At 72.8% G+C, this 179,112-nt stretch carries 161 protein-coding genes, 2 pseudogenes and 1 riboswitch; of the genes and pseudogenes, 93 read left to right on the forward strand and 70 right to left on the reverse strand.

All coding sequences use genetic code 11. The annotated features are described in order from the left end of the window. The first annotated feature begins 31 nt into the window (after positions 1-31). From dhbC to ACIDOF_RS24890, 7 genes are read left to right on the forward strand one after another with little or no spacing between them, the layout of a single operon-like run. Positions 32-1,219, forward strand: a complete 1,188-nt coding sequence (dhbC, locus tag ACIDOF_RS24860; RefSeq protein WP_409008297.1) for an isochorismate synthase DhbC — start codon at positions 32-34, stop codon at positions 1,217-1,219. Then, complete coding sequence (locus ACIDOF_RS24865) at positions 1,216-2,853, forward strand: (2,3-dihydroxybenzoyl)adenylate synthase (RefSeq protein WP_409008298.1); 1,638 nt, start codon at positions 1,216-1,218, stop codon at positions 2,851-2,853. Before dhbC ends, ACIDOF_RS24865 begins: the two co-directional genes overlap by 4 nt. Positions 2,854-2,876: 23 nt before the next feature. Further along, complete coding sequence (locus ACIDOF_RS24870) at positions 2,877-3,509, forward strand: isochorismatase family protein (RefSeq protein WP_409008299.1); 633 nt, start codon at positions 2,877-2,879, stop codon at positions 3,507-3,509. Between the two features lie 5 nt (positions 3,510-3,514). Continuing rightward, positions 3,515-3,754, forward strand: a complete 240-nt coding sequence (locus ACIDOF_RS24875) for a phosphopantetheine-binding protein (protein WP_409008300.1) — start codon at positions 3,515-3,517, stop codon at positions 3,752-3,754. Then, positions 3,751-7,707, forward strand: coding sequence for an amino acid adenylation domain-containing protein (locus tag ACIDOF_RS24880; protein ID WP_409008301.1), 3,957 nt, complete (start codon positions 3,751-3,753; stop codon positions 7,705-7,707). Before ACIDOF_RS24875 ends, ACIDOF_RS24880 begins: the two co-directional genes overlap by 4 nt. Beyond that, entirely contained in the window at positions 7,704-7,919 is a 216-nt protein-coding gene (locus ACIDOF_RS24885; protein WP_409008302.1) for an MbtH family NRPS accessory protein, read from the forward strand. Before ACIDOF_RS24880 ends, ACIDOF_RS24885 begins: the two co-directional genes overlap by 4 nt. Beyond that, positions 7,916-9,037: a 4'-phosphopantetheinyl transferase family protein gene (locus ACIDOF_RS24890; protein WP_409008303.1), complete on the forward strand. Its 1,122-nt coding sequence runs from the start codon at positions 7,916-7,918 to the stop codon at positions 9,035-9,037. Before ACIDOF_RS24885 ends, ACIDOF_RS24890 begins: the two co-directional genes overlap by 4 nt. A 30-nt stretch (positions 9,038-9,067) precedes the next feature. Here the strand turns inward: ACIDOF_RS24890 and fes are convergent, their stop codons facing one another. Next, positions 9,068-10,285: an enterochelin esterase gene (gene fes, locus ACIDOF_RS24895; RefSeq protein ID WP_409008304.1), complete on the reverse strand. Its 1,218-nt coding sequence runs from the start codon at positions 10,283-10,285 to the stop codon at positions 9,068-9,070. Positions 10,286-10,520: 235 nt separating this feature from the next. Between fes and ACIDOF_RS24900 the strand changes: the two genes are divergently transcribed. Continuing rightward, positions 10,521-11,189, forward strand: a complete 669-nt coding sequence (locus ACIDOF_RS24900) for a ThuA domain-containing protein (RefSeq protein WP_409008305.1) — start codon at positions 10,521-10,523, stop codon at positions 11,187-11,189. 60 nt (positions 11,190-11,249) lie between these two features. After that, positions 11,250-11,921, forward strand: coding sequence for a transcriptional regulator (locus ACIDOF_RS24905; RefSeq protein WP_409008306.1), 672 nt, complete (start codon positions 11,250-11,252; stop codon positions 11,919-11,921). A 164-nt stretch (positions 11,922-12,085) separates the two neighbouring features. On the opposite strand, the gene ACIDOF_RS24910 is transcribed toward ACIDOF_RS24905, so the two are convergent. Both ACIDOF_RS24910 and ACIDOF_RS24915 read right to left on the reverse strand, forming a co-directional pair. Continuing rightward, positions 12,086-12,535: a VOC family protein gene (locus tag ACIDOF_RS24910; RefSeq protein WP_409008307.1), complete on the reverse strand. Its 450-nt coding sequence runs from the start codon at positions 12,533-12,535 to the stop codon at positions 12,086-12,088. After that, positions 12,532-13,452 carry a helix-turn-helix domain-containing protein gene (locus ACIDOF_RS24915; RefSeq protein ID WP_409008308.1) on the reverse strand — a complete coding sequence of 307 codons (921 nt, stop codon included), beginning with the start codon at positions 13,450-13,452 and terminating at the stop codon, positions 12,532-12,534. The genes ACIDOF_RS24910 and ACIDOF_RS24915 overlap by 4 nt, the downstream gene beginning before the upstream one ends. 366 nt (positions 13,453-13,818) lie before the next feature. Between ACIDOF_RS24915 and mgtE the strand changes: the two genes are divergently transcribed. Further along, entirely contained in the window at positions 13,819-15,189 is a 1,371-nt protein-coding gene (gene mgtE / locus ACIDOF_RS24920; RefSeq protein ID WP_409008309.1) for a magnesium transporter, read from the forward strand. Positions 15,190-15,363: 174 nt separating this feature from the next. Here mgtE and ACIDOF_RS24925 read toward each other — a convergent pair whose 3' ends face one another. Continuing rightward, positions 15,364-15,585: a hypothetical protein gene (locus tag ACIDOF_RS24925; RefSeq protein WP_409008310.1), complete on the reverse strand. Its 222-nt coding sequence runs from the start codon at positions 15,583-15,585 to the stop codon at positions 15,364-15,366. 171 nt (positions 15,586-15,756) lie between these two features. Between ACIDOF_RS24925 and ACIDOF_RS24930 the strand changes: the two genes are divergently transcribed. Next, a complete protein-coding gene (locus ACIDOF_RS24930) occupies positions 15,757-16,662 on the forward strand; it encodes a hypothetical protein (protein ID WP_409008311.1) in 906 nt (301 codons plus the stop codon). Positions 16,663-16,740: 78 nt separating this feature from the next. Here ACIDOF_RS24930 and ACIDOF_RS24935 read toward each other — a convergent pair whose 3' ends face one another. Continuing rightward, the gene (locus ACIDOF_RS24935; protein ID WP_409008312.1) at positions 16,741-17,733 is read right to left on the reverse strand and encodes a slipin family protein; all 993 of its coding nucleotides are present in this window, start codon (positions 17,731-17,733) and stop codon (positions 16,741-16,743) included. 175 nt (positions 17,734-17,908) lie between these two features. Between ACIDOF_RS24935 and ACIDOF_RS24940 the strand changes: the two genes are divergently transcribed. Then, on the forward strand, positions 17,909-18,904 hold the full coding sequence (locus ACIDOF_RS24940; protein WP_409008313.1) for an NAD-dependent epimerase/dehydratase family protein: 996 nt from the start codon (positions 17,909-17,911) through the stop codon (positions 18,902-18,904). 79 nt (positions 18,905-18,983) lie between these two features. Here the strand turns inward: ACIDOF_RS24940 and ACIDOF_RS24945 are convergent, their stop codons facing one another. Next, positions 18,984-20,117 (reverse strand): sensor histidine kinase, encoded by a 1,134-nt coding sequence (locus tag ACIDOF_RS24945; RefSeq protein WP_409008314.1) that lies wholly within the window; start codon positions 20,115-20,117, stop codon positions 18,984-18,986. After that, the gene (locus ACIDOF_RS24950) at positions 20,114-20,887 is read right to left on the reverse strand and encodes a response regulator transcription factor (protein WP_409008315.1); all 774 of its coding nucleotides are present in this window, start codon (positions 20,885-20,887) and stop codon (positions 20,114-20,116) included. The genes ACIDOF_RS24945 and ACIDOF_RS24950 overlap by 4 nt, the downstream gene beginning before the upstream one ends. Positions 20,888-21,011: 124 nt before the next feature. Here ACIDOF_RS24950 and ACIDOF_RS24955 point away from each other — a divergent pair, with 124 nt between their 5' ends. From ACIDOF_RS24955 to ACIDOF_RS24965, 3 genes and pseudogenes are all read left to right on the forward strand, one after another. Continuing rightward, positions 21,012-21,734: a glycosyltransferase family 2 protein gene (locus ACIDOF_RS24955; RefSeq protein ID WP_409008316.1), complete on the forward strand. Its 723-nt coding sequence runs from the start codon at positions 21,012-21,014 to the stop codon at positions 21,732-21,734. Next, positions 21,731-22,342 (forward strand): DUF2064 domain-containing protein, encoded by a 612-nt coding sequence (locus ACIDOF_RS24960; protein WP_409008317.1) that lies wholly within the window; start codon positions 21,731-21,733, stop codon positions 22,340-22,342. Before ACIDOF_RS24955 ends, ACIDOF_RS24960 begins: the two co-directional genes overlap by 4 nt. Positions 22,343-22,967: 625 nt before the next feature. Beyond that, positions 22,968-23,195 (forward strand): annotated as a pseudogene (locus ACIDOF_RS24965) (SAM-dependent methyltransferase); the annotation flags it as partial. Positions 23,196-23,377: 182 nt separating this feature from the next. Here the strand turns inward: ACIDOF_RS24965 and ACIDOF_RS24970 are convergent. Next, positions 23,378-23,869: a hypothetical protein gene (locus ACIDOF_RS24970; RefSeq protein WP_409008318.1), complete on the reverse strand. Its 492-nt coding sequence runs from the start codon at positions 23,867-23,869 to the stop codon at positions 23,378-23,380. Next, positions 23,869-25,125 (reverse strand): molybdopterin-dependent oxidoreductase, encoded by a 1,257-nt coding sequence (locus ACIDOF_RS24975; protein WP_409008319.1) that lies wholly within the window; start codon positions 25,123-25,125, stop codon positions 23,869-23,871. Before ACIDOF_RS24975 ends, ACIDOF_RS24970 begins: the two co-directional genes overlap by 1 nt. A gap of 112 nt (positions 25,126-25,237) precedes the next feature. Here ACIDOF_RS24975 and ACIDOF_RS24980 point away from each other — a divergent pair, with 112 nt between their 5' ends. Continuing rightward, positions 25,238-26,578 (forward strand): hypothetical protein, encoded by a 1,341-nt coding sequence (locus ACIDOF_RS24980; RefSeq protein WP_409008320.1) that lies wholly within the window; start codon positions 25,238-25,240, stop codon positions 26,576-26,578. 275 nt (positions 26,579-26,853) lie between these two features. Here ACIDOF_RS24980 and ACIDOF_RS24985 read toward each other — a convergent pair whose 3' ends face one another. Then, positions 26,854-27,528 carry a GntR family transcriptional regulator gene (locus tag ACIDOF_RS24985; RefSeq protein WP_409008321.1) on the reverse strand — a complete coding sequence of 225 codons (675 nt, stop codon included), beginning with the start codon at positions 27,526-27,528 and terminating at the stop codon, positions 26,854-26,856. Between the two features lie 32 nt (positions 27,529-27,560). Further along, positions 27,561-29,039, reverse strand: a complete 1,479-nt coding sequence (locus tag ACIDOF_RS24990) for a chlorohydrolase family protein (RefSeq protein WP_409008322.1) — start codon at positions 29,037-29,039, stop codon at positions 27,561-27,563. A gap of 398 nt (positions 29,040-29,437) precedes the next feature. Here ACIDOF_RS24990 and ACIDOF_RS24995 point away from each other — a divergent pair, with 398 nt between their 5' ends. The 6 genes from ACIDOF_RS24995 to ACIDOF_RS25020 all read left to right on the forward strand — a co-directional run bounded on the left by ACIDOF_RS24995 (position 29,438) and on the right by ACIDOF_RS25020 (position 36,591). Beyond that, positions 29,438-30,388, forward strand: coding sequence for an ABC transporter permease (locus ACIDOF_RS24995; RefSeq protein WP_409008471.1), 951 nt, complete (start codon positions 29,438-29,440; stop codon positions 30,386-30,388). Between the two features lie 100 nt (positions 30,389-30,488). After that, the gene (locus tag ACIDOF_RS25000) at positions 30,489-32,207 is read left to right on the forward strand and encodes an ABC transporter substrate-binding protein (protein ID WP_409008323.1); all 1,719 of its coding nucleotides are present in this window, start codon (positions 30,489-30,491) and stop codon (positions 32,205-32,207) included. Positions 32,208-32,234: 27 nt separating this feature from the next. Then, positions 32,235-33,236: an ABC transporter permease gene (locus ACIDOF_RS25005; RefSeq protein ID WP_409008324.1), complete on the forward strand. Its 1,002-nt coding sequence runs from the start codon at positions 32,235-32,237 to the stop codon at positions 33,234-33,236. Next, the gene (locus tag ACIDOF_RS25010) at positions 33,236-34,336 is read left to right on the forward strand and encodes an ABC transporter ATP-binding protein (RefSeq protein WP_409008325.1); all 1,101 of its coding nucleotides are present in this window, start codon (positions 33,236-33,238) and stop codon (positions 34,334-34,336) included. Before ACIDOF_RS25005 ends, ACIDOF_RS25010 begins: the two co-directional genes overlap by 1 nt. Beyond that, positions 34,333-35,346: an ABC transporter ATP-binding protein gene (locus ACIDOF_RS25015; RefSeq protein ID WP_409008326.1), complete on the forward strand. Its 1,014-nt coding sequence runs from the start codon at positions 34,333-34,335 to the stop codon at positions 35,344-35,346. The genes ACIDOF_RS25010 and ACIDOF_RS25015 overlap by 4 nt, the downstream gene beginning before the upstream one ends. A 33-nt stretch (positions 35,347-35,379) precedes the next feature. Next, complete coding sequence (locus ACIDOF_RS25020) at positions 35,380-36,591, forward strand: amidohydrolase (RefSeq protein ID WP_409008327.1); 1,212 nt, start codon at positions 35,380-35,382, stop codon at positions 36,589-36,591. An 86-nt stretch (positions 36,592-36,677) separates the two neighbouring features. Here ACIDOF_RS25020 and ACIDOF_RS25025 read toward each other — a convergent pair whose 3' ends face one another. After that, entirely contained in the window at positions 36,678-38,213 is a 1,536-nt protein-coding gene (locus ACIDOF_RS25025) for a SulP family inorganic anion transporter (RefSeq protein ID WP_409008328.1), read from the reverse strand. 181 nt (positions 38,214-38,394) lie between these two features. Here ACIDOF_RS25025 and ACIDOF_RS25030 point away from each other — a divergent pair, with 181 nt between their 5' ends. From ACIDOF_RS25030 to ACIDOF_RS25040, 3 genes are all read left to right on the forward strand, one after another. After that, positions 38,395-38,790 (forward strand): MerR family transcriptional regulator, encoded by a 396-nt coding sequence (locus ACIDOF_RS25030; RefSeq protein WP_409008329.1) that lies wholly within the window; start codon positions 38,395-38,397, stop codon positions 38,788-38,790. 99 nt (positions 38,791-38,889) lie between these two features. Continuing rightward, positions 38,890-40,071 (forward strand): D-alanyl-D-alanine carboxypeptidase family protein, encoded by a 1,182-nt coding sequence (locus ACIDOF_RS25035; RefSeq protein ID WP_409008330.1) that lies wholly within the window; start codon positions 38,890-38,892, stop codon positions 40,069-40,071. A gap of 186 nt (positions 40,072-40,257) precedes the next feature. Next, positions 40,258-41,655, forward strand: a complete 1,398-nt coding sequence (locus ACIDOF_RS25040; RefSeq protein WP_409008331.1) for an MFS transporter — start codon at positions 40,258-40,260, stop codon at positions 41,653-41,655. A 166-nt stretch (positions 41,656-41,821) separates the two neighbouring features. On the opposite strand, the gene ACIDOF_RS25045 is transcribed toward ACIDOF_RS25040, so the two are convergent. Further along, positions 41,822-43,555, reverse strand: coding sequence for a pentapeptide repeat-containing protein (locus tag ACIDOF_RS25045; protein ID WP_409008332.1), 1,734 nt, complete (start codon positions 43,553-43,555; stop codon positions 41,822-41,824). A 483-nt stretch (positions 43,556-44,038) separates the two neighbouring features. On the opposite strand from ACIDOF_RS25045, the gene rsgA reads away from it, so the two are divergent. Next, entirely contained in the window at positions 44,039-45,181 is a 1,143-nt protein-coding gene (rsgA, locus tag ACIDOF_RS25050; protein ID WP_409008333.1) for a ribosome small subunit-dependent GTPase A, read from the forward strand. A 190-nt stretch (positions 45,182-45,371) separates the two neighbouring features. Here the strand turns inward: rsgA and ACIDOF_RS25055 are convergent, their stop codons facing one another. Next, positions 45,372-45,857 carry a hypothetical protein gene (locus tag ACIDOF_RS25055; protein WP_409008334.1) on the reverse strand — a complete coding sequence of 162 codons (486 nt, stop codon included), beginning with the start codon at positions 45,855-45,857 and terminating at the stop codon, positions 45,372-45,374. A 219-nt stretch (positions 45,858-46,076) separates the two neighbouring features. Here ACIDOF_RS25055 and ACIDOF_RS25060 point away from each other — a divergent pair, with 219 nt between their 5' ends. Further along, on the forward strand, positions 46,077-47,471 hold the full coding sequence (locus ACIDOF_RS25060) for a bifunctional transcriptional activator/DNA repair enzyme AdaA (protein WP_409008472.1): 1,395 nt from the start codon (positions 46,077-46,079) through the stop codon (positions 47,469-47,471). Beyond that, a complete protein-coding gene (locus ACIDOF_RS25065; protein WP_409008335.1) occupies positions 47,468-47,950 on the forward strand; it encodes a methylated-DNA--[protein]-cysteine S-methyltransferase in 483 nt (160 codons plus the stop codon). Before ACIDOF_RS25060 ends, ACIDOF_RS25065 begins: the two co-directional genes overlap by 4 nt. An 83-nt stretch (positions 47,951-48,033) precedes the next feature. On the opposite strand, the gene ACIDOF_RS25070 is transcribed toward ACIDOF_RS25065, so the two are convergent. Next, entirely contained in the window at positions 48,034-48,516 is a 483-nt protein-coding gene (locus tag ACIDOF_RS25070) for a DUF456 domain-containing protein (RefSeq protein ID WP_409008336.1), read from the reverse strand. Between the two features lie 78 nt (positions 48,517-48,594). Further along, positions 48,595-49,575: a helix-turn-helix domain-containing protein gene (locus ACIDOF_RS25075; protein ID WP_409008337.1), complete on the reverse strand. Its 981-nt coding sequence runs from the start codon at positions 49,573-49,575 to the stop codon at positions 48,595-48,597. Between the two features lie 476 nt (positions 49,576-50,051). Here ACIDOF_RS25075 and ACIDOF_RS25080 point away from each other — a divergent pair, with 476 nt between their 5' ends. The 3 genes from ACIDOF_RS25080 to ACIDOF_RS25090 all read left to right on the forward strand — a co-directional run bounded on the left by ACIDOF_RS25080 (position 50,052) and on the right by ACIDOF_RS25090 (position 54,147). Beyond that, complete coding sequence (locus ACIDOF_RS25080) at positions 50,052-51,521, forward strand: protein phosphatase 2C domain-containing protein (protein ID WP_409008338.1); 1,470 nt, start codon at positions 50,052-50,054, stop codon at positions 51,519-51,521. A 162-nt stretch (positions 51,522-51,683) separates the two neighbouring features. Further along, on the forward strand, positions 51,684-53,426 hold the full coding sequence (locus ACIDOF_RS25085; protein ID WP_409008339.1) for a pyruvate dehydrogenase: 1,743 nt from the start codon (positions 51,684-51,686) through the stop codon (positions 53,424-53,426). A gap of 283 nt (positions 53,427-53,709) precedes the next feature. After that, positions 53,710-54,147, forward strand: coding sequence for an ATP-binding protein (locus ACIDOF_RS25090; RefSeq protein WP_409008340.1), 438 nt, complete (start codon positions 53,710-53,712; stop codon positions 54,145-54,147). A 42-nt stretch (positions 54,148-54,189) separates the two neighbouring features. On the opposite strand, the gene ACIDOF_RS25095 is transcribed toward ACIDOF_RS25090, so the two are convergent. After that, a complete protein-coding gene (locus ACIDOF_RS25095; protein WP_409008341.1) occupies positions 54,190-55,338 on the reverse strand; it encodes a DUF2637 domain-containing protein in 1,149 nt (382 codons plus the stop codon). 340 nt (positions 55,339-55,678) lie between these two features. Here ACIDOF_RS25095 and ACIDOF_RS25100 point away from each other — a divergent pair, with 340 nt between their 5' ends. After that, positions 55,679-57,238 (forward strand): MFS transporter, encoded by a 1,560-nt coding sequence (locus ACIDOF_RS25100; RefSeq protein ID WP_409008342.1) that lies wholly within the window; start codon positions 55,679-55,681, stop codon positions 57,236-57,238. 37 nt (positions 57,239-57,275) lie between these two features. On the opposite strand, the gene ACIDOF_RS25105 is transcribed toward ACIDOF_RS25100, so the two are convergent. Then, positions 57,276-58,139 carry a (2Fe-2S)-binding protein gene (locus tag ACIDOF_RS25105; RefSeq protein ID WP_409008343.1) on the reverse strand — a complete coding sequence of 288 codons (864 nt, stop codon included), beginning with the start codon at positions 58,137-58,139 and terminating at the stop codon, positions 57,276-57,278. Positions 58,140-58,352: 213 nt separating this feature from the next. Between ACIDOF_RS25105 and ACIDOF_RS25110 the strand changes: the two genes are divergently transcribed. Further along, positions 58,353-59,078, forward strand: a complete 726-nt coding sequence (locus ACIDOF_RS25110; RefSeq protein WP_409008344.1) for a GntR family transcriptional regulator — start codon at positions 58,353-58,355, stop codon at positions 59,076-59,078. 13 nt (positions 59,079-59,091) lie between these two features. Here ACIDOF_RS25110 and ACIDOF_RS25115 read toward each other — a convergent pair whose 3' ends face one another. The 3 genes from ACIDOF_RS25115 to ACIDOF_RS25125 form a co-directional block, all read right to left on the reverse strand. Then, positions 59,092-59,862, reverse strand: coding sequence for an SDR family NAD(P)-dependent oxidoreductase (locus ACIDOF_RS25115; RefSeq protein ID WP_409008345.1), 771 nt, complete (start codon positions 59,860-59,862; stop codon positions 59,092-59,094). A 234-nt stretch (positions 59,863-60,096) separates the two neighbouring features. Next, positions 60,097-60,906, reverse strand: a complete 810-nt coding sequence (locus ACIDOF_RS25120) for a hypothetical protein (RefSeq protein WP_409008346.1) — start codon at positions 60,904-60,906, stop codon at positions 60,097-60,099. A 297-nt stretch (positions 60,907-61,203) separates the two neighbouring features. Further along, positions 61,204-62,883, reverse strand: coding sequence for a PucR family transcriptional regulator (locus ACIDOF_RS25125; protein WP_409008347.1), 1,680 nt, complete (start codon positions 62,881-62,883; stop codon positions 61,204-61,206). A gap of 316 nt (positions 62,884-63,199) precedes the next feature. Here ACIDOF_RS25125 and ACIDOF_RS25130 point away from each other — a divergent pair, with 316 nt between their 5' ends. From ACIDOF_RS25130 to ACIDOF_RS25150, 5 genes are all read left to right on the forward strand, one after another. Beyond that, the gene (locus tag ACIDOF_RS25130) at positions 63,200-64,096 is read left to right on the forward strand and encodes an FAD binding domain-containing protein (RefSeq protein ID WP_409008348.1); all 897 of its coding nucleotides are present in this window, start codon (positions 63,200-63,202) and stop codon (positions 64,094-64,096) included. A gap of 2 nt (positions 64,097-64,098) precedes the next feature. After that, a complete protein-coding gene (locus ACIDOF_RS25135) occupies positions 64,099-64,695 on the forward strand; it encodes a (2Fe-2S)-binding protein (protein ID WP_409008349.1) in 597 nt (198 codons plus the stop codon). A 2-nt stretch (positions 64,696-64,697) separates the two neighbouring features. Next, entirely contained in the window at positions 64,698-67,094 is a 2,397-nt protein-coding gene (locus ACIDOF_RS25140) for a xanthine dehydrogenase family protein molybdopterin-binding subunit (protein ID WP_409008350.1), read from the forward strand. Between the two features lie 242 nt (positions 67,095-67,336). Then, positions 67,337-68,776, forward strand: coding sequence for an NCS2 family permease (locus ACIDOF_RS25145; RefSeq protein ID WP_409008351.1), 1,440 nt, complete (start codon positions 67,337-67,339; stop codon positions 68,774-68,776). A 63-nt stretch (positions 68,777-68,839) separates the two neighbouring features. Then, the gene (locus ACIDOF_RS25150) at positions 68,840-70,003 is read left to right on the forward strand and encodes an XdhC family protein (RefSeq protein WP_409008352.1); all 1,164 of its coding nucleotides are present in this window, start codon (positions 68,840-68,842) and stop codon (positions 70,001-70,003) included. A 55-nt stretch (positions 70,004-70,058) separates the two neighbouring features. Here the strand turns inward: ACIDOF_RS25150 and ACIDOF_RS25155 are convergent, their stop codons facing one another. Then, positions 70,059-70,412: a DoxX family protein gene (locus ACIDOF_RS25155; RefSeq protein WP_409008353.1), complete on the reverse strand. Its 354-nt coding sequence runs from the start codon at positions 70,410-70,412 to the stop codon at positions 70,059-70,061. A gap of 157 nt (positions 70,413-70,569) precedes the next feature. Here ACIDOF_RS25155 and ACIDOF_RS25160 point away from each other — a divergent pair, with 157 nt between their 5' ends. From ACIDOF_RS25160 to ACIDOF_RS25170, 3 genes are all read left to right on the forward strand, one after another. Next, on the forward strand, positions 70,570-71,505 hold the full coding sequence (locus ACIDOF_RS25160) for a LysR family transcriptional regulator (RefSeq protein WP_409008354.1): 936 nt from the start codon (positions 70,570-70,572) through the stop codon (positions 71,503-71,505). Between the two features lie 39 nt (positions 71,506-71,544). Continuing rightward, positions 71,545-72,429, forward strand: a complete 885-nt coding sequence (locus tag ACIDOF_RS25165) for a universal stress protein (protein ID WP_409008355.1) — start codon at positions 71,545-71,547, stop codon at positions 72,427-72,429. A 131-nt stretch (positions 72,430-72,560) separates the two neighbouring features. Continuing rightward, the gene (locus tag ACIDOF_RS25170; protein WP_409008356.1) at positions 72,561-73,796 is read left to right on the forward strand and encodes a M14 family zinc carboxypeptidase; all 1,236 of its coding nucleotides are present in this window, start codon (positions 72,561-72,563) and stop codon (positions 73,794-73,796) included. Between the two features lie 26 nt (positions 73,797-73,822). On the opposite strand, the gene ACIDOF_RS25175 is transcribed toward ACIDOF_RS25170, so the two are convergent. Genes ACIDOF_RS25175 through ACIDOF_RS25185 form a run of 3 tightly spaced genes read right to left on the reverse strand, consistent with a single transcriptional unit; the run spans position 73,823 to position 75,537 of the window. Further along, positions 73,823-74,386, reverse strand: a complete 564-nt coding sequence (locus tag ACIDOF_RS25175) for a DUF6461 domain-containing protein (protein WP_409008357.1) — start codon at positions 74,384-74,386, stop codon at positions 73,823-73,825. A 45-nt stretch (positions 74,387-74,431) separates the two neighbouring features. Continuing rightward, positions 74,432-74,683, reverse strand: a complete 252-nt coding sequence (locus tag ACIDOF_RS25180) for a DUF397 domain-containing protein (RefSeq protein WP_409008358.1) — start codon at positions 74,681-74,683, stop codon at positions 74,432-74,434. Continuing rightward, positions 74,680-75,537, reverse strand: coding sequence for a helix-turn-helix domain-containing protein (locus tag ACIDOF_RS25185; RefSeq protein ID WP_409008359.1), 858 nt, complete (start codon positions 75,535-75,537; stop codon positions 74,680-74,682). Before ACIDOF_RS25185 ends, ACIDOF_RS25180 begins: the two co-directional genes overlap by 4 nt. A 102-nt stretch (positions 75,538-75,639) precedes the next feature. On the opposite strand from ACIDOF_RS25185, the gene ACIDOF_RS25190 reads away from it, so the two are divergent. The 6 genes from ACIDOF_RS25190 (at position 75,640) to ACIDOF_RS25215 (ending at position 81,156) form a co-directional block, all read left to right on the forward strand. Further along, a complete protein-coding gene (locus tag ACIDOF_RS25190) occupies positions 75,640-76,059 on the forward strand; it encodes an ATP-binding protein (protein ID WP_409008360.1) in 420 nt (139 codons plus the stop codon). Positions 76,060-76,129: 70 nt separating this feature from the next. Beyond that, the gene (locus ACIDOF_RS25195) at positions 76,130-76,960 is read left to right on the forward strand and encodes a peptidoglycan-binding domain-containing protein (protein ID WP_409008361.1); all 831 of its coding nucleotides are present in this window, start codon (positions 76,130-76,132) and stop codon (positions 76,958-76,960) included. A 403-nt stretch (positions 76,961-77,363) separates the two neighbouring features. Beyond that, positions 77,364-78,179 carry an ABC transporter substrate-binding protein gene (locus ACIDOF_RS25200; protein ID WP_409008473.1) on the forward strand — a complete coding sequence of 272 codons (816 nt, stop codon included), beginning with the start codon at positions 77,364-77,366 and terminating at the stop codon, positions 78,177-78,179. Continuing rightward, positions 78,179-78,967, forward strand: coding sequence for an amino acid ABC transporter permease (locus ACIDOF_RS25205; protein WP_409008362.1), 789 nt, complete (start codon positions 78,179-78,181; stop codon positions 78,965-78,967). The genes ACIDOF_RS25200 and ACIDOF_RS25205 overlap by 1 nt, the downstream gene beginning before the upstream one ends. Positions 78,968-78,973: 6 nt before the next feature. Continuing rightward, positions 78,974-79,759 carry an amino acid ABC transporter ATP-binding protein gene (locus ACIDOF_RS25210; protein ID WP_409008363.1) on the forward strand — a complete coding sequence of 262 codons (786 nt, stop codon included), beginning with the start codon at positions 78,974-78,976 and terminating at the stop codon, positions 79,757-79,759. Between the two features lie 278 nt (positions 79,760-80,037). After that, positions 80,038-81,156: a winged helix DNA-binding domain-containing protein gene (locus ACIDOF_RS25215; RefSeq protein ID WP_409008364.1), complete on the forward strand. Its 1,119-nt coding sequence runs from the start codon at positions 80,038-80,040 to the stop codon at positions 81,154-81,156. Between the two features lie 128 nt (positions 81,157-81,284). On the opposite strand, the gene ACIDOF_RS25220 is transcribed toward ACIDOF_RS25215, so the two are convergent. Both ACIDOF_RS25220 and ACIDOF_RS25225 read right to left on the reverse strand, forming a co-directional pair. Beyond that, on the reverse strand, positions 81,285-81,932 hold the full coding sequence (locus ACIDOF_RS25220) for a LysE family translocator (protein ID WP_409008365.1): 648 nt from the start codon (positions 81,930-81,932) through the stop codon (positions 81,285-81,287). A gap of 43 nt (positions 81,933-81,975) precedes the next feature. Beyond that, on the reverse strand, positions 81,976-82,821 hold the full coding sequence (locus ACIDOF_RS25225; protein WP_409008366.1) for a response regulator transcription factor: 846 nt from the start codon (positions 82,819-82,821) through the stop codon (positions 81,976-81,978). A 214-nt stretch (positions 82,822-83,035) separates the two neighbouring features. Here ACIDOF_RS25225 and ACIDOF_RS25230 point away from each other — a divergent pair, with 214 nt between their 5' ends. After that, positions 83,036-84,577, forward strand: coding sequence for an AMP-binding protein (locus ACIDOF_RS25230; RefSeq protein WP_409008367.1), 1,542 nt, complete (start codon positions 83,036-83,038; stop codon positions 84,575-84,577). A gap of 144 nt (positions 84,578-84,721) precedes the next feature. On the opposite strand, the gene ACIDOF_RS25235 is transcribed toward ACIDOF_RS25230, so the two are convergent. Beyond that, the gene (locus ACIDOF_RS25235) at positions 84,722-85,384 is read right to left on the reverse strand and encodes a TetR/AcrR family transcriptional regulator (protein ID WP_409008368.1); all 663 of its coding nucleotides are present in this window, start codon (positions 85,382-85,384) and stop codon (positions 84,722-84,724) included. 115 nt (positions 85,385-85,499) lie between these two features. Between ACIDOF_RS25235 and ACIDOF_RS25240 the strand changes: the two genes are divergently transcribed. The 7 genes from ACIDOF_RS25240 (at position 85,500) to ACIDOF_RS25270 (ending at position 91,347) form a co-directional block, all read left to right on the forward strand. Beyond that, positions 85,500-85,823, forward strand: coding sequence for a DUF6235 family protein (locus ACIDOF_RS25240; RefSeq protein ID WP_409008369.1), 324 nt, complete (start codon positions 85,500-85,502; stop codon positions 85,821-85,823). A gap of 222 nt (positions 85,824-86,045) precedes the next feature. Then, positions 86,046-86,531, forward strand: a complete 486-nt coding sequence (locus ACIDOF_RS25245) for a DUF6423 family protein (protein WP_409008370.1) — start codon at positions 86,046-86,048, stop codon at positions 86,529-86,531. After that, positions 86,528-87,889, forward strand: coding sequence for an NAD(P)-binding protein (locus tag ACIDOF_RS25250; protein ID WP_409008371.1), 1,362 nt, complete (start codon positions 86,528-86,530; stop codon positions 87,887-87,889). The genes ACIDOF_RS25245 and ACIDOF_RS25250 overlap by 4 nt, the downstream gene beginning before the upstream one ends. A 101-nt stretch (positions 87,890-87,990) precedes the next feature. Next, complete coding sequence (locus tag ACIDOF_RS25255; RefSeq protein ID WP_409008372.1) at positions 87,991-88,476, forward strand: DUF6187 family protein; 486 nt, start codon at positions 87,991-87,993, stop codon at positions 88,474-88,476. After that, entirely contained in the window at positions 88,448-88,993 is a 546-nt protein-coding gene (locus ACIDOF_RS25260; protein WP_409008373.1) for a carboxymuconolactone decarboxylase family protein, read from the forward strand. Before ACIDOF_RS25255 ends, ACIDOF_RS25260 begins: the two co-directional genes overlap by 29 nt. 6 nt (positions 88,994-88,999) lie before the next feature. Next, positions 89,000-90,601 (forward strand): MFS transporter, encoded by a 1,602-nt coding sequence (locus ACIDOF_RS25265; protein WP_409008374.1) that lies wholly within the window; start codon positions 89,000-89,002, stop codon positions 90,599-90,601. Continuing rightward, a complete protein-coding gene (locus tag ACIDOF_RS25270) occupies positions 90,598-91,347 on the forward strand; it encodes a transporter substrate-binding domain-containing protein (RefSeq protein ID WP_409008375.1) in 750 nt (249 codons plus the stop codon). The genes ACIDOF_RS25265 and ACIDOF_RS25270 overlap by 4 nt, the downstream gene beginning before the upstream one ends. Positions 91,348-91,396: 49 nt before the next feature. Here the strand turns inward: ACIDOF_RS25270 and ACIDOF_RS25275 are convergent, their stop codons facing one another. Beyond that, a complete protein-coding gene (locus ACIDOF_RS25275) occupies positions 91,397-92,125 on the reverse strand; it encodes a hypothetical protein (protein ID WP_409008376.1) in 729 nt (242 codons plus the stop codon). A 5-nt stretch (positions 92,126-92,130) separates the two neighbouring features. Next, positions 92,131-93,459 carry a Tm-1-like ATP-binding domain-containing protein gene (locus ACIDOF_RS25280; protein ID WP_409008474.1) on the reverse strand — a complete coding sequence of 443 codons (1,329 nt, stop codon included), beginning with the start codon at positions 93,457-93,459 and terminating at the stop codon, positions 92,131-92,133. Between the two features lie 176 nt (positions 93,460-93,635). On the opposite strand from ACIDOF_RS25280, the gene ACIDOF_RS25285 reads away from it, so the two are divergent. Beyond that, positions 93,636-95,243, forward strand: coding sequence for an AMP-binding protein (locus tag ACIDOF_RS25285; protein WP_409008377.1), 1,608 nt, complete (start codon positions 93,636-93,638; stop codon positions 95,241-95,243). A 249-nt stretch (positions 95,244-95,492) separates the two neighbouring features. Here ACIDOF_RS25285 and ACIDOF_RS25290 read toward each other — a convergent pair whose 3' ends face one another. Both ACIDOF_RS25290 and ACIDOF_RS25295 read right to left on the reverse strand, forming a co-directional pair. Continuing rightward, positions 95,493-96,029 (reverse strand): GNAT family N-acetyltransferase, encoded by a 537-nt coding sequence (locus tag ACIDOF_RS25290; protein WP_409008378.1) that lies wholly within the window; start codon positions 96,027-96,029, stop codon positions 95,493-95,495. Positions 96,030-96,065: 36 nt separating this feature from the next. Then, the gene (locus tag ACIDOF_RS25295) at positions 96,066-96,782 is read right to left on the reverse strand and encodes a hypothetical protein (protein WP_409008379.1); all 717 of its coding nucleotides are present in this window, start codon (positions 96,780-96,782) and stop codon (positions 96,066-96,068) included. Between the two features lie 407 nt (positions 96,783-97,189). Here ACIDOF_RS25295 and gcl point away from each other — a divergent pair, with 407 nt between their 5' ends. Further along, positions 97,190-98,968, forward strand: a complete 1,779-nt coding sequence (gene gcl / locus ACIDOF_RS25300; protein WP_409008475.1) for a glyoxylate carboligase — start codon at positions 97,190-97,192, stop codon at positions 98,966-98,968. A 164-nt stretch (positions 98,969-99,132) separates the two neighbouring features. On the opposite strand, the gene ACIDOF_RS25305 is transcribed toward gcl, so the two are convergent. The 16 genes from ACIDOF_RS25305 to ACIDOF_RS25380 all read right to left on the reverse strand — a co-directional run bounded on the left by ACIDOF_RS25305 (position 99,133) and on the right by ACIDOF_RS25380 (position 116,671). Beyond that, positions 99,133-99,405: a hypothetical protein gene (locus ACIDOF_RS25305; RefSeq protein ID WP_409008380.1), complete on the reverse strand. Its 273-nt coding sequence runs from the start codon at positions 99,403-99,405 to the stop codon at positions 99,133-99,135. A gap of 758 nt (positions 99,406-100,163) precedes the next feature. Beyond that, positions 100,164-101,621 carry a catalase gene (locus ACIDOF_RS25310; RefSeq protein WP_409008381.1) on the reverse strand — a complete coding sequence of 486 codons (1,458 nt, stop codon included), beginning with the start codon at positions 101,619-101,621 and terminating at the stop codon, positions 100,164-100,166. A 385-nt stretch (positions 101,622-102,006) separates the two neighbouring features. Further along, positions 102,007-102,897, reverse strand: a complete 891-nt coding sequence (locus ACIDOF_RS25315; RefSeq protein ID WP_409008382.1) for a 2-hydroxy-3-oxopropionate reductase — start codon at positions 102,895-102,897, stop codon at positions 102,007-102,009. A 103-nt stretch (positions 102,898-103,000) separates the two neighbouring features. After that, a complete protein-coding gene (locus ACIDOF_RS25320; RefSeq protein WP_409008383.1) occupies positions 103,001-103,840 on the reverse strand; it encodes a TIM barrel protein in 840 nt (279 codons plus the stop codon). A gap of 193 nt (positions 103,841-104,033) precedes the next feature. Then, positions 104,034-104,930 (reverse strand): hypothetical protein, encoded by an 897-nt coding sequence (locus ACIDOF_RS25325; RefSeq protein ID WP_409008384.1) that lies wholly within the window; start codon positions 104,928-104,930, stop codon positions 104,034-104,036. A 68-nt stretch (positions 104,931-104,998) separates the two neighbouring features. After that, positions 104,999-105,559, reverse strand: a complete 561-nt coding sequence (locus ACIDOF_RS25330) for a hypothetical protein (protein ID WP_409008385.1) — start codon at positions 105,557-105,559, stop codon at positions 104,999-105,001. Further along, positions 105,556-106,839, reverse strand: coding sequence for an MCE family protein (locus tag ACIDOF_RS25335; RefSeq protein ID WP_409008386.1), 1,284 nt, complete (start codon positions 106,837-106,839; stop codon positions 105,556-105,558). Before ACIDOF_RS25335 ends, ACIDOF_RS25330 begins: the two co-directional genes overlap by 4 nt. Then, positions 106,839-108,146, reverse strand: a complete 1,308-nt coding sequence (locus tag ACIDOF_RS25340; protein ID WP_409008387.1) for an MCE family protein — start codon at positions 108,144-108,146, stop codon at positions 106,839-106,841. The genes ACIDOF_RS25335 and ACIDOF_RS25340 overlap by 1 nt, the downstream gene beginning before the upstream one ends. Further along, positions 108,143-109,294, reverse strand: coding sequence for an MCE family protein (locus ACIDOF_RS25345; protein WP_409008388.1), 1,152 nt, complete (start codon positions 109,292-109,294; stop codon positions 108,143-108,145). The genes ACIDOF_RS25340 and ACIDOF_RS25345 overlap by 4 nt, the downstream gene beginning before the upstream one ends. Beyond that, positions 109,291-110,322: an MCE family protein gene (locus tag ACIDOF_RS25350; protein ID WP_409008389.1), complete on the reverse strand. Its 1,032-nt coding sequence runs from the start codon at positions 110,320-110,322 to the stop codon at positions 109,291-109,293. Before ACIDOF_RS25350 ends, ACIDOF_RS25345 begins: the two co-directional genes overlap by 4 nt. Then, positions 110,319-111,368, reverse strand: coding sequence for an MCE family protein (locus ACIDOF_RS25355; RefSeq protein ID WP_409008390.1), 1,050 nt, complete (start codon positions 111,366-111,368; stop codon positions 110,319-110,321). The genes ACIDOF_RS25350 and ACIDOF_RS25355 overlap by 4 nt, the downstream gene beginning before the upstream one ends. Beyond that, entirely contained in the window at positions 111,365-112,633 is a 1,269-nt protein-coding gene (locus tag ACIDOF_RS25360) for an MCE family protein (protein WP_409008391.1), read from the reverse strand. The genes ACIDOF_RS25355 and ACIDOF_RS25360 overlap by 4 nt, the downstream gene beginning before the upstream one ends. Positions 112,634-112,638: 5 nt before the next feature. Then, on the reverse strand, positions 112,639-113,457 hold the full coding sequence (locus ACIDOF_RS25365) for an MlaE family ABC transporter permease (RefSeq protein WP_409008392.1): 819 nt from the start codon (positions 113,455-113,457) through the stop codon (positions 112,639-112,641). A 6-nt stretch (positions 113,458-113,463) separates the two neighbouring features. Then, positions 113,464-114,228, reverse strand: coding sequence for an MlaE family ABC transporter permease (locus tag ACIDOF_RS25370; protein ID WP_409008393.1), 765 nt, complete (start codon positions 114,226-114,228; stop codon positions 113,464-113,466). Further along, positions 114,225-115,160: an ABC transporter ATP-binding protein gene (locus ACIDOF_RS25375; protein WP_409008394.1), complete on the reverse strand. Its 936-nt coding sequence runs from the start codon at positions 115,158-115,160 to the stop codon at positions 114,225-114,227. The genes ACIDOF_RS25370 and ACIDOF_RS25375 overlap by 4 nt, the downstream gene beginning before the upstream one ends. Positions 115,161-115,588: 428 nt before the next feature. Then, entirely contained in the window at positions 115,589-116,671 is a 1,083-nt protein-coding gene (locus ACIDOF_RS25380; RefSeq protein WP_409008395.1) for a sigma-70 family RNA polymerase sigma factor, read from the reverse strand. Positions 116,672-116,819: 148 nt separating this feature from the next. On the opposite strand from ACIDOF_RS25380, the gene ACIDOF_RS25385 reads away from it, so the two are divergent. From ACIDOF_RS25385 to ACIDOF_RS25445, 13 genes are all read left to right on the forward strand, one after another. After that, entirely contained in the window at positions 116,820-117,071 is a 252-nt protein-coding gene (locus ACIDOF_RS25385) for a hypothetical protein (protein WP_409008396.1), read from the forward strand. Further along, the gene (locus ACIDOF_RS25390) at positions 117,068-117,445 is read left to right on the forward strand and encodes a helix-turn-helix domain-containing protein (protein WP_409008397.1); all 378 of its coding nucleotides are present in this window, start codon (positions 117,068-117,070) and stop codon (positions 117,443-117,445) included. Before ACIDOF_RS25385 ends, ACIDOF_RS25390 begins: the two co-directional genes overlap by 4 nt. A 160-nt stretch (positions 117,446-117,605) precedes the next feature. After that, positions 117,606-118,142, forward strand: a complete 537-nt coding sequence (gene uraD, locus ACIDOF_RS25395; protein WP_409008398.1) for a 2-oxo-4-hydroxy-4-carboxy-5-ureidoimidazoline decarboxylase — start codon at positions 117,606-117,608, stop codon at positions 118,140-118,142. After that, complete coding sequence (uraH, locus tag ACIDOF_RS25400; RefSeq protein WP_282543271.1) at positions 118,139-118,537, forward strand: hydroxyisourate hydrolase; 399 nt, start codon at positions 118,139-118,141, stop codon at positions 118,535-118,537. The genes uraD and uraH overlap by 4 nt, the downstream gene beginning before the upstream one ends. A 5-nt stretch (positions 118,538-118,542) precedes the next feature. Further along, on the forward strand, positions 118,543-119,466 hold the full coding sequence (pucL, locus tag ACIDOF_RS25405; protein WP_409008399.1) for a factor-independent urate hydroxylase: 924 nt from the start codon (positions 118,543-118,545) through the stop codon (positions 119,464-119,466). A gap of 70 nt (positions 119,467-119,536) precedes the next feature. Continuing rightward, positions 119,537-120,952 (forward strand): nucleobase:cation symporter-2 family protein, encoded by a 1,416-nt coding sequence (locus ACIDOF_RS25410; protein WP_409008400.1) that lies wholly within the window; start codon positions 119,537-119,539, stop codon positions 120,950-120,952. Between the two features lie 79 nt (positions 120,953-121,031). Next, the gene (locus ACIDOF_RS25415; protein ID WP_409008401.1) at positions 121,032-122,420 is read left to right on the forward strand and encodes an 8-oxoguanine deaminase; all 1,389 of its coding nucleotides are present in this window, start codon (positions 121,032-121,034) and stop codon (positions 122,418-122,420) included. 425 nt (positions 122,421-122,845) lie between these two features. Next, the gene (locus ACIDOF_RS25420; protein WP_409008476.1) at positions 122,846-124,249 is read left to right on the forward strand and encodes a nucleobase:cation symporter-2 family protein; all 1,404 of its coding nucleotides are present in this window, start codon (positions 122,846-122,848) and stop codon (positions 124,247-124,249) included. Between the two features lie 359 nt (positions 124,250-124,608). After that, a complete protein-coding gene (locus tag ACIDOF_RS25425; RefSeq protein ID WP_409008402.1) occupies positions 124,609-125,700 on the forward strand; it encodes a substrate-binding domain-containing protein in 1,092 nt (363 codons plus the stop codon). 169 nt (positions 125,701-125,869) lie between these two features. Beyond that, a complete protein-coding gene (locus ACIDOF_RS25430; RefSeq protein ID WP_409008477.1) occupies positions 125,870-127,171 on the forward strand; it encodes an ABC transporter substrate-binding protein in 1,302 nt (433 codons plus the stop codon). Positions 127,172-127,219: 48 nt separating this feature from the next. Then, positions 127,220-128,167: a carbohydrate ABC transporter permease gene (locus tag ACIDOF_RS25435; RefSeq protein WP_409008403.1), complete on the forward strand. Its 948-nt coding sequence runs from the start codon at positions 127,220-127,222 to the stop codon at positions 128,165-128,167. Continuing rightward, positions 128,164-129,078, forward strand: coding sequence for a carbohydrate ABC transporter permease (locus ACIDOF_RS25440; RefSeq protein ID WP_409008404.1), 915 nt, complete (start codon positions 128,164-128,166; stop codon positions 129,076-129,078). Before ACIDOF_RS25435 ends, ACIDOF_RS25440 begins: the two co-directional genes overlap by 4 nt. Positions 129,079-129,113: 35 nt before the next feature. Further along, a complete protein-coding gene (locus ACIDOF_RS25445; RefSeq protein WP_409008405.1) occupies positions 129,114-130,103 on the forward strand; it encodes a hydroxyacid dehydrogenase in 990 nt (329 codons plus the stop codon). A 20-nt stretch (positions 130,104-130,123) separates the two neighbouring features. Here the strand turns inward: ACIDOF_RS25445 and ACIDOF_RS25450 are convergent, their stop codons facing one another. From ACIDOF_RS25450 to ACIDOF_RS25460, 3 genes are all read right to left on the reverse strand, one after another. After that, positions 130,124-130,666, reverse strand: a complete 543-nt coding sequence (locus ACIDOF_RS25450; protein WP_409008406.1) for a hypothetical protein — start codon at positions 130,664-130,666, stop codon at positions 130,124-130,126. Positions 130,667-130,716: 50 nt separating this feature from the next. After that, the gene (locus ACIDOF_RS25455; protein ID WP_409008407.1) at positions 130,717-131,427 is read right to left on the reverse strand and encodes a hypothetical protein; all 711 of its coding nucleotides are present in this window, start codon (positions 131,425-131,427) and stop codon (positions 130,717-130,719) included. 164 nt (positions 131,428-131,591) lie between these two features. Continuing rightward, on the reverse strand, positions 131,592-132,656 hold the full coding sequence (locus ACIDOF_RS25460; RefSeq protein WP_409008408.1) for a PucR family transcriptional regulator: 1,065 nt from the start codon (positions 132,654-132,656) through the stop codon (positions 131,592-131,594). Between the two features lie 193 nt (positions 132,657-132,849). On the opposite strand from ACIDOF_RS25460, the gene ACIDOF_RS25465 reads away from it, so the two are divergent. Further along, positions 132,850-135,261 (forward strand): hypothetical protein, encoded by a 2,412-nt coding sequence (locus ACIDOF_RS25465; RefSeq protein ID WP_409008409.1) that lies wholly within the window; start codon positions 132,850-132,852, stop codon positions 135,259-135,261. Between the two features lie 17 nt (positions 135,262-135,278). On the opposite strand, the gene ACIDOF_RS25470 is transcribed toward ACIDOF_RS25465, so the two are convergent. Both ACIDOF_RS25470 and ACIDOF_RS25475 read right to left on the reverse strand, forming a co-directional pair. After that, positions 135,279-137,051, reverse strand: a complete 1,773-nt coding sequence (locus tag ACIDOF_RS25470; RefSeq protein WP_409008410.1) for a hypothetical protein — start codon at positions 137,049-137,051, stop codon at positions 135,279-135,281. Positions 137,052-137,118: 67 nt separating this feature from the next. Next, on the reverse strand, positions 137,119-139,548 hold the full coding sequence (locus ACIDOF_RS25475) for a polysaccharide lyase 8 family protein (protein WP_409008411.1): 2,430 nt from the start codon (positions 139,546-139,548) through the stop codon (positions 137,119-137,121). Between the two features lie 245 nt (positions 139,549-139,793). Here ACIDOF_RS25475 and ACIDOF_RS25480 point away from each other — a divergent pair, with 245 nt between their 5' ends. Beyond that, the gene (locus tag ACIDOF_RS25480) at positions 139,794-141,044 is read left to right on the forward strand and encodes an FAD-dependent oxidoreductase (RefSeq protein ID WP_409008412.1); all 1,251 of its coding nucleotides are present in this window, start codon (positions 139,794-139,796) and stop codon (positions 141,042-141,044) included. A gap of 22 nt (positions 141,045-141,066) precedes the next feature. On the opposite strand, the gene ACIDOF_RS25485 is transcribed toward ACIDOF_RS25480, so the two are convergent. The 4 genes from ACIDOF_RS25485 to ACIDOF_RS25500 all read right to left on the reverse strand — a co-directional run bounded on the left by ACIDOF_RS25485 (position 141,067) and on the right by ACIDOF_RS25500 (position 144,372). Then, positions 141,067-141,696 carry a TetR/AcrR family transcriptional regulator gene (locus ACIDOF_RS25485; RefSeq protein ID WP_409008413.1) on the reverse strand — a complete coding sequence of 210 codons (630 nt, stop codon included), beginning with the start codon at positions 141,694-141,696 and terminating at the stop codon, positions 141,067-141,069. Positions 141,697-141,793: 97 nt separating this feature from the next. After that, positions 141,794-142,636 (reverse strand): bifunctional 5,10-methylenetetrahydrofolate dehydrogenase/5,10-methenyltetrahydrofolate cyclohydrolase, encoded by an 843-nt coding sequence (locus ACIDOF_RS25490; RefSeq protein ID WP_409008478.1) that lies wholly within the window; start codon positions 142,634-142,636, stop codon positions 141,794-141,796. 108 nt (positions 142,637-142,744) lie between these two features. Next, positions 142,745-142,857: riboswitch (ZMP/ZTP riboswitch) on the reverse strand. A 44-nt stretch (positions 142,858-142,901) separates the two neighbouring features. Then, positions 142,902-143,324 (reverse strand): acyl-CoA thioesterase, encoded by a 423-nt coding sequence (locus ACIDOF_RS25495; protein ID WP_409008414.1) that lies wholly within the window; start codon positions 143,322-143,324, stop codon positions 142,902-142,904. A gap of 385 nt (positions 143,325-143,709) precedes the next feature. Further along, on the reverse strand, positions 143,710-144,372 hold the full coding sequence (locus tag ACIDOF_RS25500) for a hypothetical protein (protein ID WP_409008415.1): 663 nt from the start codon (positions 144,370-144,372) through the stop codon (positions 143,710-143,712). A gap of 163 nt (positions 144,373-144,535) precedes the next feature. Between ACIDOF_RS25500 and ACIDOF_RS25505 the strand changes: the two genes are divergently transcribed. Next, a complete protein-coding gene (locus tag ACIDOF_RS25505) occupies positions 144,536-145,090 on the forward strand; it encodes a hypothetical protein (protein ID WP_409008416.1) in 555 nt (184 codons plus the stop codon). Between the two features lie 14 nt (positions 145,091-145,104). Here ACIDOF_RS25505 and ACIDOF_RS25510 read toward each other — a convergent pair whose 3' ends face one another. The 3 genes from ACIDOF_RS25510 to ACIDOF_RS25520 all read right to left on the reverse strand — a co-directional run bounded on the left by ACIDOF_RS25510 (position 145,105) and on the right by ACIDOF_RS25520 (position 149,053). Beyond that, positions 145,105-146,331, reverse strand: a complete 1,227-nt coding sequence (locus ACIDOF_RS25510; RefSeq protein ID WP_409008417.1) for an FAD-dependent monooxygenase — start codon at positions 146,329-146,331, stop codon at positions 145,105-145,107. A gap of 256 nt (positions 146,332-146,587) precedes the next feature. Beyond that, positions 146,588-148,210, reverse strand: a complete 1,623-nt coding sequence (gene aceB, locus ACIDOF_RS25515) for a malate synthase A (RefSeq protein ID WP_409008418.1) — start codon at positions 148,208-148,210, stop codon at positions 146,588-146,590. Positions 148,211-148,474: 264 nt separating this feature from the next. Further along, positions 148,475-149,053 carry an NTP transferase domain-containing protein gene (locus tag ACIDOF_RS25520; protein WP_409008419.1) on the reverse strand — a complete coding sequence of 193 codons (579 nt, stop codon included), beginning with the start codon at positions 149,051-149,053 and terminating at the stop codon, positions 148,475-148,477. A 460-nt stretch (positions 149,054-149,513) separates the two neighbouring features. Here ACIDOF_RS25520 and ACIDOF_RS25525 point away from each other — a divergent pair, with 460 nt between their 5' ends. Further along, the gene (locus tag ACIDOF_RS25525) at positions 149,514-149,786 is read left to right on the forward strand and encodes a DUF5955 family protein (RefSeq protein ID WP_409008420.1); all 273 of its coding nucleotides are present in this window, start codon (positions 149,514-149,516) and stop codon (positions 149,784-149,786) included. 233 nt (positions 149,787-150,019) lie between these two features. On the opposite strand, the gene ACIDOF_RS25530 is transcribed toward ACIDOF_RS25525, so the two are convergent. The 3 genes from ACIDOF_RS25530 to ACIDOF_RS25540 form a co-directional block, all read right to left on the reverse strand. Continuing rightward, positions 150,020-151,474: a PLP-dependent aminotransferase family protein gene (locus ACIDOF_RS25530; protein WP_409008421.1), complete on the reverse strand. Its 1,455-nt coding sequence runs from the start codon at positions 151,472-151,474 to the stop codon at positions 150,020-150,022. A gap of 179 nt (positions 151,475-151,653) precedes the next feature. Then, complete coding sequence (locus tag ACIDOF_RS25535) at positions 151,654-152,307, reverse strand: response regulator (protein WP_409008422.1); 654 nt, start codon at positions 152,305-152,307, stop codon at positions 151,654-151,656. Further along, the gene (locus ACIDOF_RS25540; RefSeq protein ID WP_409008423.1) at positions 152,304-153,527 is read right to left on the reverse strand and encodes a sensor histidine kinase; all 1,224 of its coding nucleotides are present in this window, start codon (positions 153,525-153,527) and stop codon (positions 152,304-152,306) included. Before ACIDOF_RS25540 ends, ACIDOF_RS25535 begins: the two co-directional genes overlap by 4 nt. A 146-nt stretch (positions 153,528-153,673) precedes the next feature. Here ACIDOF_RS25540 and ACIDOF_RS25545 point away from each other — a divergent pair, with 146 nt between their 5' ends. Then, positions 153,674-154,738 carry an ABC transporter permease gene (locus ACIDOF_RS25545; protein ID WP_409008424.1) on the forward strand — a complete coding sequence of 355 codons (1,065 nt, stop codon included), beginning with the start codon at positions 153,674-153,676 and terminating at the stop codon, positions 154,736-154,738. Positions 154,739-154,778: 40 nt separating this feature from the next. After that, on the forward strand, positions 154,779-155,459 hold the full coding sequence (locus ACIDOF_RS25550) for an ABC transporter ATP-binding protein (RefSeq protein WP_409008425.1): 681 nt from the start codon (positions 154,779-154,781) through the stop codon (positions 155,457-155,459). Between the two features lie 99 nt (positions 155,460-155,558). On the opposite strand, the gene ACIDOF_RS25555 is transcribed toward ACIDOF_RS25550, so the two are convergent. Continuing rightward, the gene (locus tag ACIDOF_RS25555) at positions 155,559-156,371 is read right to left on the reverse strand and encodes an IclR family transcriptional regulator (RefSeq protein ID WP_409008426.1); all 813 of its coding nucleotides are present in this window, start codon (positions 156,369-156,371) and stop codon (positions 155,559-155,561) included. Between the two features lie 367 nt (positions 156,372-156,738). Here ACIDOF_RS25555 and allB point away from each other — a divergent pair, with 367 nt between their 5' ends. Further along, entirely contained in the window at positions 156,739-158,076 is a 1,338-nt protein-coding gene (gene allB, locus ACIDOF_RS25560; protein WP_409008427.1) for an allantoinase AllB, read from the forward strand. 5 nt (positions 158,077-158,081) lie between these two features. Continuing rightward, a complete protein-coding gene (gene alc / locus ACIDOF_RS25565; RefSeq protein ID WP_409008428.1) occupies positions 158,082-159,194 on the forward strand; it encodes an allantoicase in 1,113 nt (370 codons plus the stop codon). Positions 159,195-159,288: 94 nt separating this feature from the next. Here the strand turns inward: alc and ACIDOF_RS25570 are convergent, their stop codons facing one another. Continuing rightward, positions 159,289-160,020, reverse strand: a complete 732-nt coding sequence (locus ACIDOF_RS25570) for an SDR family oxidoreductase (RefSeq protein ID WP_409008429.1) — start codon at positions 160,018-160,020, stop codon at positions 159,289-159,291. Between the two features lie 225 nt (positions 160,021-160,245). Between ACIDOF_RS25570 and ACIDOF_RS25575 the strand changes: the two genes are divergently transcribed. Together ACIDOF_RS25575 and ACIDOF_RS25580 are read left to right on the forward strand one after the other, a co-directional pair. Further along, positions 160,246-160,845, forward strand: coding sequence for a dihydrofolate reductase family protein (locus ACIDOF_RS25575; RefSeq protein WP_409008430.1), 600 nt, complete (start codon positions 160,246-160,248; stop codon positions 160,843-160,845). A 101-nt stretch (positions 160,846-160,946) separates the two neighbouring features. Beyond that, positions 160,947-161,360, forward strand: a complete 414-nt coding sequence (locus ACIDOF_RS25580) for a ribonuclease domain-containing protein (RefSeq protein ID WP_409008431.1) — start codon at positions 160,947-160,949, stop codon at positions 161,358-161,360. Positions 161,361-161,430: 70 nt separating this feature from the next. Here the strand turns inward: ACIDOF_RS25580 and ACIDOF_RS25585 are convergent, their stop codons facing one another. After that, positions 161,431-161,631 (reverse strand): hypothetical protein, encoded by a 201-nt coding sequence (locus ACIDOF_RS25585; RefSeq protein WP_409008432.1) that lies wholly within the window; start codon positions 161,629-161,631, stop codon positions 161,431-161,433. A gap of 166 nt (positions 161,632-161,797) precedes the next feature. Here ACIDOF_RS25585 and ACIDOF_RS25590 point away from each other — a divergent pair, with 166 nt between their 5' ends. Further along, positions 161,798-163,060 (forward strand): sensor histidine kinase, encoded by a 1,263-nt coding sequence (locus ACIDOF_RS25590; protein ID WP_409008433.1) that lies wholly within the window; start codon positions 161,798-161,800, stop codon positions 163,058-163,060. Next, a complete protein-coding gene (locus ACIDOF_RS25595) occupies positions 163,057-163,776 on the forward strand; it encodes a response regulator (protein ID WP_409008434.1) in 720 nt (239 codons plus the stop codon). Before ACIDOF_RS25590 ends, ACIDOF_RS25595 begins: the two co-directional genes overlap by 4 nt. A 21-nt stretch (positions 163,777-163,797) precedes the next feature. Here ACIDOF_RS25595 and ACIDOF_RS25600 read toward each other — a convergent pair whose 3' ends face one another. Together ACIDOF_RS25600 and ACIDOF_RS25605 are read right to left on the reverse strand one after the other, a co-directional pair. Beyond that, positions 163,798-164,115, reverse strand: a complete 318-nt coding sequence (locus tag ACIDOF_RS25600) for a hypothetical protein (protein ID WP_409008435.1) — start codon at positions 164,113-164,115, stop codon at positions 163,798-163,800. 124 nt (positions 164,116-164,239) lie between these two features. After that, positions 164,240-164,746, reverse strand: a complete 507-nt coding sequence (locus ACIDOF_RS25605; protein WP_409008436.1) for a GyrI-like domain-containing protein — start codon at positions 164,744-164,746, stop codon at positions 164,240-164,242. Positions 164,747-164,861: 115 nt separating this feature from the next. On the opposite strand from ACIDOF_RS25605, the gene ACIDOF_RS25610 reads away from it, so the two are divergent. After that, positions 164,862-165,314: a PaaI family thioesterase gene (locus ACIDOF_RS25610; RefSeq protein WP_409008437.1), complete on the forward strand. Its 453-nt coding sequence runs from the start codon at positions 164,862-164,864 to the stop codon at positions 165,312-165,314. A gap of 158 nt (positions 165,315-165,472) precedes the next feature. On the opposite strand, the gene ACIDOF_RS25615 is transcribed toward ACIDOF_RS25610, so the two are convergent. Beyond that, positions 165,473-166,477: a Gfo/Idh/MocA family oxidoreductase gene (locus tag ACIDOF_RS25615; RefSeq protein ID WP_409008438.1), complete on the reverse strand. Its 1,005-nt coding sequence runs from the start codon at positions 166,475-166,477 to the stop codon at positions 165,473-165,475. 187 nt (positions 166,478-166,664) lie between these two features. Here ACIDOF_RS25615 and ACIDOF_RS25620 point away from each other — a divergent pair, with 187 nt between their 5' ends. Next, the gene (locus ACIDOF_RS25620; RefSeq protein WP_409008479.1) at positions 166,665-167,477 is read left to right on the forward strand and encodes an SAM-dependent methyltransferase; all 813 of its coding nucleotides are present in this window, start codon (positions 166,665-166,667) and stop codon (positions 167,475-167,477) included. 24 nt (positions 167,478-167,501) lie between these two features. On the opposite strand, the gene ACIDOF_RS25625 is transcribed toward ACIDOF_RS25620, so the two are convergent. After that, a complete protein-coding gene (locus ACIDOF_RS25625) occupies positions 167,502-168,395 on the reverse strand; it encodes a trypsin-like serine peptidase (RefSeq protein WP_409008439.1) in 894 nt (297 codons plus the stop codon). Positions 168,396-168,640: 245 nt separating this feature from the next. On the opposite strand from ACIDOF_RS25625, the gene ACIDOF_RS25630 reads away from it, so the two are divergent. From ACIDOF_RS25630 to ACIDOF_RS25670, 9 genes and pseudogenes are all read left to right on the forward strand, one after another. Then, complete coding sequence (locus ACIDOF_RS25630; protein ID WP_409008480.1) at positions 168,641-169,360, forward strand: GntR family transcriptional regulator; 720 nt, start codon at positions 168,641-168,643, stop codon at positions 169,358-169,360. 123 nt (positions 169,361-169,483) lie between these two features. Next, positions 169,484-170,491, forward strand: coding sequence for a sugar ABC transporter substrate-binding protein (locus ACIDOF_RS25635; protein WP_409008440.1), 1,008 nt, complete (start codon positions 169,484-169,486; stop codon positions 170,489-170,491). A gap of 182 nt (positions 170,492-170,673) precedes the next feature. Further along, the gene (locus tag ACIDOF_RS25640; protein WP_409008481.1) at positions 170,674-171,675 is read left to right on the forward strand and encodes a sugar ABC transporter substrate-binding protein; all 1,002 of its coding nucleotides are present in this window, start codon (positions 170,674-170,676) and stop codon (positions 171,673-171,675) included. Continuing rightward, entirely contained in the window at positions 171,672-172,736 is a 1,065-nt protein-coding gene (locus ACIDOF_RS25645) for an ABC transporter permease (protein ID WP_409008441.1), read from the forward strand. Before ACIDOF_RS25640 ends, ACIDOF_RS25645 begins: the two co-directional genes overlap by 4 nt. Continuing rightward, positions 172,733-173,551 (forward strand): ATP-binding cassette domain-containing protein, encoded by an 819-nt coding sequence (locus ACIDOF_RS25650; RefSeq protein ID WP_409008442.1) that lies wholly within the window; start codon positions 172,733-172,735, stop codon positions 173,549-173,551. Before ACIDOF_RS25645 ends, ACIDOF_RS25650 begins: the two co-directional genes overlap by 4 nt. Positions 173,552-173,624: 73 nt before the next feature. Further along, positions 173,625-174,782, forward strand: a complete 1,158-nt coding sequence (locus ACIDOF_RS25655; protein WP_409008443.1) for an ROK family glucokinase — start codon at positions 173,625-173,627, stop codon at positions 174,780-174,782. Further along, complete coding sequence (locus ACIDOF_RS25660; protein ID WP_409008444.1) at positions 174,783-175,361, forward strand: sugar kinase; 579 nt, start codon at positions 174,783-174,785, stop codon at positions 175,359-175,361. Positions 175,362-175,458: 97 nt separating this feature from the next. Next, complete coding sequence (locus ACIDOF_RS25665) at positions 175,459-178,308, forward strand: SNF2-related protein (RefSeq protein ID WP_409008445.1); 2,850 nt, start codon at positions 175,459-175,461, stop codon at positions 178,306-178,308. Continuing rightward, positions 178,305-179,112: pseudogene (locus ACIDOF_RS25670) on the forward strand (hypothetical protein); the annotation flags it as partial. The gene ACIDOF_RS25665 and the pseudogene ACIDOF_RS25670, both read left to right, overlap by 4 nt.

Consider the following 179,112-nt stretch of genomic DNA (forward strand, 5'->3'; position numbering starts at 1 on the left):
CCCCACCCCACCCCCCTCAGGAGACCCATCCGTGACCTCCACCCAGGACGTCGCCCCCGCCCTGCCCACCGTCGGCGCCGCCACGGCTCTGCTCGACGGCTACCGCGCCGGGGACGACCGGTTCTTCGCCTCGCCGACCCGTACGCTGCTCGCCCACGGCACGCGGGCCGAAGTCCCGCACGACGAGCGGCCGTTGACGGAACGGGTCGCCGCCGTGCTGCGGGACCGGCAGGCCGCGGGGGACGCCGCGCCCGTCGTCGTCGGGGCCGTCGCCTTCGACCACGAGGAGCCCGCCGCCCTCGCCGTGCCCGACACCGTCCGGTGGGCGCCCGCGCTGCACCGCGACCCGCTGATCGGCGTGGACGCCGAAGCTCCCGGCGACGGCGCCTGGGACGTGCGGCAGGTGCCCGCGCCCGAGGAGTACGCCGAGTCCGTCGCCCGCGCCGTCCAGCGCATGCGGGCCGGCGAGCTCGACAAGGTCGTCCTCGCCCGCACCCTCGAACTCCGCCCGCCCAGCGCGCTCGACCTTCCCGCGCTGCTGCAGCGGCTCGCCCGGCGCGACCCCTCCGGCTACACGTTCGCGGTGCCGTCCGGGCCCGGCCGGACCCTGCTCGGCGCCAGCCCCGAGCTGCTCGTGTCGCGGCGCGGCGGGCGGCTCGTCGCCAACCCGCTCGCCGGGTCCACGCCGCGCAGCGCCGACCTCGCCGAGGACGTGCGCCGCGCCGCCGCGCTCCTGGAGTCGCCGAAGGACCTGCACGAGCACGCCGTCGTCGTCGACGCCGTACGCGCGGCCCTCGCCCCGTACTGCGACGACCTGACCGTGCCCGAGCGGCCCACCCTCGTCCGTACCGCCGCCATGTGGCACCTGGCCACCACCGTCACCGGCACCGTGCGCGAACCGGCCGTCTCCGCCCTGGAGTTGGCGTGCGCGCTGCACCCGACGCCCGCCGTCTGCGGGACGCCCACGCCGTCGGCCCGCGAGGTGATCCGCGAGCTCGAACCCTTCGACCGGGGCATGTTCACCGGCATGGTCGGCTGGGGCGACGCCGACGGCGACGGCGAGTGGGTCGTCACCATCCGCTGCGCCGAGGCCGAGCAGGACCGGCTGCGCCTGTACGCGGGCGCAGGCGTCGTCGCCGACTCCTCGCCGGAGGCCGAGACCGCCGAGACCGGCGCCAAGTTCCGTACGTTCCTGAACGCCGTGGGAGCCGAGCTGTGACCGTTTCCGAGACCGCCGACGCGCCCGCCTGGCCCGAGGAGTTCGCCGACCGCTACCGCGCCCTCGGCTACTGGCGCGGCGAGACCTTCGGCGGCATGCTGCACGAGCGTGCCGCCGCCCACCCCGACCGGATCGCGGTCGTCGACGGCGAGCGCCGCTGGACGTACGCGGACCTCGACCGGCGCGCCGACCGGCTGGCGAACGGCTTCGCCGCGCGCGGCATCCGCAAGGGCGACCGGGTCGTCGTCCAACTCCCCAACGTGGCCGAGTTCTTCGAGGTGATCTTCGCGCTGTTCCGGATCGGCGCGCTCCCGGTGTTCGCGCTGCCCGCGCACCGCGAGACCGAGATCCGCTACTTCTGCGAGTTCACCGAGGCCGTCGCGTATGTCGTGCCGGACACGCACGCGGGCTTCGACCACCGTGAGCTCGCCGCCCGCGTGCAGGCCCAGGTGGCCACGCTGCGGGACGTGTTCGTGGTCGGCGACGCGGGCCCGCACACCGCGCACACCCGCCTCGCGGACGTCGCCCGCGACGACTTCGTCCCGTACGACGAGCCGGAACCCTCCGACCTGGCGTTCCTGCAGCTGTCCGGCGGTTCGACGGGCGTGCCGAAGCTGATCCCGCGCACGCACGACGACTACCTGTACTCGCTGTGGGGCTCCAACGAGATCTGCGCCGTCGACGAGCACTCCGTGTACCTCGTCGTGCTGCCCGCCGCGCACAACTTCCCGCTGTCGTCGCCCGGTTCGCTCGGCGTGCTGTACGCGGGCGGGCGGGTCGTGATGTGCCCGCAGCCCGACCCGGAGACCGCGTTCCCGATCATCGAGCGGGAACGCGTCACGATCACCGGCCTCGTCCCGCCCCTGGCCCTGGTGTGGACCGAGGCCGGCCCCTCCGCCCGCCACGACCTGTCGAGCCTCGACGTGCTCCTGGTCGGCGGCGCCAAGTTCAGCGAGGAGGCCGCCCGCCGGGTGCGGCCCGCCCTGGACTGCACCCTCCAGCAGGTCTTCGGCATGGCCGAGGGGCTCGTCAACTACACCCGCCTCGACGACCCGGTGGAGACGATCGTCACCACGCAGGGCCGGCCGATCTCCGCGCACGACGAGATCCGCGTCGTCGACGACCAGGACCGGGACCTGCCCGTCGGCGCCACCGGGCACCTGCTGACCCGCGGCCCGTACACCATCCGCGGCTACTGGCGCGCCCCCGAGCACAACAGGCGGTCCTTCACCGAGGACGGCTTCTACCGCACCGGTGACGTCGTACGCCGCACGGAGACCGGGCATCTCGTCGTCGAGGGCCGGGCCAAGGACCAGATCAACCGGGGCGGCGAGAAGGTCGCCCCGGAGGAGGTCGAGAACGTCGTCCTCGCCCACCCCGCCGTCCACGACGTGTCCGTCGTCGCCGTGCCCGACGCGTACCTCGGCGAGCGGACCTGCGCCTATGTCGTCCTGCGCGCCGACGCCGAGCCGCTGAAGCCCGTCGCCATCAAGAAGTTCGTACGGGAGCGGGGCCTCGCCGCGTTCAAGGTCCCCGACCGGGTCGAGTTCGTCGACGCCTTGCCGCAGACCGGCGTCGGCAAGGTCTCCAAGAAAGACCTGCGCCTCCGTACGACCGCCGCCGCCGACCAGTGACACCCCCGAAAGGCCCCCACACCATGGCCCTCCCCGCCATCTCCCCCTACCCGATGCCCACCGCCGCGGAGCTTCCCGGCAACCGCGTCGGATGGACCGTCGACCCGGCGCGGGCCGTGCTGCTCGTGCACGATCTGCAGAACTACTTCCTGCGGGCGTACGAGCAGGACGCCTCGCCCGTCACCGAACTCCTCGCCCACGTCGGCGAGTTGACCGCGCAGGCGCGTGCGCTCGGCGTGCCCGTCGTGTACTCGGCGCAGCCCGGCGGCCAGAGCCCCGCCGAGCGCGGGCTGCAGCAGGACTTCTGGGGGCCGGGACTGCCCGACGACCCGGAGGCGGAGGCGATCGCCCCGGCCGTGGCGCCCGTCGACGGCGACACCGTGCTCACCAAGTGGAAGTACAGCGCGTTCGTCCGCACCGACCTCGCCGAGACGATGCGCGCGCAGGGCCGCGACCAGCTCGTGATCGTCGGCGTGTACGCGCACATCGGCGTCCTGATGTCCGCCTGCGACGCCTGGATGCGGGACATCCAGGCCTTCCTCGTCGCCGACGCGGTCGCCGACTTCTCCCGCGCCGACCACGACATGGCGCTGCGCTGGGCGGCCGCCAAGTGCGCCGTCGTCACCACGACCGGCACGACCTTCCAGGGGGCCTGACCACCATGGCAACGAGCACGCTCACCGCGGAGCGGATACGCGCCGACGTCGCCGACGCGCTCGGCGAGGACGTCGCCGACATCCCCGTCGACGAGAACCTCGTCGACCACGGCCTCGACTCCGTCCGCATCATGGCCCTCCTGGAGCGCTGGCGCCGCGACCACGGCGTCGAGGCGACCTTCGTGGACCTGGCCGAACAGCCCGCCGTCGAGGCCTGGGCGCGGCTCCTCGGGGTCACGGCATGACCGCCGTCCTGGAGCCCTCGGCCGCCCGGGCGGCGGTCGTGGACCTCCCGCTCACCGCCGCCCAGTCCGGCATGTGGTTCGCGCAGGCCCTCGACCCGGAGAGCCCCGCGCAGAACACCGCCGAATGCATCGAGATCCACGGCCCCGTCGACCCCCGCCGCTTCGCCCGGGCCCTGCACCGCGTCGCCGGTGAGGCGGACGCGCTCCGGGTCCGCCTGGTCGAGACCGCCGACGGGCCCCGCCAACTCCCGCTCGTCATCGGCGAGCTGGACGGCCCGGCCGACGCGGACGCCGTGCCCTTCCCGTTCCGGGCGCACGACCTGCGCGGCCTCGACGACCCGGACGCCGCCGCCCGCGCCCGCATGCGGGACGACCTGGCCGCCCCGTTCGACCTGGCCGCCGGGCCGCTGTTCCAGCACGCCCTGTACCGGGTCGGCGACGCCCGCTGGCTCTGGTTTCAGCGCGTCCACCACGCCGTCCTCGACGGCTTCGGCTACTCGCTGCTCGCCCGCCGCACCGCCGAGGTCTACACCGCGCTCGCCGCCGACGGCGACCCCGGCCCCAGCCCTTTCGGCCGGCTCACCGACCTCGTCGCCGAGGACGCCGCGTACCGCACGTCCGAGGCGTACGACACCGACCGCGCGCACTGGAACACGGCGTTCGCCGACCGGCCCGAGGCCGTGAGCCTCGCCGGGCGCACCGCCCTGCCGTCCCGCGCCTTCCACCGCCGCACCGCGCACATCGACGCCGAACTCACCGGCCGGATCAAGGAGTTGGCGGCGGGCGTGCGCGCCACCTGGCCGGACGTGCTGATCGCCGCGCAGGCCCTGTACCTGTCCCGCGCCACGCACACCGAGGAGGTCGTCCTCGGCCTGCCCATGATGGGCCGCATGGGCTCCGCCGCCCTGCGCATCCCCGGCATGGTCATGAACGTCCTGCCGCTGCGCCTCACCGTCGCCCCGCACGCCACGTTCGCCGAGCTGACCCGGCAGGTCGTCCTCCGCGTCCGCGCCGCCCGCAAGCACCAGCGCTACCGGTACGAGGACATCCGCCGCGACCTCGGCCTCCTCGGCGAGGGCCGCGCCCTGGTCGGCCCGCTGATCAACGTCATGCCGTTCGACTACGGCCTGACCTTCGCCGGCGCCCCCTCGAAGGCCCACAACCTGTCCGCCGGGCCCGTCGACGACCTCACCGTCAACGTCTACGACCGCGCCGACGGCACCGGCCTCCGCATCGACCACGACGGCAACCCCGCCCTGTACGAGGAGCACGAACTCGGCGTCCACCAGCGCCGCTTCCTCGACCTCCTGGCCCGGATCGCCGCCGCCGACCCGCACGAGCCGCTGGCCCGGCACGGCATCTGCACGAGCGCCGAACGCGCCCTCGTCCTCGACGAGTTCAACGCCACCGCGCAGGACGTGCCGCCCACCACCCTCGTCGGCCCCATCGAGGCCCAGGCCGCCCGCACCCCGGACGCGCCCGCCCTCGCCTTCGGCGCCGAGACCCTCACGTACGCCGAACTCAACGCCCGCGCCAACCGGCTGGCCTGGCATCTGCGGGGGCTCGGGGTGCGGCCGGGCGCGCTCGCCGCCGTGGCCGTGCCGCGCTCCCTCGACCTCGTCGTCACCCTCCTCGCCGTCGTCAAGGCGGGCGGCGCCTATCTGCCGCTCGACCCGGACTACCCGGCCGAGCGACTGGCCCACACGGTCGAGGACGCGCGGCCCGCCGTCGTGATCGCGGACACCGCCGCACGCGTGCCCGCCGGGACCGACGCACCCGCCGTGATCCTCCAAGGCCTCGACATCGGCGGCGAGTTGGGCATCGACCCGCCCCGCGCGCTCACCCCGCAGCATTCCGCGTACGTCATCTACACCTCGGGCTCCACCGGCCGCCCCAAGGGCGTCGTCGTGCCGCACGCGGCGATCGACAACCGGCTGCGCTGGATGCAGGCCGAGTACCAGCTAGGCCCCGGAGACCGGGTGCTGCAGAAGACCCCGTCCGGGTTCGACGTGTCCGTGTGGGAGTTCTTCTGGGCCCTGCGGGTCGGCGCGACGATCGTCCTCGCCGAGCCCGGCGGCCACAAGGACCCCGCCTACCTCGCCCGCACCATCCGCGAACAGGCCGTCACCACCTGCCACTTCGTGCCGTCGATGCTCCAGGTGTTCCTCGCCGAGCCGGGCGCGGCCGACTGCACCGGGCTGCGCCGAGTCTTCTGCAGCGGCGAGGCCCTGCCCCGCGAGACCGTCCAGGAGTTCGGCCGCACGCTGCCCGAGGTGGAGCTGCACAACCTGTACGGCCCCACGGAGGCCGCCGTCGACGTCACGTACCACGCCTGCGACACCCGCCCCTCCGCGACCGGGCCCGTGCCGATCGGCCAGCCCGTGTGGAACACCCGCCTGTACGTCCTGGACGCGGCCCTCCAGCCCTGCCCGCCCGGCGTGCCCGGCGAACTCCACCTGGCGGGCGTCCAGTTGGCCTCGGAGTACCTGGGCCGCCCCGCGCTCACCGCGTCCCGTTTCGTCGCCGACCCGTACGGGCCGCCCGGCAGCCGCATGTACCGCACCGGCGACCTGGCGCGCTGGACCGAGCGCGGCGAGATCGAGTACCTCGGCCGCACCGACCACCAGGTCAAGCTGCGCGGCCTGCGCATCGAACTCGGCGAGATCGAGGCCGAGTTGGCGGCCTGCGACGGGATCACCGGCGCCTGCGTCCTGGTCCGCGAGGACCGGCCGGGCGACCAGCGCCTCGTCGGCTACGTCACCGCCCCCGACGGCCTGGACCCGGACGCCGTACGGGAGCGCCTCGCCAGGACGCTGCCCGACTACATGGTCCCCGGAGCCCTCGTCGCCCTCGACGACTTCCCGCTCAGCCCCAACGGCAAGCTGGACCGCAAGGCCCTGCCCGCGCCCGCGCACACCCCGGGCGGCGCCGGGCGCGCGCCCCGCGACCCGCGCGAGGAGACCCTCGTCGGCCTGTTCTCGGAGGTGCTCGGCGTCGAAGTCGGCGTCGAGGACGGCTTCTTCGAGCTCGGCGGCACCTCGCTGCTCGCCGCCCGCCTGGTCCGCCGCGTCCGCGACACCCTCGGCACCGACCTCGCCATCGGCGCCCTCTTCCAGGCCCCGACCCCGGCCGCGCTCGCCGCGCAGCTGGACTCCGGGCTCGGCAACGAGGCCGTGCTGCGGAGCCTGCTGCCGCTGCGCGCCACCGGCGACCGCACCCCGCTGTTCGTCTTCCACCCGGCGGGCGGCCTCAGCTGGTGCTACTCGGGGCTGCTGTCCCGCCTCGACCCGGACCAGCCGGTGTACGGGCTCCAGGCGCGCGGGCTGCTCGGCTCGGAAGCGCTCCCCGCGTCGATGGAGGAGATGGCCGCCGACTACGTCACGCAGCTACGGGCCGTCCAGCCGCACGGCCCGTACCGGCTGCTCGGCTGGTCCGTCGGCGGCGTCGTCGCCCACACCGTCGCCGTGCGGCTCCAAGAGGCCGGTGAGGAGGTCGAGTTGCTCACGATGCTCGACGCCTACCCGTCCGACCAGTGGCAGGACCAGGCCGTGCCCGCCGAGGCCGACGCCCTCACCGCGCTGCTGCGGATGGCCGGCTACGAGCGGACCGACGAGCTGACCCGGGACGACGTCCTCGCCACCCTGCACCGCGAGGGCAGCGCCCTGGCCGGGCTCAGCGACGCGACCCTGACCGCCGTCGTCGACATCGTGGTCAACAACGCCCACCTGATGCGCGGGCACCACCACCGGCGCTTCGACGGCGACGTGCTGTTCTTCACCGCCGCCGCGCCACGCGCCGAGCGCTGGCTGACCCCGGACGCCTGGCGGCCGTACATCGGTGGCACCCTGACGGAGCACCCCGTCGACTGCCTGCACCCGCACCTGACCCAGGCGCCGCATCTGGACGCGATCGTGGACGTCCTGCGCCGCCGCCTCAAGGAGCTCGACCGATGACCACCGCAGCCGGACCGTTCGACGCCCCGTCGGACGAGCAGGCCCAGGCCTCCACCCACCTGGTCCTGCGCAACACCCGCGCCGAGCACTCCCTGTGGCCCGCCCACACCCCGGCCCCCGCAGGCTGGCGCCCGGTCCACGGGCCCGCCCCGTACGAGGAGTGCACGCGGTACGTCGACGCGGACGCGGCGGGCGCGGGGGCCGCGGCTTGAGCGCGCCGCCGCCCGGACGGCCGGAGGCCCGGCGCCTGGAGCTGCCGCCGGGCCTCCGACTCGGCGTCGGGCAGGTCGAGTTGTGGCTCACGGGGGTGTCGGCGGGGCAGGGGCTCGGCCCCGCCGCGGAACGGGCCCAGCCGGCCGGGCCCCCGGCGGGACCCGTGCCGCGCGGCGACGAGGGGGCAGGGGCGGAACCCGCCGCCGCCCACGGAGGGCCGCCGCCGAGCGCCCCCGCGCGGGGGCGCGCCCCCGCCGAGCAGGACCACCCTCACGCCGCACCGCCCCCGGGTGCCCTGGCTGGTGACCCGGCCTTCGCCGCCCGGCGCCCGGCCGATCCCGTGCGGGACCACGCCCACGCGGAACCAGAGGCGGGCGGCTTCGCCGGTGACCGTGCCTCCGCCGTGCCGACCCGGGGCGGCTTCGCCGGTGACCTCGCGTCCTCCGTACTGCCTGTTCCCGGACCACTGCCTGTTTCCGGCCTCGCGCAGGGCCCCGCCCCCGCCGCACCACGTCCGGCAGACCTGGCCCAGGCCCCCGACCCCGCCGACCTCGCCCTGCTCGACGCCGACGAGCGGGCCCGGGCCGAGCGGCTTCGGCGGCCCGCCGATCGGCTGCTCCACGTCGCCGCGCACGCGCTGCTGCGGCGGGTGCTCGGGGCGCGCCTGGACCGCGATCCGGCCGGGCTGCGGTTCGTGCGGGAGCCCTGCCCGGGCTGCGGCGGCCCGCACGGACGCCCCGCGCTGCCCGGCGCCCCCGTCCACTTCTCGCTCTCCCACTCCGGGGGCCTAGCCCTGATCGCCCTGGCCGAGCGGCCCGTCGGCGTCGACCTCGAACTCCTCGCCGACGCCGCCCTCGTGACGGACGTGGCCGCGGGCCTCCACCCGTACGAGCGCGCCGCCCTGGCCGCCGACCCCGCGCCCTCGGCGTTCACCCGCTGCTGGACGCGGAAGGAGGCCTACCTGAAGGGCACGGGGGAGGGCCTCACCACGGAGGGCCTGCGCGACACCCTCGTCGGCACGGGCCCGCACCCGGAGCCCGTACCCGGCTGGACCCTCGCCGACGTGCCCGTCCCGGAGGGGTACGCGGCGGCCTGCGCGGTGCGGCACACCCCCTGAACCCGGCCGTCCGAGGCCGTCGGAGTGCCGTCAGGGCGAGGCCGTGCCGCCCAGCAACTCCACGAGTCCGTCGGCGAGTTCGGTGCGCCAGCACAGCCAGTCGTGCCCGCCGTTGAACTCCCCGTACGACGCGTCCGCGTACCCCCGCTCGCGCAGCGCGTCGCGCAGGCGGCGGCTGCTCGGCAGCAGTACCCACTCCTGCTCGCCCGCCGACAGCCGGAAGCGGACCGGGAGCCGCGGCGAGGCCCGCACCAGCTCCGTCACCAGCTCCGCCCCCGCCTCGCCCGCCGGCCACCAGAACGAGCCCGACTGCGACAGCACGTTGCCGAACCGGTGCGGGGCGCGCAGCGCCGCGTACGCCGCCGTCAGACCGCCGAGGCTCTGGCCCGCGAGGACCGTGCGCGCCGGGTCGGACGTGACCGGCAGCCGCTCGGCCGCCCACGGGAGCAGCTCGTCGGCGAGGAAGTCCACGAACCGGTCGGCGCAGCCGAGTTCGGCCCAGCGGGTGGTGTTGTCGAGCGCCTCGGGCAGCAGCGCCACGACCGGCGGGATGCGGCCGTCCGCGATCAGGTTGTCGAGCAGCGTGGCCACACCGAGCTCGGGCTGCCAGGACTCGCCGTCGAACAGCACGAGCACGGGCAGGTCGCCGCGCGCCGTCTCCCCGTGCCCGGCGGGTTCGTACACCCACACCCGGCGCTCGTTGCCGAGCCGTTCGCTGCGGACGCGGTGCACGCCCACCGACCCGCACGGCACGTCCGCCCGCACCCGCCACTCCACGCCGCGGGGCGCGCCCGGCAGCTCCACGTACGAGATCGGCCCGGCGCCCCAACGGCGGTTCAGGGAGCGGGAGTTGAGCGGGTCGACGCGGTGCTGGGCGCGCAGCCACCGCCAGTACGCGGGCGTGCCCGGCTCGTCGGGCGCGCCGCCCTCGTCGACGCAGAGGCCGTACGTGGCCCGCCAGTCGGCCCGCATCCGCAGCGACCAGTGCCACACGTCGGTGCCGGGCACCCGTTCCATCAGGTTGGCGGCGAGGTCGGCCGGGTCCATGACCTTGTTCGGAACGACGAGCACGGCCCGGGTGGCGGGGGAGCCGCGCCAGAGGAAGGTCACGGTGAGACGGCCGTCGGCGGCGTCCGAGGGGCTTTCGGGCTCCGGCTCGATCAGCGGTGTGCCCTCCGCCACGGCCGCCCGCCAGAACTCCGCCTCGTCCACCTCGCCCGCCGCGAGCGCCGCGACCCGCGCACTCACCCCGCGCCGCACCGGCCGCGGCCGCGGGACCCGCGGAGGCCGGGCCGGCGCGACGGACACGGACGCCTGCCCCGATCCGCACGCGGCCGCTTGCCCCGACCCTGACGCGGACGCGGGGGCGGGCGCGGATTCGGGCTCGGGCATGGGGCGGCCTCCGGGCGACGGGAGTTCAGGGGAAGTAAGGTTCACCTTACCCAACCTGCCGTGCCTGCCCCGCGCACTCGGAGCGACGCCCATGACGCCCCCGCGCCTGCTCGTCTTCACCCGCACCCGCGACTACCGCCACGCCTCCATCCCCGCGGGCGTCGCCGCACTCTCCGCCGCGGACGGCTGGTCCGTCGACGCCACCGAGGACCCGGCCGCGTTCGAGTCGGGCCTCGACGCGTACGCCGCCGTCGTCCTCCTCAACACCAGCGGCGACGTCCTCACCCCGCGCGGCCGGGAACGCCTCGCCGCGTACGTCGGCTCCGGCGGCGGTCTCGCGGGCGTGCACGCCGCCGCCTGCACCGAGTACGGCTGGCCGCACTTCCGCACGCTCATCGGCGCCCGCTTCACCCGCCACCCCGCGCTGCAGCCCGGCACCGTCGTCGTCGAGGACCGCGACCACCCGGCCACCCGCCGCCTCCCGGCCCGCTGGCGGTTCACCGACGAGTGGTACGACTTCGACGCGAGCCCGCGCGGAACGGTCCGCGTGCTGGCGTCCGCCGACGAGTCCACGTACGAGGGCGGCGGGATGGGCGCCGACCACCCGCTGGTCTGGTGCCGCGAGCAGGGCGCCGGCCGCGTCTTCTACACCGCGCTCGGCCACACCCCCGAGGCGTACGCCGACCCGGAGTTCCGGGCCCACCTCCTCGGCGGGGTCCGCTGGGCGGCGGGCCTGGTGCAGGCGGGCGGCCGTCCGTAGACGGCGGCGGTCGCGCCCTGCGGGACTGCTGTGCCGTCGTGCCCCGCGTACGCTCGGAGCATGCCAAGCGAGGCCGCGGCCGTCCTGGCCGCCACCACCGCCGAACTCGCCCCCGACCCCGACGGCAACGCCCTGGTCGCCGAGATCGAGCGGGGCACCGCCCGGCAGGTCGCCATCAGCACGCTCGCCCTCGAACAGCACCACGTCATCGACAGCGACCGGCGGGCCTTCGGGCACCTCGCCGACCGTGCCGCCGAGCTGCGGGCGCCCGCGAGCGCCGCGTTCTTCGCGACCCTCGCCGAGGGCGAGCGCACCGCCGCCGCCCACCTCGGGCCGCTCGCCGCCGCCTGCGGGCTCGACGCGGCGGCGATCGACGCTTACGAGCCGCTGCCCGGCTGCCAGGCCTACCCGTCCTACGTGGCCCGCCTCGCGCTCACCGGGCGGCCCGCGGAAGTCGTGCTCGCGCTGAGCGCCAACTTCGCTGCGTGGGGCGGCAGTTGCGCCCGCATCGCGCACGGGCTGCGCAGCCACTACGGCTACGACGAGGCGTCCTGCGGCTTCTTCGACTTCTTCGCCGCGCCCGCGCCCGCATTGGCCTCGCAGGCGGAGGCGGCGGTCGAGGAGGGGCTGTCGGCGCGCCCCGCCCTGGACGTCACGGCGGCCTGCCGGTCGGGGCGGTTGCTGCGGAGCTACGAGGAGTTGTTCTGGTCGACGCTGGCCCGGTTGGCGTAAGGCCGCGCCTGCACCGCCCTTCGGGCCCGGTCTCGCCTCGCCCTTCGGGCTCGATCCTTTGCCCCTCCCCGCCCCTTCCCGGCTGTGCCGATTTGCGGCTGGCGCCGCGTGGCTGCGGCGCCGTCGTGGTTGCTCGCGCAGTTCCCCGCGCCCCTGACGGGGCCCTAGTCGGCTCGTGGCTCGCCCCGGTACGTGCCGAAGGACCACTTGTTGCCCTCCGGGTCGGTGATCGCGAACTCGCGGCTGCCGTAGGGCTGGTCCTCGATCTCGCGGAGGATCCGCACCCCGGCGCCGGGCGCCGTGAGCCGGGCGTACAGCTCGTCGACGTGGTCCGTGACGACGTACGCGCCGAGCGTGCCGGGCTGGACCGACCACTCCTTGTGCTCGGGGTCGTACGAGCCGAGCATGATGCCGCCGCCCTCCGGCCAGTCGAGCTGCGCGTGGGCGACCTTGCCCGCGTCCTCGTGGACGACCGTGCGCTCGAAGCCGACCGTGTCGACGAGGAAGTCGATCAGGGCGGGCGCGTCGTGCGCCTGGAGCGTGGGCCACACGTTCGGCGCCGGGGGCGCGGTCTGCGGAGCGTTCTGCTGCGTGTGCTGGTCTGTCGTGTTCATGGGTTCCACGGTTCACCGTTCCTGTGGCCCCCGGCTTGGATATTCCGGCACTCCTCGGCCACCCACGCCGTCGGGCTCGCCCCCGTGAAGCGGCGGAAGTCGTGGACCAGATGCGAGTGGTCGTAGTAGCCGCAGTCCGCCGCCACCCGCGCCAGGTCGAGGGCCGTGCCGTCGACGACCGCGCGGACCAGCGCCTTCTTCGCGTGCTCGAACCGCATCAGGCTCGCCGCCTGCTTCGGCGTCACCCCGGTCTCCGCGCGGAACAGCGTCGTCAGCCGGCGCGGGCTGAGCGCCACATGCCCGGCGAGGCCCCGCAGCGTGCCCGCGCCCCGGTGCCGGGCCAGCCACGCCCACGCCTCCGCCACCTCCGGCCGTACCGGCGGCGCAGGCCCGGCCGCCGCCGCGCGCGCCCGCAGGTACGCGGCGAGCGTCTCGAACCGGTCCGCCCAGTCGGCCTGCCCGGCCAGCTGCTGCCGCACCGACTCGGCCCGCGCGCCGAGCACGTCCGCCCCCGGCACGACCAGCGCACCCGTGAGCTCGGCGGCGGGCATCCCGAACAGCGCACGGGCCGCGAGCGGATGCACGGCCAGCTGGATGCCCGACTGCCGCTCGGGCTGCACCACGTACGCGGGGCTCCGGTGCAGCGCGCCCACCACGATGTCGGCCCGCGCGGCGTCCGCGCCGACCGCCTGCCGCGGGGTGAGCCCGGTCGTCACCGGCCCGTCGAAGGAGAAGATCAACGTCAGATACGGGGACGGAAGGCCCACGTGCAGCCCGGGCCGCAGCCCCGACGCGCGGTACCCGACCGCCGACACGACCCCGTCGACCCCGGTCCCGGCCCGCACGAACTCCCGGGACTCCCCGGACTCACCGTCCGCGGTCCCCTGCTCCCGTACGGCCGCCTTGCGGGACGCCATGACTCCAGTATGGGACGGGGCGGCGGGCCTGTCCCGGGGGCGCGGCACGGGCGGCGGGGTGTCCGAAAGACCCGGTCTGCGGGCGTTCACGTGCTCGATGTAGGCTGCACCGGTGCGCCCGCCGCGGGTCCCCGTGGCCGGCCGGGCGTGCTGTTCATCGGGTACGGAGACGGAGGTGGTGCTGCCATGCGCGGCGAACCTCCCAGTCATTCCGTGAGCGGCACCGACGCTCCCCACACCACGGCCCCGAGCCCACGCTGAGCGACCCGCGCTGAGCGTTCCGCGCCGGGCGATTCCGTACGGGGAACCGCGGTGCCCGTCCTGCGCCCGCTCACCCGACGAACCGATGTACCCCTAGGACTCGGCATGCCGCACACCCCGCTGCCCGAAGAGCCCCGCGCCGACCTCGACGAGCGCTCCCTCCAGGACCTCGTGCAGGACCACGAACTGCACGCCGTCCTGGAGTGGTTGGAGAGCAAGCCGCCGCACGTCATCGCCGACGAGCTGGCCCGTATGGACGCGCCCGCCGCCGGCATGGCCTTCCGGCTGCTCGACAAGGACCGCGCCCTGACGGTCTTCGAGGAGCTGGAGCCGGTCGACCAGCAGCAGATCCTGCAGGGTCTGCGCGACCGGGCGTTCCTCGAACTCGTCGAGGCCATGGACCCCGACGACCGCGCCCGGATGCTGCGCGAGGCGCCCGCGAAGGTCGCCAAGAGGGTGCTCGCCGGGCTCAGTTCGCACCAACGCAGGATGACCGCCGCGCTCCTCGGCTACCCGGAGGGCTCCGCAGGCCGCTACATGACGCCCGAGGTCGTCGCGCTCGGCCAGGACCTCACCGTCGGACAGGCCCTCGGCGTCGTCCTCGCCGAGGGCAACGAGGCGGAGACGGTGTACACGCTGCCCGTCGTCGACCACACGCGCCGCCTCACCGGCATCGTCGAGCTGCGCGAACTCGTCCTCAACCCGCCCGAGACGCTGGTCTCCTCGCTGGTCGTCACCGAGCCCGCGTACGCGTACGCCACCGACTCCGCCGAGCAGGCCGCGCGCCTGATGCGTGAGACCAACGACCTGAACCTGCCGGTCGTCGACAGCGAACGGCGGCTCGTCGGGCTGCTCACCATCGACGACGCGGTCGAGGTCATCGAGGCCGCCGACACCGAGGACGTCGCCCGCCAGTCCGGCTCCGCGCCGTGGGCCGGGCACTACATGGCCGCGTCCGTCTGGCAGTTGGCCCGCTACCGGGCACTGTGGCTCAGCCTGCTGCTCGTCGCCGCGACGCTGACGGTCAGCGTCACACAGGCCTTCGAGGGCACCCTCGAACAGGTCGCCTCGCTCGCCGTGTTCATCCCGATGCTGATCGGCGCCGGCGGCAACGCGGGCGCCCAGGCCGCGACCGCGTGCGTACGCGCTCTCGCGGTCGGCGAGGTCCGCGGCTCCGACCTGCTGAAGGTGATCTGGCGGGAGTGCCGGGTGGGGCTCGTCCTCGGCGGACTGCTCGCGGTCCTCGGCGTGATCGTCGGCACGCTGTTCGTGGGCGCGGACGTGGCGGTCGTCGTCGGCATCACCCTCGTCCTGATCTGCGGGTGGGCGGCGACGATCGGGGGCACGATGCCACTGCTCGCGAAGCGGTTGCGGATCGATCCGGCGGTGGTGTCGGCGCCGATGGTGACGACGCTCGTCGACGCGACGGGTCTGATCATCTATTTCGCCACGGCGAAGGCGGTGCTGGGGGTCTGAGCCCGCCACGACGGACGGCCCTGGGGCTTCGCCCCGGACCCCGGTTCGCCGTTCGTCTGCGGCGCCGCCGTGGCTGGTCGCGCAGTTCCCCGCGCCCCTAAAGGGGCGCACCTGGCTGTGCCCACCTCCGCCGATTGAGGAGCCGGGGGGGGCCGGGGGCGGAGTCCCCTGGGGTCAGTGGCGGTCGCGGGGGCCGGTGACCCCCGTCAACCCCTCCACCAGCACACGCAACACCGCCCGCTGATGCTCCCGAACCCGCCGCCCCGCACGGTCACGGCTCAGCGCTCTGCGGGCCGCGACCGCTGTGAGGACGGCGAGGAGGAGGCGGACCAGGGCGCCCGTCGTGGCGGCGGAGGCGAGCAGCCACAGGGCGACGGTCGTGGGGGAGTCAGGCATCGGGAGACCCCTTTCCGGGACGGGGAGGTGGAGCGAGCCTCAGGTGTACGACGCCCCGTACCCCCACCGCCTCCCCGCACGAGCGCTGAGTCCCGTACCGAGGGAGCGGCACCCCAACTCCCCGCACCCGCGCGGTTGTTGACGTGCCCGCCCCGCCTGCACCATGCCCGCATGGACGACAAGGACCAGCCGCGCCCCGGGCCGCGCGCCAAGCGCGGGTTGCCGTACCCCTACGACCAGGACCTCTCCGGCGTCCTGCGGCACCTCAACCGCCGTACCCGCAGGGGGCGTGCGAGTCTCGCGAACCACAAGGCGACCGCCGGGTTCCTCGCCGCCGGGATGCGGCTGCTCGAACGGCATCTCGGGCCCGGCGCGGGCCTGCCCGTGAACAGTGAGCGGCTGCTGCTCGGCCCGCTCTCGCAGCGCGGTGTCGCCGCCGCGTTCCGCGCCAACCGGCCGCCGTTCCCGCGTGACGGCCGTGCCGAGTCGATGCTGCGCGACCGCTGGGACCCGCACGCGAACTTCGTCGTCGACCTCATCAACTTCGCGGTGTGGAAGGAGAATTACCGGCCCGAGTTCCGCGCGCAGCGCGCCGAGACCCTCCGCCGGCTCGTGCACGGCCGCAGCGGCGCCGACTTCGTCCGCGCGATCCACGACATCGGCTACCGGCACGCCGCCGACGGCGTCGAGCTGCCCTCCGTACGCCTGGGTCTGGCCCTGATGCCGGCCGCCGACGGGGACGAGGAGGTCGCGCAGATCGTCGCCGGGATCTACCGGGACTACCTGGGCTCGTGGAAGGAGCTGTACGCCGAGGTCCTGAAGCGGCGCGGGCTGCGGCTGCGGCCGGGCCTCACCCTCGACGACCTGGCGGACGCGCTCTCCGCGACCAACGACGGCACGACCCTGCGCGCCATGGGCGACCCGGACTCCGGCGTCGTCGACCACGCCCGCGGCCGCTCCCTGATGGGCACGCTCGCCCTGGCCGTCGTGCACGCCTTCCTCGAACCGGACGACGACGCGAGCGGACTCACCCTGGAGCAGGCGGTCGCGGAACGCTTCGGCCGCGCCGGCCGCTAGGGCCTGTCGCGTGGACCAGGCCCTGTACGCCTGGCCGCCGCCGTACGTCGGCCCGATCGCCGCCGTACGACGGGGTGTTCACGTCCGGGGCGGTGTCGTCCCGGTCGCGGTGACGCCGTCCGCGGAGTCCCGCAGCGGGGTGAGGCCGCGCGGGGGGTCCGTGTCGGCGGGGGCGGCGCCGACCTGGTCCCTGATCTGGTCCAGGACCTCCTCGGGAACCAGGTCCGTCGGCACGGCGTGCGGCGCCTCCGGATGCCCGACCTCGGGAGGCCGGACCTCGGGGTGCCCGGTGTCGGCCCTGCCCTCCGCCTGCTGCGTGCTGCGCTCCAGGAACCGCAGCAGCTCGACGGGGAAGGGCAGGACGAGGGTGGAGTTCTTCTCGGCGGCGACGGCCACCACGGTCTGCAGCAGCCGGAGTTGCAGCGCCGCCGGCTCGTCCGCCATCTGGTGGGCGGCCTCGGCGAGCTTCTTCGACGCCTGCAGCTCGGCGTCGGCGTTGATGACACGGGCCCGGCGCTCACGGTCGGCCTCGGCCTGCCGGGCCATCGACCGCTTCATGGTCTCCGGGAGCGACACGTCCTTGATCTCGACCCGGTCGATCTGCACGCCCCAGCCCACGGCCGGGCTGTCGATCATCAGCTCCAGGCCCTGGTTGAGCTTCTCGCGGTTGGACAGCAGGTCGTCCAGGTCGCTCTTGCCGATGATGGACCGCAGGGAGGTCTGCGCCATCTGCGAGACCGCGAAGCGGTAGTCCTCGACGTTCACGACGGCCTTGTCGGCCTCCACGACCTTGAAGTACACGACCGCGTCCACGCACACCGTGACGTTGTCGCGGGTGATGCCCTCCTGCGCGGGCACGGGCATCGTGACGATCTGCATGTTGACCTTACGGATCCGGTCGACGACCGGGACGATCAGCGTGAACCCCGGCTGGCGCACTTCGCGCTGCAGCCGCCCGAGGCGCAGCACCACACCCCGCTCGTACTGCCGCACGACCTTCGCGGCCGCCATGAGGTAGGCGACTGCGGCGGAACCGGCCGCCACGGCGGCGATGGCGAGTTCTTCAAGCATGGCGAACCCCCTAGGGTCCGAGTCGCTCCTGTTTACCACGGTATGGCTGTTATGTCCGTGGGTCGAGGGCCTGCCGAAGATCCTTCCGCTCGGCCCCCGCCCGTACGCCTTACGGAACCGTGACGCCCCCGCGCGGCCCGGGTGCGCGGCGGGCCGGGCGGCCTAGCGTGCGGGCATGCGTGTACTGGTCACCGGCGGTGCCGGGTTCATCGGGTCCCATGTCGTCGAGGCGCTGACCGCGCGCGGCCACGAGCCCGTCGCGTACGACCTCCGCCTCGACCCGGGCGCGGACGTACGGGACGGGGCGGCCGTGGCCCGCGCGCTCGCCGGGGTCGACGCGGTCTGCCACCAGGCGGCGAAGGTCGGCCTGGGCACGGGCCTCGCCGACGCCCCCGACTACGCCGCCCACAACGACCTCGGCACGGCGGTGCTGCTCGCCGCGATGGCCGAGGCGGGAGTGCGCCGCCTGGTCCTCGCGGGCTCGATGGTCGTGTACGGGGAGGGCCGCTACGACTGCGCACGGCACGGGGTCGTCCGCCCCGGGCCGCGTGCCGTCGCCGACCTGGACGCGGGCCGCTTCGAGCCGAGGTGCCCGGAGTGCGGGGCGTGGCTGACGCCGGGCCTGGTCACGGAGGACGCGCCGGTCGACCCGCGCAACGTGTACGCCGCGACGAAGGTCGCCCAGGAACACCTGGCGGCGGCCTGGGCCCGGGACACCGGCGGCACGGCGGTGTCGCTGCGCTACCACAACGTGTACGGGCCGCGGATGCCCCGCGACACCCCGTACGCCGGCGTCGCCGCCTTCTTCCGCTCGGCCCTCGCCCGCGGCCAGGCGCCGACGGTCTACGAGGACGGGGCGCAGCGGCGGGACTTCGTGCACGTACGGGACGTGGCGGCGGCGAACGCGGTCGCGCTGGAGGCGGGGGCGGAGCCGGGCGTGCTCACCGCGTACAACACCGGGAGCGGCGAGCCGCGCACGGTGGGGGAGTTGGCGACGGAGCTCGCGGCGGCGTGCGGGGGGCCGCTGCCGCGGGTCACGGGCGAGTACCGTCTCGGCGACGTCCGCCACATCACCGCCGACTCGTCCCGCCTGCGCCGGGCGCTGGGCTGGCGCCCGGAGGTGGGGTTCCCGGAGGGGGTACGGGAGTTCGCGACGACGCCGCTCGCCTGAACCCTGGGGCTCCGCCCCGGACCCCGGCTGTCTTTCGGCTTTCCCGCCGTCGTGGTTGCTCGCGCAGTTCCCCGCGCCCCTATCGGGGCACGTCCCCGCCCCGGGGGTCGGGAGTCGGCAGGGTCACCTCGAAGCGACAGCCGCCCGGGACGTTGCGTACCGTCGCCCGCCCCCGATGCGCCTCCACGATGCCGCGGACGATCGCGAGCCCGAGGCCCGCCCCGGCCGGAGGCGTCCGCGCGTCCGTCCCGCGCCAGCCGGTGTCGAAGACCCGCGGCAGATCCCGCTCGGGGATCCCGCCGCACCCGTCGGACACGGACAGCACCGCCCCGGCCGCGTGCCGTTCGACGGCGACCTCGACCGTGCCGTCGGCCGGGGTGCGGCGGATCGCGTTGACGAGGAGGTTGCCCAGGACGCGGCTCATCTCCTTGCCGTCGACCTCCACCGGCACCGCCTCGACCCGCTCGCCGACGAGCCGTACGCCGAACTCCCGGGCGAGCGGGGCGGCCCCGGCGAGCGCGTCGCCGACCAGGTCGTACAGGGAGAGCCGGGACAGCGAGAGGGTCAGGGCGCCCGCGTGGATGCGGGAGAGCTCGAAGAGGTCGCCGACCATGGTGTCGAGCCGCTCCACGTCGGTGCGCATCTGCCGGTAGTAGCGCTCCGGGTCTGCGGCGACGCCGTCCTCCAGCGCCTCGGCCATGGCTCGCAGCCCGGCGAGGGGGGTGCGCAGGTCGTGCGAGATCCAGGCGACGAGCTCGCGCCGGGACGCCTCCAGGGCCCGTTCGCGGTCCCGGGACTCGGCGAGCCGCGCACTGGTGGCCGCCAACTCCCGGCTGAGCTCGGCGAGTTCGCCGGGCGCGGCGCCCTCGGGGGCGGCGTACGCGCCGCCGTCGCCGAACGAGCGGGCGGCGAGCCGCAGATCGCGCCCGCGGGCGACGACCCAGCGGCCCAGCAGCAGTGCCGTCGCGAGGGAGACGACGGCGGCCATCGCGACGACGGTCGTCACGACGGTCAGGTCGTGCGGCGACAGGAACATCGCCCATGCCACGGCGAGCGTCCCGGCGAGCATCGCGACGACGGTCACCACGGCCACGACCGCCAGCGACACGGACAGCGACCGCTGCCGCAGCAGCCGCAGCGCCACGGCCCCGAGGAGTCCGGCGGCGCCCGCGCCGAGCAGCGCGAACAGGGCGATGAGGAGCATGTCGTTCATCGGGCGCCGCCTTCCGCCGCCGCGCCGCTCCGCGGGGGTTCGAAGCGGTAGCCCACGCCCCACACCGTCCGGATGAGCCGGGGCTCGGCCGGGTCGTCCTCGATCTTGCCGCGGAGGCGGCGTACGTGGACGGTGACCGTCGACAGGTCGCCGAAGTCCCAGCCCCACACCTCGCGCATCAGGTCCTCCCGGCTGTGCGCCCGGCCGGGGTGCCGCAGGAAGTACGCGAGCAGGTCGAACTCCCTGAGCGTGAGGGCGAGTTCGGCGCCGTCCCGGGTGGCGCGGCGGGCGGCCGGGTCGACGGTCAGACCGGCCGCGCTCAGCGGGCGCGTGCCCTCGGCGGGCCGGGACCTGCGCAGCACGGACGCGACGCGGAGGACCAGTTCGCGCGGGCTGAACGGCTTGGTGACGTAGTCGTCGGCGCCCACTTCGAGGCCGTTGATCCGGTCGTCCTCGTCGCCCCGCGCGGTGAGCATGACGACCGGCACGGGCCCGTCCGCGCGCAGCCGTCGGCACACCTCCAGGCCGTCCATGCCGGGCAGCATCAGGTCGAGCACCACCAGGTCGGGGCGGCGCGCGGCGGCCAGGCGGAGGGCGGCGGGCCCGTCGGCGGCGCGGTCCACGGCGTACCCGGCGCGGTCCAGGTATCCGGCGACGACCTCCGCGACCGTCGGGTCGTCGTCCACCACCAGGACCAGGGCGCGGTCGGCGGGCGCCCGGCCCCCGTCCACGGGCCCCGGTGACGTCGCTGCGTACGGCTGCTGCTCCATGCCCCACAGCCTCGCACCACGCGCGGGCGGGCGGGGTGCGGGGCGGGCGGGCAGCGGTGGACGTCCGCGTTCCGTAAGGATCCACTGCCCGTTATGTCGGATTCTGCTCCGTAGGGTGGCCACCGTGACGACCCCATCCCCGCACCCCGCAGTCGCGGGCCGCGCGCCCGCCGAGGTCGACGTGGTCCTGCCGTGCCTGAACGAGGCCGAGGCCCTGCCATGGGTGCTCGCCCGCATCCCGGACGGCTGGCGGGCGCTCGTCGTGGACAACGGCTCGACCGACGGCTCCGCGGAGATCGCCCGCGCGCACGGCGCCACCGTGGTCCGCGAGGCGCGCCGCGGCTTCGGCGCCGCCTGCCACGCGGGCCTGACCGCCGCCACGGCCGACGTCGTCTGCTTCTGCGACTGCGACGCCTCCCTCGACCCGGCACTGCTCGTCCCCTTCGTACGCGAAGTGCGCGCGGGGGAGGCGGAGTTGGTGCTCGGCCGCAGGCGCCCGCAGGGGCGGGGCGCCTGGCCGCTGCACGCCCGCGCGGGGAACCTCGCGCTCGCCCGCATGCTGCGCCACCGCACCGGGCTGCGGCTGCACGACCTCGGGCCGCTGCGCGCCGCCCGCCGCCTACCGCTGCTCGCCCTCGGCCTCACGGACCGGCGCAGCGGCTACCCGCTGCAGATGGTGGTCCGCGCCGCCGACGCGGGCTGGCGCGTCACCGAGCACGACGTCCCGTACCTGCCGCGCGCAGGCCGCTCCAAGGTCACCGGCACCTGGCGGGGCACGTGGCAGGCGGTACGGGACATGCGCGCGGTCCTCGCGGAACCGCCCGCCGGGGGAGGGGTGCGAGAGTGAACACACTGCTCGTGATCGCCAAGGAGCCGCTGCCCGGCCGGGTGAAGACACGGCTGACCCCGCCGTTCACGCCCGCGCAGGCCGCGCGGCTCGCGGAGGCCGCCCTCGCCGACACCCTCGACGCCGTCGCCGCGACCCCCGCCGCCCGCCGCGTCCTCGTCCTCGACGGGGAGCCCGGGCCGTGGCTGCCGCCCGGATTCGAGGTCGTACCGCAGTGCGCGGGCGGCCTCGACGCCCGTCTCGCCGCCGCGTTCGCCGCGTGCACCGGCCCTTCCGTGCTCGTCGGCATGGACACCCCGCAGATCACCCCGGAGCTCCTGGACGTCCGGCTCGCCCCCGGCGAGGCCTGTTTCGGCCCCGCCGAGGACGGCGGCTTCTGGCTCCTCGGCCTGGCCGAACCGGCCCCGGACCTCGTACGCGGCGTCCCCATGTCGACCCCCGGCACCGGCGCCGCCCAACGCACCCGCCTGCTGGAAGCGGGCCTCCACGTACGCGACCTGCCGCGCCTACGGGACGTGGACACCCCCGCCGACGCGACAGCCGTCGCCGCCCTGGCCCCACGCGGCCGCTTCGCACGGGAACTGCGGACGATTCGGGGCACGGGGTGAACAGGCCTACGGGCAGGGGAGGTCGGCCCTCGCGAGGCCTGCTCGCGGAGGCGGCCCACCCTGCCGGCACACGTGCGACGCCGCGTGCCGGGGTCGGGCGGGCGGCCGGGCGGGCGAACGGCGTGGCTCCGGGTCCGCTGGGGGCGACGGCGGGGACGAGCCGTGCCGGTGCGCGTGGGGCGGCGCGCGCCCTGCCTGGGCCGGCCGCCCGGAGGGTGCCCGGCGGGTGTTGTACGGATGCCTGTCGTAGGTGTCTCGGTTGTACGGGTTCCGGTCGTGCGGGTTCCGGTTGTACGGGCCCCGGTCGTGCGGAGCCCGGTCGTGCGGGCCGTCGTCGTGTGGGGCTTCGCGGCGGTGTCGGCGTGCCAGGGGTGGTCTGTGCGTGTTGTGCGTCGGGGATGGCGGGTGGGGTGTGAGCGGGGGGTCTCGGCAGGTCGACAGGGCTGCGGGTGTGGGCAGTTGGGGCGGGGATCCCTACGGGGACGCGTTGCGGTTCGGGCGGGGGCCGTTGTTTCTGCGGCGGGCCGACGGGTGGCTGTTGCCGCTGGACGTCGAGCGGTGGTGCGCGGACGCGGACGCCGTGGACAAGGCGCTGCTCGCGCGGTGCGAGGGCGCCGTGCTCGACGTGGGGTGCGGGCCGGGCCGGCTGGTCGCGGAACTCGCCGCGCGGGGGCGGGTCGCGCTGGGTGTGGACGTGAGCGAGGTCGCCGTCGCACGGACCGTGGCGCTCGGCGGGCCGGCACTGGTGCGTTCCGTGTTCGCACCGCTTCCCGGTGAGGGGCGCTGGGGCACGGCGCTTCTGGTCGACGGGAACCTCGGCATCGGCGGCGACGTCCCCGCGCTGCTCCAGCGTATGGCCCAACTCCTCGCCGCCGACGGCCTGTTGATCGCCGAGACCGACCCGGTGGACGTGGACGAGAGCGTCGACGTGCACCTCGTCCGCACCGGCGCCGTCAGCCCGCCCTTCCGCTGGGCGCGGCTCGGCACGCCCGCCCTGCTGCGTCGCGCCCGCGCCCTCGGCTGGCGCGCCGAGGCTCAGTGGGAGGCGGGCGGCCGTACCTTCGTCGCCCTGCGCAACCGGAGCGACCGCGCCACGAGCAGCGCACCCGAGCCCGCGCACAGCACGGCCGTCACAAGGAGCCAGCGGGCGAGGAAGCCGTCGCCGGACAGCCCCGCCGCCCCCGCGTAACGCTCCGCGACCCGCCCGCTGATCAGCGGGAACCAGACGAGGAGCAGCAGCCCCGACAGCAGCGCGGGCCCCCGCACGTACGGCAGCCACTCCCGCCGGCCGCAGGCGCCGAGCAGCCGGACGAGCGCGCGGTCGGCCGTCGCGTACAGCGGCACGAGCACCAGGTCGTGCAGCAGCGCGGAGCCGACGAACCACAGCAGCACCTGCACCGTCTCACCCGCGAGCAGCCGCACGCCCGCGTACCCGGCGAGCGCGAACGAACAGGCGAGCAGCAGGAGTTGGTACGGGCTGCCGAGCACACCGCGCAGTCCGCGTACCCGAGGACGGGGCCGTCGCATCACCGCACCCCGTCCCGGAAGCCGAAGTCGAGCCGCGTGACCCATTTCGTGTTCAGTACGCCCGGCGCCGCGGGCACGATGATCCGGGCCGGGCGGCCGTGGTCGGCGTTCAGCGGCTCGCCGTTGACGTCCAGGGCGAGCAGCGAGCGCGGGTCGCCGACCTGGTTGCCGCGCAGCGCCGCCCGCCGGAACGCGCCGCGCCGCTGCAGCGACTCCACGAGCACGTCCACCGGTTCGTCGTGCCCGACGAGCGCGGCCAGGTCCCGCAGCCGCACGCCGCGCCACCACTGGTCGGCGGTCGACCAGCCCTCCACGCACGCGATCGGCAACGCCGCGCTGTGCAGCGGCAGTCGGCGCAGCTCGGTGAGGCTCAGCCGGACGGTGCCGGTGCGGCCGGTGACGACGAGACGCCACGCCTCCGGGGCGGTGTCGCGCGGGTCGATGCCCGCGTACGCCGCCGTCTTGTTGATCTGGAAGCCGTTCGGGCCCTCGCCCGGCTCGGGCCCGCCGTGCGGGGAGAGCACGGCGGTCTGCCGCAGCGGCCCGTCGAAGCTGCGCCCCGCCGACGTGCCGAACAGCACCGCCGAGCCCCCGCCGACCAGCCACAGCGCACCCCGCCGCGAGACGGTCGGCGGATCGGGCCGGGGCGACACCAGCTCGTCCCCCGCGTCCCCCGCGTCCTCGGCCCGCCCGGCCCGCATCGCCCGTACGTTCCGCACCGCCGCCGGCGCCTTCAGCGCGACGTGCGCGAGGAACGCGGCGAAGAACACCCACGCCCCGTACAGGTGCAGCGGATAGAACGACCCCGGAAAGGCGTAGTCCAGCTGGACGTTGAGGACGCCCGTGACGAACTCGAAGAGCGCGCCGCCCACCAGGAGCAGCAGCGACAGCCGCTCGGCGGCGTGCGCGAGGGACCGCACCGGCGGCAGCGCGAAGAGCCGCGGCACCACCGACCACAGCTTGGCGAGCAGCACCGGCACGAGCGCGAGCCCGAGCGTGACGTGCACGCCCTGCGTGAGCCGGTACAGCCAGTGCGGGTCGGTCGGCCAGGCGAACAGATAGAAGCCGAGCAGCCCCTTGCCGGGAGTCTGGTCGTTGACCGGCGACAGGTCCGGGTTGTACGCGGCGTACGACAGCAGCCCCGTCACGAACAGCACGGGCATCCCGGCGAGCAGCACGAGACCGAGCACCGACGTGAACCGGGCGCCGCGCACCGGGCTGCGCCAGAACGCGGGGGAGGAGGGAAGGCGGGCCATGCCCCGACGGTAGGCCGGAAGGGTCCGCCGACCGGCGAAACAACGATGACGAAACGCTGACGTCGCCGCCGACGACCGCCCGGCGGCCCGCCGCCCGGCCTAGCGTTCCCCCGTGCACCGCGAAACCCGCCCCGCCCCTTCGCCCTCCGACCGCCGCGGCACCCGGCGCGACCTGTACGCCGCCGGCGCCGCGGTCCTGCTCGTCGTCGCCGCCGTCGTCGTCGGCCGGCACATCGAGCAGCGCGACGGCACCCTGCGGGTCAGCTGGCCGCCGCTGTACGCCAACTGGCTGCCGCACACCGGCCCCGGCACCCCCGCCGCGCTGGCCGTCGCGGTGCTGCTCGTCGCGTACGGGCCGACCCTCGCCGCACGGCTCCCGTGGCGCGCCCTGCTCGGCGCGGCCTACGCGGCGTCCTCCGCCTGGACGTGGTCGCTCGCCCTGGTCGACGGCTGGCACTGGGGCATCGCCCGCCGCCTCACCACCAAGTACGAGTACCTGCAGGTCATCGACCGCTTCCAGGACATCCCGGAGACCCTGCGCAGCTTCACCCGGCACATCCTGATCGACTCCCCGGACCACTGGCCCGCCCACGTCGCGGGCCACCCGCCCGCCGCACCCCTCACCTTCGTGTACCTCGACCGGATCGGGCTCGGCGGCGGGGCGTGGGCGGGGGTGTGGTGCCTGCTCGTCGGCGCGAGCACATGCGTCGCGGTGCTCGTGACGGTGCGTGCGCTCGCCGGTGAGCACGGCGAGCAACTCGCCCGCCGCGCCGCCCCGTTCCTCGTCCTCGCCCCGGCGGCGGTCTGGACGGGCACGTCCGCCGACGGCTATTTCGCGGCGGTCGCGGCATGGTCGGTCGCGCTGCTCGCCCTGTCGGTCCGCCCGGTCCGCGCCTGGCCCCTCACGGCCGCCGCCTCCGGCCTCCTCTTCGGACTGACCTGCTACCTCTCGTACGGCCTGACGCTGTTCGCGGTCGTCGCGGCGACGGCCCTGCTCCTCGGGCGGAACGGGGCACGCGTACGGGTCCTGCCGTACGCCCTGCTCGGCGCGGCGGTCGTGCCGCTGCTGTTCACCCTGTACGGGTTCGACTGGTGGGAGGCGTACCGGCTGCTGGTCGAGCGCTACTACCAGGGCGCGGCCGGCATCCGCCCGTACGGCTACTGGGTGTGGGCCAACCTCGCGTGCACCGTGCTCGTGGTGGGGCTCGCGACGGTCGCGGGGCTGCGGCGGGTGGAGCGGGGCGGGTTGGGGGTGCTGTTGGCGGGGGTGCTGGTCTCGCTTCTGATCGCCGATCTGTCGGGCATGAGCAAGGCGGAGACGGAACGCATCTGGTTGCCGTTCACGCAGTGGCTCCTGGCGGCGGGAGCGTTCCTCCCGAGCCCGCGGCCGTGGCTGGCCGCCCAAGCAGCACTGGCGTTGCTCGTCAACCACCTGCTGCTGACGGGCTGGTGAGGAATTCTCCCCACCCCGCCCCTTCCCGAAAGTCCTCAGCGGACGGCTCTGGGGGCTGCGCCCCCAGCCCCCGCTTTCGGGGGCCAGCCCCCGGACCCCCGCTCCTCAAACGCCGGAGGGGCTGGTTTTTCAGGGGCGCGGGGAACTGCGCGGCCAGCCACGACGGCGCCGCAGGCTTTCGGGAAGGGGCGGGGAGGGGCAAAAGATCGAGCCCGTCCGGCGATTGAGGACGCGAGCCCGCAGGGCGATGCAGTCGGCGGCAGGGCGCAACAACCTCATTCCTCCGGCAGCACCGCGCTCAACCGCTGCAGCGTGACCTCCCGGCGGAGGTCGATGTGGGCGTACGCCAGCGCCTCGGCCAGCTGCGGCCGCCCCGCGTACACCGCCGCGCACAAGTTCCGATGCTCCTCGCAGTGCAACCGCGGCCCGCCCGCGGTGGACGTGAGCCGGAACAGCCAGTGCATCAGCCCGATGGACGGCTGCAACGACGCCTGCAGCAGTCGATTGCCCGTCATCGTGATCAGCTCGGCGTGGAACGCCGTGTTCGCCGCCGCGATGTCCGCCGCGCAGTCCCGCCGCGTCGCGTCCTCCGCCTGGTCCATGACCCGCCGCAGCCCCGGAAGGGCGTGCCCCTGCGCGGTCAGTTCGGCGGCGCGCCGGGCGGCGAACACCTCCAAGCTCAGCCGCAGGTCGAACAGTTCGTCCACGTCCCGCAGCGTGAGCCGCCGCACCGTCGCGCCCCGGCGCGGCGAAAGCACCACGAGCCCCTCCGCGGCGAGCCGCACGAGCGCCTCGCGGACGGGGATGCGGGACACGCCGAGCGCGTCGGAGAGCTCCCGCTCCCGCAGCCGGGACCCCTGCGGGTAGGTGCCCGCGTGGATCCCGGCGCGTACGAGGGCCTCCGCCCGGTCGGCGTGCGTGGCGACGGCGGGGACACCCGGGGCCCCCACGACCCCTGTCTCCCCGGTGGTGCCGCGGACGGTCACGCCCCGGTCCGGTACGGCGGGAACGTCGGCGGGAACAGCGTGTCCGGGTCGCGGCGCAGCCCGTCCCGCTCGGTGTACGCCGACCGCATCTTCTCGAAGAGGGCCTGGGCGCGCTCCCGCAGGGCGGGCAGGTCGACGCCGGGGAGCGCGCCGTCGACGAGCACGGGCCGCCCGGCGACCACGGAGTTCGTGGCCTGGCGTGCGGTGCCGCTGAGCAGGAACGTGCGGACGGGGTCGTCCTGCACGCCGTCGCGGATGTCGCCGATGTCGAAGGCGACGGCGTCGGCCTGCGCGCCGGGCTCCAGGCGGCCGAGGTCGCCGCGGCCGAGGGCGCGCGCCCCGCCGAGGGTGGCCGCGTCGACGTAGTGCTCGGCGGCCCCCGCGTCCATCCGCCCGTCGACCAGCTTCGCGAGGTGCACGCCGACGTCCATGCCGCGCACCAGGTCGGGCGGGAACGAGTCGGTGCCGAGGCACAGGTTGAGCCCGGCCTCCCGGTACGCGTCGAAGGAGTGCAGGGCCGAGCCGTACCGCAGCGAGGTGAGCGGGCAGTGCACGACGGACACCCCGGCGCGCGCGAGCCGGGCGAGGTCGCCGCGGTCCTCGCCGTGCACGTCGGGGTGCCGGTCGACGACCACGGTGTGCGGGACGAGCAGCCGCAGTTCGGGGTCCAACAGGCCGGTGTCGTCGAGGAGTTGGAGGGGTGTCACGCCGTGCCGCCGCTGCACGACGGCCCGTTCCGTCATGCCCTGCAGGGCGTGCAGCCGGACGAGGACGTCCCGTTCGCGGGCGGTCGCCGCGGTCGCGCGCAGCAGTTCCTCGGTGAGGGTCTCGATGCGGCAGGGCAGGAGTACGCCGGTGAGCAGCGGGTCGGCGAGCTTGTCGAGGTGGTCGAGGAACCGGACCGCGTCCCGGAGGCCCGCCCGCCCCTGCTCCTCGTCGAAGGCGACGTCCCGACCGCCGTCCGGCAGGGCCACGTTGATCCCGGAGCGGTAGGCGGGCCCTAGGTAGCCGCGCAGGCCGAGCCGGCGCGAGAGGTCGGCCATGGTGACGAGTTCCTCGTACGGCTCGGCCCAGGAGCTGTGCACCTCGGAGGCGATCGGCATGTACGTGGTGATGCCGTGCAACGCCAGCTGGACCAGGGCGTATGTGCGGACGGTGGCGCGTTCCTCGGGGGTGAACACGTCGCGGCGGCGGTGCCGGAAGTAGTCGAGGGACCACTGCAGGCCGCGGCCGCGCTCGGCGTCGTGCCACGAGTCGAGGACGAGGTGGTCGATGTCGGTGAGCGCGTCCAGGTCGATCAGGCCGGGCAGCACCAGGGACTCGCCGAGGTCGCGGTCCTCGTCGACGGGTCCGTCGTAGCGCGGCCCGACGTAGACGATCACGTCGTCCTCCCACACCAACTCCCCGTCCCGCAGCAGCACGTGGCCGCCGTCCTGGTGGGCGAGTACGTGCCGGGCACGCCAGCGGGTGCGCATGGGACCTCCAGGGGAGTCGGAGCGGGCCGTCATCGTAAGGAATGGCATACCAAAGGAGAAGGTGGCGTCGGGTATCTCCGAAAATTCCTGGAGAACCCTGGTGGCGACTCCGCGCCTTGGTATACCGTCCCGGCCATCCCAGCCCCTCGAGCGCAAGGACCGACGTGACGGATCCGCATGAGTCGCCGAGCAAGACGCCTCGCGTCAGCGTGCCGGAGCCCGCTGACGCGAAGGTGGCCACCCTGTCCCCGCCGCCCGCCGGGGCCGCGTCCCCCGCGCCCGCCGCCGACGGACCCGCGGGGGACGGACCCGCGAAGGGCGGTTCCGCGAAGTCCGGTTCCGGGAAGACCGGTTCCGCGAAGTCCGGCCCCGGGAAGACCGGTTCCGGGGCCGCCGAGATCGACACCGGGCGGACCCTCCTCGGCACGGCCTGGCTGCGGATCCGCCGCAGCCGGATCGCCGTCGCCGCGCTGGTCGTCGTCTCCCTGATCGTGCTGTTCGCCGTACTCGCCCCGCTCCTCGTGGCCATCGAGGGGCAGGACCCGTACACCTCCCGCACCGGGCCCGACTACCTCGACGAGTTCTACACACCCGGACTGCCCCTGGAGTACTACCGATTCCCCTCCACCGAGCACTGGCTCGGCATCGAACCCGGCCTGGGGCGCGACATCTTCGCGCGCATGGCCTACGGGGCCCGGATCTCGCTGACCATCGCGCTGCTCTCGACCCTCGTCTCCGTGGTGCTCGGCACCGTCCTCGGCGCGGCCGCCGGCTACTTCGGCGGCAAGGTCGACATGGTGATCAGCCGGATCATGGACCTGTTCCTGGCCTTCCCGCACCTGCTCCTGGTGCTGTCCCTGACCCCGATCATGCAGTCCCGGCTCGGCGGCACCGCCCTCGACAACGGCAGCCTGCTGCCCATCGCCTCACTGGTGATCATCCTGGGCTTCTTCGGCTGGGCCTATCTGGCCCGCGTCGTGCGCGGACAGGTGCTCTCGCTGCGGGAGCAGGAGTTCGTCGAGGCCGCCCGCGCCTACGGCGCCTACCGCCGGTCGATCATCTTCCGGCAGATCATCCCCAACGTCATGGGCGTCGTCCTCGTCTACGCCACGATGATGATCCCCACCAACATCACCGCCGAGGCCGCCCTCTCCTTCCTGGGCGTCGGCGTGAAGGACCCCACTCCGTCCTGGGGCCAGATGCTCAACGCCGCCCAGGCCGGCAACTGGTACCTCTCCGACCCCTGGTTCCTGGCCGTACCCGCCGGGGCCCTGGTCATCACCGTGCTCGCCTTCAACCTCCTCGGCGACGCCGTCCGGGACGCTCTCGACCCCAAGTCGTCCCGCTGACCCGGCAGTTGAGCACGCCCCGCACATCCCCGGGCACCCCTCTGCAAGCCGTACACCCCCCACGCGCCCTCCTTCCCCCTCCCATCCGCATGGAGACGCAGTGAACCGACGTACGAAAGCCGCCATCGCCCTCGCCGTCAGCGCCGGGCTCGCCCTCACCGCCTGTGGCGGGCCCAAGCCCGCCCCCGGCTCCGGTTCCGGTGCGAACGCCGACGCCTTCGAGCCCGTGACCATCGGCAAGGGCTTCACCGGCAAGGGCGGCAACGTCAACGTCCTGATGTCGACGGACTTCCAGACCCTCGACCCGGGCAACAGCAACTACGTCCAGACCGCCAACGTCGGCCAGCTCTACTACCGCACCCTCACCATGGCCAAGGAGACCGCAGGCCAGCCGCCGAAGATCGTCCCCGACCTCGCCACCGACCTCGGCAAGCCCTCCAAGGACGGCCTGACCTGGACGTACACGCTCAAGAAGGGTTTGAAGTTCGAGGACGGCAAGCCGATCACGTCCAAGGACATCAAGTACGGCGTCGAGCGCACCTACGCCCGCGACGTCTTCACCCAGGCCCCGCAGGAGCTCAACTCGGCGCTCGCGGACGACGGTTACAAGGGTCCGTACTCCGACGGCGACTTCAAGGCCATCGAGACGCCCGACGACCGCACCATCGTCTTCCACCTGAAGCAGCCCTTCGCCGAGTTCCCCGCCCTCGTCTCCCGCTCCAACACGGCGCCGGTGCCGAAGGCCAAGGACACCAAGCTCGACTACACCAACCACCCGGTCTCCACCGGCCCGTACAAGATCAAGTCGTATCAGCGGGGCCGCTCCATGAAGCTGGTCCGCAACGACCAGTGGGACCCGAAGACCGACCCCCACCGCACCGCGCTGCCCGACACCTTCACCTTCAGCCTCTCCACCGCCCAGGCCACCATCAGCCAGCAGCTGCTCGCCGACTCCGACCCGAACGCCATCACCCTCGACAGCGCCGGCGGACTCCAGGCCTCCGACGCCGCCAAGCTCAACGAGCCGAAGATCGCCAAGCGCACCGCGGCCGGACTGCTCGGCTGCACCGACGTCCTCGGCTTCAACACCGAGTCGATCACCGACCCCGACGTCCGCAAGGCGATCGCCCTCGCGATGGACCGCAAGGCCATGCAGATCCAGTACGGCGGCAACCGCTTCGGCAAGCTCACCCAGTCCTTCATCAACCCCTCGCAGCGCGGCTACGTCAAGCAGCACACCGACCTCGACCCGTCCGGCAAGCCCAAGCTCGCCGAGGCGAAGAAGCTCCTCGAAGGCAAGAAGGTCCCGAAGAAGCTGGTCTACGGCTACGCGGACGCCACGCCCCGCTACAAGAACATCGGCACCACCCTGCAGCAGAACCTGAAGAAGATCGGCATCGACCTCGAGCTGCGGCCCATCCCCGCCGCCAACTACTACACCGTCCTCGCCAGCGACAAGCTGCCCGACATCGCCCGCAGCGGCTGGTGCGGCGGCGCCGACAGCGGCTCGGTGCGCACCACCGTCGACCCGAACCTGGGCCCGAGTCTGGACGGCAAGACGTACGGCTTCTCCAACAGCCAGCGCTACTACGACAAGAAGATCTCCGGCGCCATGTACAAGCTGCGCGGCGAGAACGGCACCAGCGAGGAACTCGGCAAGAAGTGGGCCACCCTCATGGACCAGGCCATGCAGTCCTACCCGCTCGTGCCGCTGGTCCGCTCCTTCACCAACAGCGTCGTCGGCTCCAACATCCGCAACGCGCAGGTGGGTTACTTCTTCGGAGCCATCGACCTGTCGACCGTCGGCGTCGAGCGCTGACCGGAGAGGCTTGAGGAGTACGCGCCCATGACCGGTTTCCTGCTGCGGCGGTTCGCCGCGATGATCGCCCTGCTGGTCGTCATCAGCTTCGTCACGTTCAGCCTGTTCCAACTGGGGCCCGCCGACCCGGCCGCGGCGGCCTGCGGACAGGAGTGCACCCCGGCCCGCGTCGCCGAGGCCCGCGTGGCCCTCGGCATGGACCAGCCGTTCCTGTCCCAGTACGTCAGCTACATGTCGGGGCTCCTCGACAGCCGGCTCGTCGGCGCACCCGGCACGCAGACCGTGTGCGAGTGGCCCTGCCTCGGCAAGTCCTTCCAGACCAACGAGGACGTCACCGCGATCCTGGAGCGGGCCCTGCCGTACACCCTGTCGGTGGCCAGCGGCGCGATCGTCCTGTGGACCCTCGTCGGCGTCGGCCTCGGGCTGCTCGCCGCGCTCCGCAAGGACAAGCTCACCGACAAGCTGATCGTGGGCGCCGCCTCCGTCGGCGTCTCCCTGCCCATCCCGGTGACCGGCCTGTTGCTGCTGCTCGTCTTCGTCAGCGGCCTCGACCTGTTGCCGTTCACCACCAACGAGATCGCCTCCCCGTTCGGCGCGGCCGGACCCGGCGCCTGGTTCCTCAACTACCTGTTGCCGTGGGTGGCGTTGGCGGTGCTGTTCTCCGCCCAGTACATCCGCGTCACCCGCGGCAACATGCTGGAGACGTTCGGCGAGGACTTCATGCGCACCGCCCGCTCCAAGGGCCTGTCCCGCCGCGGCATCGTCTTCAAGCACGGCGCCCGGGCCGGCATCACGCCCGTCGTCACCATGCTCGGCCTCGACATCGGGCTGCTCCTCGGCGGGGCCGTCCTCACCGAGCAGATCTTCTCCGTACCGGGCATCGGCTTCACCGCGGTGCGCGCCGCGCAGGCCGGTGACCTGCCCGTCACCATGGCCATCACGATGATGGCCGCGTTCTTCATCATCGTTGCCAACGTCGTGGTCGACGCCGCCTACGCGGTGATCGACCCGCGAGTGAGGGTCGCCTGATGACCACGACAACTCCCGTACGCACACCGCTCCTCGAAATCCGCGACCTGCACGTCTCCTTCCCCACCGACGACGGCGTGGTGCACGCGGTCAACGGCATGGACCTGACCCTGGCCCGCGGCGAGACCGTCGGCATCGTCGGCGAGTCCGGCTCCGGCAAGACCGTCACCAGCCAGGCCCTGATGGGACTCTTCAAGGGCAGCAGGGCCACCGTCAGCGGGCAGATCCTGCTCGACGGCGAGGATCTCGTGCCGCTCACCGAGGCGCAGATGCGCGCCTACCGCGGCAAGAAGATCGCCATGATCTTCCAGGACCCGCTCTCCGCCATGCACCCCTTCTACCCCGTGGGCGCGCAGATCGCCGAGGCGTACCGGGTGCACAACGCGGTCTCCAGGAAGGCCGCCGCGGCCGTCGCCGTCGACATGCTCGGCCGCGTCGGCATCCCCGACCCGGCCCGCCGCTACTCCGCCTACCCGCACGAATTCTCCGGCGGTATGCGGCAGCGCGCGATGATCGCCATGGCTCTCGTCTGCGAGCCCGAACTCCTCATCGCCGACGAGCCCACGACGGCCCTCGACGTCACCGTGCAGGCGCAGATCCTCGACCTGCTCGGCGAGCTGCAGTCCGAGACCGGCGCCTCGGTGATCCTCGTGACCCACGACCTGGGCGTCGTCGCCGAGGTCTGCCACCAGGTCGTCGTCATGTACGGCGGCGAGTGCGTCGAGCAGGCCACCGTCGCCGAACTCTTCCGCGACCCCCGGCACCCGTACACCCAGGGCCTGTTGGCGTCGATGCCGTCGCTCGCCGGCACGTCCGACCGGCTCGCCCCGATCCCCGGCTTCCCGCCGTCCCTGCTCGCCCTCCCGGACGGCTGCCTGTTCGCCGACCGCTGCCCGCAGACCCACCAGGTGCCGGACCAGGCCTGTACGACGACCCGGCCCACCCTCACCGTCGGCGCGGGCTCGGTGGGGCACCCGTCCCGCTGCCACCTCACGCCCACGGAACCCGCACCGCCCACGGAACCCGCACCGCCCACGAACCCCGCACCGCCCACGAACCCCGCACGGCCCACGGACCCCGCACGGGAGGTGGCGCGATGACGCCGCTGCTCCAAGTCACCGACCTCACCAAGCACTTCCCGGTACGCGGCGGCTCCTCGCTGCTGCGCTCCCAGCGCGGGCTCATCAAGGCCGTCGACGGGGTCTCCTTCTCCGTGGACGCGGGCCAGACCCTCGGCCTCGTCGGCGAGTCCGGCTGCGGCAAGTCGACCACCGGCCGGCTCCTGATGCGGCTCCTCGACCCCACCTCCGGGTCCATCAAGCTCGACGGGCAGGAGATCGCCGAGCTGCGCCGCTCCGGGCTCCAGGAGTACCGGCGGCGCGTGCAGATGGTGTTCCAGAACCCGTCGTCGTCGCTCAACCCCCGCCAGTCCGTGGGCAGCGCCATCGCCGCCCCGCTGCTCGCCCAGGGCATCGAACCGCCCGGCGGCGTCAAGGCGAAGGTGCGGGACCTGATGGACCGGGTCGGCCTGCGCCCCGACCACTACAACCGGTTCCCGCACGAATTCTCCGGCGGCCAGAAGCAGCGCGTCGGCATCGCCCGCGCCCTCGCCCTCGACCCGCACCTGATCATCTGCGACGAGCCGGTCTCGGCCCTCGACGTGTCCGTGCAGGCCCAGGTGATCAACCTGCTGCAGGACATCCAGCGGGACACCGGCGTGGCGTATCTGTTCATCGCCCACGACCTGTCCGTCGTCAAGCACTTCGCCGACCGCATCGCCGTCATGTACCTGGGCCGGATCATGGAACACGGCCCCACCGACGAGGTGTTCGGCGCCCCGCGCCACCCCTACACCCGCGCCCTCCTCTCCGCCGTACCGCAGGCCGACCCGGAGGCGGACCGCAGCGGCCGCATCCGCCTCACCGGCGACCTGCCGAGCCCCGCGAACCCGCCGAGCGGCTGCGTCTTCCGCACGCGCTGCCCGGCCTACGCCGAACTCGGCGCGGAACGGCAGGAGTTGTGCCGTACGGGCGTCCCGCACCGTGAAGTCGCCTGCCACCACACGGAGTTCGTGGGGGAGACGCTCCGTACCGCCGTCGCCGCCGAATGACCCAGATCCGCGCAAGTGAAAGGTGACCGAACCATGTTGATCCGTGACGTCCGCCCCTGGGGCGGGGAGCGCAGCGATGTCGAGCTGTCCGGCGCGCGCATCGCCGCGGTCCGCCCGCACGACCCGGCCGCACATCCGGCGCGAGGGGCGGTCGAGGGCCGCGGGCGGCTGCTCCTGCCCTCCTTCAGCGACGTGCACGTCCATCTGGACTCGACCCGGATCGGCCTGCCGTTCCGCCCGCACACCGGCGGCCCGGGCGTCTGGACGATGATGATGAACGACCGCGAGAACTGGCGGGACGCCGAAGTCCCGCTGCAGGAGCGGGTCGCGGGCACCCTGGAGCGCATGATCGCCCGCGGCACCACCCGGGTCCGGTCGTATGCGCAGGTCGACGTCGACTGCAAGCTGGAGAAGTTCGAGGCCGTGGTCGCCGCGAAGGAGAAGTTCGCGGGGCAGGCCGAGGTGCAGATCATGACGTTCCCGCAGGCGGGCATCCTCCGCGAGGAGGGCACCGCCGACTACCTGGAGGCGTCCCTGAAGGCGGGCGCCGACGTGATCGGCGGCATCGACCCGTGCACCCTCGACAAGGACCCGAAGGGCCACCTCGACGTGGTGTTCGGGCTCGCCGAGAAGTACCAGGTGGAGGTCGACATCCATCTGCACGAGCCCGGCCATCTGGGCATCTTCTCCACCGATCTGATCCTGGAGCGCACCCGCGCCCTCGGCATGCAGGGCAAGGTCACGATGTCGCACGCCTACGAGCTCGGCTCGGTCTCCGAGTCGGAGAGCCGCCGCCTGATCGACGCCTTCGCCGAGCTCGACGTCGCCATGGCCACGGTCGCCCCGTCGGCGCGCGGCCAGCTCTCCCTCGTCGACCTGACGGAGGCGGGCGTACGCGTCGGCCTCGGCCAGGACGGCCAGCGCGACTACTGGAGCCCGTACGGCAACTGCGACATGCTCGACCGCACCTGGCAGCTGGCGTTCACCCACAACTTCCGCCGGGACGAGCACATCGAGATGTGCCTCGCGGTGGGCACGATGGGCGGCGCCTCGATCATGAGCCACGACGTCCCGCGCCTCGCGGGCACCGCCGACCGCCCCGGCCTCGCCGTCGGCGACCGCGCGGACCTGCTCCTGGTCGACGGCGAGACCCCGACGAGCGCGGTCATGGACCGGGGCACGGACCGCACGGTCCTGCACGACGGCGTGGTCGTCGCGGAGGGCCTCGAACTCGTCGGCCGCTGAGCCCTGTCGACGTACGTCACCGACATGCGAAGGCCGCTCTCCCGGACCGGGAGGGCGGCCTTCGCTGCTGCTCGTCCGTACGTCCGTCAGTGGCCGGCGGTGAGCTGGCCGGCGAGGCGGTCGTGCATGGCGGCGCTCGGCTCGTTGAGGCCGACGATGGTGACCTTCTTGCCGCGGTCGGCGTACTTGGTCTCGACGGCGTCGAGCGCGGCGACGGACGAGGCGTCCCAGATGTGCGCGTCGGTGAGGTCGATGACGACGTCGTCCGGGTCGTCCTTGTAGTCGAACTGCGTGACCAGGTCGTTGGACGAGGCGAAGAACAGCTCGCCGGTGACCGCGTACACGACCTGCTTGCCGTCCGGGTCGACGACGGCGGAGACCTGGGCGAGGTGCGCGACCCGCTTCGCGAAGATCACCATCGCCGTGACGGAGCCGACGACCACGCCGACGGCGAGGTTGTGGGTGACGACCACACAGGCGACGGTGACGACCATGACCGTGGTCTCGCCGACCGGCATCCGCTTCAGCGTCCTGGGCTTGATGGAGTGCCAGTCGAACGTGGCCACGGAGACCATGACCATGACGGCGACGAGTGCGGCCATCGGGATGTCCGAGACGAGCGGCCCGAAGACGATGCACAGCACCATCAGCAGCGAACCCGCCAGGAAGGTGGAGAGTCGGGTGCGCGCCCCGGACACCTTCACGTTGATCATCGTCTGGCCGATCATGGCGCAGCCGCCCATGCCGCCGAAGAAACCGGTGACGATGTTGGCGATGCCCTGCCCGATGGACTCGCGCGTCTTGTCGGAGCGGGAGTCCGTGATGTCGTCGACGAGCTTGGCCGTCATCAGCGACTCCATCAGGCCGACGAGCGCGAAGGCGAACGCGTACGGCGCGATGGTGGTGAGCGTGTCCAGCGTGAACGGCACGTCCGGCAGACCCGGGACGGGCAGGGAAGAGGGCAGCTCGCCCTTGTCGCCGACGGTCGGGACCGCGATGCCCGCGCCCACGGTGATCACGGTGAGGATCACGATCGAGACGAGCGGCGCGGGCACGGCCTTCGTGATCCTCGGGAACAGCACCATGAGGGCGAGGCCCCCGAGGATCAGCGGATAGACGGGCCACGGCACGTTCCGCATCTCCGGCAGCTGCGCCATGAAGATCAGGATCGCCAGCGAGTTGACGAAGCCCACCATCACGCTGCGCGGCACGAACCGCATCAGCCGGGCCACGCCGAGGGCGCCCAGGACCACCTGGAACAGCCCGCCGAGGATAACGGCGGCGACGAGGTGGCCGAGCCCGTACTCGTGGTTGAGGGGCGCGATGACCAGGGCGATGGCGCCGGTCGCGGCGGAGATCATCGCCTTGCGGCCACCGACGACGGAGATCACGACGGCCATCGTGAACGAGGCGAACAGACCGATGCTCGGGTCCACCCCGGCGATGATCGAGAACGAGATCGCCTCGGGGATCAGCGCGAGGGCCACGACGAGCCCGGCGAGCACCTCGGTACGGAACACCTTCGGCGAGGCGAGCCAGTCCGGCCGGGACAGCCGCAGCCCCGGGCGCTTCGGGGACGGGGTCGGGGAAGGGTTCTGGGCAGGGGACAGCGGTGTGGACATGCAACCGTTTCTCAGGGGAGCGGGCGCCGTCGCCCGGAAGTCTTGGAGTCGGCCCGCCCCCGTACCCTTTACCGATCGAGGCACGGCTCCGGCGAGCGCCTCCCAAACTCTACCCTGACGTGAGGGAAGAGTTCGAATCGGTGGCCAGAAGAACCGGTGGCCAGAAGGAGAAAGCACGGCGATGAGTGAGCGGCAGATGCAGATCGGCGAGGTGGCCGAACGGACCGGCCTGTCGCTGCGCACCATCCGTCACTACGAAGAAGTGGGCCTCGTCATCCCCTCCGCCCGCAGCAAGGGAGGCTTCCGTCTCTACACGGCGACGGACGTCGACCGCCTCATGGTGATCCGCCGGATGAAGCCGCTCGACTTCTCCCTGGAGGAGATGCGGGACCTCCTGGAGGTCACCGACCGCCTCGGCGCCACCGACGATCCGCCCGCGGACGAGGAGTTGAAGCTCCTGCGCGAGCGCCTCGACGCCTACCGCGAGGAGGCCGACGCCCGCTGCGAGAAGCTCCGCAGCCGCCTCGCGATGGCCGAGGAGTTCGCCGCGACGCTGCGCGGCAGGCTGGAGGCGTAGCCGCTCCGGACCGGGGTGCGGTCCGCCATCCGAGTGCCGGAGTCCGACCTGCGGCCCGGGGTTCCGGGGAGCATCAAGGGTGATTCATACGTTTAACGGATGATTCCTTCCTTTGTGCGCGTCGTCCTTGCCGGCGCCCTGGTCTCGGTGCTCGGCGCCCAACTCCTCGCCCCGGCCCCCGCCTCGGCCGCCGGCCCACGACAGGAACCCACTCCGCCGCACCCCGCGGCCGCCGCCCCGCCCGCCTGGCTGTACCGCGCCGGAACCCAGGTCAGGGCGCGGCCCTCCGCCCCCGCCCTGCCGCGCGACGTCTCGGCGCTGTCCTGGGTGGTGGCCGACGCGGACAGCGGTGACGTGCTCGCCGCGCACGACGCGCACCGCAGACTGCCGCCCGCCAGCACCATCAAGACCCTGTTCGCCCTCACCGCCCTGCCCCAAGTGCCGGGCACCGCACAGCACACGGTGACCGACGCCGAGCTCGCGGGCGTGGGCGAGGGCAGCAGCCTCGTCGGCGTGGACGCGGGTCGCACCTACCGGGCCGCCGACCTGTGGCGCGGGGTCTTCCTCAGCTCAGGCAACGACGCCGTGCACGTCCTGGCCGAGATGAACGGCGGCTGGCGGGAGACCGCCCGGCGCATGCAGGCCAAGGCCCGCGCGCTCGGCGCCCACGACACCCATGTCGTCTCGCCCGACGGGTACGACGCCCCGGGCCAGGTCTCCTCCGCGTACGACCTCGCCGTGTTCGGGCGGGCCGGGCTCGCGCACCCGGAGTTCCGCCGCTACTGCTCGACGGCGCTCGCCAAGTTCCCCGAGGGTGCCTGGTCGTACGACATCCAGAACACCAACCGGCTGCTGTCCGGCGCCGACGGCGTCGCCCCGTACCCCGGGATCATCGGGGTCAAGAACGGCTACACCAGCGGGGCCGGGCACACGCTGATCGCCGCGGCGAAGCGCGGGGGCCGCACGCTCGTCGTCTCCGTCATGAACCCGCAGCAGGGCGACGGCTTCGCGGTGTACGAGGAGGCGCGGGCGCTGCTCGACTGGGGTTTCGCCGCCGACGGGCACGTGCGCCCGGTCGGCTCGCTCGAACCGCCCGCGCCCAAGGCCGTCGCGGGCGCCGCGGCCGCGGCGCCGTCGGCGGCCGGGGCCGACGAGGAGGGCTGGGCCGGCACCGCGGGCGCGACGACCGGCGTCGGCGTGGCGGTGCTCGCCGCGTGGGCCGCGTATGTCGTACGGCGGCGGCGTCTGCGGAGGGAAGGCGGCGTGCGCGCGGAGTGGTAGCGGCTGTTCCAGGTTCGACGAGGCGCCCGGCGGGGCTGATCCGCCGGGCGCCTCCGTCTTCGGTCGTAGGGCCCAGCGGGCTTTTGGACGTAGTTCACGACCAGCCCCCTTGATACCCCTCGGGGGTATGTTATGTTTCCCTGCGTCAGGTACCCCGTGGGGGTATCCAGGTGAAGGGATGGGATCATGTCTACGGCCAACCCCAGACGCTGGTGGGCACTGCTCGTGCTCGCCGCCGCGCAGTTCATGGTGATCATGGACACCAGCATCATCGGAGTCGCACTCCCCGAGATGCAGCGCGAACTCGGCTTCTCCCAGGGCGAGTTGCAGTGGGTGTTCAACGCCTACGTCATCGCCTTCGGCGGACTGCTGCTGCTCGGCGGGCGGCTCTCCGACCTCCTCGGCGCCCGCAAGGTCTTCAACGCCGGCTGGGTCGTCCTCATCGCCGGATCCGTCGTCGCCGCGGCCGCCCAGACCGCGTGGGTCGAGATCGCCGGACGGGCCGTGCAGGGCGTCGGCGGCGCGCTGATCGCCCCGTCCGCCATGACCCTCCTGATGGTCCTCTTCGCCCACGACCCGCGGGAGTTGGGCCGCGCGATGGCCCTCTACGGCGCCGCCGCACCCGCAGGCGGCACAGCCGGCGTGTTCCTCGGCGGCGTCTTCACCGAGTGGCTGAGCTGGCCGTGGATCTTCGTCATCTACGTGCCGATCGGCCTCGCGACCCTCGCCGCCACCAAGCTCCTGCCCGCCGTCGAGTCCCGCCGCGGCGCCGTCGACGTCCTGGGCGCCGCCGCCGTCACCGCCGGTCTCGCGCTCGCCGTGTTCGCGATCGTCCGCGCCGAGCACGTCGGCTGGGGCTCCGCCGCAACCGTCCTCCAACTCGTCGGCGCCGCCGCCCTGTTGGTGCTCTTCCTGGTGATCCAGAAGTCGGTGCGCCGGCCGCTCATGCCGCTCGCCGTCTGGCGCGTGCCGCGCCTCGGCTCCGCCAACCTGGCCATGGCGCTGCTCGGCGCCGCGTGGATCCCGATGTGGTACTTCCTCAACCTCTACCTCCAGCAGGTCCTCGGCTACGGGGCCTTCGCCTCGGGCGCCGCGCTCCTCCCGATGACCGTCCTGCTGATGATCTTCATGACGGCCGTCACCGCGAAGCTCCTCGCCCGCTTCGGCGCCAAGCCCCTGATCGGCGGCGGACTCCTCGTACTCGCGGCCGGACTCGTGTGGCTGTCGGCGGTCGAGCCCACCGGGTCGTTCGTCGTCGACGTCCTGCCCGCCTCGCTGGTCGCCGCCCTCGGCATGTCCCTCGCGTACATCCCGGCGATGATGGCCGCCATGTCCGGGGCGCCGCAGGAGCAGGCGGGGCTCGCCTCCGGCATCGTCAACACCACCTACCAGGTCGGCTCCGCCCTCGGCCTCGCCGCCCTGACCGCACTCGCCGCGTCCCAGGGCGCCGGCCGGCTCGGCGACCTGCCCGCCCTGACCGAAGGGTTCGGCGCCGCGTTCCTCGGCGCCGCCGCGATCGCCGCACTCGGCGGCCTCGTCACCCTGCTCGCGATGCGCGCCGAACCGCCCGCCCCCGCGGCCTGACAGGAAGGGGACGCCACGGGTGAACGGGTCGGCGTGTAGCGGGGTGGGGTCGTACCGCCACCCGCCGCCGTCCACCGGCCTCCGCCCACCGAAGCCGCCCGCCGAAGCCGCCCGCCGTTCCGCCAGGACGCCGGGCGGCTTCGTCGTGTGCCGGGGGGCGTTGCCGTCAGCGTTTGACGCGTCCGCGGACGGCGAGGACGGCGAAGGCGAGGAGGGCGGGTTCGAGGAGGCGCGAGGTCATCTCGATGTAGGTGCCGGCCGTGGTCAGGTCCTGTCCGCTGGAGCGGAACACCACGGAGTTGAGGGTGACGTTGAGGGCCCTCTCGAAGCGTCTGCCCGTGAACCTGTCGCCGGTGGGGTTCTGCGGGTCGTCCTTGTCGATCTCGAGGGTGACTCTGCCTCCGCCGGGCGGCACGACGCCGGTGGCCTGCTGCTTCGGGGACTCCTGGGGGAGTCCGAAGGCCATCAGCAGCGTGATCGTGACGACCATGGCGGCGGCGAGCCAGACCAGGGCCCTGGACGCTCGCATGCCGTAGCCCGACAGGAGCCAGTAGGCGCGGAGCAGGGCGCGTTCACCCCGCGGTATGTCTTCGGCGTGCCGGCGCATTTCCATTTCGCCGTAGTAGAAGTCCGCCGCTCCCGGCTCGTGCTTGCCGTCCTCGAACGACTTGCGCAGAGCCCGGTAGATCGGCGCCAACTGCAGGGGGCCGATACGGGAGTTGCCCTCTGCCGCATTCCATCCCCGGACCCCGCCCGGCCGGCTCGCGCGCCAGTGGTGTTCTTCGGCGAGGGTGCGACGCGGAGTGAACCAGAGGGGGAGCCCGCGCCGCCAGCGTCTGCCGGGCGGGACCGACGCGAAGGTGCAGTTGCCTTCCAGCCGCAGCTGGTCCAGATGTACGGCCCCGGCGAACAGGCAGCGCGACAGGTCCAGGTCGGAGAGAACCAGATGAGCCGTGTCCACCCCGCGCAGCGACTCCAACCGCACGGTGTTCCCAAGGGAGTTGGCGAGGAGTTCCTCTGTCAAAGGCTGCTCGTCGAAGAACGTGAAGAGGGCGGGCTCCGAGGCGATGGTGAGCGGGTGTTCGAGGACGCTCTGGGAGAGGTCCACCGTCGCGTGGCGCAGACGCAGCTCCGCCGTCGACAGCCAGCGGGTCCGCCAGCACTCCAGGCGGTGCGCGGCGAGCTCGACGCTCGCCGGACCGCTGAACATCGCCCTGGACAGACTGACTCGCCCGGCGCACATCAACGGCCCGAGCGTCACGGGTTGTTCGAAGACCGCACCCTCGAAGCTTGCGTCGCCTTCGCAGGTCGTCCCGTGGAAACCGACGCTGCCTTGGAACGTCGACGCGTCGAAGCGGGCATCGCCTTGAAGGGTGCATGCGTAGAACGCGACTTCTTCCTTGAAAGTCACGAACGGAAAGAGGGCACTTTCCTGGAAGACCGCACGCGCGAACACGGCATCGCCGAAGCTCGCCGCCGGAAATTGGGCATCCTTCCTGAACGTCGCATAGGCGAACCAGGCTTGTCTGTGGAACGTCGCCGATGAGAAACCATTGGTGCTCTCGAAGACCGCCGATCCGAACCAGGCGCCGTCCAGGAAATTCGCTTCCTTGAACAGGGCCTCGTCCTGGAAGGTGGCCGATTCGAAATCGACTCCGCCCCTGAAGGTCGCCGAGCCGAAATCGGCCCTGCCCGTGAACGTGGCGAAGCCGAACCGCGAGGCGCCGAGGCAGGGAAGCCGGGTGGCGGGATCGAGCAAGGCGCCGAGCAGGGAACGGAGGAGCTGCTCGGTGAAGGGCGTGCCCCGGTGGTCGATGTCGGCGCCGGGTGAAAGGCCGGTGAGGTAGGTGTCGCGCTCGACGTCGGAGAGGTGGGCGAGGCACGCGGTGTATCCGGCCACACGGACGCCGGAACAGCCCACGGGGTCGGCGGGCGGAGCCGCCCCGTGTCCGCAGTGCGCCCAGTCAGGCCGCTCGGGCGGGGGAGGAGGGGGAGTGCTCATGGGCGGGCGGCTCCAGGCGTGTGCGCCCTTCGAGGGGCGGCGATGACGGCGGGCGGCGCCTGCCCATCCTGCCGCCGACGACGCCCAAGTCGCCCTCGCCCCAAGTGAATTCGGACAACCGGCCCGGCCCGCCGGGCCGCACCGCGAAAACCATTGGCGGCCGATGCGCCGGCCTTCCTATCCTGGACCCGTTCCGAAGGGCTGCTCCAAGCGGCCCGCAGCAGCCGTGTGTTCCGGGAGGTGTGACTGATGACTGTCGCTGTGACGGGCGCTGCCCGCGTCCAGAAGTCCGTCGTTTCCGCCCCCGTGGTCACCGGCTGAACCACCCACTGACACCGCACCGTTCGTGCGCAGCCGGGGCCGCCCTGTGAAGGGTTCCCCTTGAATTCCTCTTCCGTTTCTTCTTCCGCGTCGTCCTCGTCCTCGCTGCCCGCGCACCCGCTGTCCCCGTACGGCTGGGACGCGGACTGGGAGGCGGTGTTCGCGCCGTACGCCGAGCAGGGGCTCGTGCCCGGCCGGGTCGTGCGGGTCGACCGCGGGCAGTGCGACGTCGTCACGCCGGCCGGGACGGTCCGCGCCGACACCGAGTTCGTCGTGCCGCGCGACCCCGCCAAGGTCGTCTGCACCGGAGACTGGACCGCCCTCGACCCGGAGGGCGGCGACCCGAGGTACGTACGGGCGCTGCTGCCGCGGCGTACGGCGTTCCTGCGCAACACCTCGTCCAAGCGGTCCGAGGGCCAGATCCTCGCCGCCAACGTCGACCACGCCCTGATCGCGGTCTCCCTGGCCGTCGAGCTCGACCTGGGCCGGATCGAACGGTTCCTCGCGCTCGCGTGGGAGTCCGGCGCCCAGCCCGTCGTCGTGCTGACCAAGGCCGACCTCGTCCCCGACCCCGCCACGCTCGGGCACCTCGTCGCCGACGTCGAGTCCGCCTCGCCCGGCGTGCAGGTGCTGCCCGTCAGCGCCACCGAGGGGGAGGGCACCGAAGTGCTCGCGGCGGTCGTCGCGGGCGGCACCAGCGTGCTGCTCGGCCAGTCCGGCGCCGGGAAGTCCACGCTCGCCAACGCCCTGCTCGGGGCGGACGTGATGACGGTGCAGGCCGCCCGGGACGTCGACGGCAAGGGCCGGCACACGACGACCACGCGGAACCTGCTCGCGCTGCCCGGCGGCGGCGTGCTGATCGACACCCCGGGGCTGCGCGGAGTGGGCCTGTGGGACGCCGAGTCCGGCGTCGGGCAGGTCTTCGCGGAGATCGAGGAACTGGCCGCCGACTGCCGGTTCCTGGACTGCGCGCACGAGTCCGAGCCGGGCTGCGCCGTGCTCGCCGCGCTCGACGAGGGCGCGCTGTCCGAGCGGCGGCTGCAGAGCTACCGCAAGCTGCTGCGCGAGAACCGGCGGATCGTCGCCAAGACGGACGCCCGGCTGCGCGGCGAGATCCGCCGCGAGTGGCGGGTCAAGCAGGCGCAGGGCCGGGCGGCGATGGAGGCCAAGCGCGGCCCCTCGTCGGCGCGCCACCGGTACTGACCGGGCGCGACCGCAGCGGGAACGCTCAGGTCGCGACCGTCGCGGAAAACACTTCGGGTACGGGGCGCGAAACCCGTACCCGAAGGGGCCGGTGCCTGGCCGGGCACCGGGGAGAGGGCCCGTCGGCCGGCTGTGGCGGCCTGGCCGGCGGGCCCGTTTCGTACGTCTCCGTACGGTGATTCCGTGCCCGCTACTTGACGAAGCGGTAGCTGTTCCAGGCGTCGGCGCCGGGCGCGATGTCGCCGGTCAGCTTGCTGCCGACGTGCTTGGACTCGCCCGTGCAGTCCTCGCCGACGTACGCGACCAGGTCGGCCATCGTGCGGTTCTCGATCTTGCCCGCGCCGCCCTTCATGACGTGGCAGCCCTCCAGGCGCGGGTTGGTCTCCGAGTGGCCCTCGGCCTCCGCGCCGTGCTCGCCCGCGGCGGCCTCCTCGCCGTGACCCTCCTGCGCGGCCTCCTCGCCGTGACCGGCCTGCTCGTCCTGCGCGGCCTCCTCACCGTGACCGGCCTCCTCGCCCTGGCCCTCGGCGGGCGTCGCGGCGACGGGCTCGTACTTCACGATGCCGACCGCGGCCTGGTCCTCGAAGCCGCAGGCGGTGGCGGAGAGGGCGAGCAGGGCGGTACCGGCGCAGAGGGCGGCGAGACGGCGCCGCTGGGGGCGGACGGAAGCAGACATGGCAGGTCCTGTTCTGGCAACGACGGACAACGGCTGGCAAAGGCAGGCTGGTACCCAGCGGCACACAGCGGCACTCAGTGTCGCCCACCGGCCCCGCCCGCACGCGCGCGGGGTGCCCACAACGGGCTCCACAGGCGACCACGGAACAATACGCCCCCCGAGCGCCGTGTCCGAATCCCGCCAGAACTCCCCGGCCGCGGGGCGCACACTGGATCCGTGATCGATGAGGAGACCGGATACGAGGCGGTGCGCAGCCGCGATGCCCGTTTCGACGGTGAGTTCTTCTTCGCCGTCGAGACCACCGGCATCTACTGCCGGCCCAGCTGCCCCGCCGTCACGCCCAAGCGGAAGAACGTCCGCTTCTACCCGACCGCGGCCGCCGCCCAGGGCAACGGCTTCCGCGCCTGCCGCCGCTGCCGGCCCGACGCGGTGCCCGGCTCCGCCGAGTGGAACGTGCGGGCCGACGTGGTGGGCCGCGCCATGCGCATGATCGGCGACGGCGTCGTGGACCGCGAGGGCGTCCCCGGCCTCGCCGTGCGGCTCGGCTACAGCGCCCGGCAGGTGCAGCGCCAGCTCACCGCCGAGGTGGGCGCGGGGCCGGTCGCGCTCGCCCGCGCGCAGCGCGCGCACACCGCGCGGCTGCTGCTGCAGACGACGCGGCTGCCGGTCACCGACATCGCGTTCGCCGCGGGCTTCGCGAGCGTGCGGCAGTTCAACGACACGATCCGGCAGATCTACGCCCGCACGCCCACCGCGCTGCGCGCCGAGGCGGCCACGAAACTCCCCGCGCCCGCCCCCGCCGACCCGGCGGCGCCCCTCGCGGGCGTGCCGCTGCGCCTCGCGTACCGCGAGCCGTACCACCGCCCGGCGGTCTTCGACCGGCTCGCGGCCGAAGTCGTCGCCGGAATCGAGGAGTTGACGGGCCCGCCGGGCGCCCGCACCTACCGGCGTACGCTACGGCTCCCGCACGGCACCGGCATCGCCGCCGTCGACGAGGCCGCGGCCGGGCCCTGGTTCGACGCCCGCATCCACCTCACCGACCTGCGCGACCTGACGGCCGCCGTGCAGCGGCTGCGCCGCCTGTTCGACCTGGACGCCGACCCGCAGGCCGTCGACGAACGGCTCGCCGCCGCGCCCCGGCTCGCCCCGCTCGTCGCCGCCCGCCCCGGGCTCCGCTCGCCGGGCGCCGCCGACGCGGAGGAGCTCGCCGTCCGCGCGCTCGTCGGCCGCGCCGGGGCCGGGCGGCTCGTCGCCGAGTACGGCAGGCCCCTGGACGTGCCGTGCGGCGCGCTCACCCATGTCTTCCCCGAGCCGAAGGCCCTCGCCGAGCACCTGCCGCTCGCGGCCGCCCTGGAGGACGGCTCCGTCCGCCTCGACCCGGGCGCCGACCGCGACGACGCCGAGCAGGCGCTGCGCACGGTGCCCGGTGTGGACGCGGCGACGGCGGCGTACGTCCGGATGCGGGCCCTCGGCGACCCGGACGTGGCGGTCCCGGGCCGGCCGGCCGACGACGCGTGGCGCCCCTGGCGCTCGTACGCCCTGCAACACCTGTACGCCGAGGGCGAGTCCGCCCCCGGCGCCGACCGCCCCTACCTCCCCTTGGAGCAGCCGTGACCACGTACTACACCACCCTCGACAGCCCGCTCGGCGAGCTGCTGCTCGCCGGGGACGGCTCGGGGGCGCTCAGCTCGCTCTCCGTGCCCGGCCAGAAGGGCGGCCGCACGGTGCAGCCGGACTGGCGGCCCGACCCGGCCGCGTTCACGGAGGCGACGGCGCAGCTGCGGGCGTACTTCGCGGGCGAGCTGAAGGAGTTCGACCTGACGCTGCACACCGCGGGCACCGAGTTCCGCGAGCGCGTGTGGGCGGCCCTGGACACGGTCCCGTACGGCGCGACGACCAGCTACGGCGAGCTGGCCGCGGCGATCGGCGCCTCCCGCGCCGCGGTCCGCGCGGTGGGCACGGCGATCGGCGCCAACCCGCTGCTCGTCGTCCGCCCCTGCCACCGGGTGATCGGCGCGGACGGCTCCCTGACCGGGTACGCGGGCGGCCTCGACCGGAAGCGGGCACTGCTCGGGCTCGAGGGGGCGCTGTGAGCGGGGCTTGAGGGGGCGCTGCGGGCACGGCGCGCGCCGCAACAGCGAGGACGGCCCAACCCCAACCGGCGGGCGGGGGCGGCTCAGCCCCAGATCAGGACTCCGAGCCACGCCCCCACGATCAGGAGGCAGGCGAACAGCTCGACGAGGACGCTCGTGCCGACCGCGCGCATCGCCGCCCGCGTGGACGACCAGGCCGCGCCGTGGCTGCCGAGGCGGAGCCGCTCGGACAGGTAGACGCCGCCGATGAAGCCGGGCACGGAGCCGATCACGGGCACGACGACGAACCCGACGAACGCGCCGACGCCCGCGCACACCACCATGCGCCGGGTGATGCCGACGCCCCGGATCCGGCGCGGCGGCAGCCGCCAGCGGACCGCGTGCTGCAGGAGCAGCAGGGCCGTCGCCCCGACGAGCACGCCCCACGCCGCCCCCGACTGGTCCTGCAACGCCCACCACACCACGCCGCCCCACACGAGCAGCGTGCCGGGCACCCCCGGAATGAGCAGCCCGACGAGCCCGAGCAGCAGCACCGCCCCGACCAGCAGCAACTCCCACACGCCCATCTGCCCAGCGTGCCGGACGCCCCACGACTTCGCAGGTCAGGAGGGACGGAAGGGGTCGCCGTCGCACGTGGGCCAGGGTCAGCGGGAGACCCAGCCCAGCTCGTACGCGTGCCAGCCCAGCTGGAGGCGGGTCGTCACGCCCGCCAGCTCCATCAGGCCCTTCACCCGGCGCTGGACCGTGCGGAGACCGAGGTCGAGCTGCTTGGCGACGCTGGCGTCCGTGAGGCCGGCGAGGAGGAGGGAGAGGATCTCCAGGTCGGTGCCGTCCGGGGCGGACGGCGTCGCCTCGGTCACCGCGCCGTCCTCGCCCAGGCGCAGCGGCAGCGCCTGCTCCCAGACCGCCTCGAAGAGCCCCGCAAGGCATTCGAGGAGCCCGCTCGCGTGCACCACGAGCGCCGCGGGCTCCGACGTACGGGACGTCAGCGGCACCATCGCCAGCTGACCGTCGGCCACCACCAGCTTCGTCGGGACCCGGTCGACGATCCGGATCTGCTCGTCCCGGCCGAGCGCCGCCGACGTCTCGGGCAGCCCGTCCGGCAGCGCGAGCACGTCCCGCTCCACCACCACCCGGTACCGCACCCCGCGCTGCGCCGCCCGCTCCTCGGCGTCGTTGTCGGGGCCCGTGACGACCGTCGGCCGACCGGTCACCAGCGCGCACACCTCGTGGCTCGCGCCCAGCTGCAGCTGCAGGAACCGCTGGGCCACCGCGCTCGCGCCCGTCACCACCTCCACCAGGTCGTGCGCGCTCGGCTCGGTGGCCTGCGCCCGGTACTCCTCCGCGAGGACGACCGCCGCCAGCTCCGCCTGCTCCAGCTCGTGCCGCTGCTGGGTGAGCAGCGCGCCGAGGGCCACCCCGGGCGGCGCCGCCACCCAGCGCCCCGGCCGCGTCGACGACCGTGCGGCAAGGCCCTGCTGTTCGAGCCGCCGCACCGCCCGCTCCGTGTCGCCCTCGCCGAGCCCCGACCGGGCCGCGAGGTCCGCGACTTCGGCGGCGCCGAGCGACACCAGCGCGCGGTACGCCGACTCCTGCACCTCGTCCAGACCGATCGCGCCCAACATCCCCCGCTGCCCCTCCCACTGTGCTGCCCCGTTCAACTGCCTTGCGGCGACCGGTCGTACGACGGTCGGCCACCCGACCGGCACCGCTGCCGAACCCGGTCCCGCTGGCGGAAACCGGCCACGGCGTAAACCCGCCGCCCAACATCATCCCCGTAGCCCCCGCCTCCCTGGCAAGGTGTCGCCACCGGTTGCCGGAGCCGGGCGGCTCGACGGAGCCGCAGGCCAGGGGGTGTCCGGCAGATGCCGGCGGCGTGTGTGGCCGCCCGCCGTGACCCGGTGCGCACGACGCCCGGATCCCGCCGTGTCGCGAGCGGCCACCACGACCGGCCCGCCGGGCGTCCTTCCCGTGGGGGGTGGGGCCGCCCGGCGGGCTTCCGTCGTACGCATGTGCCCCTGGGGGTACGGGAGTTGACGGGCAGCGCGGTTTTTCCCGAAGTGCCGTTTTCGGGAGGCCTCTTCTGTGGACAATAAGGGGCATGAGCCAGCAGGGGGACAGGCACAGAGTCAACTCCGGCCAGGGCGACGACTGGTGGGGCCAGCTGTACGACGCGCCCACCGAGGACACCGGCCCCGCACCGGCAGAGGACACCCTCGACGACCGCTTCGCCTCGGCGGCGGACACCCTGGGCGAGGGGATCGGCCTGCACGGCACGACCGCCCCCGCCGGGCCGCCCGCCGGACCTGAGGCCGGGGCGCTCGCACCCAAGCCGACCGCCGCCGAGGCCGCGCCCTACGCGCCGTTGCGCGCGCCGTGGGAACCGCCCGCGGAATCCGGCGCCGCCCCGCCCCGCGTGCCGACGGCCCCGACGACCTTCGGCCCCGTACGCAGGGCGCCCGCACCGGAACCCGAGCCCGAGGACGAACCCGTACGCGTGCCCGGTGCCGAACCGGAACCCGCGGCGGACACGGGTGCGACGCCGCCCGCCGTCACCGTGCCCGCCGCCCGCACCGCCCCCGAGTCCGCCGTCCGGCCCGGCGTCGGGTACGTGGGGGACGGCCCGCCGACGTACGAGTCCGAGCCGACCGCCCTGCCCGCCGCCGACCCCGACGCGCTCGACGGGCTCGTCGCGGACACCGTGCTCGACGGCGCCCGGTACGGGGCGTGCACGCTGCGCGCCGCGTCCGTGCGCGGGGACTCCGCCCGCTACCGCGGCGAGCCCCGCCGCGACGCCCTGCTCACCGCCCGCTTCGGCAGCGGCGAGACCGGACTCGTCCTCGTCGCCCTCGCCACCGGCGCGCGCACCTCGCCCGGCGCGCACCTCGCCGCCGCCGACGCCTGCCACTGGATCGGCCGCTCCGTGGGCCGCAGCCACACCCGCCTCGCCGACGACATGCGGGCCGGCCGGCGCGGCGACCTCAAGTCCGGGCTGCACCGGCTCACCGCCCGCAGCCTCGGCAAGCTCCGCGCGTCCGCCGCCGAACAGGGCCTCGAACCCGAGGAGTACAGCGCGACGGCCCTGCGCTGCCTGCTCGTACCGGCCGATCCGCAGTGCCGTACGCGGGTGTTCTTCGGAGTCGGCGGGGGCGGGCTCTTCCGGCTTCGGGACGGGGCGTGGAAGGACATCGAGCCGCTGGTGGCGGAAGGGGCGGGGGAGCCGGTGGTCGGCTTCGGCTCGCTGCGGGAGGAGCACCGGGAGTACGGGGAGGAGCACGCCGACGGGGAGCTCGGCATCGGGGCGCCGCCCAGCCCGTACGAGCAGGCGCCGCGCGCGCCACGGGAACCGTTCCGGTTCCGGGCCTCCGTGGCCCGTCCGGGGGATCGGCTGCTGCTGTGCAGCGGGGGGTTCGCGGAGCCGCTGCGAGGAGAGCCGGAACTCGCCGGGCACCTCCTGCACCACTGGTCCGACCCCGAGCCGCCCGGGCTCACGGAGTTCCTCGCGGATGTGCAGGTGCGGGTGAAGGGGTACGCGGACGACCGCACGGCCTGCGCGCTGTGGGAGTCCTGAGGGGTGCGGAGAAGGGGCGCGGGGAACCGCGCGACCGGCCAGGGCGGTGGGGCAGCCGGACGGACAACTCCGTCGGGGCTAAAACAGGCGCCCGCACGCGGCCCGTGAGTGGATGGTGCACGGAGACCGGGACCGGCCCCTACCGGAGAAAGGTGCACCCCCATGGCCAAGCAGAACGTCGCCGAGCAGTTCGTCGACATCCTCGTCCGCGCCGGGGTGCGGCGGCTGTACGGGGTCGTCGGGGACAGCCTCAACCCCGTCGTCGACGCGATCCGCCGCACCGGCGGCATCGACTGGGTGCAGGTGCGGCACGAGGAGACCGCCGCCTTCGCCGCCGGCGCCGAAGCCCAGGTCACGGGCAAGCTCGCCGCGTGCGCGGGCTCCTGCGGCCCCGGCAACCTGCACCTCATCAACGGCCTCTACGACGCGCACCGCTCCATGGCCCCCGTCCTCGCCCTCGCCTCGCACATCCCGTCCAGCGAGATCGGCCTCAGCTTCTTCCAGGAGACCCACCCCGACCAGCTGTTCCGCGAGTGCAGCCACTACAGCGAGCTGATCTCCAGCCCGAAGCAGATGCCCCGGCTGCTGCAGACCGCGATCCAGCACGCCGTCGGCCAGGGCGGTGTCAGCGTCGTCTCGCTGCCCGGTGACGTGGCGTCGGAGCCCGCGCCGGAGAAGGCCGTCGAGCACGCCCTCGTCACCGCGCGGCCCACCGTCCGCCCCGGCGACACGGAGATCGACAAGCTGGTCGACCTGATCGACGAGGCCGACCGCGTCACCCTCTTCTGCGGCAGCGGCACCGCCGGCGCCCACAAGGAGGTCATGGAGTTCGCCGAGACCGTCAAGTCCCCGGTGGGGCACGCGCTGCGCGGCAAGGAGTGGATCCAGTACGACAACCCGTACGACGTCGGCATGAGCGGGCTCCTCGGCTACGGCGCCGCGTACGAGGCCACCCACGAGTGCGATCTGCTGATCCTGCTCGGCACGGACTTCCCGTACAACGCGTTCCTGCCCGACGACGTGAAGATCGTGCAGGTCGACGTGCGTCCCGAACACCTCGGCCGGCGTTCGAAGCTGGACCTCGCCGTGTGGGGGGACGTACGCGAGACCCTGCGCTGTCTGACGCCCCGCGTGCGGCCGAAGTCCGACCGGCGGTTCCTCGACAAGATGCTGAAGAAGCACGCCGACGCGTTGGAAGGGGTCGTCAAGGCGTACACCCGCAAGGTCGAGAAGCACGTGCCGATCCACCCCGAGTACGTGGCGTCCGTGATGGACGAACTCGCCGACGACGACGCCGTGTTCACCGTCGACACCGGCATGTGCAACGTGTGGGCCGCCCGCTACCTCTCGCCCAACGGCAAGCGCCGCGTCATCGGCTCGTTCTCGCACGGCTCGATGGCCAACGCCCTGCCGCAGGCGATCGGCGCCCAGTTCGTGGACCGGAACCGGCAGGTCGTGTCGATGTCCGGCGACGGCGGGTTCTCCATGCTCATGGGCGACTTCCTCACCCTGGTCCAGTACGACCTGCCGGTGAAGGTCGTCCTCTTCAACAACTCCTCCCTCGGCATGGTCGAGTTGGAGATGCTCGTCGCCGGACTGCCGTCGTACGGGACCGGGAACCACAACCCGGACTTCGCGGCCGTGGCGCGGGCCTGCGGGGCGTACGGGGTGCGGGTGGAGAAGCCGAAGCAGCTCGCGGGGGCGTTGAAGGACGCCTTCAAGCACAAGGGGCCCGCGCTGGTCGACGTGGTGACCGACCCCAACGCGCTGTCCATCCCGCCGAAGATCAGCGCGGAGATGGTGACGGGGTTCGCCCTGTCGGCCAGCAAGATCGTCCTCGACGGCGGGGTGGGCCGCATGCTGCAGATGGCCCGCTCCAACCTGAGGAATGTGCCGCGCCCGTAGGGCTGGATCCGTTCCCCTCCCCGCCCCTTTTTTCTTCAGGGGCGCGGGGAACTGCGCGACCAGCCACAGCGGCGCCGCAGACGAAAGACGGACCGGGGGCCGGGGCGGCGCCCCCGGAGCTGTCCGCAAACCCGGAAGCGCATCCTCCGGGTATGGGTGTGGCTCTTGCCACTTGTGCCGAATCGACAGGCGTGCCGCTTTCCGGGCGGGGGCATGCATCACCGTGAACGTGTTCGACGTGAGTTGTTCATGAAGGAGAGCCGACAGCCTACGGGCGGGGGACATGACAAGCCACGCACAGGAAAGCACGGCCGGAGGCGCCACAGCGGTGGGGGATCCGGCACGGCTGCACCGCAGACTCGGGCGCGCCGATCTGCGGGCGGTGTCCGAAGTCCGGCGCGCGCTACGGGAGTTGCTGCTGCACTGGGGGAAGCCGGGGTGCGCGGACGTCGCCGAGCTGCTCACCAGCGAGATCGTCACCAACGCACTGGTCCACACCGACGACGACGCGGTCTTCACGGCCACGGTGCGCGAGCACCGGCTCCGCGTCGAGGTCAGGGATTTCGTCACACGCAGGCCGACCCCGCGGGTACCGCACGCCGACGACGGTACGGGCGGCCGAGGCCTGCTCCTGGTCCAGTCACTCGCCGACTCCTGGGGCGTGCGCACCCAGGACGGCGGCAAGGCCGTCTGGTTCGAGCTGGACGGAGGGCTCACCTGACCCGGGCCCGACGACAGGTCCCGGGGTCCCTCCGTCCACGGCTCAACCGAACTGCTGCTCCAGGTCCTTGAGCTTCTGCTCCAGCGAGTCGAGGCGCGGCAGCGTCTGCGTGTCGTCCTCCGCGGTGAGGTCGACGGGTTCCGCCGCCTCAGCGCCGCTCACGGCCTGCAGCGAGGGTCTGGACCGTACGGGCAGTTGTTCCGCCGCTATGGCGGGGTCCGCGCCGCCCGACTGCCCGCCCTGTCCGGGCTGCCCCGCCGGTGCCGACTGCCCGGCCGCGCTGCCGGCCGCCACCGCGGGCGGCTGGCCCTGGGCGGGCAGTACGGCCTGCGGGGTCTGGCCGGTGAGCGCGGCGGCGGCCTGCTGGTCGCGGGCGCCGATCCGGCCGATCCGGCCCGTCAGGGTCTGCTGGCCGCGGCTCACCGCCTTCAGGTGGGCCCGCTCCAGCTTCTCCTGCTCGCGCCTGCGCATCCGGTTCTGTGCCTTCTCCTTGCGGTCGTCGCGGACCTCCTCGACGGCCTCGTCGAGGCTGCGTACGCCTTCGAGGAGCATCAGCGACCAGGCGCCGAAGGTCTCGCGCGGCGCGCGCAGCCAGCGCACGACCCGGATCTGCGGCAACGGCCGCGGTACGAGGCCCTGTTCGCGCAGGGCCGCGCGGCGGGTCTGCTTCAGGGCGCGGTCGAAGAGCACGGCCGCGCTCAGCGACATGCCGGCGAAGAACTGCGGGGCGCCGTCGTGGCCGATGCCGCGCGGGGCGTGCACCCAGTTGAACCAGGCCGCCGCGCCCGCGAACGTCCACACGAGGAGCCGCGAGCCGAGCGCCGCGTCCCCGTGGCTGGCCTCGCGCACCGCGAGCACCGAGCAGAACATGGCGGCCCCGTCCAGACCGAACGGCACCAGGTACTCCCAGCCCCCGGAGAGGTTGAGGTTCTGCCGCCCGAAGCCCACGAGCCCGTGGAACGACAGGGCCGCGGCGACCGCGGCACAGCAGAAGAGGAGTACGTACGAGGCCGTTCCGTAGATGGCCTCCTTGCGTCGGCGGCGCTCCTCGCTGCGCTCCCAGGAGTCCTCGGCGGCCGCCTTCTCCCCGGCCCGCTTCCCCCGTGCGAGCACCGCGAGGGCCGCAAGGAGCCCGAGGAGCAGCACGCAGCCGGGAAGCAGCCAGTCCAGCGATATGTCGGTCATTCTCATCTGCGTCCCTTGCGTCCCTTGCGTCGCCTGAGGCCTGGTTCGGGCGCCATACTGGCTCAACCGGCAAGACGCCCAGGCGCTTTCGGAGCAAGAGGGGGAAATGAGGCCCCGGCACGGCGCGGAAGGGTGACACGGCCTCGAACTGGCCGTCGAGCGCGCCGAGTTGAGTTCGAACGGGCCGGGCGTCGAGGACCCTCCTCGTAGCCGTTCCTGGCTCCGCACGATGGGCGCCGACCGGGCCGCCCCGGGCCTCTTGATCGACTCGCGGCCCTACAACCACAGGCTTACCGTCGATGCAAGTGAACATCCCCGTTCACCGCTGACTCCGAGCTGCAAGGCCATGGCCGACGCCGATTCCACCCCTGTGCGGACGGCCGTCGAATCCCCGAAGAAGGGCGACGGCGGTGGGATCGCGCTACTCGTGATCGCCTCGTGTCAGCTGATGGTGGTCCTCGACATCACCATCGTGAACATCGCCCTCCCGCACATCCAGACCTCCCTGGGCTTCTCCACCGAGAACCTGTCCTGGGTGATCAACGCCTACACCCTGACCTTCGGCGGCCTGCTGCTCCTCGGCGGGCGGCTCGGCGACATCCTGGGCCGCCGGCGCGTGTTCGTCGCCGGCATCCTGATCTTCGTCCTGGCGTCGCTGCTCGGCGGTCTCGCGCAGGAGGCCTGGCAGCTGCTCGCGGCCCGCTCCCTGCAGGGCGTCGGCGGCGCCATCGCCTCGCCGACCGCCCTCGCCCTGATCACCACGACGTTCCGCGAAGGACCCGAACGCAACCGCGCGTTCGGGGTGTTCGCCGCCGTGTCGGCCGGCGGCAGCGCCATCGGGCTGCTCGCGGGCGGCCTGCTCGTGGAGTGGCTCGACTGGCGCTGGGTCCTGTTCGTCAACGTGCCCATCGGCCTGCTCATCGTGCTGGCCACACCACGGCACATCCGTGAGTCCGAACGCCACCCGGGCCACTTCGACGTCCTCGGCGCGCTCACCTCCACCGTGGGCATGGTGTCGCTCGTCTACGGCTTCATCCGCGCCGGTTCCGAGGGCGGCGGCTGGCGCGACGGCGTGACCCTCACGGCCTTCGGTGTGGCCGTCGTCCTCCTCGGCGCGTTCCTCGCGGTCGAGCGCCGGTCCCGGCAGCCGATCACCCCGCTGTGGATGTTCGAGGACCGCAACCGCGCCGGGGCGTACGGGATGATGCTGAGCCTCGCCGCCGCCATGTTCGGGATGTTCTTCTTCCTCACCCTGTTCGTGCAGAACGTGCTGCACTTCAGCCCGCTGCGGGCCGGTCTCGCGTTCCTGCCGGTGAGCGCGATCATCGCGATGGGCGCCGCGTTCACCTCGCAGCTGCTGCCCAAGTGGGGCCCCAAGCCGTTCATGGTCGGCGGTGCGGTCCTGGCGGCGCTCGGCCTCGGCTGGCTGACGCTGACCGATGTGGACAGCACGTACGCGGGGAGTCTGCTCGGGCCGATGCTCGTGTTCGGCTTCGGCATGGGGATGCAGTTCGTGTCGCTGACGCTGATGGCGGTGTCCGGGGTGGCTCCGCAGGACGCGGGCGCGGCGTCCGGCGTCCTCAACGCCACGCAGCAGGTGGGCGGTTCGCTCGGCCTGTCCATCCTGGTCACGGTCTACGGCACGGCCAGCCGCAACGAGGCCGTCGACCAGGTCCGGCAGTTCATGGCGGAGGCGACCCCGGCCCAGAAGCTGGCGTTCGCCAGGACCAAGGACCTGCCCTCGCCGTGGAGCGACCGGATCCTCGCCGCGGGTGTCTCCAATGCGTTCATCGTCGCCGCCGTCCTCGCGGTCGTCGCCGCCCTGATCGCCCTGTTCGTCATCCAGGTACGGGCCGGCGACCTGGAACGCCTCCAGGGCAACGGCACGACGCCGCTGGGCAGTTGAAGCGGTCGAGGCGGTCGAGCGCGCGGTTCGGGGCGGCTCAGCGCGTGGCGCCGGACGTCAGCCGCTCCACCCGCTGCGCGTCGCACGTACGGGGGCAGGTGACGCAGGTGTCCTCGGGGCGCAGCGTGTAGAAGAGGCAGCAGCTGGCCCGGTCCCGGGTGGGCAGGGCCTCGCCGTTCGGGCCGGTCAGCTCCCGGAACGCGGCCGCGCCGACGTACGGCTTCGTGGTGCCCGGCAGGAGCTGCTCCAGGTCGGCCATGGCGCGCTCCTCGGCGCCGAGGAGGTGCGCCACGTACCAGAGGCCCTCGACGATCTCGTCGGTCGCCATGCCCCACAGGGCGCGCGGGCCGCGCCGCATCCGCGGCCGGAAGCCGTCCAGGACCGGCCCGAGGTGCTCGGCGACCGCCGCCCTGACCTCCGCGCGCAGCGCCTCCTCGTCGGGCACGACCCGCGCGCCCGGCGCCGTCGCGGCCGGATCGTCCGGCAGGCAGGCGAAGTCCTGGACGCGTACGGCCATCCGGCCGAGGGAGCGCTGGAACGTGACGTTCGCCACGGGGAACCGCGGCACCCGGCGCAGCAGGAACCACGGCACGGTGATCAGCAGGCAGGCCGGCCACGCGTACCGGTGCAGGCCGAAGCTGGCGATCACGTCGGGGCGGGCCTGCTGCTTGTAGTCCCGCAGGATCTGGGCGTTGTCCCACGCGAGGAACGCGTCCAGGTCGGCGCCGCCCTCCGCCAGGCGGGCGGCGGCCACCCAGCCCGCCTCCTGCGGGGCCCGCTCGTCCTGTTGCAGCTCCTGGATCCGCAGCCCGGGGAAGACCTCGGTCAGGCGGGCGTACGCCTCCGCGACGGGCGAGGGGCCCGGTCGTACGGCGCCAGGGGCCAGGGCGGGCAGGAGCATGCGGGACCACCGATTTCTAGCGATCGTTTGCAGGTAAGCCTTACCTTACCCGACCGCATCGAGGTTTGAACTGGAGCTGGGCCCGCATAGGCTCCCGCGAGGGCATTGCCATGCAATTCCTCAATACCTCGTCTTGACAGGCTCCCTGCAGGACCCGGGCACAAACGCCCCCGACCCGTACATCGCCGGAACACCGCACCGAGGAGGACCCGAGTGGAGCAGGCCGGACCGCGGCCCACCGGCCGGACCCCGGTGCCGCACGGCCGCGTCCCCGAGCAGGCGCGCGGCGAGGACACCCGTACGGAATCCGCGCGGCGGGCCGTGCGGCGGCACTCGGTGCGCGGGCAGGTCCTCGAAGCGCTGCGCGCGGCCCTGGTGAGCGGCGAACTCGCGCCCGGCGAGGTGTACTCGGCGCCCGCGCTCGGCGAACGGCTCGGCGTCTCCGCGACCCCGGTGCGCGAGGCCATGCAGCAGCTCGCCCACGAGGGCGCCGTCGAAGTCGTACCGAACCGGGGCTTCCGGATCGCCGAGCGCAGCTCCCGCGAGCTGGCCGAACTCGCCGAGATCCGGGCCCTGTTGGAGGTTCCGGTGATGCTGCGCCTGGCCCGCAGCGAGCCGCCCGAGCGGTGGGCGGAGCTGCGCCCCCTCGCCGAGGAGACGGCGGCGGCCGCGGCACGCGGCGACCTCGCGGCGTACGTCGACGCCGACCGGGCCTTCCACCGTGCGATCCTCGCCCTCGCCGGGAACCGTCAGCTGCTGCTCATCGCCGACGACCTGCACCGCCGCTCGCAGTGGCCGCTGGCCACCGGCCCGGTGCACCGCCGCCGCGCCGACCTGGTGGCCGACGCGGCGGAGCACACCGCGCTCCTGGACGCCCTGGCGGCCCAAGACCTCGCCGTGGTGGGGCAGTTGGTGCGGGAGCACTTCACCCAGGCGTGAGCGCCGCGGCGGTTCAGTGGACGGAGAAGCCGCCGTCGACGAACAGCGTCTGCCCGTGCACATAGCGGGCCGCGTCGCTCGCCAGGAACAGGGCCGCGCCCGCGAAGTCCCCGGCCTCGCCGTTGCGTCCCGCCATGGTGCGCGCCGCGAGCTCCTCGGCACGGCCAGGCACGGAGAACGCGGGCTCGGTCAGCGGGGTGCGGACGAAGCCCGGCGCGATCGCGTTCACGCTCACCCCGTACGGCGCCCACGCCTCCGCCTGGGAGCGGGTGAGGCCGCAGATCGCCGCCTTGGAGACGCCGTACGCGCCGCTGTTGCCGAAGGCGCGGATCGACTGCTGGGACGCCAGGTGCACGATCCGGCCCCAGCCCCGCTCGGCCATCCGCGGCCCGAAGCGCTGCCCGAGCAGGAACGGGGCGTCCAGGTTGACGGCCATGGTGAGGTCCCAGTCGGCCTCGCTCAGCTCGTCGAGCGGCGGGCGCAGGTTGACGCCGGCGGAGGTGACGAGGACGTCGGGTTCGCCGTACGCGTCGACGACCCGCTCGGCGGCGGCCCGTACGGCGTCCCGGTCGCCCAGGTCGGCGCTCAGCCAATCGGCCTTCCCACCAAGGGAGTTGATGTGCGCGGCGGTCTCCTTCAGGGCCTCCTCGCGGCGGGCCACGAGGACGACGTGGGCGCCCGCCCCGGCGAGCGCCTCGGCGACGGCCCGGCCGATGCCCGAACTGCCGCCGGTGACCAGGGCGGTGCGTCCGGTGAGCCCGAAGTGTTGTTCGAGGTAGTTCATGCGACGAGTGTGCAGAGGCGCCGGACGGCGCTCGCGGGCGGGTCGGGTGAAGGCCTGGTGGTGAGGGGTGTGCGCGGCGAACGTCGGGCGGCCGGGGCGTGTGCGGGTCGGGCGAACGCCCGGTGGCAGGGGGCGTGTTCGGGTGACGGCTGCGCGGTGGGTGTGGGTGGGGCGGCGGGCGCGCAGCCCGGTGCGGGTGGGTGACGGTACGCGGCGGTGCGTTCGCGGTGACTGCTACGCGGCCGGTGCGGGCGGGGTGAGCCGGTCGGCCAGCCAGGTCGGTACGTTGCCGAGCAGCCGGAACAGCCGGGCCGCCTCGGCGCGCAGCCGGGAGGCCTCGGGCTCGACCTCGGTCTCGGCGAGCGAGGTGAGCGCCGGGGCCGTGCCGACGAGGAAGCCGAGCTCCTCACGGATCCGCAGCGACTCCGCGAAGCCGTGCCGCGCCTCCGCCAACTCGCCCTCGCGCAGGGCCAGTCCGGCGAGGTGCCGCCAGGTGGAGGAGAGCAGCAGACGGTCGCCCTGGGCGGTGGCACCGGCGTGCGCGCGGCGGTAGGCGGCGCGGGCGGCCTGCGGGGAGTCGGCGAGGTGCTCGGCGATCAGACCGCGACGGTAGTCGAGCAGCGGGCGGGCGGCGGAGCCCGGCGGGATCAGGGCGGCGGCGCGGCCGAGCGCGACGCGGGCCTCGTCGGAACGGTCCCGGACGCCCAGGACCGTTGCGGCGTACGCGAGTTGACCGCGCTCGCAGGCCGCCGCGCCGCGCTCGTCGTCCGTCCCGGCGAGGGCCTCGGCGGCGCGCAGGGCGTCCTCGGCGTCGCTCCAGCCCTGCTCGGTGAAGAGGCAGCGCTCGACGAGGAGTGCGGTGCGCTGGAGGGCGGCGGGTGGGCTGTCGTCGGACTCCAGCAGGGCGGCCGCGTCGGTCCAGCAGCCGCGGGAGCGGAGCCGCCAGACCGCGGTCTGGACGGCGGAGGCCCGGGCGCTCGGGCCCCGCGGGGCGGGTACGGGTACGGAACCGGAAGCTGAACCAGGCATGGCGGTGTCCGCCACATTCCCCTCCCCGGGAGCGCGTCATTGAGCTGTGGCGTGCATCTCAGCATGGATCCCTGCGGGGAGCCAAGGGGGCGGGTGAAGGAATTCACAAACGGGTTGCTTCCGTCATACGGAAAGCTGCTGCCTGTCCATCGGCCGGTGTTCGGCTCTCCCACCGTCGTGGCTGGTCGCGCAGTTCCCCGCGCCCCTGTCGGGGCACGGATCCCCCCCACCCGGCTGTGCCCACCCACGGTGGGGAAGCCGACGACGAACCCCGGAAGCCCGTCCGGCGATTGAGGACAGCGAGCCCGCAAGTCAGCTCATGCGCAGGGCCAGGAAGAAGTCCAGCTTGTCCTCCAGGCGGGACAGGTCGCGTCCCGTGAGCTGCTCGATGCGGCCCACCCGGTAACGGAGCGTGTTCACGTGCAGGTGGAGCCGGCTCGCGCAGCGCGTCCAGGATCCGTCGCTGTCGAGGAACGCCTCCAGCGTCGGGATGAGCTCCGCACGGTGGCGGCGGTCGTAGTCCCGCAGCGGGTCGAGGAGGCGGGCCGTGAACGCCCGGCGTACGTCGTCCGGGACGAAGGGGAGGAGCAGGACGTGCGAGGCGAGCTCCTGGTGGCCCGCCGCGCAGACCCGCCCGGGCCGTGCCGCGGCGACGCGGCGGGCGTGCCGGGCCTCCTCCAGGGCGCCGCGCAGCCCCTCCGCCGAGTGCACGGAGGCGCTGACGCCGAGCGTGAGGCGTCCGTCGCCGTCGAGGCCGCCGGAGAGCGGGTCGCGGACGGTGTCCAGCAACGCGTCCGCGAGCAGGCCGGGCTCCGCGCCGTCGTGGTCGGCGGCGACCGCGGGCAGCGGGACGAGCGCGATCGCCTCGTCGCCGGTGTGCGCGACCGCGATCCGGTCGGACGGCTCGGGCCCGGACGCGTTCGGGTCGACGAGGATCTCCTCCAGGAGCGACTGGGCGACCGGACCGCCCTTGACGTCCCCGCCCTCCCACTCGACGCGGGCCACGACCACCTGCCAGTGCGGGGCCGCGCCCAGGCCCGGCAGCAGCACCGGCGCCGCGACCCGCAGCCGCGCGGCGATCTCCGCGGGGGCCGCGCCCGTCTGGACCAGCTCCAGGACCTCCTGGGCGAGCCGGCGGCGTACCGTACGGGCCGCGTCGCGGCGGTCCCGCTCGACGGCGATCAGCTGGGTGACGCCCTGGAGCAGGTCGAGCCGCTCCTCTGGCCAGTCGCCCGCGTCCGCCTCGACGGCCAGGAACCAGTCGGACAGCACGGTCTCGCGTACGTCCCGGGGCGCCGCCGTACCCGTACCGCGGCCGCTGCTGCGAATGGGGAACAGGGAGTACGTCGAGCCCTGGCAGGACACGCGGTGCGGGCCGCGGCGGCCGGTGCGGGACGCGGCGAGGTGCTCCGCGGCGAGGGACGCGCACACCGGGGCGGGCAGCGCGGTGCCGGAGCCGCCGGAACCGGCGATGGGGCGGCCGGTGGGGGAGAGCACCCAGGCCCGCAGGTCGAGGTCGGAGCCGAGCAGGTCCAGGACCACGTCGGGCCCGCCGCCCGCCGGTCCGGAGGTCATGAGCCGCCGGTGCCGGTCGACCACCGCGGCCAGGTCGCCCGCGCGCTCGCCGGAGACCTGGCGGACCACGTGCTCGGTGATCGTGGCGAACGCGACCCGCTCGTTGACGGCGAACAGCGGCAGCCGGTGCTGCGCGCACGCGGCGACCAAGTCGTCCGGAACCGCGCCCAGTTCGGCCTCGCCCGCGGCGAGCGCGGCCACTCCGGCCGAGGCGAGGATGCGCACGAACGGCTCCGAGTCGGAGGGGTCCTTGCGCCAGGCGAGCCCGGTGAGGACCAGCTCGCCGCCGGAGAGGTACCTGCTGGGGTCCCGCAGGTCCGTGGTCATGACGCCCCGGACCGTACGGTCCAGCTCGTCCTCGCCGCCGAGCAGCCGCAGCCCCAGCGCGTCGGTTTCAAGGAGTGCGCGCAGCCGCATCTGTTCGCCGCCGATCCTGTCTCGAACTTGTCGTTGATCTTCAAGTGGGTGTCAGCTGGAATTTGTCCGGGATCACTGAGGCCCACCTTTCATACGAATCTACAAGATGGGCCGGGCCACCAGCCAACTCCTTCATGGTTTCGGTGACTGACCCCTGGACGCCGTCGAGCGGTGTACTAACGCCAATCCGCGTGAACAGCAGATGAACGAGTCAGAAGAGCACCGGGCGGAACACGCCAGGCGCTCGTACCGAGCACCAGGGTCGCAGTGCCCGAGGCTCGCACCGACGACCCGATACGAATGAAGAGAGCCGCTCATGGACTTCCTTCGCCCCGCCGGCTGGGAGGAGGCGCTCGCCGCCAAGGCAGAGCACCCCACAGCCGTGCCGATTGCGGGTGGCACCGACGTGATGGTCGAGATCAACTTCGACCACCGTCGCCCCGAGTACCTCCTGGATCTGAACCGCATCAGCGAGCTCCAGGACTGGCACGTGGGCGAGGACACCGTCCAGCTGGGCGCGTCCGTGCCGTACAGCAAGATCATGGAGCACCTGCGCGCCGAGCTGCCCGGTCTCGCGCTCGCCTCGCACACCGTGGCCTCGCCGCAGATCCGCAACCGCGGCGGCGTCGGCGGCAACCTCGGCACCGCCTCGCCCGCCGGTGACGCGCACCCCGCGCTGCTCGCCGCCGACTGCCAGGTCGAGGTCGAGTCGCAGGCCCGCGGCACCCGGCTGATCCCGATCGACGACTTCTACACGGGCGTGAAGCGCAACGCCCTGGAGCCCGACGAGCTGATCAAGTCGGTGCACATCAAGAAGGCCGACGGCCCGCAGCAGTACTCGAAGGTGGGCACCCGGAACGCCATGGTCATCGCCGTGTGCGCCTTCGGCATCGCCCTGCACCCCGAGACCCGCACCGTCCGTACCGGCATCGGCTCCGCCGCCCCCACCCCGATCCGGGCGAAGGCGGCCGAGGAGTTCCTGAACGCCGCGCTGGAAGAGGGCGGCTTCTGGGACAACGGAAAGATCATCACCCCGTCGATCGCGAAGCAGTTCGCCGAGCTCTGCTCCGGCGCCGCCAACCCGATCGACGACGTCCGCGGCACCGCGAGCTATCGCAAGCACGCCGTGGGCATCATGGCCCGCCGCACGCTCGGCTGGACCTGGGAGTCGTACCGCAGCGGCAAGGGCCGTGGCGCGGAAGGAGTTGCGTGACGATGCGCGTCAGTTTCACGGTCAACGGCCGTCAGCAGGAAGCCGACGACGTCTGGGAGGGCGAGTCCCTGCTCTACGTCCTGCGCGAGCGGATGGGCCTGCCCGGCTCGAAGAACGCCTGCGAGCAGGGCGAGTGCGGCTCGTGCACGGTCCGCCTCGACGGCGTGCCGGTGTGCTCCTGTCTGGTCGCCGCCGGTCAGGCCGAGGGCCGCGAGGTCGTCACGGTCGAGGGCCTCGCCGACTTCGCCAAGCAGCGTGCCGAGCACGGCGGCTGCGCCACCGGAGCCTGCGGCTCCGAGCAGGGCACCTCTCTGCAGGCCGCTCAGCAGTGGTCCGCCAAGGGCACCGACTCGCAGACCGGTGAGGGCACCGAACTCTCCCCGATCCAGCAGGCGTTCATCGACGCCGGCGCCGTCCAGTGCGGCTTCTGCACCCCCGGCCTCCTGGTCGCGGCCGACGAGCTCCTGGAGCGCAACGAGTCGCCGTCCGACGCGGACATCCGCGAGGCGCTCTCCGGCAACCTCTGCCGCTGCACCGGATACGAGAAGATCCTGGACGCCGTCCGCCTCGCCGCGGCCCGTCAGGGAGAGGCGGTCTGATCATGGCTGGCACCAAGACCACCACCACGGGTGCGCCGACCAACGTCACCCAGAAGCACAACAAGGGCGGCATCGGCGAGTCCACGCTCCGCCCCGACGGCACCCTCAAGGTCACCGGCGAGTTCGCGTACTCCTCGGACATGTGGCACGAGGACATGCTCTGGGGCCAGACGCTGCGCTCCACCGTCGCGCACGCCGAGATCGTCTCCATCGACACCGCCGAGGCCCTCGCCACCCCGGGCGTGTACGCGGTCCTGACGTACGACGACCTGCCGGCCGAGATGAAGAACTACGGCCTGGAGATCCAGGACACCCCGGTCCTCGCGCACGGCAAGGTCCGCCACCACGGCGAGCCCGTCGCCCTCGTCGCCGCCGACCACCCGGAGACCGCGCGCCGCGCCGCCGCGAAGATCAAGGTCGAGTACAAGGAACTGCCCGTCATCACCGACGAGGCCTCCGCGCTCGCCGAGGACGCCGTCCTCGTCCACGAGGGCCGCGACGACGAGTACATCGAGTGGGTCTCCCACCCGAACATCGTCCACAACCAGCCGATCATCCGCGGCAACGCCGAAGAGGCCGCCAAGAAGGCCGACTTCGTCGTCAAGGGCGAGTACACCTTCGGCATGCAGGACCAGGCCTTCCTCGGCCCCGAGTCCGGCCTCGCCGTGCCCGCGGAGGACGGCGGCGTCGACCTGTACGTCGCCACCCAGTGGCTGCACTCCGACCTGGAGCAGATCGCCCCCGTCCTCGGCCTGCCCGAGGAGAAGGTGCGGATGACGCTGGCCGGCGTCGGCGGCGCCTTCGGCGGTCGCGAGGACATCTCGATGCAGATCCACGCCTGCCTGCTCGCGCTCCGCACGGGCAAGCCGGTGAAGATCGTCTACAACCGCTTCGAGTCGTTCTTCGGCCACGTCCACCGCCACCCGGCGAAGCTGTACTACGAGCACGGCGCCACCAAGGACGGCAAGCTCACGCACATGAAGTGCCGCATCGTCCTGGACGGCGGGGCCTACGCCTCGGCCTCCCCGGCGGTCGTCGGCAACGCCTCGTCCCTGTCGCTCGGCCCGTACGTCTGCGACGACGTCGAGATCGAGGCCGTCGCCCTCTACACCAACAACCCGCCCTGCGGCGCGATGCGCGGCTTCGGCGCCGTCCAGGCCTGCTTCGCGTACGAGGCCCAGATGGACAAGCTCGCCGACGCGGTGGGCATGGACCGGGTCGAGTTCCGGCAGCTCAACGCCATGGAGCAGGGCACGATCATGCCGACCGGGCAACCGGTCGACTCGCCCGCCCCGGTCGCCGAGATCCTGCGCCGGGTCAAGGAGCGCCCGCTGCCGCCGGAGCGCCAGTGGGAGGTCGCCGACGGCGACGCCGACGTGCGCGAACTGCCCGGCGGACTCTCCAACACCACCCACGGCGAAGGCGTCGTACGCGGCGTCGGCTACGCGGTCGGCATCAAGAACGTCGGCTTCTCCGAGGGCTTCGACGACTACTCCACCGCCAAGGTGCGGATGGAGGTCATCAACGGCGAGCCCGTCGCCACGGTCCACACGGCCATGGCGGAGGTCGGCCAGGGCGGCATCACCGTGCACGCCCAGATCGCCCGCACCGAGCTCGGCGTCCAGCAGGTCACCATCCACCCCGCCGACACCCAGGTGGGCTCGGCCGGTTCGACCTCTGCGTCCCGGCAGACGTACGTCACCGGCGGCGCCGTCAAGAACTCCTGCGAGCTGGTCCGCGAGAAGGTCCTGGAGATCGGCCGGCGCAAGTACGGCTCGTACCACCCGGCGTGGGCCACCGCCGAACTCCTCCTGGAGGGCGGCAAGGTCGTCACCGACGGCGGCGAGGCCCTCGCGGACCTGGCGGAGCTCCTGGAGGACGAGACCGTCGAGGTCGAGGCCGAGTGGCGGCACCGCCCGACCGTGGCCTTCGACAAGCGCACCGGCCAGGGCAACGGCCACGTCCAGTACTCGTTCGCCGCGCACCGCGCCGTCGTCGAGGTGGACACCGAGCTGGGCCTGGTCAAGGTCATCGAACTGGCCACCGCGCAGGACGTCGGCAAGGCCCTCAACCCGCTCTCCGTCGTCGGCCAGATCCAGGGTGGCACCACCCAGGGCCTGGGCGTCGCGGTGATGGAGGAGATCGTCGTCGACCCGAAGACCGCGAAGGTGCGCAACCCCTCCTTCACGGACTACCTGATCCCGACCATCCTCGACACGCCGACCATCCCCGTCGACTACCTCGAGCTGGCCGACCCGCACGCCCCCTACGGCCTGCGCGGCATGGGAGAGGCCCCCACCCTCTCCTCCACCCCGGCCGTCCTCGCGGCGATCCGGAACGCCACGGGCCTGGAGCTCAACAAGACTCCGGTACGCCCCGAGCACCTCACCGGCACCTGACCGGAACCCCACCGGCACCGACCGGCGCCCGAGGCCCCACCCAGGCCGACGACGGCAGCAGCAACCAGTACCACCAGCACCAACTGACGTGAGTTCCGGGGGAGTTCGGCTCCCCCCGGCTTCCCCGGAACTCCACTCGTTCGTCTCGGGCCGTCCCCCGGGTCGTGCAGCCAAGCAACATCCCAAATTCCGCCGTGCAGCACAGCGCGCGGATGCCCCTGTGAACCTTGGGAGAAGGCCCCATGACCCAGTCGTCAGTGGAGACCAAGACGGTCGCGGAGGACGCCGGCAACGGCTCGCGTGTCCCCGCCGGCCGGTCTTGGCTCGACCGGTACTTCCACATATCCAGCCGAGGATCGACGGTCGCGCGTGAGGTGCGCGGCGGCATCACCACCTTCATGGCGATGGCCTACATCCTCCTGCTCAACCCGCTGCTGCTCGGCGGTGAGGACGCGCTCGGCAACAAGATGAGCCAGCCGGCGCTGATCACCGCCACCGCTCTCGCGGCCGCGGTCACCACCCTGGCGATGGGCTTCATCGGCAAGGTCCCGCTGGCGCTCGCAGCGGGTCTCAGCGTCTCCGGCGTCCTGTCCACCCAGGTCGCCCCCGACATGACCTGGCCGCAGGCCATGGGCATGTGTGTGATCTACGGCGTCGTGATCATGCTTCTGGTCGCCACCGGCGTACGAGAAGTGATCATGAACGCGATCCCGTTGCCCCTGAAGCACGGCATCACCATGGGCATCGGCCTGTTCATCGCGATGATCGGCTTCGTGAACGCCGGCTTCGTGGGCAAGGGCGAGGGCGGTCCCGTCACGCTCGGTGTCGGGGGGCATCTGAGCGGCTGGCCCGTCGCGCTCTTCGCGGGCACCCTGATCCTGATCTTCATGCTGCAGGCCCGGAAGGTGCCCGGAGCGATCCTCCTCGGCATCGTGGTCGGCACCGTGGTCTCCGTCGGGGCCACCGCCGCCGGGCTGATCTCCGAGAAGGAGTGGGGCGGCAAGGCCCCGGTCCTGAACGGCAGCCCCGTCTCCATGCCGGACTTCGGGCTCTTCGGCAACATCGAGTTCGGCGGCTGGGAGAAGCTCGGCGCGACCACCGTCGGCATGATCGTCTTCACCCTGGTCCTGGCGGGCTTCTTCGACGCGATGGCCACCATCATCGCCGTCGGCCAGGAGGCCAAGCTCGCCGACGACCGGGGCCGGATGCCCGGCCTCAACAAGGCCCTGTTCATCGACGGCGCCGGCGGCGCGGTCGGCGGTGTGGCGGGCGCCTCCGGGCAGACCGTGTTCATCGAGTCGGCCTCCGGCGTCGGCGAGGGCGCCCGTACGGGCCTGTCGGCCACGGTCACCGGCCTGTTCTTCGCCGCCTGCCTGTTCTTCACGCCGCTCACCCAGCTCGTGCCGAACCAGGTGGCCTCGGCCGCGCTCGTCGTGATCGGCGCGATGATGCTGCAGAACGCCCGGCACGTGGACTGGACCGACTGGTCCGTGGCCGCCCCGGTGTTCCTGACGGTCGTCCTGATGCCGTTCACGTACACCATCACCGCCGGTGTCGGCTGCGGCGTCATCGCCTACTGCGCGATCAAGCTGGCGCAGGGCAAGTGGCGCGACCCGAGCATCTTCATGTGGATCCTGTCGGCCGTGTTCATCTTCTACTTCGCCACCGGATCCGGGCACTAGCCCCCACCCTCGCGGAATGCCCTCGCGCATCCGCCCCACGTATCGTTTCTGAAGGAGGCCGACATGCTGGACATCGCCGAGGAACTGAACCGGTGGGTCGAGCAGGGACGTGACTTCGCCGTCGCCACCGTCGTGGCGGTCAGCGGCAGCGGTCCCCGTCAGCCCGGTGCCGCACTCGCCGTGGACAGCGAGGGCACCGCCATCGGATCGGTCTCGGGCGGATGCGTCGAGGGCGCCGTGTACGAGCTGTGCCAACAGGCGCTGGAGGACGGCCGTTCGGTCGTCGAGCGCTTCGGCTACAGCGACGAGGACGCCTTCGCCGTCGGCCTGACCTGCGGCGGAGTCATCGACATCCTCGTCACCCCGGTACCCGCGGACGCTCCGGGACGGGGAGTGTTCGCGGCCGCGCTGGCCGCCGCCGCCTCCGGTGAGGCGGCGGCGGTCGCGCGGATCACCGACGGCCCGTCCGAACTCCTCGGCCACGCCCTCCTCGTCCGCCCCGACGGCACGTACGAGGGCGGCTTCGGCGGCCACCCCGAGCTGGACCGCACCGCGGCGGGCGAGACGCGGGCGATGCTCGACGCCGGGCGCACCGGCACCGTCGGGATAGGCGAGGACGGTTCGCGCTGCGGCAGCCCCGTCACCCTGCTCGTCGAGTCCTCCGTGCCCGCGCCCCGGATGATCGTCTTCGGGGCCATCGACTTCGCCTCCGCCCTGGTCCGCGTCGGCAAGTTCCTCGGCCACCACGTCACCGTCTGCGACGCCCGCCCGGTCTTCGTGACCCGCACCCGCTTCCCCGAGGCCGACGAGATCGTCGTCGAGTGGCCGCACAAGTACCTGCGCCGCCAGCACGAGGCCGGCCTGATCGACGCCCGCACCGTCCTCTGCGTCCTCACCCACGACGCCAAGTTCGACGTGCCCCTGCTCGAACTCGCCCTGCGCCTGCCCGTCGCGTACGTCGGCGCGATGGGCTCCCGCCGCACCCACGAGGACCGCAACCGCCGGCTGCGCGAAGTCGGCGTCGGCGAGCTGGAGTTGAGCCGCCTGCGCTCCCCGATCGGCCTGGACCTCGGGGCCCGTACGCCGGAGGAGACCGCCCTGTCGATCGGCGCGGAGATCGTGGCGAACCGGCGCGGCGGCAGCGGGGTCTCCCTCACCGGCGCGCACACCCCGATCCACCACGACGGCCAGGAACCGCCGACGGGCAGGATCGGCTCGGTCGCCTGAGCGCCGCCTCCCGTACGCGTTGCCGGACGCTTTCCCGTACACCTCCCCGTACGCGTCAGGCGACGGCGATCCCCAGCCACAGCGCGGCCGCCGACAGCACCAGGAACGCCACTGGCGCCCACATCGTGCCGAACACCCGCGCCCGGAAATGGGTCACCACGGCCCCGACGAAGAGCAGCACGAGCCCCACGGCCGCCGCGACCCCGAGCCACCGCCAGCCCGCGAGCCCCAGGAACAGCCCGGCCGTGGCCGCGACCTTCGGCACACCGAGCGGCGCGACCCAGGAGTGCGGGACGTTCACGGCAGACGACGTCGCGAGGACGGCGGGCGCCCGCATCAGGTCGAGCACCCCGATCGCCCCCACGGCGAGGGCGGTGAACACGGTGACGAGAACGTACGCGAGGAACATGGCTCAGCCTTTCCGGCTCCGGGAGGCCGCGGTGGCGCGGTCCCCTCGACCCTCGCCCCGCGCCCGCCCACCCGTCCAATACCTGCGTCCATAACCAGAGGGAATGGAAACAACGGCCCGGAGGCCGGGCCCGGACCGGGCCTCCTAACCTGGTGCCATGGACGTCGACTCCCGGCTGCTGCGCTCCTTCGTCGCCGTCGCGGAGGAGGGCAACCTGACCCGCGCCGCCGAGCGCCTCTTCGTCTCCCAGCCCGCCCTCACCAAGCAGATCAAGCACCTGGAGCAGCTCCTCGGCGTCCGGCTCTTCACCCGCTCCCGCGGCGGCATGGCCCTCACCGGCCCCGGCCGCACCCTCGCCGAGCGCGCCCCCGCCGTGCTCGCCGCCGTCGACACGGCCGTACGCGACACCCGCAGCGCCGGGCGGGCGGAGGCGCGGGTCCTGCGGGTCGGGTTCCTCGCCAGCGCCGCCAACGAGGCCACGCAGGACATCGTCGCCGAGTTCGGGCGCCGCCGGCCCGGACTGCGGGTCGAGCTGCGCCAGGCCGCCTGGTCCAACCCGACCGCCGGGCTCGACGACGGCGAGGTGGACGCGGCGCTGCTCCGGCTGCCGTTCCCCGGGCAGGACGCGTACCGCGTGCAGGCGCTGCTCACCGAGGACCGGGTCGCGGCGCTCGCGTCGACCCACCCGCTCGCCGACCGGGCCCGCCTCGACTTCGCCGAGCTGTGGGACGAGCCGTTCGTCGCCGCCCCGCCCACGACCGGGCCGTGGTGCGACTACTGGCTGGCCGCCGAGGCCCGCCCCGCCGACCGGCCCGTGCGCATCGGCGCCGTCACCGACCAGCCCGACGAATGGCTCAGCGCCATCGCCAACGGCTACGGCATCGCCCTCGCCCCCGCGTCCGCCGCCCGCTTCTACGCCCGGCCCGGGGTGGCGTACGTACCGCTGGACGGCGTCGCGCCCACCTCGGTCGGCGTGGCCTGGGCGCCCGGGGACGACGCGAACCCGGTGGTCAGGGACTTCGTGGCGAGCTGCCTGCACGCGGTGGACGCGCCGCCGGACGGCCCGTTCGACTCCCCGACGACGGGACCTTAGGCCCTGACACGAGCGGCCGGGCGGCCGCACGCTGGAGGGATGAGCACGAGCGCCCCGACGACGAGCGCGCCGCGCACGGCCGGCCCGATCCTGGCCGCCGTCGACGGCTCCGAATCCAGCCTCAGGGCCCTGACCTGGGCCGTCGAGGCGGCCATCGGCCACGGCACGGGCGTCGTCGCCGCCCACGTCCGCACCGCCCGCGCGCCCGCCCCCGACCTCGTACGGAAACGGGTCGAGGACACGGTCGCCGCATACGGGGACGCCGCGCCGCCGCTGCGGTACGTGGCCGTCGACGGCACCCCCGCCACCGCACTCGGCGAGCTCGCGCACAAGGCGGGCCTGCTGGTCCTCGGCTCGCGCGGCCTCGGCGGGTTCGCGGCGCTGCTGCTCGGCTCGACCGGCCGCAAGTGCGCCGCGCAGGCGCCGTGCCCGGTGGTGGTCGTCCCGCACGCCTCGCGCGCCGCCGAGACCGCACGGCAGGGCCCGCCCGGCCGGGTCGTGCTCGGCCTCGACCCGGCGGAGACCGCCGACGAGGTGATCGAGTTCGCGTTCGCCGGGGCGGCCCGGCGGGGCGTGGAACTCCAGGTCGTGTCCACGTACCGGGTGCCGCTGCGGGCGCTGACGACGATGGGCGACCTCGTGCCCGGCGACGCGGCGGACGCGCGCAGCGCGGGCCTGGCCCTCACGGCAGGCCAGCGGGAACGGCTCACGTCGTTCGCGGAGCGCTATCCGAAGGTCGCCGTGGACCCGGTGGTGGCCCCCGCGGACCCGGCGGGCCGCCTGGTCACCGCGTCCCGTACGGCCGATCTCCTCGTCGTCGGCCGCCACCGGCACCGGCTCACCACGGACACGCTGCTGATGGGCTCGGTCGCCAACGCGGTGCTGCTGCACGCGCATTGCGCGGTCGCGGTGGTGCCGGGCTGAGACGACCGACCGCCGGACCGCCGGCGAACAGGCCCTGCCGAAGGCGCCATTGCCGGATCTACGTGCACCGTGCAAGATTCAACTCGCCCCCCACGCCCGTGACTTGTGCACGACGTGAGGAGCACGTACGCATGCGTCTTTCCGCCTCAGCCCTGGCCGCGTGCGGTCTGGCCACCGCCGCCCTGGCCACCACCCTGCTCGCCGGGCCCGCCGCCGCCGAAACCGTGGCCGCGTCCGCCCCGGAGGGCCCGGGACAGTGCCGGATCTCCGAGGACCCGCAGTGGTCCGGCTGGACCGACCACGCCCAACTCGGCGCGGAACTCCGGCAGATCGCGCAGACCAGCCGGGGCCGGGTGACCGTCGACGTGGCCGGCCGCACCGCCCAGGGCCGCGAGCTGTGGACCGCCCGCGCGGGCACCGGCAAACGCGTCCTGATCGTCACCAGCGCCATCCACGGCAACGAGCGCACCGGCACGGAGGCGCTGCTCGGCATCCTGAAGCAGCTCGGCTCCAGCGACGACGCGGCGACCCGGAAGATCCTCAGCGAGGTCACGCTCGTCGCCATGCCGATGGTCAACCCCGACGGCGGGGAGCTCAACCGCCGTATCAACGTGCACTCATGGGAGCAGACGGTCGACCGGTTCCCGCAGCTCGCGGGCGCGCCGAGGGCCTGGTACCACAGCCTGGAGGGCGACGGCATCAAGCAGCCCGGCTACGACCTGAACCGCGACTTCAACCCCGACCTCGACTATGTGCCGAAGGCCGCCGACCTGCCCGGCACGCAGACCGGCGCCGGGTTCTACCTCTCCCCGGAGTCCCGCGCGATCCGCGACGTGTACGTGAAGATGCGGGCGGAGAAGGGCTCGGTCGACGCGATGGTCGACCTGCACCACATGGGCCCGTGCGCGCGGGTCACCGGCGGCGAGCAGGACGGCAAGCTGATCACCGTCACGCTCGACTACCCGCCGCTGGGCGTGAACGACGGCGCCAAGTACAAGGCGCAGTGGCCGAAGCTGGACCAGGACAAGTCCCGCCGGTACGCCACCACGGTGGCCAACGGCATCGCCGAGGCGTACGGGGACCAGGCCAGGCCGGCCGCCGTGGGCCGCTACCTCCACCCGGACGAGCGCGAGTACGCGGGCCAGGGCCGCTCCGCCTTCGCCCTCAACGGCACGGGCACGGTCCTCTTCGAGGTCCGCGGCCAGCAGGACGACCTGGGCCAGACGCAACGCGGCATGTTCGTCGAAACGGTCCGCACAGGCGTGGAGTCCCTCCTCACCGGCCTCGCCACAGGCACAGCGGACACGGTCGACGGCGACAGCTTCTACGACCTGCCGGACTACGGGTGGGAGACGACGGGGGACTGAGGCGCCCTGCGGCCGGCCTGCTCGCCTCAGCCCCGCGCGGCGGAGAGCGTGGCGAGCAGGCCGGCGTCGATCTGGTCGCTGTCGAGGGTGACTCCGGTGGGGGCGTGCAGCAGCGCGAGGGAGGTGTGCTGCGGGAGTTGGTGGTTGTCGGGGTCCAGGAATCCGACCCGGCGCATGGGTTCGAGGAGCCGGTCGGGGTCCTCGCCGTCCTCGTCGTGCCGGGCTTCGGGCACTCCGTGCTCGAACGTGGTGATCAGCCTGCCGTCCTCCCAGAGGGCCACGTAGCCGAGCGCGTTGCCGTTGTGGCAGCAGTGGATCAGACGGGTGCCACGGGAGGCGGGGGCGAGGCGTTCACTGCCGAACACAAGGACGCTCTCGGGCTCGAAGGCCCACGCCCAGCCGTTCGCGACACCGGCCTGGACGACGGCCGTTTCGAGGCCGTGCTCGTCGTAGTGCTCCCACGCCTCCTGGCGGGCGTCCTGGACCTCGTCGCTGTCGGCCGGTCGCCGGGTGCTCGCGGGATCACAGCCGAGCCGAGCCAGCAGCTCGCGGTCCGTCAGCCCTTCGACGAGGGTCAGGCTGTGGCACATGTGAAACTCGGCGATCCAGCCAAGAGGGTTGTCTGGCACGGGAGTTCAGCGCCTCGCATACGTGACGAACGCCGACCACGCGGCGGGAGTGGTGGTGATGTGGGGGTGGGTGGGGTGCTTGGAGTCGCGGATGTGGAGGGTCAAGTGGTGCTGGTCCTGGGCGACTTCGACGCAGTCGCCGCCCCCGCCGCCGCTGTACGTCGACTTCCGCCAGTCGAGTGCGACTTCGATACACTCGCCGCCCTCGCCACTGCTGTAGCTCGACTTGAACCAGGCGAGTTCCTCGGTGGAGTTCATCGCTTCTCCAGCTTCCTCTCGATCAGCTCCAAGGACTTGCGTGGCGTGAGGGCCGCCGCACGCATGATCCCATAGCGCTCGCCCAGCACTCGGGCCTCCGCGGCGTCGGTGATCAGCCTCGGGTGGCCCTGAGATTCCGTGTAACCGAGCGGGTGGTTATGGTTCCTGGGGACCAGGAGGTTGAACGCGCAGTCCAGGCTGGGGTGTTCCTCGCAGTCGGTAGGCATCACCTGAAGTTCGACGTTCCGCATCCGACTCACCTCTGCGATGCGACGCAACTGCGCCTCGTGCACCTTCCGGCCGCCGATGGGGCGGTCAAGGACGGCTTCCTCCAGCACGTAGCTGATGACAGGAGCGGGCCGACGCGTGAGGACCTTCTGTCGGTCCAGTCGGTCCGCGATGCGCTTCTCGATGGTTTCCTCGTCCAACAACGGCCGACGGTTGCGGAACACCGACTCCGCATGTTCAGCGGTCTGGAGCAACCCCGGCACCCCCGCATTCGCGTAGAAGTGCAACTCGACCGCCTGAGCCTCCATCTCCGCGTACCCCCGGTACCACTCCGGATGCCGCGTCCGCGCCCGCGACAGCGCCTCCTGTACGTCGGGGATCGTCGCCCGCAGCACCCCGCCCGCGTCCAGGACTTCGTCCGCCACGCGCAGGAAGTCCGGTTGCGGGATGCGTACGTTGCGTTCGATCGCGGAGATCAGGTCCACGCTCACGTGCGTCGCCGTCGCCAGTTCGCGTTGGCCCAGGCCGCGGGTCTCGCGCAGGACCTTCAGCTGCTTGCCGAGCGCAGCGAACAAGTGCGCCGTGCCGTTCTCCTGCGCCGGCCGTTCCGGCCGTTGCTCCTGCATGCGCGTACCACCCGTACACCCAGCGGAGCGGACCCGTACGGCTACGCTCCGTCGTCCAGTCGTCACTGGTCAGCGTAGGGGTCGGCGGCCACGCTCGGTGACATGACGGAGCAAATCCCCAGCCCTGGGCGGAAGTTCAGGCAATTGTTCAGTGCAACTCCGCGTGGTGCGCGCCTCGCGCGGAGGCTTACCTGCTGCCAACTCGAAGAGTGGGGTTTCCCACACGGCGGCGAGATCTCCGACGCGGCCGCGTCGGTCGTCGCGGAGCTGGCGGTCAACGCGGTCACGCACGGCCGCGTGCCCGGGCGCGGCTTCGCGCTCACCCTGCTCCTCGCCCGCGAACTGCTGCGTATCGAGGTCGCGGACGCGCGCGGCGAGCGGTGGCCCGAGGAGGGGCGCGGGGGTGGGTCGGGGCTGCGGATCGTGTCCGCGTTCGCCGATTCCTGGGGCGTACGGGAGCGGTCGATCGGCAAGATCGTTTGGGCTGAAGTGTCGGGAATGAAGGGGTGGGAGGAGGAATGAGGGCGGTGGGCAGACGGGGCCATCGTCTGCATAATCGGTGGCTGCTTCATGGAAGGTGTGTGGACGAACTGTGAGTGGATCGAGCTGCCCCGGGTGCGGTACCCCGTTTCTGCCGGACTTCAGGCCCGCCTGCGACTGTGCGGTACGGGCTCGGGAGGCGGCGGCGCAGACGCCTGAGCCCGGGACGTCGGGCCGCGTCTTCGGGCAGGTCGCCCCGCCGGACGCCGGCGACACCCAGCCCACCCGGGAGGTCCTCCAGCTCTTCGACGAGGTGCCGCAGCAACCCCCGTACGACGCAACCGAGTTGAGCCGAACCTCCGCCCCCGAGGCCTCCGGGCGCGGCTGGCGGTACGGGCTGATCGCCGGGGCCGCCGCCGTCGTCGCGGTGACCGTCGGCGTGGCGGGCGGGTTCTTCTCCGGCGGTGACGGCGAGGTGGGCGCGACGGGCCCGGCCGAGTCCGTGACCGTCAGCGACTCCGCGGAGCCCACCGCCTCCTCCACCCCGCGGCAGCGGGACCGAGCCGCCCGCGACGAGCGCCGCCCGAGCTCCACCCCGACCGAGACGGCGACCGAGGCCCCGACGCCCTCCGCCACCCCCACCACCGCATCCCCGACCACCCCGTCCAAGCCCCCGAAGCCGACCCGCACGAGCGCGCCCGCGACGGAACAGGAGCAGACACCGACCACCCTCCGCCGCGGCGACCACGGCGACCAGGTCGTCGACCTCCAACAGCGCCTGCGGCAGCTCCAGTTGTACGTCGGCCCCGTGAACGGCAACTACAGCGCCGACGTCGAGGACGCCGTGGCCCGCTTCCAGAGCGCCCGCCAGATCCCCGAACAGCCCGGCGTGTACGGACCGCAGACCCGCGCGGCGGTCGAGCGGGAGACATCGCAGCCGTAAGGCCGCGTCGGGGTCCAGACCGGACGGTCGACCGGCTGCTCCCGCTCGGACAGGCTCTCGAACCATTCCAGCCCGGGCTTCAACTCCCGTATGCCCTGGGCCAGCTCGTTCAGTGGCGTCGCGTCGCTGTTCATCCGGCTTCTCCCCCCTCCGGGCGGGCGGTGGGAGGTCGTTCCCCGGCGGCCGGAATCGGCCACCCGGTTCCCCCTGTCGCAATCTCGAGCCCGCGTCCTAGGATGCAGCAACTCGCCCGCCACGTGCGGCGCGAGGCGATGCGCGTACCACGACGCTCCACCGCACGCGCACCACACCGCACGCGCACCACGCAGCACACGCACCACACAGCACACGCACCACGATGCATGCTCGGTTGTCCGGCTGTCGCCTTGGAGGCCCCGTGTCCGTGTCCGTTCGCACCGCTCTGCCCGTGACCGCCGCGGCCGCCGCTGTCGCCCTGCTGCTCACCGGCTGTACGAGTACCAAGTCGGGCGGGGGAGGCAAGGGCGGCGAGGGCGGGGGCGTGCAGCTGGTCACCGAGGGCGTCCTCAAGACCTGCACCCACCTGCCGTACCCGCCGTTCCAGTCGAAGAAGGGCGGCGAGGTCGTCGGCTTCGACGTGGACCTCGTCGACCTCGTCGCCGAGGAACTCAAGGTGAAGCAGGAGATCGTCAACACGCCGTTCGAGGGCATCGAGACCGGCCAGGACTTCAACACCAACAAGTGCGACCTCGCCGCCGCCGGCATGACCATCACGCCCGAGCGCGACAAGGTCATGGACTTCTCCACCCCGTACTTCGACGCCACCCAGGCCCTGATCACCCGAAAAGGCAAGCCCTACAAGGCACTTGACGACCTGAAGGGCCAGAAGTTCGGCTACCAGAAGGCCACCACCGGCGGCGAGTACGCCAAGAAGAACGCCCCGAAGGGCGCCGAGCTCGTCGAGTTCGAGGACGTCGGCCTGCTCCTCGCCGCCGTGAAGTCCGGCCAGATAGCCGCCGGCATCAACGACAACGGCGTCCTCTTCGACTACGTCAAGCAGAACCCCGACACCGAGGTCACCGCCGAGTTCGACACCGGCGAGCAGTACGGCATCGGCGTACGCACCGGCAACGACGCTCTCCGCGCCAAGATCGACGAAGTCATCAAGGCGGCCAAGAAGGACGGCCGCTACGACGAGATCTACAAGAAGTGGTTCGGCACGGCCCCCAAGAGCAAGTGATGGCGGCCCTCACCCGCAGACAGCGGGCCCGCGCCTTCCGGGGCGCCCAGTACGCGCTGCTCGCCGTAGCCGTTCTCGTCCTGCTGCTGCTCGCCGACTGGGAACGGCTGCGGCAGGCGTTCTTCGACGTCGAGGTCGCGAAGGCGCAGTTCCCGGACATCCTGGCCACGGCCCTCGTCAACACCGTCGTCTACACCCTCCTCGGCTTCGGCTTCGGGCTCGTCCTCGGGCTCGTGCTCGCGCTGATGCGGCTCTCGTCGGTGCCGCCGTACCGCTGGCTCGCCGTCACGTACATCGAGTTCTTCCGCGGCGTGCCCGCGCTGCTCGTGTTCATCGCGCTCGGCTTCGGCGTGCCCCTCGCCTTCGAGGTGGCGCTCGACAAGTACGTGACGGTGATGCTGGCGCTCGGCCTCGTCGGCGCCGCGTACATGGCGGAGACCATCCGCGCCGGCATCCGGGCCGTGCCCAAGGGGCAGATGGAGGCGGCCCGTTCGCTCGGCATGTCGCACGGCCGGGCCATGATCTCCGTGATCATCCCGCAGGCCTTCCGGATCGTGCTGCCGCCGCTGACGAACGAGCTGATCCTGCTGACGAAGGACTCGTCCCTCGTCTACCTCCTCGGGCTCTCCCTCGGCCAGTACGAGCTGGCCAACTTCGGGCGCGACGCGCTCAACGAGCACAAGAGCCTCACGCCGATCCTCATCGCCGGCCTGCTCTACCTGATGATCACGCTGCCGCTCGGACATGTCGTGCGGCGCCTCGAAGCCCGTACGGCGAAAGCGAGTTGAGGTCCTGTGAGCAGTGGTTCGGCCCAGATCGAGGTACGCGGGCTGCACAAGGCGTTCGGGGACCTGGAGGTGCTGCGGGGCATCGACATCACCGTCGAGCGGGGTGAGGTCGTCTGCATCATCGGACCGTCCGGGTCCGGCAAGTCCACGCTCCTGCGCTGCGTGAACCTGCTCGAGGAGCCGACGTCCGGGACGGTCACCGTCGCGGGCACGGAGGTCACCGACCCGGACGTCGACATCGACCGGGTCCGGCGGTCCATCGGCATGGTCTTCCAGTCCTTCAACCTGTTCCCGCACCTGTCCGTCCTGGAGAACCTGACGCTCGCCCAGCGGCGGGTGCTGCGCCGCGACAAGGCGGAGGCGGAACGAGTCGCCCGCACCAACCTGGAGCGGGTCGGGCTCGCCGAGAAGGAGTCCGCGTACCCGGCGCAGCTGTCCGGCGGGCAGCAGCAGCGGGTCGCGATCGCGCGAGCCCTGTCGATGGACCCGGAGCTGATGCTGTTCGACGAGCCGACGTCCGCGCTCGACCCGGAGCTCGTCGGCGACGTGCTCGCCGTCATGCGGTCGCTGGCGCAGGAAGGCATGACGATGCTCGTCGTCACGCACGAGATGAGCTTCGCGCGGGAGGTCGCGGATCGGGTGGTGTTCATGGACGGTGGCGTGATCGTGGAGGAGGGGGTCGCGGAGCGGGTGGTGGGTTCGCCCCAGCATGAACGCACGCGCACGTTCCTCGCCCGAGTCCTCGACCCGGCGGCCGCGCCGGAACCGGTGGAGGTACGCAAGGAGGGTTAGGCGGTCGGGGTTCGGGTTCCTGCATCGCCCTGCGGGCGCCATTTTTCCCCACCCCGCCCCTTCCCGAAAGACTGCCGTCGGCACGGGGGCTCCGCCCCCGGACCCCCGCTCCTCAAACGCCGGAGGGGCTGGTTTTCAGGGGCGCGGGGAACTGCGCGAGCGGCCACGACGGTGCCGCAGACGAACGACGAACCGCCGGAGGCTTTCGGGAAGGGGCGGGGTGGGGGACACGCACGTCGCGGACCGCCCCCGTCCGCAACCCTCGCTACCGTGCCCCCATGACGACGCTCGACGCCCGCGCCCTCAACCGCGCCACCCTCTCCCGGCAACTCCTGCTGGCGCGGACGGCCATGTCCGCCGAGAACGCCGTCGCGCATCTGCTCGGCCTCCAGGCGCAGAACGTCAAACCCCCGTACTACGCCCTCGCGGCCAGGCTCAAGGGCTTCGCCCCGGAAGAGCTCTCGGCGCTCATGGCGGACCGGGCCGTCGTCCGCATCGTCACCCTCCGCTCCACCATCCACACCCACACCGCCGCCGACGCCCTCACGCTCCGCCCCCTCGCGCAGCCCGCCCGCGACCGTGAGCTGCACGCGTTCCGCAAGGGGCTCGAAGGCGTCGATCTCCGTCACCTCACGGAGCAGGCGCGGGAGTTGGTCGAGGAGGAGCCGCGTACCCTCAAGCAGCTGCGGGAGGCGCTCGCCCGCACCTGGCCGGACGCCGACCCGCAGTCCCTCGGCATCGCCGCGCGCAACACCCTCGCCCTCGTCCAGGTCACCCCGCGCGGACTGTGGCGCCGCAGCGGGCAGGTCGCCCTGACGACGGTCGAGCACTGGCTGGGCCGCGCCGAGGGGCCCGTGCCCGAACCGGACGAGGTGGTCCTGCGCTACCTGGCCGCCTTCGGCCCCGCCTCCGTGAAGGACATGCAGACCTGGGCCGGCGTGACCCGGCTCCGCCCGGTCTTCGAGCGGTTGCGGCCCGAGCTCGTCGTGTTCCGGGACGAGCACGGCGTCGAGCTGTTCGATCTGCCCGACGCCCCGCGCCCCGGCCCGGACGCCCCGGCGCCGGTGCGGCTGCTGCCCGAGTACGACAACCTGCTCCTCTCGCACGCCGACCGCACCCGGGTCGTGCCGCCCGCGTACAAGGGGCGCACCTGGGCGGGCAACCGCTCCTACAACGTGTTCCTCGCCGACGGGTTCCTCGCGGGCGTCTGGCGGCTCGACGAACCGGCGGACGGCCCGGCCGTGATCACCGTCGAACCGTTCGGCACGCTCGCGAGGGCGCAGCGCGCGGAGGTCGAGGCGGAGGCGGAACGGCTGCTCGCCGGGCCGATGGGCACGGGCGGCGGCGCCGGGGCGTCGTCGTACGAGGTGCGGTTCGGGCCGGTCGTCGCCGCGTGAAGCCCTCCGGATCCGTGCCGGTCGTCGACACCTGAAGCCCCCGGACCCGGCCGGTCCTCAACGCCTGAAGCCCCCGTGTCCGTGCCGGGTGTCGGGGCCCGCAGCCCCGGATGCGTACCGGCCAGGTCTCAGTCCGCCCGGCCCGTCGCCGCCACCGTCACGCCGAGGCCGATCATCGCGAAGCCGCCCGCGCCGCCGATCAGCGAGAGCCGTCGCTCGGAGCGGGCGAACCAGGTGCGGGCCGCCGCCGCGCCCAGGCCCCACAGGGTGTCCGTGACGAGTCCGATGCCGATCGGGACCAGGCCCAACACCAGCATCTGCAACGGCAGTTGGCCCGCCGAGTGGTCCACCGTCTGCGGCAGCACCGCCGCGAAGAACACGATGCCCTTCGGGTTGGTGACCCCGACGAGGACGCCGTCGAGCACGGTCCGCAGGTCCCCGCGCGCCGGCCCTTCGGGCGCCGCCCGCAGCGACTCGACCCGCATGTCCTTGCGGTGCCGGAAGGCCTGCACGCCGAGGTACACGAGGTACGCGGCCCCCGCCAGCTTCACCGCGAGGAACGCCGCCGCCGACTGCCCGACGAGCGCCCCCACCCCGAACGCCACGGCCACGACCAGCAGATACGAGCCGACGACGTTCCCGAACACCGTCGCGAGTGCCGTCCTGCGGCCGTGCGCGAGGGCCCGGCCGATCACGAACAGCACACTCGGCCCCGGCACGACGATCACGATCAGCGACATCGCGGCGAACGCGAGCAGCCGGTCGACGGACACCATGTTCCACTCCACCTCTCGATCGGGACACGCAGGGCGTGCGACCTTACGGCAGCAGCCCCGCCCGGCGTGCCGCCACCACTGCCTCAAGGCGCGTGTGCGCGCCCAACTTCCGCATCGCGGAGCGGAGATAGCCCTTCACCGTCTCCGGGCGGAGGCCGAGGCGGGCGGCCGTGGCCGCGTTCGTCGCGCCCGACGCCACGCACGCCAGGACGTCGACCTCGCGCGGCGCCAGTCGTACCGCACGCTCCGGGGGAGGGGCGTCGGCCGTCGCCAACTGGCCGACCACGTCCAGGAGTTCGGTCCGCAGCAGCGGGTCCGTGATGCGCGGGGCCAGCGCGCGGAGCGCGGAGTGGGCCTCGCGTACGCGCTCCCAGGCGCCGTCGTCGGAGGGTGGTGCGGCCGAGGGCCCGGGGGAGCGGGTCGCCGTGAGCAGGGCGCGCGCCTCGTCCCGCGCGACCAGCGCCTGCTCGACGTCCCGGGCCGCGGCGACGGCGGCGTTCACGGTGCGGTCGCCGAGCGGCTGGGCCGTGCGCAGCGCGCCGTACAGGACGCCGCGGACCCGGCGCCGCACCACGACCGGTACCGCGAGCACCGAGCGCAGGCCCTCGGCGCCGACGGCGACGTCGTACTCGTGGCTGATGTGCCGCGACGTGCTGTAGTCCGTCACCGCGCAGGCGCGGGCCAGGGCGTGCGCCTTGCCGCCGAGGCCGCTGCCCGGGGCGACGGCGAGGCCCTGCAGGGCGGTCGTCACGGCGCCGCTGAGCTCGCCGATGCGCAGCCCGCGCCCCTCCTCGACCAGGCCGCCGAAGGCGACCGGCAGGCCCGTGGCGCGGCGCAGCCGCACGAGGGCCGCCCGCACCTCCACCGCTGCCCCGGCATCCGCTGTCACGCGCGCCTCCCCTTCGTGGAACCGGTCCGGCACGCCGACACCCCCGTTCGGGGGTGGCAGGATCCGGTCACCGCTTACACGATGTTAATGAGCAGTTCGGCGCTGGGGAGTACACATGCGGTAACCGGCCCGGTTCCGGGATCCACGCACCCCTGCGTACGGCAGCAACACATCGCGGCACCGCCCGGACGCCACCGGACGACAGGAGACAGGCATGCGGACACCGATGACCGTCGCGGACTTCCTCGACCGGGCCGAGCTGGGGTTCGCCTCCAGCCCCGGCGTCGTCGACGAACCCTCCCAACCAGCCCTGCCCGTACCGGAGTTGACGTACGGCGGTCTCGGTGAGCGGGTGCGGGCCTGGCAGGCCGGGTTCGATGCGCTCGGCGTCGGCGAGGGCGAGCGGGTGGCCGTCGTCAGCCACAACTCGACCCGCCTCCTGGAGCTCCTCTTCGCGGTGCCGATGAGCGGCCGGATCTGTGTGCCGGTCAACTTCCGCCTGAAGCCGGAGGAGATCGAGTACGTGGTGCGGCAGAGCGGCGCGTCCGTGCTGCTCGTCGACCCCGAGCTGGACGAGGCGCTCGCCGGGGTCGGGGCGAAGCACCGCTTCGTGCTCGGCGAGCAGACCGACACCGAGCTGATGCGCTTCGGCGTCGAGCCCCGCCCGTGGTCGAACCCGGACGAGGACGCCACCGCCACCATCAACTACACGTCCGGAACGACCGCCCGCCCGAAGGGAGTTCAGCTCACCCACCGCAACATCTGGGTCAACGGCCTCACCTTCGGCCTGCACACCCGCTCCTGGGAGCGCGACGTCTACATGCACACCCTGCCGATGTTCCACTGCAACGGCTGGGGCATGCCGTACGTCATGGCCGGGCTCGGCGTGAAGCAGGTGGTGCTGCGCAAGGTGGACGGCGCGGAGATCCTGCGCCGCGTCGAGGAGCACGGCGTCACCCTGATGTGCGGGGCGCCCGCGGTGTGGAACATGGTTCTGGACGCCGCCGCGACCTGGCGGGGCGAGATCCCGGGCCGCGACAAGGTGCGCATCGTGTGCGCGGGCGCCCCGCCGCCGAGCAAGCTGATCCAGCGCGTCGGGGACGAGCTGGGCTGGGAGTTCACCCAGATCTACGGCCTGACGGAGACGTCCCCGGTGCTCACCTTCAACCGGGCCCGCCCCGAGGACGCGGCGCTGCCCGCCGAGGAGCGCGCCCGCAAGCTGTCGCGGGCCGGACTGCCCGCGCTCGGCGTGCAGTTGAAGGTCTCCGACGCGGGCGAGGTCCTCGCCCGCTCCAACGTCGTGCTCGACGGGTACTGGGAGAAGCCCGAGGAGACCGAGGCGGCCCTGGAGGGCGGCTGGTTCCACACCGGCGACGGCGGCACGATCGACCCGGACGACGGGCACCTCACGATCTCCGACCGCAAGAAGGACGTGATCATCACCGGCGGTGAGAACGTCTCGTCGATCGAGGTCGAGGACGCGATCTTCAGCCACCCGGCGGTCGCCGAGGTCGCCGTGATCGGCGTCCCGCACGAGAAGTGGGGCGAGACCATCAAGGCCCTGGTCGTCCTCGCCGAGGGCGCGACCGCCGACGAGGCCGACATCATCGCCCACTGCAAGGCCCGCATGGCCGGCTACAAGGCGCCCACGAGCGTCGAGTTCAGGGCGGACATCCCGCGCACGGCCACCGGCAAGATCCAGAAGTTCAAGCTGCGGGAGCCGTACTGGGAAGGCATGGGGCGGAAGGTCAACTGACCCCGGCGGACGAGCGGACACACAGGCGGGCGGACGAGCGGTCACACAGGCGGGCGGACGAGCGGTCACACAGGCGGGCGGTGCGGGGCGGTCGGGAGGCCGGCCCGCACCGCCCGTCCGCGTACGGCCACCGCCGCTTCCCCGCTACTGCTCCGCCGCCACGCTCTCCGCGAACCGCCGGGCCGACAGCTCCACCGACTCCGTGGCCGTCTCCACGCCGTCGCCCACGCCGACCATGACGCCGACGAGCTGCGTCTCGAAGAGGCGGTCGCCCGTGCAGGGTTCGACGAGGTAGCGGCCGGTCTCCAGGGACACGATGCCGTGCACCGTCGTCCACATCTGGTGCGCCACCAGCTCCGCGTCGGCCTGCCGGAACCGGCCCGCCGCGATGCAGCGGCCCGCGCACTCCAGAACGCTGGCCAGGGTGTAGCGCCCGTACTGCCGGTCCTCGTCGGTGAGGGAGAACCCGGTCAGCGAGGAGCCGCCGAACATCACCTCGTACAGCGTCCAGTGGGCGAGCGCGTTGTGCCGGTAGAGGCGGCCGAGGAGGGCCATGTCGGCGACCGGGTCGTCGGTCGCCTCGGCGCTCCGCAAGTACGTCTCCAGGCGGGCGAATCCCTCGCGGGCGATCTCGCGCACGAGGTCGTTCATGCTGCCGAAGTGCGTGTACACGGCCATCGTCGAGCAGCCGGCCTCGGCGGCGACGCGGCGCGTGGACATCGCGCGCGGGCCCTCCGTGGTGAGGAGGCGGGCGGCGACCTCGATCAGGGTCGCGCGGGTCGTGGGATCAGGGCGTCTGGGGCTCACCTTGACAGTGTTTCATAACGCCGTTATGTTCGTAGCACAACAGCGTTATGGAATGCCTGGGGCGCCAACTCCCGTCGCCCGCCCCGGCGTTCGGCCGACCGAGGAGGAGACCGTCATGAACAACCCGCCCGCCGAGTCGCTCAACGGCCTGCGTCGCCCGCACTTCCGCCTGGATTCCGGTTGGGACGTCCTCGAGGAGTGGTCGCGGAGCGCTGGGCAGATCGAAAAGAATGCGGTCCACAAAGCCCTTTTCGCGGTCACCGACCACACCGCCTTCGTGGATTACGAGATTCTCGACATCGTGGCCGAGTCCCGGGATGTCTTTGTCCTGGTACGCCAGGATCTGGTGCTCAAGGTCCGGCTCCGCGACCTCGACGCCTTCGAGATTGCCTACGTCGGCCCGGTCGCCGGCGCCCCCGGACTCGAAGACGCCGCGTAACACCCGCTCCCACCTGGGATGTTGTCGAAAACCCGGCACGCTGCGGCCCAACTCCCTTACGCCGGGGGCTTCTTGACACCTGTGCAGGCCCTGTGGAAATGTCGGCGCAAGTTGTCGAGCCTGAAGTTCCTGTTTCGGGATTTCCTAGGGGGATTAACGATGCCGCCGCTCGAAGTTTCCGGTATAGATGTTTCCTCGCGCGTTCGTGCACGTGATATTCAAATGGCGGGCGTCGCGGATGTCCGCCGCCGCGTCCTCATGATTTCCGGGGCCATCGACACCGTCGATCACGACGTGTCCGTCTGTGTGAACCTGCCCGAGCCCGGACGCTGGCAGATCATCAAGTCCGAGACCAATCTGACGGACAAGACCTGGGTGGCCATGCAGGCCGCCACCGACGAGGACTCCGTGTTCGTCGACGGCGACGACACCCTCGTCATGTCGCGCCAGTTCGCCAAGTCGTTCCTCTCGCCCGACCAGCGCCGCCTCACCTTCTACGACGGCGAGGTCCGCCCCGGCGAGGCCGTCGTGAAGATGTACACGCTGGAGACCGCCGGCAACAAGCCGACCTACGCCTACTCCCGCTACAGCCCGATCACCACCGACACCCCCGAGCAGTCCCGCGCCACCCTCGAGCGGCTCATCGCCGAGGGCATGCCGCAGCGGCCGGTCGTCGAAGTGATCGTCCCGGTGACGGTCGTCGGGTGAGCACGTTCGTCCCCGAGCCGCACCTGCTGGAGTCGCCTCGCGGACGCGCCTGGCCGCAGCCGCCCGGCACCGGCCCCGCCCGTCCGTCGAGCCCCGCGCCGCCCACCACCGCCGCAGCGGTGATCGTCGGCGCGGGCCCCGCCGGGCTCGCCGCGGCCTCCGCGCTCTGGCACCTCGGCGTGCGCGACGTCGTCGTCCTCGACCGGAACGGCAGGCCCTGCGGCCGGTTCCTCGACCGCATCGACACCCTGAAGCAGCGGGTGCTCCGCTCGCCCTACCAGCACCACCCGGGCGTCGAGGGCTACCGGGACTGCGAACTCCTCGACTTCGCCCGCCTCCACTGGGCCCGGCTCACCGAGACCGAACGCCGCGAGATCCGCATGGCCCAGTCCGGCCACCGCTCCGTGGTGCCGGTCGACGTGTTCGAGGCGTACTGCCGCCATGTCGCTGCCCTCCACCACGTGGACGCGAGAACCTGGCGCGCCACCGCACGCCGGGTGACCCCGGGCCCTGACCACGTCACCGTCAGCGGGCCCGGGTTCACGGTCACCGCCCCGTACGCGATCCTCTGCCTCGGCGAGGAACGGCGCGACGCGCCCGCGCACTGGACGGACGGCGCGCCCCTGCCCGACGGCGTCGGGTACTGGGACGAGCCCGTGCCCGACGGGGGCGAGAGCCTCGTCGTGGTCGGCGCCGGGCTGAGCGCCGCCCACCTCGTGTCGAACGGCCTCGCCGCCGGACGAAGCGTCCACTGGATCCTGCGCGCCGCCGCGGAGCGCTACCAGTGCGCCGACGTCAACGCCTCGTTCTTCCGCGCCGAAGGACGCGCCCGCTTCGACGGCACCAGCTGGGCCGACCGGCAGCAGCTGATGCGCGCCCAGCGCCGCGCCTCCGTGATGTTCGAGTTCCGGCCGCTGTTCCAACAGGCCGAAGCCGACGGCAGGTTGACGGTGCACCGGGGCCGCGAGGTCCGCGAACTCACCGCGGTCGCGGGAGGGGGCGCCGCCGTGCTTCTCGCCGACGGCACGCGGATCGCCGGCGACCACGTGGCCCTCGCCCTCGGCACCACCGTCTCCACCGGCGAAGCCCTCCTCGGGGCGGGACCGGCCGCGGTCCGGGACGGCTGGCCGGACCTCGACGAACGCACCCTCGCCTACCGCAACGCACCCCGCGTCCTCGCCGTGGGCGCCGCCGCGGGCATGGTCCTCGGGCCCGCCGCCCGCAACATCGACGGCCACCGCGTCGCCACGGCACGCGTCGCCGCGACCGTCGCCGCCGGGCTCGAAGGGCGCACCCTGCCACAGCCCGCCCGCGTGCCCGCGGCCGAGCGGTACGAGGCGGCGGTCGTCCATGCCTGACCCGCACCCACGCCCGCACCCACGCCCGGGCCTGCGCGCACGCCTGCCCGCCCGCCCGCGACCGGCCGTCCGACCCGACCCGTACGAGGCACCGAACGCCCATGCCTGACGAGCACACCTACGACCCGCGCTTCGCGCTGACCGCGGTCGACGACCCGCCCCTGACCGAGACCGGCGTCATGCTGATGGGCCTCGACGCCGAACGGCTGCTCGCCGGCCTCGGCCTGGCCACGTTCGCCGACGACCCGGGACAGGTCGCCCTGACCGTCGACCGGGCCCGGCACGGCCTCCCGGTCCAGCTCGGTTTCGACGTCCTCGTCGAGGCCGGGGCGCGACGGTGGCGGGAGGCCAGGCCCGCGCTCGAAGCCGCGGGGCGCGGCGCGGCGGCGCCCGCCTCGCTCCGCAAGACCTGGCAGCGGACCCTGCTGATGCTCGACCGCTGCGCCCTCGGCGACATCGGCCCCGCCGGCGCGGCCCACCTGGCCGCCTGCTGGCTCCGGCAAGAAGAAGTGGACCAGTGCGCCGCCGAACGCGCGGCGCCCCAGGGGGAGGAACACCATGGCGTACCTGAAGTCCCTGTCACCTGACGCGGCCCTGCTGCAGGTCTTCCAGGCCTACCCGGCCACCGCGCACCCGCTCCTCGAACTCCACGAGCGGGTGCTGCGCGAGGACTCGCCGTTCACCGTCGCGGAGCGCGAGCTGATGGCCGCGTACGTCTCCGGGCTCAACGACTGCGCGTACTGCCACGGCGTGCACACCAGGACCGCCGAGGCCTTCGGCGTGCCCGCCGGGCTGCTCACCGCGCTCCTGCACGACCTCGACACCGCGCCCGTCGACGCCCGCCTGCGGCCCGTGCTCCGCTATCTGCGCACCCTCACCCGCACCCCCGCCCGGCTCACCGAGGCCGACGCCGAAGAGGTGTACGCCGCCGGGTGGGACGAACGCGCCCTGCACGACGCGGTGTTGGTGGGCGCGCTGTTCAACTTCATGAACCGCATGGTCGAAGGGCTCGGCGTCTCCGCCGACGCGAGCTACCTGCGGACCTCCGGCGACCGCCTCCACGAGCGCGGCTACGCCGGTCTCGCCGCGCTCCTCGGGGACTGACCGGCGATGGCGACACCCTTACCCGGAACGGCGGCCGCGGAGGTCCTGCGCCGCAACGCGGTCACGCTCGTCGGAGCGGCGCTCGCCGTCGTCGCGTCCCTGATCGGCTTCTTCCGCGCCTTCGCCATGGACGGCCACGCGATGCCGGCGCCGCTGCCGGGGTCCGGTCACGGCGGGGCCCACGACACGATGCTCCGCGGCATGCCCCTCGCGGACATGCCAGAGATGTTCGTCGCGGGCGCCGGCATCCTCATCGCCTTCACCGGCGCCCTGCTCAGCGGCCGCACGGGCGGGGTCGCACGGCGCACCACCACGCCCGTGGCCGCCGGGTCGCGGAGACGCGCCCTCGTCGCGGTCGTCGCGACGGCCGCCCTCACCATCGACATCAGCAAGACGTCCACGCTCGGCTTCGTCATCCCCGGCATGCGCGCCGAGTACGGCATCACCCCGTCCGCGGCGTCCCTGCTCGCCGTCGGCGGACTCAGCGGCACCGCCACCGGGGCGCTGCTCTTCAGCCGCCTCGCCGACCGCATCGGCCGCCGCTCCTCGTACCTGATCGCCACCCTCGGCTTCACCGTGACCAGCATGTGCGGCTGCATGGCGACGTTCACCGGCAACGTCGTCATGTGCTTCCTCATGGGCGTCGCCGTCGGCGGACTCGCCCCCATGCTCATCACGATGCTCGCCGACCTGTTCCCCGGCGGCTCGCGCGGGCCGATGGTCGCGGGCCTGTCGATGGTCGCCACGGCCGTCGGCTACCTCATCGCGTCCGGCTCGGCCCTCTGGCTCGAACCCACCTACGGCTGGCGGGTGTTGTGGCTCATCGGCACCCCCACGGGCCTAGGCCTCGCCCTCGTCACCCTGCTCGTACCGGAACGCGCCCCGCGCACGGCGACCACGACCGAGGCGGCGCCGGCAGCGCCGAGCCCGGCCACCGTGCAGCACCCCGCGGCCGAGCAGCACCGCGTCGCCGCAGCCCGCGGCTCGTTCACCACCCCGCTGCAGTGGCTGTACGCGGCGACCGTCGGCCTGCTCACCTTCGGCCTGACCACCTGGGTGCCCACCCTCGCGCGGGCCGGCGGGCTCAGCCTCACCACCGCCAACACCCTCCTCACGACCGTGGCCGTCGTCATGGTGCCCTGCGCCGCCCTGCTCGCCCTCGCCTACCGGCGCACCGGGCCGATCGCCCTGGCCGTACGTCTCGCCCTGTGCACGGCCGCGATCCTGCTCGTCCTCACCGCCTCCGGACTGGCCGACGGCGTGGCCTGGCTGTCGGCGGCGGTGCTCGCGCTCTCCCTGTTCGCCGTCAACACCATGGCCGCGGTGTTCCTGCCGATCGCCGCCGACCTCGCCGACACTCGCGGCCGCGGCCGGGCCACCGGAACGGTCTCCTTCTTCAACCGGCTCGGCGGCCTCACCGGCCCGCTGGTCCTCGCCCTGCTCGTGTCCACGGTCACCGGAGTGCTGCTCGCCGTCGCCGTCCTCGCCCTGCTGTGCGGGGCGATCGCCTGGTACACGGGCCACCGCCACCGCCGGCACACCCGCCCGGTCGCCCACGCGCCCGCCGCCGACACCGCCCCGCGCCGCGACCTAAACTCCGCGCCATGAACGCCACCAACGCCACGAACTCCACCGACGCCGTCGACCCCGCAGTCAGCGCCGACCTCGCCCCCACGGGCGTCCTGCGCGTCGCCGTCAACCTCGGCAACCCGGTGCTCGCGCAGGGCACGCCGGACGCGCCGGGCGGGGTGACCGTCGACATCGCGCGGGAGGTCGGCGCCCGGCTCGGCGTGCCGGTGTCGTTCGCCTGCTTCGACGCGGCCCGCAAGTCGTACGAGGAGATGGCGGCGGGCCGGGCCGACCTGTGCTTCCTCGCCGTCGAACCGGCCCGCGAGGCGGATGTGGCGTTCACGGCGCCGTACGTGCTGATCGAGGGGGTGTACGCGGTGCGCGCGGACGCGCCGTACACGACTGTCGACGCCGTCGACCGGCCCGGCGTCCGCATCGGCGTCAAGCGAGGTTCGGCGTACGACCTGTACCTGACGCGCACGCTGCGGCACGCGACCGTCGTACGGGGCGACGAAGGCGTCGACGTGTTCGTCGCGGACGGCCTGGAGGCGGGCGCGGGCATCCGGCAGCCGATGACGGAGTACGTGGCGGCGCACCCCGGACTCCGCCTGATCGAGGGCCGGTTCATGCAGATCCGGCAGGCGGTCGGCACGACCCGGGACCGCAGGCCCGAGACGGTGGCGTTCCTCCGGGACCTCGTGGAGGAACTCAAGGCGTCGGGCTTCGTACGGGCGGCTCTGGAGCGGTCGGGACGGCCGGGGGACCTGGTGGCGCCCCCGGCGTGACCCGACCAGCTGTCGGGTGCGGCCACGACCGACCAGCCGTCCGATGCGGCTACGACCGGTCGTACGGCTGCGATGCGAGCCAAGTCCGCCAGACGCGGCGGGAGTTCGGCAGCTCGGGGCGGTCGAGCAGCCGCAGCACGTACCCGGCGTGGAGCCGGGCCCAGGGGTTGTCCGAGTCGGCCGCCTCGTGCAGCCGGCGCCGCAGCTCGTCGCCGTCGACCGCCCGCGCGACGCGCACGTACTCCCGGTCCTTGCAGCGGTGGGCCCGCCGGACCACGACGTCGACAAGGCGGACCAACTGCGCCCTGACCGCCCCGTCGTGCCCCGGGACGGCGACGCTGCGGATCAGCGCCTGCTTCGTCCCCCAGGCCTTGGCGTGCGCGGTCCACTCCTGCGGGTGCCGCGCCTCCCACTCCAGGAACAGCAGCGCGTACGGCAGGCCGGGCCAGGCCCTGATGTCCCGCCCGGGCTCGCCGTCCCAGAGCCCGTCCGGGAGGGAACGGCTGCGGACCTCGTAGTACTCCTCCAGCGCCTGCCGGAAGGCGGGCTCCCGGTACTGCTCCTCCGTGCCCAACGGCTGCGTCAGACGCCACAGTTCGTTCGACCGGGCGAGGGCCTCGCGGGTGTTCCGGGCGGCCCGGACCAGGTGCGCGAGCGCCGCCTCCCGTACGGCCGGGTCGTCCGCCACGAGGCCGAAGGACCAGCCCAGCCGGGCGCGCCAGGCGGCGCGGGCCGCGTCGTCGGCCTGCCCCGCTGGCGGTCTCGCATCGTTCGTCATGCCGCTCATCGTCTCCCGGGCTGTGCGGCCCCCTGCTCCTCGGGGTGGGCGGCCCCGGCCGCCGCCGCGTCGTCGGCCGCCGTGGCTCCGACAGCCGCGTCGCCGATCGCCGCGTGCAGCCGGTCCGCCGCCGCCCGTCCGAACTCGGGGTCGTTGAGGTGCGTGTCCATCTCGACCACCTCCACCGCGCTGCCCCGCACCCCCTCCCGCAGTGCCGCGAACAGCGTCTCGTCCAGGGCCGGGTCGTGGTACGGGCCGCCCGGGGCGCCGAGGGTGGAGAGGCCCCGGCGCGGGAGGTACAGGGTCGTCGGGCCCGTGGCCGTACGGAGTTTCGCGGCGACCCGGCGGCCCAGGTCGGCGGCTTCCTCCGCGGTGGTGCGGACGACCGTGATGGACGGGTTGTGCACCAGCACGTGCCGGTCGAGGAACGCCTCCGGCACCGTGTCCCGCGGACCGAACTTGATCATGTCGAGGGCGCCCGGCGCGACCACCTGCGGCAGGCCCGCCCGCCCCGCCGCGCTCAGCCGGTCGGGGCCCGCCGTGAGGATGCCGCCGAGCGCGTCGTCGGCGATCTCGCACAGCGTCAGGTCGAGGACCCCGGCGAACAGGCCCCGCCCGGCCAGCTCCTCCAGGGACCGGCCGCCCGTGCCGGACGCGTGGAACACAAGGACCTCGTAGCCGAGTTCGGTGAGCCGCGCGCGGGCCGCGTCGACGCCCGGCGTGGTCACGCCCGCCATGGACGCGGCGACCAGCGGCCGCTCGCCCTCCGCGAACTCCACGGACCGCTCCGCGCGCACGGCCGTCGCGTACCCCTGCGCCATCCCCGCGGCCGCGTCGGCGGCGTTGGCGAGCACCGGCCGGGAGACGCGGTTGACGCCCGCGATGTCGACGATGCTGTACATCATGGCGATGTCGGTGCTGCCGACGTACGGGGACACGTCCCCGGCCGCCATCGACGACACCATCAACTTCGGTACGCCGAGGGGCAGTTCGCGCATCGCCCGGGTCGCGATCGACGTACCGCCGCTGCCGCCCACCGCGAGCACCGCGTGCAGCCGGCCGGCGGCGTGCAGCTCGGTGACGACGCGGGCCGCGCCGCGGGCCATCACGGTCACGGCCGCGCCCCGGTCGCCGTCCGCCGCCAGCCGTGCGACGTCGCTGCCGGCCGCGCGCGCGACCTCGTCCCGCGCCACGTCGGGCCGCACCCGCGGGGGGCCGACGATGCCCGTGTCGACGAGCAGCGTCCCGACGCCCCGCGCCCGCAGCCGGTCCCTGACCCAGCCGTACTCCTCGCCTTTGGTGTCCAACGTCCCGACCAGCACAACCATGGGTATCGGCATGAAGATCAGTGTTGGCGGTGGAGGACGGACAGGGCAAGACCGCGAACCCACACTCTCCCGCCGGCCCGCCGATCCCCCCGGACGGGGCTAGCCGCGCCGCCCCGCGCCGTGCATCCTGACGCCAGGGCGCAGACCGGACTGCGCAGACCGAACTCTCCTGGAGCGGACCCTTGGCGAGCGAATCCCTCTCGTACGCGCACGGCCTCGGCGACACCCCGCTGATCGGCGACACCATCGGACAGAACCTCGCCCGGGCGGTGGCCCGGTTCCCGGACCGGGAAGCCCTCGTCGACGTGCCGTCCGGCCGCCGCTGGACGTACGCGGAGTTCGGCGCCGCCGTCGAAGAGGTCGCCCTCGGGCTGCTCGGGCGGGGCGTGGCCAAGGGGGACCGGGTCGGGATCTGGGCGGTCAACTGCCCGGAGTGGGTGCTGGTCCAGTACGCCACCGCCCGCATCGGCGCGATCATGGTCAACATCAACCCGGCCTATCGCGCCCACGAGTTGGAGTACGTGCTGAACCAGGCCGGCATCGGCGTCCTCGTCTGCTCGCTCGGCCACAAGACCAGCGACTACCGCGCCCTCGTCGAGCAGGTCCGCCCGCACTGCCCCGGGCTGCGCAGCGCGTACTACATCGGCGACGAGGCCAGCTGGGCCGAGCTCCTCGCCGCCCCCGCCACGCGCGAGCAACTCGCCGCCCGCGAGGCCGAGTTGAGCTGCGACGACGCGGTCAACATCCAGTACACCTCGGGCACCACCGGCTTCCCGAAGGGCGCGACCCTCTCGCACCACAACATCCTCAACAACGGCCACACCGTGGGGCAGTTGATCGGATACGGCGAGCAGGACCGGATCTGTCTGCCCGTGCCCTTCTACCACTGCTTCGGCATGGTCATGGGCAACCTCGCGGCGACCGCGCACGGCGCGTGCATCGTCATCCCCGGCCCGTCCTTCGAGCCGGCGGCGACGCTGCGGGCGGTCGAGCAGGAGCGGTGCACCTCGCTGTACGGCGTGCCGACGATGTTCATCGCCGAGCTGGGCCTGCCCGACTTCGCGTCGTACGACCTGTCGTCGCTGCGCACCGGCATCATGGCGGGCTCGCCGTGCCCGGTGGAGGTCATGAAGCGGGTGGTCGCCGAGATGCACATGGAGCAGGTGTCGATCTGCTACGGCATGACGGAGACGTCCCCGGTGTCGCTGCAGACCCGCATGTCGGACGACCTGGAGCGGCGCACCGGCACGGTCGGCCGCGTCCACCCGCACCTGGAGGTCAAGGTCGTCGACCCGGTCACCGGCGTCACGGTGCCGCGCGGCGAGCCAGGAGAGCTGTGCACCCGCGGGTACAGCGTGATGCTCGGCTACTGGGACGAACCGGAGAAGACCGCCGAGGCGATCGACGCGGGCCGCTGGATGCACACCGGGGACCAGGCGGTGATGCGCGAGGACGGGTACGTGCAGATCGTCGGCCGCATCAAGGACATGATCATCCGCGGCGGCGAGAACATCTACCCGCGCGAGATCGAGGAGTTCCTGTACGGGCACCCGCTGATCGCCGACGTCCAGGTGGTGGGCGTGCCGCACGCGAAGTACGGCGAGGAGGTCCTGGCCTGCGTCATCCTCCGCGACGCGTCCACGACGCTGACCCTCGACGACCTCCGCGCCTTCTGCCACGACCGCCTCGCCCACTACAAGATCCCGACCCGCCTCCAGATCGTGGACTCCTTCCCGATGACGGTCTCGGGCAAGGTCCGCAAGATCGAACTCCGGGAGCGGTTCGGGTAGTTGGGGGCTGTCGCCCCCCGGCCCGGTTGGGGCTGCCGCCACGTGCATGGCTGAGGCGTTTCCCCCGATCCCGCTGAGATTGCCGCCCCGCCCCGCTCGTCTGATCCCCGGGGTGGCGGCCGCCCCGGCCCCTGCCCCATGGGTCGGTGCCGGCGTCCCGGGGTTCGGCTCGGGTGGTGGGGCCTCGTGCCTGTCCTTCCCGGGCCCCCGGCCCCTCGGTGCGGTTCGGGACGCCGTGTCGGGGCCCGGCTACGGCTCGATGGTGCGGCGCATGCAGGTGCGGGGCCAGCGGTCGAGGCCCAGGGTTTGCTCTCGGGCGCGGATGGCGCGTAGGCCGGGGGAGAGGGCCGGGTCCGGAATGGGGTGGAAGCCGAGGCGGGTGTAGTACGGGGCGTTCCACGGGATGTTCGTGAACGTCGTCAGCGTCAGGGTCTTCAGGCCGCGTCGGCGGGCGTGCGACTCCGCGTGGGCGAGCAGGCGGCGGCCCACACCTCGGCGTGCCGCCGACGGGTGCACGGTGACCTGCTCGATGTGCAGCGCGTCCTCGACGACCTCCGCGACCAGGTACGCCACGGGCGCGTCGGGCGCGTCCTCGGGGACCGCGACCCAGGCGAGGCCGGCCTGACGGAACTGCTCCAACTCCTCGACCGTGGGCGGCTCGTCGTCCGCGATCGCGGCCATTCCGTACGCCCGGAACGGCTCGCCCGCGGCCCGTTCGACGGACTGCAGCAGCGGCAGGTCGGCGGGGGCGGCGGGCCGGATGCGTACGTGGGTGTGCTGGTCCATGGGGACAGTCTGGGGCAGCCCGCGGGGGCCGTCCGTTCAGTCGCCGATGCCCGCCGTCACCAGTTCGTCCGCCGGGCTGTTCACCGGCTGCGGGGTCCCCGTGAGGTCGAGGACGAACAGTGGCACCGCCAGCGTGTCCGCGCGGAACCGGGCCTCCTCCGCGTACCCGGCGAGGGAGAAGTGCACGGGCACCGCGGACTCGGCGAGCGCGGACAGCCACAGGGTCTCCACGTCCCGCGCCGTGGTCCGCCGCGTCGACGGCTCGACCCGCGCGACGAGCCCCGGCGCGTGCAGTCCGACCGCCGCGCCGCCCTGCGGGTCGACGTGCCGCACGTCCCGGTAGCCGAGCCACTTCAGGTACAGCCCGGCGGCGGTCACCGCGTCCCGCGCCGTACGGATCGTCACCGGGTGGAACGCGGGCCGCGGCGCGGGCACGGTCGGCGGCAGCGGGATGTGCAGGGGCGGGGCGGCGTTCGTCGACGGGCCGGAGGCGACGGAGCGGACGATGATCCGCAGGATCGTCCCGCAGGGGCAGCCGAGCTCCGGGTGCGGCCACTGGTCCTGTCGCCCGCAGGCCTGGCAGCGGACGGTCACCCAGTCGTCCGACCAGGTGCGATGCGTGATCGGCACGGGCGGGGCGCCCGGCACCAGGGGCGGGCGCACGGGCGCTCCGCAGGCGCAGGGGAAGACCTGCGCCGCGTACACGTGCTCGCGCCGGCAGGCCGGGCATCGCACCGGCACGCTCTCAGCCATCCGCGTCGCCCCTCGCCATGGTCGCCCCCTTCGTTCCGACGCCCGTGCGACGTCCGTCCGACGCCCCGTGCCCCATGCCGCGCCCCCATCGTCCACCAACGACGCACTTCTGGGGAGGGAGTTGGCCAGGTTGGCGGGAGTAAGCGCCGATTGCGGGTCGTACGGGGGCAGCACGGTGCGCTGTCGTGCGCCCCCCCGAGGCCCGGCCCGAAGCCCGGCCGAGGCCCGGCCGAGGCCCGGCCCGAGACCCGCCTCGTGGACCGGCTCTTGACGACCCCGACGACCTGCTTCTACATTGCTTCCGTATAGCAGAACATAACTTCCGCATGGTGAAAACCACTGGAAACGGCCAGGTGGTGGCGGTGGAAGTGCCCGACAGGTCGACGCAGGAGTACTCGATGCCTCGAATGACAGCCGCCGCTGCGGCAGTGGAGATCCTCAAGCGCGAAGGCGTTACGAACGCGTTCGGTGTGCCGGGCGCCGCGATCAACCCGTTCTACAAGGCCCTCAAGGAAGTCGGCGGCGTCGACCACACGCTGGCCCGCCACGTCGAGGGCGCCACGCACATGGCCGAGGGCTACACCCGCACCAACCCCGGCAACATCGGTGTCGCCATCGGCACCTCCGGCCCCGCCGGCACCGACATGATCACGGGTCTCTACTCCGCGATCGGCGACTCGATCCCGATCCTGTGCATCACCGGCCAGGCCCCGAGCCACCTCCTCGCCAAGGAGGACTTCCAGGCCGTCGACATCGCGTCGATCGCCAAGCCCGTCGCCAAGATGGCCGTCACGGTCCTGGAGGCCGCGCAGGTCCCCGGCGTCTTCCAGCAGGCCTTCCACCTGATGCGCTCCGGCCGCCCCGGCCCGGTCCTCATCGACCTGCCCATCGACGTCCAGCTCGCCGAGATCGACTTCGACCCGGAGACGTACGAGCCGCTGCCGGTCTACAAGCCCGCCGCGACCCGCGCCCAGATCGAGAAGGCGATCCAGTTCCTGCTCGCCGCCGAGCGACCGCTGATCATCGCGGGCGGCGGCATCATCAACGCCGACGCGTCCGACCTGCTCGTCGAGTTCGCCGAGATCACCAACACCCCGGTCGTGCCGACCCTGATGGGCTGGGGCACCATCCCCGACGACCATGACCTGAACGCGGGCATGGTCGGCCAGCAGACCGGCCACCGCTACGGCAACGCCACGTTCCTGGAGTCGGACTTCGTCCTCGGCATCGGCAACCGCTGGGCCAACCGCCACACCGGCTACAAGCTTGACGTGTACCGCGAGGGCCGCAAGTTCGTCCACGTCGACATCGAGCCCACCCAGATCGGCAAGATCTTCCCGCCCGACTACGGCATCACCTCCGACGCCAAGTCGGCCCTGGAGCTGTTCGTCGAGGTCGCGCGCGAGCTCAAGGAGGCCGGCAAGCTGCCGGACCGCTCCGAGTGGGTCGCCTCGCACCTGGAGCGCAAGGCCACGCTGCAGCGCCGTACGCACTTCGACAACATCCCGATGAAGCCGCAGCGCGTCTACGAGGAGATGAACAAGGCCTTCGGCCCGGAGACGCGGTACGTCACCACCATCGGCCTCTCCCAGATCGCCGGCGCGCAGATGCTGCACGTCTACAAGCCGCGCCACTGGATCAACTGCGGCCAGGCCGGCCCGCTCGGCTGGACCATCCCGGCCGCGCTCGGCGTCGCCAAGGCCGACCCGGAGACGCCGGTCGTCGCGCTCTCCGGCGACTACGACTTCCAGTTCATGATCGAGGAGCTGGCGGTCGGCGCGCAGCACCGCATCCCGTACGTCCACGTCCTGGTCAACAACGCCTACCTCGGCCTCATCCGGCAGGCCCAGATCGGCCTGGACATCAACTTCCAGGTCAACCTGGAGTTCGAGAACCAGAACAGCCCCGAGCTGGGCGTGTACGGCGTCGACCACGTCAAGGTCGCCGAGGGCCTCGGCTGCAAGGCGATCCGCGTGACCGACCCGAACGAGCTGGGCGACGCCCTGGAGCAGGCCAAGAAGCTCGCCGCCGAGCACCGCGTCCCGGTCGTCGTCGAGGCGATCCTGGAGCGCATCACCAACATCGCGATGAGCAAGACGGCGGACATCAGCGACGTCACGGAGTTCGAGGAGGTCGCGACGGAGCCGTGGCACGCGCCGACGGCCATCAAGACCCTCAAGAGCTGAGCTCGTAGCTCGCCGCCAGGGGCGGTCCACCCGGAGGGGGGTGGACCGCCCCTTCGGCGTGCGCGGGCTGTGATGCGGCGGGGGTCAGAACGGGACGGGCGCCTGCGGCTCCAGCACGCCCGGAACCTGCTGAGCGAACTCCTCGTGGTCGGCCACGTGCAACGTCACCCAGGAGCCGTCGGCGTCGGCGAGCTCGAACGCACCTGGTGGCTGGGGGCGTAGTACACGCGCAGCCCCTGCGGGGTGAGCGCCAGGAAGCTCCACACGTACCACCAGCGGGACACCGGCTGCACGGCGGCGAGAAGCTGCCCCGCGCTGCTCTGCCAGCCGCCGAAGAACGCCTTGCCCTTCTGCTGGAACTCCGCCCGGCGAGCCGGATCGGCGCCGAAGTCCGCGGGGCCGGTGGGGTTCCCCTTCTCGCTCCAGAAGATCTGCACGCCGGCCGGGCTCCATCCGGTCGTCGTTCGTCTGCGGCGCCGTCGTGGCCGCTCGCGCAGTTCCCCGCGCCCCTGTCGGGGCACGTTCCCCCGGCCCGCCCCTACAACCCCGCTGCGAGCACACGAGGGCGATGCCCCCACCCCGCCGTGGGCAGGCGAGGGGCATGTCCCCACCTGGCTGTGGGCAGGCGTTCCGCAGGGCGATGGGGGTCCCCCCTGCTCGAGCGGAGCCGAGAGCTTGGGGGAGGGTGGGCACAGCCCCACCACGGCGGGGCAGACGAACAAGGCCCCGAAAGCCCCTTCGGCGTTTGAGGAGCGGGGACCCCGGGGGTACAGCCCCCCCGAAGGGGGCGCGGGCCCGCAGGGCGTGCGGGGGTTCGTGCCTTCACCCCGCGGACGCGGAAGAGCGCCGAGTTCGCGGGACCGTACCGCGAACTCGGCGCTCTGGCTGTGAAGTTGTTGCCGTCCGGCGGCGCAAGGCCGGCGTGAAGGGAACGTTCGCGCCGCCGGACGGAGTCCGTGTGCTGGGACCGCGGCGGGTGTGACGGCGCCCGGTCTCCCTCCCCTCAGGTCGAGGAGGGCCCGTGGCACCTTCACCACCGCACTGGCTCACACGCCGCCGCGGCCCTTAGCTGTCCGCCGGAGCGGACGCCCTGCCCTGGACCACCCCTCATCCGGGTCCCTGGCTAGGGCATGCCCGTACGATGCCTGACCTCCCGTCAAACACCGTACGGAGACTGGGAGTTGCTCCCGGCCGCTCAGTCCTCGCGCAGGGCGCGGACGGCCTCCTCGACGCGCTTGCCGTAGTCGGCGTCGGCGGCGTGGAAGTGGGCCAGGTTCTTCTCGATGACGTCGTCGCGGGTGACCTGGGACAGGCCGCCGGCGATGTTGGCGACGAGGCGCTTCTTCTCGTCCTCGGACATCAGCCGGTACAGCTCACCGGCCTGGAAGAAGTCGTCGTCCTTGGTGTGGGCCGGGGCCTCGTGCGTGCCCGTGTGGCCGTTGACGGCGAGCGGCGCCGACAGCGGCTGGCCGGTCTCGACCGGGCCGTCGTACGAGTTGGGCTCGTAGTTCTTCGCGCCGCGGCCCTGGGAGTTGGAGGCCATGAAGCCGTCCCGGCCGTAGTTGTTGGCCTCGGTGGCGCGCGGGGCGTTCACGGCGAGCTGGGTGTGGTTGACGCCCAGGCGGTAGCGGTGCGCGTCCGCGTAGGCGAACAGGCGGCCCTGCAGCATCTTGTCCGGGGACGGGCCGATGCCGGGCACGAAGTTGTTCGGGGAGAACGCGGCCTGCTCGACCTCGGCGAACACGTTGTCCGGGTTGCGGTCGAGGACCAGGCGGCCGACGCGCTGCAGCGGGTAGTCCTTGTGCGGCCACACCTTGGTGAGGTCGAACGGGTTGAAGCGGTAGTCCGCGGCCTCGGCGGCCGGCATGACCTGCACGTACAGCGTCCAGGACGGGTTCACGCCGCGCTCGATGGCCTGCAGCAGGTCCGTCTGGTGCGAGTTGGGGTCCTTGCCGGCGAGCTCGGCGCCCTGCTCGGCGGAGAGGCAGCGGATGCCCTGGTTCGTCTTGAAGTGGTACTTGACGAAGAAGGCCTCGCCCTGGGCGTTGGTCCACTGGTAGGTGTGGGAGCCGTAGCCGTTCATGTGGCGGTACGAGGCGGGGATGCCGCGGTCGCCCATCAGCCAGGTGATCTGGTGCGTGGCCTCGGGGGCGTGCGCCCAGAAGTCCCAGACGTTGTCCGGCTCCTGCTTGCCCGTGAACGGGTCACGCTTCTGGGAGTGGATGAAGTCGGGGAACTTGATGGGGTCCTTGATGAAGAAGACGGGCGTGTTGTTGCCTACGAGGTCGTAGTTGCCCTCCTCCGTGTAGAACTTCACCGCGAAGCCGCGCGGGTCACGGACGGCGTCGGCGCCGCCGAGGTTGTCGGCCACGGTGGAGAAGCGGAGGAACAGCTCGGTCTTCTTGCCGACCTCGGAGAGGAACTTGGCCGAGGTGAAGCCGGTGACGTCGTCGGTCACCTCGAAGTAGCCGTAGGCGCCCGAGCCACGGGCGTGCACCACGCGCTCCGGGATGCGCTCGCGGTTGAAGCGGGCGAGCTTCTCGAGCAGGTGCTGGTCCTGCAGGAGGATGGGGCCGCCGACGCCGGCGGTGGCGGAGTTCTGGTTGTCGGCGACCGGGGCGCCGGACTCGGTGGTAAGCACGCGCTGCGGCATGTTGTCGGGTGACCTTCCGTGCGGGAGCTGCTGGGCGGAGAGATCCGCTGTACGGAGTGACTTCGCTGAGCGGAGTGACTCCGCCGAGCGGAGAGATTCCGCGGATGCCGCGGAAAGACTTTTCCGCTGTGTGGTGGAGCGTAGGTTCGGCCCGAACCGAACGTCAACAGATTGTTGAAAAAATGCGAACGCCGGGTTCGACGGCGGGTTCGCGGAAGGCTCCGGGCATGCCTGAGCGGGCCCCGGCCGCGAGTGACCAGGGCCTGCTCAGGAGTGATCCGGGAGGCGTCCGCGCCTGGGCGCGACAGGACAGGTGTCAGCGCGGGCGCCACCCGGACGTCAGAGGGGCCGGTACCTCAGAGGTGCCGGCACGACCGGCTCCGGCTCAGACCTGCTGGCCCGAGAGGCGCTCCACGGAGCGGAGCAGCGCGGAGTGGTCGAGGCCGCCGTCGCCCTGGGCGCGCAGCGAGGCGACCAGCTGGGCCACCACGCCGCCGACCGGCAGGGCGGCGCCGACGTTGCGGGCGGCGTCGGTGACGATGCCCATGTCCTTGTGGTGCAGGTCGATGCGGAAGCCCGGCTTGAAGTCCCGGTTCAGGAAGTTGTCCTTCTTGCGGGTCAGGACCGTGGAGCCGGCCAGGCCGCCGTTGAGGACGTCGAGCGCGGCCTTCAGGTCCACGCCGGACTTCTCCAGGAAGACCACGGCCTCGGCGCACGCCTGGATGTTGACGGCGACGATCAGCTGGTTGGCGGCCTTCACCGTCTGGCCGGAGCCGTGCGGGCCGCAGAGCACGATGGTCTTGCCGAGTGCCTCGAGGATCGGCTTGGCGGTCTCGAAGTCCGCCTGCTCGCCGCCGACCATGATGGACAGGACGGCCTCGATGGCGCCGGCCTCGCCGCCGGACACCGGGGCGTCGATGACGCGGATGCCCTTCTCCTTGGCGGCGGCGGCCAGGTCGACGGAGGTCTGCGGGGTGATCGACGACATGTCGATGATCAGCGCGCCCGCCTTGGCGTTCTCCAGGATGCCCTCGGGGCCGTACGCGATGGCCTCGACCTGCGGGGAGGCGGGCACCATCGTGATGACGACGTCGGCGTCCTTGACGGCCTCGGCGATCGAGCCGGCCGCGGTGCCGCCGGCGGCGGCGAGGCGGTCGAGCTTGTCCTGCTCCAGGGTGAAGCCGGTGACGTCGTAGCCCGCCTTGATCAGGTTCTCGGACATGGGGGAGCCCATGATGCCGAGGCCGATCCACGCAATCTTGGGAAGGTTGCTCATGAGGGTGCCTCTTTCAAAACGCTTGATACGGGGGTGAGTTGCCGCCCGCCGCACAGTCGGGCGGCAACTCTGGTGCGCCTGCGCCCGAGGGGCGCGGCGGGGCTCAGCGGGCGGCGCGGGCCTCGGCCGGCAGCCAGTCGAACGCCTCGGCGCTCGGCTTGTCGCCGGGCTTGTACTCCAGGCCGACGTAGCCCTCGTAACCGGCCTGCTTCAGCTGGTCGAGCAGGGCCTCCAGGGGCAGGTCGCCGGTGCCCGGAGCGCCGCGGCCCGGGTTGTCGGCGATCTGCACGTGGCCGGTCTTCTCGGTGTACTTCGCGATGATCTCGTCGAGGTCCTCGCCGTTCATGGACAGGTGGTACAGGTCCATGAGGAACTTGGCGTTGCCCAGGCCGGTGGCGGCGTTGACCGCGTCCACGATCTCGATCGCCTTGGGGGCGCTCACGATCGGGCACTTCGGCGACTCGGGCGCGTTCAGCGCCTCGATCAGCAGGATCGCGCCGATCCGGTCCGCCTCGGCGGCGGCCAGCTTCAGGTTCTCCAGGGCGAGTTCGTCCTGCACGGCCGGGTCCACGCCGTCGACGCGGTTGCCGTACAGGGCGTTGAGCGCCTTGCAGCCGAGGGACTGCGCGAAGTCCGCCGCCACCTTCAGGTTGGCGCGGAACTTCTCCGACTCCTCGCCGGGGACGGACAGCGCACCGCGGTCCGGGCCCGGCAGCTGGCCGGCGTAGAAGTTCAGGCCCGTGAGCTGCACGCCGGCGTCTTCGATCGCCTTCTTCAGGGCGTCGAGCTCGGCCTGCTCGGGCGTGGGGGAGTCGACCCAGGGCCACCACAGCTCGACCGCGGTGAAGCCCGCCGCAGCGGCGGCCGCGGGGCGCTCCAGGAGCGGGAGCTCGGTGAAGAGGATCGAGAGGTTCACATTGAAGCGCTGGTCCGTGTAGCCCATGAGGGGGTCGGCGCTCCTTCCGTATTGCGGAAGTTACTTTCTACTTGATGGAAAGATTGCCTGCAGGTGGGGAGGGCTGTCAAGAGCGGCCGCAAGACCACCCGAAAAATGCCCATGAAGAGGCCGTGAAGAGCCATGAAAAGAGCGCCTCCCCGGCCGGGGGAGGCGCTCCGAGAGGGGCGGGAGACGGCGGCTACAGCGCGTCGACGGCGCTCACCTTCCACCCGTCGGCCGTCCGCGTCAGCGTCATCCGCACCCGGCTCAGGTCGACCCGGGAGTCGGAGACGCGCGTGCTGCGCGTGACCTGGTTGACGAAGAGCAGCACGACCGCCCGGTCCGGCGTCGCCGACACCACCGACGCCGCGGGCGCGCCCCCGTCCGGCGGCGCGACCACGGAGGCCTTCACGACGCCCTTGTACTTCGCGGCCGTGGGCGCGACGACCTTCTTCGTGGTCCGCCCGTACTCCTCCCGGAACTTCCCGGTCAGATGCTCGCGCGCCGCAGCGAAGTCCTTGTCGAGGCGCCGGTGGTCGTACGAGAGGACCAGCGGGGCGGCCGTACGCGCGGCCTCCAGGGCGGCCGTACGCGCCTCGGCGACCCGGCGGCCCTCCCGGTACTCCACGCCGAGCAGAACGGCCGCGACGAGGGCGGCCACGGTCAGGACGGCGAGGGCGGCGGTGAGACGGGCACGACGGGCGCCGGTCCGGGGTGCGGGGCCGGGGGAGGGATCGGGCGCCGGGTCGGGTGCCGGGTCGGGTGCCGAAGCAGCCTGCTCCGGCTCCGGATCAGGGTCGGGCTCGGGGGCGGGCTCCGGCTCGGAGTCGGAGTCGTCCGCCGGCTCGTCGCGCGACTCCTCCGCCTCCGGGCCCGCACCCGGCGCCGTGCTGAGGACCTTGCCGACGACCTTCTCGACCTCCGGCAGCCCCGTCCGGTCGTTGACGAGGTCGTCCGGTACGCCGGCCAGCGGGTCGCCGGTCTGCGGGCGGGCGCCGCCGGACCGCTTGGCCGCGGCGCGTGCCGCCGCGTTCAGGGTGCGGCGGCCGGGGGAGCCGGGTCCGGTGCCGCGGCCACGGGTGCTGGAGTTCGCCACGGTGTCTCTCCTTAAACGGGACTTGCGGGTCTTGCGGGACGTACCAGGAAAGGGGGGGCGGAGCGCGCTCAGCCCACGAACTCCACCCCCGACGTCAGCCAGCGGCCGCCCTCCAGACGGAGGTCCAACTGCAGGCGGTACGTGCGGGCCTGGCCCTCGGGGGCGGCGGTGTTGGTGACCTTGCTGTCGGCGACGACGAGGACGCGGGCCGTGCGCTCGTCGGACTTCGTGATGCCCGCTTCCAGCACCTGGCCCTTCGACACCGACTTGTTCTTCTCGACCAGCTCCGTCAACTGCGCGGTCTGGGCGGCGAACTGCTTCTTGAACTCGCCGGTCGCGTTCCTGAGGACGTTCTTGCTGTCCCGCTCGTAGTGCCGGTGGTCGAGCGAGGTGAAGTTGACGGCGGACTGCCGGGCCGCGGCCAGGATGTCCTGCCGCCGCTGCTCCGCCTCGTGCTGCTCGTACACCTGCAGCCCGAGCCAGACCGCGAGCGCCGACACGACGACGGTGGACACCGCGAGGGAGTACGCCGGGACGCGGGAGGAACGGGCCGCCCGCGCGAGCCGGGCGCCGAGCCCGCGCAGCGCCCGCACCCCTGCGAAGGCGCGGAGACCCCCGCCCCCGCTCATGCCATCGGTCCTACGAGCAGCCATTGCCACGAGTCCTTTCCGAACGCGTTCTGTTCACCGCCCGTCGAGCCGATCTCGACAGGCCTTCCGTCCGGCCCCGTGAAGGCGCCGGTGTCCGGGTCGTACGGGGAGACGTGCGCCGCCCGGTCCGCGCCGCCCCCGCCCGCCGTACGGGACGAGCCGCCGGGCGCGTTCTGCGCGCCGCGCACCGACGTGCCGCTGCCGCGCGGCTCCGTGCACCGCGCACCGGTGTCGGCGGGGCGCTCGGAGGTGTCGGCGGGGTCGCGCCGCTGGGTGCCGTAGCCGCTGCGGCACGGCGCCGGGTCGTCCTTCCCGGCGACCAGGCCGAAGTGGGTGGTGCCGTCGCCGGGCACGACGGTGTAGCTCCCGGCGACGGTCAGCGGGAACGTCACGAGGGCCTGCTCCACGCCGGGCAGCCGGGCCACGGTCACCTGGCCGCCGCTGATCAAGTTGCCGATCAGCACCGGGAGTTGGGTGCGGTTCGCCTTGAGCAGGGCGTCCAGCTCGTGCGCGGCGGGCGCGCCGTTGCCGATCAGTCGCCGCAGGTCGCCGTCTCGGGCCTTCAACTCGTCGGTCAGCGCGGCCAGGTCGCCGGAGAACGACTTGATCGCCGAGCCCTGGTCGGACTGGGTCTTCAGAACCGTCCGCGAGTCCTCGATCAGCGCGACCGTCTCCGGCAGCGCGGCGGACGCCGACTCGACGAGGTCGTTCCCGTCGTCCACCAGGCGCCCGAGGTGCGGCCCGGTGCCCGCGAAGGCCTTGCCCAGCTCGTCGACGGTGACCTTCAGGTCCCGTTTGCCGACCGAGTTGACGAGCCGGTCGAGGCTGAGCACCAGGTCGGTGGTGGCGAGCGGCACGCGGGTGTCCTCGCGGGCGATGGCCGAGCCGTCCCGCAGCACCGGCCCGCCCTCGCTGCGCGGCTGCAGGTCGACGTACTGCTCGCCGACCGCGGAGCGGTTGCCCACCACCGCGAGCGTGTCGGCAGGGATGCGCGCCTCGTCCTCGATGTCCAGCTCGACCGACACCCCGTCCGTCCCGCCGAGCCGCAGCTCCCCGACCCGGCCCACGGGCACGCCGCGGTACGTGACCTCGGCGCCCTCGAAGATGCCGCCGGACTCGGCGAAGTCGGCGCGCACCGAGTACCGGTCGTCGAAGAGCGCGTCGCCGATGCCCGTGTACGTGGCGCCGACATAGCTGCACCCGACGGCCGTGACCGTGGCGAAGGCGAGCAGCTGGACCTTGACCATGCGGGTGAGCACTAGAACAGCCCCTTCAGCAGGAGTTCGGCGAGCGCGGGATCGACCCCGGGCGGCAGCCCGGACCGGTCCCCGTAGCCGTACGGCCCGTACGCGGTGTGGCTGACGCCCGTGCACACCGGCGGACACAGCCCCCCGCCGCCTCCGTCGCCGTCTCCGCCGTCCGGCAGGTCCGGGGCGTCCGGAAGGTCCGGCGGCTTCGGCACGTCCGGGGCGCCCGGCAGGTCCGGTACGTCGGGGAGTTCGGGCGGCTTCGGCAGGTCCGGGGTGTCGGGGCCGCCGGGCTTGCCGGGCTTCTTCGGGTCGTCCGCGAGGTTGCCGTAGATGCTCGCCAGGTCCAGGTCGGCGGTGATCTTGAGGTTGACGTAGTCGCCCTTGATGGCGTTCGTCGCGCTGCGCGGGAACGGGTAAGTGGTCAGCAGCTCCAGGGAGTTGGGCAGGTTGTCGCCCGCCTTGTTCAACTGCTCCAGGATCGGCCGCAGATGGTTGAGGTTGGCGACGACGTCCGCCCGTGACGCGTTCACGACCTTCGTGCCGGTCTTGCCGAGCTTCGAGAGGGACGTGAGCATCTTCGTCAGGTCCTCGCGCTGGTCGGCGAGCACGTCGAGGGCGCCGGGCAGGGTGTCGACGGCCCGGCCGACCGTGCGCTTCTCGTCCCGCAGCCGCTTCGCGAGCCGGTCGACGCCCTTCAGGGCCCGCACGATGTCGGCGCGCTGCTCGTCGAGGCCGCCGATGAACGTGTCCAGCTCCTTCAGCAGCGACTTCAGCCGGTTCTCGCGGCCCTCCAGGGCCTTGTTGAGCTCCACCGTGATGGTCTTCAACTGGGCCACGCCACCGCCGTTGAGCAGCGCCGACAGCGCCGAGAGCACCTCCTCGATCTCCGGGTTGCGGCCGCTGCGCGACAGCGGGATACGGGCCCCGTCGCGCAGCCGGCCCACCGGTTCGCCCTGCGGCGGCGGGGAGAGCGCCACGTACTTCTCGCCGAGCATGCTGGTCTGCCGCAGATCGGCCACCGCGTTGCCCGGCAGCTTCACCTTCCGGTCCACGCGCAGGCGTACCCGCGCGTGCCAGCCCTTCAGCTCGACCTTCTCGACCGCGCCGACCGTCACGTTGTCGACCTTCACCGCGGACTGCGGCACCAGGTCGAGGACGTCCCGGAAGTCGACGGTGACCCGGTAGGCGTCCGCGTCGTCGGCGGCGCCGCCCGGCAGGTCCACGTCGTACAGGCCGTGGAAGTCGCAGCCCGCGAGGAACAGCGAGCCGAGCGCGACCCAGGTGGCCGCGCCGCTTCTGCGCAGCAAGGTGTTCACGCCGCCTCCAGGATTCCGCCGAGGGTCTTGTCGGGCGACACCTGACTCGAACTCCCGTGCCCCTGCGGCAGCTTGGGCAGCGCTTCGAACAGTTTCCTCAGGTCCTTGCACTCCGCGTCCCGCCGTTCTCCGGTCGTGCCGAGCAGCGAGCAGAGCAGCCCGGCCGGGTCCTGGGCGGTCTCGGAGGCGTTGTTGCGGGTGTCGAGGGTGCCGGAGCTGCTGTTGTACGCGTTCTGCAGGTTGCCCAGGCCGGTCGGCGCGGTGTCGAGGATCTCGGCGAGCGCGTTCTGCTGCGTGACGAGCACCTTGGTGACCTTGCTGAGGCCCCGCACGTCCTCGGTCAGCGCCTTCTTGTTGTCGCGTACGAACTCGGTGACGTCGGCGAGCGCCACACCCAGGTGCCGGAGGGCCGCCGCGAGGTCCTTGCGTTCCCCGGCGAGCTGGTCGGCGACCTTGCGCAGGCTGGTGTTGAACGACCTGACGCTCTTGTCGTCCTTGGCGAGCACGGCCGTGAACACCTGCAGATTCCGTACGGTGCCGAACAGGTCGCCGCGCCCGTCCGACAGCGTGCCGACGGCCTTCGACAGGTCCTCGACCGTGGTGTGCAGGTTCCCGCCCTGCCCTTCGAGGTTGTCCGCGCTCACGCCGAGCAGCCGGGCGAGCGAGCCCTCCTTGTTGGCGCCGCGCGGGCCGAGCGCCTCCGCCGTGGTGTGCAGCGAGTCGAAGACCCGGTCCAGCTCGACCGGCACGGCGGTGCGGCTCTGCGGGATGACGTCGCCGCTGCGCAGCGCCGGGCCCTTGCGGTAGACGGGCAGCAGCTGCACGTAACGGTCGCTCACCACCGAGGAGTTGATGATCGCGGCCTTCGCGTCCGCGGGCACCTTGCGCTCGGCGTCGTAGGTGAGGACGACCCGCACCCGCTCGCCTTCCGGTTCGATCTCCAGGACCTCGCCGATCCGTACCCCCAGGACCCGTACGTCCGAGCCCGGGTGGATGCCGACGGTGCGCGGGAAGTACGCGGTGACGCGCATCGGCTCGGGTTTCGGCCACAGGGCCACGGTGAGCGTGGCGACGAGGGCGAGGGCGGCGAGCAGCGCGGTGCGCTTCAGCAGGCGCGCGTGCCGGGTCGCCCATGAGGGCTTGGTCATCGGGAGTCTCCCTTGCGCGGGACCACCGGGGTGGCGACCAGGTTCTGGATGTAGCTGTCGAACCAGCGGCCGTTGCCGAGGGTGTTGCTGAACAGGCGCACGAACGGCGCGAGGAGCTGGACGCTGCGCTCCAGGCTGGAGTAGTTGCGTTCGAGCATCGACACGACCCGGTCGAGGCCCTTCAGGGCGGGACCGATCTGCTCGCGGTTCTCCTTCACGAGCGCGGACAGCTCGATGCCGAGCGTGGCCGAGCTCTTCAGGAGCTCGTGGATCGCGGCCCGCCGCTTGGCGATCTCGGTGAGCAGCTTGTCGGCGTCCTTCACGAGGGTGCCGAACTCGTCGGAGCGGTCGGCGAGTACGTCGGTGACGCCGTTGGCGTGGTCGAGGAGTTCCCGCAGCTGCGCGTCGCGCGAGGCGACCGTGCGGGAGATCCTGGACAGGCCCTTGATGGACGCCTTCACCTCGGCGGGGGAGTCCTCGAAGGTCGCCGAGATCGTGTCCATGGCCTTGGCGAGCCGCGCCGTGTCGACCTTCTCCGTCGTGGTCGTCAGATCGCTGAACGCCGTCACCACGTCGTACGCGGGCGTCGTGCGGCCCAGCGGGATCTCGCTGCCCGCAGCCAACTGGCCCGGCCCGTCCGGCTCCAGGGACAGGTATTTGGCGCCCAGGATGGTCTTGATCCGGATCGAGGCGCCGGTCCGCGTGCCGAACGCCGGGTCGCCCTTGATCCGGAACGTGACCTTCACGTGGTCGCCGTCGAGGTCCACCTCGTCGACCTTGCCGACCTTCACGCCGGCGATCCGCACCTCGTCGCCCGGCTTGAGCCCGCCGGCCTCGGAGAACGCCGCGCTGTACGTGTCGCCCGCGCCGATCAGCGGCAGGTCGTCCGCGTTGAACGCGGCGGCGGTGAGCAGGCCGAGCGTGGTGAGGCCGACGACGCCGACCGTCACGGGGTTGCGCTCCCGGAACGGCGTCGTCCGCCAGGGGAGGCGTATCCGGGGCAGGCGTATCCGTATCCGCGGGCTCATCCGCCGCACCTCGCCCGCGCCACGTGCAGCTCGGGAGTCAGCACCTTCCCGGGCTTGCCCTTGCTCGTCGGCAGCACGACGCGGCCGTCGAAGTCGCAGAGGTAGAAGTTGAACCAGGAGCCGTAACTCGCCGTCCTGGTCAGCTTGTTGAGCTTGTTCGGCAGCCGCTGCAGGACGCCCTCCACGGTCTTCTCGTTCTTGTTCAGCGTTCCGGTCAGCTCGGTCAGCTCCGCCAGGTCGTCCCGCAGCGGCGGCCGCGCCTCGTGGATCAGGCCCGAGGTGGCCTCGGTGAGGTCGCCGATGTTCACCAGGGACTCGCCGATCGGCTTGCGGTCCTTCGCGAGCCCCGACACCAGCCGCTGCAACTGCCCGAGCAGCGAGGAGAACCGGGCGCCCCGCTTGTCGAGCGTGCCGAGCACCTCGTTGAGGTTGTCGATCACGGAGCCGATCAGCCGGTCCCGGTCGGCGAGCGTGCTGGTCAGCGACGCGGTGTGGGCGAGCAGGCTGTCGACGGTGCCGCCCTCGCCCTGCAGCGTCCTGATGATCTCGGTCGCCAGCTGGTTCATGTCCTTCGGGGACAGCGCGGCGAACAGCGGCTTGAACCCCGCGAGCAGCGCGTTCAGGTCGAGCGCCGGCTGCGTACGGGACAGCGGGATCCGCCCGCCGGGCCGCAGCGGGGTGGTCCCGCCCGCGCCCTCGGTCAGGGCGATGTAGCGCTGGCCGACGAGGCTGCGGTACCGGATCACGGCGCGGGTGCTGGTGAACAGCGGCCGCTCCTCGGTGACCGTGAAGGACACCTCGGCCTTGGTGCGGTCCTTGATCCGGATCTCCTCGACCTCACCGACCCGCACCCCGGCGACCCGGATGTCGTCGCCCTCCTCCAGGCTCGTCACATCGCTGAACACCGCCCGGTACGTGTGCTCGGGGCGGAAGTCGACATGCACGATGGTCGCCGCGAGCAGCGCCGTCGCGATCACCGTCACCACCGCGAACAGCAGGAACTTCACCAGCGGCGCCGCCACCTCGGTGGCCTTCCCGACCTTCATGCGACGCTCACCGCCGTCCCGCGCGCCATCGGCCCGAACAGCAGCGTCGCCACCGCGGGCACCCGGTCCGGGGACGTGCCGAGGACCGGCGCGACCAGCGAACCCACCGCCCGCTGCTCGGACTTGGTGCCGGACACGTCCGGCGCCGAGGGCCGCGCACCCGTGCCGCTGCCCTCCGTGCCGTCCTTGAGGTCGTCGTGCGGTGCCGGGATCCGCGGGTGCGGCAGGCCACGGCAGTCGGGCCCGTGCCGCTCCCCGTACTGCGGCTCGTCGCCCGGCTCGTACGCGTCCTGCGGGTGGACGAACTCCAGGGTGATGTGCATCTTGCCGCCTCGGTAGGTCGGGTCGGAGGCTCTGTCCTGCCGCACCAGGCCCTCCAGGAGGCACGGGTACTGCGGCGCGTAGCGGTCGAACAGGGCGAGCGTCGGCCGGGACACGCGGCCGAGGGTGATCAGGCGGTCGCCGTTCGCGTCGAGGAACTCCTCGCCGGTGCCGGCCGCGCGGGCCGTGCCGGTGAGCGCGGCGGCCAGCTGGTCCTGCTTCTCCACGATCGTGCGGCTGGTCGTCACCGAGTTCTCCAGGATCCGCAGCAGATCGGGCGCCGCGTCCGCGTACACCTCGGACACGTCGGCGAACCGCGCGATGTCCTCCTTCAGGGACGGCAGCCGCGGGTTGAGGCGGCGCAGGTACTTCTCGACGCGCGTCAGGTTGTCGCCGATCCGCTCCCCGCGCCCGTCGAGCGCGGTCGCGAAGGCGTTCAGGGTCGCGTTGACCTCGCCGGGCTTGACGGTACGCAGCAACGGCAGCAGGTCGTTGAGGAGTTGCTGCACCTCGATGCCGACGGTCGTGCGGTCCTGGGTGATGACGTCGCCCGCGCGGATCGACCGCCCCGACGAGGTGCGCGGGGCGACCAGCTCCACGTACTTCTCGCCGAACAGCGTCTTCGGCAGCAGCCGCGCGTGCACGCCGGCCGGGATGCGCGCCACGTGCTCCGGCTTCAGGGCGAGCCCGAGCGTCGCCTTCGACCCGTCGGCGCTGACCTCCCGCACCTCCCCGACGAGCAGCCCGCGCAGCTTCACGTCGGCCCGCGGCTCCAACTGGTTGCCCAGCTCGTCGGCCTCCAGGGTGATCCGTACGACGGGGGTGAACGCCTGCTGGTACGCGGCCACCGAGAGCCCGAGCAGCAGGCCGAGCACGGCGAGGAACACCACGCCGTACAGCCGCAGCCGGGCGGCGCGGGAGACACCCGCGATCGCTGTTCTCATGGCACCTACCCCGCTATTCGTACGGTCGTGACGGCGCCCCAGATCGCGAGGCTGAGGAAGAAGTCCAGGACGTTGATCGCGACGATCGAGGTGCGCACCGCCCGGCCCACCGCGACGCCCACACCGGCCGGGCCGCCGCTCGCGTAGTAGCCGTAGTAGCAGTGCACCAGGATGATCACGACGGCGAAGACGATCACCTTGCCGAAGGACCAGAGCACGTCCACGGGCGGCAGATACTGCTGGAAGTAGTGGTCGTACGTGCCCGCCGACTGCCCGTAGTAGCCGGTCGTGATGGTGCGCGCCGCGAAGTACGAGGACAGCAGGCCGATCACGTACAGCGGGATCACGGCCACGAACCCGGCGATCATCCGGGTCGTCACCAGGAACGGCAGCGACGGCACGCCCATCACTTCCAGCGCGTCCGTCTCCTCGCTGATCCGCATCGCGCCGAGCTGTGCGGTGAACCCGGCGCCGACCGTCGCGGACAGCGCGAGCCCCGCCACCAGGGGCGCGATCTCCCGGGTGTTGAAGTACGCCGACAGGAACGCCACGAAGTTGGACGTGCCGAGCTGGTTGAGCGCCGCGTACCCCTGCAGCCCCACCTCGGTGCCGGTGAAGAACGACAGGAACGCGATCACGCCGACGGTCCCGCCGATCACCGCGAGCGCGCCCCGGCCGAAGCTGACCTCGGCGAGCAGCCGCAGGATCTCCTTCCGGTAGCGGCGCAGGGTACGGCCCGTCCACGCCAACGAGCGGCCGTAGAACGCGAGTTGACTGCCCAGCTCCTCCAGGGAGCGCAACGGCCGGTCCAGCGGACTGCGCATCTCCCGCTACCCCCTCTGCGGAACGATCTGGAAGTACACGGCGGTCATCACGAAGTTCGTGACGAACAGCAACATGAAGGTGATCACCACGGACTGGTTCACCGCGTCCCCGACCCCCTTGGGCCCGCCCTTCGCGGTCAGCCCCTTGTACGAGGCGACGAGCGCGGCGATCGCCCCGAACACCAGCGCCTTCAGCTCGGCCGCCCACAGGTCGGACAGCTGGGCGAGGGTCGTGAACGAGGCGAGGTAGGCGCCCGGAGTGCCGTTCTGCAGCACCACGTTGAAGAAGTAGCCGCCGGCCACCCCCACCACCGACACGAGCCCGTTGAGCAGCACCGCCACCACCATCGACGCGAGCACCCGCGGCACCACGAGCCGGTGGATCGGGTCGATGCCGAGCACCTGCATGGCGTCGATCTCGTCCCGGATCTTCCGGGCGCCCAGGTCCGCGCAGATCGCCGTGCCGCCCGCACCCGCGATGAGCAGCGCCGTCACGATCGGCGAGGCCTCGCGCAGCACGGCGAGCACGGACGCGGCGCCGGAGAACGACTGTGCGCCCAACTGCCGGGTCAGACCGCCGATCTGCAGGGCGATGACCGCGCCGAACGGGATGGAGACGAGCGCCGTCGGCAGGATGGTCACACTCGCGATGAACCAGGACTGCTGCACGAACTCCCGTACCTGGAACGGCCGTCGGGGCAGCGTGCGCAGCACGTCGAGGCTCATGGCGAAGAGGTCGCCGGAGTGGCGCAGGGCGTTGAGGGGTTTCATGTACGGGTCCCCTCCCGTGCGGCCTCCTTCTCGGCGATCGCCTGCCAGCGGGGCGGGCGCTCGATACCGGGGCCGGGCAACAGCCGCGGCGTCATGTCGAGGGCGCCGGGCTGATCCTTCCGGTCCCCGTCGCCGAAGTGCACGGCCTCCCGCGCCATGGTGGCCGCGTCCTTCTCCTCGGCCATCCCGATCGGCCCCTGCATCCGCCCGTTCAGGAACTGCCGTACGACCGGCTCCCGGCTGGTCAGCAGCTTCTCGCGCGGGCCGAACATCACCAGCTCGCGGCGGAAGAGAAGCCCGATGTTGTCCGGGACCTGCCGGGCCGAGGCGATGTCGTGCGTGACGATCAGGAACGTCGCGTCGATCTGCGCGTTGAGGTCGACGATCAACTGGTTGAGATAGGCGACGCGCACCGGGTCGAGGCCCGAGTCCGGCTCGTCGAACAGAATGATCTCCGGGTCGAGGACGAGTGCCCGGGCGAGGCCGGCACGTTTGCGCATGCCACCGGATATCTCACCGGGCAGCTTCTCCTCCGCCCCGATGAGGCCCACCATCTCCATCTTCTCCAGCACGACCCGCTTGATCTCGCTCTCCGACTTACGGGTGTGCTCGCGCAACGGGAAGGCGATGTTGTCGTACAGGTTCATCGAGCCGAACAACGCGCCGTCCTGGAACAGCACGCCGAACAACTTCCGCACCTCGTACAGCTGGTGCTCGCGCAGCTTCGTGATGTCCGTGCCCGCGACGCGGATCGACCCGCGCTCGGGCCGGAGCAGCCCGACGAGGGACTTCAGGAACACCGACTTGCCCGTGCCCGAGGGGCCGAGCAGCACGGACACCTCGCCGGCGGGCAGGGTCAGGGAGACGTCCTGCCAGATGACCTGATCGCCGAAGGACTTGGTCAGCCCTTCCACGCAGATCTCGACACCCATCCGGTTCACCCTCCAGCCGTGAGCGGGCCCTTACATCTGCTCTACGGCGGGGGGTGCGGGGTCCGTCGCGGGGAGGGGAAAATTTCTTCTACGGGGCTGAGCGCGGGCCGCCCCGAACGACAGCGGGGGCCGCCACGTCACCTCGTCGCGCTCCGCGCTCGTCCTCAATCGCCGGACGGGCTCGATCAGTTCCCCACCCCGCCCCTTCCCGAAAGCCGCCGGCGGTGCGAGCTCGTGTGCGGCTTTCGTCGTGGCTGAGGGCGAGGGGAGCCGGGGCAGGCAGGGCCCCTGGAAGGGGCGCGGGGAACTGCGCGAGCGACCACAGCGGCGCCGCAGACGAAAGACGGCCCCGGGGGCCGGGGCGGAGCCCCGGTGCTGTCCGCTGAGGACTTTCGGGAAGGGGCGGGGTGGGAGAGAAGAACCCCGCGCTAGGGGGTCGGCAGCAACTCGTCTGTCGGAAGGTCGAGTTCGGGGGCCGGGGGCTTCGGGGCCCGGGGGGTTCCCGTGGGGGTCGGGACGTCCGGCGTGGGGAGCGTCGGCGTCGGGGGAAGGCTCACCGGGAGGCTCGGGAGGCCCTGGCGCGGCAACCCGTCCAGCTCGCGCAGCGACACCTCCGGCAGGTCCACCGCCGGGAGAGCCGAGACCACCGGGAGCGGGGTCCCGCCCGCAGGGCTGGGCGCACCGCTCGGGGAGGGAGCGGGGCGGGCCCCTGACCGCCGCGGCCCGGGGCTCTGCGAGCCGCGCCCCTCCGCGACCGCCCCGGAGGACGCCGTGTCACCGGCCGCCGGCGGCGCGGGCCGCGGCCCGCCGTCCACGTGCGGCAGCACGAACCCCGCCACGGCCAGTGTCACCGCCGTGGCCGTGACCGCCGCCGCCTGCACCTTCCCGCCGGTCGACGGCCGCCCTCGGCCGAGCAGCCAGAGCAGCAGCCCCAGCGTCCCGGCGAGCGCGCTGCGCAGCGTACGGCGGGCCCTGGCCAGGAGCGATTCGACGGTCCGGTAGCTCAGGCCCATCTTCTTCGCGACCTGCGCGACGTCCAGGTCCTCCGACTTCAGCCAGAGCGCCTCGGCCTGCCGTGCGGGCAGCTCTCCGCTGCGTGCGGCCAGCCAGCGCGCCTCGGCCCGGTCGCACACGGAGTCCTCCACCGGCACCGCGGCGGGCAGCGTCAGCCGAGGGCTCGTACGTACCTCCGCCTCGCGACTGACCTGCCGGTACCGGTCGACGCACAGCCGGATCGTGACCGTCGTCAGCCAGGCGCCCAGGCGGTCGTCGTCGAGGTGGGGGTGCTCCATCGCGCGGACCATCGCCTCGTGGACGGCGTCCTCCGCGTCCTCGGCGCTCATCGACCGGCGGCGCGCCACCCGCAGCAGCTGCTCCCGGTGGCTCCACGCCCGATGCCACCGCGCGGCGTCCACCGCCTCACCGGGCCCGGCCGGATCGAGGCCGTCGGGGCCGTCGGGGCCGGGGCCAGTGCGGTGCGGCCGCCGCACCGGGTGCTTCTCCGTCGCCACAGGCTCCTCCGTGCTCACCAGCGGGTTCGGGTCTTCGCTCGTCGGCCCCGTCCTCGCGGGTACGCGACATTACCGCCCGGTATCCGCCTTGGGGAGGGGGTGGGGAGGGGGACTGCGGAAAACCGCGGGCGCGCAGTAGGTTGACGGGGTGCGATTGAGAGTGGAGTTCACGACCGAGCCCTTCGACCTCGACGAAGCCCCGGAACACGCGGTGGTGGCGCGGGACGTCATCCAGGCGGCCGAGCTCGACGCCGTCGACGTGGGCCCCTTCGGCAACACCGCGGAAGGCGGCGCCGACGCGGTCCTGACCGCGGTGGACGCGCTGCTGCGCAGGTCCCTCGCGGCCGGCGCCACCCGCGTCTCGCTGCAGGTCAACGTGATCGGGGAGGGCGAGCGGTGACCGAGCCTCGAGACCACCCGTTCGTCACCGCGGTCAAGCCGCTGGTGGACGCCATGGGCGGTGAGCTGCTCCGGCCCGACGAGGCCGGCGCGGATGACGTCGTGCTGGCCTGGGAGGGCGAGGACCTGCTGGCCGTACGGCTGCCGCAGCTCGCCGACTCCCTCGACCACATCCTGGCCGCCCTGGAGCGCCGTTACGGGCAGCCGCTCGCGGAGCTCGACCGCAAGTCGAAGCAGGAGGTCGTGCGGATACTGGAAGGGCGCGGAGCGTTCTCCGTGCGGCACGGCGTGGAGACCGTGGCGGGCGCGCTCGGCGTCTCCCGGTTCACCGTCTACAACTACCTGAACAGGGAAAACGCCGCCAAAACCGACTAGCGGGAGGTCAAGCGCCTCGTCACGCGCAGTGGACAAGCCGTCGCCCGGAGCCCGGGCGGCGGCTTCTTTGTTCAAGATATTTCAACAAAGTGTTGACGCGGTGTTGTTGAGGGTCTTAGCTATTCGCAGCCCGTCCAGCACAGCCACGGAAGGCAATCCCGTGACTTCGAGCACCACGCCGGGACTCTCCCGGTTCAACTCCCTCGAGGAAGCTGCGGCCACCGCGGAACTCCACGAGGTGTGCACCAGTTCGGCCTGGGGCAGCAAGATCAGCGCCCAGCGCCCGTACGCAACGGCCGACCTTCTCCTGACCGCGAGCGACGCCGCCATGGCCGAGCTGACCACCGCGGACCTGGAGGAGGCCATGGCGGGGCACCCGCCGATCGGCCGCCCGAAGCCGGGAGACCCGACCTCCGCCCGTGAACAGCGGGGCATGGCCGGGGCCTCCGAGGAGCTCAAGGCCGAACTGCTCGAACTGAACCTGGCCTACCAGGAGAAGTTCGGACACGTCTTCCTCATCTGCGCCACCGGCGCCACGGCCGAGTTCATGCTCGACCAGATCAGGACCCGGATCGAGAACGGGCCCGAGCAGGAGCGCGAGATCGTCCGCCGCGAACTGGGCAAGATCAACCGCATTCGGCTCACCCGGCTCGTCGAGGAGCCGGCGGAAACCGCAGAGGAAGGAACCAAGGCATGAGCACCGCCACCACGGCATCGGTGTCCACGCACATCCTGGACACCAGCAAGGGCCGCCCCGCAGAGGGCGTCGCGATCCAGCTCTCCGCCCGCAGCGGCGGAAACGCTGAGTTCGTCGCGCTCGGCGGCTCCAAGACCGATGCCGACGGGCGTTGCAAGGACCTCCCGGCCCTGCCGGAGGGCACCACCCACGTGCGTCTCGACTTCGAGACCGAGGCGTACTTCCTGACCCAGCAGAACCAGCAAGCCGAGGCGCAGCAGGACGCCCCCGCGAATCGGGACAGCGGTGCGTTCTTCCCGGAGGTGGCGATCACGTTCGCCGTCAAGCCGGGCGAGCACTACCACGTACCGCTGCTGCTCAACCCGTTCGGCTACTCCGTTTACCGAGGGAGCTAGCAGACATGCCCACGATTCTCGGCCAGAACCAGTACGGCAAAGCAGAGAACCGCGTCGTCAAGATCACGCGGGACGGCGACACCCACCACATCAAGGACCTGAACGTCTCCGTCGCCCTCTCCGGCGACATGGAGGACGTGCACCTCTCCGGCTCGAACGCCAACGTCCTGCCGACCGACACCACCAAGAACACGGTGTACGCGTTCGCCAAGGAGTACGGCATCGAGTCCGCCGAGCAGTTCGGCATCCACCTCGCCCGGCACTTCGTGACGTCCCAGGAGCCGATCAAGCAGGCGCGCATCCGGATCGAGGAGTACGCCTGGGACCGCATCGAGACCTCCGACGCCAACTCGAAGTTCATCGGCTCCGACGAGGTCAAGCACTCCTTCGTCCGCAAGGGCCAGGAGACCCGCGTCAGCCAGATCACGTACGACGGTGAGAAGTGGGAGGTCATCTCCGGCCTCAAGGACCTCGTCGTCATGAACTCCACCAACTCGGAGTTCTGGGGCTACGTCAAGGACAAGTACACGACGCTCCAGGAGGCGTACGACCGCATCCTGGCCACCCAGGTGTCGGGCCGCTGGCGGTTCAACTGGACCGACGACGAGCAGCGCATGCCCAACTGGGAGAAGTCCTACGAGCAGGTCAAGAAGCACATGCTGCAGGCCTTCGCCGAGACCTACTCCCTGTCGCTGCAGCAGACCCTGTACCAGATGGGTTCGCGCATCATCAACGCCCGTTCGGAGATCGACGAGGTCCGCTTCTCGCTCCCGAACAAGCACCACTTCCTCGTCGACCTCGAGCCGTTCGGCCTGAAGAACGACAACGAGGTGTACTTCGCGGCCGACCGTCCCTACGGCCTCATCGAGGCCACGATCCTGCGGGACGGCGTAGAGCCCCAGATCCCGGTCGACATGACCAACCTCTGACGCGGGATGAGTGCGCCCCCGCCCGTCCGCAGCGGACGGGGGCGCTCCTCACCGGAGGGAACGCACAGCTATGGCACAGCCTGCAAAAGGGCCTGCGGAAGGCCCGTGTTCCACCCCACCGGAGACCGACGGCACGTCAACTGCCGCCTACCACCCGGTGGATGAGAAGCTCCACCCGTCGCGGCTCATCCCCGCCGCCCTTCAGCACATCGCCGCCATGTACGCCGGCGTCGTCACCCCTCCGCTGATCATCGGCCAGGCCGTCGGCCTGGACACCGCCGCGCAGACCCGGCTCATCGCCGCGGGACTGCTCATCGCGGGACTCACCACCGTCCTGCAGACCCTCGGCGTCAAGAACTTCGTCGGCAACCGGCTGCCGTTCGTCAACGCCGCCTCCTCCGCGGGCATCGCACCGATCCTCGCCATCGCGGAGACCAACGCCCACGGCGAGCAACTCCCCGCCATCTACGGCGCGGTGATGGTCGCCGGCGTCTTCTGCCTCGTCGTCGGACCGTTCTTCGGACGGCTCCTGCGCTTCTTCCCGCCGCTCGTCACCGGCGTCGTCATCACCCTCATCGGCGTGACCCTGATGCCCGTACCGGTCGGCTGGGCGCAGGGCGGCGACAAGGAGGCCGCCGACTACGGCGACATGAAGTACCTGGCGCTCGCCGCCTTCACGCTCGTCGTGATCCTGCTCTTCCAGCGCTTCGGGCGCGGCTTCCTCAAGCAAGTCGCCCTGCTCATGGGCCTGTTCATCGGCACCGTCGTCGCGATCCCGTTCGGCATGGCGGACTTCTCGTCCCTCCAGGCGGCCCCCGTCGCCGCGCTGCCCACGCCGTTCGACGCCGGCATGCCGACGTTCCAGCCCGCGGCGATCCTGTCGCTCTGCATCGTCATGCTGGTCCTGATGACCGAGTCCGCGGCCGGCATGCTCGCCCTCGGCGAGATCTGCGAGCGCACCACCGACGGGAAGACCATCACCCGCGGCCTGCGCACCGACGGCATCGCCACCCTGCTCGGCCCCGTCTTCGGCGGCTTCCCCACCTCGGCCTTCGCGCAGAACGTCGGCGTCGTCTCGCTGACCCGGGTGCGCAGCCGGTACGTCGTCGCCGTCGCCGGCGGAGCGCTCATCGTCCTCGGCGCGTTCCCGGTGCTCGGCGCGGTCGTCTCCCTGGTGCCGATGCCGGTCCTCGGCGGCGCGGGCATCGTCCTGTTCGGCTCGATCGCGGTGAGCGGCATCCGTACGCTCTCCGAGGCCGGGCTCGACGACAGCTCCAACATCATCCTGGTGGCCGTCTCGCTCGGCGCGGGCATCATCCCGCTCGCCGCCCCGACGTTCTACGCGGACTTCCCGGCCTGGGCGCAGACCGTGCTCGGCTCCGGCATCAGCGCGGGCGCACTCGTCGCCGTCACGCTGAACCTGTTCTTCCACCATCTCGGCACCCGTGGACGCGCCCCCGCGCCCGCGGCACTCAAATCCTCCTAGGGTCCTGCCGTGCCCTCCCCTCCGCCCGCCCCCGGGCGGAGGGTCGCCACCACCGCCACACACAAGAAGGAAGCGCACCATGGCACCTTCGGCAGCCCCTCAGCGCATCGTCATCGAGAACGCGGCGATCGCCACCGTCGACAGCCAGGACACCGAGTACGCCTCGGGCCACCTGGTCATCGCGGACAACAGGATCGAGACCGTCGGCGCGGGACCCGCGCCCGAGGGCCTCACGAACGTGGTCCGGCGCATCGACGCCACCGGCCACCTGATCACGCCGGGTCTGGTCAACACGCACCACCACTTCTACCAGTGGATCACCCGCGGCCTGGCCACGGACCACAACCTGTTCAACTGGCTCGTCGCCCTCTACCCGACCTGGGCGCGCATCGACGAGCCGATGGTCCGCGCGGCGGCGCAGGGCTCCCTCGCGATGATGGCCCGTGGCGGGGTCACCACCGCGATGGACCACCACTACGTCTACCCGCAGGGCTCCGGCGACCTCTCCGGGGCGATCATCGGCGCCGCCCGCGACATGGGCGTCCGCTTCACGCTCGCCCGCGGCTCCATGGACCGCTCGGAGAAGGACGGCGGCCTGCCCCCGGACTTCGCCGTCGAGACCACCGAGGGCGCGCTCGCCGCGACCGAGGAGACCGTCAAGAAGCACCACGACGCCTCCTTCGACGCGATGACCCAGGTCGCCGTCGCCCCCTGCTCCCCGTTCTCCATCTCCACCGAACTCCTGCGCGAGGGCGCCGCGTTGGGCCGCCGGCTCGGCGTCCGGATGCACACCCACGGCTCGGAGACCGTGGAGGAGGAGAAGTTCTGCCACGAGCTGTTCGGCATGGGCCCGACCGACTACTTCGAGTCCACCGGATTCCTCGGCGAGGACGTGTGGATGGCGCACTGCGTCCACATGAACGACTCCGACATCGCCGCCTTCGCCCGTACGAAGACCGGTGTCGCGCACTGCCCGTCGTCCAACGCCCGGCTCGCCGCCGGCATCGCCCGCGTCCCCGACATGCTGGCGGCCGGCGTCCCCGTGGGCCTCGGCGTGGACGGCACCGCGTCCAACGAGTCCGGTGAACTCCACACCGAACTCCGCAACGCGCTCCTCATCAACCGGCTCGGCGCCCACAAGGAAGCCGCGCTCAACGCCCGCCAGGCCCTGCGCCTGGGCACCTACGGCGGTGCCCAAGTGCTCGGCCGCGCCGACCAGATCGGCTCCCTCGAGGCCGGCAAGCTCGCCGACCTCGTGCTGTGGAAGATCGACGGCATCGGCCACTCGTCGATCGCCGACCCGGTCACCGCCATCGTCTTCGGCGCGGCGGCCCCGGTCACCGCGTCGTTCGTCAACGGCAAGCAGATCGTCGAGGCCAACCGCCTGCTGACGGTCGACGAAGAGGCCATCGCCCGTGACACCCGCGCCGAGGCCCAGCGCCTCGCCCGGATCGCGGCCTCGGCCTGACCCAAGGAGTCCGGCCGAGGGGGACGGCCCTCGGCCGGTCGCCGTGGACCCGAGCGGGGTCCACGGCAGCCGGAGCCGGTGGGCGCGGCGCACGAACGCCACGCCCACCGGTACCGGTGAACCACCCCACCGTCACCGCACCACCGCGACAACCGCACAGCGACCCGCACATCGCACCCCTCGCCACAACCGCATACCGCTCAGCAGTACGTGCACGACCTTGCAGCACCAGCACCGCCAGCTGTTTGCACACCGCAGCTCCACGCAGCTCTTCGCAGCACGAGCTGTTCGCACCAGCAGAAACGACCTCCATGACACCCGCGTCGCTGGCGACGCGTTAACCGACCGGAGGAACCGCCGTGGCAGCAAAGCCCAGGGTTCGAGAAGCAGTCGCCGTGCCAGAGGACGACAACGTCCGCGACCAGATGCCCGAAAAGCACCCGGTCGACGAGAAGTTGCCGCCTCTCAAGATGATGACCAGTGGCCTCCAGCACGTGGCCGCCATGTACGCGGGCGTGGTCGCCCCGCCGCTCATCGTCGGAGCAGCCGTCGGGCTCTCCGCGAAGGAGCTCACGTTCCTCACCGGAGCCAGCCTGTTCACCGCGGGCCTGGCGACGTTCCTGCAGACGCTCGGCATCTGGAAGATCGGTGCCCGGCTCCCGTTCGTCAACGGCGTCACCTTCGCGGGCGTCGCGCCCATGGTGGCGATCGTCAACCAGACCCCGGACAAGAAGGACGCGCTGCCGGTCATCTTCGGCGCCGTGATCGTCGCCGGTCTGCTCGGCTTCCTCGCCGCACCGTTCTTCTCCAAGCTGGTCCGGTTCTTCCCGCCGGTCGTCACCGGCACCGTGATCACCCTGATCGGCGTCTCCCTGATGCCCGTCGCCTTCGGCTGGGCGCAGGGGCCGAACCCCGCGGCCGACGACTACGGCTCGTTCAAGTACCTCGGACTCGCCGCGATATCCCTCGTCATCGTGCTGCTGATCCGCCGCTTCACCAGCGGCTTCGTCAAGCAGATCGCCGTACTCCTCGGTCTCGTCGCCGGTACGGTCGTCGCGATCCCGTTCGGCGTCGCCGACTTCAGCGCGCTCGGCGAGGCGGACCTGGTCGGCTTCCCGACGCCGTTCCACTTCGGCGCACCGCAGTTCGCGCTCGCCGCGATCGTCTCCATGTCCGTCGTCATGATCGTGTCGATGACCGAGTCGACGGCCGACATGCTGGCGCTCGGTGAGATCGTCGAGAAGCCCGCGGACGAGAAGACCATCGCGGCCGGCCTGCGCGCCGACACCCTCGGCTCGGCCATCTCACCGCTGTTCAACGGCTTCATGGCGAGCGCGTTCGCACAGAACGTCGGCCTGGTCGCGATGACGAAGATCCGCAGCCGCTTCGTGGTCGCCGTCGGCGGTGGCTTCCTGGTCCTGATGGGCCTGTGCCCGATCGCCGCGTCCCTGATCGCGGTCGTGCCGCGGCCGGTGCTCGGCGGTGCGGGGATCGTGCTGTTCGGTTCGGTGGCGGCGAGCGGAATCCAGACCCTCGCCAAGGCGGGCCTGGACAAGGACAACAACGTCCTGATCGTGGCCGTGTCCATCGCCGTCGGCCTGATCCCGATCGCGGCTCCGACGTTCTACCACGCGTTCCCCGAGACCGCGATGATCATCCTGGACTCCGGGATCTCCACCGGCTGTGTGGCGGCGGTGGTCCTCAACCTGGTCTTCAACCACGTCGGAAAGAGCAAGGACGCGGCGGATGTCACGCACCCGATGGAGGGCGGCGAGGACATCGCCGGCTCGCTCCCCCAGAACCGGGCGGAGCAGGCGCCGGCGCACTGAGGCGGTGCCCTCGCACTTACCGAAGCCCTTGACGAAGCGTGGCGCGTCCGGCCCAACAGCCGCACGCGCCACGCTTCTTGGTTCCGACGCGTCCATTTCGTCTGCGGCGCCGTCGTGGTCGCCCGCGCAGTTCCCCGCGCCCCTGACGGGGCTCGGGGCGGAGCCCCGAAAAAAGGGGCGCGGGGAACTGCGCGACCAGCCACGACGGCGCCGCAGGCTTTCGGGAAGGGGCGGGGAGGGGAAACGATCGAGCCCGAAGGGCGAGGCCAGTGGGAGGGAAGGGCCTCGGGGCGATCGTATTGATCGGGTGTGATCGTTATGCTGGCGCAGTCGGATGCTCCGGCACGGAGGGGAGAGCCATGCGTCTGCACGTCGACCAACGGCACGAGCGAGTCCTCGCACTGGTCAAGGAGCGCGGCAGCGTCCGCGTAGCCGAACTCGCCGCGGAACTCGGCGTATCCGCCGTCACTCTGCGCCGCGACGTCGAAGCACTGGCCACGCAGGGCCGCGTGCACCGACTGCACGGCGCCGTGGTCTGGCCCGGGCCGGGGCCGGGGGAGCGGCCGGCCGAGCAGGCCCCCGTACCCGAACCGACCGCCGACGGCCTCACCCTCGGCATGGTCGTCCCCACCACCGGCTACTACTACGCGGACGTCGTCCAGGGCGCCCGCGAGGCTGCGGAGGCGCACGGGGCGCGACTCGTCGTGGGTCTCTCGCACTACCTGCCCGACGAGGACGGCCCGCAGGTGAAGCGGCTGCTCTCCACCGGCGCCGACGGCCTGCTCCTGACGCCGAGTTGGGAGCGCAGCGCGCCCGAGCCGGGCACCGGCGCCTGGGTGGCCGAGCTGGGTGTGCCGACGGTCCTCGTCGAGCGCTGGGCCCCGCTCGGCCATCCCGCCGCCGCCCTCGACCGGGTCCGTACCGACCACGCGTACGGCGCCGCCCGCGCCGTCCAGCACCTGGCCGGGCTCGGCCACCGCAAGGTCGCCATCGCCGCGCAGGAGAACCCGCACCGCGGCCGCCTGCAGGCCGGGTACGAGGCGGCCGTGGAGGCCCTCGGCCTGGAGCCCGCCCCCGTCTCCCCGCTCGACGGCAAGCCGGCCGTCTCCCGCGCCGAGCGCTTCGACCGCACCCTCGACTACCTCTGCGAGGCCGTCGAGCGGCACGGCGTCACCGCGGCCCTCGTGCACAGCGACGCCGACGCGATCGTCCTCATCCCTCGCCTGCAGGCGCGCGGCGTGCGTGTGCCGGAGGACCTGGCGGTCATCGCGTACGACGACGAGGTCGCCCCGCTCGCCGACGTGCCGCTGACGGCCGTGGCGCCCGCGAAGCGCGAAGTGGGCGCCCGTGCAGCCGAGTTGCTGATCGAGCGGCTCGCCGGGTCGCCCGGCGCGCGGCGGCACGTCGACGTCCTGCCCGAGCTGAAGGTGCGCGCCTCCTGCGGAAGCTGAGGCGTGGGCACCAACGCCGAGCGATCGTTTTGATCGAGTTGGTCATTCGGTCTTGACCGGCGATCACTCTGGCGCAAAGGATGGCCCTCGTTCGCCTCTTCTTCCCCAACTGCCGTGCGCAGGGGCCGTGTCGAGCGGTCCGAGGTCTCGTAGGAGCCGTGCCATGCCGATGTCACGTACGTCCCGAACTGCAACAGCACTCACCGCCGCCGTCGCCTCCCTCGCGCTGCTGACCACCGCCTGCGGAGGCGGCGAGGGGTCGGGCGCCGCCGGGGCCGACGGCGAGCCCGTCACGCTCACCTACTGGTCGGCGACGAACGGCGCCAAGGAGACCGTCGAGGCGTTCAACAAGAGCCAGGACCGCATCAAGGTGAAGTTCTCGCTCGTGCCGTCCGGGCCGGAGGGCGTCACCAAGCTGTCCAACGCGGTGAAGGGCGGCAACGCCCCCGACGTCGCGACGATGGACTACTCGCAGCTCCCCGAGTACGCGAGCGAGGGCAACCTGGAGGACCTGACGGAGGTCGCGGGCGACACCGTCGACGAGAAGTTCCCGGACAACATCAAGTCCCTGGTCAACCTGGGCGGCCGCACCTGGGCCGTGCCCTTCGACGTCACCCCGATCGAGCTGTTCTACCGCAAGGACATCTTCAAGAAGCACGACGTGGACGTCCCGAAGACCTGGGAGGAGTACCGCGCCGCCGCAGAGAAGATCCACAAGGCCGACCCGGACGTCACCATCACCAACTTCGGCGGCGGCGACCCGGCGCTGCTCGCGGGCCTCTCCTGGCAGGCCGGCGCCCGCTGGTACGGGACGGCGGGCGAGGCCTGGAAGGTCGACATCGACGACCCCGAGTCCCGTAAGGTCGCGGCCTATTGGGACGGGCTCCTGAAGGACGGGCTCGCCTCCAAGACCCCGCTGTGGGGCGAGGGCGAGGCGAAGGAGCGCGCCACCGGCAAGGTCGCCACCGTCATCGGCGCCGCCTGGAGCGCGGGCAACTTCCCGACCGGCTACCCCGACAGCAAGGGCAAGTGGGGCATCGCCCCGATCCCCACCTGGGACGGCAAGCCCGCCACCGGCATGTACGGCGGCACCTCGTTCATCGTCCCCAAGGGCAGCGAGAAGACCGAGGCCGCCGCCGAGTTCATCGAGTGGGCCACCACGGACCCGGCCGCGATGAAGGCCCGCGTCACCTCGCAGAAGACCCCGAGCAGCGCCCTGCCCGCCAACGAGGCGATGCGGAAGGTCGCGGCGGCGGAGTTCGACGGCTCGTACTTCCCCGGCCAGGACGTGTACGGCATCGCGGGCGCGGCCGCCGACTCGATCGTGCCCGGCTGGACCTGGGGCCCGGTGCACGCCAAGGTCACGTCCGCGCAGCTGACGACCGGCGCGGACCACACCGAGGCGTTGCGCGACGGGCAGTCGACGGCCGAGAAGGTGATCCGGGAGCGCGGCCTCAAGCTCGCCGACTGACGCCCCCCGGCCGTACTTGGAAGCCGTACCAGCCCGAAGGAGCCCTCGGTGGCTGTTCCCCTCGCCCGGCCCGTCAAGTCGCGGGCCGCGGGCGGCAGTTCGTCCGCGCGGCGGCGCAACCAACGTGGCGCCGCCGCCCTGTTCATGGTCCCGTTCTTCGTCCTGTTCGCGGCGGTCACGCTGGCCCCGCTCGCGTACGCCGCGTGGATGAGCCTGTTCCGGGAGGAGTCGTCGGGCCTCGGCTTCGGCGGCACCGAGCGGGTCTTCGCCGGGCTCGGCAACTTCACCGAGGCGCTCACCGACTCGGCGTTCCTCGGCTCCTTCGGGCACATCGCCGTCTACTGCCTGCTCTACATCCCGGTGATGATCGGCGGCGCCCTCGCCCTCGCGCTGCTCGTCGACTCGGCGCTGACCCGCGCCCGGCGGTTCTTCCAGATCGCGTACTACCTGCCGCACGCCGTGCCCGGCCTGGTCGCCTCGATCATCTGGCTGTACCTCTACACCCCGGGCCTCAGCCCCGTCACCGACGCCCTGGGCGCGCTCGGCGTGGAGTGGAACTTCTTCGGCGCGGACGAGGCGCTGTACTCCATCGTCAACGTCTCGGCCTGGCAGTGGATCGGGTACAACATGATCATTTTCTACGCGGGGCTGCAGGCCATCCCGCGCGAGACCCTGGAGGCCGCCACCGTCGACGGCGCCGGGGCGTTCCGCACCGCGTGGCAGGTCAAGATCCCGATGATCCGCTCGACGGTCGTCCTCACCCTCCTGTTCACCTGCGTCGGCGCGATCCAGCTGTTCGACGCGCCCAAGCTGATCCAGCTGCGCGCCACCGAACTCGGCCCGGAGTGGTCGCCGACCATGTACATCTACGCCCAGGCCTTCGAGAGCCGCGACTACGGCCTCGCCGCGGCCGCCTCCCTGCTGCTCGCCCTGGTCGCGGGCCTCCTCTCGTACGTCGTCACCAAGCTCGGCAACCGGTGGAAGGCGGCCGCATGAGCACGCAGACCGCCCGACCCGTCCGTGCGACCGTTCCGGTCCCGCCCCCGGTCGTCCGCCGACGGCCGCGTGCGCCACGGCAGTTGACGTCGAAGTTCACCGTCCACGCCGTGCTGCTCGTGTTCGCGCTGTACACGCTGATGCCGTTGACCTGGCTGGTCATCGCGTCCACGAAGAACTACCGGGACCTGTTCGCCACCAACCCGTTCGCCCTCGGCGACTTCAACCTGTGGCACAACCTCGGCGAGCTCTTCGCGTACAACGACGGCATCTACGCCCGCTGGCTCGGCAACAGCGTGCTCTACACCGTCGTCGGCTCGCTGCTGTCCACGCTCGTCTCCGTGTCCTGCGGGTACGCCTTCGACAAGTACGCGTTCAAGGGCAAGGAGCCGCTGTTCGGGCTGGTCCTCGTCGGGGTGCTCGTGCCGGCGACGGTGGTGCAGCTGCCGCTGTACCTGCTGGCGTCCGAGGCCGGGCTGGTCAACACGTACTGGGCGGTGCTGATCCCGAGCCTGGTCAACCCGTTCGGGGTGTATCTGGCGCGGGTGTTCTCCGAGGGGTACGTGCCGGGCGAGGTCCTGGAGGCGGCGCGGGTGGACGGGGCGGGGGAGGTGCGGACGTTCGCCTCGGTGTCGCTGCCCATGCTCGCGCCCGGCTTCGTGACGATCTTCCTGTTCTCGTTCACCGCGTCCTGGAACAACTTCTACGGGGCCCTGATGATGCTCAACGACGAGGAGCTGTACCCGGTGAACCTGGGGCTCTACGCGTGGCAGAAGAACGTGTACCAGCAGCCCGAGCTGTATCCGCTGGTCATCATCGGCGCGCTCGTCGCCGTGCTGCCGCTGATCGTCGCCTTCCTGTGCCTGCAGCGCTTCTGGCGCTCCGGCCTGACCGCCGGAGCCGTGAAGTGAAGCCTATGCAGCGCCGTCCCCGTACCGTCCTCGCGATGAGCCCGGAGACCCGGGACGCGGTGTTCGGCGCGGCCGAGCTGCGCCGCCTCGCCGAGGTCGCCCGCTTCGACCCGGCGCTGATCGTGACCGACTTCGACGCCCAGGAGCCGTTGCAGGAACGGGAGTTGAGCCAGGCGGAGGTGCTGCTGACCGGCTGGGGGTGTCCGCCGCTCGACCGGGCCGCGCTGCGTCGAATGCCGCGCCTGCGCGCTGTGGTGCACGCGGCGGGCAGCGTCAAGGGGCATGTCACACAGGAGTGCTGGCGCCGCGGCATCGCGGTCGCGACGGCCGCGGCCGCCAACGCGCTGCCCGTCGCCGAGTACACGCTCGCCGCGATCCTGTTCGCCAACAAGCGGGTTCTGGAGGGCGCGCACGCCTACCGCACGGCGCGCGGCCGCGTGAACCTCATCGAACGCTTCCCGGACGTCGGCAACTACCGCCGCACGGTCGGCGTCGTCGGCGCCTCCCGCATCGGCCGCCGCGTCATCGAACTCCTCGCCCCCTTCGACGTACGGGTGCTCCTGCACGACCCGTACGTGGGTGCGGGGGAGGCGGCGGCGCTCGGGGCGGAGCTCGTCGACGACCTGGACGCGCTCGCCCTGCGCAGCGACACGGTGTCCCTGCACGCGCCCCAACTCCCGGCCACCCGGCACCTGTTCGACGCTCGGCGGCTTGCGCTCATGCCGGACGGGGCAACGCTCGTCAACACGGCCCGCGGCTCCCTGGTCGACACGGAGGCGCTGACGCGGGAGCTGCGCACGGGCCGGCTGCACGCGGTCCTCGACCACACCGACCCCGAGGTGCTGCCCGCCGACTCGCCGCTCTTCGACCTCCCGAACGTTCTCCTCACCCCCCACCTCGCGGGCTCCATCGGCGGCGAACTCCACCGCCTCGCGGACGCGTCGATCAGCGAACTCGCCCGCTACGCAAGGGGTTTGCCGTTCCTGGACCCGGTCGACCCGGAGACGCTCTCGCGGTCGGCGTGAACGGTCAGGGCCGGGCCGCCTCACGGGGACACGATGTGCAGGAGCGCCGATCCGCCCGCGGCCGCCGTCAACTGCACGACGACGGCGTCCTGTCGGCGCTCCGGGCGGCCGGGTGCGAGCCGCCCGCAGGAGTTGCCGCTCCCGTTGGCGCGCAGCACGGTGAGGCATCCGTGCCCCGGCCCGCTCGCCGAGCCCTGGGAGCGCCCGGCGCCGGACTTCACGGAGTACGCGACCTTGTGCCGGCCGACCTCGGTCACGGACAGCGTGGCCGCGCCGCCCGGCCCGTCGAAACGCACGACGACGGGCCCGGACACGACCACTTCGCAGTCGCCGTCGGCGCAGGCCGCCACGTCGTCCCCGTCCGCTGCGGTGAGGGCCGGGGAGGGAGACGGGGGCGGGGGCGTGGGCGGGCCGGACGAGGCCGACGGGCCGCCGCTGTGCGCGGCGCCCACGTCCTGGCGGTCCTCTTCCTCCGGCCCGCAGGCGGTAAGGAGCAGCACTGCGAGGGTGAGCGGGGCGAGCAGCGCCGTCCGCTTCGTGTGCCGCGCCGCGCGGACGACCATGCCGACCCCCAAGGCCTGTGGACCGCCAACTCACCTGTGCGGACAGGAGGTTAGTCCACGTCCCCGTACGTCGTCCCGACCTTCAGGCCGTCGATCCAGTTGATGACGCGCTTGTCCTTGACCTCGGCGCCGTACGTGCCGAAGCGGGTGTCGTTGCCGAGGTCGTCCCAGGTGCGGCCGGAGAACTCGGCGACCTTCGTGCCGTTGTGGAACGCCGCCACCCAGCCGGTCGACGCCTCGTCGGAGGTGTGGATGCCGAGCACGATCCGCTTGTACGTGCTGGTCGGCGCCGGCGTGGACCACTTCAGCGTCCACTTCTCGCCGACCTCGATGTGGAACAGCTTCAGCATCCCGCCCTCGACCTTCATCAGCACCGGGTAGTTCTGCTGGTGCTGGTCGCCCGTGCCGTACGACTTCCACTGGAAGATCGTGCCCGCGTCCGGGGTGTTGGTGGAGGTGTCCCAGCCGATCCAGTACGTGCTGTCGTTGCGGAACGTGTACCGGGAGCCGCCGACCCGGATGCCGTGCGCCTCGCAACGCTCCAGGCCCAGCGGCTTGTTGAACTTGAACACCGGGCCCCGGCCGTCGTTGTTGTCCTGCGCGACGACACTGCCCGGCGACTCGCACAGCACAGACGAGAAGACGCCCGTGCCCTGCCCGGCGTCCCCGTCCCAGATGACGGCGGCGTGCGCGGGGCCGGAGGAGAGGAGGGCGAAGGAGAACGCGGCGGCAAGGAGGGAACCGGTACGGCGCTTGCGCATGGGGGCTCCTCGGGGAGAGGGGGGTGGGGGCGCCTGGATGTTCAGCCGTTCCTTGTGTAGCAGCAAGCGATCGAACGCTCAATGGAATCAACCGAGTTGAGCGTTTCGATCGCTCCTGGGTGCCCCTTGCGCCCGCCGAGCGGCCCGGACGCCTACGCGGACGCCTACGCCTCGCCCTCCGGCCACCCCAGCAGCCGGGCCCCGATGACGGCGGTCTGCAGCGTGTAGCGGTGCTGCGGGTCCGTCGGGTCGTACCCGGTGAGGCTGTGGATGCGGTCGAGGCGGTACGTGAGGGCGCGGACGCTGAGCGCCAGCTCACGGGCCGCGCGCGCCGACACGCAGCCCGAGTCGAAGTACGCCGCGAGCGTGTCCAGGTGCGGGCCGGGCCCGCCGCGCGCCGTGAGGAGCGGGCCGAGCGTGGAGTCGACGAGGTCGGCCATCGCCTGCCGGTCGCGCGCCAGGACCGGGTAGACGAGCAGGTCGGCGGCGCGCAGCAGCGGGTCGTCGAGGTGCATGCGCTCCGCCAGGTCCAGCGCGTTGAGGGCCTCCTCGTAGGAGTGGACGACGCCGCTCGCGCCGTTGTGCGGGCGGCCGAGGGCGACGCGGCCGCCGCTCGTCGCCGCGTGCGCCTGCTTCGCGAAGTGGGTCAGCACGTCGTTCTGGTCGCCGGGGGCGATGCAGATCAGCCGCCCCTCCTTCGTGGTGAGCAGCGTGGAGCGGTCCCCGAACCGGGCGATGAGCGCGCTCTCCACCTGCCGGGTCACCGGATGCGTGTCGTCGTACGCCTCCGGCCCCTCCGCGACGGCGACCGCGTGCTCGTGCGCGAGGAGCAGCCCGAACCGCTCGGCGCGCTCCGCGAGCCGCCCCAGGTCGCTGCGCCCGTAGAGCAGGTCGTCGATGAACTCCCGCCGTGCCGCCTCGGCTTGGCGCACGGCGAGGCGCTGGGCGCGCTCGTACCCCTCGATGAACGCGTCCACGCCCTGCTCGACCGCCGCGAGCACCGCGTCCGCCGCGGCCGGCTCGCCCGGCCACTCGGCGCGGGTCGCGGCCAGGTGGGCGCGGACCAGGGCGCGCAGCGGAAGCCCGGCCTCGGCGGCCTGTTCGCCCTGCAGCCGCCGCGACTCCCGCTCGTCCCGTGTCATCCGCCGCCCGCTCGCGGCCACGTCCCGCAGGATCCGCGCGTACCCCTCCAGGTGCCCGCCCCCGGGCTCGTCCGTCGTCGTTGTCACGCCGACCACGGTAACGGCCCTGCGGACGGGGGCTCCCGGGGCTGTCGGCGGCACCGGGGGAGGCCCTCCCTCGAGCCTGCCGAACCCGCCGGAGGGCCTGACCCGCCGGAACGCCTGTCGTGGCCGCGTGATCATCTCTAGGGTGGGTGGGTGCACGTGCGGGCGGCGTGCCGGACGACAGTTGGGGGATGGCGTGGAGGCGGAACTCGTCAATCTGGCGCGGGCGGGGGCGACCACCGTGGTCCAGCTCGTCACGACGGGCCTGTTCACCTGGGCGATGACCGGCGTGGGGAAGGTCCGGGAGCTCATGGCGCGCGACGGCGGCGGCGACGCCGCGGGAACCGAGCCCTCCGGGCCGGACCTGGAACGGCTGGTCCGCGAGCTCACGGCGGCGCACGAGGCGGGCGACCGGGAAGCCGTCGAGGAGCTGCAGGCCCAACTCGCCGCCGCACTTGAGGAGTTGCTGCACACCGAGCCCGAGCGAGGGGCCGACGCCGTACGCGAGCTCGTGCAGGACGGGGACGAGGCGTCCGCGCACCCGGAGCTCCGGCCGAACACGCGGCACCGCGTCAACCACGACGCCCTGCACGCCGAGTTGGAGGAGCACTGGGCGAAGTGCCGGGCGGCGGACGTGCCCGCGGTGATGGGCCTCGTGGGCCTGCGCGGCAGCGGCCGCAGAACCGCCTGCCGCCGCTTCACGAGCGAACACCTCGACTACTTCTCCGGGCCCGTCCTCACCTACGACCTGGGCCGGACGGCGGACGGCAGGCACGCCGACCCGGCCACCGTGCTCGACACCTGGCTGCACCAGCTCGACGCCCCGCCCCAGGAGCGCGCGGGCACCCTCGACGCCAAGTCGGCCGCGTTCCGCAGAGCCTGTGCCCGGGCCCACCGCCAGACCGGCCCGGTCGTCGTCATCCTGGAGAACGCTGAGACCAGGGCGCAGATCGAGCCGCTGCTCCCGGGCACCCCCGGCAGTGCCGTCCTCATCACCTGCGAGCAGGCCCCGGCCCGGATCGGCGGGGCCCCGGACTTCCGCAAGTTCCGGGTGCCCCCGCTGGAGGTCCCGCACCGAGTCGAACTGATCGGCAGCGTCAGCGAGTTGGACCTACCGCCGGAGCGGCTGCACCGCCTCGCCGTCAGCGTCGGCGGCAGCCCTTGGAGCCTGCGCATGGTCGCCGCCTCGCTGGAGCCCACGGACCTGGAGATGGTGGACGACCTCGCCGAGTTCCTGGCCCACCGCAGCACGAGGCAGGAGTTCTTCACCATGGACCACGACGATCGGCTGCACGACGACCTCACCCTCGCGTACGGCCGGCTCGGCCCGAAGGCGGCCCAGCTCTACCGGCTCCTCGGCCTGCTGCCCGGCGGCCGCGTCACCCTGGACACGCTGTACGCCCTGCTGCCCGCGTGGAGCGGCCTGGAAGTGCGGTCCGCGCTACGGGAGTTGCGGAACCGCAGCGTCGTGGAGCGGCCCGACGAGGAGTCGTGCCGCCTGGAGCCGCTGGTCCACGACCACGCGCTGTCCCGCGCCGAGCAGGACGAGGAGGACGGCGCGCGCGAGGACCTGCGCGACCGGTTCTTCGCGTACGTCCTGGAGTGGGCGGAGCGCGCCGAGTCGGCCCTCTCGCTGCGCTGGCTGTACGCGCCGCAGTACGTGCCCCCGCTGCGGGGCCGGGCCGCGGAGGCCCGGCCGTACGCGGAGGGGGCGGCCCAACAGGCAAGGGCTGAGGGCGAGTTCGCGAGCCGCCGGGACACCCTCGTACCGGCCGTGTTGCTGGCCCACGCCACCGGCCGGCACCGGCAGGCCTGGCTGCTCTGCCAGGCGTCGTGGAGCTTCTACCTGCGCACCCGCAGCCATGCGGAGTGGATCGAGTCGCACCGGGCGGGCCTCGCAGCCGCACAGGAATGCGGCGACCTCCTGGCCGTCGCCCGGATGCGCTTCCAGCTCGGCTTCGCCCACCTGGACCGCTGGAGCCTCGACGAGGACGACCCGCGCCTGGCGTGGGAGCACTTCGAGACGGCTCTGGGCATCGTCCGCGAGGGCGAGCGGGACGAGGCGCGGCGGCGCACGGAGTCCAGCGTCCTGGAGGCGATGGGCCTGCACGCCCTGAAGCTGAAGCACGCGCAACGCGCCCTGGACCACTTCGAGGAGGCCAGGGCGGCGCTCGGGGGCGTCGACCACCCGCGAGGCCGCGCCCTCCTGACGTTCCACACAGCCCGCGCGTACACCGCCCTGAACCGGCACAACGACGCCGAGCACGCCTTCGTCCGCGCCCGCGAGGAGTTCGAGAACCTGCCGTACGGCCCGGACCGGTTCAACGTGGCCAAGACCTGGCTGCGGCAGGCCGAGGACCGGATCGCCTGCGGGCAACTGGATGCTGCGCTCGCCCATCTGGACCGGGCCGACCAGGGCATGGAGCAGCTCGCGGCCACCTATCAGCTGGCCGAGGTCCGACTGCTGCGCGGCAGGCTGCACGCGGAGCGGTCCGACCCGGACGCGGCGCGCGCCGACTGGGAGAGCGCCCGGGAGCTGTTCGCGCGACGCAACAGCGCCCGCGCGGACGAGGTGCGGCAGCTTCTGGACCGGCTCGACGAACGGTAGCCGGGCCTTGGGGAGCCTCAGGCCCGCCGCACTTCCAGCAGCCCCGCCTCCAGCCCCTCACCGCCGTGCACGTGCAGGCGACGCGCCTCGCCGTCCGCGGCGCCGGGCAGCAGCGCGAACACCGCGGACGCCGCCACCCCGAAGTCCGCCCAGCCCGGACGTCGCACCCAACGTGCCTGCAGCGGCTGCGAGTTGGGTGGTACGGCCCGGCAGCTGTGCTCCTCTTCCTCGTACGCCAGCAGTCCGTGGTGCGGGAAGCGGGACCCGTACGTCTTGTGCCGGGCGGAGCGGTCGCGCGGTACGAGGAGCACGTCGGCGGTGCGGGGGAGGCGCTGGTCGGGGTCGTCCACGTCGGCGGCCAGGTGGGCCCCGTCGAGGTGGGCGCGCTGGGTGCGCTGGTGGGCGGCCGGGTAGCGGTGCAGGGTGACCCGCCGGCCTGGCTGGTCCACGTCGACGGTCACGTACCGGGCGGGGGCGTGCGGGAGGACGCGATGGACGGGCAGGGTCGGGGGTACGGGGACGGGGCGGGACAGCGCGGGCTCGTCCGGCTCGGGGAGCTTCAGCCAGGTGTAGAAGAGCGAGCGGAGCAGCGCGGCGGCCTCGCCGGGGCGTGAGGTGACGGGGTCGTCCGGGCCCCAGGGGGCAGTCTGGTTCCTTGCTGCCGCGGCGAGTTGAGGGCCGAGGGGGATTCCGTGGCGGAGGCGGGGGAGTTGCTCGCCCAGACGGTGCATCGGGGAGCCCTCCGCCACCGTCCGGGTGTCGAATGCCGCCAGAATGCACGGAATGCCGAGGGCGTGGCCGTACAACGTCACGGACCCGTGGTCGCCGATCAGGAAATCCGCGGCGCAGAGCGCGGCCTTCCAGGTTTCGGATTCGGGCGGCGGCAGCAGCAGTCCGGAGTCGAGGAGCGGGGCGAGCCATTGGTGCAACTGCCAGGAGTGCTGCGCCCCGTGCCAGGCGTTGGGGTGGATGGCGGCAAGGACGCGGAATTCGTCGTGCGGCAGCTCGGCGAGGGCGCGGCGGAGGATGTCGCTGTGCTGTGTCGACCCGAGTGTGGAGGCCGGCCCCCAGGTCGACGAGACGACGACGAGTTGTTGTCCGGGGGTGATGCCGAGGGCGCGGCGGTACCGCTCACGGAAGGGGAGGCAGGCCCGGAGCTGGTCGATGACCGGGTCCCCGGCCACCACGGCTGCCGGGACCGCCTGCGGGCAGCTCTCGGCCAGGCGGTCGAGCTGCTCGGAGTGGGAGAGGACGACGGCGGACGGGACCAGTTTCCCGTCGTGCAGCAGCCATTCCGCGGTGAGCCCGAAAGCCCCGGTTTCCGGTTTCCGGTTTCCGGTTTCCGGTTTCCGGTTTCCGGTTTCCGGTTTCCGGTTTCCGGTTTCCGGTTTCCGGTTTCCGGTTTCCGGTTTCTTCGCCAGCTTCTTATTGTATCCGGCCCCATGTGGCGTGCCAATAAGGGGAGTTCGGAGGAGATGCAGATCTCCTCCTCTGCTCGTGGCTATCGCGAGGTCGAACGCCTCGGAGTCCCGCGCCTCCTCCCATGCCACGAAGGCCATTCCGTGGGCGGTGAAGAATTCCGTGACGCCGGAGTCGAGTGCGGACGAGCCCGTGCACGAGAAGACGACCTGGACGCGCGGGTCGCCCTCGAAGACCGACAGCAGGTCGAGGAGCCGGGTCGCGGCGGTGATGTTGTGCACGACGCCGAGGACGGTGCGCTCGGGGAGGACCGTGGCCCAGCGGTCCCGGTCCGCGCTGATCGGCAGCGGAAGCCGACGGCCCTCCCTCACCCGAACACTCCTCGCCGTACGCCTCGTGGTCCACGCCCCCCTGGGCTGCGGCCACGATAACCGCACGTCACCGCAGTCCGACCACCACCCGCTGCGTGGCCCCCGCGGTCCCGCTCAGGTCGCCGAAGGCGAGGGTGAGGGATGTGCCGGTGCGGGCCGACGTCACGGTGGACGGCTTGCTCAGGACCGTGTGGACGGGGTGCCGCCAGGTCAGTCGCAGCGCCCGCACCGCACGGTTGGGGTCGCTGACCGTGAGGACCGCCGTGCCGTCCCGCCGCTCCACGATCTGCACGCACACCGGCGCGTCCACGTCGACCTTCCCGACCGTGCCCGGCTCCCAGAACGTGACGCCGGTGAAGCCGAGGGAGGGCACCCGAATGCCTTGCGCCCGCGCCGAGTTGGCGAGGGTGAGCAGCCAGTCGGGGTCCGCCGCCCGTGCCGCGGTCCGCTCGCGGCTCGCGCCGGGCAGCACGGCGTACGCGTACGAGGCGTCGGCCGGGTCGGTGCCGTGGTCCGCGGTGAGCGTGACGTACCGCCGGGTGACCGGGGTCGTGGCGCCGCCGCCGTTGATGTCCTTCCAGGCGCCGGTGCGGTCCTCGCGGAGCGTGGTGAGGGGCGTGCCGCCGGGGAAGACGTAGCCGGCGTGCCCGTCGAGGTGGGCCCAGCGGGCGTCGACGGCGCCGTCCGTGTCCCGCACCCGGCCGTCGACGACGAGCTGCGCCGTGCCGTCCGCGCCGAGGCTGCGGTTGTCGACCACCGTGTGCACGCCCGTGCCGTCGGTGGCCGTGATGCCGGCGCCGAGGCAGACCACCGCGTCGTCGAGGAAGAACCAGGACTTTCGAGCCCGCAGCGTCGAGGACAGGCCGAGGAGATGCTGCGCGAGGGTCGCGTACGTGCCGTCGGTCGTGCCGCCCGCCCAGGTCGTGTCCGGCGTCGCCGCGCCCCACGTGCCGCCCTCGCCGTCGGCGAGCCGCTTCAGCGACGCGGTGGTGCCGGGCAGCCGGTACGGGTCGACGGTCGGCCACCAACCGTCGCTGTACTGCCCGCCGTTCGCGTCCCCGGCCCACCAGTAGAGCATCCCCGCACCGGTGTGCCAGCCGCGGACGTTCTCGCCGTTGCCGTTCTCGTAGTACGTGATGCGCTTCGACGCCGACGACAGGGACGCGGTGAACGTGCGGGTGCGGTGCACGGCCCGGTCCATGGACGGGAACAGACGGTGCCCGAGCGGCTCCGGGGCGGCCGTCACGGACGCGTCGGCGAGCAGCGCGTTGACGCGGGACAGCGCGGCGACGCCGAGGGTGCGGCCGGTGGTGACGTCCGCGTACCGGTCGCGGGTCAGCCAGCCCTTGGCGAGCGCCCGCCAGCGCGCCGCCTCCGCCGGGCTCGCGCCCTGGGCGAGGACGAGGACCGAGCCGATCACGGCGTGGCCGCGCAGATGGTCGTCCTGCTGCACGCCGTTCGGGTCGCCCGCGGTGAGGCCGCGGCTGATCGCCCGCCCGGACACGCCGTCCATCATCAGCCCGTCGTGCAGGAACGGCGCGTACGCCGCCTCCACCGCGTCGAGGAACAACTGCCGCTTCGGGTCGGTCACTTGCCAGCTCGACTCGTCGAGCAGCGCGAGCAGCCGCCCGGTCCCGTCGATGAGGACGGCGCCGTACGACCCGGTGTACGGCACGTTGGTGTGCTGGATCAGCGAGCCGTCGGCGTAGAGCCCGTCGCCCTTCGTGACGTACGGGAACGTCGGCGACATCGCGTCCCGGGCGAGCGTCACCTTGGCCGCCGTGCCGTCGAGGACGCCGCGCAGCGCGAGCACCCGGCACAGGTCGATCCGGTTGGCGCCGGTGCTGGTGCCGGTGTACTGCGCCACCTTGGAGTCCGGCACGAAGTGGTCGACGGCCCGCACGGTCGCCGCGATCAGTTCGGCGCCCAGATGCTCGTGCAGCAGCACCGCCACGTCGAGCAGCGGCTGCGGCGCCCCGATCTCCCAGCTGTACCAATTCCCGTACGGCGTCTGGTTCTCGTGGTAGACGTCCGCGAGCAGATGCGCGTACGCGGCGACGATCCGGTCCCTGGCCGCGGTGTCGCCGGTGAGTCCGGTGCCGGGCTGGCAGTACGCCTCGGCGAGGGTGCGCAGGCGGGTCGCGCTCTCCTGGATCCTGCCGGAGTAGCCGTACGACTCCTGGTCCTTGTCGGGCTCGGGGTCCGCCCAGACGGCGTCGGGCCACAGCGAGCCCGGCTTCGGGTCGAGCGCGTCCAGGTGGCGGCGGGCGGTCGCGCCGAGGGCGGCGAGCTTGGAGCGGAAGGGTTCGGCGGTGGGGGAGAAGCCGTCGCCGAGCAGCAGGGTGCGCCAGCGGGCGCGGAGCACGGCGAACTCGTCCTCGGCGGCGGCCTGTCGGGCGTGGGCCGGGGTGCTGCCGACCGCCGAGAGAGCCAGGGCGGCGGCGCCGGACGTGGCGAGGAATCCGCGGCGGGACCAGCGGGGCGTGGAATCGGGCATGAGAGGGCTCCGAAGGCAGGGGAGGGTCACGAAGGCGGGAGAGCTGCGGCTGCTGGAAGTGAGCGGTTTCTAGCACGCTTGCGATCGAACGCTCAATGGATGGAACCGAGTTGAGCGTTTCGATCGATCTGAGGGGCGGGGTCCGTTCGGGTCCGGAGGGTGGTCCGTATCGCGTCTGACCGATCGGTTAGATTGCTGGCCAGTCGGTCAGCTGAGTGAGTCGGCCCTGCTGCGGAGGTACTGCCATGAACCGGGAACGCACGACGTGCTGCATCGTGGGCGGCGGCCCCGCGGGCCTGATGCTCGGGCTGCTGCTCGCCCGCGCCGGAGTGCGCGTCACCGTCCTGGAGAAGCACCGGGACTTCCTGCGCGACTTCCGCGGCGACACCGTCCATCCCTCGACGCTCCGCCTCCTCGACGAACTCGGGCTCGGCGCACGCTTCGACGCGCTGCCCGCGCAGCGCCTGGAGGAGATGCGCATCCAGGTCGCCGGGACCACGGTGACCATGGCGGACTTCCGGCGCATGCCGGGCCGCACCCGGCACAAGTACATCGCGATGGTCCCGCAGTGGGACTTCCTCGACCTGCTCGCCGAAGCGGCCGCCGAGGAGCCCACGTTCACGCTGCGCCGCAGTACCGCCGTCACCGGCCTGCTCACCGACGCCGACGGCCGCGTCACGGGCGTACGGCTGCGCGAACGTGACGGGGAGGAGGGCGAGTTGGCGGCCGATCTCGTCGTCGGCTGCGACGGGCGCGGCTCCGTCGTCGCCGCCGCGGCCGGGCTGCGGCAGCGCGCGTTCCCCGTGCCGATGGACGTCTGGCAGATCCGCGTGCCCGCCCCCGGGCCCGACGCCGCGCACAGCGGACGGGTCTTCGGCCACTTCGGGTCCGGCCAGGTCGCCGTCACCATGGACCGCGGCGACTACTACCAGACCTCCTACCTCATCCCGAAGGGCACCGACGCCGGACGCCGGCGCCGTGACGTGGCCGAACTGCGCGCACGGCTCGGCCAACTCTTCGGCTGGGCACCGGAGTTGACATCCGCGATCCGTTCCTGGGACGACGTGAAGATGCTCGACGTGACCATGGGCCGACTGCCCCGCTGGCACGCCGACGGGCTGCTCTGCATCGGCGACGCCGCGCACACCATGTCCCCGGTCGGCGGCGTCGGCGTCAACCTCGCCGTGCAGGACGCCGTCGCCGCGGCCCGCCTCCTCGCCGGCCCGCTGCGCCGCGGCCGGGTCACCGAGGCCGACCTCGCGCGGGTGCAGAAGCGGCGCGAACTGCCCGTCGCCGTCACGCAGAAGTCGCAGCTCGCCGAGCACGACATGCTGATCCGCCCCGCCCTCGACGGCACCCTCGACGACCGCCCGCTGCCCCTGCCGCTGCGCGCCCTGCGCCGCTCCCGGCTGCTCCAGGGAATCGCCGCGTACGTGGGCGGGATGGGCGTACGACCTGAGCACGCACCGGAGTTCGCGCGCAGGGACGCTGCCTGACGAGACCCCGGGGGCCCGGGGGCTACGCGTCGACGGCCCGGAGCGTGAACTCGACCAGCTCGTCGGCGGCCGCGTCCAGGTCGAGGTCCGGGTCGGACAGCCACGCCGCGACCACGCCGTCGATGGCGCCGCCGACGGCCAGGGCGACCGGGCGCGGTGCGAACTCCCGGAACACGCCCGCCCGTTGGCCCGCGACCAGCAGCTCGACGAGCCCGTCGAGCCGCCCCGTGGCCTCGTGCCCGCCGGGTGTCTTCAGGCGCGTGCCGCCCGCGTCGTCGAGCAGCGTCTCCGTGATGACCCGGACGTGGCTGCGGTTGGCCTGCTGGTAGCCGACCATCGCCCGGACGTACGCGACGAGCGCCGCCCGCGGATCGGGCGCCGCGTCCACCCGCTCGTGCACGTACGCCGCGAACCGGCTCACGACGTGCTCGAACGCGGCCCGCGTCAGCTTGTCCTTCGTCCCGAAGTGGTAGAGGACGGCGGCCTTGGACAGGCCGGCGCGCTCGGCGATGGCGGCGAGCGAGGCCGCCGGGTAGCCGCGGCTCGCGATCAGCTCGATCGTGCACGCCACGAGCTGTTCGCGGCGGGCCCGCTCGGTGAAGGTCGGCTCCCCGGACCCCGGTCCGGCTCCGGTCGCCCGGCGCGGGCTCATCGTGACTCATCTCCCCTGCGTACGGGCGGTTCCGGGCCGGGCGCGGGCGGTGTGCCGCGGCCGGACCCGACCGTACACCGGGGAGGACGGCGGAAGGTCAGGCGGTCGCCGTCACGCCGAGCTGGGCCTCGGCCGCGTCCAGGGTCTGCTCCAGGAGCACGGCGATCGTCATCGGGCCGACGCCGCCCGGCACCGGCGTGATGAGGCTCGCCCGCTCGGCGGCCGCGGCGAACTCGACGTCGCCCACGTTGCCCGCGTTGTACCCGGCGTCGATCACCACGGCGCCCGGCTTGATGTCCGCACCCCGGATGAACTCGGGCCGCCCCACGGCCGCGACGAGGATGTCCGCCTCCCGGACCAGGGAGGACAGCTCCCGCGTGCGCGAGTGGCAGTACGTGACCGTCGCGTCCCGCGCGAGCAGCATCATGCCGACCGGCTTGCCGAGGATCGCGCTGCGGCCGACGACCACGGCGCGCTTCCCGGTCGGGTCGACGTCGTACGCGTCGAGGAGGCGCATGATGCCGCCCGGCGTGCAGGACGCGAAGCCGGGCAGCGCGAAGCCCATCGCCGCGAACGACCGCATCGTCACGCCGTCGACGTCCTTCTCCGGCGCGATCGCCTCGAACGCGGCCCGCTCGTCGATGTGCTCGCCGCACGGGTGCTGCAGCAGGATGCCGTGCACCTCGGGGTCGGCGGACAGTTCGGTGAGCGCGGCGACCAGCTGCTCGGTGGTCGTGTCGGCGGGCAGCGGCACGTGCCGCGAGCGGATCCCGGCCTTCTCGCAGCGGTTCCGCTTCATCTTCACGTACGTCACCGACGCCGGGTCCTCGCCGACGAGCACGGTCGCGAGGCAGGGGGTGGCGCCGGTGCGCTCGGTGAGGGCGGCGGCGCGGGCGGCGGTGCGCTCCACGATGCGGCGGGCGACGGCGGTGCCGTCCATGAGCCGGGCGCCCTGGGCCTGGGCGGTCTGCGGGGCCTGCGGCGTCTGCTGGGTCTCGGTGGGCTGTGCGGTCATGGGGTGCTCCCGGGCGTCGTCGGCATCAACTGCGGATTTCGCCCAGGCGCGCGGCGGCGTACGGCCCCTTGCGGGGGTACGGCGACGGAGACCGTCGGGCCGCTCCCCGGTGGTGATCCACCTCAGCGCCAGTCACGGCCCGCCCCCAGGGTAGACGAGACCGCCCGGCGGCGGACCAGGGTCCCTCCCGCTACAGGCCGAAGAGCTCGGGGCGGGCGGCGAGCGCCCGGAAGTACTCCTGCGGGGCGGGCACCAGCCTGCGGGCCTTCAGGTCCATGAGCCCGCCGACCCCGGACACCTCCGCCGACACCGTGCCGTCGGCCTTGCGGATGGTCTGGGTGATCCGGAACGACTTGCCCTCGCCCCAGTGGAAGACGCAGTCCACGGTGACCTCGTCCCCGGCGTGCAACTCGCGCAGGTACCGGATGGTGGTCTCCAGGACGACGGGGCCGACGCCCTTCTCGACCAGGTCGTTCTGCCGGATGCCGGCGGCCTGCAGCAGGGACCAGCGGGCGTGCTCGGCGTACTGCAGATACACGGCCTGGTTGAGGTGCCCCTGCACGTCGGTCTCATATCCACGAACGGTCACGGGCACGGAGAACACTTCGGTCACGGTGTGCGGTTCCTTTCGGACGGGGGCGGTGCGCCCTGTGCGTCAACTCGGCCGGGGGGCGGGCCATTCCACCGGTCGCTTCTTCCCCACCCCGCCCCTTCCCGAAAGTCCTCAGCGGACGGCTCCCTGGGGGCTCCGCCCCCAGACCCCCGCTCCTCAGACGCCGGAGGGGCTGGATTTGGCGGACGTGCCCCCATAGGGGCGCGGGGCTGTGACATCAGCGGCTCCGCCGCGGGGCGCGAGCAACCACGATGGCGCGGCAGTCGAAAACGGCCGGGGTTCGGGGCGAAGCCCCGACCGAGGGGCGCGGGGAACTGCGCGACCAGCCACGATGGCGCGGCAGTCGAAAAGCGACGGGTTCGGGGCGAAGCCCCGGAGGCAACCCTTACCCCCGCCGCGGGGAGGCCAGGAGGTACCGCCCACCTCCGCGTTCCCCGTGCTCGCTCACCTGCCAGCCCGCCCGCTCCAACGCCTCCGCGCACGCGGCGAGTTGAGCCCGGACGTCCCCCTCGTCCGGCCCCGGGGCCACCCGCACCGCGACCGCCTCCGGCTGCTGAGTCGGCGTGACCCTGTAGCCCGGCGCGGGCGGGCGGGCCGAGGACGACGGGGGCAGGCCCGCCGACTCCAGGGCGAGGGCCGCGGCCTGGACCAGGTGGCCGCGTTCCCAGGCGCAGGGGCGGTCCGTCGCCCCGTCCGCGTTCGTCATCCGGCGCAACTCCAGCAGGCCCTGCCACGCGCTGTGCACTTCGCGCCGCCGCCCCGGCCCCGCCTCCGGCGCCTCCGGCTCGGTCCCGGTGCGGGCCGCGAACACCGAGCCGCCCGGATCGGCGGCCGGGGCCGGGGCGGGCGGGGCGGCGCTCAGCAGCTCGGCCCGCGCTCGATGCCCGGCCGGTGTCAGGAAGTGCGCACGCGGCGGGCGGGCGTGCCGGAACGCCAGGCCGAGCCGCACGAGCCCCGCCAACTGCGCCTCGGATCCCGTGATCCGGCCCGTCACGTCGTCCGCCTGGGCCACGATCCGCCGTTGCCCCGCGGTCAGCCGCCCGGTCATCGACTCACCCCTTCCACGCCGCTTCCCCCACCGCTGTCCATGGTGCCCGGCCGCACTGACAACCGCCCGTCCGCGCGGGTGTCCGAGGGCCGTGCGAAAGTGGCTGACTCACCTGTACGCGCCCGTGGTTCACGCGCCGGCGCCCGGACCCGAAAGGCCCCCCATGTCCACGCCTCCGCCCCCGGGCGGCCACCCCGACCCGTACGGCCAACCGGCCCCCCAGCAGCAGTACGGCCACCCGCAGCAGGGCCAACCCCCGTACCAACAGCAGCAGTACCAACAGCCGTATCAGCAACAGCCGTACCAGCAGCAACAGCCGTACCCGCAGCAGCAGCCCCCGCAGCCGCCTCCGCGGCGTGGCGGTGGGCTCAATCAGACGGTCGTCAAGGGCGTCGCCGTCGTCATCGGGTGCATCGTCGCCGGGGTCTGGTACTTCAGCACGAAGGGCGACACCGTCGAGGACGCCAAGAACGCGGCGAAGAACGACACTTCGGCCACCGGCGCCGACGTCGGCGAGTGCGTGCAGCGGCTCGGCACGGACGCCGAGCCCGACATCCGCGTCGTCGACTGCGCGGACCCGAAGGCGCAGTACAAGGTCTCCGACGAGGGCTTCACCGCGAACAGCCTCACCTGCAAGGCCGGCGACTCGAAGTTCACCATCGAGTACAGCCGGGGCCGGTCCGACGTCGCGCTCTGCCTGACCCCGTTGGACAAGTAGCGGCCCCGGGCCGGTCAGCGCAGCCTGCGACCGCCGAACGCCCCCGAGCCGTCGGCCCGTTGCCAGAACTCCTCCAGGCCCCGCTGGTCGAGCGCGGCCCAGTCCGGCGTACGGGCCACCAGCGCGTCGCCGAGGCGTCGGCCCAGCTCGACCAGGGTCCGGCCGGCGGGCGCCCGCTCCCCGTCGTACGCGTCGAGCGCCGCGCCCAGGTCGGCGGTGCCGGTGAGGGCGCGTTCCAGGGCCGAGGCGTCCTGCAGCGCCTTGACCGCGCCCGCGCCGGTGTGCGGCCTCGCGACGGTCGCCGCGTCGCCGAGCAGCAGCAGCGGCCCGGCGGCGTAGCGCGGGGCGGTGAAGTCGTACAGGGTCTGCACGGCGAGTTCGGTGCGCGCGGTCGTCTTGAGGAGCGTCGCCCAGTACGGGGGCAGGTGCGTGTCGGCGAAGCGGGCGAGCCGGTCGCGGTGGGCGTCGTCGAGGGTGTCGTCGTGCGCGTCCGGGTCGCCCGGGGTGCGGGTCAGGCCGGTCGAAGGGGCCGTGTACAGCACCCAGTTGACGCGGTGGCCCTTCGGGTCGGCGGGGCCCGCCGGGATGCGGTAGACGATCAGATGCCCGCCGGGGAACACCACGTACGCGCACTCCGACTCCGGCCACAGCCCGGCCCGCGGCAGCCGCTCCGCCGGGAAGGCGCCCCGCCAGGCCGGATAGCCCGCGAACCGCGGCTCGACCTTCGCGAACGCCGCGGCGCGCACCACCGAACGGTGCCCGTCAGCGCCCACCACCAGGTCGTAGCGCTCACCGCCCGCCGCGGTGCGCACCTCGGCGCCGTGCCCGGCACGCGCCACCCCCGTCACCGGCGCACCGGAGCGGATCTCCGTCCCGGCGGGCGTCCGCGCCCGCAACTCGTGCCACAGGGAACCCCAGTTGTACGTGCGGAACGGAAACCGCATGCGCGCGATCCTGCGGCCCAGCGGGTCCGGGCAGGACGCGTCCCGCACGTACCAGTTCCGGTGGTCCAGCTGGACCCACGGCATCGCGGCGTCCAGATAGCCCGCGGCGGCCAGCTCCGCGTACCGGGCGTCGTGCACGGCGACGCCCATGCCGCGCTCGCCGAGCCGGCCCGGCGCACGCTCGTACAGCGTCACCTCGTCCGCGCCCGCGCGCCGGGCCGCGAGCGCCGCCGCGCAACCCGCGATGCTCCCGCCCACGACGGCGACCCTGCGCCCCCGCAACCCCTGCTCCGTCATCCGCGTACCGCCTTCCCCGTAGGGCCTGTCGTTTGGATCTTGCCGGGGTCGCGGGGTAACCGACAGGCGGCCGTCGACTGGATCCGGCCTGACCCGAACGACAGGCCCTGGGCGGCTCAGTCCATCAACGGGCGTACGGGCCGGGCAAGTTGGCGCGCGGCCGGATGGCTGAACCCGAGCGGGCGGCCCCGCACATGGGTGTGCCCCCGTGGGGCGCCGCAGGGGCGCGCCACGGGGGCACGGTCGCGGGACCGGCTCAGCCGGCCAGCTGCTCGTACGCGGGCAGCGTCAGGAAGTCCGCGTAGTCGGCGTCGAGCGACACCTGGAGGAGCAGGTCGTGCGCCTGCTGCCAGTTGCCGGCCTCGAACGCCTCGGCGCCGATCTCCTCGCGGATCTTGCCGAGCTCCTCGGCGGCGACCGTGCGGACCAGGTCCGCGGTGGCCTTCTCGCCGTTCTCGAAGACGACGCCGGCGTTGATCCACTGCCAGATCTGCGAGCGGGAGATCTCGGCGGTGGCCGCGTCCTCCATCAGGTTGAAGATCGCGACGGCGCCGAGGCCGCGCAGCCACGCCTCGATGTAGCGGGTGCCGACCTGGACGGCGTTGCGCAGGCCCTCGAAGGTGGGCTTGGCGTCGAGCGAGTCGATCGCGATGAGGTCTTCCGCCTTGACGTCGACGTCCTCGCGGAGGCGGTCCTTCTGGTTCGGCTTGTCGCCGAGGACCTTGTCGAAGGACTCCATGGCGATCGGGACCAGGTCGGGGTGGGCGACCCAGGAGCCGTCGAAGCCGTCGCCGGCCTCGCGGTCCTTGTCGTTCTTGACCTTCTCGAAGGCGACCTTGTTGACCTCGGCGTCCCGGCGCGACGGGATGAACGCCGCCATGCCGCCGATGGCGTGCGCGCCGCGCTTGTGGCACGTACGCACGAGCAGCTCGGTGTAGGCCCGCATGAACGGGGCGGTCATCGTCACCGCGTTGCGGTCCGGCAGGACGAACTTGGCGCCGCCGTCACGGAAGTTCTTGACGATGGAGAACAGGTAGTCCCAGCGGCCCGCGTTCAGACCGGACGCGTGGTCGCGCAGCTCGTAGAGGATCTCCTCCATCTCGTACGCGGCCGTGATCGTCTCGATCAGGACGGTGGCGCGGACGGTGCCCTGCGGGATGCCGACGTAGTCCTGGGCGAAGACGAAGATGTCGTTCCAGAGGCGGGCCTCCAGGTGCGACTCGGTCTTCGGCAGGTAGAAGTACGGGCCCTTGCCGAGCTCGATGAGGCGCTTGGCGTTGTGGAAGAAGTACAGGCCGAAGTCGACCAGGGCGCCGGGGACGGCGCGGCCGTCGAACTTCAGGTGGCGCTCCTCCAGGTGCCAGCCGCGCGGGCGCATCACGACGGTGGCGAGCTGGTCGGCGTCCTTGAGCGCGTACGACTTGCCGGACCTCGGGTCGGTGAAGTCGATGTTCCGCGTGTAGGCGTCGATCAGGTTGAGCTGACCGAGGACCACGTTCTCCCAGGTGGGGGCCGAGGCGTCCTCGAAGTCGGCGAGCCAGACCTTGGCGCCCGAGTTGAGGGCGTTGATGGTCATCTTGCGGTCGGTGGGACCGGTGATCTCCACGCGGCGGTCGTTCAGGGCCGCAGGCGCGGGGGCCACGCGCCAGGAGTCGTCCTCACGGATCCGAGCGGTCTCCGGGAGGAAGTCGAGCGTTGAAGTGCGGGCGATCTCGGCGCGGCGCTCGGCGCGGCGGGCGAGGAGCTCGTCACGCCGGGGCGTGAACAGCCGGTGCAGCTCCGCCACGAAGGCGAGGGCCGCGTCGGTGAGGACCTCTTCCTGCCGAGGCAGGGGCTCGGCGTCGACGATGGCCAGCGGGGACGGCGCTGGTGCGGACATGAGCGGTCACTTCCTTCAGCGGGATGAAAACTGTGCGGCCCGAAGCGCCTCGAGGCCGGTACGGCGGGGGGTTTTCGGGGTCGCCAATGCACGGCACTCAGTGCCGCGAACGGCCGACACCGGGTTCCCGGGCCGCCGGAGCGCGGGGCGCTTCTGACCAGTGGATAGTAGTTTCCTCATGGTGGAAGTTCAATGGTTTGTTGACGTCGAGATTCTCTGAGTCGACAGAACATGGCGCTGAGTGCCACGGCAGTCACTCCAAGTTCACCGGAGATGCGCCAGATCCGCCTCCGTGTCGATGTCGAAGGCCTCGGCGACGTCCCCGCACTCGACCCGAGTGATTTCCGTCTCGTGCTCCTTCAGATAGGCCCGCGCGCCCCGGTCGCCGCTCGCCGTCGCCGCGATCCCCGCCCACCGCTCGGCCCCGAACAGCACCGGATGCCCGCGCTTCCCGTCGTACGCCGCGCACACCAGACTCGACGGCGACGCGTAGGCCGCCAGCACCCGGCGCACCGCCTCCGCGCCGATCCCCGGCTGGTCGACGAGCGAGACGAGCGCCGCCCGCGCCCCGCCGCCCGCGAGCGAGGCGAGCCCCGCGCGCAGCGACGAGCCCATGCCCTGCTCCCACTCCGGGTTCTCCACGAGCACACAGCCGTCGAGCGCCGCCTCGGCCCGCACCCGGTCGGCGGCCGCCCCGATGACGACGTGCACCTCGGCGCAGCCGCCCGTACGCAGCACGCGCACCGCGTGTTCCACCAGAGGTCGGCCGCGGTACGGCAGCAGGGCCTTCGGCCGCCCGCCGAGCCGCCGCCCGCCGCCCGCGGCGAGCAACAGCCCCGCCACGGGACCGGTTCCGGCCCCGGGCTCCGGCCTCGCGGCCCCCACCTCGGCCTTCCGCGCCGCCGCAGCCTGCGCGATTCGGCCAACTCGCTCGTCCGGACCCGGCTCAGGGAGCCTCGATTCGCTCATACGGCCAGCCTACGAACGCCTTTGCCCGCCCGCGGGACGGAACGGAACCTTTCACTCGGTACGGGACACGGGGCGAGGCGGTCGAATTCGGTCAGAGGAGTGGCGAGCGCGCCACCGCGTGGCGTTTACTGACCCGCACCTCCGGGCGACCGACCATCGCCGTCGAGGAGGTCGGGGGAACGTGGAACACCGCGCAGCGACAGGCCGGGGACCAGGGGTGGCCCCGGACGGAGACCGGTACGAGACCGGCATGAGAACGGCGCACGACGGAGTGCGAGGGGGATGAACTGTGTTGCGAAGCGTGCGACAGAGACGACCGGCGGTGGGCGGCGACATGGATCCGAAGGTGGAGCGGCTGCGCTCCGCCGTGTCCCGGCTGCGCCGCGAACTCGCCGCGTATCCGGCCGAGTTCCCGGACCGCGGCATCGCCGAGGACGAGCTGGCCGCGCTCGCCGCGATGGCCTCCCACGGCACCCCCGAGGTGCCGAGGCTGCGGCGCTCGCTGCTGCTGATCGCCGGATCGGTGGGCTCGGTCAGCGCCCTGACGACGGCACTCACGGAGGTACGGGAGGCGGTGGACGTCTTCGGAGGGCCGACGGCGGGGTGAGGCCGGGGCTGCCGCGGGGGTGAGGCTGCGGCTGCGGGCCGACGCCGGTTCCCAGGTGGTCGGCAAGCGTGGGGGAGACGCCGGAGGGCCGGCGCAGCCTCGAATCCCGGGCCGTGCCCACGACTTGGGCGGCCTCACCTGGCGCGGCTGGGCCCGCGGGGCCGATGCGGGTACGGGGGTGCAGGGCCGCAGGACCGCAGGACCGCAGGGCTGACGTCGGGGCGGCTGCGGACTCAAGCCACCCAGTGGCGGCGCCTGTTGTCCCCGGACGTCGCGGGCAGCCCCGCAGCCAGCGTGCTGGCCAGCCGGCCGACCGCCTCGACGCACTGGTCGGCGGGCAGCGCGTACGGGATGCGGAGCCGGTGCTCGTGCGTGCCCGGATCGGCGCCGAAACGGGCGCCGCCCTCGATGCGTACGCCATGGTCGAGGGCCGCCGCCGCCAGGGCCGAGGACACCGGCGCGCCCAGATCCACCCACAGGCAGAGCCCGCCGGGCGGCAACTGCCAGCGCCAGTCGGGGAGTTGCTCGGCCAGCGCGGCAGCGAGCGCCGTCCGCTGCGAGCGCAGCAGCGGCAGCCGCTCGGCGAGCACCGCGTCCGTCCGCTCAATCAGCTCGACCGCCACCAACTGGTCCAGGACCGAACCCGCGATGTCCGTCGGCACCCGGTGCGTGGCCAGCTCGGTGATCAGCTGCGAGCCCGCCCGTACCCAGCCGATGCGCAGCCCGCCCCAGTGCGTCTTGCTCAACGACCCGACGGTGACGACCTGTTCGCCCACCCCGTGCCCGGCGAGCGACGCGAACGGCACGGGCGGCGGGACGTCGAGCGCGATGTCCGTGAGCGTCTCGTCGACGATCAGCCAGGTGCCGGTGCGCCGCACCGTGCCGAGCAGCCGCAGCCGCTGCTCCTCGGGCATCAGCCGACCCGTCGGATTGTGGAAGTCCGGTACGAGATAGGCGAGTCGGGGCGCCGACTGCCGCAGCGTCGACTCCGCCACCTCCGCGTCCCAGCCCTCGTCCGTCACCGGCACCGGCGTCGCCCGCAGCCCGCCCCTGCGCACCGCGTCCAGGACGTTCGCGTACGACGGGTTCTCCACCAGGACCCGGTCGCCGGGGCGGGCCAGCAGGTCGAGGGTGAGGGAGACGGCCTGCTGCGCGCCGGAGGTGATCAGGATCTGCTCGGGCAGCGTGGGCAGCCCGCGCCGCGTGAACCGCTCCGCCACGGCCGCCCGCAACTCCGGGAGCCCGTACGGGTGGTAGCCCGCGCTCGCCGCGTGCCGGGCCATCGCCGCGCCGGTGGCGGCGGCCAGCGCGTCGGCGAGCGCGCCGTGCGGGGCGTACGGGGCGGCCAGGGCCAGGTCGATGACGTCGTCCGCGTCGGCGAAGGCGACACTGCTGGGCCTGCGGCCCTCGGGCAGCGCCGTCCAGGTCCCCGAGCCGCGCCTGCTGTGCGCGAACCCGTCGGTGCGCAGCAGGTCGTACGCGGCGGTGACCGTGGCCCTGCTGATACCGAGCGCCGTGGCGAGCTCGCGCTCGGCGGGGAGGCGGGTGCGGAGCGCGATGCGGCCGTCGAGCAGCAGCGTCCGCACGCCGTGCGCGAGGGCGCGGTAGCCGGGGCGTTCCCCCGCGGTCGCGGTGAGCAGACCGGCGAGCCGCCGGGGGCCGAGGATGCCTTGAGGGTCCGCTGCCATGCCAACTCCTTCGTGATTGGCCTTGCAGGCCTGGCCAATCAGGGTAGCGGTGGGTGGGGTCCGAGGCGATTGGCCTGTCTGCGGCCTCGATGTGGCTGAGCGCGCAGTTCCCCGCGCCCCTGAAAGATCAGTCCCTCCGGCGTTTGCGGAGCGGGTCCGGGGCGGAGCCCCGGGACGGGTCATCGGGGCAGCATGCCGCGGTCCCGCGCCACCGCCACCGCCGCCGTGCGGGAGTCGACGTTCAACTTGGCGAACACGTGGACCAGGTGGGACTTGACCGTGGCCTGGCTCAGGAACAGCCGCTTGCTGATCTGCTGGTTCGACAGACCGTCCGCCACCAGCCCCAGCACCTCCAGCTCACGTCTGCTCAGCGCCTCCGCAGGAGCCCGCATCCGGTCCATCAGCCGCAGCGCGATCGCGGGCGCGAGGGCCGACTGCCCGGCCGCCGCCGTGCGCACCGCCGCGGCCAGCTCCTCCGGCGGGGCGTCCTTGAGGAGATAGCCCGCCGCCCCGGCCTCCACCGCGGCGAGGATGTCGGCGTCCGTGTCGTACGTCGTGAGGACCAGGACGCGCGGCCCGCCGTCGAGGGCGGCGATCGCGGCGGTCGCCTCCGCGCCGTGCATCCGGCCGGGCCCGAACTGCAGGTCCATCAGGACGACGTCCACCGCCCCGGCCGCCGTGAGCTCGACCGCCAGCTCCACCGCACGCTCCGCGCTCGCCGCCTCCGCGACGACCCGGAAGTCCTCCTCCGTGTCGAGCACCGCCCGCAGCCCCGCGCGCACCACCGGGTGGTCGTCGGCGAGGAGCAGCCGCACGGGCCGGCCGGCCGTCATGCCCGTACCTCACGAGGTGCGGGAGCCGGAGTCGGCAGCGGCAGCGTGATCGCGAGGGCCGTGCCCTGGCCAGGCGCGGACTCCACGCTCAGCGTCCCGCCCAGCGACTGGGCCCGCGACCGCATGGCCCGCAGCCCGAACCCGAGCCCGAACTCGCCGTCCGCACCGCCCCGTCGACCCGCCTGCTCCTCGTGGGGCGAGAACCCTCTGCCGTCGTCCACCACGTCGAGCGCCACCGACGTGTCCATGAAGCTGAGGGTGATCGACGCGCGCTCGGCCGCCGCGTGCCGGAGCGTGTTCGCGAGGGCGGTCTGCGCGACCCGCAGCAGCGCCACCTCGTACGGAGTGGGCAGCTCCACCGGCGTACCGCTCACCGCGAACTCGACGCGCGGCCCGCCGGAAGGCGAAGCACAGAGGCGTTCGAGGGCGCCGACCAGCGAGCCGTGCTCCAGGTCGGGCGGGGCGAGGGCGCGCACGAAGCGGCGGGCCTCCGCGAGGTTGTCGACGGCGGCCACGCGCGCCTCGCGTACATGGGTGAGCGCGGGCGCGTCCGCGGGCAGGCTGCGCTCGGCGGCGCGCAGCAGCAACTGGATGCTGGACAGGCCCTGCGCGAGGGTGTCGTGGATCTCCCGCGCGAGCCGCTCCCGCTCGGCCAGGGTGCCCGCGGCCCGCTCGGCCTCGGCGAGCTCCGCGCGGGTGGCGAGCAGCTCCTCGATGAGCTCGCGGCGGCGCTCGCTCTCCTGGTGCAGCGCGCGGTACCCGAGCACCGTGCCGATCGCGACCGCCGCGCCCAGCGCGGGGCCCAGCACCGCGCCCGGTGTGGCCGCTGCGCCGTGCGCCACGAAGCCCGTGACGGCCGCCGCCGTCGTGCCCGCGACCGCCGTCACGCCCCAGCGCAGCGGCAGCAGATGCAACTGCAGGAAGAACAGCGGGAACGCCGTCCACAGCGCGTCCGGTGTGAGGACGAGGAGGAGCAGCCAGAGCGCGCACAGCAGCCCGAGCCAGACCGCGGATCTCCGCTTCGACCGGCGCACGGGCGGCAGCGCCAGCCCCGCCCCGTACACCGCGGCGAAGCCCGCGCACACCGTCACCACCGCCGCCGCGTACGGCGCGTCCGTGCTGGTCGCGCGCACGGCGGCGAGCGCGAGCAGCCCGGCCGTCAGCACATGCAGACAGCCGCGCAGGACGCGCAGGACAGGGGCGAGTGAGCGTGCTTCCATAACCCGTCCAGCGTAGGCGCGCCCACTGACACCGGCCCGGGACAGGCGGTCAACCGAAAGTTGGAAAACGCGCTCCCACCTATGGCCGCGCAGGGCCGAACCGCAGGGCGATGCCGGGGGCGGGGCCGGCGGGACACCGTTGCCGCATGTTCGTCGCATGGAGAGATCTCAGGTTCGCCAAGGGGCGGTTCGCGCTGATGGGCGCGGTGGTCGTGCTGATCACGCTCCTCGTCGGCCTCCTTTCGGGCCTGACAGCGGGCCTCGCCCGGGAGAACACCTCGGCCGTGACCGGCCTGCCCGCCGACCACCTCGCCTTCGCCGCGCCCCCGGACGGCCGCGCGGTGTCGTTCGCCGACTCGACCGTCACCCGGGACGCCTGGGACGCGTGGGCGGGGCGGCCCGGAGTCGAGTCGGCCGAGCCCCTCGGCATCCGCACCCTCGACGGCACGGCAGGCGACCGCACCGCCGCCGTGTCCGCGTTCGGCGTCCGGCCCGGCGGCGCGCTCGCCCCGGCCGGGCTCGCACCGGGTACCGCCGTCCTGTCGGAGCGGGCGGCGGCCGATCTGGGCGTCACGGCGGGCGACACCGTACGGATCGGGGGTACGCGGCTGCGCGTCGCGGCGGTCGCGGGGGAGGACTCGTACAGCCACACGCCCGTCGTGTGGACGGCGCTCGGCGACGGGCCGGGCGGCGGGGCGGGCGCGCGGGCGACCGTGGTCGCGCTGCGGACCGGCGCCGGTGCCGACCTCGCGGCGGGGGACCGGGCGGCGGGCACGCGGACGGTCGGCCTGGACGATTCGCTCACCGCGATCGGCTCCTACCAGGCCGAGAACGGCTCGCTGCAGCTGATGCGGGGCTTCCTGTTCGTGATCTCGGCGCTGGTCATCGGCGCGTTCTTCACGGTGTGGACGATCCAGCGCAGCGCCGACGTCGCCGTCCTGAAGGCGCTCGGCGCGGCCACCCCGTACCTCCTGAAGGACGCGCTCGGGCAGGCCGTCGTGATGCTCGGGCTCGGCACCGGCCTGGGCACGCTGCTCGCCGTCGGCGCGGGTGCGCTGATCGGCGGTGGCGACGTGCCGTTCGTCCTCGATCCGCCGACCGTGCTCGGCCCCGCCGCCGTGATGATCGCCCTCGGCGCCCTGGGCGCGGGCCTGTCCGTCCGCCGCATCACGTCCGTCGACCCCCTGACGGCCCTCGGCAGCGCCCGATGACCCCGCGCCCCGCCCCCTTCCACACCCCCCGGAGCACCCCATGACCCTCCACCTCGACTGCGTGACGCTCACCTACCCGGACGGCGACGACCGGCTCACCGCGCTCGACCGCGTCGACCTGCACGTGCCGGCCGGGACGCTGGCCGCGGTGGTCGGGCCGTCCGGGTCCGGGAAGTCCAGCCTGCTCGCCGTCGCGGCCACCCTGGTCACGCCGGACAGCGGCCGTGTCGTCGTAGCCGGTACCGACACGGGCGGGCTGAGCCGTGCCGGGAAGTCGACGCTGCGCCGGGAGCGGATCGGCGTCGTGTTCCAGCAGCCCAACCTGCTGCCGTCCCTCACCGCCGCCGAGCAACTCCAGGTCATGGCCCACCTGGACGGCCGCAAGCCGCGTCAAGTACGGGACCGGGTACGGGAGTTGCTGGACGCGGTCGGCCTCGCCGGGCAGGCGGGGCGGCGGCCGCACCAGCTGTCCGGCGGGCAGCGGCAGCGCGTCAACATCGCCCGCGCGCTGATGAACGAACCGGACGTGCTGCTGGTCGACGAACCCACCAGCGCCCTCGACCACGAACGCGGCGCCGCCGTCCTCGACCTGCTCGTCCGCCTCACCCGCGACCGCGGCACCGCCACCGTCCTCGTCACCCACGACCGCACCCACCTCGCCGAGGCGGACCAGGTCAGGGAGATGACCGACGGCAGGCTCGGCGCGTACGCCGAGGTCTGAACGCACGTCGGCCGTACGACGGAGGGCGGGGCCACCGTGCGTGGCCCCGCCCTCCGTCGTAGCTGCGCGGCTCGTCCGCGCGCGTGAAATCCCCGCCGTTCAGGACCCGTTGGACGAGTTCGCCAGGGCCACCGACAGTTCGGAGGCGACCTGCTGGAGGATCGGGACGATCTTCTCCGTGGCGGCCTCCGTGACGCGGCCGGCCGGGCCCGAGATCGAGATGGCCGCCGCGGTGGGGGAGTCCGGCACCGAGACCGCGAGGCAGCGGACCCCGATCTCCTGCTCGTTGTCGTCCACCGCGTACCCCGCCTCGCGGACCTCCGCGAGCGCGTCGAGGAAGCCCTCGGGCGTGGTGATGGTCTTCTCCGTCGCGGCCGGCATGCCGGTACGGGCGAGGAGCGCGCGGACCTCGTCGGCCGGGGTGTCGGCGAGCAGGGCCTTGCCCACGCCGGTCGAGTGCGGCAGGACCCGGCGACCCACCTCGGTGAACATCCGCATGGAGTGCTTCGACGGGACCTGCGCCACGTACACGATCTCGTCGCCGTCGAGCAGCGCCATGTTGGCCGTCTCGCCGGTCTCCTCGACGAGGCGGGCCAGATACGGGCGGGCCCAGGTGCCGAGCAGCCGGGACGCGGACTCGCCGAGGCGGATCAGGCGGGGGCCGAGCGAATAGCGGCGGTTGGGCTGCTGGCGGACGTACCCCGTCGCGACCAGGGTGCGCATCAGGCGGTGGATGGTCGGCAGCGGCAGTCCGCTGCTCGCGGAGAGCTCGCTCAGGCCGACCTCGCCGCCCGCGTCCGCCATGCGCTCGAGCAGGTCGAAGGCGCGCTCGAGGGACTGGACACCGCCGCTGGCGGCGGGCTTGGTTGCGGCGCTTTCGGTGGAGGCGTCGCTGGCGCTGGACGTCGGCACGGCGCGGTCCTTTCGGTGCTTCTGGAGCAGGAAGGCAGAGGTGCAGCCTACCGGTCGGTCGCTCACGTGCCAGTGGCCCGGTGGAGGAGATCTCCGCCGGTCAGTGCCTGTATGTCCAAGTGTCGGCCCACACGTCGCGGCGGCCGTGCGGCTTCTGTCTCGTACGGAAGTATATTCTGCGTAGTGAAATCTAGCTTTCGCTTCATGGAAAGCTCTAAGCTGGCGGGGAATCGGAACAAGGCGTTCCGGCTGTGCTCGTGAGGGTCTTGACTGAGTCCTGTGGCGCAGTGAAGATTCGTTCAACAGATTGTTGAATACCCCATTCCGTGCTGAGCAAGCCGCGGAACTGGAATGAGAGGGGAAACGGGTGTCCGACGTGGAACTGGTCCTTCGCTCGACGCGAGTCGTCACCCCCGAGGGCACGCGCGCCGCCTCCGTCGCCGTCGCCGACGGGAAGATCGCAGCCGTCCTGCCGTACGACGCAGAGGTCCCCGAAGGCGCCCGCCTCGAGGACTTCGGGGACGACGCGCTGCTCCCCGGCATCGTCGACACCCACGTCCACGTCAACGACCCGGGCCGCACCGAGTGGGAGGGCTTCTGGACCGCCACCCGCGCCGCGGCCGCCGGCGGCATCACCACCCTCGTGGACATGCCGCTCAACTCGCTGCCGCCCACCACCACCGTCGACAACCTGCGCACCAAGCAGGAAGTGGCCCGCACCAAGGCGCACATCGACATCGGCTTCTGGGGCGGCGCCCTGCCGGACAACGTCCAGGACCTCAAGCCCCTGCACGACGCGGGCGTCTACGGCTTCAAGTGCTTCCTCTCGCCCTCCGGCGTCGACGAGTTCCCGCACCTGGACCGCGAGCAGCTCGCCGCGTCCATGGGTGAGATCGCCGGCTTCGGCGGACTGCTCATCGTGCACGCCGAGGACCCGCACGAGCTGGACTCCGCCCCGCACCTCAGCGGCCCCAAGTACGGCGACTACCTGCAGACCCGGCCGCGGATCTCCGAGGACGTGGCGATCAAGGGCCTGATCGAGACCGCCAAGCGCCTCGACGCCCGCGTGCACGTCCTGCACCTGTCGTCCTCCGACGCGCTGCCGCTGATCGCCGCCGCCAAGGCCGAGGGCGTCAAGCTCACCGTCGAGACCTGCCCGCACTACCTCACGCTCACCGCCGAGGAAGTCCCGGACGGCGCCAGCGAGTTCAAGTGCTGCCCGCCCATCCGCGAGAGCGCCAACCAGGACCTGCTGTGGCAGGCGCTCGCCGACGGCACCGTCGACTGCATCGTCACCGACCACTCGCCGTCCACCGCCGACCTGAAGACCGACGACTTCGCCACCGCGTGGGGCGGCATCTCCGGTCTGCAGCTCAGCCTCCCGGCCATCTGGACCGCCGCCCGCGAGCGCGGCCACTCGCTCGACGACGTGGTCCGCTGGATGTCGGCCCGTACCTCCGAGCTGGTCGGCCTGGACCAGAAGGGCGCCATCGAGGCCGGCCGCGACGCCGACTTCGCGGTCCTCGCGCCCGACGAGACCTTCACCGTCGACCCCGCCGGACTCCAGCACCGCAACAAGGTCACCGCGTACGCGGGCAAGACCCTGCACGGCGTCGTGAAGTCCACCTGGCTGCGGGGCGAGCGCATCCACGCGGACGGTGAGTTCACCGAGCCCACCGGCCGTCTCCTCGAAAGGAAGAACTGATTCCCGTGGCGATACCGTCCTTCACCGGTGACGCGAGCCCGTACGGCGGCGGCGAGCCGTACGCCGACTACCGCACCGCCGAGTTCCCCTTCACCCAGTACGCCAACCTGGCCGACCGCCAGCTCGGCGCGGGTGTCATCGCCGCCAACGACGAGTTCTTCGCCGAGCGCGAGAACCTCCTGAAGCCCGAGGCCGCCGAGTTCGACCCGGAGCACTTCGGCCACAAGGGCAAGATCATGGACGGCTGGGAGACCCGCCGCCGCCGCGGTGTCTCGGCCGAGGTCCCGCACCCCACCGACGAGGACCACGACTGGGCGCTCGTCCGCCTCGGCGCCCCCGGCGTCATCCGCGGCATCGTCGTCGACACCGCCCACTTCCGCGGCAACTACCCGCAGGCCGTGTCCATCGAGGGCGCCAACGTCGAGGGCTCGCCCACGCCCGACGAGCTGCTCTCCGGCGACGTGAAGTGGACGACCCTCGTCCCGCGCACCGCCGTCGGCGGCCACGCGGCCAACGGCTTCGAGGTCACCGCCGAGCAGCGCTTCACGCACCTGCGCGTCAACCAGCACCCCGACGGCGGCATCGCCCGCCTGCGGGTCCACGGCGAGGTCGTGCCGGACCCGAAGTGGCTCGCCGCGCTCGGCACGTTCGACGTGGTCGCCCTGGAGAACGGCGGCCAGGTCGAGGACGCCTCCGACCGCTTCTACTCGCCCGCCACCAACACCATCCAGCCGGGCCGCTCCCGCAAGATGGACGACGGCTGGGAGACCCGGCGCCGCCGCGACAAGGGCAACGACTGGATCCGCTACCAGCTCGTCCAGCAGTCCGAGATCCGCGCCGTCGAGATCGACACCGCCTACCTCAAGGGCAACTCGGCCGGCTGGGCCGCGCTTTCCGTGAAGGACGGCGAGGACGGCGAGTGGACCGAGGTGCTTCCCCGCACCCGCCTGCAGCCCGACACCAACCACCGGTTCGTGCTCGACACGGCGGCCAAGGGCACGCACGTCCGCATCGACATCTACCCCGACGGCGGCATCTCCCGCCTGCGCCTCTTCGGTTCGCTGACCGAGGACGGCGCCGCGCGCCTCGCCGCCCGTCACCAGGAGCTGGGCGGCTGACGACACCCGCCCACGGGGCGTGCGCGTACCGCCCTGAGGGGCGCGCCGGGAGGACAGCCCCGGCGCGCCCCTTCTTCCTTCCCCCGCAGGGGAGTTAGGCCGCGTGCCCACCGTCGACGGAGAACTCCGCGCCGGTGACGTACGCGGCCTCGTCGCCCGCCAAGTAGCCCACCAGCGAGGCGACTTCGCCCGCGGTGCCGTAGCGGCCGAGGGCCGTCATCGCGCTCTGCGCCTCGGCGTACGGGCCGTCCGCCGGGTTCATGTCCGTGTCGGTCGGGCCCGGGTGGACGATGTTCGCGGTCACCCCGCGCCCGCCCAACTCCCGCGCCAGCGCCTTCGTCAGACCGACCAGCGCCGCCTTGCTCGTCGCGTACAGCGTCCCGCCGGGCCCCGGTACGCGCTGCGCCATGCAGCTGCCGACCGTCACGATCCGGCCGCCCTGCCCGAGCCGTGCGGCCGCGGCCTGCGACGTCAGGAACACCGAGCGGACGTTGACGTCGAGGACCCGGTCCACCGCGTCGAGCCCCAGCTCGTCGAGCGGGCCGAGGACGCCGACGCCCACGTTGTTGACGAGCACGTCGAGCCGGCCGAACGCGGCGACCGTGCGCTCCACGACCTCGGCCGCCGCGGCCGCGTCGGCGGCGTCCGCCCGGATCGCCAGACCCCTGCGGCCCGTCGCCTCGATCTTCCCGACGACCGCCTGCGCCGCGGCCTCGTCCTGTACGTAGGTGATCGCCACGTCGGCGCCGTCCTCGGCGAGCCGCAGCGCGACCGCCGCCCCGATGCCCCGGCTGCCGCCCGTCACGAGTGCCACCTTGCCGCTCATGTCCGTACTCCTCGCTGTATGCGCCGTGTTGTCGTTACGTGCTCAAGTACAGCGGCCCGGGGACGCGCACGCTGGCGGGAATCGGACGCCGAGCCGAGGGCCCGGAGGAGTGGCGGGGAAGGGGGCGGCGATGAGTTTCCGGACGCGGGACGGTCACCCCTGTGACAGCCGCGCCCACGACGCACCGCCGCGGCGACGCACGACCACGGAGCACAAGGACCCCCCATGAAACTCACCCTCACGCAGATGCTCACCCTCGACGGCGTCATGCAGGGCCCCGGCGGCCCCGACGAGGACACCGGCGGCGGCTTCACCCAGGGCGGCTGGGTCTGGCCCTACTTCGACAACGACTTCGGCCGGTTCATGGACGACAACTTCCGCCGCGCCGACGCCTTCCTCCTCGGCCGGCACACGTACGAGATCTTCGCCGCGTACTGGCCGAAGGTGAGCGGCGACCCCGTGTCCGACGCGCTCAACTCCCTGCCCAAGCACGTCGCCAGCACCACCCTGACCAGCACCGACTGGGAGGGCGCCCGGATCGTCGAGGGGGACGTCGCCGAGCGGGTCGCCGCGCTCAAGGAACAGCCGGGCCGCGAGCTGCAGATGCACGGCAGCGCCGGACTCGCCCGCTCCCTCTTCGGGCACGGGCTGATCGACACCCTGCACCTCATCACCGTGCCGGTCGTCCTCGGCGCCGGGAAGCGCCTCTTCGCGGAAGGCGCCCTGCCCACCGCGTTCCGGCAGGCCGACACCCGCGTCACCGGCACGGGCGTCGTCATCAGCACGTACGAACGCGAAGGCGCCCCGCAGTACGGCTCGTTCTGACCGATGGGCCGTCCGGCGTGCCGTCCGGCGGGGTGAACTCACGGAAAATTTCCGGCACTTGACGTTGACACGTCAGGCTCTACGCGCGTCATCCTAGGAGCATGCGAATCCCCCCACGTATCGCCACAGGTATCGCTCTGGCCGCCGCGCTTCTCGTCGGCGGACCCGTCGCCGCGAACGCGGCCCCCGCCCCCGTGTCCGCCCACTCGACGACCGCGTCCGTCGCCGCCGTCGGGGACATCTGCTACTCCGCGCTGCCGCCCGAGGCGCACGACACCCTCGACCTGATCGAGGCGGGCGGCCCCTACCCGTACCCGCAGGACGGCACCGTCTTCCAGAACCGTGAGGGCCTGCTGCCCTCGCAGGACTCCGGCTACTACCACGAGTACACCGTGGAGACCCCGGGCTCCGACGACCGCGGCGCCCGCCGCATCGTCACCGGCGAGGCCGACCAGGAGGACTACTACACCGCCGACCACTACGAGTCGTTCGACCTGGTCGACTACAACTGCTGAGCCCTGTAGGCGAGTTCGGCAGCGGTCACGGGCCCCGGCCCCGCGGTCACCCCGCGCGGCCGGGGCCCGCTCATGCCCGGCTCTCCGCCGCCGCGAACACCGCGACCGCCAGGACCACCAGCACGATCCCCGCGTACAGCTCGTACCCGTCGAGGAAACCGATGTGCTGGACGACGCCCCAGCCGCGCAGCCACCCGGTCAGCTCGTGCACGACCGCCGCGACGCCCTGCAGGAACAGCACCACACCCAGGAACTCGAACACCTTCTTCATGCCGCGATCCTCGCCGCGCCCGCCCGCCCCGCGCATCCGCCGCAGGTCCAGGCCCGGCCCCGCGCCCCGGTCCGAAGGTCGAGAGCCCCGCGACTTTCGGCTACGGTCCGCGCCCGCGGCGCCCGTACGGCTGCGGCGCCGCATAGTTTTGCCGACCATGAGAGGTATGCAGCAGCCGCCCCCGGCCGACCCCACGCCGGGCCCCGAGTACCGGTGGCCCAGTCTGCTGCCCGCCGCCGTCGCCGCCGAACTCGACCCCGACCGGATCAGGAACGGCCGGCCGCAGCGCACCGCCCGGGACTGGGTGGTCGACTTCGGCTGCTTCCTCGCGGCCTTCGCCCTCGGCCTGGTCGGCGCGTCCGAGGTCCGCGACAACCCGCTCCTGCCGCACACCGTCGTCGAGATCGACCAGATCGTCGGCGCCCTGGCCTGCGCCGCCGTCTGGCTGCGCCGCCGCTGGCCGGTCGGCCTGGCCCTCGCGATGGTGCCGGTCAGCGTGGTCTCCGACACCGCGGGCGGCGCGACCGCCGTCGCCGTCTTCACCCTCGCCGTGCACCGCCCGTTCCGGTACGTGGCGTGGATCGGCGGCGTCTCCCTCGCCCTCGTCCCGCTCTTCTACGCGCTGCGCCCCGACCCCGACCTGCCGTACCCGGCGACCGTCACCTTCGCGATGACCGTCTCCGTCTGCGTCATCGGCTGGGGCATGTTCGTACGCTCCCGGCGTCAGCTCCTGCTCAGCCTCCGTGAGCGCGCCGAACGCGCCGAGGCCGAGGCGGCGCTGCGCGCCAAGGCGGCGCAACGGCTCGCCCGCGAGGCCATCGCCCGCGAGATGCACGACGTACTGGCCCACCGGCTCACCCTGCTCAGCGTGCACGCGGGCGCCCTGGAGTTCCGGCCCGACGCCCCCGAGCAGGAGATCGCCCGGGCCGCCGGCGTCATCCGGGACAGCGCCCACGAGGCCCTGCAGGACCTGCGCGAGATCATCGGCGTACTGCGCGCCGACGACGCCGACGCCTCCGACGAGGGCGGCCGGCCCCAGCCCACGCTCGCCGCGCTCGACGCACTCGTCGCCGAGTCCCGCGCCGCCGGCATGAAGATCACCCTCGACAACCGGGTCGCCGACCCCGCGTCCGTTCCCGCCGGCGCCGGGCGGAACGCGTACCGCATCGCCCAGGAGGGCCTCACCAACGCCCGCAAGCACGCGCCCGGCGCCGAGGTCACCGTCCGCGTCACCGGCGCACCCGGCGACGGCCTGACCGTCGAGGTGCACAACCCCGCCCCGCCCGGCGACGTGCCGGACGTGCCCGGCTCGGGGCAGGGGCTGATCGGCCTCACCGAACGGGCCATGCTCGCGGGAGGCCGCCTCACGCACGGACCGGAGGGCGACGGCGGCTTCCACGTGACGGCCTGGCTACCGTGGGCGGCATGACCTCGAACGTGGACGCCACGCCCGCCCCGGACGCCGGGCCGACCCCTGTCCGGCTGCTGCTCGTCGACGACGACCCGCTGGTACGCGCGGGCCTCTCCCTGATGTTCGGCGGGGCCGACGGCGTCGAGATCGTCGGGGAGGCCGCCGACGGGGCCGAAGTCCCCGCGCGCGTCGCGGAGTTGAAGCCCGACGTGGTCCTCATGGACCTGCGCATGCCGAAGGTCGACGGCCTCACCGCCACCGAGGAGCTGCGCGCCCGCCCGGACGCGCCCGAGGTCGTCGTCCTCACCACGTTCCACGCCGACGAGCAGGTGCTGCGTGCGCTGCGCGCGGGCGCGGCGGGCTTCGTCCTCAAGGACACCCCGCCCGCGGAGATCGTCTCGGCGGTACGTCGCGTCGCCGCGGGCGACCCGGTCCTGTCGCCGACGGTCACCCGCCAGCTCATCGCCCGCGCGGCGGGCCCCGACCCGTACAGCGACCGCCGCGGCCGGGCCGCCGCCCGCCTCGCCGTCCTCGCCGAACGCGAACGCGAGGTCGCGGTGGCGGTCGGCCGCGGCCGCTCCAACGCGGAGATCGCGGCCCAGCTGTACATGAGCGTCGCCACGGTCAAGGCGCACGTGAGCCGCATCCTCACGAAACTGGACCTCAACAACCGTGTGCAGATCGCGCTGTTGGCCCACGACGCGGGTCTGCTGGAGGCGGAGGACGGGGCCTGAGGGCCGGGTCCTCGCCGGTGGTCAGCTCACCGACAGGAACAGCCAGAAGATCCACCCGAACGACGCCGCCCCGGCCACCGTGCCGACGACCGACGCCCACATCCGGCCGACCCCCAGGCGGGCCTGATGGATACCGGCCAGGCCGAGCGTGAGGCCCAGGCCGCCGCCGATGATCGTCCAGGGCAGGGTGACCACGAACAGCTCCGGGACCCAGAGCCCCACCGTCGAGAGCACGCCGAGCACCAGAGCGGTGGGGCCGAGGGCGACGGCGGGGGAGTCGGAGCGGGTGGGCGCGGTGGTGGCCGAGGTCTTGGCGGTCGGCGTCGGTGTCGTGGTCATGAGCGGATCCCCCTGGAGTTTTGAACGAGTTCAAATCCTGCGTCGAGCATAACCTCGTGCGGCGGCGCGCCGACGGCGGGATCCGGTCACCCGTGGCCCCCCTCAGTCCCCGCCCCCAAGCACCTCAGTCCCGCAGCCGGAACGCCAGTTCCGTCTCCCACTTGGTGAGGTCGGGCTCCTCACGCGGGTCCGTCTTGTAGCTCTCCAGGCGGCAGGCCCACACCTCGCCCTCCTCCGTACGCTCCATGTCCCACTCCAGGCCCTTCGCCGCCGCCCACTTCAGGACCGTCGTCGTGACCGCGAACAGCTCGTCGGGGTGGCCGACATGGCGGACCGTCACATAGCGGCCCGCCGGCAGCGCGCCCACGAGGAGCTCGCCCGGCGGGATCCGCACCCGCTCGCCGACCGGCACCCCCGCCATCACCTCGAACTCCCGCGTACGGTCGTCCGGGTCGAGCACCTCGTACTTGAAGAACGGGCCGTCCGCGACGGGGATGCCGCGTTCGCCGAGCCAGCCCACGATCTCCGGCAGCCGGTCCGCGAGCTGCCCGAACGTGTCCCAGGTGACCCGGCCCCTGACACCCACGAAGGGCTGCTCGGGACGTTCCTCGATCCTCGGTTGGTTCGCCATGGGCCGATCCTGCCGGTGCGCGCCCCGCCCCGCACCCCGGCTCGCAGACTGGGCCCGGCCCGGCGGCCCCTGTAGGTTCGCGAAGGCCGCACGCTGAGCAGAGGAGATCCGTACGATGACGCAGCCCGCGCCCGCCGCCGACCTGCCCGCCCTCGACCTCGCCGCGGCCCGGCGGACCCTGGACGCCCAGCCGTTCAGCCGACTGCTCGGGGCGCGGATCACGGCGTTCGGGGACGGCGGGGCGACGCTGGAGCTCGATGTCCGCGAGGAGTTGCAGCAGCAGAACGGTCATCTGCACGGCGGTGTCGTCTCGTACGCGGCGGACAACGCGATCACGTTCGCCGCGGGCACGGCCCTCGGGCCGGCGGTCCTCACCGGCGGCTTCTCGATCCAGTACGTGCGCCCCGCGCGCGGGCGCGTGCTCGTGGCGCGGGCCGAGGTCGTGCACAGCGGGCGCCGGCAGGCCGTGGTCCGCTGCGACCTCGTGACCGTCGACGAGGCGGGTGCGGAGAGGGTGTGCGCGGTGGCGCAGGGGACGGTGCTTTCGGCTGGTGCGGCGCAGGGGTGAGTCTCGTCCTTCGAGCCTGCTCTCTTCCTCCTCCCGCTCCTTCCCGGCTGCGTCCGATATGCGGCTGGCGCCGCGCGGCCCCGGCGGTGTTCGGCCGGCCCGCCGTCGTGGCTGATCGCGCAGTTCCCCGCGCCCCTGACGGGGCACGGAATCCCCGGTCAGGTGACCGCGATCTCCGCGATGCGTACCGGCCTGCGCTCGCGCCGCGAGACCTCGCAGGCCTCCGCGATGCGCAGGGCGTGCAGCGCCTCGTGGCCGTCGCACGGGTTCTCGCGCTCGCCGCGCGCCAGCTCGACGAACGCCGCCAGCTCCGCCTCGTACGCCGGGGCGAACCGCTCGAGGAAGCCCGGCCAGGGCTTCTCCGGGGCCGCGGGCCCGCCCGGCTCGGCGGACGTGAGGGGCGTGCGGTCGTCCCAGCCGACCGCCAACTGGTCCCGCTCACCGGCGAGTTCCATCCGCACGTCGTACCCCGCGCCGTTGCAGCGCGTCGCCGTCGCCGTGGCGAGCGTGCCGTCGTCGAGGGTGAGGACGACCGCCGCCGTGTCCACGTCGTCCGCCTCGCGGAACATCGCCGGGCCGGTGTCCGAGCCGACGGCGTACACCTCCCGCACCTCCCGCCCCGTCACCCAGCGCAGCGCGTCGAAGTCGTGGACCAGGCAGTCCCGGTACAGCCCGCCCGACAGCGGCAGATACGCGGCGGGCGGCGGCGCCGGGTCGGAGGTGATCGCCCGCACCGTGTGCAGCCGCCCGAGCCTGCCCTCCCGTACCGCCGCGCGCGCGGCCGCGTACCCCGCGTCGAAGCGGCGCTGGAAGCCGAGTTGGAGGACCCCGCCGGACCGCTCGACCTCCTGGAGCGCGGTCAGCGTGCCCGGCAGGTCGAGGGCGATCGGCTTCTCGCAGAACGTGGGGAGCCCGGCCCGCGCCGCCCGGCCGATGAGCGCGGCGTGCGCCGAGGTCGCCGCGGTGATCACGAGGGCGTCCACCCCGGCCGCGAACACCGCGTCGACGTCGGCCGCCGCGTCCGCGCCCGTGCGGCCCGCGAGGTCCGCCGCCCGCAGGGGATCCGCGTCGGCGACGAGCAGAGCGTCCACCGCGGGGTGCCGGGCGAGCGCCGCCGCGTGGAACGAACCGATACGACCTGTTCCGATGAGTCCGATGCGCATGCCCCCAACCTGGCACCGCCGCCCGCACCGCGTCCAGCATTTGTCAGGACATTCGCATCGCCGGGGTCGTGTGCCGCCCGCCCGCCTACACTCGAACACCCCATGCAGCCAAGGGAGTTGACGTATGACGGAGACGTCCGAGAGCGGCCGCGGCCCGGTGACCGATGCCAAGGCGACCGACGCGAAGGTGACCGACACCGAGGTGATCGACGCCAAGGTGATCGACACCAGCAAGCCGCACCCGGCCCGCGTGTACGACTGGTATCTCGGCGGCAAGGACAACTACCCGGTGGACGAGGAGCTCGGCCGCCAGATCGCCCTGCTCGAACCGACGGCCAAGTACGCGGCGCAGCACAACCGCTGGTTCATGCACCGGGCGACGCGGTACCTCGCGGGCGCGGCCGGCCTCCGGCAGTTCCTCGACATCGGCTCCGGCATCCCCACGGAGCCCAACCTGCACCGGGTCGCCCAGACCGTCGCCCCCGAGTCCCGCGTGGTGTACGGCGACAACGACCCGATCGTCCTCGCCCACGCGGCGGCCCTGCTGCGCGGCACCGACGAGGGGGCGACGGACTACCTCCAGGTCGATGTCCGCGAACCGCAGCGGATACTCGAACTGGCCGCGAAGACCCTGGACTTCGACCGCCCGGTCGCCGTCTCCCTGAACGCGGTCCTGCACTTCGTGCCCGACGAGGAGGGCGCCCGCGAGACCGTCCGGCTGCTGATGGCCGCCGCGGCCCCGGGCAGCCACCTCACCCTGACCAACGTGTCCTCCGACTACGACCCGGAGCGCACGAAGGAGGCCGTCGCCCTCTACAAGGCGGGCGGCGTGACCCTCGTACCCCGCTCCCGCGAGGAGTTCACCAGCCTCTTCGACGGCCTCGACCTGGTCGATCCGGGCGTCGTCTGGGTCCCGGACTGGCGGCCCGAGCTCGCCCAGGACGAGGTCAGGGACGGCTCGCCCGTGCCCATGTACGCGGGGGTGGCACGCAAGCCCTGAGACGGCCGATTGTGCGGTGACGGCTCACAACTCGCCCGCCCGGTCGCGTACGTGACCCGCGACCGGGCCGAGCACCTCGCCCTCCATGACCGAGCCCTCCTCCGCCTCGTCCCCGAAACTGTTCACGGAGACCAGCACGCCCCGGCCCGTCCGCGCGTCGAAGTCCGCCAGCCAGGGCCCGCCGCTCGACCCGCCCTCCATCGGGCACGGCACGCGCTGCTGCCCGCCCGACGCCGCCGACGTCGTACCCGAGCAGTACATGAGCCGCTCACCGCGCTCCTCCCGGCTGTCCGGATAGCCGAAAACCGTCACCTTCCCGCCCGGTTTCCGGCCCACCGCGAGCCGCTGCCCGCCGACCGTGTCCGTCAGCGCCCCTCCCGGCCGCGCGTCCACCACCACGGCCGCCACATCCGTCGTCGCGTCCCGCTCCCAACTGCGCGGCATCACGAGCGCCCGCACCACGAACACCCCGTAGGGGAGCCGGTTTTCGGCATAGCCCGGCACGAACACCATGTTGGTGTGGTGGTTTCCGGGCGACGCGGGCAGCTGCACACAGTGCCCGGCCGTCATCGCCGTCGACCTGTTCCGCGCTTGCACCGCCGTGGCCGTGCAGTACGAGTCCCGCCCCTGCTCGTCCGTGAAGAACAGCCGCCCCACCGTCCGCATCTCCGGCCGCCCGGCCCCGCCCCACGGCCGCACGGAAGCGGAGTCCCGCCCGAGGGTGCGCGCGCCGACGTCCCGCATGCGGTCCGGCGCCCAGTACGCGAGGGTCGCGCGCCGCTCGGCCGCCGTGAACGTGACCTCGCTCAGCGCGGCCCTGTCGTACGACGCACCGTCCCGCGGGCCCGCCGGCATGTTCCCCGCGAGCACGGCCGCGACCGCGGCCACCGCGAGCGCGGGCGGCACCAGACGACGCATGCCGTACCTCCTCGGCCTCTGCGCGTGTCCCTCGCCCCCTCGAACGACGCTAGGCCCGGGCGGGGCGATCCGCCCGCCGGAGCGCCCGCCGAGCACCTGCCGGAGTGCCCGCAGGAGCTGCCTCCCGTGCGGTCCTCCCATGTCCGGACAATCGAACTTCAGGACTTCCCGTCAACATGAGCCACGACTACGCTCGGCCCGTGCCCAAGCCCCCCGCCGATCAGGCCGAGTCGCTCCAGCTCAGCGTGGACCGCAGCAGCCCCGTCCCGCTGTACTTCCAGCTGTCCCAGCAGCTGGAGGCGGCCATCGAGCAGGGCAGGCTCGCCCCGGGCAGCCTCCTCGGCAACGAGATCGACCTCGCCAAGGGCCTCGGACTGTCCCGGCCCACCGTCCGGCAGGCCATCCAGTCCCTCGTCGACAAGGGCCTCCTCGTCCGCCGCAGAGGCGTCGGCACGCAGGTCGTGCACAGCCAGGTCAAGCGCCCCCTGGAGCTCAGCAGCCTGTACGACGACCTGGAGGCGGCCGGCCAGCGCCCCGCCACCCGCGTCGTGCGCAACGCCGTCGAGCCCGCGTCCGCCGAGGTCGCCGCCGCCCTCGGCCTCGCGGAGGGCGCCGACGTGCACCGCGTCGAACGGCTCCGGCTCGCCCACGACGAGCCCATGGCGTACCTCACGAACCACCTGCCCGTCGGCCTCTTCGCCCCGGAGACCGCCCGCCTCGAAACCACCGGGCTCTACCGCCTGATGCGCGGCGCCGGCATCACCCTGCACAGCGCCCGGCAGACCGTCGGCGCCCGCGCGGCCACCGAGTCGGAGGGACAGCTGCTCGCCGAGCCCGCCGGGGCGCCGCTGCTCACGATGGCCCGCACGACCTTCGACGACACCGGCCGCCCGGTCGAGTTCGGCACGCACATCTACCGCGCCTCCCGCTACTCCTTCGAGTTCCAGCTCCTCGTACGGCCCTGAAGCGGCCATCGCGAGCCGCCGTGAGGTCCGTATGTTCTGACAAAGTCATTGACGGCCCCGCGCGCCCCCGCTAGAACACCTCAAGCCGCACCCGGGCGGCCCGGAGGAGGGGTGGGTCCATCCATGCGCACTGCCCGAACAGCCCGCAGAGTCACCGGAGTTGCCGCCTGCGCGGCGGTGCTCGCCCTCCTCGCCGGGTGCAGCGGCTCCGGCGGCAAGGGCGCCGAGGAGGAGACCGACGCGGCCGCGCCCGGCGGCAAGGCCTCGGGGCCGCGCCTGAAGATCGGCATGGTGACGCACTCCGGCGAGGGCGACACGTTCTGGGACATCGTCCAGAAGGGCGCGAAACAGGCCGCCGCGAAGGACAACGTCGAGTTCCTCTACGCCAACAACAAGGAGGCGAAGGAACAGGCCGAGCTGGTCCAGTCGTACATCGACAAGAAGGTCGACGGCCTGATCGTCACGCTCGCCAAGCCCGAGGCCATGAAGGCCGTGCTCGCCAAGGCCGGCAAGGCGGGCATCCCGGTCGTGACGATCAACTCGGGGGCACAGTTCTCGCAGGAGTTCGGGGCGCTCACGCACATCGGCCAGGACGAGGCCGTGGCGGGCGAGGCGGTCGGCGAGGAGCTGAACGAACGCGGCCGGAAGAAGGCCCTGTGCGTCATCCACGAGCAGGGCAACGTCTCCCTGGAGGAGCGCTGCGCGGGCGTGAAGAAGACGTTCGACGGCACGGTGGAGAACCTCAACGTCAACGGCACGAACATGCCCGAGTCGCAGTCGACGATCCAGGCCAAGCTGAACTCGGGCGCCGACTTCGACACCGTCGTCACGCTCGGCGCGCCCTTCGCGGAGGCCGCGGCGCAGGCCAAGCGGGACTCGGGCAGCGACGCGGAGATCGACACGTTCGACCTCAACGCCGAGGTGGTGAAGCAGCTCAAGGCCGACGAGATCGGCTTCGCCGTCGACCAGCAGCCGTACCTCCAGGGCTACCTGGCCGTCGACGGCCTCTGGCTCCACCGCGTCAACGGCAACGTCACCGGCGGCGGGAAGCCCGTCCTCACCGGACCCGCGATCGTGACGAAGAAGGACGTGCCGAAGCTGGAGAGACTCACCGCGAACGGCACCCGGTGACGGAGGCCGAACGGCACCCGGTGACCGACGCCGAACAGCACCCGGCGACCGAGCGGGAACGGCACCCGGCGACCCCGCTGCCCGCACCCGTGATCGCCGTGACCGATACTGGGGCGTTCGGGGCGAGCCGCCGGCCCGCCCCGCGGCACCACGCAGCAGTACAGCGAGAAGGGCACGACTTCGTGGCAAGAGTTCGCACCTGGGCAGGCATCGCGCTCGCGGCGGTGCTCGGCATCGCGCTGACCGGTTGCAGCAGCACCGGCGGCAAGCGCGCCGAGGACGCCCGGAAGGCCCAGGCGCAGGGCCGGGCCGCGGTCGACACCCCGCGCTGGACGATCGGCATGGTCACCCACTCGGGCGACGGCGACACCTTCTGGGACATCGTCCGCGGCGGCGCCGAACAGGCCGCCGTCAAGGACAACATCAACTTCCTGTACGCCAACCACGACGAGGGCAAGGAACAGGCCCAGCTGGTCGACTCGTACATCGACAAGAAGGTCGACGGCCTGATCGTCACCCTCGCCAAGCCCGACGCGATGAAGGCGTCCCTGGACCGCGCCCGCAAGGCCGGCATCCCGGTGATCACCGTCAACTCCGGCTCCGCCGAGTCCAAGAAGTTCGGCGCCCTCGCACACATCGGCCAGGACGAGGTGATCGCCGGCGAGGCGGTCGGCGAGGAGCTCAACAAGCGCGGGAAGAAGAAGGCCCTGTGCGTCCTGCACGAGCAGGGCAACGTCGGCCACGAGCAGCGCTGCGCGGGCGCCAGGAAGACGTTCGACGGCAGGATGCAGAACCTGTACGTCGACGGCACCAACATGCCCGACGTCCAGTCCGGCATCAGCGCCAAGCTGCAGGCCGACTCCGGCATCGACGCGGTGGTCACGCTCGGCGCGCCCTTCGCCGACACCGCGGTCAAGGCCAAGGAGGACGTGGGCAGCAAGGCGGAGATCGACACCTTCGACCTGAACGCGAAGGTCGCCGCGGGCCTCAAGTCCCGCACCCTCGGCTTCGCCGTCGACCAGCAGCCGTACCTCCAGGGGTACGAGGCGGTCGACCTGCTGTGGCTGTACAAGTACAACGCCGACGTCCTCGGCGGCGGCCGGCCCGTCCTGACCGGGCCGGAGATCGTCACCGAGAAGGACGCCGGCAAGCTGGAGGAGCTCGCGAAGCGGGGGACCCGATGAGTGCGACCGCCCCGGCCCCGACGCCGGACAAGCTGGACAAGGACGTCGACGAGCGTCTGCTGAAGACCTCGCTGCTGCGCAAGCTGCTCGGCCGGCCCGAACTGGGCGCGGTGGTCGGCGCGATCGCCGTGTTCGTGTTCTTCGCGTTCGCCGCGGACAGCTTCCTGCGCGCGTCCAGCCTGTCGACGGTCCTGTACGCCTCGTCGACCATCGGGATCATGGCGGTGCCGGTGGCGCTGCTGATGATCGGCGGCGAGTTCGACCTGTCGGCGGGCGTCCTGGTGACCAGCTCCGCGCTGATCTCGTCGATGTTCAGCTACCAGATGACGGCCAACGTGTGGGTCGGCGTGGGCGTCTCGCTGCTCACCACGCTCGCCATCGGCGTCTTCAACGGCTACATGCTGACCCGTACGAAACTGCCGAGCTTCATCATCACGCTCGGCACGTTCCTGATGCTCACCGGGCTCAACCTGGGCTTCACCAAGCTGATCAGCGGCACCGTCTCCACCAAGACGATCGCCGACATGGAGGGCTTCGAGTCCGCGAAGGCGCTGTTCGCCTCGCAGTTCACCATCGGCGGGGTCGCGTTCAAGGTGACGATCCTGTGGTGGATCGCGCTCGTCGCCGTCGCCACCTGGATCCTGCTCCGCACCCGCGCGGGCAACTGGATCTTCGCGGTCGGCGGCAACATGGACGCGGCCCGCGCGGTCGGCGTCCCCGTCATCAAGACCAAAATCGGGCTCTATATGGGAGTCGCTTTCGCCGCCTGGGTGTCGGGCCAGCACCTGCTGTTCTCGTTCGACGCGGTGCAGTCCGGCGAGGGCGTCGGCAACGAGCTCATCTACATCGTCGCGGCCGTCATCGGCGGCTCCCTGATCACCGGCGGATACGGCTCCGCGATCGGCTCGGCGTTCGGCGCGTTCATCTTCGGCATGACCGGCAAGGGCATCGTGTACGCGGAGTGGAACGCCGACTGGTACAAGTTCTTCCTCGGAGCGATGCTCCTCCTGGCGACCCTCCTGAACCACTGGGTCCGCAAGCGCGCGGAGGCCACGAAATGACCACTCTGGAGAAGGCGGCCGGCGACGAGGCGGACGCCCCGCTCGTCGAGCTCGACTCGGTCAGCAAGTACTACGGCAACATCCGCGCCCTCGAAGGCGTCTCCCTGACGGTGCACGCCGGCGAGGTGTCCTGCGTGCTCGGCGACAACGGCGCCGGCAAGTCCACCCTCATCAAGATCATCGCGGGCCTGCACCAGCACGACGCGGGCACCTTCCGCATCGAGGGCGAGGAGACCCGCCTCACCAACCCGCGCGACGCCCTGGACCGCGGCATCGCCACCGTCTACCAGGACCTGGCCGTCGTCCCGCTGATGCCGGTCTGGCGGAACTTCTTCCTCGGCTCCGAACCGACCAAGGGAAGCGGCCCCTTCAAGCGCCTCGACGTCGACCTGATGCGCCGCACCACGCACGCGGAGCTGCTCCGCATGGGCATCGACCTGCGCGACGTCGACCAGCCCATCGGCACCCTCTCCGGCGGCGAGCGCCAGTGCGTGGCCATCGCCCGCGCGGTGTACTTCGGCGCCAAGGTCCTCGTACTCGACGAACCGACCGCGGCGCTCGGCGTGAAGCAGTCCGGCGTAGTCCTGAAGTATGTGGCGGCCGCGCGTGACGCAGGCCTCGGCGTGGTCCTCATCACGCACAACCCGCACCACGCGTACCTGGTCGGCGACCGCTTCGTGCTCCTCAAGCGCGGCACCATGGCGGGCAGTCACCTGCGCTCCCAGATCGGCCTGGACGAGCTGACCCGGCAGATGGCGGGCGGCTCGGAGCTGGAGGAACTGAGCCACGAACTGGAGCGGGCCCAGGGCGAGTGACCGGCCCCGCGGCGCGTCCCGCGCGGTCGCACCTCACCGAGTCTTGACATCCGGCCCCCGTAGAATCGCCCCGATGAGCACCTACCGCGACTTCGCACACCGCGGCTCCGCGCGCGCCACCGTCCTGCGGACCGTCGGCACCCGCGAGCGCCGCTCCCACCTCTCCGCCCCCCGCGTGCCGACCGTCGGCATCGACATCGGCGGTACGAAGGTGATGGCCGGCGTGGTCGACGCGGACGGCCAGATCCTGGAGAAGGTCAGGACCGAGACGCCGGACAAGTCGAAGAGCCCGAAGGTCGTCGAGGACACCATCTGCGAGCTGGTGCTCGACCTGTCCGACCGGCACGACGTCCACGCGGTCGGCATCGGCGCCGCCGGCTGGGTCGACGCGGACCGCAACCGCGTCCTGTTCGCCCCGCACCTCTCCTGGCGCAACGAACCCCTGCGCGACTCCCTGCAGTCCCGCCTCGCCGTCCCGGTGATGGTCGACAACGACGCCAACACCGCGGCCTGGGCCGAGTGGCGCTTCGGCGCGGGCGCGGGCGAGGACCACCTCGTCATGATCACCCTCGGCACCGGCATCGGCGGCGCCATCCTGGAGGACGGCCGGGTCAAGCGCGGCAAGTTCGGCGTCGCCGGCGAGTTCGGGCACATGCAGGTCGTGCCCGGCGGCCACCGCTGCCCGTGCGGCAACCGCGGCTGCTGGGAGCAGTACAGCTCGGGCAACGCCCTGGTCCGCGAGGCCCGCGAACTTGCCGCCGCCGACTCCCCGGTGGCGTACAACATCATCGAGCGCGTCAAGGGCCAGATCCCCGACATCACCGGCCCGCTCATCACCGAGCTGGCGCGCGAGGGCGACGCGATGTGCGTCGAGCTGCTGCAGGACATCGGGCAGTGGCTCGGCGTCGGCATCGCCAACCTCGCCGCCGCCCTCGACCCCTCCTGCTTCGTCATCGGCGGCGGCGTCAGCGCCGCCGACGACCTCCTCATCGGGCCCGCCCGGGACGCCTTCCGCCGCCACCTCACCGGCCGCGGCTACCGCCCGGAGGCCCGCATCGCCAAGGCCCAGCTGGGGCCCGAGGCCGGCATGGTGGGCGCGGCCGACCTGGCGCGCCTCGTCGCCCGCCGCTTCCGCCGCGCCAACCGGCGCAGACTCGAGCGCTACGAACGGTACGAGCGCTACGCGCAGGCGATCCGCACCACCACTCGCCACACCCAGGGAAACAAGTAGATGACCCCGTCCGTGCCCCGTCAGCCCACGCCGCCGGAGGGGTCGAAGCCGCCCGAGGACCGCAAGCACATGATCCGCCGCCGCTGGCTGACGGCGATCATCATCGTGCTCCTCATCGGCATCCCCGCCGGCTACCTGGCGGTCTCCGCGGGCCAGAGCCGCGACAGCGGCCGCGACAAGGAGGAGAAGTACTCGGCGACGGGCCTGACCTCGGCCTGGCCCTCGCGCGTGCAGCGCCGCATCTACGAGGTGCCGATCCCGAGCTACTCCCGCCGCGTCGCGTACTACGAGACCAACAACTGGCGCACCAGCCGGCTGTACGTCCAGTTCCTCACCAGCAACGAGGGCCTGAAGAAGTTCCTCAAGAGCATGGACAAGGACGTCTCGGACCTGAAGAAGGACGAGATGCCGCTCAGCAAGCGCGACCGCTCCGTCGTCGGCTGGACCTTCACCAACCCCGGCCCGTACTACGGCCTGGAGCACGAGCAGGACGACCCGCGCCCCAGCCACGACGTGTACGTGGACCGCAGCAACTCCCACCACCCGATGGTCTACGTCGTCGCGACGGCCAACCCGTAGCCGTCCGCGCACGGCCGCCTCACGGCCGATTGTCAGTGCCCCTCCGTAGAGTCGTAGACGTCCGATCGACGGCTGTCCGGAGGGGGTGAGCTGCGCCATGACCGAAACAAGGGAACGAACCGAAGCCTCGGCACGACACGAGCGGGCGGGGGCCGATCCGCGGCTGCGGCTCGCCGCGGTCTTCCTGCCCGCCGCCCTGCCCCGCGAGGGCCGCATCGCCCTCTGGCACCCCGACGGCGCCCCCCTGCCCGAGGCACCGGGCACTGCCGCCGAGCTCACGGTCGTCCGCAGCAGGGGCGCCGTCGTCCGCAGGGCCACCGCGCCCGCCCTCACCCTCGGCGTCGGCGAGGCCCTGCCGCTGCTGCTCGCCGCCCACCGCCACCCGGCCGCCCACCCCGCCACGGCCTGCTGGGGCGCCGCCGCCCACCTCGCCCTGCGCCTGGTCGCCCGCGGCCGCCTGCTGCCCGGCCTCACCCCGGACGACCTGGACGCCTGGCGCGCGGGCCCGCTGGAGAGCGCCGACGTCGAGCAGCTGCGCTCCCTCGCCGCCGCGCTGCCGTACGAGGGCCACGCCGTCCCGTTGGAAGACGCCGTTCCGCTGCAGCTCCCGCAGCCGGAGGCCCTGATGCGGGCCTTCCTCGACGCGGTCGCGGACACCCTGCCCCGCACCCCGGCCGCGCCGCACTCGGTGGGCGCCCCGTTCGCGGCGCGCGCCCCGCAGCGCCTGCCGCACGCGCGCGAGTGGGCCGCCGAGGCCGCCGCCGGCATGGACGCGGGCGTGCGCATCTCCCTCCGCCTCGACCTCTCGGGCCGCGACCTGTTCGACCGCAGCGACGAGGACCGCACGGCGGGCGCGGCGGTGGTCCAGGTGCACAGCCTCGCCGACCCCACCCTCGTCATCGACGCGGTCGCGCTGTGGGACGGCGAGGGCGAGGAGACCTTCGGCCCGCGCGCCCGCGTGGACGCCGCCCTCGCCCTGCGCCGCGCGGCCCGCGTCTGGCCGCCCCTGGAGCGCCTCACCGAACAGGACACCCCGGGCGTACTCCCGCTCTCCGAGACCGAGTTGTACGACCTGCTCGGCACGGCCGCCGCCCGCCTCGGCGCGGCCGGGGTCGCGGTGCACTGGCCGCGGGACCTCGCCCAGGACCTGTCGGCCGCCGCGATGGTGCGCTCCGCCCCCGGCTCGGCGACGGACGGCACCGGCTTCTTCGAAGCCGAGCATCTCCTGGAGTTCCGCTGGCAGTTGGCGCTCGGCGGGGACCCGCTCACCGACGCCGAGATGGACCAGCTCGCCGAGGCGCACCGGCCCGTGGTGCGGCTGCGCGACCAGTGGGTGCTCGTCGACCCGGAGCTGGTCCGCAAGGCCCGCAAACGCGAACTCGGCCTGCTCGACCCGGTCGACGCCCTGTCGGTCGCCCTCACCGGCACGGCCGACGTCGACGGCGAGGAGGTCGAGGCCGTCCCGGTCGGCGCGCTCGCCGAGCTGCGGGACCGCCTCACCGCGGGCCTCGCCCCCGCCGAGCCGCCGCCCGGCCTGGCCGCCACCCTGCGGGACTACCAACTGCGCGGGCTGGCCTGGCTCGACCTCATGACCTCGCTCGGCCTCGGCGGCTGCCTCGCGGACGACATGGGCCTCGGCAAGACCGTCACGCTCATCGCCCTGCACCTGCGCCGCGCGCGCCGCGAACCCACCCTGGTCGTCTGCCCCGCCTCCCTCCTCGGCAACTGGCAGCGCGAGATCACCCGCTTCGCGCCGGGCGTCCCGGTCCGCCGCTTCCACGGCACGAGCCGCTCGCTCGACGACCTGGACGGCGGCTTCGTCCTCACCACGTACGCCACGATGCGCACGGCAGCGCCGCGTCTCGCCGAGCAGCCCTGGGGCATGGTCGTCGCCGACGAGGCGCAGCACGTCAAGAACCCCCACTCGGCGACGGCCAAGGCGCTGCGCACCCTCCCGGCCCCGGCCCGCATCGCCCTGACCGGCACCCCGGTGGAGAACAACCTGTCCGAGCTGTGGGCCCTCCTCGACTGGACGACGCCGGGGCTGCTCGGCCCCCTCAAGGCGTTCCGGTCGCGGCACGCGCGCGCGGTGGAGGGCGGCGAGCAGGACGAGGCCGTGGAGCGCCTGGCCCGGCTGATCCGCCCGTTCCTGCTGCGCCGCAAGAAGTCCGACCCGGGCATCGTGCCCGAGCTGCCGCCCAAGACGGAGACCGACCACCCGGTGCCGCTCTCCCGCGAGCAGGCCTCGCTGTACGAGGCGGTGGTCCGCGAGTCGATGGCGGCGATCGAGGCCGCGCAGGGCATCGCGCGGCGCGGCCTCGTCCTGAAGCTCCTCGGCGCGCTCAAGCAGATCTGCAACCACCCCGCGCAGTACCTGAAGGAGGCCGCCGAGCACGCGGGGGCGGTGCGCCTGGAGGGCCGCTCCGGCAAACTCGACCTGCTCGACGAGCTGTTGGACACGATCCTCGCGGAGGACGGCTCGACGCTGATCTTCACGCAGTACGTCGGCATGGCCGAGCTGATCGCCGAGCACCTCGCGGGCCGCGCGATCCCCGCCGAACTGCTGCACGGCGGTACGCCGGTGGCCGAGCGGGAGCGGATGGTCGACCGCTTCCAGTCGGGGGCGACGCCGGTGCTCGTCCTCTCCCTGAAGGCGGCGGGCACGGGCCTCAACCTCACCCGCGCGGGGCACGTCGTGCACTTCGACCGCTGGTGGAACCCGGCGGTGGAGGAGCAGGCCACCGACCGTGCGTACCGCATCGGGCAGACCCAGCCGGTGCAGGTCCACCGGCTCATCACGGAGGGCACGGTGGAGGACCGGATCGCCGAGATGCTCGCCTCGAAGCGGGCCCTCGCGGACGCGGTGCTCGGCTCGGGCGAGTCGGCCCTCACGGAACTGACGGATCGTGAACTGACGGATCTGATCTCCCTGCGGAGGCCGGCATGAACGCGCGACCGGACGGTGCGGAGACCCCGGCCCAGGCGGCCCGCCGCGCCCTGCGCGAGGCCCGCCGGACAGAGGCGGCGGAGCGGGCGGAGCAGGCGGAACGGGCGGAGCCGTCGAGGGAGGCGTCGGCCTCCCTTGCCTCGGCGACCGAACTTCCCGCGCCCGCCGAGCTCACCGAACCCGCCGCGGCCCCCGAGTCCGCTGAACCGGCCGAACCCACCGCACTCACCGAGCTCACCGAACCCGCCGCCCCGCGCCCCGGTGACGTGGCGCGCGAAGCCCTGCGCGCCGCCCGGCGAGGGCAGGCGGTGCGACGAGAGCCCGTCGCGGACGACGACGAGGACGAGGGCGAGGACGGCAAACGCGCACCGGACCCTCTCCGTACCGCGGCCTCCCGTACCACCCCGGGTTCCGGTGCTACGGGTCAATCCGCCGAAACCGTCAGCGAGTTGAAGCGGATGGCGCGCGAGGGCCGCCGTTCGACGCGCGAGCCGGGCGAGGGCGCGGCGCACACGGCAGCGGGCTCGCCCCAGGACCGGCCGGGGCAGGACGAACCCGACCGGCAAGCCGACACCACCGCCCCACCCCGCCCCACCACCCCGCCTCGCACCAACTCTCCTTCCCGGGCGGCGCGTTCCGCGCTCGCGCAGGCCGGTGCCGAGCGGCGGCGGGCGGCGCGGGACGAGCCGAAGCCGGTGCGGACGAGCAGGCGTCGCCGCCGCCTGAGCGAGGACCCGCGGCAGGGCCCGCCCCAACCGACACCTACCGCCCCGACCGCCACCGCCTCCCCCCCCGCCACCTCCC

Origin of the sequence: Streptomyces sp. Da 82-17 (genome assembly GCF_046098215.1) — a bacterium.
GTDB lineage: Bacteria > Actinomycetota > Actinomycetes > Streptomycetales > Streptomycetaceae > Streptomyces.

Coding starts and splice junctions, on each gene's coding strand:
- ACIDOF_RS25140 (WP_409008350.1), top strand. CDS start 64,698: ATGGCTGGCACCAAGACCACCACCACGGGTGCGCCGACCAACGTCACC.
- ACIDOF_RS25265 (WP_409008374.1), top strand. CDS start 89,000: ATGGCGACACCCTTACCCGGAACGGCGGCCGCGGAGGTCCTGCGCCGC.
- ACIDOF_RS25605 (WP_409008436.1), bottom strand. CDS start 164,746: ATGGCGAACCAACCGAGGATCGAGGAACGTCCCGAGCAGCCCTTCGTG.
- ACIDOF_RS25070 (WP_409008336.1), bottom strand. CDS start 48,516: ATGGGCGTGTGGGAGTTGCTGCTGGTCGGGGCGGTGCTGCTGCTCGGG.
- ACIDOF_RS25320 (WP_409008383.1), bottom strand. CDS start 103,840: ATGGGCTACACGGACCAGCGCTTCAATGTGAACCTCTCGATCCTCTTC.
- ACIDOF_RS25345 (WP_409008388.1), bottom strand. CDS start 109,294: ATGACCAAGCCCTCATGGGCGACCCGGCACGCGCGCCTGCTGAAGCGC.
- ACIDOF_RS25485 (WP_409008413.1), bottom strand. CDS start 141,696: ATGAGCCCGCGCCGGGCGACCGGAGCCGGACCGGGGTCCGGGGAGCCG.
- ACIDOF_RS25015 (WP_409008326.1), top strand. CDS start 34,333: ATGACGCCGCTGCTCCAAGTCACCGACCTCACCAAGCACTTCCCGGTA.
- ACIDOF_RS24875 (WP_409008300.1), top strand. CDS start 3,515: ATGGCAACGAGCACGCTCACCGCGGAGCGGATACGCGCCGACGTCGCC.
- ACIDOF_RS25415 (WP_409008401.1), top strand. CDS start 121,032: ATGGCACCTTCGGCAGCCCCTCAGCGCATCGTCATCGAGAACGCGGCG.
- ACIDOF_RS25635 (WP_409008440.1), top strand. CDS start 169,484: ATGCGCACTGCCCGAACAGCCCGCAGAGTCACCGGAGTTGCCGCCTGC.
- ACIDOF_RS24935 (WP_409008312.1), bottom strand. CDS start 17,733: ATGCTTGAAGAACTCGCCATCGCCGCCGTGGCGGCCGGTTCCGCCGCA.
- ACIDOF_RS25535 (WP_409008422.1), bottom strand. CDS start 152,307: ATGACGGCCGGCCGGCCCGTGCGGCTGCTCCTCGCCGACGACCACCCG.
- ACIDOF_RS25310 (WP_409008381.1), bottom strand. CDS start 101,621: ATGCCGCAGCGCGTGCTTACCACCGAGTCCGGCGCCCCGGTCGCCGAC.
- ACIDOF_RS25040 (WP_409008331.1), top strand. CDS start 40,258: ATGTCTACGGCCAACCCCAGACGCTGGTGGGCACTGCTCGTGCTCGCC.
- ACIDOF_RS25315 (WP_409008382.1), bottom strand. CDS start 102,897: ATGAGCAACCTTCCCAAGATTGCGTGGATCGGCCTCGGCATCATGGGC.
- ACIDOF_RS25160 (WP_409008354.1), top strand. CDS start 70,570: ATGGACGTCGACTCCCGGCTGCTGCGCTCCTTCGTCGCCGTCGCGGAG.
- ACIDOF_RS25080 (WP_409008338.1), top strand. CDS start 50,052: ATGAGCCAGCAGGGGGACAGGCACAGAGTCAACTCCGGCCAGGGCGAC.
- ACIDOF_RS25035 (WP_409008330.1), top strand. CDS start 38,890: ATGATTCCTTCCTTTGTGCGCGTCGTCCTTGCCGGCGCCCTGGTCTCG.
- ACIDOF_RS25590 (WP_409008433.1), top strand. CDS start 161,798: ATGCAGCAGCCGCCCCCGGCCGACCCCACGCCGGGCCCCGAGTACCGG.
- ACIDOF_RS25550 (WP_409008425.1), top strand. CDS start 154,779: ATGACCCTCCACCTCGACTGCGTGACGCTCACCTACCCGGACGGCGAC.
- ACIDOF_RS25115 (WP_409008345.1), bottom strand. CDS start 59,862: ATGAACTACCTCGAACAACACTTCGGGCTCACCGGACGCACCGCCCTG.
- ACIDOF_RS25275 (WP_409008376.1), bottom strand. CDS start 92,125: ATGACGAACGATGCGAGACCGCCAGCGGGGCAGGCCGACGACGCGGCC.
- ACIDOF_RS25220 (WP_409008365.1), bottom strand. CDS start 81,932: ATGGTGTCCGTCGACCGGCTGCTCGCGTTCGCCGCGATGTCGCTGATC.
- ACIDOF_RS25190 (WP_409008360.1), top strand. CDS start 75,640: ATGACGGAGCAAATCCCCAGCCCTGGGCGGAAGTTCAGGCAATTGTTC.
- ACIDOF_RS25350 (WP_409008389.1), bottom strand. CDS start 110,322: ATGAGCCCGCGGATACGGATACGCCTGCCCCGGATACGCCTCCCCTGG.
- ACIDOF_RS24940 (WP_409008313.1), top strand. CDS start 17,909: ATGCGTGTACTGGTCACCGGCGGTGCCGGGTTCATCGGGTCCCATGTC.
- ACIDOF_RS25125 (WP_409008347.1), bottom strand. CDS start 62,883: ATGCGGCTGCGCGCACTCCTTGAAACCGACGCGCTGGGGCTGCGGCTG.
- ACIDOF_RS25530 (WP_409008421.1), bottom strand. CDS start 151,474: ATGGCAGCGGACCCTCAAGGCATCCTCGGCCCCCGGCGGCTCGCCGGT.
- ACIDOF_RS25480 (WP_409008412.1), top strand. CDS start 139,794: ATGAACCGGGAACGCACGACGTGCTGCATCGTGGGCGGCGGCCCCGCG.
- ACIDOF_RS25105 (WP_409008343.1), bottom strand. CDS start 58,139: ATGCTCCTGCCCGCCCTGGCCCCTGGCGCCGTACGACCGGGCCCCTCG.
- ACIDOF_RS25475 (WP_409008411.1), bottom strand. CDS start 139,548: ATGCCCGATTCCACGCCCCGCTGGTCCCGCCGCGGATTCCTCGCCACG.
- ACIDOF_RS25290 (WP_409008378.1), bottom strand. CDS start 96,029: ATGGACCAGCACACCCACGTACGCATCCGGCCCGCCGCCCCCGCCGAC.
- ACIDOF_RS25255 (WP_409008372.1), top strand. CDS start 87,991: ATGCCTGACGAGCACACCTACGACCCGCGCTTCGCGCTGACCGCGGTC.
- ACIDOF_RS25490 (WP_409008478.1), bottom strand. CDS start 142,636: ATGGACGGCACCGCCGTCGCCCGCCGCATCGTGGAGCGCACCGCCGCC.
- ACIDOF_RS24925 (WP_409008310.1), bottom strand. CDS start 15,585: ATGCCTGACTCCCCCACGACCGTCGCCCTGTGGCTGCTCGCCTCCGCC.
- ACIDOF_RS25610 (WP_409008437.1), top strand. CDS start 164,862: ATGACGCAGCCCGCGCCCGCCGCCGACCTGCCCGCCCTCGACCTCGCC.
- ACIDOF_RS25420 (WP_409008476.1), top strand. CDS start 122,846: ATGCCCGAAAAGCACCCGGTCGACGAGAAGTTGCCGCCTCTCAAGATG.
- ACIDOF_RS25600 (WP_409008435.1), bottom strand. CDS start 164,115: ATGACCACGACACCGACGCCGACCGCCAAGACCTCGGCCACCACCGCG.
- ACIDOF_RS25375 (WP_409008394.1), bottom strand. CDS start 115,160: ATGGGTGTCGAGATCTGCGTGGAAGGGCTGACCAAGTCCTTCGGCGAT.
- ACIDOF_RS25355 (WP_409008390.1), bottom strand. CDS start 111,368: ATGAAGGTCGGGAAGGCCACCGAGGTGGCGGCGCCGCTGGTGAAGTTC.
- ACIDOF_RS25445 (WP_409008405.1), top strand. CDS start 129,114: ATGAGCCCGGAGACCCGGGACGCGGTGTTCGGCGCGGCCGAGCTGCGC.
- ACIDOF_RS25545 (WP_409008424.1), top strand. CDS start 153,674: ATGTTCGTCGCATGGAGAGATCTCAGGTTCGCCAAGGGGCGGTTCGCG.
- ACIDOF_RS25330 (WP_409008385.1), bottom strand. CDS start 105,559: ATGAGCGGGGGCGGGGGTCTCCGCGCCTTCGCAGGGGTGCGGGCGCTG.
- ACIDOF_RS25010 (WP_409008325.1), top strand. CDS start 33,236: ATGACCACGACAACTCCCGTACGCACACCGCTCCTCGAAATCCGCGAC.
- ACIDOF_RS25365 (WP_409008392.1), bottom strand. CDS start 113,457: ATGCGCAGTCCGCTGGACCGGCCGTTGCGCTCCCTGGAGGAGCTGGGC.
- ACIDOF_RS25025 (WP_409008328.1), bottom strand. CDS start 38,213: ATGTCCACACCGCTGTCCCCTGCCCAGAACCCTTCCCCGACCCCGTCC.
- ACIDOF_RS24885 (WP_409008302.1), top strand. CDS start 7,704: ATGACCACCGCAGCCGGACCGTTCGACGCCCCGTCGGACGAGCAGGCC.
- ACIDOF_RS25100 (WP_409008342.1), top strand. CDS start 55,679: ATGGCCGACGCCGATTCCACCCCTGTGCGGACGGCCGTCGAATCCCCG.
- ACIDOF_RS25260 (WP_409008373.1), top strand. CDS start 88,448: ATGGCGTACCTGAAGTCCCTGTCACCTGACGCGGCCCTGCTGCAGGTC.
- ACIDOF_RS25430 (WP_409008477.1), top strand. CDS start 125,870: ATGTCACGTACGTCCCGAACTGCAACAGCACTCACCGCCGCCGTCGCC.
- ACIDOF_RS25650 (WP_409008442.1), top strand. CDS start 172,733: ATGACCACTCTGGAGAAGGCGGCCGGCGACGAGGCGGACGCCCCGCTC.
- ACIDOF_RS25030 (WP_409008329.1), top strand. CDS start 38,395: ATGAGTGAGCGGCAGATGCAGATCGGCGAGGTGGCCGAACGGACCGGC.
- ACIDOF_RS25180 (WP_409008358.1), bottom strand. CDS start 74,683: ATGAACTCCACCGAGGAACTCGCCTGGTTCAAGTCGAGCTACAGCAGT.
- ACIDOF_RS24900 (WP_409008305.1), top strand. CDS start 10,521: ATGACGCCCCCGCGCCTGCTCGTCTTCACCCGCACCCGCGACTACCGC.
- ACIDOF_RS25570 (WP_409008429.1), bottom strand. CDS start 160,020: ATGAGCGGCAAGGTGGCACTCGTGACGGGCGGCAGCCGGGGCATCGGG.
- ACIDOF_RS25665 (WP_409008445.1), top strand. CDS start 175,459: ATGACCGAAACAAGGGAACGAACCGAAGCCTCGGCACGACACGAGCGG.
- aceB (WP_409008418.1), bottom strand. CDS start 148,210: ATGTCCGCACCAGCGCCGTCCCCGCTGGCCATCGTCGACGCCGAGCCC.
- ACIDOF_RS24880 (WP_409008301.1), top strand. CDS start 3,751: ATGACCGCCGTCCTGGAGCCCTCGGCCGCCCGGGCGGCGGTCGTGGAC.
- ACIDOF_RS25090 (WP_409008340.1), top strand. CDS start 53,710: ATGACAAGCCACGCACAGGAAAGCACGGCCGGAGGCGCCACAGCGGTG.
- ACIDOF_RS25360 (WP_409008391.1), bottom strand. CDS start 112,633: ATGAGAACAGCGATCGCGGGTGTCTCCCGCGCCGCCCGGCTGCGGCTG.
- ACIDOF_RS24930 (WP_409008311.1), top strand. CDS start 15,757: ATGGACGACAAGGACCAGCCGCGCCCCGGGCCGCGCGCCAAGCGCGGG.
- ACIDOF_RS24970 (WP_409008318.1), bottom strand. CDS start 23,869: ATGCGACGGCCCCGTCCTCGGGTACGCGGACTGCGCGGTGTGCTCGGC.
- ACIDOF_RS24870 (WP_409008299.1), top strand. CDS start 2,877: ATGGCCCTCCCCGCCATCTCCCCCTACCCGATGCCCACCGCCGCGGAG.
- pucL (WP_409008399.1), top strand. CDS start 118,543: ATGCCCACGATTCTCGGCCAGAACCAGTACGGCAAAGCAGAGAACCGC.
- ACIDOF_RS25155 (WP_409008353.1), bottom strand. CDS start 70,412: ATGTTCCTCGCGTACGTTCTCGTCACCGTGTTCACCGCCCTCGCCGTG.
- ACIDOF_RS25595 (WP_409008434.1), top strand. CDS start 163,057: ATGACCTCGAACGTGGACGCCACGCCCGCCCCGGACGCCGGGCCGACC.
- ACIDOF_RS25230 (WP_409008367.1), top strand. CDS start 83,036: ATGCGGACACCGATGACCGTCGCGGACTTCCTCGACCGGGCCGAGCTG.
- ACIDOF_RS25095 (WP_409008341.1), bottom strand. CDS start 55,338: ATGAGAATGACCGACATATCGCTGGACTGGCTGCTTCCCGGCTGCGTG.
- ACIDOF_RS25270 (WP_409008375.1), top strand. CDS start 90,598: ATGAACGCCACCAACGCCACGAACTCCACCGACGCCGTCGACCCCGCA.
- ACIDOF_RS25085 (WP_409008339.1), top strand. CDS start 51,684: ATGGCCAAGCAGAACGTCGCCGAGCAGTTCGTCGACATCCTCGTCCGC.
- ACIDOF_RS24950 (WP_409008315.1), bottom strand. CDS start 20,887: ATGGAGCAGCAGCCGTACGCAGCGACGTCACCGGGGCCCGTGGACGGG.
- ACIDOF_RS25245 (WP_409008370.1), top strand. CDS start 86,046: ATGGCGGGCGTCGCGGATGTCCGCCGCCGCGTCCTCATGATTTCCGGG.
- uraH (WP_282543271.1), top strand. CDS start 118,139: ATGAGCACCGCCACCACGGCATCGGTGTCCACGCACATCCTGGACACC.
- ACIDOF_RS25625 (WP_409008439.1), bottom strand. CDS start 168,395: ATGCGTCGTCTGGTGCCGCCCGCGCTCGCGGTGGCCGCGGTCGCGGCC.
- ACIDOF_RS25075 (WP_409008337.1), bottom strand. CDS start 49,575: ATGTTGGGCGCGATCGGTCTGGACGAGGTGCAGGAGTCGGCGTACCGC.
- ACIDOF_RS24990 (WP_409008322.1), bottom strand. CDS start 29,039: ATGCGCACCCGCTGGCGTGCCCGGCACGTACTCGCCCACCAGGACGGC.
- ACIDOF_RS24915 (WP_409008308.1), bottom strand. CDS start 13,452: ATGGCGTCCCGCAAGGCGGCCGTACGGGAGCAGGGGACCGCGGACGGT.
- ACIDOF_RS25645 (WP_409008441.1), top strand. CDS start 171,672: ATGAGTGCGACCGCCCCGGCCCCGACGCCGGACAAGCTGGACAAGGAC.
- ACIDOF_RS25510 (WP_409008417.1), bottom strand. CDS start 146,331: ATGACGGAGCAGGGGTTGCGGGGGCGCAGGGTCGCCGTCGTGGGCGGG.
- ACIDOF_RS25410 (WP_409008400.1), top strand. CDS start 119,537: ATGGCACAGCCTGCAAAAGGGCCTGCGGAAGGCCCGTGTTCCACCCCA.
- mgtE (WP_409008309.1), top strand. CDS start 13,819: ATGCCGCACACCCCGCTGCCCGAAGAGCCCCGCGCCGACCTCGACGAG.
- ACIDOF_RS25440 (WP_409008404.1), top strand. CDS start 128,164: ATGAGCACGCAGACCGCCCGACCCGTCCGTGCGACCGTTCCGGTCCCG.
- ACIDOF_RS25205 (WP_409008362.1), top strand. CDS start 78,179: ATGGCGGCCCTCACCCGCAGACAGCGGGCCCGCGCCTTCCGGGGCGCC.
- ACIDOF_RS25175 (WP_409008357.1), bottom strand. CDS start 74,386: ATGTGCCACAGCCTGACCCTCGTCGAAGGGCTGACGGACCGCGAGCTG.
- ACIDOF_RS25145 (WP_409008351.1), top strand. CDS start 67,337: ATGACCCAGTCGTCAGTGGAGACCAAGACGGTCGCGGAGGACGCCGGC.
- ACIDOF_RS25055 (WP_409008334.1), bottom strand. CDS start 45,857: ATGTCTGCTTCCGTCCGCCCCCAGCGGCGCCGTCTCGCCGCCCTCTGC.
- ACIDOF_RS24945 (WP_409008314.1), bottom strand. CDS start 20,117: ATGAACGACATGCTCCTCATCGCCCTGTTCGCGCTGCTCGGCGCGGGC.
- ACIDOF_RS25585 (WP_409008432.1), bottom strand. CDS start 161,631: ATGAAGAAGGTGTTCGAGTTCCTGGGTGTGGTGCTGTTCCTGCAGGGC.
- ACIDOF_RS25185 (WP_409008359.1), bottom strand. CDS start 75,537: ATGCAGGAGCAACGGCCGGAACGGCCGGCGCAGGAGAACGGCACGGCG.
- ACIDOF_RS24910 (WP_409008307.1), bottom strand. CDS start 12,535: ATGAACACGACAGACCAGCACACGCAGCAGAACGCTCCGCAGACCGCG.
- ACIDOF_RS25005 (WP_409008324.1), top strand. CDS start 32,235: ATGACCGGTTTCCTGCTGCGGCGGTTCGCCGCGATGATCGCCCTGCTG.
- ACIDOF_RS25580 (WP_409008431.1), top strand. CDS start 160,947: ATGCGAATCCCCCCACGTATCGCCACAGGTATCGCTCTGGCCGCCGCG.
- ACIDOF_RS25525 (WP_409008420.1), top strand. CDS start 149,514: ATGGATCCGAAGGTGGAGCGGCTGCGCTCCGCCGTGTCCCGGCTGCGC.
- ACIDOF_RS25170 (WP_409008356.1), top strand. CDS start 72,561: ATGCGTCTTTCCGCCTCAGCCCTGGCCGCGTGCGGTCTGGCCACCGCC.
- ACIDOF_RS25165 (WP_409008355.1), top strand. CDS start 71,545: ATGAGCACGAGCGCCCCGACGACGAGCGCGCCGCGCACGGCCGGCCCG.
- ACIDOF_RS25655 (WP_409008443.1), top strand. CDS start 173,625: ATGAGCACCTACCGCGACTTCGCACACCGCGGCTCCGCGCGCGCCACC.
- ACIDOF_RS25505 (WP_409008416.1), top strand. CDS start 144,536: ATGTCCACGCCTCCGCCCCCGGGCGGCCACCCCGACCCGTACGGCCAA.
- ACIDOF_RS24905 (WP_409008306.1), top strand. CDS start 11,250: ATGCCAAGCGAGGCCGCGGCCGTCCTGGCCGCCACCACCGCCGAACTC.
- gcl (WP_409008475.1), top strand. CDS start 97,190: ATGACAGCCGCCGCTGCGGCAGTGGAGATCCTCAAGCGCGAAGGCGTT.
- ACIDOF_RS25150 (WP_409008352.1), top strand. CDS start 68,840: ATGCTGGACATCGCCGAGGAACTGAACCGGTGGGTCGAGCAGGGACGT.
- ACIDOF_RS24975 (WP_409008319.1), bottom strand. CDS start 25,125: ATGGCCCGCCTTCCCTCCTCCCCCGCGTTCTGGCGCAGCCCGGTGCGC.
- ACIDOF_RS25425 (WP_409008402.1), top strand. CDS start 124,609: ATGCGTCTGCACGTCGACCAACGGCACGAGCGAGTCCTCGCACTGGTC.
- ACIDOF_RS25240 (WP_409008369.1), top strand. CDS start 85,500: ATGAACAACCCGCCCGCCGAGTCGCTCAACGGCCTGCGTCGCCCGCAC.
- ACIDOF_RS25450 (WP_409008406.1), bottom strand. CDS start 130,666: ATGGTCGTCCGCGCGGCGCGGCACACGAAGCGGACGGCGCTGCTCGCC.
- ACIDOF_RS25615 (WP_409008438.1), bottom strand. CDS start 166,477: ATGCGCATCGGACTCATCGGAACAGGTCGTATCGGTTCGTTCCACGCG.
- ACIDOF_RS25540 (WP_409008423.1), bottom strand. CDS start 153,527: ATGGAAGCACGCTCACTCGCCCCTGTCCTGCGCGTCCTGCGCGGCTGT.
- ACIDOF_RS25295 (WP_409008379.1), bottom strand. CDS start 96,782: ATGGCTGAGAGCGTGCCGGTGCGATGCCCGGCCTGCCGGCGCGAGCAC.
- ACIDOF_RS25370 (WP_409008393.1), bottom strand. CDS start 114,228: ATGAAACCCCTCAACGCCCTGCGCCACTCCGGCGACCTCTTCGCCATG.
- ACIDOF_RS25455 (WP_409008407.1), bottom strand. CDS start 131,427: ATGCGCAAGCGCCGTACCGGTTCCCTCCTTGCCGCCGCGTTCTCCTTC.
- ACIDOF_RS25215 (WP_409008364.1), top strand. CDS start 80,038: ATGACGACGCTCGACGCCCGCGCCCTCAACCGCGCCACCCTCTCCCGG.
- ACIDOF_RS25020 (WP_409008327.1), top strand. CDS start 35,380: ATGTTGATCCGTGACGTCCGCCCCTGGGGCGGGGAGCGCAGCGATGTC.
- ACIDOF_RS25575 (WP_409008430.1), top strand. CDS start 160,246: ATGAAACTCACCCTCACGCAGATGCTCACCCTCGACGGCGTCATGCAG.
- ACIDOF_RS25660 (WP_409008444.1), top strand. CDS start 174,783: ATGACCCCGTCCGTGCCCCGTCAGCCCACGCCGCCGGAGGGGTCGAAG.
- ACIDOF_RS25130 (WP_409008348.1), top strand. CDS start 63,200: ATGGACTTCCTTCGCCCCGCCGGCTGGGAGGAGGCGCTCGCCGCCAAG.
- ACIDOF_RS25135 (WP_409008349.1), top strand. CDS start 64,099: ATGCGCGTCAGTTTCACGGTCAACGGCCGTCAGCAGGAAGCCGACGAC.
- ACIDOF_RS25500 (WP_409008415.1), bottom strand. CDS start 144,372: ATGACCGGGCGGCTGACCGCGGGGCAACGGCGGATCGTGGCCCAGGCG.